This is a genomic window from Mesorhizobium sp. DCY119 (assembly GCF_003590645.1).
Lineage (GTDB): Bacteria > Pseudomonadota > Alphaproteobacteria > Rhizobiales > Rhizobiaceae > Mesorhizobium_M.
Map to the genome: position 1 here is coordinate 1417844 of NZ_CP031834.1, position 230686 is coordinate 1648529.

216 protein-coding genes and 2 tRNA genes (2 of these 218 cut by a window edge) are annotated in these 230686 nt (G+C 62.3%); 79 read left to right on the top strand and 139 right to left on the bottom strand.

All coding sequences use genetic code 11. The features are described 5' to 3' along the window. The 3 genes in view from DZG07_RS06855 to DZG07_RS06865 are tightly spaced (at most 60 nt apart) and all read left to right on the top strand, a layout consistent with a single transcriptional unit that may run on beyond the window. On the top strand, positions 1–527 hold the end of the coding sequence (locus DZG07_RS06855; RefSeq protein ID WP_119815414.1) for a sarcosine oxidase subunit alpha. It extends 2467 nt beyond the left edge of the window; the window shows 527 of its 2994 coding nt (coding positions 2468–2994); its start codon lies off the left edge, out of view; it ends in the stop codon at positions 525–527. After that, entirely contained in the window at positions 520–1086 is a 567-nt protein-coding gene (locus DZG07_RS06860) for a sarcosine oxidase subunit gamma (protein WP_119815417.1), read from the top strand. Before DZG07_RS06855 ends, DZG07_RS06860 begins: the two co-directional genes overlap by 8 nt. Before the next feature lie 60 nt (positions 1087–1146). Then, on the top strand, positions 1147–1347 hold the full coding sequence (locus tag DZG07_RS06865) for a hypothetical protein (protein WP_091915347.1): 201 nt from the start codon (positions 1147–1149) through the stop codon (positions 1345–1347). A 68-nt stretch (positions 1348–1415) separates the two neighbouring features. Here the strand turns inward: DZG07_RS06865 and DZG07_RS06870 are convergent, their stop codons facing one another. The 5 genes from DZG07_RS06870 to DZG07_RS06890 all read right to left on the bottom strand — a co-directional run bounded on the left by DZG07_RS06870 (position 1416) and on the right by DZG07_RS06890 (position 6629). Further along, positions 1416–3302, bottom strand: coding sequence for an MFS transporter (locus tag DZG07_RS06870; RefSeq protein WP_119815420.1), 1887 nt, complete (start codon positions 3300–3302; stop codon positions 1416–1418). Positions 3303–3491: 189 nt separating this feature from the next. Beyond that, complete coding sequence (locus DZG07_RS06875) at positions 3492–4268, bottom strand: SDR family oxidoreductase (protein ID WP_119815423.1); 777 nt, start codon at positions 4266–4268, stop codon at positions 3492–3494. Between the two features lie 3 nt (positions 4269–4271). Further along, positions 4272–5306, bottom strand: coding sequence for a phosphotransferase family protein (locus tag DZG07_RS06880; RefSeq protein WP_119815425.1), 1035 nt, complete (start codon positions 5304–5306; stop codon positions 4272–4274). Beyond that, complete coding sequence (locus DZG07_RS06885) at positions 5303–5782, bottom strand: MaoC family dehydratase (RefSeq protein ID WP_091915559.1); 480 nt, start codon at positions 5780–5782, stop codon at positions 5303–5305. The genes DZG07_RS06880 and DZG07_RS06885 overlap by 4 nt, the downstream gene beginning before the upstream one ends. A gap of 31 nt (positions 5783–5813) precedes the next feature. Further along, a complete protein-coding gene (locus tag DZG07_RS06890) occupies positions 5814–6629 on the bottom strand; it encodes an SDR family oxidoreductase (protein WP_119815428.1) in 816 nt (271 codons plus the stop codon). Between the two features lie 193 nt (positions 6630–6822). On the opposite strand from DZG07_RS06890, the gene DZG07_RS06895 reads away from it, so the two are divergent. From DZG07_RS06895 to DZG07_RS06910, 5 genes are all read left to right on the top strand, one after another. Beyond that, positions 6823–7452, top strand: coding sequence for a TetR/AcrR family transcriptional regulator (locus DZG07_RS06895; RefSeq protein WP_119815431.1), 630 nt, complete (start codon positions 6823–6825; stop codon positions 7450–7452). Positions 7453–7515: 63 nt separating this feature from the next. Then, on the top strand, positions 7516–8757 hold the full coding sequence (locus DZG07_RS06900) for an acyl-CoA dehydrogenase family protein (protein WP_119815434.1): 1242 nt from the start codon (positions 7516–7518) through the stop codon (positions 8755–8757). A gap of 226 nt (positions 8758–8983) precedes the next feature. Continuing rightward, positions 8984–9952, top strand: coding sequence for an NADPH:quinone oxidoreductase family protein (locus DZG07_RS06905; protein WP_119815437.1), 969 nt, complete (start codon positions 8984–8986; stop codon positions 9950–9952). A 12-nt stretch (positions 9953–9964) separates the two neighbouring features. Next, positions 9965–10303, top strand: a complete 339-nt coding sequence (locus DZG07_RS24180) for an alcohol dehydrogenase catalytic domain-containing protein (protein ID WP_245429597.1) — start codon at positions 9965–9967, stop codon at positions 10301–10303. Between the two features lie 21 nt (positions 10304–10324). After that, positions 10325–11005 (top strand): zinc-binding dehydrogenase, encoded by a 681-nt coding sequence (locus tag DZG07_RS06910; protein WP_245429598.1) that lies wholly within the window; start codon positions 10325–10327, stop codon positions 11003–11005. 163 nt (positions 11006–11168) lie between these two features. Here DZG07_RS06910 and DZG07_RS06915 read toward each other — a convergent pair whose 3' ends face one another. The 3 genes from DZG07_RS06915 to DZG07_RS06925 all read right to left on the bottom strand — a co-directional run bounded on the left by DZG07_RS06915 (position 11169) and on the right by DZG07_RS06925 (position 16529). Continuing rightward, entirely contained in the window at positions 11169–14270 is a 3102-nt protein-coding gene (locus DZG07_RS06915; RefSeq protein WP_119821472.1) for an efflux RND transporter permease subunit, read from the bottom strand. Positions 14271–14324: 54 nt separating this feature from the next. After that, a complete protein-coding gene (locus DZG07_RS06920; RefSeq protein WP_091915331.1) occupies positions 14325–15491 on the bottom strand; it encodes an efflux RND transporter periplasmic adaptor subunit in 1167 nt (388 codons plus the stop codon). Between the two features lie 210 nt (positions 15492–15701). Next, a complete protein-coding gene (locus tag DZG07_RS06925; protein WP_091915330.1) occupies positions 15702–16529 on the bottom strand; it encodes a MurR/RpiR family transcriptional regulator in 828 nt (275 codons plus the stop codon). A gap of 185 nt (positions 16530–16714) precedes the next feature. Here DZG07_RS06925 and DZG07_RS06930 point away from each other — a divergent pair, with 185 nt between their 5' ends. From DZG07_RS06930 to DZG07_RS06970, 9 genes are all read left to right on the top strand, one after another. Continuing rightward, complete coding sequence (locus tag DZG07_RS06930) at positions 16715–17548, top strand: N-formylglutamate amidohydrolase (protein ID WP_119815440.1); 834 nt, start codon at positions 16715–16717, stop codon at positions 17546–17548. A 37-nt stretch (positions 17549–17585) separates the two neighbouring features. Further along, positions 17586–19145, top strand: coding sequence for an amino acid permease (locus DZG07_RS06935; protein WP_091915328.1), 1560 nt, complete (start codon positions 17586–17588; stop codon positions 19143–19145). Positions 19146–19245: 100 nt separating this feature from the next. Further along, positions 19246–20616, top strand: coding sequence for a glutamine synthetase family protein (locus tag DZG07_RS06940; RefSeq protein WP_119815443.1), 1371 nt, complete (start codon positions 19246–19248; stop codon positions 20614–20616). Positions 20617–20867: 251 nt separating this feature from the next. Beyond that, complete coding sequence (locus DZG07_RS06945) at positions 20868–22256, top strand: aldehyde dehydrogenase family protein (protein ID WP_119815446.1); 1389 nt, start codon at positions 20868–20870, stop codon at positions 22254–22256. A gap of 173 nt (positions 22257–22429) precedes the next feature. Beyond that, entirely contained in the window at positions 22430–23602 is a 1173-nt protein-coding gene (locus DZG07_RS06950) for an iron-containing alcohol dehydrogenase (protein WP_119815449.1), read from the top strand. A gap of 275 nt (positions 23603–23877) precedes the next feature. Next, positions 23878–24984, top strand: coding sequence for an ABC transporter substrate-binding protein (locus DZG07_RS06955; RefSeq protein WP_091915324.1), 1107 nt, complete (start codon positions 23878–23880; stop codon positions 24982–24984). 133 nt (positions 24985–25117) lie between these two features. Next, positions 25118–25963: an ABC transporter permease subunit gene (locus DZG07_RS06960; RefSeq protein ID WP_175544354.1), complete on the top strand. Its 846-nt coding sequence runs from the start codon at positions 25118–25120 to the stop codon at positions 25961–25963. Further along, positions 25960–26751, top strand: coding sequence for an ABC transporter permease (locus DZG07_RS06965; protein ID WP_119815452.1), 792 nt, complete (start codon positions 25960–25962; stop codon positions 26749–26751). Before DZG07_RS06960 ends, DZG07_RS06965 begins: the two co-directional genes overlap by 4 nt. A 20-nt stretch (positions 26752–26771) precedes the next feature. Continuing rightward, complete coding sequence (locus DZG07_RS06970; protein WP_119815456.1) at positions 26772–27839, top strand: ABC transporter ATP-binding protein; 1068 nt, start codon at positions 26772–26774, stop codon at positions 27837–27839. 1351 nt (positions 27840–29190) lie between these two features. Here the strand turns inward: DZG07_RS06970 and DZG07_RS06975 are convergent. Beyond that, positions 29191–29265, bottom strand: a tRNA-Val gene (locus tag DZG07_RS06975). Between the two features lie 104 nt (positions 29266–29369). Continuing rightward, positions 29370–29732, bottom strand: a complete 363-nt coding sequence (locus DZG07_RS06980) for a response regulator (RefSeq protein ID WP_091915315.1) — start codon at positions 29730–29732, stop codon at positions 29370–29372. A gap of 212 nt (positions 29733–29944) precedes the next feature. On the opposite strand from DZG07_RS06980, the gene DZG07_RS06985 reads away from it, so the two are divergent. Both DZG07_RS06985 and hisN read left to right on the top strand, forming a co-directional pair. Beyond that, positions 29945–30835, top strand: coding sequence for an N-formylglutamate amidohydrolase (locus DZG07_RS06985; RefSeq protein WP_162931566.1), 891 nt, complete (start codon positions 29945–29947; stop codon positions 30833–30835). A gap of 232 nt (positions 30836–31067) precedes the next feature. Further along, positions 31068–31841 carry a histidinol-phosphatase gene (gene hisN, locus DZG07_RS06990; protein ID WP_119815459.1) on the top strand — a complete coding sequence of 258 codons (774 nt, stop codon included), beginning with the start codon at positions 31068–31070 and terminating at the stop codon, positions 31839–31841. Between the two features lie 6 nt (positions 31842–31847). On the opposite strand, the gene DZG07_RS06995 is transcribed toward hisN, so the two are convergent. Next, positions 31848–32804 carry an alpha/beta hydrolase gene (locus tag DZG07_RS06995; RefSeq protein WP_119821474.1) on the bottom strand — a complete coding sequence of 319 codons (957 nt, stop codon included), beginning with the start codon at positions 32802–32804 and terminating at the stop codon, positions 31848–31850. Between the two features lie 440 nt (positions 32805–33244). Here DZG07_RS06995 and DZG07_RS07000 point away from each other — a divergent pair, with 440 nt between their 5' ends. Continuing rightward, positions 33245–33712: an Hsp20 family protein gene (locus tag DZG07_RS07000; RefSeq protein WP_091915306.1), complete on the top strand. Its 468-nt coding sequence runs from the start codon at positions 33245–33247 to the stop codon at positions 33710–33712. A 63-nt stretch (positions 33713–33775) separates the two neighbouring features. Here the strand turns inward: DZG07_RS07000 and DZG07_RS07005 are convergent, their stop codons facing one another. Further along, on the bottom strand, positions 33776–34825 hold the full coding sequence (locus DZG07_RS07005; RefSeq protein WP_119821476.1) for a low specificity L-threonine aldolase: 1050 nt from the start codon (positions 34823–34825) through the stop codon (positions 33776–33778). Positions 34826–35322: 497 nt separating this feature from the next. Between DZG07_RS07005 and gltB the strand changes: the two genes are divergently transcribed. The 3 genes from gltB (at position 35323) to DZG07_RS07020 (ending at position 42234) form a co-directional block, all read left to right on the top strand. Continuing rightward, positions 35323–40053, top strand: a complete 4731-nt coding sequence (gltB, locus tag DZG07_RS07010; protein WP_091915302.1) for a glutamate synthase large subunit — start codon at positions 35323–35325, stop codon at positions 40051–40053. Positions 40054–40189: 136 nt separating this feature from the next. Continuing rightward, the gene (locus DZG07_RS07015; protein WP_091915300.1) at positions 40190–41644 is read left to right on the top strand and encodes a glutamate synthase subunit beta; all 1455 of its coding nucleotides are present in this window, start codon (positions 40190–40192) and stop codon (positions 41642–41644) included. A gap of 128 nt (positions 41645–41772) precedes the next feature. Beyond that, positions 41773–42234: a pyridoxamine 5'-phosphate oxidase family protein gene (locus tag DZG07_RS07020; protein ID WP_119815462.1), complete on the top strand. Its 462-nt coding sequence runs from the start codon at positions 41773–41775 to the stop codon at positions 42232–42234. A gap of 8 nt (positions 42235–42242) precedes the next feature. Here the strand turns inward: DZG07_RS07020 and DZG07_RS07025 are convergent, their stop codons facing one another. Beyond that, the gene (locus tag DZG07_RS07025; protein ID WP_119815466.1) at positions 42243–43445 is read right to left on the bottom strand and encodes a DUF459 domain-containing protein; all 1203 of its coding nucleotides are present in this window, start codon (positions 43443–43445) and stop codon (positions 42243–42245) included. Between the two features lie 50 nt (positions 43446–43495). Then, entirely contained in the window at positions 43496–44722 is a 1227-nt protein-coding gene (locus tag DZG07_RS07030) for a lytic murein transglycosylase (protein WP_119821478.1), read from the bottom strand. A 199-nt stretch (positions 44723–44921) separates the two neighbouring features. Between DZG07_RS07030 and galU the strand changes: the two genes are divergently transcribed. Next, positions 44922–45809, top strand: coding sequence for a UTP--glucose-1-phosphate uridylyltransferase GalU (gene galU, locus DZG07_RS07035; protein WP_091915553.1), 888 nt, complete (start codon positions 44922–44924; stop codon positions 45807–45809). 12 nt (positions 45810–45821) lie between these two features. Here the strand turns inward: galU and DZG07_RS07040 are convergent, their stop codons facing one another. After that, complete coding sequence (locus DZG07_RS07040; RefSeq protein WP_348626413.1) at positions 45822–47513, bottom strand: outer membrane beta-barrel protein; 1692 nt, start codon at positions 47511–47513, stop codon at positions 45822–45824. 220 nt (positions 47514–47733) lie between these two features. Between DZG07_RS07040 and DZG07_RS07045 the strand changes: the two genes are divergently transcribed. After that, the gene (locus tag DZG07_RS07045) at positions 47734–48735 is read left to right on the top strand and encodes a KpsF/GutQ family sugar-phosphate isomerase (protein ID WP_091915292.1); all 1002 of its coding nucleotides are present in this window, start codon (positions 47734–47736) and stop codon (positions 48733–48735) included. A gap of 10 nt (positions 48736–48745) precedes the next feature. Here the strand turns inward: DZG07_RS07045 and DZG07_RS07050 are convergent, their stop codons facing one another. The 14 genes from DZG07_RS07050 to DZG07_RS07115 form a co-directional block, all read right to left on the bottom strand. Continuing rightward, complete coding sequence (locus DZG07_RS07050) at positions 48746–50833, bottom strand: bifunctional diguanylate cyclase/phosphodiesterase (RefSeq protein WP_119815472.1); 2088 nt, start codon at positions 50831–50833, stop codon at positions 48746–48748. A 175-nt stretch (positions 50834–51008) separates the two neighbouring features. Next, positions 51009–51467, bottom strand: coding sequence for an NfeD family protein (locus DZG07_RS07055; RefSeq protein WP_091915288.1), 459 nt, complete (start codon positions 51465–51467; stop codon positions 51009–51011). Positions 51468–51488: 21 nt separating this feature from the next. Further along, on the bottom strand, positions 51489–52442 hold the full coding sequence (locus DZG07_RS07060; protein ID WP_091915286.1) for an SPFH domain-containing protein: 954 nt from the start codon (positions 52440–52442) through the stop codon (positions 51489–51491). A 128-nt stretch (positions 52443–52570) separates the two neighbouring features. Beyond that, positions 52571–53782 (bottom strand): FAD-binding oxidoreductase, encoded by a 1212-nt coding sequence (locus tag DZG07_RS07065; protein WP_119815475.1) that lies wholly within the window; start codon positions 53780–53782, stop codon positions 52571–52573. Between the two features lie 61 nt (positions 53783–53843). Then, positions 53844–54908 (bottom strand): ferrochelatase, encoded by a 1065-nt coding sequence (gene hemH / locus DZG07_RS07070; RefSeq protein ID WP_119815478.1) that lies wholly within the window; start codon positions 54906–54908, stop codon positions 53844–53846. Positions 54909–55055: 147 nt separating this feature from the next. Then, positions 55056–57083 carry a bifunctional metallophosphatase/5'-nucleotidase gene (locus DZG07_RS07075; RefSeq protein WP_119815481.1) on the bottom strand — a complete coding sequence of 676 codons (2028 nt, stop codon included), beginning with the start codon at positions 57081–57083 and terminating at the stop codon, positions 55056–55058. 137 nt (positions 57084–57220) lie between these two features. Further along, a complete protein-coding gene (locus DZG07_RS07080) occupies positions 57221–58474 on the bottom strand; it encodes an AMP-binding protein (RefSeq protein WP_119815484.1) in 1254 nt (417 codons plus the stop codon). A 28-nt stretch (positions 58475–58502) separates the two neighbouring features. Continuing rightward, positions 58503–59183: a zinc metallopeptidase gene (locus DZG07_RS07085; RefSeq protein WP_348272908.1), complete on the bottom strand. Its 681-nt coding sequence runs from the start codon at positions 59181–59183 to the stop codon at positions 58503–58505. 23 nt (positions 59184–59206) lie between these two features. Next, positions 59207–59593: a hypothetical protein gene (locus DZG07_RS07090; RefSeq protein WP_119815487.1), complete on the bottom strand. Its 387-nt coding sequence runs from the start codon at positions 59591–59593 to the stop codon at positions 59207–59209. A gap of 93 nt (positions 59594–59686) precedes the next feature. Then, entirely contained in the window at positions 59687–61132 is a 1446-nt protein-coding gene (locus tag DZG07_RS07095) for a homospermidine synthase (protein ID WP_119815490.1), read from the bottom strand. Between the two features lie 106 nt (positions 61133–61238). Beyond that, positions 61239–62165, bottom strand: a complete 927-nt coding sequence (locus tag DZG07_RS07100; protein ID WP_119821480.1) for a DUF3445 domain-containing protein — start codon at positions 62163–62165, stop codon at positions 61239–61241. Between the two features lie 66 nt (positions 62166–62231). Then, positions 62232–62885, bottom strand: a complete 654-nt coding sequence (locus DZG07_RS07105; protein ID WP_119815493.1) for an aminotransferase class IV family protein — start codon at positions 62883–62885, stop codon at positions 62232–62234. Then, entirely contained in the window at positions 62834–63982 is a 1149-nt protein-coding gene (locus DZG07_RS07110) for an aminodeoxychorismate synthase component I (RefSeq protein ID WP_119815496.1), read from the bottom strand. Before DZG07_RS07110 ends, DZG07_RS07105 begins: the two co-directional genes overlap by 52 nt. 34 nt (positions 63983–64016) lie before the next feature. Further along, positions 64017–65852 (bottom strand): M3 family oligoendopeptidase, encoded by a 1836-nt coding sequence (locus tag DZG07_RS07115; RefSeq protein ID WP_162931567.1) that lies wholly within the window; start codon positions 65850–65852, stop codon positions 64017–64019. A 146-nt stretch (positions 65853–65998) separates the two neighbouring features. Here DZG07_RS07115 and DZG07_RS07120 point away from each other — a divergent pair, with 146 nt between their 5' ends. After that, the gene (locus tag DZG07_RS07120) at positions 65999–67513 is read left to right on the top strand and encodes a sigma-54 dependent transcriptional regulator (RefSeq protein WP_119815499.1); all 1515 of its coding nucleotides are present in this window, start codon (positions 65999–66001) and stop codon (positions 67511–67513) included. 291 nt (positions 67514–67804) lie between these two features. Beyond that, positions 67805–69574 carry a DUF882 domain-containing protein gene (locus tag DZG07_RS07125; protein ID WP_119815501.1) on the top strand — a complete coding sequence of 590 codons (1770 nt, stop codon included), beginning with the start codon at positions 67805–67807 and terminating at the stop codon, positions 69572–69574. Positions 69575–69690: 116 nt separating this feature from the next. Here DZG07_RS07125 and DZG07_RS07130 read toward each other — a convergent pair whose 3' ends face one another. Together DZG07_RS07130 and DZG07_RS07135 are read right to left on the bottom strand one after the other, a co-directional pair. Continuing rightward, entirely contained in the window at positions 69691–70332 is a 642-nt protein-coding gene (locus DZG07_RS07130; RefSeq protein ID WP_119821484.1) for a 2-dehydro-3-deoxy-phosphogluconate aldolase, read from the bottom strand. Positions 70333–70516: 184 nt separating this feature from the next. Continuing rightward, entirely contained in the window at positions 70517–71266 is a 750-nt protein-coding gene (locus DZG07_RS07135; protein ID WP_119815504.1) for an N-acetylmuramidase family protein, read from the bottom strand. 175 nt (positions 71267–71441) lie between these two features. On the opposite strand from DZG07_RS07135, the gene DZG07_RS07140 reads away from it, so the two are divergent. Further along, positions 71442–72368: a rhodanese-related sulfurtransferase gene (locus tag DZG07_RS07140; protein WP_119815508.1), complete on the top strand. Its 927-nt coding sequence runs from the start codon at positions 71442–71444 to the stop codon at positions 72366–72368. A gap of 963 nt (positions 72369–73331) precedes the next feature. Here the strand turns inward: DZG07_RS07140 and DZG07_RS07150 are convergent. After that, positions 73332–73586, bottom strand: coding sequence for a hypothetical protein (locus DZG07_RS07150; protein WP_205826847.1), 255 nt, complete (start codon positions 73584–73586; stop codon positions 73332–73334). Positions 73587–73631: 45 nt separating this feature from the next. Further along, on the bottom strand, positions 73632–73901 hold the full coding sequence (locus DZG07_RS07155; protein ID WP_245429599.1) for a hypothetical protein: 270 nt from the start codon (positions 73899–73901) through the stop codon (positions 73632–73634). 240 nt (positions 73902–74141) lie between these two features. Between DZG07_RS07155 and DZG07_RS07160 the strand changes: the two genes are divergently transcribed. Then, positions 74142–74858 carry a response regulator transcription factor gene (locus DZG07_RS07160; protein WP_091915262.1) on the top strand — a complete coding sequence of 239 codons (717 nt, stop codon included), beginning with the start codon at positions 74142–74144 and terminating at the stop codon, positions 74856–74858. Then, positions 74855–76291, top strand: a complete 1437-nt coding sequence (locus tag DZG07_RS07165) for an ATP-binding protein (RefSeq protein ID WP_091915260.1) — start codon at positions 74855–74857, stop codon at positions 76289–76291. Before DZG07_RS07160 ends, DZG07_RS07165 begins: the two co-directional genes overlap by 4 nt. Positions 76292–76352: 61 nt before the next feature. Here DZG07_RS07165 and DZG07_RS07170 read toward each other — a convergent pair whose 3' ends face one another. Both DZG07_RS07170 and DZG07_RS07175 read right to left on the bottom strand, forming a co-directional pair. Next, positions 76353–76559: a hypothetical protein gene (locus DZG07_RS07170; protein WP_119821488.1), complete on the bottom strand. Its 207-nt coding sequence runs from the start codon at positions 76557–76559 to the stop codon at positions 76353–76355. A 35-nt stretch (positions 76560–76594) separates the two neighbouring features. After that, positions 76595–77278 carry a GNAT family protein gene (locus tag DZG07_RS07175; RefSeq protein WP_119815515.1) on the bottom strand — a complete coding sequence of 228 codons (684 nt, stop codon included), beginning with the start codon at positions 77276–77278 and terminating at the stop codon, positions 76595–76597. An 80-nt stretch (positions 77279–77358) separates the two neighbouring features. Here DZG07_RS07175 and DZG07_RS07180 point away from each other — a divergent pair, with 80 nt between their 5' ends. Continuing rightward, on the top strand, positions 77359–78555 hold the full coding sequence (locus DZG07_RS07180) for a pyridoxal phosphate-dependent aminotransferase (protein WP_119815518.1): 1197 nt from the start codon (positions 77359–77361) through the stop codon (positions 78553–78555). A gap of 247 nt (positions 78556–78802) precedes the next feature. Here the strand turns inward: DZG07_RS07180 and DZG07_RS07185 are convergent, their stop codons facing one another. The 13 genes from DZG07_RS07185 to DZG07_RS07245 form a co-directional block, all read right to left on the bottom strand. Then, complete coding sequence (locus DZG07_RS07185; RefSeq protein WP_119815521.1) at positions 78803–79213, bottom strand: RidA family protein; 411 nt, start codon at positions 79211–79213, stop codon at positions 78803–78805. A gap of 48 nt (positions 79214–79261) precedes the next feature. Further along, a complete protein-coding gene (locus tag DZG07_RS07190; RefSeq protein WP_119815524.1) occupies positions 79262–79948 on the bottom strand; it encodes an ABC transporter ATP-binding protein in 687 nt (228 codons plus the stop codon). Further along, a complete protein-coding gene (locus tag DZG07_RS07195) occupies positions 79945–80694 on the bottom strand; it encodes an ABC transporter ATP-binding protein (RefSeq protein WP_119815527.1) in 750 nt (249 codons plus the stop codon). The genes DZG07_RS07190 and DZG07_RS07195 overlap by 4 nt, the downstream gene beginning before the upstream one ends. Beyond that, complete coding sequence (locus DZG07_RS07200) at positions 80687–81667, bottom strand: branched-chain amino acid ABC transporter permease (RefSeq protein WP_119821490.1); 981 nt, start codon at positions 81665–81667, stop codon at positions 80687–80689. The genes DZG07_RS07195 and DZG07_RS07200 overlap by 8 nt, the downstream gene beginning before the upstream one ends. Positions 81668–81677: 10 nt before the next feature. Then, on the bottom strand, positions 81678–82598 hold the full coding sequence (locus DZG07_RS07205) for a branched-chain amino acid ABC transporter permease (RefSeq protein WP_119815530.1): 921 nt from the start codon (positions 82596–82598) through the stop codon (positions 81678–81680). 283 nt (positions 82599–82881) lie between these two features. Further along, the gene (locus DZG07_RS07210) at positions 82882–84021 is read right to left on the bottom strand and encodes an ABC transporter substrate-binding protein (RefSeq protein WP_119815533.1); all 1140 of its coding nucleotides are present in this window, start codon (positions 84019–84021) and stop codon (positions 82882–82884) included. 48 nt (positions 84022–84069) lie between these two features. Continuing rightward, positions 84070–84903, bottom strand: a complete 834-nt coding sequence (gene kynA, locus DZG07_RS07215) for a tryptophan 2,3-dioxygenase (RefSeq protein WP_119815536.1) — start codon at positions 84901–84903, stop codon at positions 84070–84072. A gap of 263 nt (positions 84904–85166) precedes the next feature. Further along, a complete protein-coding gene (locus DZG07_RS07220; RefSeq protein ID WP_091915239.1) occupies positions 85167–85499 on the bottom strand; it encodes an SMR family transporter in 333 nt (110 codons plus the stop codon). 356 nt (positions 85500–85855) lie between these two features. Further along, positions 85856–86572: a tellurite resistance TerB family protein gene (locus DZG07_RS07225; protein ID WP_091915237.1), complete on the bottom strand. Its 717-nt coding sequence runs from the start codon at positions 86570–86572 to the stop codon at positions 85856–85858. A 533-nt stretch (positions 86573–87105) separates the two neighbouring features. Continuing rightward, complete coding sequence (locus DZG07_RS07230) at positions 87106–88251, bottom strand: nickel/cobalt transporter (RefSeq protein WP_119815539.1); 1146 nt, start codon at positions 88249–88251, stop codon at positions 87106–87108. 4 nt (positions 88252–88255) lie between these two features. Then, the gene (locus DZG07_RS07235) at positions 88256–88921 is read right to left on the bottom strand and encodes a DUF1007 family protein (RefSeq protein ID WP_119815542.1); all 666 of its coding nucleotides are present in this window, start codon (positions 88919–88921) and stop codon (positions 88256–88258) included. A gap of 139 nt (positions 88922–89060) precedes the next feature. After that, on the bottom strand, positions 89061–89960 hold the full coding sequence (locus tag DZG07_RS07240; protein WP_091915231.1) for a LysR family transcriptional regulator: 900 nt from the start codon (positions 89958–89960) through the stop codon (positions 89061–89063). Between the two features lie 3 nt (positions 89961–89963). Next, the gene (locus DZG07_RS07245) at positions 89964–91223 is read right to left on the bottom strand and encodes an amidase family protein (RefSeq protein WP_119815545.1); all 1260 of its coding nucleotides are present in this window, start codon (positions 91221–91223) and stop codon (positions 89964–89966) included. A gap of 549 nt (positions 91224–91772) precedes the next feature. Here DZG07_RS07245 and odc2 point away from each other — a divergent pair. Both odc2 and DZG07_RS07255 read left to right on the top strand, forming a co-directional pair. Further along, a complete protein-coding gene (gene odc2 / locus DZG07_RS07250) occupies positions 91773–92906 on the top strand; it encodes an ornithine/lysine decarboxylase (protein WP_119815548.1) in 1134 nt (377 codons plus the stop codon). A 100-nt stretch (positions 92907–93006) separates the two neighbouring features. Continuing rightward, complete coding sequence (locus DZG07_RS07255; RefSeq protein WP_119815550.1) at positions 93007–93708, top strand: N-acetyltransferase; 702 nt, start codon at positions 93007–93009, stop codon at positions 93706–93708. A 123-nt stretch (positions 93709–93831) separates the two neighbouring features. Here DZG07_RS07255 and DZG07_RS07260 read toward each other — a convergent pair whose 3' ends face one another. The 36 genes from DZG07_RS07260 to DZG07_RS07435 form a co-directional block, all read right to left on the bottom strand. Beyond that, positions 93832–94113, bottom strand: a complete 282-nt coding sequence (locus DZG07_RS07260; protein WP_091915223.1) for an SCP2 sterol-binding domain-containing protein — start codon at positions 94111–94113, stop codon at positions 93832–93834. A 160-nt stretch (positions 94114–94273) separates the two neighbouring features. Next, positions 94274–94783: a hypothetical protein gene (locus DZG07_RS07265; RefSeq protein WP_162931568.1), complete on the bottom strand. Its 510-nt coding sequence runs from the start codon at positions 94781–94783 to the stop codon at positions 94274–94276. Next, on the bottom strand, positions 94780–95196 hold the full coding sequence (locus DZG07_RS07270) for a hypothetical protein (protein ID WP_091915219.1): 417 nt from the start codon (positions 95194–95196) through the stop codon (positions 94780–94782). The genes DZG07_RS07265 and DZG07_RS07270 overlap by 4 nt, the downstream gene beginning before the upstream one ends. A gap of 19 nt (positions 95197–95215) precedes the next feature. Then, positions 95216–95776 (bottom strand): rod-binding protein, encoded by a 561-nt coding sequence (locus tag DZG07_RS07275; RefSeq protein WP_091915217.1) that lies wholly within the window; start codon positions 95774–95776, stop codon positions 95216–95218. A 63-nt stretch (positions 95777–95839) separates the two neighbouring features. Continuing rightward, on the bottom strand, positions 95840–96229 hold the full coding sequence (locus DZG07_RS07280; RefSeq protein ID WP_091915215.1) for a hypothetical protein: 390 nt from the start codon (positions 96227–96229) through the stop codon (positions 95840–95842). Between the two features lie 4 nt (positions 96230–96233). Further along, positions 96234–96986 (bottom strand): flagellar biosynthetic protein FliR, encoded by a 753-nt coding sequence (fliR, locus tag DZG07_RS07285; RefSeq protein ID WP_091915213.1) that lies wholly within the window; start codon positions 96984–96986, stop codon positions 96234–96236. Continuing rightward, a complete protein-coding gene (gene flhA / locus DZG07_RS07290; protein WP_091915211.1) occupies positions 96983–99070 on the bottom strand; it encodes a flagellar biosynthesis protein FlhA in 2088 nt (695 codons plus the stop codon). The genes fliR and flhA overlap by 4 nt, the downstream gene beginning before the upstream one ends. Before the next feature lie 138 nt (positions 99071–99208). Continuing rightward, the gene (gene fliQ / locus DZG07_RS07295) at positions 99209–99475 is read right to left on the bottom strand and encodes a flagellar biosynthesis protein FliQ (protein WP_091915209.1); all 267 of its coding nucleotides are present in this window, start codon (positions 99473–99475) and stop codon (positions 99209–99211) included. Beyond that, positions 99472–99885 carry a flagellar hook assembly protein FlgD gene (flgD, locus tag DZG07_RS07300; protein WP_091915537.1) on the bottom strand — a complete coding sequence of 138 codons (414 nt, stop codon included), beginning with the start codon at positions 99883–99885 and terminating at the stop codon, positions 99472–99474. Before flgD ends, fliQ begins: the two co-directional genes overlap by 4 nt. A gap of 5 nt (positions 99886–99890) precedes the next feature. Then, positions 99891–100334, bottom strand: coding sequence for a flagellar biosynthesis repressor FlbT (gene flbT / locus DZG07_RS07305; protein ID WP_091915207.1), 444 nt, complete (start codon positions 100332–100334; stop codon positions 99891–99893). Next, positions 100331–100678: a flagellar biosynthesis regulator FlaF gene (gene flaF / locus DZG07_RS07310; RefSeq protein WP_091915205.1), complete on the bottom strand. Its 348-nt coding sequence runs from the start codon at positions 100676–100678 to the stop codon at positions 100331–100333. Before flaF ends, flbT begins: the two co-directional genes overlap by 4 nt. Positions 100679–100694: 16 nt before the next feature. Next, the gene (locus DZG07_RS07315; protein WP_119815553.1) at positions 100695–101741 is read right to left on the bottom strand and encodes a flagellar hook-associated family protein; all 1047 of its coding nucleotides are present in this window, start codon (positions 101739–101741) and stop codon (positions 100695–100697) included. A gap of 4 nt (positions 101742–101745) precedes the next feature. After that, positions 101746–103194 carry a flagellar hook-associated protein FlgK gene (gene flgK, locus DZG07_RS07320; RefSeq protein ID WP_091915201.1) on the bottom strand — a complete coding sequence of 483 codons (1449 nt, stop codon included), beginning with the start codon at positions 103192–103194 and terminating at the stop codon, positions 101746–101748. 31 nt (positions 103195–103225) lie between these two features. Then, positions 103226–104491, bottom strand: a complete 1266-nt coding sequence (locus DZG07_RS07325) for a flagellar hook protein FlgE (protein ID WP_091915199.1) — start codon at positions 104489–104491, stop codon at positions 103226–103228. Positions 104492–104672: 181 nt separating this feature from the next. Then, positions 104673–105344 carry a response regulator transcription factor gene (locus DZG07_RS07330; protein ID WP_091915198.1) on the bottom strand — a complete coding sequence of 224 codons (672 nt, stop codon included), beginning with the start codon at positions 105342–105344 and terminating at the stop codon, positions 104673–104675. 226 nt (positions 105345–105570) lie between these two features. After that, positions 105571–106137 (bottom strand): transglycosylase SLT domain-containing protein, encoded by a 567-nt coding sequence (locus tag DZG07_RS07335; protein ID WP_119821492.1) that lies wholly within the window; start codon positions 106135–106137, stop codon positions 105571–105573. Next, entirely contained in the window at positions 106088–107536 is a 1449-nt protein-coding gene (locus tag DZG07_RS07340) for a flagellar hook-length control protein FliK (protein WP_119815556.1), read from the bottom strand. The genes DZG07_RS07335 and DZG07_RS07340 overlap by 50 nt, the downstream gene beginning before the upstream one ends. Continuing rightward, the gene (locus DZG07_RS07345; RefSeq protein ID WP_119815559.1) at positions 107533–108861 is read right to left on the bottom strand and encodes a chemotaxis protein MotC; all 1329 of its coding nucleotides are present in this window, start codon (positions 108859–108861) and stop codon (positions 107533–107535) included. Before DZG07_RS07345 ends, DZG07_RS07340 begins: the two co-directional genes overlap by 4 nt. Next, on the bottom strand, positions 108858–110081 hold the full coding sequence (locus DZG07_RS07350) for a MotB family protein (protein WP_162931570.1): 1224 nt from the start codon (positions 110079–110081) through the stop codon (positions 108858–108860). The genes DZG07_RS07345 and DZG07_RS07350 overlap by 4 nt, the downstream gene beginning before the upstream one ends. Then, entirely contained in the window at positions 110078–110719 is a 642-nt protein-coding gene (locus tag DZG07_RS07355) for a hypothetical protein (protein WP_119815565.1), read from the bottom strand. Before DZG07_RS07355 ends, DZG07_RS07350 begins: the two co-directional genes overlap by 4 nt. Further along, positions 110719–112341: a flagellar basal-body MS-ring/collar protein FliF gene (gene fliF, locus DZG07_RS07360; RefSeq protein ID WP_091915187.1), complete on the bottom strand. Its 1623-nt coding sequence runs from the start codon at positions 112339–112341 to the stop codon at positions 110719–110721. Before fliF ends, DZG07_RS07355 begins: the two co-directional genes overlap by 1 nt. 148 nt (positions 112342–112489) lie before the next feature. Continuing rightward, positions 112490–113266: a flagellin gene (locus tag DZG07_RS07365; protein ID WP_119815568.1), complete on the bottom strand. Its 777-nt coding sequence runs from the start codon at positions 113264–113266 to the stop codon at positions 112490–112492. A gap of 269 nt (positions 113267–113535) precedes the next feature. Further along, entirely contained in the window at positions 113536–114267 is a 732-nt protein-coding gene (fliP, locus tag DZG07_RS07370) for a flagellar type III secretion system pore protein FliP (protein WP_091915182.1), read from the bottom strand. After that, complete coding sequence (locus tag DZG07_RS07375) at positions 114264–114719, bottom strand: flagellar basal body-associated FliL family protein (RefSeq protein ID WP_348626414.1); 456 nt, start codon at positions 114717–114719, stop codon at positions 114264–114266. Before DZG07_RS07375 ends, fliP begins: the two co-directional genes overlap by 4 nt. A 63-nt stretch (positions 114720–114782) precedes the next feature. Beyond that, complete coding sequence (flgH, locus tag DZG07_RS07380; RefSeq protein WP_091915178.1) at positions 114783–115481, bottom strand: flagellar basal body L-ring protein FlgH; 699 nt, start codon at positions 115479–115481, stop codon at positions 114783–114785. Next, positions 115478–116020 (bottom strand): MotE family protein, encoded by a 543-nt coding sequence (locus DZG07_RS07385; RefSeq protein WP_119815573.1) that lies wholly within the window; start codon positions 116018–116020, stop codon positions 115478–115480. Before DZG07_RS07385 ends, flgH begins: the two co-directional genes overlap by 4 nt. Positions 116021–116030: 10 nt before the next feature. Beyond that, positions 116031–117284: a flagellar basal body P-ring protein FlgI gene (locus DZG07_RS07390; RefSeq protein ID WP_119815576.1), complete on the bottom strand. Its 1254-nt coding sequence runs from the start codon at positions 117282–117284 to the stop codon at positions 116031–116033. Further along, positions 117281–117754 (bottom strand): flagellar basal body P-ring formation chaperone FlgA, encoded by a 474-nt coding sequence (gene flgA / locus DZG07_RS07395; protein ID WP_091915171.1) that lies wholly within the window; start codon positions 117752–117754, stop codon positions 117281–117283. The genes DZG07_RS07390 and flgA overlap by 4 nt, the downstream gene beginning before the upstream one ends. Before the next feature lie 5 nt (positions 117755–117759). Further along, entirely contained in the window at positions 117760–118548 is a 789-nt protein-coding gene (gene flgG, locus DZG07_RS07400) for a flagellar basal-body rod protein FlgG (protein WP_091915169.1), read from the bottom strand. 12 nt (positions 118549–118560) lie between these two features. Beyond that, positions 118561–118887, bottom strand: a complete 327-nt coding sequence (locus tag DZG07_RS07405; protein WP_091915167.1) for a flagellar hook-basal body complex protein FliE — start codon at positions 118885–118887, stop codon at positions 118561–118563. Further along, entirely contained in the window at positions 118887–119303 is a 417-nt protein-coding gene (flgC, locus tag DZG07_RS07410; protein WP_091915164.1) for a flagellar basal body rod protein FlgC, read from the bottom strand. Before flgC ends, DZG07_RS07405 begins: the two co-directional genes overlap by 1 nt. A 5-nt stretch (positions 119304–119308) precedes the next feature. Next, positions 119309–119689 carry a flagellar basal body rod protein FlgB gene (gene flgB, locus DZG07_RS07415; RefSeq protein ID WP_091915162.1) on the bottom strand — a complete coding sequence of 127 codons (381 nt, stop codon included), beginning with the start codon at positions 119687–119689 and terminating at the stop codon, positions 119309–119311. Between the two features lie 133 nt (positions 119690–119822). Then, positions 119823–120962 carry a hypothetical protein gene (locus tag DZG07_RS07420; RefSeq protein WP_119920254.1) on the bottom strand — a complete coding sequence of 380 codons (1140 nt, stop codon included), beginning with the start codon at positions 120960–120962 and terminating at the stop codon, positions 119823–119825. Continuing rightward, entirely contained in the window at positions 120943–122355 is a 1413-nt protein-coding gene (gene fliI / locus DZG07_RS07425) for a flagellar protein export ATPase FliI (protein WP_119815582.1), read from the bottom strand. Before fliI ends, DZG07_RS07420 begins: the two co-directional genes overlap by 20 nt. Before the next feature lie 5 nt (positions 122356–122360). Next, positions 122361–123083, bottom strand: a complete 723-nt coding sequence (flgF, locus tag DZG07_RS07430) for a flagellar basal-body rod protein FlgF (protein ID WP_091915159.1) — start codon at positions 123081–123083, stop codon at positions 122361–122363. Between the two features lie 12 nt (positions 123084–123095). Next, entirely contained in the window at positions 123096–124214 is a 1119-nt protein-coding gene (locus DZG07_RS07435; protein WP_091915158.1) for a DUF1217 domain-containing protein, read from the bottom strand. Positions 124215–124406: 192 nt separating this feature from the next. Here DZG07_RS07435 and motA point away from each other — a divergent pair, with 192 nt between their 5' ends. Genes motA through DZG07_RS07465 form a run of 6 tightly spaced genes read left to right on the top strand, consistent with a single transcriptional unit; the run spans position 124407 to position 129280 of the window. Next, positions 124407–125282 carry a flagellar motor stator protein MotA gene (gene motA, locus DZG07_RS07440; RefSeq protein ID WP_091915157.1) on the top strand — a complete coding sequence of 292 codons (876 nt, stop codon included), beginning with the start codon at positions 124407–124409 and terminating at the stop codon, positions 125280–125282. A gap of 35 nt (positions 125283–125317) precedes the next feature. Further along, positions 125318–126247, top strand: coding sequence for a FliM/FliN family flagellar motor switch protein (locus DZG07_RS07445; RefSeq protein WP_119821494.1), 930 nt, complete (start codon positions 125318–125320; stop codon positions 126245–126247). A gap of 42 nt (positions 126248–126289) precedes the next feature. Next, positions 126290–126679: a flagellar motor switch protein FliN gene (gene fliN / locus DZG07_RS07450; protein WP_091915156.1), complete on the top strand. Its 390-nt coding sequence runs from the start codon at positions 126290–126292 to the stop codon at positions 126677–126679. A gap of 40 nt (positions 126680–126719) precedes the next feature. Then, positions 126720–127733 (top strand): flagellar motor switch protein FliG, encoded by a 1014-nt coding sequence (locus DZG07_RS07455; protein WP_091915155.1) that lies wholly within the window; start codon positions 126720–126722, stop codon positions 127731–127733. Positions 127734–127754: 21 nt separating this feature from the next. Then, the gene (gene flhB, locus DZG07_RS07460) at positions 127755–128837 is read left to right on the top strand and encodes a flagellar biosynthesis protein FlhB (protein WP_091915154.1); all 1083 of its coding nucleotides are present in this window, start codon (positions 127755–127757) and stop codon (positions 128835–128837) included. Continuing rightward, complete coding sequence (locus tag DZG07_RS07465) at positions 128834–129280, top strand: hypothetical protein (protein WP_119815585.1); 447 nt, start codon at positions 128834–128836, stop codon at positions 129278–129280. The genes flhB and DZG07_RS07465 overlap by 4 nt, the downstream gene beginning before the upstream one ends. 56 nt (positions 129281–129336) lie before the next feature. On the opposite strand, the gene DZG07_RS07470 is transcribed toward DZG07_RS07465, so the two are convergent. Both DZG07_RS07470 and DZG07_RS07475 read right to left on the bottom strand, forming a co-directional pair. Beyond that, positions 129337–130107 carry a helix-turn-helix transcriptional regulator gene (locus DZG07_RS07470; RefSeq protein ID WP_119815588.1) on the bottom strand — a complete coding sequence of 257 codons (771 nt, stop codon included), beginning with the start codon at positions 130105–130107 and terminating at the stop codon, positions 129337–129339. After that, a complete protein-coding gene (locus tag DZG07_RS07475) occupies positions 130104–130817 on the bottom strand; it encodes a helix-turn-helix transcriptional regulator (RefSeq protein ID WP_091915531.1) in 714 nt (237 codons plus the stop codon). The genes DZG07_RS07470 and DZG07_RS07475 overlap by 4 nt, the downstream gene beginning before the upstream one ends. 445 nt (positions 130818–131262) lie before the next feature. Here DZG07_RS07475 and DZG07_RS07480 point away from each other — a divergent pair, with 445 nt between their 5' ends. Further along, positions 131263–131793: an SRPBCC family protein gene (locus tag DZG07_RS07480; protein ID WP_091915149.1), complete on the top strand. Its 531-nt coding sequence runs from the start codon at positions 131263–131265 to the stop codon at positions 131791–131793. 191 nt (positions 131794–131984) lie between these two features. Continuing rightward, on the top strand, positions 131985–132644 hold the full coding sequence (locus tag DZG07_RS07485; protein WP_244537910.1) for an XRE family transcriptional regulator: 660 nt from the start codon (positions 131985–131987) through the stop codon (positions 132642–132644). Here DZG07_RS07485 and DZG07_RS07490 read toward each other — a convergent pair whose 3' ends face one another. Genes DZG07_RS07490 through DZG07_RS07505 form a run of 4 tightly spaced genes read right to left on the bottom strand, consistent with a single transcriptional unit; the run spans position 132645 to position 136405 of the window. After that, a complete protein-coding gene (locus DZG07_RS07490; RefSeq protein WP_119815594.1) occupies positions 132645–133685 on the bottom strand; it encodes a DUF3445 domain-containing protein in 1041 nt (346 codons plus the stop codon). An 18-nt stretch (positions 133686–133703) separates the two neighbouring features. After that, positions 133704–134669, bottom strand: coding sequence for a PDR/VanB family oxidoreductase (locus DZG07_RS07495; RefSeq protein WP_119815597.1), 966 nt, complete (start codon positions 134667–134669; stop codon positions 133704–133706). Further along, positions 134666–135265 (bottom strand): dimethylamine monooxygenase subunit DmmA family protein, encoded by a 600-nt coding sequence (locus DZG07_RS07500; protein ID WP_119815599.1) that lies wholly within the window; start codon positions 135263–135265, stop codon positions 134666–134668. The genes DZG07_RS07495 and DZG07_RS07500 overlap by 4 nt, the downstream gene beginning before the upstream one ends. A 6-nt stretch (positions 135266–135271) precedes the next feature. Then, positions 135272–136405 carry an aminomethyltransferase family protein gene (locus DZG07_RS07505; RefSeq protein WP_091915529.1) on the bottom strand — a complete coding sequence of 378 codons (1134 nt, stop codon included), beginning with the start codon at positions 136403–136405 and terminating at the stop codon, positions 135272–135274. Between the two features lie 348 nt (positions 136406–136753). Between DZG07_RS07505 and DZG07_RS07510 the strand changes: the two genes are divergently transcribed. The 15 genes from DZG07_RS07510 (at position 136754) to DZG07_RS07575 (ending at position 150550) form a co-directional block, all read left to right on the top strand. Continuing rightward, the gene (locus tag DZG07_RS07510) at positions 136754–137071 is read left to right on the top strand and encodes a hypothetical protein (protein ID WP_197716839.1); all 318 of its coding nucleotides are present in this window, start codon (positions 136754–136756) and stop codon (positions 137069–137071) included. A gap of 28 nt (positions 137072–137099) precedes the next feature. Beyond that, the gene (locus tag DZG07_RS07515) at positions 137100–137480 is read left to right on the top strand and encodes a hypothetical protein (RefSeq protein ID WP_119815602.1); all 381 of its coding nucleotides are present in this window, start codon (positions 137100–137102) and stop codon (positions 137478–137480) included. Positions 137481–137490: 10 nt separating this feature from the next. After that, positions 137491–137652: a hypothetical protein gene (locus DZG07_RS23765; RefSeq protein ID WP_091915136.1), complete on the top strand. Its 162-nt coding sequence runs from the start codon at positions 137491–137493 to the stop codon at positions 137650–137652. Between the two features lie 9 nt (positions 137653–137661). Beyond that, positions 137662–139071, top strand: coding sequence for an amino acid permease (locus DZG07_RS07520; protein ID WP_119815605.1), 1410 nt, complete (start codon positions 137662–137664; stop codon positions 139069–139071). 69 nt (positions 139072–139140) lie between these two features. Beyond that, positions 139141–139821, top strand: coding sequence for a hypothetical protein (locus DZG07_RS07525; protein WP_119815607.1), 681 nt, complete (start codon positions 139141–139143; stop codon positions 139819–139821). Positions 139822–139823: 2 nt separating this feature from the next. Beyond that, positions 139824–140126: a hypothetical protein gene (locus tag DZG07_RS07530; protein ID WP_119815610.1), complete on the top strand. Its 303-nt coding sequence runs from the start codon at positions 139824–139826 to the stop codon at positions 140124–140126. Positions 140127–140283: 157 nt separating this feature from the next. Beyond that, on the top strand, positions 140284–141180 hold the full coding sequence (locus DZG07_RS07535; protein ID WP_119815613.1) for a glutamine amidotransferase family protein: 897 nt from the start codon (positions 140284–140286) through the stop codon (positions 141178–141180). Between the two features lie 46 nt (positions 141181–141226). After that, positions 141227–141913, top strand: a complete 687-nt coding sequence (locus tag DZG07_RS07540) for a GXGXG domain-containing protein (RefSeq protein ID WP_119815616.1) — start codon at positions 141227–141229, stop codon at positions 141911–141913. Between the two features lie 12 nt (positions 141914–141925). Then, on the top strand, positions 141926–143254 hold the full coding sequence (locus DZG07_RS07545; RefSeq protein WP_091915124.1) for an FMN-binding glutamate synthase family protein: 1329 nt from the start codon (positions 141926–141928) through the stop codon (positions 143252–143254). A gap of 67 nt (positions 143255–143321) precedes the next feature. Continuing rightward, complete coding sequence (glnT, locus tag DZG07_RS07550; protein WP_091915525.1) at positions 143322–144629, top strand: type III glutamate--ammonia ligase; 1308 nt, start codon at positions 143322–143324, stop codon at positions 144627–144629. A gap of 36 nt (positions 144630–144665) precedes the next feature. Next, a complete protein-coding gene (locus DZG07_RS07555) occupies positions 144666–145919 on the top strand; it encodes a sarcosine oxidase subunit beta family protein (RefSeq protein WP_119815619.1) in 1254 nt (417 codons plus the stop codon). A gap of 13 nt (positions 145920–145932) precedes the next feature. Next, complete coding sequence (locus DZG07_RS07560) at positions 145933–146238, top strand: sarcosine oxidase subunit delta (protein WP_119815622.1); 306 nt, start codon at positions 145933–145935, stop codon at positions 146236–146238. Next, positions 146238–149219: a sarcosine oxidase subunit alpha gene (locus DZG07_RS07565; protein ID WP_119815624.1), complete on the top strand. Its 2982-nt coding sequence runs from the start codon at positions 146238–146240 to the stop codon at positions 149217–149219. Before DZG07_RS07560 ends, DZG07_RS07565 begins: the two co-directional genes overlap by 1 nt. Next, positions 149212–149850, top strand: coding sequence for a sarcosine oxidase subunit gamma family protein (locus DZG07_RS07570; protein WP_119815627.1), 639 nt, complete (start codon positions 149212–149214; stop codon positions 149848–149850). The genes DZG07_RS07565 and DZG07_RS07570 overlap by 8 nt, the downstream gene beginning before the upstream one ends. Positions 149851–149974: 124 nt before the next feature. Continuing rightward, a complete protein-coding gene (locus DZG07_RS07575) occupies positions 149975–150550 on the top strand; it encodes a DUF2380 domain-containing protein (protein ID WP_119920255.1) in 576 nt (191 codons plus the stop codon). 240 nt (positions 150551–150790) lie between these two features. Here the strand turns inward: DZG07_RS07575 and DZG07_RS07580 are convergent, their stop codons facing one another. The 4 genes from DZG07_RS07580 to DZG07_RS07595 all read right to left on the bottom strand — a co-directional run bounded on the left by DZG07_RS07580 (position 150791) and on the right by DZG07_RS07595 (position 158471). Next, positions 150791–152470, bottom strand: a complete 1680-nt coding sequence (locus tag DZG07_RS07580; RefSeq protein WP_119815633.1) for a formate--tetrahydrofolate ligase — start codon at positions 152468–152470, stop codon at positions 150791–150793. A 305-nt stretch (positions 152471–152775) separates the two neighbouring features. Then, positions 152776–154482, bottom strand: a complete 1707-nt coding sequence (locus DZG07_RS07585) for an APC family permease (RefSeq protein ID WP_091918295.1) — start codon at positions 154480–154482, stop codon at positions 152776–152778. Between the two features lie 267 nt (positions 154483–154749). Next, positions 154750–155952 carry an HPP family protein gene (locus DZG07_RS07590; RefSeq protein WP_162931571.1) on the bottom strand — a complete coding sequence of 401 codons (1203 nt, stop codon included), beginning with the start codon at positions 155950–155952 and terminating at the stop codon, positions 154750–154752. Positions 155953–156101: 149 nt separating this feature from the next. Next, positions 156102–158471 (bottom strand): aminomethyltransferase family protein, encoded by a 2370-nt coding sequence (locus tag DZG07_RS07595; RefSeq protein WP_119821498.1) that lies wholly within the window; start codon positions 158469–158471, stop codon positions 156102–156104. Positions 158472–158743: 272 nt separating this feature from the next. Between DZG07_RS07595 and DZG07_RS07600 the strand changes: the two genes are divergently transcribed. Then, the gene (locus DZG07_RS07600) at positions 158744–160087 is read left to right on the top strand and encodes an NAD(P)/FAD-dependent oxidoreductase (protein WP_091918297.1); all 1344 of its coding nucleotides are present in this window, start codon (positions 158744–158746) and stop codon (positions 160085–160087) included. Positions 160088–160158: 71 nt separating this feature from the next. Here the strand turns inward: DZG07_RS07600 and DZG07_RS07605 are convergent, their stop codons facing one another. From DZG07_RS07605 to DZG07_RS07615, 3 genes are all read right to left on the bottom strand, one after another. Then, positions 160159–160533, bottom strand: coding sequence for a hypothetical protein (locus DZG07_RS07605; protein WP_119815636.1), 375 nt, complete (start codon positions 160531–160533; stop codon positions 160159–160161). A gap of 158 nt (positions 160534–160691) precedes the next feature. Then, on the bottom strand, positions 160692–161270 hold the full coding sequence (locus DZG07_RS07610) for a hypothetical protein (RefSeq protein ID WP_119815639.1): 579 nt from the start codon (positions 161268–161270) through the stop codon (positions 160692–160694). Between the two features lie 159 nt (positions 161271–161429). Continuing rightward, a tRNA-Met gene (locus DZG07_RS07615) sits at positions 161430–161506 on the bottom strand. Positions 161507–161743: 237 nt separating this feature from the next. On the opposite strand from DZG07_RS07615, the gene DZG07_RS07620 reads away from it, so the two are divergent. After that, positions 161744–162697: a Gfo/Idh/MocA family oxidoreductase gene (locus tag DZG07_RS07620; protein WP_091918300.1), complete on the top strand. Its 954-nt coding sequence runs from the start codon at positions 161744–161746 to the stop codon at positions 162695–162697. Positions 162698–162709: 12 nt separating this feature from the next. Here the strand turns inward: DZG07_RS07620 and DZG07_RS07625 are convergent, their stop codons facing one another. Further along, entirely contained in the window at positions 162710–163090 is a 381-nt protein-coding gene (locus DZG07_RS07625) for a YkvA family protein (RefSeq protein ID WP_119815642.1), read from the bottom strand. Between the two features lie 13 nt (positions 163091–163103). Continuing rightward, positions 163104–164294: a tRNA 2-thiouridine(34) synthase MnmA gene (gene mnmA / locus DZG07_RS07630; protein ID WP_119821500.1), complete on the bottom strand. Its 1191-nt coding sequence runs from the start codon at positions 164292–164294 to the stop codon at positions 163104–163106. Between the two features lie 275 nt (positions 164295–164569). On the opposite strand from mnmA, the gene DZG07_RS07635 reads away from it, so the two are divergent. Next, entirely contained in the window at positions 164570–164845 is a 276-nt protein-coding gene (locus tag DZG07_RS07635; protein ID WP_006203587.1) for a DUF1153 domain-containing protein, read from the top strand. A 67-nt stretch (positions 164846–164912) separates the two neighbouring features. Here the strand turns inward: DZG07_RS07635 and DZG07_RS07640 are convergent, their stop codons facing one another. Then, complete coding sequence (locus DZG07_RS07640) at positions 164913–165836, bottom strand: NADP-dependent oxidoreductase (RefSeq protein WP_119815645.1); 924 nt, start codon at positions 165834–165836, stop codon at positions 164913–164915. Between the two features lie 93 nt (positions 165837–165929). On the opposite strand from DZG07_RS07640, the gene DZG07_RS07645 reads away from it, so the two are divergent. Then, positions 165930–166334 (top strand): helix-turn-helix domain-containing protein, encoded by a 405-nt coding sequence (locus DZG07_RS07645; protein WP_162931572.1) that lies wholly within the window; start codon positions 165930–165932, stop codon positions 166332–166334. Positions 166335–166365: 31 nt separating this feature from the next. Here DZG07_RS07645 and bla read toward each other — a convergent pair whose 3' ends face one another. Beyond that, entirely contained in the window at positions 166366–167247 is an 882-nt protein-coding gene (bla, locus tag DZG07_RS07650; protein WP_119821502.1) for a class A beta-lactamase, read from the bottom strand. 178 nt (positions 167248–167425) lie between these two features. Next, positions 167426–167803, bottom strand: a complete 378-nt coding sequence (locus tag DZG07_RS07655; protein ID WP_091918304.1) for a flagellar export protein FliJ — start codon at positions 167801–167803, stop codon at positions 167426–167428. 452 nt (positions 167804–168255) lie between these two features. Here DZG07_RS07655 and ctrA point away from each other — a divergent pair, with 452 nt between their 5' ends. Next, positions 168256–168951 carry a cell cycle two-component system response regulator CtrA gene (gene ctrA, locus DZG07_RS07660; RefSeq protein ID WP_091918305.1) on the top strand — a complete coding sequence of 232 codons (696 nt, stop codon included), beginning with the start codon at positions 168256–168258 and terminating at the stop codon, positions 168949–168951. A 157-nt stretch (positions 168952–169108) separates the two neighbouring features. On the opposite strand, the gene DZG07_RS07665 is transcribed toward ctrA, so the two are convergent. After that, positions 169109–169474, bottom strand: a complete 366-nt coding sequence (locus tag DZG07_RS07665; protein ID WP_091918306.1) for a response regulator — start codon at positions 169472–169474, stop codon at positions 169109–169111. A 208-nt stretch (positions 169475–169682) separates the two neighbouring features. Further along, the gene (locus DZG07_RS07670; RefSeq protein WP_091918307.1) at positions 169683–170312 is read right to left on the bottom strand and encodes a histidine phosphotransferase family protein; all 630 of its coding nucleotides are present in this window, start codon (positions 170310–170312) and stop codon (positions 169683–169685) included. 372 nt (positions 170313–170684) lie between these two features. Here DZG07_RS07670 and DZG07_RS07675 point away from each other — a divergent pair, with 372 nt between their 5' ends. Both DZG07_RS07675 and DZG07_RS07680 read left to right on the top strand, forming a co-directional pair. Further along, positions 170685–171221, top strand: coding sequence for an EipA family protein (locus DZG07_RS07675; protein WP_244538086.1), 537 nt, complete (start codon positions 170685–170687; stop codon positions 171219–171221). A 92-nt stretch (positions 171222–171313) separates the two neighbouring features. Beyond that, entirely contained in the window at positions 171314–172468 is a 1155-nt protein-coding gene (locus DZG07_RS07680; protein ID WP_119815648.1) for a hypothetical protein, read from the top strand. A gap of 7 nt (positions 172469–172475) precedes the next feature. Here DZG07_RS07680 and DZG07_RS07685 read toward each other — a convergent pair whose 3' ends face one another. The 6 genes from DZG07_RS07685 to DZG07_RS07710 form a co-directional block, all read right to left on the bottom strand. Then, positions 172476–173279, bottom strand: a complete 804-nt coding sequence (locus tag DZG07_RS07685; protein WP_119815651.1) for an RNA methyltransferase — start codon at positions 173277–173279, stop codon at positions 172476–172478. A 151-nt stretch (positions 173280–173430) separates the two neighbouring features. Further along, on the bottom strand, positions 173431–173781 hold the full coding sequence (locus tag DZG07_RS07690; protein WP_091918311.1) for a metalloregulator ArsR/SmtB family transcription factor: 351 nt from the start codon (positions 173779–173781) through the stop codon (positions 173431–173433). Between the two features lie 155 nt (positions 173782–173936). Beyond that, the gene (locus DZG07_RS07695; protein ID WP_119815655.1) at positions 173937–174707 is read right to left on the bottom strand and encodes a HugZ family protein; all 771 of its coding nucleotides are present in this window, start codon (positions 174705–174707) and stop codon (positions 173937–173939) included. A 35-nt stretch (positions 174708–174742) separates the two neighbouring features. Beyond that, positions 174743–175891, bottom strand: a complete 1149-nt coding sequence (locus DZG07_RS07700) for a CaiB/BaiF CoA-transferase family protein (protein WP_119815657.1) — start codon at positions 175889–175891, stop codon at positions 174743–174745. Between the two features lie 12 nt (positions 175892–175903). Then, positions 175904–176665, bottom strand: coding sequence for a 3-hydroxyacyl-CoA dehydrogenase (locus tag DZG07_RS07705; RefSeq protein WP_119815660.1), 762 nt, complete (start codon positions 176663–176665; stop codon positions 175904–175906). A 126-nt stretch (positions 176666–176791) separates the two neighbouring features. Further along, positions 176792–177337: an N-acetyltransferase gene (locus tag DZG07_RS07710; RefSeq protein ID WP_119815663.1), complete on the bottom strand. Its 546-nt coding sequence runs from the start codon at positions 177335–177337 to the stop codon at positions 176792–176794. Positions 177338–177605: 268 nt separating this feature from the next. Here DZG07_RS07710 and DZG07_RS07715 point away from each other — a divergent pair, with 268 nt between their 5' ends. Further along, complete coding sequence (locus tag DZG07_RS07715; protein ID WP_119815666.1) at positions 177606–178595, top strand: glutathione S-transferase family protein; 990 nt, start codon at positions 177606–177608, stop codon at positions 178593–178595. Here DZG07_RS07715 and DZG07_RS07720 read toward each other — a convergent pair whose 3' ends face one another. Beyond that, positions 178596–179096, bottom strand: a complete 501-nt coding sequence (locus tag DZG07_RS07720) for an NUDIX domain-containing protein (RefSeq protein WP_091918317.1) — start codon at positions 179094–179096, stop codon at positions 178596–178598. It abuts the gene before it with no gap. Between the two features lie 53 nt (positions 179097–179149). On the opposite strand from DZG07_RS07720, the gene DZG07_RS07725 reads away from it, so the two are divergent. Then, on the top strand, positions 179150–180076 hold the full coding sequence (locus DZG07_RS07725) for a metallophosphoesterase (protein WP_091918318.1): 927 nt from the start codon (positions 179150–179152) through the stop codon (positions 180074–180076). Here DZG07_RS07725 and DZG07_RS07730 read toward each other — a convergent pair whose 3' ends face one another. The 5 genes from DZG07_RS07730 to DZG07_RS23770 all read right to left on the bottom strand — a co-directional run bounded on the left by DZG07_RS07730 (position 180077) and on the right by DZG07_RS23770 (position 186034). Then, entirely contained in the window at positions 180077–180685 is a 609-nt protein-coding gene (locus DZG07_RS07730) for a hypothetical protein (RefSeq protein WP_119815669.1), read from the bottom strand. A gap of 110 nt (positions 180686–180795) precedes the next feature. Further along, positions 180796–181554, bottom strand: a complete 759-nt coding sequence (locus DZG07_RS07735) for an alpha/beta fold hydrolase (protein ID WP_119815672.1) — start codon at positions 181552–181554, stop codon at positions 180796–180798. Between the two features lie 98 nt (positions 181555–181652). Beyond that, positions 181653–183437, bottom strand: a complete 1785-nt coding sequence (locus tag DZG07_RS07740) for a hypothetical protein (protein WP_162931573.1) — start codon at positions 183435–183437, stop codon at positions 181653–181655. Positions 183438–183585: 148 nt separating this feature from the next. Continuing rightward, positions 183586–185247, bottom strand: a complete 1662-nt coding sequence (gene leuA, locus DZG07_RS07745) for a 2-isopropylmalate synthase (RefSeq protein ID WP_162931728.1) — start codon at positions 185245–185247, stop codon at positions 183586–183588. Between the two features lie 526 nt (positions 185248–185773). After that, positions 185774–186034 (bottom strand): hypothetical protein, encoded by a 261-nt coding sequence (locus tag DZG07_RS23770; RefSeq protein WP_162931574.1) that lies wholly within the window; start codon positions 186032–186034, stop codon positions 185774–185776. 251 nt (positions 186035–186285) lie between these two features. On the opposite strand from DZG07_RS23770, the gene DZG07_RS07755 reads away from it, so the two are divergent. Next, a complete protein-coding gene (locus tag DZG07_RS07755; RefSeq protein ID WP_197716840.1) occupies positions 186286–186759 on the top strand; it encodes a VOC family protein in 474 nt (157 codons plus the stop codon). A gap of 650 nt (positions 186760–187409) precedes the next feature. Here DZG07_RS07755 and DZG07_RS07765 read toward each other — a convergent pair. Further along, positions 187410–187970, bottom strand: coding sequence for an XRE family transcriptional regulator (locus tag DZG07_RS07765; protein WP_197716841.1), 561 nt, complete (start codon positions 187968–187970; stop codon positions 187410–187412). A gap of 128 nt (positions 187971–188098) precedes the next feature. On the opposite strand from DZG07_RS07765, the gene DZG07_RS07770 reads away from it, so the two are divergent. Both DZG07_RS07770 and DZG07_RS07775 read left to right on the top strand, forming a co-directional pair. After that, positions 188099–188977, top strand: a complete 879-nt coding sequence (locus tag DZG07_RS07770) for a DMT family transporter (RefSeq protein WP_119815678.1) — start codon at positions 188099–188101, stop codon at positions 188975–188977. A 301-nt stretch (positions 188978–189278) separates the two neighbouring features. Further along, positions 189279–191183 (top strand): ABC transporter ATP-binding protein/permease, encoded by a 1905-nt coding sequence (locus DZG07_RS07775; protein ID WP_091918323.1) that lies wholly within the window; start codon positions 189279–189281, stop codon positions 191181–191183. 67 nt (positions 191184–191250) lie between these two features. Here DZG07_RS07775 and DZG07_RS07780 read toward each other — a convergent pair whose 3' ends face one another. From DZG07_RS07780 to DZG07_RS07800, 5 genes are all read right to left on the bottom strand, one after another. Then, a complete protein-coding gene (locus DZG07_RS07780; RefSeq protein WP_119815681.1) occupies positions 191251–192339 on the bottom strand; it encodes an AbrB family transcriptional regulator in 1089 nt (362 codons plus the stop codon). An 83-nt stretch (positions 192340–192422) separates the two neighbouring features. Next, positions 192423–193331, bottom strand: coding sequence for a cation diffusion facilitator family transporter (locus DZG07_RS07785; RefSeq protein ID WP_091918325.1), 909 nt, complete (start codon positions 193329–193331; stop codon positions 192423–192425). A 172-nt stretch (positions 193332–193503) separates the two neighbouring features. Beyond that, positions 193504–195693 carry an anthranilate synthase gene (locus tag DZG07_RS07790; protein ID WP_119815684.1) on the bottom strand — a complete coding sequence of 730 codons (2190 nt, stop codon included), beginning with the start codon at positions 195691–195693 and terminating at the stop codon, positions 193504–193506. A gap of 222 nt (positions 195694–195915) precedes the next feature. Beyond that, entirely contained in the window at positions 195916–197103 is a 1188-nt protein-coding gene (locus DZG07_RS07795; RefSeq protein WP_091918327.1) for an MFS transporter, read from the bottom strand. A 159-nt stretch (positions 197104–197262) separates the two neighbouring features. Continuing rightward, positions 197263–197955, bottom strand: a complete 693-nt coding sequence (locus DZG07_RS07800) for a helix-turn-helix domain-containing protein (protein ID WP_119815687.1) — start codon at positions 197953–197955, stop codon at positions 197263–197265. A gap of 201 nt (positions 197956–198156) precedes the next feature. Between DZG07_RS07800 and DZG07_RS07805 the strand changes: the two genes are divergently transcribed. Further along, positions 198157–199278 carry an acyl-CoA dehydrogenase family protein gene (locus tag DZG07_RS07805; protein ID WP_119815690.1) on the top strand — a complete coding sequence of 374 codons (1122 nt, stop codon included), beginning with the start codon at positions 198157–198159 and terminating at the stop codon, positions 199276–199278. 55 nt (positions 199279–199333) lie between these two features. On the opposite strand, the gene DZG07_RS07810 is transcribed toward DZG07_RS07805, so the two are convergent. Both DZG07_RS07810 and DZG07_RS07815 read right to left on the bottom strand, forming a co-directional pair. After that, on the bottom strand, positions 199334–200329 hold the full coding sequence (locus tag DZG07_RS07810; protein WP_162931575.1) for an SH3 domain-containing protein: 996 nt from the start codon (positions 200327–200329) through the stop codon (positions 199334–199336). A gap of 457 nt (positions 200330–200786) precedes the next feature. Beyond that, positions 200787–203198 carry a membrane-bound PQQ-dependent dehydrogenase, glucose/quinate/shikimate family gene (locus tag DZG07_RS07815; RefSeq protein WP_119815696.1) on the bottom strand — a complete coding sequence of 804 codons (2412 nt, stop codon included), beginning with the start codon at positions 203196–203198 and terminating at the stop codon, positions 200787–200789. A 216-nt stretch (positions 203199–203414) separates the two neighbouring features. Here DZG07_RS07815 and DZG07_RS07820 point away from each other — a divergent pair, with 216 nt between their 5' ends. Both DZG07_RS07820 and DZG07_RS07825 read left to right on the top strand, forming a co-directional pair. Next, on the top strand, positions 203415–203837 hold the full coding sequence (locus DZG07_RS07820) for a MarR family transcriptional regulator (RefSeq protein WP_244538085.1): 423 nt from the start codon (positions 203415–203417) through the stop codon (positions 203835–203837). Positions 203838–203871: 34 nt separating this feature from the next. Then, complete coding sequence (locus DZG07_RS07825) at positions 203872–204426, top strand: sugar O-acetyltransferase (RefSeq protein WP_119815699.1); 555 nt, start codon at positions 203872–203874, stop codon at positions 204424–204426. A 7-nt stretch (positions 204427–204433) separates the two neighbouring features. On the opposite strand, the gene DZG07_RS07830 is transcribed toward DZG07_RS07825, so the two are convergent. After that, positions 204434–205417, bottom strand: a complete 984-nt coding sequence (locus DZG07_RS07830; protein WP_162931576.1) for a helix-turn-helix domain-containing protein — start codon at positions 205415–205417, stop codon at positions 204434–204436. Positions 205418–205541: 124 nt separating this feature from the next. Here DZG07_RS07830 and DZG07_RS07835 point away from each other — a divergent pair, with 124 nt between their 5' ends. Continuing rightward, on the top strand, positions 205542–206183 hold the full coding sequence (locus DZG07_RS07835) for a cysteine hydrolase family protein (RefSeq protein ID WP_119815703.1): 642 nt from the start codon (positions 205542–205544) through the stop codon (positions 206181–206183). A gap of 232 nt (positions 206184–206415) precedes the next feature. Here DZG07_RS07835 and DZG07_RS07840 read toward each other — a convergent pair whose 3' ends face one another. From DZG07_RS07840 to DZG07_RS07870, 7 genes are all read right to left on the bottom strand, one after another. Continuing rightward, complete coding sequence (locus tag DZG07_RS07840; protein WP_119815706.1) at positions 206416–208095, bottom strand: formate--tetrahydrofolate ligase; 1680 nt, start codon at positions 208093–208095, stop codon at positions 206416–206418. A gap of 243 nt (positions 208096–208338) precedes the next feature. Continuing rightward, the gene (locus DZG07_RS07845) at positions 208339–209529 is read right to left on the bottom strand and encodes a DUF2333 family protein (protein WP_119815709.1); all 1191 of its coding nucleotides are present in this window, start codon (positions 209527–209529) and stop codon (positions 208339–208341) included. Positions 209530–209577: 48 nt separating this feature from the next. Continuing rightward, the gene (locus DZG07_RS07850; RefSeq protein WP_119815712.1) at positions 209578–210870 is read right to left on the bottom strand and encodes a DUF6638 family protein; all 1293 of its coding nucleotides are present in this window, start codon (positions 210868–210870) and stop codon (positions 209578–209580) included. Between the two features lie 70 nt (positions 210871–210940). Beyond that, positions 210941–211357, bottom strand: a complete 417-nt coding sequence (locus DZG07_RS07855; protein ID WP_119821510.1) for a DUF559 domain-containing protein — start codon at positions 211355–211357, stop codon at positions 210941–210943. A 63-nt stretch (positions 211358–211420) separates the two neighbouring features. Continuing rightward, a complete protein-coding gene (locus DZG07_RS07860) occupies positions 211421–213331 on the bottom strand; it encodes an AAA family ATPase (protein WP_119815715.1) in 1911 nt (636 codons plus the stop codon). 219 nt (positions 213332–213550) lie between these two features. Next, positions 213551–214696: a hypothetical protein gene (locus DZG07_RS07865; protein WP_091917707.1), complete on the bottom strand. Its 1146-nt coding sequence runs from the start codon at positions 214694–214696 to the stop codon at positions 213551–213553. A gap of 15 nt (positions 214697–214711) precedes the next feature. Continuing rightward, the gene (locus DZG07_RS07870) at positions 214712–215800 is read right to left on the bottom strand and encodes a hypothetical protein (protein WP_119815718.1); all 1089 of its coding nucleotides are present in this window, start codon (positions 215798–215800) and stop codon (positions 214712–214714) included. A gap of 271 nt (positions 215801–216071) precedes the next feature. Here DZG07_RS07870 and DZG07_RS07875 point away from each other — a divergent pair, with 271 nt between their 5' ends. The 4 genes from DZG07_RS07875 (at position 216072) to clpS (ending at position 219762) form a co-directional block, all read left to right on the top strand. Then, positions 216072–216998, top strand: coding sequence for a choline ABC transporter substrate-binding protein (locus DZG07_RS07875; RefSeq protein WP_175544440.1), 927 nt, complete (start codon positions 216072–216074; stop codon positions 216996–216998). 293 nt (positions 216999–217291) lie between these two features. Further along, positions 217292–218146, top strand: coding sequence for a choline ABC transporter permease subunit (gene choW / locus DZG07_RS07880; RefSeq protein WP_091917704.1), 855 nt, complete (start codon positions 217292–217294; stop codon positions 218144–218146). Then, positions 218143–219327 (top strand): choline ABC transporter ATP-binding protein, encoded by a 1185-nt coding sequence (gene choV, locus DZG07_RS07885; RefSeq protein WP_119815721.1) that lies wholly within the window; start codon positions 218143–218145, stop codon positions 219325–219327. The genes choW and choV overlap by 4 nt, the downstream gene beginning before the upstream one ends. Positions 219328–219456: 129 nt before the next feature. Next, positions 219457–219762 (top strand): ATP-dependent Clp protease adapter ClpS, encoded by a 306-nt coding sequence (clpS, locus tag DZG07_RS07890; RefSeq protein WP_119815724.1) that lies wholly within the window; start codon positions 219457–219459, stop codon positions 219760–219762. A 184-nt stretch (positions 219763–219946) separates the two neighbouring features. Here clpS and DZG07_RS07895 read toward each other — a convergent pair whose 3' ends face one another. The 5 genes from DZG07_RS07895 to DZG07_RS07915 all read right to left on the bottom strand — a co-directional run bounded on the left by DZG07_RS07895 (position 219947) and on the right by DZG07_RS07915 (position 227599). Beyond that, positions 219947–220606 carry a peroxiredoxin gene (locus DZG07_RS07895; RefSeq protein WP_119815727.1) on the bottom strand — a complete coding sequence of 220 codons (660 nt, stop codon included), beginning with the start codon at positions 220604–220606 and terminating at the stop codon, positions 219947–219949. A 187-nt stretch (positions 220607–220793) separates the two neighbouring features. Further along, complete coding sequence (locus DZG07_RS07900) at positions 220794–222860, bottom strand: hypothetical protein (RefSeq protein ID WP_119815730.1); 2067 nt, start codon at positions 222858–222860, stop codon at positions 220794–220796. A 1-nt stretch (position 222861) separates the two neighbouring features. Further along, positions 222862–225681, bottom strand: coding sequence for a DUF4159 domain-containing protein (locus DZG07_RS07905; protein WP_119815733.1), 2820 nt, complete (start codon positions 225679–225681; stop codon positions 222862–222864). Then, complete coding sequence (locus tag DZG07_RS07910; protein WP_119815736.1) at positions 225678–226595, bottom strand: DUF58 domain-containing protein; 918 nt, start codon at positions 226593–226595, stop codon at positions 225678–225680. The genes DZG07_RS07905 and DZG07_RS07910 overlap by 4 nt, the downstream gene beginning before the upstream one ends. Then, entirely contained in the window at positions 226595–227599 is a 1005-nt protein-coding gene (locus DZG07_RS07915; RefSeq protein ID WP_119815739.1) for a MoxR family ATPase, read from the bottom strand. Before DZG07_RS07915 ends, DZG07_RS07910 begins: the two co-directional genes overlap by 1 nt. Positions 227600–227737: 138 nt before the next feature. Between DZG07_RS07915 and DZG07_RS07920 the strand changes: the two genes are divergently transcribed. Genes DZG07_RS07920 through DZG07_RS07930 form a run of 3 tightly spaced genes read left to right on the top strand, consistent with a single transcriptional unit; the run spans position 227738 to position 230262 of the window. Next, a complete protein-coding gene (locus tag DZG07_RS07920; RefSeq protein ID WP_119815742.1) occupies positions 227738–228367 on the top strand; it encodes a DUF1285 domain-containing protein in 630 nt (209 codons plus the stop codon). A 3-nt stretch (positions 228368–228370) separates the two neighbouring features. Beyond that, positions 228371–229003, top strand: a complete 633-nt coding sequence (locus DZG07_RS07925; RefSeq protein WP_119815745.1) for a CoA pyrophosphatase — start codon at positions 228371–228373, stop codon at positions 229001–229003. Continuing rightward, complete coding sequence (locus tag DZG07_RS07930) at positions 229000–230262, top strand: CCA tRNA nucleotidyltransferase (RefSeq protein ID WP_119815748.1); 1263 nt, start codon at positions 229000–229002, stop codon at positions 230260–230262. Before DZG07_RS07925 ends, DZG07_RS07930 begins: the two co-directional genes overlap by 4 nt. A 23-nt stretch (positions 230263–230285) precedes the next feature. On the opposite strand, the gene DZG07_RS07935 is transcribed toward DZG07_RS07930, so the two are convergent. After that, positions 230286–230471: a DUF1059 domain-containing protein gene (locus tag DZG07_RS07935; protein WP_091917693.1), complete on the bottom strand. Its 186-nt coding sequence runs from the start codon at positions 230469–230471 to the stop codon at positions 230286–230288. A gap of 110 nt (positions 230472–230581) precedes the next feature. After that, positions 230582–230686: the final stretch of an alpha/beta hydrolase gene (locus tag DZG07_RS07940; RefSeq protein WP_119815751.1), read on the bottom strand. The gene runs 834 nt beyond the window's last position; 105 of the gene's 939 nt are visible here — the last part of the coding sequence; its start codon lies off the right edge, out of view — the gene reads right to left on this strand; its stop codon occupies positions 230582–230584.

A 230686-nucleotide genomic window follows, 5' to 3' on the forward strand; every position in this document is an offset into this window, starting at 1 on the left:
ACTACGGCCAGGCGGTGTGGGAAGCGCTGTGGGCCGAAGGCCAGAAGCACGGCGCCTGTGCTTATGGCACCGAGGCGATGCATGTGCTGCGCGCCGAAAAGGGCTACATCATCGTCGGTCAGGACACCGACGGCACGGTGACGCCGAACGATGCCGGCCTCGACTGGGCGATCGGCAAGAAGAAGACCGATTTCGTCGGCATTCGCGGCCTGACTCGTCCCGATCTGGTCGCAAAGGGCCGCAAGCAGCTTGTCGGCCTGAAGGCGAAGGACCCGAAAGTGGTGCTGGAGGAGGGCGCGCAGATCGTCGCCGATCCGAAGCAGCCGATCCCGATGAAGATGATCGGCCATGTCACGTCGAGTTACTGGTCGGAGAATTGCGGCCGGGGCATCGCACTGGCCGTGGTGATCGACGGGCGCGACCGTATGGGGCAGACGCTTCACGTGCCGATGCCGGATAGCGTGATCGAGGTCGAGGTCTGCTCGCCCGTATTCTTCGACGAGAAGGGAGAGCGCCTCAATGGCTAAAGCTGCTGTCAAAACTGCGACGGCCACGCGCGCACCAGCACTTGCCGGGCGTGATTTCTCCGCCACCGGCGTCAAGCTTGCCGTACTGGCGCCTGCCGAACGCATTTCGCTGCGTGCGCCTGATGCATCCGTCGCCGCCTTGTCAAAGGCGCTCGGTGTAGCCTTGCCCAAAGCCCCGAAAACGTCCGCTACGAAGGGTGGGCGCACTGCACTCTGGCTCGGGCCGGACGAGTGGCTGGTCATCGACGAGGCGGGCGGCGATCCGCTGGCCGATTGCGCCGGCGTCAAGGCGCTTCATTCCGCCGTCGGCGTCTCGCATCGCAATGTCGGTTTCTCGGTCACCGGGACGGCTGCGGCCGCCACGCTCAATGCCGGCTGTCCGCAGGATCTGTCGCTTGCGGCCTTCCCGGTGGGTGCCTGCTCGCGCACGGTTCTGGGCAAGATCGAAGTCGTGATCCTGCGCACGGGGGAAGACGCCTTCCGGGTGGAATGCTGGCGCTCCTTCTCCGACTATGCCTTTGCATTCCTGTCTCAGGCGGCTGTTGACGCTGCCGCCTGAAGGGTGGAACCTTCGATCGCACGCGGCGTTTTGCGTGCATACAGATTGAGGGAAGCCATCATGTCGAAAGCGACATCTAAACCGGCCGCCAAGAGATCGCCGGCCGTGCGCTCGCTCGAACGCGAGCAGCGCGACAAGGAAAACAAGACCAAGGAAGAAGAGCTCGAAGAGGGGCTGGAAGACACGTTTCCGGCCAGCGATCCGATTTCCGTCATATCGACGTCCATATCGGGCGGACCGAAGAAAAAGCCAAAAAAGTAAGAATTTGCAGATCGAAAAGAAACACCCGGCAGGCGGCCAGCCTGCCGGGTGTTTTGTTCTTCAACGCTTTATTTGATGGCGTCGAGGTTGGCGTCCTTGGTGTCCCTCACGAAGATCAGGCCGATGATCAGTGTCATCGCCGCGATCACGATCGGATACCAGAGGCCGTAGTAGATATCGCCCTTGGCCGCGCTCATGGCGAACACGACTGCCGGCAGCAGGCCGCCGAACCAGCCGTTGCCGATGTGGTAAGGCAGCGACATGCCGGTGTAGCGGATGCGGGTCGGGAACATCTCGACCAGGATCGCCGCGATCGGCCCGTAGACCATCGTCACATAGAGGACGAACACGAACAGGATGGCGATGACCTTTGGCCAGCTGACGGCTGCCGGATCGGCAATCATCTTGAAGGCGCCTGCGCCGGGAACGGTGTAGACCGGCACTTCGGTCGCACCTGCCGCTTCCTCAGCGGTTATCAGCTTGTCGGCGATGGCCTTGTCGACCGGAACCATGGCCTTTTCGCCGCCGCGGATAGCGGCTGCGTCAAGTGCCAGTTTCGGGTTGGCGGCGACCAATGCGTCGAGCTTCGAATCCGCGACCTTTGCAGGATCGCGAACCAGCGGATAGCCGCCGTCCTGAAGAGCGGTGTTGATGCCCTTCTTGAACGCGCCGTCCTTGGCTGCGGCATCGGCTCCGGCAGCGACCACGTCATAGGATTCGACGGTTTCCTCGCCGATCTTCACGCTCGCAGGCGTGCCGGCGGGAGCCGTCGCGACGATGTCGTATGGAACCGCGCTCTTTGCCAGGAAGTCCGTTGCGACGTCGCAGGAGGTCAGCGGCTTTCTGGTGCCGACCGGGTTGAACTGGAACTTGCAGTCTCCCGGAGCAGCCGTCACCGTCGCACGGACATTCTGCTGAGCGCTGGCGAGTGCCGGGTTTGCGGCCCAGGTCAGCGCCTTGAACAGCGGGAAGTAGGTGACGATGGCGAGCGCAAGGCCGGCCATGATGATCGGCTTGCGGCCGATCTTGTCCGACAGCCAGCCGAAGAAGACGAAGAAGCCGGTGCCGAGCGCCAGCGCGATGGCGATCATGATGTTGACCGAGACGCCATCGACCTTGAGCACGTTCTGCAGGAAGAACAGCGTGTAGAACTGGCCCGAATACCACACCACGGCCTGGCCGGCGGTGAGGCCGAACAGGGCCAGCAGCGCGATCCTGGCGTTCTTCCACTGTCCGAAGGCTTCCGACAGCGGCGCTTTCGAGCCCTTGCCTTCGTCCTTCATGCGCTGGAAAGCCGGCGACTCGTTCAGTGACAGTCGAATCCACACCGAAATGCCGAGCAGGACGACCGAGATCAGGAACGGAATGCGCCAGCCCCAGGCCTTGAAGTCGTCGGCGCTCATCGAGCCCTGAATGATCAGGATGATGACCAGCGACAGGAACAGGCCGAGCGTGGCCGTCGTCTGGATCCAGGAGGTGTAGAAGCCGCGACGGCCGTCGGGCGCGTGCTCGGCGACATAGGTCGCGGCACCGCCATATTCACCGCCGAGCGCCAGGCCCTGCAGCATGCGCAATATGATCAGGATGATCGGGGCGGCGATGCCGATGGTGGCCGAGCCGGGCAGGAGGCCGACGAGGAAAGTCGACGTGCCCATGATCAGGATGGTGACGAGGAAGGTGTATTTGCGGCCGACGAGATCGCCGATGCGGCCGAAGACGAGCGCGCCGAAGGGGCGCACGAGGAAGCCGGCGGCGAAGGCCAGCAGCGCGAAGATGTTGCGCGTGGCTTCAGGATATTCGCTGAAGAAGGCCGCGCCGATGAAGGCGGCAAGCGAACCGTAGAGATAGAAATCGTACCATTCGAAAACCGTGCCGAGCGAGGAAGCGAAGATGACCTTCTTTTCCTCACGGGTCATGACGCGCGTGGCTGAGCCCGCACTTGCTGCCATTGCCATTGATGTGTCCTCCCAAAGATCCCGCCGACACGGGCCGCCAAGCAACGAGCATAAGCTCGCCAACCCAATTCGGCTGGTGCGAAAGGTACCTCTCCGGCCGGATGAGGACCATCGAGCCTTTGGTTTTATGACTTTGGTCTAAGAAACTGCGTCAGATGTCCGCCGGAGCGAATTATCAAAGAGGTCTGTTCAGATGGCGGAAATGCCGCCGTCGACCGCCAGCGTGTGGCCGGTCATGAAGGAGTTCTTCGGGTCGGCGGCAAACATGATCACTTCGATGACCTCGTCCACTTCGGCGACGCGCTTCATCGGCACGCCGCGCGTCAGTTCGGTGATCGCTTCGGCCTCGGAGGCGCGCGTGATCTTGACGAAATCGTCGACCATCTTGGTGCGCGCATAGGCGGGGCAGACGGCGTTGACGCGAATGCCCTTGGAAGCGTATTCGGCCGCCGCCGAGCGCGTCAGGCCGACGACGCCATGCTTGGCCGCCGAATAGACCGAGAGTTTCGGCGCGCCTCCCAGACCGGCGACGGAAGCGATGTTGACGATGGCGCCGCCCTTGCCGGTCTTGCGGAACTGCCGCTCCATGACCGGGAGCTGCGCCTTCAGGGCGTAGAAGACGCCGAGCAGGTCGACCTCGATGATCCGCCGCGCCTCGTCGGAGGGAACCTGCGGCAGGCGCACGAAGCTCTGGGCGATGCCGGCATTGTTGACGGCGATGTCGAGACGCCCGAAGCGTTCGACGGCGAGTGCCGCCAGCTTTTCCGAAAGCTCCTCGTCGGCGATGTTTCCGGCCAGCGTGGCGGTTTCGGCATTCAATGTTTCGGCAAAGGCAGACAACCCATCGTCATCCATGTCCGAGAGGATGAGCCGTGCACCGTCGGCCGCAAAACGCTCGGCGGCACGGCGGCCGAAACCGCCCGTCGCACCGGTTATCAACACGGTCATCCCGTCAAAACGGCTCATGCTTTATTTGTCCTTGTCGATGAGTTCCGCCGCCAGATGCGACAGGAGTTTAACGGCCTCGCCATACATCCTGGCCTTTTCCGGGTTCGATGCATTGCCGTCCAGCGCGCGCTTGTAGACGCCCTGGCAGATCGCTGCGAGGCGGAAGAAGGAGAAGGCGAGGAAGAAGGTCCAGCGCGGAATCTCCCGCAGTCCGCGCCGCTCGCAATAGGCGGCGACATAGGCCTCCTCGGATGGCAGACCGAGCGCTGCGCGGTCGATGCCGCCGAGGCCGCGAAAGCCGGACTGGTGCGGCAGGCGCCATTGCATGCACTGATAGGCGATGTCAGCGAAGGGGTGGCCGAGCGTCGACAGTTCCCAGTCGAGCACGGCCAGCACCTGCGGCCTGTCCGGCGCGAAGATCATGTTGTCGAGCCGGTAGTCGCCATGAACCAGCGAGACGATGCCGTCGTCTGCCGGCATATGCGTTTCCAGCCAGGCGATCAGCCGGTCCATGTCGGCGATGCCGCCCGTTTCGGAGGCGCGATACTGGCTGGTCCAGCGCGCGAGCTGGCGCTCGAAATAATTGCCGGGGCGGCCATAGTCACCAAGGCCGGCAGCTTCCACGTCGACATCGTGCAGGGCTGCCAGCGTCGCGTTCATCGCATCATAGATCGCCGCGCGTTCGTCGTTCGAGGATGCTTCCGGCAACGCCGGGTCCCAGAAGATGCGGCCCTCCATGAACTCCATCAAATAGAACATGCGGCCGATGGGCGATTCTTCCGGCGCCAGATGCAGCATCCTCGGTACCGGAACGGCGGTGCCGGCGAGCGCCTTCATGACGCGGTACTCGCGGTCGACCTGATGCGCCGATTTCAATAGCTGGCCGGGCGGCTTGGCGCGCAGCACATAGCGACCGCTTTGGGCCGTCAGCAGATAGGTCGGGTTCGATTGTCCCGCCTTGAATTTCTCGATCGTCTCGAGGCCGGAAAACCCGGGAACCTCGGCCTCCAGATAGGGCGCGAGCACGTCGCGATCGAGAGTATTCGGATCGCTCATCCAGCTTCCTTTGCCGGCTCGACATAGGTCAGCGTCAGCCAGCGCGCGGTCAGCGCCGGCTTCTTCGAATCCTCGATCTCGATGGTGACGTCATGCGCCACCTGCACCCAGCCGGAGGGCCGCGCCTTGACGTCGGCGAGGACGAAACGGGTGCGGATGCGCGCGCCAGTCTTCACTGGGGCGACGAATTTCAGGTTTTCGAAACCCTGGTTGATGCCCATGTCGCCGCCTTCCAGCGGCGGGATGGTTTCGTAGGTCATGGCCGACAGTAGCGACAGCGTCAGGAAGCCATGGGCAATCGTGCCGCCGAAGGGCGTCTCGCGCACCGCGCGTTCCGGGTCGCAATGGATGAACTGGTGGTCGTCGGTGGCGTCGGCGAACTGGTCGATCATGGTCTGCGTGACCGTGCGCCAGGGCGAGACCCCGACCTCCTTGCCAACGCCGGACAGAAGCTGTTCGAGGCTCACGGGTTTCAGGCTGGAAGTTGTCAAGCGGTTCGCCTTTTCGTCATTCGGTAAAGGGCGGCAGACCGTGCTGGACCGACTGGCCGCCGTCGATGGGCATTATGGCGCCGGTGACATAGCGGCCGGCGCGGCTGCACAGATACAGCGTCGCGCCCGCAATGTCATCGGGCGCGCCGATCCGCCCAAGGGGAATGTTGGCGCCGAGCTTCTTTGCCTTCTCGTCGGTGCCGACGGCAAAGGCCATCATCTTGCTCTGGAAGGGGCCGGGCGCAAAGGCATTGACGGTGATGCGCCGCCCGGCGAATTCGATCGCCAGCGTGCGGGTCAGGTGATGAACCGCGGCCTTCGACGCCGTGTAGGAATAGGCGTTGTCGGCGAAGGGCTGCGTGCCCATGATCGAACCGAGATTGATGACGCGGGCCGGGTCCTCGTCGGTTGCCGCCGCATCGAGCAGCGGCAGCAGTTCGCGGGTCAGGTGGAAGATGGCGGTGACGTTGACATTCATCACCTTGGCCCAGGCGGCATAGGGGAAGGTCTCGAACGGCTCGCCCCAGGAAATGCCGGCATTGTTGATCAGGATGTTCAGCCGTTCGGTCCGCTCTTTCACCGCGCCGGCCAGCGCCAGTATGCCGGCCTCGGTGCTGACGTCCCCGGCAAAGCCCTCGGCCTTGCCCGGTCCGCCCAGCGCATTGATCTCAGCTGCGACGCGCGCGCATTCCTCGCCCTTGCGCGAGGCGATCAGCACATGCGCTCCGGCCTGTGCCAGTGCGGTGGCGGCCATGCGGCCGATGCCGGTCGCCGCACCTGTCACCAGCGCGGTCTTGCCGGTCACCGAAAACAGCTCCTCCAGATAGGACATCGCTCCTCCAAGCTGCGGCACTTTGAATGAGCATCGGAATATTCCGAAAACCGGTAATCACTTTTCGGTCCGATGCTCTGGCTTTGCCGCGTTGACAACATACCGAGTAGTATGTTCATATTTTCAGCGCTCGTAAAGACCGTGCCTTGCTGCGGGAGATAGACCGCCGCGATATCACCAGGATGACAAACGGATGTCAGAAAGCGCCGCAAGGACCATGCCGGACGATTCCCGCTTCGACATCCTGCGCGCAGCAGCACAGTGCTTCATGGAGCGCGGCTATCACGCGAGTTCGATCGACGATGTCGCGCGCAGCCTCGGCTCGACCAAGGGCCGCGTCTACCATCACTTTCCATCCAAGGCCGATCTGTTCGCAGAGGTGTTTCGCACAGGCATGGACATGAACTACGCGGCGATCGAACCCTATCGCGAGAAGGACATTCCGGCGGTCACGCGCTGGCATCATCTCGCCACCATCCACACCGGTCAGATGATCCGCACCAAGCCGTTCCAGCGCGTGGTGTGGGAGGGCGTGGAACTGCATCTGCGCGGCGCGACCACGCCGGAACAGCGCGAGGTCTTTGCCCGGCTTCTGCAATACCGCACCGAATACGGGCTGATCTTTCGCAAGACCCTCGAAGAGGCGCGCGATGCCGGCGCGATGGATTTCGAGAATCTCGGCATCGCCGCCGAGCTCATGTTCATGACACTCAACTCGCCTATCTTCTGGTATTCGCCGCGCCCCGACGAAACCGAGGGCGATATCGACCGTCTCGTGGGGCAGATCGTCACCTGCGCGGCCAGGGGGCTCGGCGTTTCCTGATCCCGGGCCGTTGCCGGCTTTGAAAATGATCGTGTTCAAGCAGAAGTTGGAGGAAGAAATTCAATGTCGGATATGGCCCTGGGCATGACGGAACGGCTGAAGCCGATCCATGAGCGCGTCGCCCGCATGGTGCGCGAGGAGATCGCGCCGCTCGACGCTGAATTCCTGGCCGAGATCGGCAAGGGCGGCGACCGCTGGGCCTACACGCCGCGCCAGACCGAAATTCTCGAAGGGTTGAAGGCCAAGGCGCGCGAGCGCGGCTTGTGGAATTTCTGGCTGACCAATTCCGACCGCGGCTACGGGCTTTCGACGGTCGAATATGCCTATCTCGCCGAGGAAATGGGCAAGGCGCATCTGGGCGCCGAAACCTTCAACTGCTCGGCGCCCGACACCGGCAATATGGAAGTGCTGGAGCGCTATGGCTCGGCCGAGCACAAGGAGCGCTGGCTGGGGCCGCTGCTGGAAGGAAAAATCCGCTCGGCCTATCTGATGACCGAGCCGGATGTCGCCTCGTCGGATGCCACCAATATCTCCCTGCGCTGCGAGCGCGACGGCGATGACTATGTTCTGAACGGCGAGAAATGGTGGGCTTCGGGCTCCGGCGATCCGCGCTGCAAGATCTACATCGTCATGGTCAAGACCGGCGGCGATGACGCGCCGAAGCACAAGCGGCATTCGATGATCTTGGTGCCGGCCGGCACCGAGGGCGTCGAGAAGCTGCGGGCGATGCAGGTGTATGGCGAGGACGACGCCCCGCACGGCCATTTCCACATCCGCTTCACCAATGTCCGTGTGCCGGCATCCAATCTCATCCTCGGCGAGGGCAGGGGTTTCGAGATCGCTCAAGGGCGGCTCGGCGGCGGGCGCATCCACCACTGCATGCGCGCCATCGGCCAGGCCGAGCGGGCGCTGGAACTGATGTGCACGCGCGCCTTGCGGCGCGAGGCCTTCGGCAAGAAGTTGGCCGAACTCGGCGCCAATTTCGACATCATCGCCGAAGCCCGCATGGAGATCGAGATGGCGCGGCTGCTCTGCCTCAAGGCTGCCTGGATGATCGACCAGGGTGATGCACGCGCGGCGGCTCCCTGGATCAGCCAGATCAAGGTCGCGGCACCGCGTATCGCGCTCAAGGTGGCAGACGAGGCAGTGCAGATGTTCGGTGCGAAGGGGATTAGCCAGGACACCGAACTGGCGCGCATCTGGACCCATCTCAGGACGTTGCGGCTCGTCGACGGGCCGGACGCCGTGCACCGCCGCCAGATCGCCCGCAACGAGCTTAGAAAATACACGCAGGAAAAGGTTTAGCGATCATGCCTTGGCTGCCGTCAGTACCCCCACCCCTAACCCCTCCCCACAAGGGGGAGGGGAATATTGTGCCGGCCTATCCAATTCCCTCCCCCTTGTGGGGAGGGGTTAGGGGTGGGGGTATCGAGCCGCCGCAACGTGCGTCGTCTTCATACGAAATAGTCCTGCCACAACGAGAAGAGGCTCGGGTCAGGGATTGCCTGTCCTTTGAACCGAGGTGCGTGGCATGAAGGCAATCGTCGTCAACAATTACGGCTCGATCGACCAGATCGTCTATGCGGACTGGCCGGAGCCGGAAGCCAAGGGCAATCAGGTCGTCATCGAGGCGGAGGCCATCGGCGTCAATTTTCCTGACGGTTTGCTGGTGCAGGGCCTCTACCAGATGAAGCCGGAGCTGCCCTTCGTGCCGGGCATGGAGGTGGCGGGCAAGGTTGTTGCCGTCGGGCCGGATGTGAAGTCGCTGAAGGTTGGTGACCGGGCTGCGGCACTTTCCACCCATGGCAGCTATGCCGAACGGGTCGCGGTGCCTGAGCCGGCAGCGATGAAGCTGCCGGACGGTATGGATGCCGGCCACGCCTGCGCGCTGATCTGCGGTTACGGCACTTCGCACTACGCCCTGAAGCAGCGCGCGCAGATAAAACCCGGCGAAACGCTCTGCGTGCTCGGCGCGTCGGGCCTGACCGGCATCGCGGCGATCCAGATCGGCAAGGCGATGGGCGCGACCGTCATCGGTGTGGCGTCGACCGAGGAGAAGCGCCAGATCGCGAAGCAGGCCGGCGCGGATATCGTGCTCGGCTATGAAGACCTCAAGGATCGCCTGAAGGAAGCGACCGGCGGCAAGGGCGTCGATGTCGCCTTCGACCCGGTCGGCGGTGAAGCCTTCGATGCGCTGTCGCGTTCGATGGGCTGGGGCGGGCGACTGCTGGTCATCGGCTTTGCCTCGGGCACGATCCCGAAATTCCCGGTCAATCTGGCGCTGGTCAAAGGGTTTTCGGTGGTCGGCGTGTTCTGGGGCGCTTTCACTGCCAAGGAACCGCAGGCCTATGCCGAGAACATGAGCGAGCTGCTCGGCTGGTATCGCGCCGGCAAGGTCAAGCCCGTCATCGAAGGCACCTATCCGCTTGCCGACGCGGCAAAGATACTGAAGCGCGTGATCGGGCGCGGCGCGTCCGGCAAGCTTATCCTCAAGCCGTGAACGGAGTTTTCCATGGCACTCCCATCCGAGATGAACGCACTGCTTCTGACCAATGACGGCTACACCAAGACGCCCTCGGGAAGCGTTCTGGAGGCGATGGAGCCTTATGTCGTGCCCGGCCGCATCGCCGTGCCTTCGCCGAAGCCGAAGCAGGTTCTGATCAAGGTCAGCCTCGCCTCGATCAACCCGTCCGACGTGATGTTCATCAAGGGTCAGTACGGCCAGCCGCGTTTCGTCGGCCAGCCTGCCGGTTTCGAGGGTGTCGGCATCGTCGCGGCTGCCGGCGACGATCCGGCCGCGCAGAATATGCTCGGAAAGCGCGTCGCCTTCGCCACCGGCTACACCAATTAGGGCGCCTGGGCCGAATATGCGATGGCCGAAGCCTCAGCCTGCATCCCGCTGATCGACAGCGTGCGCGACGAGGATGCCGCCGCCATGATCGTCAACCCGCTGACTGCTCTGGCCATGTTCGACATCATTCGGGAAGCGGGCGAGAAGGCTTTCGTGCTGACCGCCGGCGCCAGCCAGCTGTCAAAGCTGATCATGGGCGTAGCCCGGGACGAAGGCTATCGCCCCATCGCCATCGTCCGGCGCGACGACCAGATCCCGCTGCTGAAGGAGGCGGGAGCCGCGCATGTGCTCAATGCCGAAGCGCCGGATTTCGCCAGTGCCTTGAAAGAGGTGATGAAGACTGAGCAGCCGCGCATCTTCCTCGATGCCGTCACCGGCCCGCTTGCGGGGGCGATCTTCGATGCCATGCCCAAGGGCGCGCGCTGGATCGTCTATGGCAGGATGGACCTTTCCACCACGCCGATCGTCCAGCCCGGCCAGCTCATCTTCATGGACAAGAAGATCGAAGGCTTCTGGCTGGTCGAGTGGATGCGCGACACGCCCATCGAGCGCAAGGGCCGCGCGGTGATGGAAGCGCAGAAGCGCTTTTCGGACGGGCGCTGGGCGACCGACGTGACGGCGGTGGTGCCGCTCTCGGAAGCGATGGCGCGGGTACCGGCGGAACTCGCCAAGCCGAACGGGAAGGTTTTTATCAAGCCTTGAGGGGCTGCTATTCCTTCTCCCCGTTTACGGGGAGAAGGTGGCCCGAAGGGCCGGATGAGGGGCAGCTCTTACAGTGAAGGTGAGTTGCAATCGCGAGCCGTCGCACCGCCCCTCATCTGCCTGCCGGCATCTTCTCCCCGTGAACGGGGAGAAGAAAGCAGTCCTACTCCGCCGGCTCCACATTCGTGTAAGCCGCTTCTTCCAGCTCGCGCTTGAGCCGCGCTTCTTCCTCGACCTTGGGCGTGACCCAGCGGCCGAGCAGCAGATAGGCGACGGGTGTCAGGAACAGCGTCGAGGCCGTTGCCAGTCCCAGCCCGCCGACGATGACCCAGCCGAGCGCGATGCGCGCTTCGGCGCCGGCGCCTGAGGCCAGCACCAGCGGCAGGCCGCCAAGCACGGTACAGATCATGGTCATCATCACCGGGCGCAGGCGGATGTTGGAGGCCTCCTCGATCGCTTGGCGCACGCCCATGCCGCGGTCGCGCAGCTGGTTGGCGAACTCGACGATGAGGATGCCGTTCTTGGCCATGATGCCGACGAGCATCACCAGCCCGATCTGGCTGTAGGCGTTGAGGCTGGTGCCGGTCAAAAGCAGCGCGAACACCGCGCAGGCAAGCCCGAGCGGCACCGTCGCCATGATGATGACGGCGCTGACGAAGCTTTCGAACTGGGCCGCCAGAACCAGCAGGATGATGACCAGCGCGAAGCCGAAGATGGTCAGCATGCTGCCGCTGCTTTCGCCGAGCGTGGCAGCTTCGGCGAGCGGGATGATGCGCGCGCCTGGCGGCAGCAGCGGGCCGGCGATTTCCTGGGCGGCCTTCAGCGCATCGCCAAGTGCGAAGTCGCTGCGCAGGTTCGCGGTGACCGCGACCGAGCGCAATTGCTGCTCGCGCGTCAGCGACGGCGGCACGGCGCGTTCGGTCAGCGTGGCGATCGTCGCCATCGGCACGAAGCGGCCGTCCGTGGTCTTCATGAAGATGTTTTCGAGGTCGGTCGGGTCGTTGATCGGATTGGTCGTCGAAACGAGCTTCACCTTGTAGGCGCGGTCGTTGATGAAGACCTCGTCCACCTCACGCCCGTCCAGCATCGCCTGCACGGCGTTGGCCAGCCCGGTTATGTCGATGCCGAGGTCCGAGGCGCGTTCGCGGTCGATCTCGACGGCAAGCTGCGGCTGGGTCGCATCGTTGGACAGGCGCGGCTGCTGGAAGCGCGGGTCCTTCTCCATCTCGGTGACGACCTTGTTGGCCGCCACGCCGAGATCGGCATAGCTGTTGGAGCCGACGATGGCGAATTGCAGGCCGTTGCCGGCGCCGCGAATGCCGAGGCTGTTGGGCGAAACCGGGAAGGCACGTACGCCGGGAACATTGGCGACCGCCTTGCTGATGTCGGCCATGATCTCCTGCTGCGAGCGCGTGCGCTTGTCCCAGGGCGCAAGCGACATGACCATGAAGCCGCTGTTGACCGAGCCGCCCTGGCCGACATTGGCGAAGGTGTTCTCGATCTCGCCGGAATCGCGCAGCGGCTGGATCAGCTGCTCGATGCGGCGCATCTGCTGGGTGGTGTATTCCAGGCTCACGCCCTGCGGCGCGGTAACCCGCAGCAGCGCCAGCGAGCGGTCCTCGTTCGGCGTCAGTTCCTGGCGGATCAGGCCGAATGCGCCATAGGCGGCGGCGGCGAACAGGACCGAAACGATGATGACGATGGCCGGCGCGTCGAGGCAGGCATGCAGGCAGCGGCGGTAGAGGGCGGCGAGGAACGTGCCGATGCGTCCCATGATGCCGTGATGTGCGTGGTCCGCTTCCGAGCCGCCCGCCTTCAGCATGCGCGAGGCGAGCATCGGGCACAGCGACAGCGCGACGATGGACGACAGCAGCACCGCCATGGCCAGCACGAAGCCGAATTCGCGGAACAGGCCGCCGGTCTGGCCGGGCAGGAACGAGAGCGGGATGAACACTGCGGCGAGCGTAGCGGTCGTCGCGACGACGGCGAAGAACACTTCCTGCGTGCCGAGCACGGCTGCCGCGCGCGGGCCCATGCCCTCGTTGCGGCGGCGCACGATGTTTTCGAGCACGACGATGGCATCGTCGACGACAAGGCCGGTCGCCAGCACCAGCGCCAGCAGCGTCAGGATGTTGATGGAGAAGCCGGCGAGATAGATCGCCGCGATCGTGCCGATCAGCGCCACCGGCATGGCAAGGCCGGGGATGAGCGTGGCGCGCCAGTCGAGCAGGAACAGATAGATGATCAGGAGCACGATCGACACCGACAGCACCAGCGCGATCTCGACCTCGTGGACGGCGCCATTGACGAAGACGGCATCGTCGCTGGTCACGCGTATGTTCATGCCTTCGGGCAGCGTCGCCTGTATCTTGTCGACGGCGGCGTGCACGCCGGTGGAAATGTCCAGCGTGTTGGACTGCGCCTGCCGGATGATGCCGAGGCCGATGCCTGGCTGGCCGTTGGAGCGCAGCGACGACTGGCCGATGTCGGGTCCGATCGTCACGGTGGCGACATCGCCGATGCGGGTGCGGCCCTTTATGACGATGCTCTCAAAGGCTTCCGGGGTGGTCACCGAAGCGGTCGCGCGCACGATGATGTTCTGGTCTTTGCTGGTCAGCGCGCCGGCCGGCGTGTCGAGCGAAACGGTCGACAGGGCATTGCTGATGTCGGCGACGGTCATTCCAAGGCTGGAAAGCTTGGTCTGGTCGATATCGATGCGAAAGATCTTGTCGCGGTCGCCGAAAATCTGGACGTCGGCGACGCCCGGCACCGCCGACAGCGTGTCGATGATCTGGTCATCGATGAAGATGGTCATGTCCTCGACGGACATGCGGTCCGAGGTCACCGCCAGGCGCAGCACGGCGTCGGAATTGGCGTCCGCCTTGACGATGCGGGGCGGGTCGGCGTCATCGGGCAGCTGGTTGGTGACGCGGGCGACCGCGTCGCGCATGTCGGCTGCGGCCACATCGAGATTGACGCCGTCAGCGAATTCCACGGTGACACGGCTGCGTCCGTAGGACGAGCTCGACGAGATCGACTTGACGCCGGAAACGCGCGAGACCGCGCCCTCCAATATGGTCGTCAGCTCGCGGTCGATGGTTTCGGCGGCAGCGCCCGAATAGTCGGCGGTGATGGTAATGACGGGCCGGTCGACGTCGGGCAGCTCGCGCACTTCGACGCCGAAGAAGGCGGCAAGCCCCGCGACCACGATCAGCGTGTTGATGACGAAGGCCATGATCGGGCGGCGCACGAAAAGCGCCGTCATGCCCTTTTCGCTGCCGCCGTTATGCGTTTCCACTATGCCCGCCCCCCGCGCCGCTTATGAGCCGCTGCCGGCAGGGGCCGGTGTCGCGGTTCTCGGCTCTGCACCGGCAATCAGCACGTCGGCGCCTTCGCGCACGGCATGAACGCCCTCGGTGACGACGATATCGCCGGCCATGATCGGAGCGTCGATGAGGACGCTCTCGCTGTTGCGCTGGATGATGCGGACAGGGGTACGCTTGGCCTTGCCGCTCTGGATCGCCCAGACGAAGGCACCATCGGTGCCCCATTGGATCGCCAGCGGGTCGACGGAAGGATAGGTATCGCCGGGAAAGCCCATGGCGACCTGGAACGACATGCCGGCGCGCAGCTTGTCGCCGACATTCTCGATTTTCGCGCGCACCAGCAGCGTGCGGCTAGCCTCTTCCAGGCGGTTGTCCACCGCGCTGACCGTTCCCTTGAATGTCTGGCCCGGCATGGCGATGGGCGTTGCCGTCAGCGGCTGGCCCACTGCAACGGCGGTGGTGAAGCGTTCGGGCACCCAGAAGTCGATGATGATCGAAGAGCGGTCGTCGATCGTGGCGACGGTGGTCGTCGTCGTGACGTAGTTGCCGGCCTCGATCGGCAGGATGCCGACGAAGCCGGAAATCGGCGCGACGATGGCGCGGCGCTCAAGCGCCAGCTGGGCTTCCTGCAGCGCCAGCTGTGCGTTGTCGAGCGCAAGCTGTGCATCGGAGACCTGAACCGCGGTAACGGTATTGGTGCCGCGCAGCGTCTTGGCGCGGTCGGCCTTGGACTGTGCGTCGGCCACGGCAACCTTCGCGCGGTCGAGCGCGATCTTCTCGCCGTCCGAATCGAGCCGGGCGATCACGGCTCCGGCTTCGACCTTGCTTCCGGGCGTTACCGTCAGTTCGGTAAGGCGGCCGGAAGAATAGGGATTGATCGCAACAGATGCGTTGGCACGCCCGGTGCCGATTGCCTGGAGCCGGTCATTGATCGTTGCTGAGGTGACAGGCGCGGTGATGACCGCCGTCTGCTGGCCGCGCCCGCCCTGCCGATTGCCGCCGGCTGCGGCGGTGCCTTCGGTCTTGGCTGTCGCGCCATAGGCCCAGTCGATGCCCCAGCGCGCCAGAATCTCGGGTGCGCCGGGATAAAAACGAGCCCAAGCGGCAGCGGCCACCACAAGGATGACCAGGGTAAAAACGATCTGTTTCCAGGCGGCCATCGGCACTCCGGGCGTCGGGGCGGTGTATCGCCACTTGATTTCGTATCTGCCCGGCTCTCCACCGTCCCCGAGACAGCGAAATGGGCGCATATTCTAGGCGCAAAGCGCCGGAAAGTCAGTATCGCGCCTTTATGTCAATTCGCAGACGCCTTGGCACCTTAAATATCGGTAATCATTCGGATGCGCTGCACAATATTGCGGCAATGCCGGCTATCTCAGGTCTTCCATTTCACGGATGCGCCTTGCGCTCTCCTTTTCCATCGAGCGCGTGATCTCACCGATCAGCGTTTCGGCCACGACGAACAGGGCTGCCGACGAATCCCACGAAGAGGGCACCGAGGTGCGGCCTGCAATAACATGGCGGGCGACGCGGGCGATCGGCGACAGCCACTGGTCGGTGAAAAGCATGACATCGACGCCACGGCCATGCGCCTTTTCGGCAAAGCGGATCAGGCTTTCCTGATAGCGGCGAATGTCGAAGACCAGCAGCACGTCGCGCTTGCCCATGTCGATGAGCCGGTCTCGCCATGTGCTTTCCTGGCCGGTCAGGTGGAACACGTTCGGACGTACGATGGTGAGATGGGCCGCCATGTAGCGCGCGATGGGATCGGTGAAGCGCCCGCCGATGAGGAAGATCTTGGCGCGCGGGTTGGCGAGGCGGGCGACGATGTCGACTATCTGCTTGTCGGAGACATGCCGGAAGGTTTCGCGGATATTCTCCAGCGTGGCTTCCAGCACCGGCGAGGTCTTGCCGCTCTCGGGTGTCGGACGCGCCACGGTCCGGGTGAGTGGCGATTGAAGCTGGGCTGCGAGTTCGTCCTGAAGCGTGGCCTGGAACTCAGGATAATTCTGGAAGCCGAGGCGCGAGACGAAGCGCAGGATGGTTGGCGAACTGACACCCGCCTGCTGCGAAAAGTCGGCTACCGTCTTCAGTCCGATCAGCGGATAATTGGCGATCAGCGTCTGCGCCGCCCGTCGTTCGCCTGCCGGCATCGTGTCGATGCGATCCGAAATCAGTTCGGCTATGCTCAGCGCCATGTCACCTCCCGCGTCGTTCCCGCCAGATGGCGAGACGCTTGTCCCCAAAGCTTTTCGTCCTGCCGTCAAACGCTTGCACAAAGCCGTTTGACAAAGTCTCGTAATGCGTATGAAATCATTCATTGAGACGCAAAGAAACAAAATACGTAACATACGATACGGCGTTTTCAGGGGACTGCAAGAGAATGGAGACTGCGCGATCCGCAGCAGAGGAGGCGTATGAAGCCGTCCGGGTCAGCAACCGGAATGGCGCCAGCCCCTATCTGCTGGTCTGCGACCACGCATCGAATTTCATCCCCGCTTGTTTTGGCACGCTCGGCCTCGAAGATTCCGAGCTTTCGCGCCACATCGCCTGGGACCCCGGCGCGCTTCCAGTCATTCGCCGCATGGCCGAAGCGCTGGATGCCACGCTGATCGAATCCTGTGTTTCCCGGCTCGTCATCGACTGCAACCGGCCACTCGACGCGCCCGATCTTATCTCTGCGGTCAGCGAGACCACGGTGGTTCCAGGGAATGAGAACCTGACCGAGGCACAGCGGCAGGAGCGCATCGCGCTATCCTGGCAGCCTTTCCACGACACGATCGAGGAAGTTATTGCCGAGCGGCTGGTGAAGGGCATGGAGACGCGGCTCGTTTCCGTCCATTCCTTCACGCCGGTCTACAAGGGCGTTTCGCGGCCCTGGCATATCGGCATCATCCACGACGAGGACGACAGCCTCGCTGCGCCGATGATCGATGCGCTGAAGGCGGTCGACGGCATGACCGTCGGCGTCAACGAACCCTATTCGCCGGCCGACCGCGTCTATTTCACGCTGGAACGGCATGGCCGTGCGCGCGGGCTCGCCTGCGCGATGATCGAAATCCGCAACGATGAGATCCGGGATGAAACCGGGCAATGCAAGTGGGCGGATCTCCTGGCCGGCATTTTTGCCGGCTTGGAACCGGGGACGGGGACCAAGGCGTCCGCACGGCTGGGAAAAAGCCATGTGGCCGAGAAGGTAAATCAGAAAGTCGTCTAGCTAAGAAGTTGTCTAGCTGAAACAGGGGAACTTTCACATGACTGCGCCTGGTTACTCAGAAAATGACAAAAGCGAGGACATGAAGGTCCTCCACGGCATGGGCTACGCCCAGGAACTCGAACGGAGAATGAGCCAGTTCTCCAACTTCGCGGTTTCCTTCTCCATCATCTGCATCCTTTCCGGCGGCATCAACTCGCTGGCCCAGGCGACATCGGGAGCGGGCGGCGCCGCGATCGGCATCGGCTGGCCGCTCGGCTGCTTCGTCAGCCTGGTCTTTGCGGTGGCCATGGCGCAGATCAGCTCGGCCTATCCGACGGCCGGCGGCCTCTATCACTGGGGTTCGATCCTCGGCAACAAGTTCACCGGCTGGCTGACCGCCTGGTTCAACCTGCTCGGCCTTGTCACCGTTCTCGGCGCCATCAATGTTGGCACCTACTACTTCTTCATGGGCGCCTTCGGCACGACCTATCTCGGGCTCGAGGACACGACCACGACCCGGATCATCTTCCTCGCGATCATCACCGGGTTGCAGGCGCTGGTGAACCATATGGGCATCGGCCTCACCGCCAAGCTCACCGACTTCTCCGGCTATCTGATCTTCGCTACCGCGATCGTGCTGGCACTCGTCTGCCTGGCTGCGGCCGACAGCTACGAGATCGGCCGCCTCTTCACCTTCGCCAACTATTCGGGCGAGGCGGGCGGCAATGTCTGGCCGACGAATTCGTCGACCTGGGTGTTCCTGCTCGGCCTGCTGCTGCCGATCTACACGATCACCGGCTATGACGCTTCGGCCCACACTTCGGAAGAAACGCTGAAGGCGGCGCATTCGGTTCCACGGGCGATGATCGGCTCGGTGCTGTGGTCGGCGCTGTTCGGCTACATCATGCTGTGCGCCTTCGTGCTCATGCTGCCAAGCATGGACGAAGCGGCAAAGCAGGGCTGGAACGTCTTCTTCTGGGCCATGGACACGCAGGTCCATCCCGTCGTCAAGGACATCCTCTACTTCGCCATCTTCATCAGCCAGTGGCTGTGCGGCCTGGCGACGGTGACTTCGGTGTCGCGCATGATCTTCGCCTTCTCGCGTGACGGCGGCCTTCCCGGTTCGAAGGCGCTGGCCAAGGTCAGCCCGACCTATCGCACGCCGGTGGCGGCGATCTGGACGGGGTCGGTCCTTGCGGTGCTGTTCGTCTGGGGCTCGTCGCTGGTCTCGATCGGCGAGACGCCGGTCTACACCATCGTCGTTGCCTGCACGGTCATCTTCCTGTTCTTCTCCTTCGCCATTCCGATCACGCTCGGGCTGTTCGCATGGGGAACGCCGAAGTGGGACAAGATGGGTCCGTTCAATCTCGGCGAAGGCACTTTCAAGCTCTTCGCCGTGCTGTCGATCATCGCCATGATCCTGATCTTCATCCTCGGCATCCAGCCGCCGAACGATTGGGCGCTGTACATCACCGTCGGCTTCCTGATCGTCACCGGCATCGTCTGGTTCGGCTTCGAGCGTGGCCGGTTCCAGGGCCCGCCGATCGGCGATCAGGTGGCAAAGCGCGCCGCCGAGATCGCTGCCGCCGAGCGCGCGGTTGGCGAAACCGGACGCTGAGCCATTGTTCATCCTGCCGTGGCCGGCGTCACGCCGGCCACGGTTCGTCTATATCCCCAACCCTCATTGCTGAGAATTCACCACCCGGAGTAGGAAAAGAATGGCCGTAAGTTTCTCGTTCGATCAGTTGAAGAAAGCAGTCGCAAGCGACGAGATCGATACGGTTCTCGCATGTTCCGTCGACATGCAGGGCCGTCTCGTTGGCAAGCGGTTCCTGGCGAAGTACTTCGTCGAATCCGCCTATGACGAGACGCATGGCTGCAACTATCTGCTGGCGAACGACATCGATATGGAGCCGGTGCCGGGCTACAAGGCGGCCAGCTGGTCGAAGGGCTATGGCGACTTCGTCATGAAGCCGGACCTTTCGACATTGCGCCGTGTGCCGTGGCTGGAAAAGACAGCACTGGTGCTGTGCGACGTGCTCGACCATCACACCCATGGCGATCTTCCGCATTCGCCGCGCGCCATCCTGCGCAAGCAGGTCGCCCGGCTGAAGGAACGCGGCTATCTCGCCTATTTCGCCTCCGAACTCGAATTCTATCTCTTCAACGAGACCTACGATACTGCCCGCGCCAAGCACTGGCAGAATCTCGACACCGCCTCGCCCTATATCGGCGACTACCTGATCGGCATCACCACCAAGGAAGAGGGCGTGATGCGCCGGCTGCGCAACGAGATGGAAGCTGCCGGCATCCCGATCGAAAACTCCAAGGGCGAGTGGGGTCCGGGCCAGGAAGAGATCAACGTGCGCTATGCCGAAGTTCTCGAAATGGCCGACCGCCATGTCATCCTGAAGAACGGTGCCAAGGAAATCGCCGAGAGCATGGGCAAGTCCATCTCCTTCATGGCGAAGTACAATTACGGGCTTGCCGGCAATTCCAGCCACATCCACAATTCGCTGTGGAGCGAGGACGGCAAGACGCCGCTGTTCTACGATAAAAATGCCGACTGGACGCTTTCGAAGCTCGGCCAGCAATGGGCCGCCGGCCAGCTCAAATACGCCAAGGAGTTCACCTGGTTCCTGGCGCCCTACATCAATTCCTACAAGCGCTTCCAGGCCGGCACATTCGCGCCGACCAAGATCATGTGGAGCGAGGACAACCGCACCGCCGGCTTCCGTCTGTGCGGCGAGGGCACCAAGGGCATCCGCATGGAGTGCCGCATCGGCGGCGCCGACCTCAACCCCTATCTCGCCTTCGCCGCGCTGATTGCTGCGGGCCTTGCCGGCATCGACGAGAAGCTGGAGCTGCAGAAGCCGTTTGTCGGCGACGCCTATCAGGCCTCGCGCCTTCCCGAGATTCCGAAGACGCTGCGCGAAGCGACGGAGACGCTGGCGAAATCGAAGATGCTGAAGACGGCGCTGGGCGAAGAGGTGGTCGAGCACTACGTCCACACCGCCCGCTGGGAGCAGATGGAATATGACCGCCGCATAACCGACTGGGAACTGCACAGGGGGTTCGAGCGGTATTAGAATGTTTGGTGCGTCCTTCGAGGCTCCCCTTCGGCAAGCTCAGGGTCGCACCTCAGGATGAGGGAGGTGGTGTCCCGCTTCCCAATTCCTGGAACGCAGGCATGTTGGAATTTGATGGCGAGTTGCAGACCTCCCTCATCCTGAGGTGCGACCCTGAGCTTGCCGAAGGGGAGCCTCGAAGGACGCACTAGTCAACAGCAGCAAAACAAATCGCGGGCATAGCTCGCAAATGGAATTCATCGGAGTTACCCATCTTGGAAACCGTAAAACTCATTACCCCCATCGATGGCTCGATCTATGTCGAGCGGCCCATCGCGACCGATCAGGCTGTCAACGCTGCCGTTGAACGCGCGCGTGCTGCGCAGGTCGACTGGGCGCAGACCTCGATTGCCGAGCGCGGCAAATACATGCTGGCCATGCTTGAGGCGCTGGTCGCCATGAGCGACGAGATCGTGCCGGAGATCGCCTGGCAGATGGGCCGCCCCGTCCGCTATGGCGGCGAGTTCGGCGGCGTCAGGGAACGCACCAACTACATGGTCGAGATCGCCGAGCAGGCTTTGAAGCCGGTGATGGCCTCCAATCCGAAAGACGGTTTCCGCCGCTACGTGAAGAAGGAGCCGCTCGGCGTCGTCATGGTCGTTGCGCCGTGGAACTATCCCTATCTCACCGCCGTCAACACCATCGTTCCAGCGCTGATGGCGGGCTCCACCGTCATCCTCAAGCACGCTGCGCAAACGATCCTCGTCGGCGAGCGTTTTGCCCAGGCTTTCGAAAAGGCCGGCCTGCCCAAGGGCGTGTTCCAGAACATCGTGCTCAACCACGCCCAGACCGAAAAGCTTCTCGGCTCGGGCAAGATCGATCATGTCAATTTCACCGGTTCGGTTGCCGGCGGCAAGGCGATCGAGAAGGCGGCGGCCGGCACTTTCATGACGCTCGGCCTCGAACTCGGCGGCAAGGACCCGGCCTATGTCCTGCCCGATGCCAAGCTCGACCATGCCATCGCCAATCTGGTCGACGGCGCCTTCTACAATTCCGGCCAGTGCTGCTGCGGCATCGAGCGCGTCTATGTCCACGAAAAGGTCTATGACGATTTCGTCGAGGGCTTCATCGCCGAGACGAAGAACTATGTCGTCGGCAATCCGCTGGAACAGGCGACCACGATGGGGCCGATGGCGCAGGCACGCTTTGCCGACTTCATTCGCGAGCAGAAGGCGGAAGCCCTGCGCAAGGGCGCGACGGCACACATCAACATGAAGGTCGATCAGGACAAGGCCGGCTCGCCCTATCTGGCGCCGGAAGTGCTGACCAATGTCGACCACCAGATGAGCGTCATGCGCGAGGAAAGCTTTGGTCCCATCGTCGGCATCATGAAGGTGCGCGGCGACGAGGACGCCATCGCGCTGATGAACGACAGCCCCTACGGCCTCACCGCCTCGATCTGGACCGCCGACACCGACCGCGCCATCGCCATCGGCGACCGGGTCGAGACAGGCACCGTATTCATGAACCGCTGCGACTATCTCGACCCGGCGCTCGTCTGGACCGGCGTCAAGGACACCGGCAAGGGCGCCGGCCTGTCGCAGATCGGCTACGACAACCTGACGAGGCCGAAGAGCTATCATCTGCGCGAAGCTATTTAGGTGACGCGTTGTATTTCCATTGGCGTCATCCCGGCCGACCGAGCTTAGCGAAGGAGAGCCGGGACCCATTCCGGAACATAGTTGATGTCACGGAATGGGTCCCGGATAGCCGCTCTCCGCTTCGCTACGATCGACTTCCGGGATGACGCAGTTGCTCAGTGAAAGATACCCCAATGACCAAACTCATCTCCAAATGGAACTACCCCACTGTCGTCCGCTTCGGCGCGGGGCGCATCTCGGAACTGCCGGAGGTGTTGGCTGCGACCGGCATCAAGCGGCCGCTCTTCGTCACCGATCCGGGGCTGGCCAAGCTGCCGGTCGTGGCCAAGACGCTGAAGCTGCTCGACGATGCGAAAATCCCCTATGGCGTCTTTTCCGACGTCAAGCCGAACCCGGTGGAATCGAACCTCACCGCCGGCATCGCCGTGTTCAAGAAGGGCAAGCATGACGGCGTCATCGCCTTCGGCGGCGGTTCGGGCCTCGACCTCGGCAAGCTCATCGCCTTCCAGGCAGGCCAGACCCGCCCGGTCTGGGATTTCGAAGATGTCGGCGACTGGTGGACGCGGGCGAATTCCGACGTCATCGTACCGATCATCGCCGTTCCGACCACTGCCGGCACCGGTTCGGAAGTCGGCCGCGCCGCGGTGGTGACCAACGAGGAAACCCACACCAAGAAGGTCATCTTCCATCCGAAGATGCTGCCGGAAATCGTCATCGCCGATCCTGAACTGACGGTCGGCATGCCGGCTTTCATCACCGCCGGCACCGGCATGGACGCGCTTGCCCACTGCCTCGAAGCCTACTGCGCTCCGGGCTATCACCCCATGGCTGACGGCATTGCCGTCGAGGGCATCCGGCTGGTCTTTGAAAACCTGCCGAAAGCCTTTGCCAACGGCAAGGATCTCACCGCGCGCGCCCATATGATGAGTGCTGCCGCCATGGGCGCTGCCGCCTTCCAGAAGGGCCTCGGCGCGATCCATTCGCTGTCGCATCCAATCGGCGCACTCTACGACACCCATCACGGCATGACCAACGCCGTCTTCATGCCCTATGTGCTCGCCTTCAACCGCGACGCGGTCGAGGAGAAGATCGCCCGCCTTGCCGCCTATTGCGGCATCAAGGGCGGCTTCGACGGTTTTGCCAAGGCTGTCATCAAGTTGCGCAAGGAACTGAAGGTTCCGAACACGCTGCCGGGTCTCATCAAGGGCCTCGACATGGACAGGAAACGCAAGACCCTGATCGCCGACATGGCGATCGTCGATCCGACCGCCGGCGGCAACCCGGTCAAGCTGACGAAGAAGGCAGCACTGACACTGCTCGAAAGCGCTATCGAAGGCACGCTCTGAGAGACATTACCGGCCCCGCCCCGTCGTCTTGCGACATGACAGGGCGGGGCTGGAACAGCCTTCGTCGAATAAGGAAAGGAGAACGAAAGACGGGGAGACACCAATCGAAATCATTAGCCGGAAAACGAACGCCGGCGATTGCCAGCCCTTTGTAAAAGTAGTTAGATTTTTAGATCGCGGACGGGTCGGGAGGCATTACTTTTCACACGACTGTCATCGAGTATCGGTAACCGCATCACAGGCGCGCTTGGGCGTCAGTTCAACGGAGAGAACACATGTTCAGTTTCACGGGAAAAGTGCTTTCCCTTACCGCTGCGTCACTGATGGTGACGTCGGCGATCGCCTCGGCACAGTCGATGGACGAGCTGGTCGCCGCGGCCAAGAAGGAAGGCCAGCTTACCACGATCGCGCTGCCGCATGACTGGTGCGGCTATGGCGCCGTCATTGCCGGCTTCAAGGCGAAATATCCGGAAATCACCGTCAACGAACTCAACCCCGACGCCGGCTCCAGCGACGAGGTCGAGGCAATCAAGGCGAACAAGGACAACAAGGGCCCGCAGGCGCCTGACGTCATCGACGTCGGCCTCTCCTACGGCCCGCAGGCCAAGGCCGACGGCCTGATCCAGCCCTACAAGGTCTCGACCTGGGATTCGATCCCCGACAGCGCCAAGGATGCCGAAGGCTACTGGTACGGCGATTATTACGGCGTGCTCGCCTTCGAGGTGAACAAGGACCTCGTCAAGGAAGCCCCGGCCGACTGGGCCGATCTGCTGAAGCCGGAATTTGCCAACTCGGTTGCACTCGCGGGTGATCCGCGCGCCTCCAACCAGGCCATCCAGGGCGTCTACGCTGCCGGCCTGTCCAAGGGTGCGGAAGCCGGCGCCAAGGCAGGTGAAGCCGGCCTCGAGTTCTTCAAGGAACTCAACGCCAAGGGCAACTTCGTTCCGGTCATCGGCAAGTCGGCCACGCTCGCGCAGGGCCAGACCCCGATCCTCATCACCTGGGACTACAACGCCCTTGCGGGCCGCGACACGCTGAACGGCAACCCGCCGGTCGAAGTCATCGTGCCGAAGACCGGCGTCGTTGCCGGCGTCTATGTCCAGGCGATCAGCGCCTACGCGCCGCACCCGAACGCCGCCAAGCTGTGGATGGAATATCTCTACTCCGACGAAGGTCAGCTCGGCTGGCTGAAGGGCTATTGCCACCCGATCCGCTTCAACGATCTCGCCAAGAAGGGCGCGATCCCGAAGGATCTGCTCGACAAGCTGCCGCCGGCAGCCGCCTATGAAGCCGCCGTCTTCCCGACGCTGGACGAACAGGCTGCCTCCAAGGAAGCCATCACCAAGAGCTGGGATTCGGTCGTCGGCGCCAACGTCCAGTAAGCTTTGAAATGTACTGCCGGGTGGCCGCAATGGCCGCCCGGTTTCCCTTCCAGGGTTCCGCTGCATGACCGACGCCACCATTTCCGATCCCGCAGCAGCCCGGCAATCCGGGCCGCCCGCGCAGGCGCGCGGCATGCGGCTGCCGCTTCATTGGCTGGGCGTCGCGCCATTCTTCATCTTCGCGCTGATGTTCCTGATCCTGCCGACCTTCTATCTGGTCGTCGGGGCCTTCCAGAACGATCAGGGCCAGTTCACCTTCGAAAATATCGCTTCGCTGTTCCAGCCGTCGATCCTCGCCGCCTACTGGATTTCCATCAAGGTGAGCTTTGCTTCGGCCATCCTCGGCGCGCTGATCGGCATCGCCATTTCGATTGCCATCGTGCGCGGCGGTCTGCCGCGCTGGGTGCGCTCCGCCACCATGACGTTTTCGGGCGTCGCCTCGAACTTTGCCGGCGTACCTCTGGCCTTCGCCTTCCTTGCCACCCTCGGCCGGCTCGGCCTGGTCACGATCCTGCTGCGCGACGTGCTCGGCATCAACATCTACGCGCTCGGCTTCAACATCCTGTCCTTCTGGGGCCTGACGCTGACCTATCTGTTCTTCCAGATCCCGCTGATGGTGGTCATCATCACGCCGGCGATCGACGGCCTGAAAAAGGAATGGGGCGAGGCTGCCTCCACGCTTGGCGCCACCCAGTTCCAGTATTGGCGCATGGTCGCCATTCCGGTTTTGTGGCCGAGCTTCCTCGGCACTGTCATCCTGCTCTTCGCCAATGCGTTCGGCGCCATCGCCACCGCCTATGCGCTGACCGGCTCGTCGCTCAACATCGTGCCGATCCTGCTCTATGCGCAGATCCGCGGCGACGTGCTGCACAATCCGCATCTCGGCTATGCGCTGGCCTTCGGCATGATCTTCATCACCGGGCTCGCCAACATCTTCTACATCTGGTTCCGAACCCGCAGCGAGAGGTGGCTCAAATGAAGGTAAGCCGCTTCTGGGCGTGGGCGACCTTCATCGTCGGTGCCGCCTATTTCTTCATCCCGCTGATCGCGACGCTGGAATTCTCCCTGCGCATGCGGCGCGGCGAATATTCCTTCGACGCCTACAGGGTCGTTCTGGGCGATATCCGTTTCCAGGAAACCTTTGGCTATTCGGTCATCATCGCCTGCTTCACCATCATTCTCGGTGTGGTGCTGGTGGTGCCGACCGCCTACTGGATCAGGCTGCGCATGCCGCATCTTCGGCCGGTGGTCGAGTTCATCACGCTGCTGCCGCTGATCATCCCGGCCATCGTCATCGTCTTCGGCTATATCCGCATGTATGGCTCGAACTCGCCGATACCGTTCCTGGGTTCGACGCGCGGCACCGACCTCCTGCTCATCATCGGCTATGCCACGCTGGCGCTGCCCTACATGTACCGCGCGGTCGATACCGGCCTGCGAACCATCGACGTGCGCACGCTGACCGAGGCCGCGCAGGTTCACGGCGCCGGCTGGACGACGATCATCGCCCGCATCATCCTGCCCAATGTGCTGATCGCGGTGCTGTCGGGCGCGTTCCTCACCTTTGCAATCGTCATCGGCGAGTTTACCATGGCAAGCCTGCTCAACCGGCCTGCCTTCGGCCCGTATCTGCAGAACATTGGCGCGAACCGGGCCTATGAGCCGGCAGCACTCGCTGTCATCGCCTTCGCCATCACATGGGGCTGCATGTCGGTCATACAGGTCCTGTCCCGCTTCGCGCCGAAGTCGGCAAACAACCCGAATTGAGCTGAAAGAAAACGACGCACATGTCCGAAACATTTCTCAGCATCCAGGGTGTCCGCAAGGCTTTCGGCCAGACCACGGTGGTGACCGATTTCAACCTCGACGTGGATCGCGGCGAATTCATTTCCTTCCTCGGCCCCTCCGGCTGCGGCAAGACGACGATGCTGCGCATGGTGGCGGGCTTCGAGGAGCCGAGCGCCGGCCGCATCATGATCGGCGGCAAGGATGTCACCAACCTCAAGCCCAACCAGCGCAACATCGGCATGGTGTTCCAGGCCTATGCGCTGTTCCCCAACCTGACCGTGGCGCAGAATGTCGCCTTCGGGCTCAAGGTCGCCGGCATGCCCAAGGCCGAAGCCGACGCGCGCGTCGCCGAAATGCTTGCCATCATCAAGCTGCCGGATTTCGGCGAACGCTATCCCTACCAGCTCTCCGGCGGCCAGCAGCAGCGCGTCGCACTCGCCCGCGCACTGGCGCCCAAGCCCAAGCTCCTGCTGCTCGACGAGCCGCTGTCGGCGCTGGACGCCAAGGTGCGCGTGTCGCTGCGCGAGGAAATCCGTTCCATCCAGAAGAAGCTCGGCATCACCACCATCTTCGTCACGCACGACCAGGAAGAGGCGCTGTCGATGTCGGACCGCATCGTCGTCATGTATGACGGCCGCGCCGAACAGGTCGGCACGCCCTTCGAGATCTACAATCGCCCGTCGACGAAGTTCGTCGCCAATTTCGTCGGCACGCTGAACGTGCTGGACGGCGTCGTGTCCAATCCGGCGACGGCGACGGTGCGCGTCAACGATCGCGAAATCACGCTGAAGAAGGGCGCGCTGAACGGCGCCAAGGCCGGCGACACGCTGTCGCTCGCGCTGCGCCCCGAAGCCATCGTGCTGGGGAAACAGGCCGGCCGGGATTCCAGCCTCGGCGGCAAGATTTCCGATGTCAGCTTCTTGGGCTCGGTCATCCGCGTGCGGGTCGGCGTCGGCAAGAACGCCGTGTCGCTCGACACCTTCAACAGCCCGACGAGCCCGCCGCCAGTCGTCGGCGAAGAGACCGAAATCAGCTTCTCCGCCGGGGATGTTCTGGTGCTGCATTAGGGCAGGGCGCGGGTGGTGACGTGACTGCCATGTGCCGGTGCTGAAGGTCGGCGTAGGCAGAACATGCCGTTCGTCATCCCGGAAACCGCAGCGAAGCGGAGGTTATCCGGGACCCATTGGTCAGCGCATCGTCAGGCGCGGCCCCGTCCTGATATTGACGCGCATTCTGTACCGTCGAAACGCTTCTCCGTTCCGGCATGGATTCCCGACACTCTCCGCTCGTTCCTCGCTCACGAGGTCGAGAATGACGAGTGTGTTGTTTGCCCAGCGGCAAGCCGCTGACGTCGGAGATGCGCGGAGCTTGTTGGTTGCCTCGCCCGCAAATGGTCCGAGATCGGCAGCGATTCTTAGCTGCCGTGTTGGCAAATCACCAAGGGCGAAGATTAGCGACAAGCCCCAAATGCAATTCGTCATTCTCGACCTCGTGAGCGAGGAACGAGCGGAGAGTGTCGGGAATCCATGCCGGAACATCAATGAAGTTCACTGCGGTGCAGAACTGCCGTAGCTGAAACCAGCGGAAACTGTGGGGAAAGATTTTCACCCGATTTCCCGCCAACCCATTGTTTCCACTCACCCCACACATTTTTTCACCCCCAATCTTTCCCCACCCCAAAACATCTCCCGCATAATCCCCCCATCGCTCTTGCGGGACCGGGTTCTGGAACCGGGATCGGGGAGAGCGGCGGTGACCTCCCGCCCTGGTGTGGTAGCCAGGAACCCGAGGGCCCGACACAGGCCGGCGTCCTGCGGCCGCATGCCCTGGCTGGAAGCTGCAGGCGACAAGCTTGCGGCGGAAGGATCAAGGGTAGATCGCGCAGGATGCGGAGAACCCGCGGCGTCTTGTCCATGGAATGTACATGGAGCGGGCGTTGTGACCGGCCAACTTCGGGACAGACACCGAGCGGGGCGCGGAAGTCGCGCCACGTACTAAACATAGGAAGGCACGGCCAAGCGCCCCGCTTCCCGATCTTTGACAATGGCCAGACGGTGAAAACCGGGCGTGGCTATGATGAAAACGCGCCAGCGTTTTCTCCCCCCTCGAGGGGGAGATAGCGCGAAGCGCCAGAGGGGGTCGCTGCGGCAGCGCTCTACCGCAAAAAGAACGTCGAGCACTGCCGCAACGACCCCGCCCGGCCCTACGCTTACGCTTCGGGCGTTCGTCGCTTCAATCGACAAATCGTTGTCGATTGATCGCCTTCGGCGACCGCTTCTCACCCCCTCAAGGGGGAGAGGTGATCGCGACATGGCGCCAAAGCAACCAACATCAGATCGTCGAAGCCCGATCCTCCGACAATACCCATAGGGTATCCATACGGCGGCGAACGCTTAATCAGCCAAGTTTTTGAAAGGATGGTGGGCGTGACAGGGATTGAACCTGTGACCCCTGCAATGTCAATGCAGTGCTCTCCCGCTGAGCTACACGCCCATCCGACGCCGCGCATACACCACACAATTGACAGGCGCGTCAATAGTGGGAATTGGGAAAGATCAGCCTTTTACAGTTATCTTTCCCGGTGGCCAAAAAGCCGCTCAGGCGGCGTGCAGCATTTTCTCGACCTCGTTGACGAGATCGCGCAGATGGAACGGCTTGGAAAGCACCTTGGCGTCCTTGGGCGCCTTGGAATCGGGGTTCAGCGCAACGGCGGCAAAGCCGGTGATGAACATGACCTTCAGGTCCGGGTCGATCTCGGTGGCGCGGCGGGCGAGTTCGATGCCGTCCATTTCCGGCATGACGATGTCGGTCAGGAGGAGCGAAAAGGGCTCTTCGCGCAGCCGCTCATAGGCGCTGGCGCCATTGTCGAAATCGCTGACGTCATAACCGGCGCGCTCCAGCGCCTTAACCAGAAATCGACGCATATCGTCGTCGTCTTCCGCCAGAAGAATGCGTGCCATCGTGTCCCGTCCGAATCACTTCAGGAAACCGCAATAATGCGGCTCCGTTAACCATTCTGTATATGAAGCTTGGAGGGTAAACATCAAGTGAATGTCGATATCCATCGCCATATGCTGACATACCGTCAACCAGCGAGGCGCTGGACAGAATGCCTGGCAGATGGCACGTTCATGATCATGATGCAGTGGGTTTTGCGGGTTGGACAGAGTTCATGACAGCGGCCGATGATTTCTCGGTGGTCGCACCGTTCGAGGTTCGCACCAGCGCCGAGCAGCGGGTTCCGTTCGTCTTCAACTCTCCCCACAGCGGCCGTCACTATCCCGAGCGTTTCCTGGCCATGACGCGGCTCGACGGCAATGCCATCCGCCGCTCCGAAGATTGCTATGTCGACGAGTTGTTTGGCGGGGCGGTAGCTCTTGGCGCGCCGCTGCTGGCAGCCAATTTTCCGCGCGCCTATCTCGACGTGAACCGCGAGCCCTGGGAACTCGACCCGCGCATGTTCGTCGAGCCGGTGCCGTCGTTTGCCAACATTCGCTCGGCGCGTGTCGCCGGCGGTCTCGGCACCGTGCCGAAGCTGGTGGGCGAGGGGCTCGACATTTATCCCAGCCGCCTGCCGCTCGCCGAGGCGCTCGCGCGCATCGAGGCGGTGTACAAGCCTTATCACGCGATGCTGAAGCGGCTGGTGACCGGCACCCATGCGCGCTTCGGTTTTGGCGTTCTGATCGACTGCCATTCGATGCCGGCCAGCATCCGCATCGGTGAAAACGGCATGCGTCCGGATTTCATCATCGGCGACCGGTTCGGCGTCTCGGCTTCGCGTGCGCTGACTGAAAATGCCATCGGGCTGCTGATCGCCATGGGCTATACGGTCGCCCACAACAAGCCCTATGCCGGCGGCTTTATTACCGAACATTACGGTCGCCCGGCGCGCAATCTTCACGCCCTGCAGATCGAGATCAACCGCGGCCTCTATATGAATGAAAGGACGTTCCAGAAGTCTTCGGGCTTCGATGCGCTGGCCGACGACCTGACGCGGTTCTGCGCCGACCTGATGGCCATCCCGGACAGCGATATCGGCGATCTGCCGCTTGCCGCCGAATAATTTCGAACGCCTGCGGCGGCCTCTCAAAAAAAACCGCGCTGTTCGCACAACGCGGTCGAAGTCTAGGGAGGAAACGCCCAAGGAGGGCATAGACAGGCGAACCCGTCTGTGAACAAAGTTATTGTGCGCTGCACAAATGTCAAGCGACTTTATGCTTTTTTAATTCAGAGTGATGTGGCAATTCCCCGTTCGGAAACAGCTGTGCCATTCACGCAACATCGGAGAGATACGATTGCCCGTCACCGTTCAGTTCATGCGGCGTATCGCGGAAGCCGCAGCGGCCGAGACATTGCCGCGCTTCCGCCAGCAAGGTGCTGTTTCCAATAAGCTTTCCGGCGGGTTCGATCCGGTGACCGAGGCCGATCGCGAGGCCGAGCGCGCCATTCGCGCGCTGATCAACGCCGAATTTCCGGACCACGGCATTCTCGGCGAGGAACACGGCATCGAGAACGCTTCGAGCAGTCACGTCTGGGTGATTGATCCTATCGACGGCACACGGGCCTATATTTCCGGCCTTCCGGTGTGGGGGACTCTGGTCGGACTGACCGTCGACGGCGACTCGGTTGCCGGCTTGATGTCCCAGCCTTTCACCGGCGAATTGTACTACGCCAACGCGTCGGGCTCGCATTACGAAGGTCCGGGAGGTTCGCGAAAACTCTCGACCCGCAAGACGACGTCACTGGCCGACGCAACGCTGTTCACCACCACGCCGGCGCTGTTCAAGGGTGAAAAACGCAAGCTCTACGACCGGCTGGAAAGCCAGGTTCGGCTCGCCCGCTACGGCACCGACTGCTACGCCTTTGCCATGGTGGCCTCCGGCAATGCTGATATCGTCGCCGATCCCGGCCTGCAGCCTTATGACATCGTCGCGCTGATCCCGATCATCGAGAAGGCGGGCGGCGTGGTCACCACCTTCAGCGGGGGACCGGCGGAAAAGGGCGGCGACATACTGGCGTCGGCCACGCCGGAGCTTCATGCGGCGGCGATGGAAATTCTTAACGGCTGATCGGCGCTAAACCACCGGCGCGTCGCTGCCGGGAATGAAGGCGTCGAAGGCGGCGAGGAACTGTTCGCGGTAGATATCGGCTTCCTGAAGAATTTCGTGGCGGGCACCGTCGATGGTCAGCAGCGAGCCGACGCGCAGGCGTCTGGAATAGTCCTCGATCGCGCGGTTCGAGACGACTTCGTCAGCGCCGGCGACGATGAAGAGCGTCGGGATCTGGACCTTTGCCATGAATTCCGGGCTCTGCACGATCGCACTGGCTTTGGCCGCTGCGCGAATCCAGGCGACGGTGGGGCCGCCGAGGCCCAGATGTGGATAGGTCTCGTAGAGCAGGCAATTGCGCCGGTAGCGGGCAGGATCGGTCGTAAGCTTGTTTGTGGCGAAGGGCTCGACCTGGCCCTGACGTCCGCCCGAGACATACAATTTGCCGAGGCCGCTGTAATAAAGCGCGTTGCCCATGCGCCTGATCGCGGGCATCGACAGCGGTGACTTGTGCAAGGCGAAAAACGGAGCGATCAGCACCATTCGCCGGACGCGGTTGACCATCGCCGGCGTGCCCAGAAGCGCGATCAGCGCCCCCATCGAATGGGCAAGGATGTAGTAGGGGCCGCGGCAATCGGGCAGTACGATCTCGGCAAAGAACTGCTCGAGATCGCGGGTGTAGTCGAGGAAGCCGCGGACATGGCCGCGGCCTGCATCGCGAATCAGCCGATCGGAAGCACCCTGGCCGCGCCAGTCCAGGCTCGCCGACCCCAGGCCGCGTGCCGCAAGATCGCGGGCCGTTTCGAAGTATTTCTCGATGCACTCGTTGCGGCCGGGCAGGATTATGACCGTGCCCTTGAGCGGACGCGACGTTGCCGGGAAAAGCGCATAGCGCAGCTTTTTCTGGTCGAAGGCGGTGATGTAGCCGGAGGTCGCCCTTTCAGGCTTCGGGTTTCCGGGGATGTCGTAGAAATAGTCCGTCATCTTCGGCTTGTTCTCATTCGCGCCGAAGGCCGGCCCTGAACCTGATAAAAGCGTAGCGATGAAATGCAAACAAATTTAGACCGCAGGCGGTCGTAAAGAAGCAAGGCCGGAAGCAGCTTTCACTGACTTCCGGCCTTTGTCGATCCGAGTGGAAGGGACGTTACACCCGGCTCGGCCCCGTCGCGGCAGGATACGCACCGCTAACTTTCACATTGAGGCCAATCTAGCAGGGCGCTTCTGAACGCTAACCGAAGCACCGGTTCATCCTGCGTTCATCAACGCGGATTTTTCGCATTGGAAAAACCCTTGAAATGGCTGGAGGGGGCACCCAAATGACTTCTTGCGGTCGCCAATGAATGGGGCCGCTGATCACGCCGAAACGCCATCATGGGTAAGACAGGTCACACGCGAACAATGTTGCTCAACTGGAGAACAGAACCATGCGTCATGTTGATTTTTCCCCGCTCTATCGCTCTACCGTCGGCTTCGACCGACTTTTCACGATGCTCGATTCCCTTGCCCAGCCGGAAGGCGCGCAGACCTATCCGCCCTACAACATCGAACGGACCGGCGAGGATTCCTATCGCATCTCCATGGCGGTAGCGGGTTTTTCCGATAGCGATATCGCCATCGAAGCCCATCGCAACGTCTTGAGCATCAAGGGTGAGCGCAAGGACGAGGGCACTGGCGAAGGCTCCGAGCTGCTTTATCGCGGCATTGCCTCGCGCGCTTTCGAGCGCCGCTTCCAGCTTGCCGACCATGTCGATGTCACCGGCGCCAATCTGAAGAACGGCCTGCTGCACATCGATCTCAAGCGGACCATTCCCGAAGAGCTCAAGCCGCGCAAGATTGCGATTTCGGCTCCGTCGGACAAATCCGCCAAGCAGATCGAAGCCAAGACAAACTAATTCAGTACGCTCCTCCCGAGCGAAAAGCGGCGCCTTCGGGCGCCGCTTTTTTGTTCAGCTTAGCTATGCGATCAAATCGCCGAATCGATCGACATCGTCAGCCGTTGTCGCAAAGCTGGTGACGAAGCGGCATAGCGTTTCGTTTTCGTCGATTCGCTCGGCAAAGCCGTGCGGCGCGTTCCAGGGAAAAAAGACCGCGCCTGCGTCGGTCGCCGCTTTGATCGTGTCCTTGCTCATGATTGCGAAAACCTCGTTGGCCTGTGGCTGCCAGCCGAGACGGTCATTGCTTGATGCTTCGATGACCTTGCCCAGACGCGCGGCCATGGCGTTGGAGTGACGGGCCGTTTCGAGCCAGAGGTCGTCCGTGAAATAGGCGTCGAACTGGGCAGCGATGAAGCGCGACTTCGAAAAAAGCTGGGCGGCGCGCTTGCGCAGGAAGCCGAGTTCCCGGGCCATGCCGGTGTCGAACAGCACGACTGCTTCGGCGCACCAGCAGCCATTCTTGGTGCCGCCGAAGGAAACGATATCGACGCCACGCTTCCAGGTCATCTCGGCGGGCGTCGTCTCAAGCGATGCCAGCGCGTTGGCGAAGCGTGCGCCGTCCATGTGAAGCGGCAGGTTGCGCTTCTTGGCGACGGCCGAGATCGCGTCGATTTCGGCCAGGCTGTACACGGTGCCGACTTCGGTGGCTTGCGTGATCGACACGGCGATCGGCTGGCCGGCATGGACGAATTCCGGTTCGAAATGGGAAATCGCCTTTTCAAGATTGCCGGGGTTCATTCGTCCGAGCGGCCCATCGACGGCGCGCAGGCGGGCGCCGCCGGAAAAATACTCCGGCGCGCCGCATTCATCTTCCATTACATGCGCTTCGCGGTGGCAGAAGGAGACGCCGCCGGGGCGGTTGTAGGCCGCCAGTGACAGCGAATTCGCTGCCGTTCCGGTGGCGACGAAGAAGACAGCGGCTTCGCGCTCGAAAATTTCGCTGAATTTTTCGTAGACGGCGCGGTCGAGATCGCCATCACCATAGGCGGTGCTGAAACCGGACGCGTGCGTGGAAAGCGAGGCGGCGATCTTGGGATGGGCGCCGGCCCAATTGTCTGAGGCAAAAAACATGTTTCGGTTCCGCAGGATAGCATTGAAAGTGCGCGGACCTTGGCCGGTTTTGGTGCCTGGCATCAAGGGCCAGACCGGAAAAATCCGTTGCAGCCCAAAAATTGACCAGGAGAGCGAAACGGCTGAAAGTTTCGCAGGATTGCGGGCCGTTGAAAGATTCTTTCGCGGTTTGCGCCGTTTTTTTGTGAATCCGTCTTGTGCGGTTCGAAAAATTCTGCAATAAGAAAATTAGGACAGTAGTGCTGTCTTATTTTATCTGCGCAATGTGTGCCGGATTTGGCGTATGATCGACGCCTGTCCGGCTATCACTGCGACCGGTGCCGGGAATGCCGCGAAAGTGGCAGTGACTCGCGCACCCCAAGGACTGTATACCGCCCGGGCAGTATGCTTTTCCGCGGAAATTCGACAAGACGTGCAGGCGATTTGATGGATGTGCCGCTACGGCTGCCAGACAATGGAGAGACGCCCGAAAGGGCTGGAAACGGAAGGGAAGGACGATGACGGACATGACGACATCTGTGACGACGCAATTCCAGGCGCCCGCGCAGACGAAAGCCGTTGCCGTCAAACGCGCGCCCTTGCGAACTCCCAATGGCATGGCCGCGCAGGGACTCTACGATCCGCGCAACGAGCACGATGCCTGCGGCGTCGGCTTCATCGCCAACATGAAGGGCGTGAAGTCGCATCAGATCGTCAAGGACGGGCTGTTCATGCTCGAAAACCTGACGCATCGCGGTGCGGTGGGCGCAGACCCGCTGATGGGCGATGGCGCCGGCCTGCTGGTGCAGATTCCGGACCGTTTCTTCCGCGAAGAAATGGCCAAGCAGGACATCGAGCTGCCGGCACCGGGACAGTATGGCGTCGGCCACTGGTTCATGCCGCAGGACGCCGAGCTGCGCGCGCATATCTATGATGTCATCCGCGAGTCGGCGCAGTCCGAAGGTTTGCCGCTGATCGGTTTCCGCGACGTGCCGGTCGACAATTCCTCGCTTTCCAAGGCGCCGGATATTGCCGCGGCCGAACCGTATCACTGCCAGGTCTTCATCGGGCGCACGCCTGATATCGAAGACGACGAGGAGTATGAAGCGCGGCTCTATCTGCTGCGCAAGGTCATCTCTGGCCGCATCTATGCCGAGAACGATAACAAGGATATCGGCGCCTATTGCGTATCGCTGTCGGCGCGCACGATCGTCTACAAGGGCATGTTCCTCGCCTATCAGGTCGGTGCCTACTACAAGGACCTCGCCGATCCGCGTTTCGAGACGGCGCTGGTTCTTGTCCACCAGCGTTTCTCGACCAACACCTTCCCGTCGTGGAAGCTGGCGCATCCCTACCGCATGGTCGCGCACAATGGTGAGATCAATACGGTGCGCGGCAACAACAACTGGATGGCGGCGCGTCAGGCGTCGGTCGACAGCGAGCTGTTCGGCAACAATATCTCGAAGCTGTGGCCGATTTCCTATGAGGGCCAGTCGGATACCGCCTGCTTCGACAACGCGCTCGAGTTCCTGTTCCAGGGTGGCTACAAGCTGGCGCACGCGATGATGATGCTGATCCCGGAAGCCTGGGCCGGTAACAAGCTGATGGATGCCGACCGCAAGGCTTTCTACGAGTATCACGCTGCCCTGATGGAGCCGTGGGACGGCCCCGCTGCCGTTGCCTTCACCGATGGCCGCCAGATCGGCGCGACGCTGGACCGCAATGGCCTGCGTCCGGCACGCTATGTCGTGACCGACGATGACCGGGTCATCCTGGCGTCGGAAGCTGGTGCGTTCACCGTGCCGGAAGAGAAGATCGTCAAGAAGTGGCGCCTGCAGCCCGGCAAGATGCTGCTGATCGACCTTGAAAAGGGCCGGATCATCTCGGACGAGGAAATCAAGTCCGAGATCGCGACCAAGCATCCCTACAAGACCTGGTTGCACAACACCCAGCTTATCCTCGAAGAGCTGAAGCCGGTCGAGCCGCGCGCGCTGCGCAAGGATGTTTCGCTGCTCGATCGCCAGCAGTCCTTTGGCTATACGCAGGAAGACACCAAGCTGCTGATGTCGCCGATGGCGACGACGGGTCAGGAAGCCGTTGGTTCGATGGGCACCGACACGCCGATTTCGGCCATGTCGGACAAGTCGAAGCTGCTCTATACCTATTTCAAGCAGAACTTCGCCCAGGTCACCAATCCGCCGATCGACCCGATCCGCGAGGAGCTGGTGATGAGCCTGGTTTCCTTCATCGGGCCGCGGCCGAACATCTTCGATCTCGTCGGTTCGTCGCGCAAGAAGCGGCTGGAAGTGCGCCAGCCGATCCTGACCAATGGCGACCTGGAAAAGATCCGCTCCATCGGCCACACCGAGGATCGCTTCGACACCAAGACGATCGACATCACCTATGGCTCCGCCGAGGATGCCGCCGGCATGCAGGGCGCCATCGAGCGGCTGTGCGAGCGTGCCGAGGCGGCAGTCGCCGGCGGCTACAACATCATCATCCTGTCCGACCGTCAGGTCGGGCCGGACCGCATCGCCATACCGGCGCTGCTGGCGACGGCGGCCGTGCACCACCACCTTATCCGCAAGGGTCTGCGCACCTCTGTCGGCCTTGTCGTAGAATCGGGCGAGCCGCGCGAAGTGCATCACTTCTGCTGCCTGGCCGGTTACGGTGCCGAGGCGATCAACCCGTACCTTGCTTTCGATACGCTGCTCGACATGCACAAGCGTGGCGACATGCCGGCGGAAGTGGACGCTTCCGAGGTCGTGTCGCGCTATATCAAGTCGATCGGCAAGGGCATCCTCAAGGTCATGTCCAAGATGGGCATCTCGACCTATCAGTCCTATTGCGGCGCGCAGATTTTCGATGCCATCGGACTGAAGTCGGACTTCGTGGAACAGTATTTCACCGGCACCGCTACCCTCATCGAGGGCGTCGGGCTGGACGAAGTCGCGACCGAGACGGTCAGCCGCCACGCCGATGCCTTCGGCGACGACCCGGTGCTGCGCAATGCGCTCGAAGTGGGTGGCGAATATATGTACCGCATGCGCGGCGAAGCCCATATCTGGTCGCCGGATGCGGTGGCCAGCCTTCAGCACGCCGTGCGCAAGGGCTCGTGGGAAACCTTCAAGGAGTTCTCCGCGCAGATCGACAGCGAGACGGCACGCGCGCAGGGCATTCGCGGGCTGTTCAAGATCAGGCTGGCGGAAGACACTGGCCGCAAGCCGGTTTCGCTCGACGACGTGATGCCGGCGGCCGATATCGTCAAGCGCTTCTCGACCGGGGCGATGTCCTTCGGCTCGATCAGCCGCGAGGCGCATACGACGCTGGCCGTCGCCATGAACCGGATCGGCGGCAAGTCGAACACCGGCGAGGGCGGCGAAGAGCCGGACCGCTACCTGCCGCTGCCCGGCGGTGGCGCGAACCCCGAGCGTTCGGCGATCAAGCAGGTTGCTTCCGGCCGGTTCGGCGTCACCACCGAATACCTCGTCAACTCCGACATGATGCAGATCAAGGTCGCGCAGGGTGCAAAGCCCGGCGAGGGCGGCCAGCTTCCCGGCCACAAGGTCGACGCGACGATCGCCAAGACCCGTCACTCGACGCCGGGTGTCGGCCTGATTTCGCCGCCGCCGCATCATGATATCTATTCGATCGAGGATCTGGCACAGCTCATCTACGACCTGAAGAACGTCAATCCGGCGGCCGACGTGTCGGTCAAGCTCGTCTCGGAAGTCGGTGTCGGCACGGTTGCCGCCGGCGTTGCCAAGGCGCGCGCCGACCACATCACCATCTCCGGCTATGATGGCGGCACCGGCGCTTCGCCGCTGACCTCGCTGAAGCATGCAGGCAGCCCGTGGGAAATGGGCCTTGCCGAGACGCACCAGACGCTGGTGCTGAACGGGTTGCGCTCGCGCGTCGCCCTGCAGGTCGACGGTGGCTTGCGCACGGGCCGCGACGTCATCATCGGCGCATTGCTGGGGGCCGACGAGTTCGGCTTCTCGACCGCGCCGCTGATTGCCGCCGGCTGCATCATGATGCGCAAGTGCCATCTCAACACCTGCCCGGTCGGCGTCGCCACGCAGGACCCGGTTCTGCGCAAGCGCTTCAAGGGCACGCCCGAGCACATCATCAACTACTTCTTCTATGTCGCGGAAGAGGTGCGCGAGCTGCTCGCAGCCATGGGCTACACCCATATCGACCAGATCATCGGCGATACCGATCTTCTGGAAAAGCGGGCGATGATCGAACATTGGAAGGCGCGCGGGCTCGATTTCGCCCGCATGTTCCACAAGCCCGACGCTCCGGCCGAAGCCACGCACTGGACCGAGCGTCAGAAGCATCCGATCGATGACGTTCTCGACCGCAAGTTGATCGAGCAGGCCAAGCCGGCGCTCGAATCGCGTCAGGCCGTCACCATCGAGACCGAGATCCGCAACGTCGACCGTTCGGCCGGCGCCATGCTTTCGGGCGAAGTCGTCAAGCGGTTCAAGCACAAGGGCCTGCGCGACGACACGATCTCGGTGAAGCTCACCGGCACGGCAGGCCAGTCCTTCGGGGCGTTCCTGGCGCGTGGCATCTCGTTCGAGCTGATTGGCGACGGCAACGACTATGTCGGCAAGGGTCTCTCGGGCGGACGCATCGTCATCCGCCCGCCGGAGAATGCGAAGATCGTCGCCGAGGATTCGATCATCGTCGGCAACACCGTGCTTTACGGCGCGACCGAGGGCGAATGCTACTTCCGCGGCGTCGCCGGCGAGCGTTTCGCCGTGCGCAACTCGGGTGCCGTCACCGTTGTCGAAGGCGTTGGTGACCATGGCTGTGAATACATGACCGGTGGTGTCGTCGTCGTCATCGGCCAGACCGGGCGCAACTTCGCCGCCGGCATGTCGGGCGGTGTCGCCTATGTGCTCGACGAGGCCGGCGATTTCGCCGAGCGCTGCAACATGGCGATGGTCGAGCTGGAGCCGGTTCCGGAAGAGGACGACCTGATGGAGAAACTTCTTCACCATGGCGGCGACCTCGACCACAAGGGCCGCGTCGACGTATCCGGCGACATGACCAGCCATGACGAGGAGCGGCTCTATCAGCTCATCTCGAACCATGTGCATTTCACCGGTTCGACACGCGGCAAGGCTATTCTCGACGACTGGGCGAACTACCGGCCGAAATTCCGGAAAGTCATGCCGGTCGAGTACCGCCGCGCGCTGATCGAAATGGAGCGCATGAGGATGGGCGTCGCGGCCGAATAGGCCGCGTCAGCCGTCCGGACAGAAACGGGCCGACCGAAGGTCCGGGCTGGACGGCTGAGCCAACCTGCTTCAAGAGAAGAGCCAACAATTTTTGCCTGTGATTTTTCGCAGGGCCTGATCGACGAAAGTTTTTGCAATGGGCAAGGTAACAGGATTTCTTGAGATCGACCGGCAGGTGCACAAGTACCAGCCGGCCTCCGACCGCATCCGGCATTTCCGTGAGTTCACGCTGCCGATGTCGGACAAGGAAGTCGAAAAACAGGCCGCGCGCTGCATGGATTGCGGCGTGCCGTTCTGCCACGGTCCGACCGGCTGTCCGATCCACAACCAGATCCCGGACTGGAACGACCTCGTCTATAATGGCGATTGGGACAATGCGATCCGCAACCTGCATTCGACCAACAATTTCCCGGAATTCACCGGCCGCATCTGCCCCGCGCCTTGCGAGGAAGCCTGCACGCTAAATCTGGAAGACATTCCGGTCGCCATCAAGACGGTCGAGCAGGCGATCGCCGACAAGGCTTATGAGCTTGGCCACATTCGCCCCTATCCGGCGGAGAAGAAGAGCGGCAAAAGCGTCGCGATTATCGGCTCCGGTCCGGCCGGCATGGCCGCTGCCCAGCAGCTTGGCCGCGTCGGGCATGACGTTCATGTCTATGAGCGCGAGAGCAAGCCGGGCGGCCTGATGCGCTTCGGCATTCCCGACTTCAAGATGGAAAAGCACTATATCGACCGCCGCGTCGAGCAGATGCAGGGCGAGGGCGTGATCTTCCATTGCGGCGTCAATGTCGGTGTCGACAAGCCCGTTTCGGAACTGCTCGCCGAATACGACGCCGTGCTCTATTGCGGCGGCTCAGAGACGCCGCGCCCGGCCAACATTCCAGGCGACGATCTCGAAGGCGTGCATGATGCGATGCCTTACCTCGTCCAGCAGAACAAGCGGGTGGCGCGCGAAGACATTCAATCGGTCGCCTGGAAATCGGAGGCCATCGTTGCCGGTGGCCTGCACGTTGTCGTTGTTGGCGGCGGTGATACGGCGTCCGATTGCGTCGGCACTGCATTCCGGCAGGGCGCTGTGCGCGTGACCCAGCTCGACATCCGCCCGCAGCCGCCGGAGAAGGAAAACAAGCTTGCCGTCTGGCCTTATTGGGCAACCAAGATGCGTACCTCTTCTTCGCAGGCCGAGGGTGCCGAGCGCGAGTTCCAGGTGGCGACGCTCGAGTTCATCGGCGAGGACGGCCAGCTGACCGGCGTGAAGTGCTGCGAGGTCGATGAGAAGCGCAAGCCGATCGCCGGCACGGAGTTCGTGATCCGCGCCGATTTGGCCTTCATCGCCATCGGCTTTGCCGGTCCGATGGCTGGTGGCGTGGTCAAGGAGCTGGACGGACAGCTGAAGATTGGCGTCGATAGCCGCCGCTCGACCAATGTCGATGCCAATGACCGCGACTACCGGACGAGCGTCGACAAGCTCTACGCGGCCGGCGACATTCGCCGCGGCCAGTCGCTGGTGGTCTGGGCCATCCGCGAAGGCCGCCAGGCCGCCCGCGCCATCGACGAGGCGCTGATGGGTTCGAGTGTCTTGCCGCGGTAGGCAGCTTCGAGGAAATCTCGTGAAAAGGCGCCTGCGTGGCGCCTTTTCTTTTGCCTAAGCATGGCAGCTGCCGGCTTTGTCCAAGACTGCCACGTGAAAATTACTCAATCTGCTGATACAGTTTGAGGATGCAGGAGTTCGATCCAGAGGATGTTCTAAGTCGCCCGTTGATGGCGAATTTGGCGACCGTTACCGAGGACGGCGCACCGCGCAACGCGCCGGTATGGTTCGTCTGGGAGAACAGTGCGATCTGGCTTCTCGGGTCATCTGATGGAAGCGCGGTCAAGCATCTGGAAAGAGACCCTCGCTGCGCAGTGGAGATCGTTCACTTCGACAATGAGGCAGGCGTCCTGCTGCATCTTGGGCTGCGCGGTGTCGCCACCGTTGAGCCGATGTCGCCGGACCGCTTCAAGCGGCTGCTTCACAAATATCTCGGCCCCGAAGCAGGGTGGAATGAATGGTTCATCGACAACGTGGCCCAGATCGAGCATCCGGACGGGCGCATGATCAGGCTTGCCCCGACCAGCATTTTCACCAACAACGTGTCGTTCTTCAGGACGGGTCCTGACTTTGCGTGGCCTCCGGGGTAGGGGGCTGATCAGCGCCTGACGGTCGCTGTCGTGTCCGGTATTGCCGGTGCGGCTGCTGTTGCCGGTTCGGCAGGTCGGGGCGGCCAGGAAAAATCGTCGGCGCGGCCGGGTTTGGCTTCGGGCGCGATGCCGTCGATCGCCAGTTTTTCGCCGGGGGAGCGCGGCGATGCTTTCCCGACATTTGCGCCGAGCAGCTCGGTGCCGCCGTCCAGTTCGGGATCGTTGAGCGAGATCGGCACCGTGCGATCGACGGGTGCAGCCTTCTGGGCCTCCGGGGTCAAGGCCGGCAATGCCGGCACGCCGGCCGCCGCACCCGGTGCTGCGGTGAGACCGAGGATCTTGCTCAGAGGTTTTTCCGCATAGAAAGCGAGCTTGCGCTTTCCCGCCTGGGTGAGATTGATGCCGTCGTCGGAGCGCAACCGAACGGGCTGGCCGCTGACGTCGGGACCGGTCGTTATGAATGCGCCGTTCTCATCGACGAACCCGTCCCAGACATCGACGAACTCGGCCTTGGCCCCCTCGCTCGCCGCGCGGTAAATATCGTTGAAGGCCAGCATGTCGGAGGTCATCTTGGAAGACCTGAAAGCCGGCACGCCGACCCAGACGAACGGCACCTTGCCTAGTGTGATCGCCTTGGCCAAGGCTTCTGTGCGCTTGGCATATTCCTTGTTCCAGTTGTCCGTTCCCAGAGTTTCGCGCGTGTCGCCGACGCGCATCTGCTGACGGTCGTTGGAGCCCATCATGACGGCGATCGCGGCGGGCTTTTCGGTTTCGATCAGCGCGCCGATTTCCTTGGGCCAGTCGAAATAGTCCTGGCGCACAAAGCCGGACGAGCCTTTCGACCTGTCGACAATACGGACCTTGGGGTTGTCTGCGTATACGATACCAAGACCGTCGGCGAGGCCGCTGCCGAGAAAGTCACCGATGACGAGCACGACCTTTGCATCGGGCGCCTTGTCGACGACGGGAATTTCCGGCTCTGCCGGCTTGCGTGCGACGGCGCGCGCCTTTGGTGCCGTCTTGCGCACGCGCGCCTTGGGCCTGCCACCGGGTATGTCTTCCGGTGGTGCCAGGCGTGGCTCCCTGCGGGGGAAAAACAGGTCGCGCAACGACCATGGCCGGTAGACCGGTTCCTGCGCGAAGGCAGGCGAAGCCGGCAAGGCCAACCAAAGACCGGTCGTCAGGACAGCGAGCGCAACAAGGAACGCCATAATCCGGACCGGAAATGCGGTGCGCTCCTTGCCTGGCAAAGGCCTTGCTCCTAGCGTTTCCTCAATGTCTTGAGCACTTCCATGCTCGGATGGCCGTCCTGCGTCAAGCCGGCCTTGGCCTGGTATGCCTTGATGGCCGCACGCGATCCTTCACCGATCTTGCCGTCGAACTTGCCTTCGTAATAGCCATAGGCGGAAAGGCGTTGCTGAAGTTCCTGCTTCTCCTCGAAGCTGAGCTTCGTGAAGGGGCGGCTCCAATCCTGCACGAGGCCGCCATAGCCGGCGATCTCGTCGGCAAGCAGGCCTACGGCGAGCGCATATTTGTCGGCATTGTTGTAGCGCTTGATGACGAAGAAGTTCTTGGTCATCAGGAAAGCCGGTCCGCCGCGTCCGTCCGGCACTTTCAGCTCCGCCTTGTCGGAGCCGCTGCGGAACGGCTTGCCGCTTGCGCGAGTGACGCCGAGCGACTGCCATTGCGACAGCGACTTGGAGCCACCGGGGAACTTGCGGCCATCCGGCAGGCTGACCTCGTAGCCCCAGGTCTTGCCGCTCTGCCAGCCGTTCTTGCGCAGCAGGTTGGCGGCGGTCGCCAGTGCGTCAGGCACGGAATTCCAGATGTCGCGCTTGCCGTTGCCGTCCATGTCGACGGCATAGGCCTGATAGCTGGTCGGAATGAACTGGGTGTGACCCATGGCGCCGGCCCACGAACCGGTCAGATGGCTTTCGTCGATATCGCCGCTCTGCAGGATCTTCAGCGCAGCGATCAACTGCGTGCGCGCAAATTTTGCCCGGCGTTCGTCGGCATAGGCGAGTGTCGCCAGCGAACGTACGACATTGCGCATGACATCGTCGCGCTTGAGGATTTCGCCGTAGTTGGATTCCATCGACCAGATGGCGAGCAGTATGTGACGGTCGACGCCGTATTTCGCCTCGATGCGGTCGAGCCACGGCTTCCATTTGCGGGCCATTTCGCGCCCGACAGCCACCGATTGCTCATGCACCCGGTTGTCGAAGTAGTCCCATACCGGTGCGGTGAATTCGGGCTGGAAGCGCGCCTTCTGCAGCACTTCCGGATCGATGTCCTTCACATTGCGGAAGGCGCGATCGAAAGTCGTGCCGGAAATGCCGCTTTGCGCGGCGGTGTTGCGGAAGCTTGAAACCCAGCGCTGAAAGCCGGCGTCGGCCGAAGCCGGAGTCGCCGAAAACATAAGAGCGAGCGACAGACCGGCGGCTGCCGCGGCGCTTGCAAGGCGAATTGCGGTCTTGCGAACGAGCATATTTTCCTCCTTGTCCATCATCGGAAGACTCATTCATCGCCGAACGCGGTTATCAATCAGTTTACCATAGCGAAATTCGCACGCCAAAGAGCCCGCGAAAGCGCAAAAGCGGGCGGTCAATTCAATATTTTTCAATTTCGGCGTGAAAATGTCGCACTCCGTGATTGTCGACAGGCCGTTGGGGTGGATAAGTGTCAATATGAAACAGGTTCGCAAAGCAGTATTTCCGGTCGCCGGTCTCGGCACGCGCTTTCTTCCCGCAACAAAATCCATTCCCAAGGAAATGCTGACGGTCGTCGACAAGCCGGTCATCCAGTATGTGGTGGATGAGGCGCGCGAGGCCGGCATCGAACATTTCATCTTCGTGACCGGCCGCAACAAGGCTGTCATCGAAGATCATTTCGACGTCCAGTTCGAGCTGTATGACACGCTTGCCCAACGCGGCAAGGACGACCAGCTTGCGCGTCTCCAGCGCCTTCAGCCGGCGCCCGGGCAGACGAGCTTCACGCGCCAGCAGGTGCCGCTCGGCCTTGGCCATGCGGTATGGTGCGCGCGCGATCTCGTCGGCAATGAACCCTTCGCGGTGCTCCTGCCGGACATGATCATGCAAACGGACCAGAGCTGCCTCAAGCAGATGGTCGAACTCTACAACGAGACCGGCGGCAACATCGTCGCCGTGCAGGAATGCGACCCAGCCGAGGCGCATAAATATGGCATCGTCGGGCGCGGGAACGAGGTGCGTAACGGGTTCGAGATCACCGGCATGGTGGAAAAGCCGAAGGCCGGAACGGCGCCGTCCAATCTCTACATCAATGGCCGTTACATCCTGCAGCCTGAGATTTTCGGAATCCTGGAAGGACAGGAGCGAGGGGCAGGCAACGAAATCCAGCTTACCGATGCGATGCTGAAACTGGAAAAGCAGCAACCGTTCTACGGCTCGCACTATAAGGGCAGGACCTTCGACTGCGGTTCGCCCGAAGGCTTCATCGAGGCCAATGTGGCGTTTTCGCTGTGGCGGCCGGACATGCACAAAAATATCTCGGCGATGCTGGAAACCATGCTCAAGGAGCTGAAGCCCATCGAGTAGCGGTTGATTGGCCTATCTCTGGACTTTCAGGCCGACGAACACGCTGTTGGCCTGATAGTCGCGGCCTTCCAGATTGCTCTTCAACTGTTCATGGCGCAGCCGGCCGGTCAGGCCGGCATAGCGGTTCAGCCACCAGGTCGCGCCGGCTTCCGCATTGAATATGACGTCGTGCCCGTCCGATCCCGAATAGTCGCGGTATCCGGCGCCGACCGCAGCATTGGCCGTTAGATTGGCGCGGATTTCGCGCTCGACCGACAGCCGCGCGGAATGGAGTACCGAGCCGCTTTCGCCGGCCGTCGTCGATCCCTCCACCTCGGTCGAGGCGGCGAGGTTGACCATCGTGCCGCGCTCCGGCGACCAGGCAAGATTGGCGTTGACGGTCGGCCCGCCTATCGCATCCAGGCGATCGTCGTCGAAGCCTTCGCGAATCCAACCGGCGGAAAACTCGCCTGACAGCTTTTCGCCGAGATCGAGTTCAACGCCCGCGCGCGCGCCGAGCCGGTTGGATGAGCGCTCGTATCCGCTCGCATCGACCTTCTCGTCGTAGAAGCGACGGCCGACTTCCGCTTCCAGGAAGGGCGTCAGCGCTGGTGAGATTTCGTAGCCGCCGCGAAGCGTCAGCGTTGCCAGCGTCGAGTCGCGGTCCTTCTGAGAGATGGTGCCGCCGGTGGAGAGTTCCGCGTCGCCATACATATCGTGCTCGACCCGGCCGGTGATGCCGAAGCGGGCCTTGCCCACATCCTTTTCGAGGCCGAGGCTGCCGTTGAATGTCTGCCGGATCGGCTGGGATAGTGTGCCTTCGATCGCGACCGGGGAGGAGCCCGATTCCGGCCGGCGCAGATAGCCGGCCTCGACGCGCCCGCGAAGCTCGTTGCCGAGTTCGAGATCAAGCTTTGCGTCGATACCTGCTTGCGTCTCCTTGATCTCTTCGCCGGAGAGCGTCCGCCGCAGGATACCGTAAGCGTCGATCGTCGCCGAATGGCGGCTCCAGTCGGATACGGCGTTAAGGCGCAGCGTGGTTTCCGAAAGCACGCCGGACGAACCGCCGCTGCTCGCACTGGCGTTGGAGGTGGCGGTTATGCCCTGTTCAAGGGAAGGGCGAAGCACGAAGGAACCGGCGCGTATGCCGGTGGCGGCAAAAGGATTGTCCTCGCGGGGCCGCTTCAGGCCCTCGATCGCTTCGGCACGCTCGGCGCCTTCGTCGAGCTTGAGGACTTGTTCCGAATCGATGGTCGGCGTGCGCACAGTGCCGGTGGTCGTTTCATCATCGACGCCTTCGACCGGTTGCCCGCTGGCAGTTGTTTCGTCGTTCGGCTGCGTGGTGGTTGCACTGTTGCGGTTGCGCGCATCTTCGGTACGTTTTCGGGCCGCAAAGGTGGGACGCGTGCTTGCCGGCGGCGGATCGTCGGCAAAAGGGTCGTCGGCATTCGGCGGCAGAGCGAACAGGCTGGTATCGGGCGAAGCCGCGTTTTCGGGGGCATCCGGGACGGCGCCGGTGCTTTCAGGAACATATTGCGGCGGCGGGTTCTGGTCTGTGGGTGCCTGATTTGCGGCATTCTGTGCCTGAGCCTTGCCGGTCTGGCCTTTGCCCAGCAAGGAGCCGGTAACATCGGTCTCGGCAACCGCTCCGCGCAGTCCGCCGCTGTCCTGCGCATGAGCCTGGAACGCGCACAAAAGGGTGGCGGCACTTGCCGTAAGAAGCAAGGTCCGCAGCGCCCGCGCTTCCGGGCGTCCTCTATTTTCTGGGCGAACCCAAGACATAATCACCTGCTGTGAAGCCCCAAACCGCCATCGCACGCAGACATTAGCGTTACCGGACCGTAAATCGGGATGGTTAACGGAGGGTTGAGGAAGGCGCTGCCCGGAAGGGGCTGGAGTCGATAATATTGGACAGCGGCACGCCAAAGCGCTAATCGCATCAGCCATGCACGCAGGATCTCTCAAGAAGAAACAGCCGGACAGGCAGGCGTCGATCGCTTCGGCGATGCGGACGGTGAGCACCGAACGGGCAGGCGTTGAGGCGCTGACCGAGGCGCTGGAAAATGGCCTGGCGGAACCTTTCGCCGAAGCCGTCGAATTGCTGGCCGGCATCAGTGGCCGGGTTATCGTTACCGGCGTCGGCAAGAGCGGGCATATCGGCTCCAAGATCGCTGCCACATTGGCCTCGACCGGAACGCCGGCGTTCTTTGTCCATCCCTCCGAAGCCAATCACGGCGATCTCGGCATGATCGCCCGCGACGACGCCATACTTGCCATGTCCTGGTCGGGCGAGACCGCTGAGTTGAAGGGCATCGTCGCTTACGCCCGTCGCTTCAGCATTCCCTTGATCGCAGTGACTGCAGGCGAGAATTCGGCCCTTGCCCGCGAATCGACCGTTGTCCTGAACCTGCCGCGCGCGCCGGAAGCCTGCCCGCATGGGCTTGCACCGACGACGTCGACGCTGTTGCAACTGGTTATCGGCGATGCGCTTGCAGTGGCGCTTCTCGAGGCGAGAGGCTTCACGGCCGACCATTTCCGTACTTTTCATCCCGGCGGTCAGCTTGGTGCCAATCTGATGCATGTCGCCGAGATCATGCATTCAGGCGACGAGATACCTTCCGTGCCTACGGGCACAAGCATGTCCGAGGCGATTATCGAGCTGTCCAAGAAGCGGTTCGGCTGTGTCTGCGTCATCGACGGCGAGGGCAGACTTGCCGGCATCGTCACCGACGGCGACCTTGCCCGCAACCTTCACCGCAATCTTGGCCAGTTGGCTGTCGACGACATCATGAGCCGCAAGCCGAAAACGGTGAAGCCGCAGATGCTGGCAAGTGCGGCCATTGCCGTGCTGAACGACAACAACATCAGCGCGCTGGTGGTTGTCGAGGACGAGCGCCCGGTCGGCGTCGTCCATTTCCACGACCTTCTCAGGATCGGCGTCGTTTAAGAAAACGACGCTACGCGGTCAGCCGGCGCCCGATTCGCGCCGGTGGCAGGCGGCCCGAGGAGGGTTCCTCAGCATCGTTTGCACCTGCCGGACCATGCCGGAATATCTGGTTCAACGGCTTGGGGCGGCCGAGGAAAAAGCCCTGAGCCTCGTCGCATTGTTCGATCCGCAGGATGGAAAGCTGGTCATCGGTTTCCACGCCTTCGGCCAGCACCGGAATATCGAGGCTTTTGCCGAGCGTCAGCACCGCGCGCACGATGGCTTTCGCTTGAGGGCTTTGCTCCACTTCGCTCATGAAGGAGCGGTCCAGCTTGATCTTGTCGAACGGGAAGGAGCGCAAGGTATCGAGCGATGAATAGCCCGTTCCGAAATCGTCGAGCGCGATCGTCACGCCGAGCGCCCTGATCTGGCGCAAGATATGAAGCGTGCGGGTCTTGTCGGCGATAATGGTGGATTCCGTGATCTCGAGTTCCAGTCTGTTCGGCGAGAGGCCGGTTTCGATCAGGATCTCATGGACAAGCTTTGAGAGGTCGGCGTGGGCGAACTGTACCGGCGATAGATTTACCGCGATCTTGTAGGGCGTGTGCCATGAAACGGCTTGCCGGCATGCCGTGCGCAGCACCCATTCGCCGATCGCGAGAATAAGGCCGTTTTCCTCGGCGATCGGGATGAACTCCGATGGCGGGACCGAGCCAAGCTCGGGATGGTTCCAGCGCAGGAGCACCTCATAGCCGCGAACATCACCCGTCAGGACCGACGTCTGGACCTGATAGTAAGGTTCGAGTTGCTCGAGCTCGATGGCGCGGCGCAAATCCTGGGCCAGCGCCCGGCGTGCGCGCGAGGCTTCGTCCATCTTCGATTCGTAGAAGCATACCGCCCGCGTGACCTCGGCCTTCGCCCGGTACATTGCAAGATCGGCGTTGCTTATCAGTCGGCCCTGGTTGTCGCCGTCTTCAGGATAGATCGCGACCCCGATGCTGGCGCCGGTCGAGGTCTCGAAATCGTCGATGCGAATCGGCCGGAACAAGGTGGTTTCCAACCGCGATACGAAATCCAGAAGATCGTTCGGTTCGCTGAAGCGTTTAACCGCCGCGAACTCGTCCCCGCCGACGCGGGCTATGAATTCGCCGTCCTTCAAAAGCCGGGAAAGCCTGCGAGCGATGGTTTTCAATGCCTGGTCGCCCGCGCTGTGGCCGCGAAGATCGTTGATTTCCTTGAAGCGGTCGAGGTCGATCCCGAGAACGGCCACCTTGACGGAGTCTTCCTGGGCACGTTCCAGCTCGTTTTCGAGGTAGCTTCCGAAGCTTACGCGGTTCGGCAGGCCGGTTAGCGAATCGTTGTGCGCCAGATGCTGGAGCCGCTGGAACGTTTCCAAGCTGGAGCGCGCGTCGATCAGGTAGCTCGCGATGCCCGTGCCGGCGATGATGAAGCCAACGCCTGCGACTGCAATGGCCATCGCCTCAAGCACGTCAGGGTCGGTGCCGGTGGCTCCGGTCAGCATCGGTGTGACCGAGACAGCCGTCATTCCGGTGAAATGCAGGCCGACGACGGCGAGAACAAACAGGCCGAGGGAAAGATGGGCGGAAACCTGGAAAGACCGACGGACAGCCTGACCAATCGCCAGCGCTGAGAGGATCGCAGCGATAGCGATCGATGTCACGACGTAATCGGCGTTCCATTCGACGATGCCGTCGACACGATACGCCATCATGCCGGTGTAATGCATTGCTGAAACTGCAAGCCCGATGGCTGCGCCACCCAGTTCCGGCGCGAAGCGCTGCGCCCGAATGAGAGCGACCGTAAAGCCGTAGGCACAGCCGGCAATCGCAATGAGAAGCGAGGCCATCGTCAGCATCGGGTCGAAGGTGACCGGGGCTTGCGCCTGATAGGCGAGCATCGCAATGAAATGTGTGCACCAGACCGAAGAGCCGGCAGCCACGGCCGTGAGGAATATCCAGCCGCTCTTCTGCAGGCCCTGCCGTTCGCCCGCCCGTCGAAACAGTCCAAAGGTGACCCAGCTGCCGCTCACGCATATCAGTGCAGCCAGAATGACCAGCCACAGGTTATGCTCCGTGGCGATGCACGAAATGACGCTCATAGAGAGGGACCCCCGTCCGACAACTTTCGCGTGAAGTCGGACAACCTAAGGTCTTACTTCACCACCCGTAAAGTACGCAGAAGTTGATTACAAATGGTAAAAAAGACCGTGACGGTCATGATTTGCGTGATGACGCAGGGGAAACGGCTGGAACTCGAGGATGCCTCAGCCGATGTCAGGCGACTTCGACGACCAGCTCGGAGTCTTCCACGGCCGTAACCCGCACGCGCGCGCCGACAGGAAGGTCTGGCCCGGAAACACGCCACATCGTATCGCCAAGCTGGATGCGGCCACGGCCTTCGGTGATCGGTTCGGTGAGTGTCGCCGTGCGGCCTATCATCTGTTCGCTGCGCCGGTTTAACAATGGCTGGTCGCTCTGGCTGTTGCGGCCGGACATGATCCGATTGCCGAGATAGGCTGAAACCAGCGACAAAAGCAGAAAGACGATGACCTGGGCCTGCCAGACCCAGATGCCGGCATCCCAGATCAGCAGGGAGATCGCGCCGACGATCAATGCGGCGATGCCGATCCACAGCAGGAAGACGCCGGGAACGACGATCTCCAGCGCGAGCAGGGCAAAGCCCAGCACCATCCAGTTCCATGGGCCCAGTTCGGAGAAAATGCGTTCAAGCATGTTCGTTGCCCCGCGGCAGTATCAGTTCTTGTCCGGCGTGCGTGTGACCGGCGGCCGCGATGACTGGCGCTGGGCGCCAGCCGTGCCTTCCGGCCGGAATACTTCCTGGGCGATCGCGCCAATGCCGCCGAGCGAACCGATCAATGACGACGCCTCGAAGGGCATCAGCACGATCTTGTTGTTGCTGGAAGAACCGATCTTGGCCAGCGCTTCGGTGTATTTCTGCGCCACGAAATAGTTGATTGCCTGCACGTCGCCCTTGGCGATGGCTTCCGACACGACCTGTGTTGCACGCGCCTCGGCCTCGGCCGAACGTTCGCGCGCCTCTGCGTCGCGGAAGGCGGCTTCCCTGCGGCCTTCGGCTTCCAGGATCTGCGACTGCTTCAGGCCTTCGGCCGCGAGAATCTGCGCGCGCTTGTTGCGCTCGGCCATCATCTGGCGGCCCATCGATTCGACGAGATTGGCCGGCGGGTTGATGTCCTTGATTTCGACGCGGGTGAGCTTGATGCCCCATGGGTGGGCTGCCTCATCGACCACCCGCAGCAGGCGTTCGTTGATCGCGTCGCGGTTCGACAGGAGCTCGTCGAGGTCCATCGAGCCCATGACAGTACGGATATTCGTCATGGTCAGATTGAGGATGGCGTTCTGCAGGCCGGACACCTGATAGGCGGCCTGGGGTGCGTTCAGCACCTGATAGAAGGCGATGCCGTCCACGGCGACGATGGCGTTGTCGCGGGTGATGATCTCCTGCGTCGGCACATCCAGAACCTGCTCCATCATGTTCATCTTGGCGCCGATGCGATCGATGAAGGGGATGATGAGATTGAGGCCCGGCGAGAGCGTCTTGGTGTAACGGCCGAACCGCTCGACGGTGTAATTATATCCCTGCGGCACCGTCTTGATTCCCGTAAACAGGAAGAGAAGGACAAGGATAACCAGGATCGGGATCAGGACGTCGAGACCGGTGAACGGCATGCAGCTCTCCCTCAGATTCGGCATGCGGCATGACCGCGTGGATGCGGTCCTGCCTTCACGAAAACACTTAAGGGTGTTTCCTCACGGTTACAATCGCGTGATGGTTGATTGTTTCGGCAGGCGCCGCGTCAATGATCGAAAGCGAAAAGCGATGCGTCGGTATCGCTTGCGCCTTCGAGCGCCGAGACGATGATTTCGGAGGCTATCTGCGAGTAGGTTATGCCGTTGCCGCCATAGCCCATCACGGCAAATATCCGTGGGTGCTGCGGGATGGCTCCGATATAGGGAAGGCCGGTGCTCGTGGTGCCGAAAGAACCGGCCCAGGTGAAAGCCGGTTCTGTGTCCAGCTGCGGGAACAGGGCTTTCAATTTGGCTGCGATCCGTGCCGATTTGGCGCCGATCAACTGGTCTCGGCTATCCTCATCAGAAAACTCCTCGTCTTCGCCGCCGCAAATGACGCGGCCGTCAGATGTCGCGCGCATGTAAAGATAGGGGTCTGACGCTTCCCAGACGAAGGCCTGATCGCGCCAGAGCGAATTCTTCTGCGGTTTCGTAGCGATCGCCCAGGTGGAGATGATCTGGTGCCTGGCCGCCGGCACGATATCGGTCAGCTCATAGCCCGTTGCCAGAACGACATGTTTCGCCGTGATCGTCGGGCCATGTGTCGACGCCGCGACGACATTTTCGCGGGAGGTCTCCATGCCTGCTATTTCGACGGGCGCGTAGTATCGAGCCTTGGCCTCGAGCGCGCTGAGAAAAAGCCCGGCCGCAAGCTTTCTCGGATCGAGCGCGAGATTGTCACGGCTTAGAATGGCGCCGTCGCGGTCGATGCTGAACGCATTCTGAAGTGCGGCCTTGGTGAGATAGGTTGAGTGGATGCCGGCAGCGCGCCTGGCTTGAGCTTCCTCGCGAAGCGCTGTCGGGCCAAGCACATTGCCGGCGAGATAAAGCGAAGGCTTTGGCGAGGGGCTGCACTTTATGGCGAGCTCTTCGATGCGTGCGCCAAGGTTGGCCACAGCGAGTTTCGATCGCCGCCATGCCTGCTCGGCCTTTGCCTTGCCGATCTTGGAGACAAGCGTCGTAAGCGGCTGATCGACCTCGAATTGGACAAGCGCTGTCGTGGCCGATGTCGAACCTTCGAGCGGACCGCGTCGGTCAACGCAGACGACGGAACGTCCGCTTGCGGCAACGGCCTGCGCAATCATTGCCCCGCTGATGCCCATGCCGACGATCAGGACATCGGTTTTCACATCTCGGGTCAGCTTTTGCGTCGGAACCGGAGGCGCGCGGTAGGCGAACCAGACGGGGCGGCCGGTTCTCAAGTCAAGCTTGCGGTTCATGGAAGGGTTTTCTCCGGAAGGGGCGGTCGTCAACGCCGCTCCGACCGGGGAGTTCCCGTTGTCACACCCAGCCGGACAATTCGCGCCGCACCAGCGCTTCGATCACCGCCATCCCGTCCCGGCTGTCATTGAGGCAAGGGATATGCGCGAAATTCTTGCCGCCGGCATGGTGGAAGATTTCCGAAGCCTCGACCGCGATTTCCTCCAGCGTCTCGATGCAGTCGACGGAAAAACCGGGATTGACGACGGCGATCGATTTCACGCCTTCGCGCGCCAGTCTCTCGACGGTCTTGTCGGTGTAGGGCTGCAGCCATTCCTGCGCGCCGAAACGCGACTGAAAGGTGTTGATGAGCTTCTTCTCATCCCAGCCAAGACGCTCGCGCAGCAGCCGCGTCGTCTTCACGCAATGGCAGTGGTAGGGGTCGCCCTTCTCGAAGTAAGGCTTCGGGATGCCGTGATAGGAAGCGAGAATCACCTCCGGCTCGAAGTCCAGCGTCGCAAGATGGCGGGTGATCGAGTTCGCCAGCGCGTCGATATAGACCGGCTCGTCATAGTAAGCCGGAACGCTGCGGATCGCCGGCTGGTTGCGCATCTTCATCAGCGCGCGAAACAGCTTGTCGTTGGCGGTGGCGGTCGTGGTCGCCGAATATTGCGGATAGAGCGGGAAGGTCAGGATGCGGGTGCAGCCTTGCTCGACGAGGCGCTTGGCGACGCTTTCGGTAGAGGGATTGCCGTAGCGCATCGCCCAGTCGACGACCACGGTAGGCAGATCGGTGAGGGCCTCGGAGAGCCTTTCGCTTTGTGCGCGCGTATAGGTGCGCAGGGGCGATTCGTTGCGTTCGGTGTTCCATATCTTCTTGTAGTTCGCGCCTGATTTTTTCGGCCGCGTCGTCAGCACCAGCCCGTAGAGAATGGGATACCAGATAGGTTTCGGCAGTTCGATGACACGCGGGTCGGAGAGGAACTCGCGCAGATAGCGCCACATCGGCCCGAACTCGGTGCCGTCAGGCGTGCCGAGGTTGAGAAGGATGACGCCGATCTTCGGCGGCTTGATGGCGGGATGGCCTGCAGGGGCATGGCCCGTTGCGGTGTTCTCGGCTCGTGTAGTCGCGTTTTTCTGGTTCATTCGGCGTTTCTCCCGCGCAGGCCGGAAACTAGCGGCAGATGCCAGGAATTCAATGCAACGTCTGGCCGCAGGCAATTCGGGGCCGCTAATGCAAAAAAGGCCCGCCGGCGAACCGAGCGGGCCTTTCGTAAGACGTGTACCGCGAAATCAGTTCGCGGCGGGGATCGCCAGTGTCGCACCGACGGGCAGATGCTTTGGCGTGTATTTCGAGTTGGCCTCAGCGATGCGCTTCCACTTGAAGCCGTCGCCATAGACCTTCTGCGCAATGTCCCAATAGGTGTCGCCGGCGACGATGACGTGGCTGTCAGGTGATGCCGCCGTGGCAGTTCCGGCTGCGGGCGCAGTGGTTGTTGCAGGTGCGGCCGCGGTGCCTGCTGCCGGCGCCATCGTGCCGCCGTCGACCTTCGGTGCCTGATTGGCGATGTCGCCAGAGGCGGCCGGCATGTCGGGCAGCTTCACGTCGCCACTGGCGGCCGGTGCAGCGCCCGTTGCCGGGGCAGTGGTACCAGCGGCCGGTGCGGTCGTGCCTTCAGCCGGCTTGGTCGCATCGGCCGGTGCTGCAGCCTGTGCAATTTCGGTGATGCGGCCTTCAATCTTCGGCGTGTAGGGCTGATGGGCGCCGAGATAGTCCGCAACCACCTGTTCCAGTCCCGGACCGTAGTCATAGGCGTTCTTGGCCTTCTCGGCGAACACCTTGTAGCCGTCGCCGCCCTGGCGCACATAGTTGTTGGTGGCGACCGTGTACTCCTTGTCCGGGTTGATCGGCGCCCAGGCGCCGTTCTCCATGACCTCGACCGACTTGATGCGTCCCTCATTGGGGGCACCCGACCTGTCGAAGGAGTATTTCAGCCCTGCTACCTGCGCGAAGCGTCCGGCGCCGTCGTCGATCTGGCTGACGCCGTTCTCAAGCGCGGCTTTGAGATCCTTGCCGGCAATCTGGAAGGTTGCGATGGTGTTCTGGAACGGCAATACGTTGAGAACCTCGCCCATCGTGACCTTGCCGCCGTCGATCGAGGCACGCAGGCCGCCGCCATTGGTTATGACGATCTCGACGCCCTGGCCTTTGACCCTGTCCAGCACCGCATCCGAGACGAGATTGCCCATCGCGCATTCCTGGGCGCGGCAGGTTTCGCGGCTTCCGTCGATAGCAGCTGCCGTCTCGCCCACCTCCTTGGCTTTCAACTCCTCGATCGGAGCGCCGAGTTCCTTGATGCGGGCAAGCACTGCCGGGTCGGGCGTGATCGATTTGTCGAGGAAGATCGGGTCGCCATTGGCTTCCTTGATGTTGCCGTCGTCATCGAACACCACCTTGAACTCGCCAAGATATTTCGAATAGGAAGCCGCCTGCACCACCGCAACCTTGTGGCCATCTGGATTGTCGACCATCGTCGGATAAGGGCCTTCAGCCTTGGGGTCGGTATTGGACAGCAGCGAGTGGCTGTGGCCGCCGACAACGACGTCGATGCCCGGAATCTTGGCGATGACATCGCGCTCGCGCTTGTAGCCGATATGGGTGATGGCGATGATCTTGTTGACGCCCTCAGCCTTCAGTTTCTCGACCTCGGCAGTGATCGCCTTGACGTCGTCCTCGATGGCAATGTTCGGGCCGGGCGAAGCCAGATCCGGCGTATCGTTGGTGATGCCGCCGATGAGGCCGATCTTCTGGCCGCCGACTTCGACGACCATCGACGGCTTAAACTTGCCGGCAGCGCCGGATTTGTCGTTCGGCACGACATTGGCGCTGATTACCGGAAACTGAGCCTTGTCGAGAAAAGGTACAAGCGCGCTCTCGCCGTCGTCGAATTCATGGTTGCCGAGGGTAACGGCGTCCAGCTTCATCTGGTTGAGGAATTCTTCTTCCGCCGCACCCTTGTAGGTGATGTAGAACAGTGAGCCCTGGAAGCTGTCGCCGGCATTGAGCAGCAGGACGTTCTGGCCGTCCAGCTTCTTGCGCTCCTGGGCGATGGCCGTGATCAGCCGCCCCGCGCCGCCTATGCATTCGCCCTTGGTCTCTTCCTCTGCCGAGCAGGTCGACTCGTATTTGTTGTTGCCTTCGATACGGCTGTGCCAATCGTTGAAATGCAGGATATTCAGTGTGTAGTCGGCAAAGGATGCCCCGGTCGAGAGGGCGAATGCCGATGCGGAGAGCGCTGCGGCAGCGACGAGCTTCTTCATTTGGTGTCTCCCGAGTGATCCTGTCCGGAGGCGTTTAACGCCAGTCCTTGACCGTTTTTTTACACGGCTCGCGGGCATGTTCACATTGCGGTTTGGCGGATGCAAGAGGAATCCAGCCCTAGTCGACGGTCTGCCGATTATTTCGCGTAGTCGCGTTCGTCAGCAATTATCTTGCCGTCGTTCGGCAGGGAGCCCGGCATGGCGATCTGCACGTCGCCGCCAAGCTTGGTCACGTCGCGAAGCGAGGCTTCGAGCGCTTTCTTCTCCGCTGTCCGGCCATTTGCCGGCTCGACATGCAGCACCATCGTGTCGCGCTCGCCGTCACGCCCGACGACCAGACGCGCTTTGGCAATCTCGGGATGACGCCTGACGATGTCTGCGACCTGCTTGGGGTCGACGAACATGCCCTTGATCTTGGTGCGCTGGTCGGCGCGGCCCATCCACCCCTTGATCCGGGCATTGGTTCGGCCACATGGCGAAGCGCCCGGCAGGATCGCGGAGAGATCGCCAGTGCCAAGACGAACCAGCGGGTAGGCGGGATTGAAGCCGGTCACCACGACCTCACCGACCTCACCGTCGGGAACAGGGTCGCCGGTGCCAGGGCGCACGATCTCGATGATGACATGCTCGTTGACGATCATGCCGGGGAGAGGCGTTCCATCTTCCGCAGCACTTTCATAGGCGATGACGCCGAATTCGGCTGTGGCGTAGCATTGCAGAACGTCTATCCCGCGCTCGCGATATTCCGCTCGCAGCGAGGGGAATAGCGCTCCGCCCGACACCAGTCCACGCCGGAAGGACGAAAGGTCCTTGCCGGCCTCGGCTGCCCTATCGAGCATGACCTTCAGGAAATCCGGGGTGCCGCAATAGACGCCAGGCTTCAGGCCGGCGGCTGCCTCCACCTGCATGTCAGTGTTGCCGGTTCCTGCTGGAAAAACCGTGCAGCCGAGCGCGCGGGCGCCCTCGTCGAGGATGAAGCCGCCGGGCGTCATGTGATAGGCGAAGGCATTGTGGACGATATCGCCGGGGCGGATGCCGGCGGCGAAGAAAGCGCGCGCCGCAGCGCCTTGATCGACCTTCAGGCCCTGCGGCTCCCATAGTGGACCCGGTGACAGGAAAACGCGGCTGCCGGCGAATGCGGCGGGATCGGCAAAGCCCCCGAAAGGTGGCTCGGCCATTTGAAATTCCATCAGCTCGGCTTTTCTCAGAACCGGCAAGGCAGTCATCGCCTGCCTGCTGGTGATGGCCGAAAGGTCGACCCCGTCCAACCATCGGGCAAGGCCGGGTGCGGCTTTCACGGCAGTCTTGAGAAAGCGGGGCAGCGCCTCGAACAATGCCTTTTCGCGATGGGCCGGGGCCTGGGTTTCGGCCGTATCGAAAAAAGCAGTCATCGCGTTCTCCCTCCGCGTTGCGGCGGGACTATCGCAAGACTCTGATCCAACGCGCAAGGTTGAACAGCGATATCAGCGCACCGGCAAGATAGGTGAAGGCTGCGGCGCGCAGGACGTGGCGCGCTGCGGGCATATCTTTATCGCTGAGATAGCGTCCGCGCTGCAGAATGGGCAGAGCCTTTCCGAAGCTCGCATCGAATTCGACCGGCAGCGTGACAAGATGCACGACAGCGCGGATCGCCAGCATGCCGACGCCAAGCCCGAGACAGGCCAGGAAAGCCGCCGGGGTGCGGAACACTGCTGCAAGAATGGGCGCGCCGATCAGGATGACCGAAGCAATCTTGTCGGTGGTTATCGCCAGAACGGCCAGCCTGTGGCGCAGCGCCAGCATCTTCTCGCCGCGACCGTCCTGCAAGGCGTGAGAAACTTCGTGTGCTGCGATTGCGACCGCGGAAACAGACCGTCCGTCGTGGTGCGCAGGCAGCAGCCTGACGGCCTTCGCCTCGGAATCATAATGATCGCCGAGTTCGGTCGTCTCCACCTTGACGTGACCGAGGTCGAACTCATCGAGCAGGTGACGGGCAAGCTCACCGCCTGTGCCGGGAAAATCGGGCCGGTCCTTGCCGTGATGGGCGATGATCGACCGCACCCAGAACTGCGGCACGAAAACAATCGCGGCCAGCAGCACTATGCCGATGACCGCGATCAAAACCCGTCCTCAGAAACGCTGGTTCAGCCGACCGCCGGCCGCCGTGTCAGCACGAACTGCTGGCCGCCGGAGCTGGTGCAATTGAGCTGGTTTGCAGCGACCATCGAGCAATTGACGTTGCTGGTGGTCTGGCGGATCAGCGAGCGCATGGTGATTTCCACATTGCGGTTATCAGCCATGCGATAGCTGCCTTCAGCCAGCTTGTTGCCCGTATCGAGCGCATTGGTCTGGAATACGCCACCGGCAAAGCGCGAAACGGCAACGCCATCCGTGCTCATCCATTCGCCTTCGACGCCCTGGGGAGCCGCTGCGAGAGGCCCGCCACCCGGCCCGGAGCTGACGCAGCCGGCCAGAATGGCGGCAGTTGCGGCAATGGCTGCCGCCGAAAACAGTTTGCGCGCAATCGTCATGATAAAATTCCTTCCTCGGTCCGCAATCAAGCAATCACCCGATTTCCGGGCGATTGCAAGGGCTTGAGGGTACCAGAGACTTATGAATGAGAGTTAACGTACCAGTATGTTACGGAACTGCCACGGGTCTTTGGTGTCTATGTCTTCCGCAAACAGGCCTGGACGGCCCTCTAGAGGCGTCCAATCGGTGTAGTAACCCTTCACCGGGCCCAGATAGGGCGACTGCACTTCAAGGCAACGTGCGAAGTCCATCTCGTCGGCTTCGACGATGCCGGCTTCGGGGTTTTCGAGCGCCCAGACCATGCCGGCCAGTACGGAAGAGCTCACTTGCAGGCCGGTCGCGTTCTGGTAGGGCGCGAGCTTGCGTGCCTGCTCCAGAGTCAGCTGCGAGCCGAACCAGTAGGCGTTCTTGTCGTGACCGTAGAGCAGCACGCCGAGCTCGTCCGAGCCGTCGACCAGCTCGTTCTCGTCCAGAACATGCTGCACCGGCTGCGCCTTGCCGGCGGCGCCGAACATCTCGTCCAGCGAAAGCAGGGCGTCGTTGCAGGGATGATAGGCGTAGTGGCAGGTCGGGCGATAGGAGACCTTACCCTTCTTGTCGTGCACGGTGAAGAAGTCGCTGATCGAGATCGCTTCGTTGTGCGTCACCAGCAGGCCATATTGGGGGCCCGGGGTCGGGCACCAGGTGCGCACGCGGGTGTTGGCGCCGGGCTGCTCCAGGAAGATCCCCGCCTTTGAGCCCTTCTTATGCTTCCTGGCATTTTTAGGCGTCCATTTTTCGTGGGTGCCCCAGCCGAGTTCTGCCGGCTGGAGACCTTCGGAAATGAAACCTTCCACGGACCATGTATTCCAGAAAGTATTGAACGGCTTGGGAGTCTTTGCCCGCTGGGTATCGCGCTCGGCGATGTGAACGCCCTTGACGCCGGTCTTCTTCATCAGCTTCGCCCAACCGTCGCGGTCGTCCTGCGCCGGCGTAGCGAATTCGAGGCCAAGATCGGTGGCGAGGTTGACCAGCGCCTGTTTGACGAACCACGAGACCATGCCCGGATTGGCGCCACAGGTGGAAACGGCGGTCGGGCCGCCGGGATGCTTGCGCTTTTCGGCCAGCAGCGATTCACGCAGGGCGTAGTTGGTGCGCGAGGCGTTGTCGGCCTTGTCGTCGAAATAGAAGCCGAGCCACGGCTCGATGACCGTGTCGATGTAGAGAACGCCGAGCTTGCGGCAGAGACGCATGAGCTCGACCGACGAGGTGTCGACGGAGAGATTGATGCAGAAGCCGCGGCCTTCGCCCTCGGTCAGCAGCGGGGTCAGGAGGTCCTTGTAGTTCTCCTTGGTCACAGCTTCGTGCAGGAAGGTGATGCCGCGCTCATCGAGCAGCTTGCGGTCGGTGTCGCGCGGGTCGATGACCGTCATGCGCGACTTGTCGAATTTGAAATGGCGCTCGATGAGAGGGAGCGTTCCGCGGCCGATCGAGCCAAATCCGATCATCACCACCGGGCCTGTGATCTCACCGTAAACGGGCCATTTTTCTTTCGCCATTCTTCAAAACGCTCCTTGTTGCGCGCCTCCGGAAGGTATTTCGGACGGTCGCCAGAGTGCCAGATCACAGATCGGCGTCACAATAAAGAAGATTCCGCCAACAGGGTTAGGAGGCGCCGGCCATCTGGCTCAACACCGCGACCAGCCGATCGCGGTCGGCGCTCAGCCCCTTGTAGTCGAGCTGGGCTTGTTCGAGACCGGCCAACTGGCCGGCGAAGGATGCGGCAAGCGTTGCTCTCTCAGGATGTTTGCCCAGCATCGAAAGCGGGTTCAGGTAGATGCGGATGGTGAAGAGAATGTCCTGCGATTTCGGCAGTTTGCGCAACGTCTGGCGTTCGACGCGGATGAAAGCCTGCGCGGCGATCTCGTCCTCGGAAAACTTCGAAGGCTGCATGGTGGCGCGGTCGATGCGCTGCCGTTGCGAGATGGGATGATAGAGCGCGTCGCCGGCCTGCAGCGACCAGTTGAAGCGCTCGACGGCCTGCCCCTGCAGCCTGTCGAACATACGTTCGATCAGTTCGGCCGGACGCGTGCCCGGTCCGAAGCCGGGCACCGGCTCGTGGATCTCATGCAGCGGCTTGCCGAATTTTTCCGTCAGCGACCATGACGACGGGAAGCACAGCGACCCGGCGGCGAGCCGCCAGCCGTTGTCGCCCTTGCGCATCAGGATGAGGTCTTCGGGAACGAGCAGTGACGCGGTGCGCAGCGGAGGTGTTTCCGCCGCGTTCAACACGATGCGTCGTCCAAGCGCGGGTATCTCGATGGCGTCGCCGATACGCCGATAGGTCTCTGGAAAACGCTCCGGCAAATATGCCACGAGAGCATCGAGGATTTCGCGCTGTGCTTCGCCGGTATCGGCTTCCGCGACGAAGACTTTTTCCGGCAGTGTCCCGTAAAGCCGATCCTTCTCGGCCAGATAGTTTTCGAGGTCGCCATCGATCTCGATCCATTCGTGCGGGTCGAGCGGCTTCAGGCCGATCGTGAAGGGCTGCGAGGAGCCGTCATAGGGCGTGTGGGTGAGCGTTTCGTTCAAGGCATGGTCCGGATGGTCGTTCAGCGGCACTATGCCGTTCCTGAAGCTGGGCACAAGAAAGCTCTGCTAGGCCAGCCGTGCCCGGATGAGGCCCCGCAGCGAATTGCCGACGAAGAGGGTTTTTGCCTTGTATAGATCGTCAGTTGTGAGAACGGCTTCGATGGCCTTTCCAGTTTCCAGCAATTCGGCGCGCAGAACACCGGCCAGCAAGCCGCAACGGAGCGCCGGCGTCCGCAGCACACCGTCGCCGGTATCGATGAACAGCGTGGTGATGGTTCCCTCGCAGGCCTCGTCCCGCTCGTTCAGCAGGATGACTTCGTTGGCCGCATCTGCCGGAAATTCCGCCCGTGCTGCCTCATAGGCCGCGCGTTTCGTCGTCTTGTGGCGCAACAGCTGATCGTTTGAAGCCAGCCGTGTCTTGGCGATGGCAAGCTTCCAGATGGTGTCGGCCGGGAGCGGCGCGAAAGGCTGTGTGGTGACCTTCGCATTGCCCGCCCCGTCGAGCGTCAGGCGAATGCGGAGCGGTGCGCTTCCGCTGTTCGAGAGTTCGTGCTCCACCACAGCCTGTTCAAACTTGAAACCGAGATCACGCGCCGACGCTTCAAGCCGCGCCATATGCCGCTCAAGCCGGACGAAACCTTGCGCCGGCTCCCAGCGCAGTGTCTCGATCAGTTCGAAGTCGGGCGGGTTCCCGTCGCGAAGCGGGCCTTCAGAAGACATTCCTCATATTCCTCTTCAGCCGTCGAATCGAAGACGATACCGCCGCCGACATTGTAGACGGCCTCGCCCTCGGGATAGAGCGAGATGGTGCGGATGGCGACGGAAAAGCGCATCGTGCCGCCGGGCGCGATCCAGCCAATCGCGCCGCAATAGGCGTCGCGGGCCGTGCCTTCCAGATCGTGCAGGATTTCCATCGCCCTGATTTTGGGCGCGCCGGTGATCGAGCCGCATGGGAAGAGGGCGGCAAATATCCGCGCGATCGACAGGTCGGGCAGGAGCTTTGCCCGCACCCGGCTGACCATGGTGTGTAGCGTCGGGTAGGTCTCGATCTTGAAAAGCTCCGGCACGTCGAGCGTGCCGACTTCGCTGATCAGCGAGATGTCGTTGCGCAACAGATCGACGATCATGCGGTTTTCCGCCTGGTTCTTCGGGTCGTTGCGCAGGAAGTGGCGCTGCGCCTCGTCCTCTTCCGGGGTCGTACCGCGCGGCGCCGTGCCCTTCATCGGGTGCGTCTCGATCCAGCCTTCGCCATCGATCTGAAAGAAAAGCTCCGGCGAGCGCGACAGGATGATCGGATCGCCAAGCGAAACCAGCGCGCCATATTTCACCGGCTGGCGTTCGGTCAGTGCATTGAAGGCGGCAAGCGGGTCGCCCGACCATGAGGCGTGGATCGGGAAAGTCAGGTTGCCCTGGTAGCAGTCGCCCTGCCGAAGATGCTGGTGCAGGCGTGAAAAACGCTTCTCGTAGTCCTCGAACGACCATGTCGCGCGGGCATCGAAGATTGGGCCGTTGGTGACCGGCTGACGAAAGCCGGGCAGATCGTTTTCCGATGGACCGTCGAAGACGCCAAGGCAGACCAGCGGCGCGCGGCGTCCTTCCGGCAGGATCGGCCGCAGCTTGGGCTCCAGAAGATAGCCGGCCTCGTAGGAAAAATAGCCGGCAAGCCATTTGCCGGCATCATGGGCTGCCTGTGCTGCCTCAAGTGCCGGGAAGAAGCTCTCCGGCGTGTCGGCGACAATAATCTTGTGCGGCCGGTCGAACAGGAGTTCGTGGCCGGCTGGATCGTCGCGGAACAGGACGAACGGGGATGCTGGCATCGCGCTTAACCGGTGAATTCCAAATCTGCCCGGCTCAATCGAGCGTTTCCAGCTCGTCGATCAGGTCGCCGATGACGGCAAGGCCGATCTGCCAGAAGGCCGGGTCGGAGGCGTCGAGGCCGAACGGTCTCAGCAGCTCGGAGTGGTGCTTGGTGCCGCCGGCGCGCAGCATGTCGAAATACTTCTCCTGAAATCCCCGTTCGGCGTTCTGGTAGACGGCGTAGAGCGAATTCACCAGGCAGTCGCCGAAGGCATAGGCATAGACGTAGAAGGGCGAATGGATGAAGTGCGGGATATAGGTCCAGAAGGTCTCGTAGCCTTCGCGCAGCCTGATCGCCGGCCCCAGGCTTTCGGCCTGCACTTCCAGCCAGAACTGGCCGAGCTTGTCGGACGTCAGTTCGCCGTTGCGGCGTTCGGTGTGCACCTTGCGCTCGAACTCGTAGAAGGCGATCTGGCGCACGACCGTGTTGATCATGTCCTCGACCTTCTGGGCGAGCATCGCCTTGCGCTCGCGCCGCTCGGTGGTCTTGTCGAGCAGTGAGCGGAAGGTCAGCATTTCGCCGAAAACCGAGGCAGTCTCGGCAAGCGTTAGCGGCGTTGAGGCCATCAGCGCGCCCTGCGCGCCGGCAAGCACCTGATGCACGCCGTGGCCGAGCTCGTGGGCCAGCGTCATCACGTCGCGCGGCTTGCCCATATAGTTGAGCAGCACATAGGGGTGAGCCGACGGCACTGTCGGGTGCGCGAAGGCGCCGGGCGCTTTGCCAGGCCGCACCGGCGCGTCGATCCAGCGGCGGTCGAAGAAGGTGCGCGCGATCTGCGCCATATCCGGCGAGAATCGCTGGTAGGCCGACAATACCGTGTCTCTCGCTTCGTCCCATCCGATCGTCGCCTGCGGTGTTTCGGGCAGCGGCGCGTTGCGGTCCCAGTGGTTCATCACGTCCATGCCGAGCCAGCGCGCCTTCATCGCATAATAGCGGTGCGACAGGCGCGGATAGGCGTCGCGAACGGCGGAAGCCAGCGCATCCACGACGCTGCGCTCGACGCGGTTGGCGAGGTGGCGCGAGTCGGCGATATCCTCGAAGCCGCGCCAGCGGTCGGAGATTTCCTTGTCCTTGGCGAGCGTGTTGGTGATCAGCGTGAAGGTGCGCAGGTTTTCCTTGAAGGTGGCGGCCAAGGCTTCCGACGCCTTGCGCCGCACCTCGCCATCGACATCCTGAAGTCGGTTCAGGGTTGGCTCCAGCGTCAGCTCTTCGCCATCGATGTCGAAGCGCAGATCGGTCATCGTCTCATCGAACAGACGGTTCCAGGCACCGCGCCCCGTGATCGACTTTTCGTGGAAAAGCTGTTCGATGCGGTCTTCCAGCTGGAAGGGCTTGTCCTTTCTCAGGTCGAGCACCCAGGGGCGGTAATGGCCGAAAGCCGGGTCGGCATCGAGTGCGGCAAGAACATGCTCGTCCTCGACGAGGTTGAGCTCCAGCGCGAAAAACAGCAGATGCGCGCTGGCGTCGGTCATCTTCTCCTGGATGTCGCCATAGAGCTTGGCGCGCTGCGGGTCGGCAGTGTTTCCGGCATAGATCAGCCCTGCGTAGGAGGCGATGCGGCCGATCAGTTCCTCGATGGCCTCGTAGGTGCGGAGCGCTTCGCCGAGCCGGCCGCTGGCACCCTTCTGGGCTTCAATCGCCAGCGTTCCCTTCCAACGGGTCTCGAAGGCGATTGCGTCTTTCGCCGCCTTTTCGAGGTCGCGTTTCAGTTCCGGCGCATCCATGGCCGCATAGAGGTCGGTCAGATCCCATTCGGGAAGATCGCCAAGATCACCGGCTGCGTGGCCGGAGGTCAGTGGAGCGGCGTTCCGCCCCGAAACCATGCGCATAGAATTACCTTCCGATTTCAGACGAGGAGAAGGCCGGACTTTTCTTAAAGCTTTCGTTCACCGGCTTTTTTGAAACCTTATTTAGAACCCTGTGCCAGTCTGATCCAGACAGCAATCAATCTCTAGTGCGATTCTCCGAATTATTCATGGCAGCTTGCGTTCTCATAGTCGACGACGATCCCGTGCAGCGGCGCCTTCTGGAAGCCGCAGTCACGAAGTTCGGCTATGAATCCGTGCTGGCAGATGGTGGCGAAGCGGCGCTCAGGCTGCTTGAAGGCGGTGACGTCTCGGTCGTCATCCTCGATCTGGCGATGCCCGGCATCGACGGCATCGGCGTGCTCACGGCCATGCGCGAGCGCGGCATCACGCTCCCCGTCATCGTCCAGACCGCCCAAGGCGGCATCGAGACCGTTGTCTCGGCAATGCGTCACGGCGCGTTCGATTTCGTGGTCAAGCCGGCCTCTCCGGAGCGGTTGAAGACGGCGATCACCAATGCCTTGAAGATCGAGACGCTGAGCAGCGAGGCGAAGCGTTCGATCCGCGGTGGCGGCACGCTGACCTTCAAGGACATGATCACCAGAAGCCAGGCGATGGAGCGGGTGATCCGGCTCGGCCAGAAGGCTGCCGCTTCCAGCATTCCCATCCTGATCGAGGGCGAATCGGGCGTCGGCAAGGAACTCGTCGCCCGCGCCATCCAAGGTTCGAGCGCGCGCCGGTCGAAGCCGTTTGTCACCGTCAATTGCGGCGCGATCCCCGACAATCTGGTCGAGAGCATTCTGTTTGGCCATGAGAAGGGCTCCTTCACCGGCGCGACCGAGAAGCATACGGGCAAGTTTGTAGAAGCTCATACGGGCACGCTGTTTCTCGACGAGATCGGTGACCTGCCGCTCGACGTGCAGGTCAAGCTGCTGCGCGCAGTGCAGGATGGTGAAGTCGATCCGGTCGGCGGGCGGGCGACCGTCAAGGTCGATATCCGACTGATTTCGGCCACGCACCGCAATCTTCTGCAGCAGGTCAAGGACGGAAAGTTCCGCGAAGACCTTTTCTACCGGCTGAATGTCTATCCCATCTACGTGCCGCCGCTGCGCGAGCGCCGCGACGATATTCCGCATCTCGTTCGGCATTTCATGGCGAAAGTGCCGCCGTCGGATGGGCGCGGCCGTGTCGTGGATATCTCGTCGCGGGCCTTGTCGATGCTTCAGGCCTATGACTGGCCCGGCAACATCCGCCAATTGGAAAATGCGGTATTTCGGGCGTCCGTGCTGTGCGAAGGTGACGTGCTGACCGAGGAAGAATTTCCGCAGATCAGGGCGCAGGTCGAAGGGGTCATCAGGCTTGAGGATGTAGCCTCCGACGAGGCGCTCAGCGATGATGCTGAACCTGCGCTCGGGCGATCCGACGTCGAGCGCATGCACATCGCCCCGCCGGCAATCGCGCCTGAGACGCATTTCGGCATCCTGAAAGCTCTCGACGATCGAGGCAATGTCCGGTCGCTTGCGGAGGTCGAACTGGAGATGATCAAGCTGGCCATCGATCACTACAACGGCCAGATGAGCGAGGTTGCCCGCCGGCTTGGCATCGGACGCTCGACCTTGTACAGGAAGCTCAAAGAATATGGTATCGACCCGGAAACTGGTCGGGCCGAGCGCCTGGTATCCTGACCCAATTCTTAACCAGCGCCACGCAAGGCCCAGACGATAAACCCCCGGTTTACCAAGAACTCCCGCGCTTAATTTTTGCCGGGATAATGCCACGGTGTCACCGCATTTCGACTTCAATAAGCAGTGATTAACCATTAGGATCGATATTCGGACGTAACTTTCCACGTCCGGAAATTCAAATCCGGGGACAAACGGCAGTCTGTAAGGCCTTTTGATTTGATTAGCATCGAGCGATTCACAACCCGGCGATTCTTCAAAACGACCGGCTGGCAAGGTTTGCTGGCGGTATTGATGGTCGCCTTCGGTTTCCTCACTCTGGCAGCATCCGCGGCAAGCGCCGAGACACGGACGTTGAAGCTCTACTTCATCCATACCAAGGAGAAGGCAGAGATCACGTTCAAGCGGAATGGCCGCTACGATCAGTCCGGCCTGCAGCAGATCAACCGCTTCCTGCGCGACTGGCGCCGCAACGAACCGACCAAGATGGACCCGCGGCTTCTCGACCTGGTCTGGGAGGCTTACAAGGCCTCCGGATCGCGCGACTACATCCACGTCGTTTCGGCCTATCGTTCGCCGGCCACCAATTCCATGCTGCGCGGCCGCAGCAAGGGTGTCGCCAACAAGAGCCAGCACATGCTCGGCAAGGCGATGGATTTTTATCTCCCCGACGTGCGGCTCAAGACGCTGCGCGAGATCGGCCTGAAGATGCAGGCTGGCGGTGTCGGCTACTATCCGACGTCCGGCTCGCCCTTCGTTCACTTTGACGTCGGCAATGTGCGCCATTGGCCGCGCATGAGCCGCAAGGAACTGGTCGCAGTCTTCCCGAACGGCAAGACACTGCATGTGCCGAGCGACGGCAAACCGTTGCCGGGCTTCGAGCAGGCGGTCGCTGCCTATGAGGCCCGCAAGGGCAGGGGCGATCTGGCTATCGCGCTGGCCAGCAACAACAGCGGCAGCAAACGCTCCGGCGGGCTTCTTGCAGCCTTCTTCGGCGGCGGCGGTGGAGCCGACGACGACGAAGACAGCAGCCCGGTCGTAGCTTCTGCCGCACCGGCTCCGAAGGCCGCCGTCAGGCAGGCTCCGGCAGCACAGGCCCCAGCGGCTAAGGCAGCACCTTTGCCCGGCATCCAGATATTGTCTCCGGACGAGGCTCAGCGCGCCGATATTCCGGTGGCGGATACGCCGAAGCCGGTGGAACAGACGCCTGAGACCATCATAGCTGCCCTGCCGGCGCGCAACGTGCCGCTGCCGGCATTGGCGCCGCGCCCGCAAGCCGAGGTTGCTCCGGCAGTTGCCGCTGCTCAGGCACCGGAACAGGTTCCGTTCGGCATGGCGAGTGCGCCATTGCCTGAGACGCCGGCTGCTCCGGAGCAGGAGGTCGCGCTCAACATTCCGTTGCCGACGCGCCGTCCCGACTACACGCCGCCGTCCGAACTCGCGACGCCTGCCCAGCAGCAAGCGATCCTGCTGGCACTGGCCGAGCCCGAGGGCAAGAACCGGACGATGGCCGACGCTTCGCCCGTACCGCTGCCGGGAAATCGCCCGGAAACGGCCGATCGCGACATGATCGTGGCAGCGCTGCCCGAAGCGCGGCCGACACTGCCTGAGCCTGCCAATGCCGATGCAGCCGCCAACGCCGCTGCCGTCGATGCGGAGCTCAAGGCAAGCCATGCGCGCGTCGCAGCACTCAACAATGCCGCGGCCTTGCGCGAAACGGTCACCGAACGCCCCACGTCCGCCTCGGCAGCCGCAGCGGTCGATACCGGTGCCAAGACGACACGCAAGGCGGCACGCGCCAGCGCCCAGGATTCGAAGCCTGATCGCAAGCCGGTCGTGGTCGCGGCCCAGCCGCAGGCCGCACGCTGGGTGCTGCACAACGACTATGTGACCAAGGCTTCGGCCGGAACGCGCGCACCTTCCTTCGCCTACAACATCGTGCGGACCGCGCCGCGTGAAGTCTACACCGCCGGTTTCCAGGCCGAGAACCAGCTGGCCGATGCCAACCGCTTCTCCGGCAAGGCGGTCAAGTTCCTGACGGTGGCGCGCTTCCAGACCCACTGACGGCAACGCCGAACTCGAAAAACAAAGCGCCGGGTTTTGCCCGGCGCTTTTTGTTTGTGGGTTCGGTATCGGCAGCGTCATCTGTGTTGCGACGGAGGAGCGCCTGTGGCTTGTGCTCAGCCCTTGCGCAGGCCGGAAGCTTCACGGGCTAGAGCCTCGATGGCAGCCCAATCGCCGGCCTTGACGAGGTCGTCGGGCGCGACCCAGGAGCCGCCGACGCAGTTCACATTGGGCAGGGACAGGTAGTCGCGTGCGTTCTTGGCGGAGACGCCGCCGGTCGGGCAGAATTTGATGCCGGCGAAGGGCGAGGCGAGCGCCTTGAGGAAGGATGCGCCGCCCGCCTGTTCGGCCGGGAAGAACTTTAGAAAATCCAGCCCGGCCTCGCGCGCGGCCATGATCTCGCCCGGTGTGATCGCACCCGGCAGCAGCGGAACTTCGCTGTTGCCCGCGGCTGCAAGAAGTTCGCGCGTCACGCCCGGGCTGACGATGAATTTCGAGCCCGCTTTCTCGGCCTGCTCGAACTGCCTGGCGTCGAGAATGGTGCCGGAGCCGACGATCGCTTCCTCGACCTCCCCTGCTGCCCGGCGGATCGCCTCCAGCGCATCGGGCGTCCTCAGCGTGATCTCTATGGCGCGCAAGCCGCCGCGCGCCAGAGCGCGCGCCAGCGGCACGGCATCTGCCACATTGTCGATCTTCAAAACAGGGATGACCGGCTGGCCGTCGAGGAGGGAAAGGAGCTTTTCGGTCTTGCTGGACATCATGCTTTCTCTTGGCAGGCTAGATCGCCGGGCGTCCATTCGGACGCGCAAAGGACGATCTAGTAGTTTGAATGAGCATCGGAATATTCCGAAAACCGGCACTCACTTTTCGGTCCGATGCTCCATGAATTTCAATCGATTTAGCAGACGCCGACCGGCAAGTCCACGTGAGCATGGATTGTTGTTACCCCCTCCAGAGCAAGTTCGCCAGTTTCCTCAGCATTGCGCGCCAGCCGCCAGCCTGTGCCGTTTTGGCAGGCGCCGCACCGGGAAGCGCGACCGTTGGCGAGATTTCGCTGCGGGCAGGTGCACCGCCAGATGGCGAAGCTGCTGTGGCGTTGGCCGTCTCGCTCGCCCTGTAGCGCTTGTAGGCAGCTGCGATCTTCGTGTGGTAGGCGTGGCGCTTGTAATCCGGCCCGTTGTAGCCGCGCGCGAAAGCATCCCAGTCGTGCCGGCGGATAGCCGGAACGAGACCGCTCTTTTCGATATAGCGCTCCATCAGTCTCGTCTGGCCGGCAACGCCGGAGCGCGCCTGCCTCACCAGTGCCTCGACATTGGCAAAGCCCAACCATGCCCAATGGGTGCCCATGACCTGGCCGAGGCCCCAGGATACGGACTCATATGCCGCCTTGCGGTCAATGGCTGCTGCGCGTTCCAGCATGCGCCAGCGGGCCTCCTGCGTCTTCGGGTTCGGAACGCCGCCTGCGGCTGGCGACGAAAGCTTTTGCGCGCGTGCTTTCGCGCGATTGTCAGGCGACAGGCGTCGGTCGAAATAGTGGCCCTCGAAACGGATCATCGGCTCCTTGCGCCCTTTCACCAGAGCGTAGGCCTTGCCGGCGCTTTCCACCTCGGCAATGGCCAGCAATGCGGCGGGTTCGATGTCGAGGGTCTTTGCGACGGCGGAAATTTCGCGGATGGTTTCCTTGCTGAACATTTGCGGCGGCACTCCTTGTTTTGCCCGCCAATTCTCGCCGCGTTTTCGCAGGCGGGGATAAACTTGCGCGTTTTACGATATGCCCGCCGGTGCGCCGCTGGTGCAAGATTATGAAAACATGGGTATTTTTCACCGGGCTTGAAACAAAAACGCTCAAAAGCTACTGGCGGTGACCATGAATTCATCCACATCCCGCCAAGCCTTCCGCGTTGCCGCGCTCTACCGGTTCTGCCGGTTCGAAGCGTTTGCCGAGCTGCAAGCGCCGTTGGCCGCCTTCTGCTGCGCTCGTGGCATCAAGGGTACGCTGCTGCTTGCGCGCGAAGGCATTAACGGCACGGTGGCCGGAACCGAGGCGGCGATCGGCGAACTCGTCGCCTGGCTCGAAGCCATTCCCGAGCTTGCCGGGCTTGAGCTCAAATACAGCCACGCCGCCGAAATGCCGTTCCACCGCATGAAAGTGCGCCTGAAGCGCGAGATCGTGACGATGGGCGTGGAGGGCATCGACCCGCTGGAAGGGGCCGGGGCCTATGTCGCGCCGCAGGACTGGAACGCGCTGATTTCCGACCCCGGCACCTTGGTCATCGATACGCGCAACGACTATGAGGTCTCGATCGGCACGTTCCAGGGCGCAGTCGACCCGAAGACCAAGAGCTTTCGCGAGTTTCCCGACTGGGTAGCGGCACATCGCGACGAGCTTGAGGGCCGCAAGGTGGCGATGTTCTGCACCGGCGGCATTCGCTGCGAGAAGGCGACCGCCTATGTGAAATCGCTCGGCATCGAGGACGTCTTTCATCTCAAGGGCGGCATCCTGAAATATCTCGAGGATGTGCCGGCCGAAGAAAGCCTCTGGCAGGGCGAGTGCTTCGTCTTCGACGAGCGCGTTTCCGTTTCGCATGGTCTCGAGCCGGGCGATATCGGCCTCTGCCGCGCCTGCCGCCACCCGATCACGCCGGAAGAGAAGCTTTCGCCGCAGTTCAGCGATGGCGTGTCCTGCCCGCATTGCTATGAGGCCCGCACCGACGAGGACCGCGCCCGCTACGCCGAGCGCCAGCGTCAGGTGGCTCTGGCGGAGAAGCGTGGCGAGAAGCATATCGGGAGCTAGGCGGGCCACTCCTTCTCCCCTTGAGGGAGAAGGTGGATTGGCGCACAGCGCCAAGACGGATGAGGGGTGTTGGACGGAGTGGCGTCTGTTCCGAACAGCCGTAGCAGGCATAGCTACCCCGTCCCCTCGTCGCATTTCTTCCAACACCCCTCATCCGACCTCCCTTCGGGTTGGCCTCCTTCTCCCACAACGGGAGAAGGAGGCGCGCTTCATCGCCACCCTCCCTCATCCTGAGGTGCGAGCGTAGCGAGCCTCGAAGGACGCACCTATTCATCGCCACGCCTGCTTTTGCATCTGGCCATTGTCAAAGAACCGGGAATGCGGGGCGCAAAAGCCTTGCCTTCCTAAGTGTAAATTCGTGGCGCAGCCATTGCGCCCCGCCAGCGCTCTTGTCCCGCTCAGTCGCCTCCACATTCGCGTGGCCAGCCGCCGCCAAGGACCCGGGCTTAGGGGTTCATCACCCAGCAGTGCTACCGCAGCACCACCAGCCCGGACGCCGACGCTTCCCCCTGACACCCGGTGCGCACCAGGGATCCCGTTTGGAAGCGGATTTGCGAGGGCAAGTATGCGGCAGGCTGGAAAGAGGGGGATAGATTGGGCGTGAAAAAGTGTTCGGTGTGAATGGAAACAACGGGTTGAGGGGAAATTATGTGGAAATCTTTCCACACCTTCGCAAGCTTCAGTTTCGGCAGCTCTGCACCGCGACAGCCGTCATAGGTGTTCCGGCATGGATCCCCGGGTTCTTCGCATTCGCTCCGCTCATGCTGCGACCCGAGGATGACCAAGGGAGGGAGGCTCCGGCTGATCATCACCGTTGCAAATGAAACGAGACGGAGTGTCGGGTCGCGGAGAACATATCTGGACCGCATCTCCACCCACCTCAAACACAAAAAATTCCGCCCTGGACGCAATACACGCCAGGGCGGAATTGTTCGGATCTTGGGGGGAAAGATCCGACAGGGATTACTGGACGGCGGGGGTTTCCGTCTTCGGAGCTGCCTTCTTGGCGTGCTTCTTATGCTTCTTGTGCGAAACCTTCTTGTGATGAACCGGCTTCTTCAGCGTGGCTTTCTTCACCAGCGGCGTGGTTGCCGTGGTCGAAGGCTGGGCCATCGTGGCGCCGGCAGCGTTGGCGGTCGAAGCGGTCAGAACCGGAGCCGAGAAGGTGAGAGCAACGGCCATGCCGACGGCGGAAAGGAGGGTCTTGTTGATGGTCATGATACGTTTCCTTTTTTCACAAGGGCCTGGGTGGAGTTTCGCCGGTCAGGGATCGACCGGTTGCACCCCGAGCATCTTCAGTGCAGTGGCGTAGGCACGAATGCCCTGAGCCTGCTCTTTGCCGGCACAGAACTTCGTCGCTTTTTTCTGAAGAGCTTTCGCTTCGGTGGCCCGTTTTGCCTCAGCGTGGTTGGTTATTGCGTTAGCGAACTGCTGCTGCAGGCTGTTGCAGCGATCGGTCCGGGTTACCGGGCTTTTCGCCATTGGTTGTTCGGTGGCAGCGCCAAGCGAGAACACGCTGAGCAGAACGATCATCGAACTGGTCACGAGCTTTCGCATTTTGATCCCTAACCGACACCTCAGACGCCCTGAGCAGCACGGTTGTTATGACGGACCGTTTTTGCGGGTATTTTTCCCGATTGCAGAGTTTTGTTTCTGGATTGTAACAGCCGAATTCCGCACGGTTTTTTGCCTGCCGACCGCTCCCAAACCCGTCCTTATTCTGCCATGGTCGGGGCAGATGCATTCTCGCTTGAGCCTGGGAAAACAACGCCTTTGAAAACCGACGCCCATATCCTCATCGTCGACGACGACAAGGAAATCCGCGACCTGCTTCAGGAATTCTTCCAGAAGCATGGCATGCGCGTGTCGGCTGCCCGCGATGATGACGAGATGCAGGCCGAACTGCGCCGCGCACCGGTCGACCTGATTATCCTCGACGTCATGCTGCCGGGAAAGAGCGGCCTAGACATCTGCCGCGACCTGCGCACGCATTCGAAAATCCCGATCATCATGCTGACCGCCGTCACAGAAACGATCGATCGCGTCGTCGGGCTGGAGATGGGCGCCGACGACTATGTGCCGAAGCCATTCGACCCAAGGGAACTGCTCGCCCGCACGCGTGCCGTGCTGCGCCGTCCCAGTGCGGCGGGGGCCAATCATCGTCCGGTGCCGCAGATCTACAAATTCGCAGGCTGGACGCTCGATTCCGCGCGCCGCCGGCTGTTGCGGCCCGACGAAGTCCGCGTCGAGCTCACCACCGCGGAGTTCAACCTGCTGCAGACGCTGGTGCGCAGCGGCCAGCGCGTGCTGAGCCGCGACCAGCTTGTCGAACTGTCGAACCAGAACGGCGACTACAGCTACGACCGCAGCGTCGACATTCTGGTCAGCCGCCTGCGCCGCAAGATGGAGGACGATCCGCGCTCGCCCAAGCTGATCCTCACCGTGCGCGGCGGCGGCTACCAGTTCGTGCCCGAGGTCGCGGCCGAATGAAGTGGCTCCTGCCCCGATCCCTGCCTGCCTGGGTCCTGCTGATCGTTATCGCCGGCCTGCTGGCCATCCAGGTTTCGACGCTGTCCATCGTTTCGCGCGAGCGCGTCGCCTCCAACACCATCCTCGACCTGTTCCGGCTCAACGACCGCGCACTGTCGCTGGTCAAGCTGATGTATGCAGCCTCGCCGGAGGAACGAAAACACGTAGCCGCCGGGCTTTCGGTGGCGCCTTATGTGCTCTCCATTTCCGACACGCCGGCGATCACCTCCTCGATACCGGCCGACGACGAGATGGCCGAGCTGGAGGACGTCATTGTCGGCCGGCTGACCAAATTCGGCGTCGAGGAAGCGCGCGTGCGCCGCGAAAGCGCCCAGGCGCAGGAACATCCCAAGCACAAGGTCACGGAACCCGACGACAATCTCGGTGGCATAGAGCGGGAACTGCTCGATCTTTCCGCCGATTTCAACAAGACTGACACGCTGGTCGCCTCGATCGAGTTCAAGGACGGCCAATGGCTTAATTTCGTCATGCCGTCGACGCCGCTCAGCCCGATCCTGACGACGGATAGCCTGCCGCTTTACGGCTCCGTCGCCGCACTTGTGGTGCTGCTTTCGATATGGTCGCTGCGTCGCCTCACCGCGCCCTACCGCGCGCTCGAAAGTGCGGTCCGGCGCATCGGCGACGATCTGAAAAGCCCGCCGCTAGCCGAGCGCGGGAGCAGCGAATACAAATCCGCCGCCCGCGCGGTCAACACCATGCAGGCAAGGCTGCGCGAATATGTCGAGGACCGCGAACTGCTGGCAGCCGCACTTGCCCACGACCTGCGCACGCCGCTGACCCGCATTCGCCTGCGCCTAGAACTCCTGCGCAATTCGCCGCTGCGCACCGCGCTGATGCAGAACCTCGCCGATATCGAAGCGATCTCGTCGTCGGTGCTGGATTTCGCGACCTATGAAGCCAAGGGCGAGGAACCGGAGCGCATCGACTTCTGGTCGCTGGTTGATTCGGTTGCCGACGGAAACCCGCAGGTCGTCTTCGATGGATCGCGCAAGCATGCGCGTGGCCTGGTCTGCTACGGCAGAACCGTTGCCCTGCGCCGTTGCGTGACGAACCTCGTCGACAACGCCGTCAAATATGGCGGCAAGGCCCGTCTCGTCCTTTCGCAAAACGAGACGGAAATTCTCCTCACCATCGATGATGACGGGCCCGGCATTCCGGAAGGCCAGATGGAGAAGATTTTCCGGCCCTTCGCCCGCGTCGAGGCCTCACGCAACCGCCAGACCGGCGGCTTCGGCCTTGGCCTGACGATAGCCCGCAACATCGCGCGGCGCTTCGGCGGCGACGTCCGGCTGCACAACAGGACTGGCGGCGGCCTGCGCGCCGAATTGACGATACCGCTGGCAAAGGGCGCGCAACTGCACGCCGCGCAGTGATACCTGAATTCATTTTGAGTGTTAGATCGTCCTTTGTGCGTCAGGACGGACGCGCGGCGATCTAATCCCGCTTCCTGGCCTGGCTGCGGCCCCGAAGCCAGAAGACCAGGAAGAAAGCGGCAACGAACAGCACGGCAACCACGCCCGCTGCCGCCGGCGACTTGTTGCCCACCGCCAGCATGATCGTGGGCAGGAAATAGCCGACGATGCCGAAGCCCAGCAGGATCACGGCTGCCGCGATCGCCGCATTACGGTTCTTCCCGTCCATCATCACCATTCCAGTTCGCTCTCAGCTCCGGTTGGCTACGCAGCCTCGGCGCGGAAATCTTCCAGTCGCCGCTTCTGCTTGCCCTCGGCGTCGTAATTAGCCGGATCGAGCCACGCCTCATAGGCGCGTTTCAGCGCAGGCCATTCCGTGTCGATAATCGAATACCACGCCGTGTCGCGGTTTTCGCCCTTTACCACCAGATGCTGGCGGAAAATCCCCTCGAACTGGAAGCCGAAGCGCTCGGCCGCGCGCTTCGACGGCAGGTTGGCATTGTTGCATTTCCATTCGTAGCGCCGGTAGCCAAGCGTATCGAAGGCGTATTTCATGAACAGATACTGCGCCTCGGTCGCCGCCGGCTTGCGCGAGATGATCGGCCCCCAATAGATGTTGCCGATCTCGATGACGCCATTGGCGGCGTCGATCCGCATCAGGGTTTGGCGCCCGGCGATCTTGCCGCTGGCCTTGTCGATGACAGTGAAGAAAAGCGGGTCTTCGCTGGCCTGCACCCTGTCCAGCCAGGGCTTGAAGTCGGCGCGGGTTTGCGGCGGAAACTCCGGCAGCCAGCGGAAGCGCTCGCCGGCATCGGCGACCGACGATGCCTCGAACAGCCCGTCGCCGTGCTTTGCCGCGTCCAGAGGTTCCAGCCGCACATAGCGCCCCTCGATAACCTCGCGCTGCGGCCGCGGCCTCGGCTGCCAGTTCTTCAGATCGACGGACATATTGGCTCCTGCGATTGACTTTTTCGTCCCGACACTCACAAAAACGCTTGCCCAGTGACAGAACCACACGGACAGGAAAAATGCTCCAAACGATTGCGGCCTTCGATCGCCTCGGCGAAGAAAATGCCTTCGCGGTTCTGGCCCGCGCCACCGCCCTTGCCCATGAGGGGCGCGACATCATCAATCTCGGCATCGGCCAGCCCGATTTCAGCACGCCGCAGCACATCGTCGAAGCCGCCATCAAGGCGCTACGCGACGGCCACCATGGCTACACGCCGGCAAACGGCCTGCTCGCCACCCGCGAAGCGGTCGCCCGGCGCACGCTGGCGCTCACCGGCGTGGAGGTCTCGCCGGAAAACATCATGATCATGCCCGGCGGCAAGCCGACCATGTTCGCCGCGATCCTGATGTTCGGCGAGCCGGGCGCCGAAATCCTATATCCCGATCCCGGCTTCCCGATCTACCGCTCGATGATCGAATTCACCGGCGCAAAGCCCGTTCCCGTGCCGATGCGCGAAGCCAATGGCTTTGCCTTTTCGGCCGAGGAAACGCTGTCGCTGATCACACCGAAGACGCGGCTGCTGATCCTCAACTCGCCGGCAAACCCCACCGGCGGCGTCACCCCGCGCGCCGAGATCGAAAAGCTGGTCAAAGGGCTGGAGGCACATCCGCACGTCGCCATCATGTCCGACGAAATCTACGACGTCATGACCTATGACGGCGAGGCGCATTGTTCGCTGCTGCAATTCCCCGAAATCCGCGAACGGCTCATCATCCTCAATGGCTGGTCCAAGACCTGGGCGATGACCGGCTGGCGCATGGGCTCGTCGATCTGGCCGAACTCGCCGGCAAGCAACCGCCTCTACGATAAGGTGCGCAAGCTCGCGGTCAATTGCTGGTCCTGCGTCAACGCGCCGAGCCAGTATGCCGGCATCGCGGCCATCGACGGCCCGCAGGACGAGGTGGAAAAGATGATGCGCGCCTTCGACCGCCGTCGCAAAACCGTGGTCGAGGGGCTGAACGGCCTGCCGAATATCTCCTGCATCACCCCCAAGGGCGCTTTCTATGCCTTCCCCAACATCGAAAAGACCGGCTGGAAGGCCAAGAAGCTGGCTTCGGCGCTGCTTGAGGAAGCCGGCGTCGCGCTCATCGGCGGGCCGGATTTCGGCATTCTCGGCGAAGGCTACATCCGCCTTTCCTACGCCAATTCCGAGGAAAACATCCTGCGCGCGCTGGAGCGGATCGGGGATTTTCTGGAAAGGGCGAAGGCGGGCTGACGGGTTTCTGTTCACCCGTCTACGAGAGGGCTGTCGCATACGGACGCTCTGATGGACCTGAGCGACGTCATACCCCCACCCCTAACCCCTCCCCACAAGGGGGAGGGAGACGATCTCGTCGCCTTAGCCACCAAGAACGTTGAGGAATGGGGTTGAACTACCGTCCAACAAAGTCCCCCTCCCCCTTGTGGGGAGGGGTTAGGGGTGGGGGTATCTTTAAAACGCAATAGACCCCCATCACACCTGCCTAAGCCGACAACACCGCCGTCGCCTCGATCTCCACCCTTGCCTCATCCTCCATCAGCGCCACCACCTGCACCATGGCCATGGCCGGATAGTGCTTGCCCATGACGTCGCGATAGGCGACGCCGATCTCGCGCAGATTGGCGAGATATTCGGCCTTGTCGGTGATGTACCACGTCATCTTGACGATGTGCTCGGGCCGGCCGCCGCCCTCTTTCAGAATGTCGACGATGTTGCGCAGGGTCTGCCGCGTCTGGCCGGCAAGGTCCTTGGCTTCAAACACCTGATCGCCGGTCCAGCCGATCTGCCCGCCGAGATAGACCACGCGCCCTTCCGCAGCCACGCCGTTGGCATAGCCCTTGGCGGCCTTCCAGTTGGCCGGGTGAAGCACCTCATGAATGGTTGGTGCGGTCATGGTCGTCTCCAGTCCTGTTCTTGCTATCGGCTTCTTCTTGTCGGCGTCTCAAACACCGAGATAACGGTCCTGCAAATCTGCGGTCAGTTCGTTCGGGTGTCCGGAAAACACCGTGCGGCCCTTTTCCAGCACGAAGCAGCGGTCGGCCACCGGCAGAAGTTCGGACAGCGTCTTGTCGACCACGAGGATCGACTGGCCCTCCGCCTTCAGCCGCCGGATCGCTGCCCAGATGTCCTGCCGGATCACCGGCGCCAGCCCTTCGGTTGCTTCATCGAGGATCAGCAGCTTCGGATTGGTCATCAGCGCGCGGCTCACCGCCAGCATCTGCTGCTCGCCGCCCGAAAGCGTGTTGGCATACTGGTCACGCCGCTCTTCCAGGCGCGGGAAAAGCTCGTTGATGCGGGCAAGCGTCCAGACGCCGGGCCGCGCGGCGGCAACGAGGTTCTCGTAGACGGTGAGGTTCGGGAAACAGCGCCGCCCTTCCGGCACCAGCCCGATGCCGAAGCGGGCAATGCGATGCGGACGCATTCCGGCGACATCTTTCCCCGACAGCCGGATCGCCCCATTGCGCGGCCGCACGAGCCCGAGCACGGAGCCGATCGTCGTCGTCTTGCCCATGCCGTTGCGGCCCATAAGCGCCACGACCTCGCCTTCGGCAACCGCAAGATTGACCCCGAACAGCGCCTGCGAAGCGCCATAAAAGCTTTCCAGCCCGGATATTTCGAGAAGGCTCATGAGGCTTCCCCGAGATAGGCGCGGCGCACTTCCGGGTCGTTGCGGATTTCGTCCACCGTGCCGCTGGCGATGATGCGGCCATAGACGAGCACCGAAATGCGGTCTGCCAGCGCAAACACCGCATCCATATCGTGCTCGACCAGCAATATCGGCGCTTCCTGGCGCAGCTTGTCGAGGAACGCAGTCAGCGCTTTCGAGCCTTCCGGCCCCATGCCCGCCATCGGCTCGTCGAACAGGAACGCCTTTGAGCCAAGCGCCAGCGCAATGGCGATCTCCAACTGCCGCCGCTCGCCATGCGACAAGGCGGCCGCCGGCACCTGCGCGCGGGCGGCAAGGCCGGTGCGCTCCAGCATTGCCATCGCCGGTTCGGTCAGCGATTTGTCGGCCATCACCGGGCGCAGGAAGCGGAAGCTCGACCCTTGCCGCGACTGCACCGCCAGCATGACATTGCGCAGCGCCGAAAACTCCGGCGCCAGCGACGAAATCTGGAAGCTGCGGCCAAGCCCGCGCCGGGCGCGCGCCGCCACGCCAAGCCGGCTGACATCTTCGCCAAGGAAATGCACCGAGCCGCTGTCCGGCTTGATGGAGCCGGAAATCTGATGGATCAGCGTCGTCTTGCCGGCGCCATTGGGTCCGATCAGCGCGTGGATTTCGCCGGGGCGCAGGTCGATGCTTACGCCGTCGGTCGCCTTCAGCGCGCCAAAAGTCTTTTTCAGGTCGCGAATGGAAAGGACGGTGTCAGCCATGACGCGCCTTTCCGGCAACGAGGCCGATCAGCCCGCCGCGGGCAAACAACACGACGCCAAGCAGGATCAGGCCGAGGAAGAACTGCCAGCGCTCGGTGACGCCGCCAAGCGCGAATTCGAACAGCACGAACAGCATCGCACCGGCAACCGGCCCGAACAGCCGCGCCGTGCCGCCAAGGATGATCAGCACGATCAACTCACCCGACATCTGCCACGACAGCATGGACGGGCTGACGAAACGGTTGAGATCGGCAAACAGCGCGCCGGCAAGGCCGGTGATCGCCGCCGAGATCGCAAACGCCACCAGCCGCACCCGGAACGGCACGATGCCGACGGCGGCAAGGCGCTGCTCGTTCTGCCGCCCGGCCTGAAGGGCCGCACCGAAGCGCGAATTCTGGATCAGCCAGAACATGAGCAGGGCGACGGCCAGAACGCCGTAGCAGATCAGGAAGAAGCTCAGCGGGTTGGCGGTGTTCACGCCCGGAAAACCGTTGCGCGTGATGATGGAAAGCCCGTCCTCGCCGCCATAGGCCGGCCAGGAGATGGCGAAATAGTAGATCATCTGCGCGAAGGCCAGCGTGATCATGATGAAATAGACGCCGGACGTTCTCAGGCTGATGGCGCCGATCGGGCTGGCCACCAGAACGCTGACCAGCATCGCCGCCAGCCAGATTACCGGCATCTGGTCGCTGCCGGAAAATTCGAAGGGCGAGGAAAACATCGGCTCCATGTTGAAGGCATGGCTGGCAAAAATGCCGGCGACATAGCCGCCGATGCCGAAGAAGGCAGCGTGGCCGAACGAGATCAGTCCACCCAGCCCGAGCGCGATGTTGAGGCCCACTGCCGCCAGGGCCAGGATCGCCATGCGGGTGGCGAGCGTGATGTAGAACGGCTCCTCCATCGCGGTCGCGATGAAGGGCAGCGCCAGAAGGACGGCTGCAAGAAGGATGTTGATGAGGGTTTCGCGGCTCATGGCTTGCCCGTCACGCATTGGCCGCGAACAGGCCCTTGGGCCGGAACGCCAGAATGAGCGCCATGACGATATAGATCAGCATCGAGGCGATCGCCGCACCCGCCGTCGCGCCCTGCGCCGGCCCCATGAAAGCCGCGAACAGTTTCGGCAGCAGGAAGCGCCCGAGCGTGTCAACCAGCCCGACGAGGATCGCGCCCACGAGAGCGCCTTTGATCGAGCCTATGCCGCCAATGACGATGACGACGAAGGCCAGGATCAGCACCGGTTCGCCCATGCCGACCTGCACTGATTGCAACGCGCCGACCAGCGCGCCGGCAAGGCCTGCAAGGGCAGCTCCCAGCGCGAAGACGACGGTGTAGAGTGTGCGGATATCGACGCCGAGTGCTGCAATCATCTCACGGTCGGATTCGCCGGCGCGGATACGCATGCCGAGCCGCGTCTTGGAGATCAGCAGGTAAAGCCCGACCGCAACCGCAATGCCGACGCCGATGATGGCCAGCCGGTAGAGCGGATAACGCCCGCCGCCCGGCAATTGCACCGCGCCCGAAAGAGCGGATGGAATGTCGAGATAAAGCGGGAACGAGCCGAAAAGCCAGCGCGTGCCTTCCGAAAAGATCAGGATCAGCGCGAAGGTGGCAAGCACCTGATCGAGATGGTCGCGGTCGTAAAGCCGCCGGATGACGACGAGCTCGACCAGCGCACCGGCGGCCGCCGCCGCAGCTAGGCTGGCAACCAGTCCGAGCCAGAACGACCCGGTCGCAGCCGCCACTGCCGCACAGGCGAATGCACCGATCATGTAGAGCGAGCCATGGGCAAGATTGATCAGGCCCATCACGCCAAAGATCAGCGTCAGCCCCGCCGCCATCAGGAAAAGCATGACGCCGAACTGCAGCCCGTTCAGTATTTGCTCGATCAGGAGCGCAGTGGACAAGGATCAGGTTCCATCAGTTTGGGTGTTGGATTGGAGGCGCAACCTTGCGCCCCTCTCCTCGTAAGCGGCAGGCACATGAAGCACCCCCACCCCTAACCCCTCCCCACAAGGGGGAGGGGAACTTTGCTGCAAGGTCGCTCAGCGCCGTCAACGTTGCTGGCCAAGGCGATGAAATCGTCCCCATCCCCCTTGTGGGGAGGGGTTAGGGGTGGGGGTACACCCCCGCTCTAGCCCCATCAGCACACGTCCACTCCCGTAAACGGGGAGAAGGAAGCTCTAATCCTCACATCTTGCAGTCTTTGGCGTAGGCGTCCTCATGGTCGGTGAAGCTGGTGGCGACGATCTTGTTGGTCAGCACGTCGCCTTCCTTCACCACTTCGCGGACATAGATGTCCTGGATGGGATGGTTGTTGCTGTTGAACTTGAACTTGCCGCGCACGGAATCGAACTTCGCTTCCTTCAGCGCCGCGCGGAAGGCGTCCGCATCCTTCACACTTGCCTTGCCGGCCGCCGAGATGATCAGGTTCGCCGTGTCATAAGCCTGCGCCGCATAGATCGAAGGCAGCCGCTTGTATTCGGCCTCAAAACCTTCGACGAACTTCTTGTTGGCGGCGTTGTCGAGGTCCTTCGACCACGAGGCCGAGTTCTTCACGCCGATGGCCGCATCGCCGATCGCGCCGAGCACGTCCTGGTCGAAGGAGAAGCCCGGGCCCATCACCGGCGTTTCCACGCCCGACTGCGCATATTGCTTCATGAAGGCGATGCCCATGCCGCCCGGCAGGAAGAAGAACACCGAGTCGGCACCGGAATCGCGGATCTGGGCGATCTCGGCGGCGTAGTCGGTCTGACCGAGCTTGGTGTAGACCTCACCGGCCAGTTCGCCCTTGTAGAACCGCTTGAAGCCGTTCAGCGAGTCGGTGCCAGCGGGGTAGTTCGGCGCCAGGATGAACACTTTCTTGTAGCCGGCGGTGTTGGCATAGTTGCCCATCGCCTCATGGAAATTATCGTTCTGGTAGGCGACGTTGAAATAATTCTTGTCGCACTTGGCGCCCGCCAGCGCCGAAGGGCCGGCATTGACCGAAAGGTAGAACTTGCCCTGCGCCACTGCGTTCGGCACCACCGCCATGGCAAGGTTCGACCAGATGATGCCGGTCAGCAGATCGACCTTGTCGCTCTGGATCATCTTGTCGGCGATCTGCACGGCCAGTTCCGGCTTCTGGGCGTCATCCTCGGTGACGACCTCGATGTCCTTCACGCCCGACTGCTTGAGCGCCAGCATGAAGCCGTCGCGCGCATCGACGCCCAGCCCCGCACCGCCGCCGGAAAGCGTGGTGATCATGCCGATCTTGAGCGGGTCGGCATAGGCCATGCCCGACGTCGCCATCGACAGCGCCAGAATGCTTGCGGCAAGTATCTTCTTCATTCCCAATCTCCCATTGTTTTTGGTCGTAAGTGGTTCTTATCGTTGTAGTCAGAGTTCGGTGCGAACTTTCCAGAGTTCCGGAAACAGTTCAACCTCCAGCATCTTGCGCAGGTAGGATACACCCGAGGTTCCCCCGGTCCCGCGCTTCAACCCGATGATGCGCTCGACGGTGGTGACGTGGTTGAAGCGCCAGCGGCGGAAATAGTCCTCGAAATCGACCAGCTTTTCCGCCAGTTCGTAGAGCATCCAGTGCTCTTCCGGCGCGCGGTAGATGTCGCGCCAGACGTTCAGCACGGCAGCGCTTTCCTGCCGGGTTTCCCGCCAGTCGGTGCGCGTTGCATCTGCGCCGACATCAAAACCCTGCCGGGCGAGCAGCAGCAGCGCCTCGTCGTAGAGGCTGGGCGCGGCAAGAATATCCTCGAGCTTCTCCAGGACTTCCGGCCGGTGCGCATGAGGCTTCAGCAGCGCGTTGTTGCGGTTGCCGGCCAGAAATTCGATCGCCCGATACTGGTAGGATTGAAAACCCGAGGACTGGCCGAGCGAATCGCGGAACTGCGTGTATTCGCTGGGCGTCATCGTGCGCAGCACGTCCCAGGCGCTGTTCAGCTGCTCGAAGATGCGCGCCACCCGCGTCAGCATCTTGAAGGCCGGCTGCAAGCGATCCTCGCGGATCGCCACGATCGCCGAGCGTATCTCATGGATGGCAAGCTTCATCCACAGTTCGGATGTCTGGTGCTGGATGATGAACAGAAGCTCATCATGCGCAGTGGACAGCGGCTCCTGCGCGTCGAGCACTTTTTCCAGATGGAGATAGTCGCCATAGGACATGCGCCCGCGAAATTCCATCTGGGCGCCTTGGGCGGGATTGTCAGCCTGCGTCATGTGACCTGCCCTAATCTGGCGCGATGCATCCACATCGCCTCCTGCTGGTCACTCAGGATTGCATTCCGCAAACTACATTTCAAGCATGAAATTTTATGATTAAAATATCTCGTGGCCGCTTGGGTATGTTGAGATTCAGGTCAGGAAGAGTCGAAAATGGCGGTTTTCAAGAACCGAAGCGGAGTGGACTTTTGGGTCCATGAGCATCGGAAGCGCAGAAAGGTGCCATTTGCAGACCGTCATGACGTGAATATCAACATACCCTAATGAGCGCTGGTTTTGGAGAACAGGTTCAGGACCAGAACACCGGCAACGATCAGGCCCATTCCCGCAAAGCCGGCAAGGTCGGGCCGCTGCCCGTAGACGACCCATGCGACCAACCCGACCAGCGCGATCCCGCCACCGGCCCAGATCGCGTAAGCGATGCCGAGAGGTATCCGGTCAAGGACTTGGGACAGGAAGAAGAATGCCGCGGCATAACCGAGGATCACCAGCACGGAGGGGCCAGGTCTGGTAAATCCTTCTGCGGCTTTCATCGCACTCGTGGCGACGACCTCGCAGATGATCGCAAGGGCGAGGATAGCGTAAGCGGGCATGGGAGCCTCCGTTGAAGGAGGCTTCTAATGATCAGAACTTCCAGACCTCGTCACGTTCACTTTCCTGTGACTGGACTGCCCGCCAACGGGCCTGTCGGAGATACGATCGCCCAACAAAAAGGGCGGTCATTGGCGACCGCCCTCAGATGTGAATCGCGCTTGGGAGGAGGAAAAGCCGATCCGACTGTCAAAATGATGCGCCCGAACGGTTAACGAAACCTTAACGCACAATCTACAGTTGTTTATAGCAATTTCGGGAAGAAATCGCAATAGATTTCCGCCCAGAGTAGCGCTAAAACAACCAGTTAGATCAGATCGACGATTCTACCATAAATTGTATTGCTGTGCTTGGGCAGCTACGCTCCGACGGTCGCTTCCGTCTTGGCCGCCGAAACCGTCGCCCCGATATGGTCGACCAGCGCGTCCGGCAGTTTCAGCCGGCCGGCGAGCATGTCGAGGAAGCCACGCTCGGCGCGGGTGTCCGGGTCGATGGCGAGGCGCGCGGCAGTGTAAAGCTCGATCTTCTGCGCATCCGTATGGGCAGAAGCTGCAAGCTGGTCGAGGTCCAGCGGCTTGTCGATTTCGGCAAGGAGAAAACTTTCGGCCTCGCTGCCGACGCCCGAAAGCGCCAGCCTGTCGGCGATCTTCTTGCGCTCTTCGTCATCGACATGGCCATCGGCCTTGGCGGCGGCGATCATCACGCGCACCAGCGTCAGCGCGAATTCCGCCTCGCCCTGCGGCGCCTGCGACGGGTGAAAACTGGTATCGGCGGGCGGCGGCAGCAGCTCTTGCTGGGCAGTGCCCGCCTGTTCCGGCTGCTTGCCGTTCTGGTAGTTCTGGTAGGCCTTGTAGGCGAGCCCCGCGACGGCGGCGAGCCCGCCGAGCTTCAGCGCCGAACCGGTAACCGCACGGCCTGTGCCGGTGCCGAGCAGCACCGCTGCCAGCGCACCCGCTGCCAGCGGGTTGTCCTTGGCAAGCTGTGTCGCCTGAGCGGCCTTGTCCCTGACGGTCGAACCCGTGCCGGGAACTTTCGAACCGAGCAGGTCATCGAGCAGTTTCTTGGGATCGAACATCAGTTCCTCCGAAATTTGCGCCCGTCTCTTCGGGCGGGTTTCAAGTGTCGGTGAGGTAGGCAGTCGAAGGCGACATTACAATGACGCGCGGTGTTTTTGGTAGGGTTTGTGCTCGGCGGAACATTTGCGATTAACGGTGACAACCGTGAAGTTCGTCATCCCGGAAACCAACGCGAAGCGCAGGTTATCCGGGATCTATTGGCCGAAACATCGCTGGGCGCGGATATTGGCGCGCGTTCAGTACCGTTGAAACGCTTCTCGGTTCAGGCATGGATCCCCGGGTCTCCGCCCTTCGCTTCGCTCGTGCTCCGCCCGAGAATGACGAATTGCATGTTCGGTCTTCGCTGACCGTCAGCGTTGTCGATCCACCACTGCGACTGTGCGTTCACTTTCCTGCAAGCGGTCAAGCAGTGCAGTGGAGAGCCCAACCCCTAGGGGCGGGGCTATAGAAGCCGCTCGGGCGCTTCGAAAAGCATAGCGTTCGCTCTGCGGTAAGCAGGCGAGATCAAGGCGAGCCGAAACGTAGAAAGCGGCTACACCGTCAGGCTTGCGGTCAACAAGAGCAGGCCGAGGACGAACACCAGTCCGGCGCCGCCGATCTCGATGGTGGTGTGGATGCGGTTGCCGAGGCGGCCGTCGCCTGCTGCTGCTACGGCCCAGTTCTTGGCGGTGACTGCCAGGGTTGCCAGCGCCGAAACGGTGATTGCCGTGCCGAGGGCCATGGCGAAGACCGACAGGATACCGCCGGCCCAGATGCCGTTGAGGAAGGCGAAGGTCAGGACGATCAGCGCGCCCGAGCAGGGACGCAGGCCAACCGCTGTAACCGCCGACCATGCCGTCTTCCAGTCGAAATGATCGCCCGAGATCATCGCCGGGTCCGGGGCATGGGAATGACCGCAGCTCTCGCAAACCTGACCGGCTGCATGACTGTGGGCATGGGAGTGACCGCGCAACGTGGCGTGGCTGTGGCTATGAGCATGCGCGTGACCGTGCGCATGATCGTGGTGCTCATGCATATGTGAGGGGTGGTCGCAGGCGTGGTCATGATGATCGTGGCTGGCGTGGGAATGAGCGTGCGCGTGGGCATGTGCCGCCGACAGGCTGTAGGCCGGGTTGGCGCCGAACCAGCCGCGCACCAGTGGGCCGGCCTTGCGCCAGAGCAGCCATGCGCCGAACAGCGTGATGAGCACATAGCTCGAGACTTCGAGGAACCAGGTCGCCTTGGTCATCGAGATCGAGGTGCCGCGCAGCACGAGGAACAGCAGCGCCATCATGACGATCGCGGTGAGCGCCTGCAGGAAGGCGGAGATGAAGGACAGCATGATGCCGCGCCGCAAGGCCACTTCGTTGGCGAGCATATAGGAGGAAATGACCGCCTTGCCGTGGCCGGGACCGGCGGCGTGGAAAATGCCGTATGCGAAAGACAGCCCGACCAGAACCCACATCTGGCCGCCATTGTCGCGCATCGCCTTCATCGCGCCGGTCAGCGAGCGGTAGAAGGCCTGCTGCTGAGCGTTGACCCAATTCATCAAGCCGGCGAACAGCCCGGTCGAGGGCACCATGGCTTCGTTGGTGCCGATGCCGAGCGAGCTTTGCGCGTGGGCGAGGCCGGCGAAATGCGTGAGCACATAGGCTATCGCCAAGGTAGCAAACACCAAGCGGATGGTCGTCTTCTTCACGGGTCTATCCTTTGGCTGTGCAGTTCAGTTCAAGGCGGGTCGCGAAAATCTTGCTCATGTCTGTGCCGGTCGGGTCGTTGAAGAAGGCGTCGGTGAGCGTCGACTGGTTCTGGGCGATGGCCGTATCGGGATCGGGGCGGATGACCTGCTTCGTGCACATGGGCGGGAGGTCCGCAACCGACATGTTGGCGTCCTCGGTGAAGTCGATCGCGGTGTAGAAGGTCGGGTCATAGACGCCGAAATCGATCTTGCCCGACAGCTTCAGCGGTTGCTCCGGTTCGGACTCGAACAGCACGATAAGCTGGTCGTTCTCGTAGTTGGCCATGAGATGGGCCGGCGGCTTCATCTTCACGTCCTTGCCGTTGGAGGTGACGATCTGGAAGTAGCCATACTCGGCAAGCGAAGTGTAGATGGTGTTGGCGACTTCCTTAAGCTCGGTATCGTCTAGCTTCAAATCGGAGTTCTTGTCGAACTCCATCAGCACGGTGGATGAGAACAGGTCGTCAAAGCGCCACAGATGCCGCAGCGACTTTACCGTGTGGTCGGGGTTGAGCACGACATCGAGCCGTGCTTCGGCAAAGACATGGGGATGGACGCTGGCCGGGACGGTCGAGACCAGGAGGGCTGCGGCAGCCGAAGCCAGCATCGCCGTTCGCATTTTCAGCTTCATTGCAGTCGCATTCCAGTCTGGGAGTAGATTCTTTTTTTGACCATGATCTTTGCCCGAAAACCGGCTTCCACTTTTCGGGATCATGGTTTCGAGAGTTACCAGAAACCCGGCGAAATTGGGACCGTTTTGCGACAGGCAATCAAGCGTGATCGCGCGGCTTGAACCACTGTACGAGGAAATCCACGAAGACGCGCACCTTCGCCGGCAGGTAGCGGCGATGCGGGTAGACCGCGAAAATGCCGCCGCCGGTGAGGATGCGATCGTCGAGGATCGGCACCAGCCTGCCGGCCTCGATATCAGGCGCGGCGATGAAATCGGGCAGGATCGAAAAGCCGAGACCGGACAGGGCGGCGGCGCGGGCGGCAAGCGGGCTGTTGACCTCCATCGGGCCGGTCACCGACACGGTGACGGTCTCGCCATTGTCACCGAGGAACGGCCAGTTCGACAGCCAGCGGCCATTGGTGTCGATGATGCAGGGCAGGCGGGCGAGGTCTTGCGGGCGGGTCGGCTTGCCGTGCTTCTCGATGAGTTCGGGCGAGCCGCAAAGCCGCACCGAAAATGGCGACAGACGCCGCGCGATGAGCGACGAATTTTCCAGCCGCGAGATGCGAATGGCGAGGTCGAAGCCTTCCTCGACCAGATCGACGAAGCGGTCGTCGAGATGGATTTCCAGCACGATTTCAGGGTGCGCCTTGGCGAAGTCGATGAGCGACTGGCCGATCGGCGCATCGGCGAAGGTGCGCGGCGCGGAAAGCTTTATACGCCCACGCACGTCGCCGGAGGATTCGCGCACGGCGTCGGCCAGGCTGTCGACCTCGCGGACGATTTCGGAGGCGCGGCGATAATAGGTGTGGCCGGCCTCGGTCAGCGAGAACTGCCGCGTCGTGCGGTTGAGCAGCAGCGCGCCGAGCTCGTCTTCCAGCTCGCGGACATATTTGGAGAGCAACGCCTTGGAGCGGCCGATCTTGCGGGCGGCGGCCGAAAAGCCTTCGGCCTCGACCACGTCGATGAAGGCGCGCATGCGTGTCAGCGTGTCCATGGCTCAGCCTTTGTTTTTCGATTGGAGTATTCGCTTGCCCAGCGAAATCAATTGCAGGTCGCTGTTGGACGGTCCGAGAAGCGACAGTCCGAAGGGCGCCCCATTTACGGTGCCGAGCGGCAGGGTGATCTGCGGGAAACCGGACAGGCCGGAGAGGCACAGCAGCCGCAAGGCGCGCTCGCGATAGGCGAGGAGGTTTTCCGGCGTATCGGCCTTCAGTGGGGCAGCGCCCGGAACGGTCGGCAGGACGAGTATGCCGGTGTCGCCGAGCAGGTCGCGCAGTTCGTCGCTAAAGGCGGCGCGCGTGGCGGTTGCTTCCGCCAGTGCCTGATCGTCAATCGTCGTGGCGAAGCGGAAGCGGTCTTCTACGCCTTTGCCGAGACTGCCGGGATGGGCCGAAATCCAGTCGCCGTGATTGGCCCATGCCGCGCGCGCCTGGATTTTGCGGAAGGACCAGTAGAGGTCGTCCGGGGTTTGGGTGAGGGGCTTGGCCGCTTTAGCTTCGCTGAGGACGGCGGTGACGATGGAGAGCATTCGACGGTATTCGTCTGCTTCGGTGTTGCCGAGGACGAGGTCGTCGAGGGCGGTCAAGCGCAGGAGTTTGCCCTCTTCCATCGGGGTAGCGGCGGTTTCGCCACCCCCACCCCGTCCGGCTTCGCCGTCCGACCCTCCCCGCAAGGGGGAGGGTGGCGCGTGCAGCACCACCTCCGCCACCTTTTGATACGTCTCGATATCCCTGGCGAACCAGCCGAAGGTGTCGAGCGAAGGCGCCAGCGGCATGGTGCCTTCAAGTGAGATGCGGCCATGCGTGGTGCGCAGGCCGACCAACCCGCAGAAGCTCGCCGGTGCGCGGATCGAGCCGCCGGTGTCCGAGCCGGTGGCGATGTCGGCGAGCCTGCCGGCGACGGCCGCGACCGAACCGGAAGACGAGCCGCCGGTGACACGGTCGGGCGCTGCGGCGTTTACCGGTTCGGGGAAATGCGAATTCTGGCCCATCAGTGAAAAGGCGAATTCGTCGGTCTGCGTCTTGCCGAGAAAATGCGCGCCGGCATCTAGAATCAATTGCACCGTCGGTGCCGTTTTCGTGGCCGGTGCGGTCTCGGCGAATTTCTGCGGGTTGCCGCAGCCGGTGCGATAGCCCGCAACGTCGAAGATATCCTTCACGGCAAGGCCGAGGCCAGCCAAAGGCCCGGTTTCCCTATTGGAAACAGGCACTTGTGGGGCGTCTAGGAAGGCGTTGAGAGGATCGCGCATGGCCTGCATTGTTCAATGATTCACAACGATTTGGCCAGCTTTGTTCGACATCTGAAAATTTACAAGCTGCGATACGATTTTTGTTGATTGTGACAGACGCGACTCCTATATCGCGCTTGCCCAAAGTCGCACGTGCCTGTGGGTGTCCGCCGATCCTCGAATGGTGAGGGAAATCGGTAAGGTAACTGGAGCTAACCCCTCCAGTCGGTTTAGCGGCCAACCGCCAAATCGAGGACACCTTGAAGCAACGACGGTGCGGGCCTTTCTGGTGTTCTGCCGGTTGTCCAAAAACCGGGGTTACTGAAGAGGCACACCCTCATTGCCGGCAGTGCGGAACGGGTCTCCCAATCCAAGCCAAGGCAGACAAAGCGAACCGAAGCCGGGCAAGGCTAGGTTCACCGCCGCGTGACGCACGCTCATGGTTCCGGGGTCTCCACCGGCTGGTTCCATGAAAATGTGATCGCGCCTTTGTCCACCGCGGATTCCGCGGCCGATGTCGGCCGCGCCGCAGCTTGATTTCGCGCGCCTGAAAGCCGCGCATTCGCATTGGAGAGACCCATGGCCACGCAGCGCATCCTCGACTTCCTCGCCACCCGACGTCCCGAAGGCCCTTGCCTCGTGCTGGACCTCGACGTCGTGCGCGAAAATTTCCATGCCTTCGAAAAGGCGCTGCCGGATTCCAAGATCTACTATGCGGTGAAGGCAAACCCCGCGCCTGAAATCCTGCGCATGCTTGCCTCGCTGGGCTCGTCCTTCGACACCGCTTCGGTCGCCGAGATCGAAATGGCGATGGATGCCGGCGCACCGGCCGAGCGCATTTCCTTCGGCAACACCATCAAGAAGGAGCGCGACGTTGCGCGCGCCTATCAGCTCGGCATTCGCCTGTTCGCCGTCGATTGCGTCGAAGAGGTCGAGAAGATCGCCCGCGTCGCTCCCGGCGCCCGCGTGTTCTGCCGCGTGCTGACCGATGGCGAAGGTGCCGAGTGGCCGTTGTCGCGCAAGTTCGGCTGCGTGCCGGCGATGGCCGTCGACGTGCTGCGCCATGCCAAGGCGCTCGGCCTCGACGCCTATGGCGTGTCGTTCCATGTCGGCTCGCAGCAGACCGACCTTGCCGCCTGGGACCGCGCGCTTGGCGACGCCAAGGCCGTGTTCGAGACGCTGGCTCAGGAAGGCATCACGCTGAAGATGGTCAATATGGGCGGCGGTTTCCCGACCCGCTACCTCAAGGACGTGCCGACCGCGCGTGCCTATGGCGAGGCGATCTTCTCGGCCCTGCGCAAGCATTTCGGCAACCGCATTCCGGAGACGATCATCGAGCCGGGCCGCGGCATGGTGGGCAATGCCGGCGTCATCAAGTCGGAAGTCGTGCTGATCTCGAAGAAGGCCGACAACGACAATGTGCGCTGGGTGTTCCTCGACATCGGTAAGTTCGGCGGTCTCGCCGAGACGATGGACGAGGCGATCCGCTACCCGATCGTCACGCCGCGCGATGGCGATGCTGTTGCACCTTGCGTGCTCGCCGGCCCGACCTGCGATTCGGCCGATGTGATGTACGAGAAGGCGCCGTATCCGCTGCCGCTGTCGCTGACCATCGGCGACGAAGTGCTGATCGAAGGTACCGGTGCCTATACGACGACCTACTCGGCGGTCGCCTTCAACGGCTTCGAGCCTCTCCGATCCTACGTGATCTGACGGGCTTAACAGCCCCTCAGGTCACCCCGTTCGCCGGCGGATTTTTAGCCGGCGACGGGTTTGCTCGTGGAACAATCTCCGCTTGTGAAGGATTGCGGATATGGAAGTCTCTGAAATCACCGGCAAAGCGCCGGCATTTGTAATCATCGCTGAAACCGCAGCCGACGTGGCGGCGCGCGAAGCGCTGCTCGACCGCGCCATGGGCGTGAGGCGCAAGAAGAAGTCGTCGGAGAAGCTGCGGCGCGGTCGTCGCCCGTCCGAAGGGCTGGCTTTCGTCGCGCGTGACGCCGAGGGCATGGTCATCGGGACGGTGCGGCTGTGGGACGTGGCGTTCGCACAGGATGTCTCCCCCCTTGAGGGGGAGATGGCTGCGAAGCAGCCAGAGGGGGTAACCTCAGAAGGCACCGCAAGAGCGTCGAGCACTGCCGCGACAACCCCCTCCGCCGCCTTCGGCGGCACCTCCCCCTCAAGGGGGGAGGGTACGGCATTGCTTTTGGGCCCGCTGGCCGTTGACCCGTCGATCAAGAATGGAGGTGTCGGCTCGGCGCTGATGCGGCAGGCAATCGGGGAAGCACGGCGGCTTGGCCATCGCGCGATCCTGCTGGTCGGCGATGCGCCTTATTATGCGCGGTTCGGCTTTTCGGCCGAGAAGACCGGTTCGCTTGCGATGCCCGGCCCCTATGAGCAGCATCGCTTCCTGGCGCTAGAGCTTGTCGAGGGCGCGCTCAACGACGCTTCCGGTGTGCTGAAGGCTGCCGGTCGCAAGCAGAAGAAGACCGAGCGGTTGCAACTCGCAGCCTAGGGTATGTTGATATTCACGCCATGACGGCCTGCAACCTGGATCTCGACACATCCTGAAACGGCCATAAACGAAAAAGCCCGGCAGCTTTGCAGCGCCGGGCTTTTTGTTTGTTTGGTCGTTCGGTCAGATGACCTGGCTGAGCGCCATGGCAACGGTCATGTCGCCCTCGACCTTGATCTTGCCGCTCATGAACGCCATCGTCGGGTTCAATTCGCCGGCAACCAGCGACTCCAGGTCGTCGAGGCTGAGCTTGATGGTGCAGTCGGCAGGCGCGTCGGTGGTCGAGATGCTGGCACCGTCGATGACGATCACGCCGTCGCCGCCGGTATCGAACTTGACCGAGCGGTCGAAGCCGGAGCTTTCCACCTTGGACCGGATTTTTTCAACAACAGCTTCTACGCTCATGGCAATGCTCCCTTGTCTCGTATCGCGCGCAGGCGCGCCGTTTTCAGATGTGCCTCGGCATTTGCCGCAGCACCGTAAAGTGTCGGAAACCGTATAGCGTCTCGTTGACGTAAACGTCAATGGAGTGAATTGGTTGCCGCTCGCTAAATAGCGCTTGGTCTTAATGCGCGGCTGCCGGCGTGGCCTCGGGCCGGGTGACCTCGCGGCGGCGCAGCGACTTGTCGCGCGTTTCTTCCCGGGACAGGAAGTCGATCTGTTCGACGATGACTTCGCTGATGAGCTTTTCGCCGACGCGCTTGTTGACGCTGTCGCGTACGCCTGTCCGGAATGTGTCGAGATTGAAGTTCTCGCGCTTGGAGAAATCGATCTGCGGATTGGCGTAGAGGTAGGTGTAGACCTCGTCGACGATCAGCGATTGCGCCGGCACCGACAGCTTTTTCATCTGTGCCGGGTCAACGGTGTAGACGAGGCGGGTCAGGAAATAGCCGTCGATCGTGGCCTTGCTGAACACCGGGACCGAGATGACTTCCGTCCTGATATAGTCCAGGCCGCCGAGAAGGGCGGGCGTGGCGGCCGCATCGGACTTGGCGCTCGACGTCTGGAACGAATAGAAAACCGCGCCGAGCGTGGCGAGGCAGATCCAGACGGCGGCGACAATGAATTTGATCAACGGGCGGCCCACCCGAATTCGCCTTCGGAATAGGTACCGTCGGCATCGGCGCGCTGGATCACGTTCTGCATGAGCGTTGCGATCTCGCTCACTGCGCCCATATGCGCCTGGATCACGGCGGCGTTCGTCGCCAGCTTGTCACGCAGCATCTTGATGCCGTCGCGATGCTCGGCGAGAAGTTCGGGTTCGCCGACGCCCCGGGTGGCGCGGGTGAGTTCGTAGAGGTAGCGGCTCTTGCGGACATTGGAGGACTTGATGTCGAAGCTGCCGCCGGCACGGATAGCGGCGGTTTCCTCCTCGACGGCTTCCACGATGCGCCCGATGATCGCCGACAGATTGCCCATACGCGCGGCCGGTTCGGCCCGCGTGCTGCGGGCCGGCAGATTCTGGACGGTCGGCTTCTGTTCAGTCATGTTCGAATATCCCTAGAAATTAGATTTTTGTCTTTGCCGAAATGGCTGCCTGATCTTCCGAAAGGCTTTTTGCCATTTTGCGCTGAAGTTCCTGGACGAGGGCGGTGGAAAGCATCGTCTGCTTGTCGGTCTCGGCCTTTTCAGGCCCGCCTGAGACTGGTCCGACGGCGACCTTGTTCTTGCCGTCGACATAGTGGTCGCCGAGCACGCGGTCGGCGATGCCGATGCCGCCGCGTTCGGCCATGACGTCGGCGATCTTGCCGGCCATCATCGACTTCCACATGTCGCCGGCCATGCCCTTGCCGTAGACGTTTTCGGCGTCCTTCGGCAGCATGTTCTGGATGAAGGTCTGCAGCACCATCGCCTCAAAACGCTTGAAGGAATCGGGCGTCTTGGCCTGTTCTGTGCCGGTCTTGAAGCTGCCGGAAATGCCGGTCTCGCCGAGCGAGAACGACGCGACGGCACTGCCACCCACAGCACTTCCACGCTTGGCCAGTTCGGCGCGAGCCGTTTCCAGATTGGAAGGCTCGACCGCGCGGGCAACGTCCAGAACGATGTCGCTGGGTGGGGAAATCGCCAAGAAAAACTGTCCCTTATCCGACTTTTGAGATGCCGATCATGGACGAGCAAGCTTGTGGCAACCTTACTTGTCGTCGGAGGTGGCGTTGCGCTCGATGATGTCCAGCCGCTCGCGGTCGGCGGTGTCGCGGTCGACCTGGCGCCGCACGTCGCGGTAGGCGCGCTCGACCATATTGGTGCGGGCCGTGGCGGTCGCGACCTTGTCGGCTTCGCTCCTGGCCAGCTGTACGTTCTCTTCCTGGCGGGCCAGCGCCTTGCCGATGCGCTGATGGTAGATTTCGGGGAACATCGACGACATCGAGCCTTCGGAATCGAAGCGCTCGACCAGTTCCGCGGCCTCGTTCTGTGCGGCCACTGCTTCCGACACAAAGCCGGCGTGACGGGTTTCATGCAGCGCCTTCAGCTGCTCCTGCACCTTCACCAGCTTCCGCAGCCGTTCCTTGCGCGCGCTCAATGCCTCATCTCCCGATGGTGGTGGTGAGGAAGCCGTCGGCGAACAGGCTGAGCAGCGTGCCGATGGAGAAATAGAAGATGACGAGCCCACCGGCGATGACGAAGGGCAGCGAGATGAAATAGACCGGAATCTGCGGCGTCAGCTTGTTGACGAAGCCGATGGTGAGGTTGACCAGGATAGCATAGGCGATGAACGGGCTGCCCAGCCTCAGCACCAGCAGAAAGCTTTCCGACAGCGTGTCGGTGACGTCGACCAGGGCTGCCTGCGGGTTGAAGAAGACGTCGAGCGGGGCGACGCGGTAGGAGGTGACCAGCGCCTTGATGATCTCGTGATGGAAATCGAAGACGAACAGCAGCAGCAGCGCCGAAAAGGTGATGATCGAAGCCAGTGCGGGCTGGGCTTCGTTCTCTTCGATGGCCATGCCGGACATGCCGCCATAGCCGATCAGCATGGCGACGGCCGTGCCGATGAAACTCAGTGCCATCATGTAGAGCCGGGCCATGATGCCGATCAGCGCGCCGATAAGCAGCTCCGACGCGATCATCGGCACCAGAAATTGCGGGCGGCGGTCCATGAAGGGGACGATCTGGTCCCAGAGATTGACAAGAATAGCGCCGGTGGCCGCGACCGCCACGAACAGCCGGATCTGCAGCGGCACGCGCGCGCTGGACAGGCCGGGCATGATCATGAAGCAGCCGCCGACGCGGCAGAACGCGATGAATGCCGCAAGCACCACGCTTTCGGCAGTGATCGTCACGATATGGTTCCGAGCACCCGGATTTCGACGCCCTTGGCGATCTCGACATGGGAAAGAACGGGCAAGGTGGTGAACAGCCGTTCGATGATCATGCGGACATAGGGGCGGGCATCGGGCGAGGTGACGAGGACGAAGCGTTCGCCGGCCTCGAGATAGCCGCGTATGGCCTTCGATGCGTCCTGGCCGAATTCCTCGAGCTGGCGCGGGTCGATGTCGAACTCGCGAACCTCGCCCTTGGCGTCGCGCTTGAGGCTCTGGTGGAAGGCAAGATCCCAGCGGTTGCCGAGACGCAGAACCTTGAGCACGCCACCCTCGGACAAGTCGCCGCAAATCTGCTGCGCCATGCGGATGCGGACATGCTCGACGATCTGCTCGGTGCGGCGCACATGCGGTGCGATTTCGGCAATTGCTTCGATGATGAGATGCAGGTTGCGGATCGACACGCGCTCGGCAAGCAGCAGCTTCAGCACCGCCTGCAGGCCCGGATAGGAGATGTGCGAGGTGCAGATCTCGTCGGCGAGCTTGCGGTATTCCTGATCCTGCCGTTCGAGCAGCGCCTTCATGTCCTTGTAGGAAAGAAGCTGCGGCAGGTTGTTGCGGATGACTTCGCTGAGATGGGTCAGCAGCACCGACATGTTGTCGGCGGAGGTGAACTGCTCGCGCTTGAGATCCTCGGCGAACATTTCCGGCACGGAATAGGCGCGCATGCCGAAAGCCGGCTCGCGCACTTCCTCGCCCGGAATGTCGGGGAGTTCGCGGTTGCCGAGAAGCACCATGATTTCGCCGACGCGCATCTGATATTCGGCGACCACCGTGCCATGAACCTTGATCTGATAGCTCTTGCTCGGGATGGAGAGGTCGTCGGTGAGGCGCACTTCGGGAACAACGAAGCCATATTGCTGGGCGAACTTCTTGCGCATCTTGCCCATGCGGAAGGCCAGTTCCTGGTGCGAGATCAGCAGTTTCGTCGAAAGCTGCTTGCCGATGAGGAGCTCGATTTCGGCGGTCTTGAGCGATGCCTTGATCGAGTTCTTTTCCTCTTCGTCCTTGGTCACCTGCGCCTGCTTCTGGACGGCATGGGCTTCGTCGACGCGTTGCTGCTCGCGCTTGGGAATGATGTAGCCGATCGCGCCCATGGCGGCGGCGAGCACGAAGAATGGGAACATCGGAAGGCCGGGCATGAGGCCGAGCACGATGAGCAGGACGGCAGCGACAAACAGCGCGCGCGGGTGGGCGCCGAGCTGGCCGAAGATTGCCTGGTTGGCGGAGCCGCGCGTGCCGCCCTTGGAGACGAGAAGGCCGGCGGCCAGCGAAACGATCAGCGCCGGGATCTGGGTGACGAGACCGTCGCCGACCGAGAGCTTGATGAAGACGTCGGAGGCTTCGGCCATGCCCATGTCATGACGGAAATAGCCGATGGCGATGCCGCCGACGATGTTGATGGCGGTGATGATGAGGCCGGCGATGGCGTCGCCACGAACGAATTTCGAGGCACCGTCCATGGAGCCGAAGAAGGAGCTTTCCTCTTCCAGCTCGCGGCGGCGAAGCTGCGCCGTCTTGTCGTCGATGACACCGGCAGAGAGGTCGGCGTCGATCGACATCTGCTTGCCGGGAATGGCGTCGAGGGTAAAGCGGGCGCCGACTTCGGCGATACGGGTCGCACCCTTGGTGATGACGATGAAATTGACGATGACCAGGATCAGGAAGACGATAAGTCCGATGACGAAATCGCCACTCATGACGAGTTGCGAAAAGCCGCTGATGACATAGCCGGCGGCATGGGTGCCGATGTTGCCTTCCGACAGGATCATGCGCGTGGTGGCGATGTTGAGCGACAGGCGTAGCATCGTCGCGATCAGAAGAATGGTCGGGAAGGACGAGAAGTCGAGCGGCCGCTGAATCCACAGCGCCACCATCAGGATCAGCACCGAAAGGGCAATGGAGAAGGCCAGGCCTATATCGATGAGGAAGGCCGGGATGGGCAGGAAAAGTACGGCCAGAATGACGACGATGCCGAGCGCGAAAAAGATGTCGCGTGCACTTTTCGCGGGGCTGCCCGACGGCATTGTTTCTGCGATGGCCATCTTATCTCCATGCTGCTCCCGACCCGTGCCGAAGTTGGCAATGGCCGATTACAGCATGACCCTAAACGGCCAAGCTTGCGCGAACATGGGAGGAGAAGGTCATTCCTCTTCCCGTCTACGGGGAGAGGGTCTCAGGTTCTAGAACCCGTTTTCGATGCGTTCGAAGATGACGTTGGTGAAGGACGAAATCTGCGCGCCCATGAACGGGCCGGTGAAGGCGACGACGAGCATGATGGCGATGATCTTGGGAACGAAGGTGAGCGTGATTTCCTGGATCTGCGTCAGCGCCTGAACCAGCGCGATGGCGACGCCGACGATCATTGCCGCCGCGACCGCCGGACCTGCGGCGGTCAGGACCGTCCAGATGGCGAACTGGACGATGTCGAGGGCGTCGGCTTCGTTCACGCTTCGCTCTGTTCGCTCGGCTTGATGACGACGCCGGGGCCAACGACGATCTCTTTGCCGCTTTCCAGCACCGCTACGATGCCGTCCGAATAGAGCTTCACCGAAGCGACCTTGCCGGAGAGCGTGCCGTCTGCCGAGGTGATGTTGCGCCCAATCAGAGCGTCGGCCTGAGACAGCGTCGAGGACGACAGCAGTGCATCGAGCTTGCTGTTGATCTGGACCGACTGCTCGACCTGCGAGAACTGCGCGAGCTGGGCGACGTATTGCGTCGAATCCATCGGATTGGTCGGGTCCTGGTTCTTCATCTGGGCAACCAGCAGGCGCAGGAAGGACTGGTAGTCGACTGCCGTCTTCGACGTCTGGTCGGTCGAGGATGTGTTGGTCGTCGACGTGGTTGGTGCGATTACCATGCTCATCAGTATCGTTCTCCTACGGCGATGGGGCGAGGCGCGGATGCTGCCGGAGCTTCCAGGGCAAGGGCTCGCTCTTCGAGACGGTATAGCCCGCGGAGCGCCTTGAGCGCCTCGTAGACGCGGTCTTCACTGACCATGCGATCCACTTCCTTGAGTGTGGAGCGTATTTCCTTGTCCTCGAAGCTTACCAGAAGCAGCGGCAGGGACTGGCGGAACATTTCGCGTGCCTGCACGGCGCCGGAAGGGTCCATCAGCATGACCTGGATCATGAAGTAAAGCTGGCGAAGCGGCGTGGAGGCATCCTCAGGCTGGAGGACGTGACTCTCAAGCAGGAACTGAACGTCGTTGAGGAGTTCCAGCGAAACCTTGCGGTCGACCTTGATGACGGCACCGTTGATGTAGATCTTCTCGTTCGGCTTCAGCGATATCTTCAACGTGCTTTTCATTGAATGCCGTCGCGGATTATCTGCGACACCTCGATCAGGCCTTCGAAATTGCTGGAGCGGCCCTGGCGCACCTCTTCGGTCTCGCGCAGCAGCCACAGCCCGATCGAGATCAGATTGGCGCGAAGTTCCTTGGGCAAGGCGTTGTCGGCGCTGCCGAGGTCCTCGATGAAAGTCGTCCAGAGCCGATTGGTGAAATGCAGCGCCTGTATCGCCTCCAGTGAGCCGACGCCGACGGTGCTTGCGGTGGCAAGCAGATCGATCGAGCGGTTCAGGAGCTGCTTTTCGCGATCCTTGGCGTCTGCGACTGAGTCGGTTTGAACGTCGGCGTATGAAAATTGATACATTTGAGGGGTCCGCCGGTTAGCTCAGGAATTTCAGAAGGCTGAGTTGCTGAATGCGTGCCGTGATGGCGTAGGACGTTTCGATGTGCGACAGGAGATCGGCGACCCGCGTGTTCGCCTCGAGAGGGTCGACGCCTTCGGTTGCCAGGATATGCTTTTCGATCAGTCCGGTCTGCGTGTTCAGGCGCTCGCTGGCGTCGGCGACCCGCTTCTCGGCGATACCGGTCTTCGACTGCAGATTAACAATATCGCTGATGCTGTCGGACACCAAGGCCCAGGCTCGGTCGACCAGTGCCTTGCGGGCATCAGACGGGAGATCGCCCGACATAAGTTCGCTGATCATCGTCGTGGCCATGGCCAGCTTGCGAAAGCCATCATTGTTGGCGCTCGCCGACGTCTCGGTCGTCTCGTTCAGCGAAATGCGGCTGCTGATGCTCTGGTCAGAGGCGTTCGACCAATTGTCCCAGCCTGCGCCCGTGAACTGCGGCTCGACATAAGTGTCCAGGAAAGCGTTCATGTCGGCAGCGGTCGGAAACGGGTCGGCAGGATCCGCCCCGGTATCTGCCAGATATTGTGCGTAGGCGGCGTCATAGGCGGCCTTGGCCGGTGACCCGGGTGCGGAATAGTCGTTGATCGGCTTGGCATCGGTATTAACGCCGGCAAATATGAATTCGCCGTTCACGCCGGTATTCAGCACCGAGGTCATCGTTTTCAACGCGTCGGTGGCCATATCCTTGGTGACGCTCGCAGTGGAATCGCCCGTCATCGCGGTGTGCAGGATCGACAGGAAGGACTGTGCCGCCGTCGAGACCTGGCCGAGGGCATTCTGAGTGGCAGTCAGGCGCGTGGTGGCCAATGCGTTGGAAGCAACGATGCCTTTCATGCGCTCGACTTCCCGGTTGAAGGTAACCGATTGCGACGTGCTCGCGCCGAGCGCCAACCCCTTGTCGGCGAAGAAACCGGTTGCCTGCTCCTTCTGCGCGTTTACGAGCGCGGCCTGCGTTTTCATCAAGGAATAGCGCATGGCCTGGTTGATGGCTGACGAGGAAACAAAACTGGCTTTCATCGTATTACCTCACTGCCGCCAGCAGGGATGCCAGCATTTCGTCGACGGCCTTGATCAGGCGGGCCGACGCCGAATAGGAATTCTCAAGTTCAAGCAACAATGACATTTCCATGTCGACATTGACGCCGGTGTCGTTGGATAGCGCCTCTGCCGTGCGGACGGCCAGCGCCTCCTTGGACTCGGCTGCCGTCGAGGCATCCTTGCGCACTCCCTGGAACCAGCCGATCGAATTTGCCGAGTAGGTTGCAAGGCTTACCGAGCCGCCGATGCCTGTGGCGGCATCGAAGGCCATCGGCTCGTCCATGCGGTCGCCATATTTGATGAGAAGGTCGGTATAGGATGTGCCGCCTTCAGTGTTGTGGACGTAGCCGGCACCGTTGGCGCCGCCGTCACGCAGATATTCGGGATTGCTGACGAAGGCCGCATTGAGCGAAATCTGCCCTGCGAGCCCGTTGACCAGCGTGCCGTCCGCCGGCATGGCGGGCGCGCCGGGCCATGTGAACAGGCCAGGTGCGTCGGCAAGAACCCCGTTCGGATCGGTCTCGGCGAAAGCGCTGATGAGGCCGCGCGCGATTTCGTCCATCTGGCTCTGCATCGTGGTGGCGACGCTGTCGCGCAATTGCAGAAGCCCGGCGATCTTGCCGCCGGATGTCGTGTTGCCGCCCGATCCCATGGTGACGGGCACGCCGTCGATATAGACCTTGTTGCCGGGAGTGCCCGACGCATAGGCGGCCGAAGGCTCGAAGCTGATGCTGCGCGGCACGGTCTCGAACAGCGTCGTGCCATCCGAGGTCATGACGACCATATCGTTGTTGCCACGCGTGAAGGTGGAGACGGGAACGTATTCCGAAATCTGCTTCAGAAGCGCATCGCGCTTGTCGAGCGCATCGTTGACGTCGCGGCCGGACGCGGTTCCCGAGACGATTTCCTTGTTGGCGGCCTGGAACTGGGACAACAGGCTGTTCAGTTCGTTGACCGCTGTGGAGATCTGCTGGTCGGTCTCGACACGAAAGGTCTGGATCGCCGCCGCGCCGTCATTGAGGCTGCGCACCACATTGCGCGCGGCGTTAATGGCGTTGTCGGCGAGCGTACGGTTGGTTGGAGTAGCGGAGTAGGTCTGCAGCGCCTTCTGTAACTCGGTGATGGAGGTTGCAGGCGAAAGCGCATTGTCGACGCCATCGACTGCGAGGCTGAGCCGGTCCATGCCGGTATAGACGGTTGTCTGGCCGCTCCAGGAGGAGACGGCCGACAGGTTCTGGCGGAAAAGCTGCTCGTTGGTGGCGCGCTGGATGACGACGACGCGCGCCCCGGGAGCGGTGCTGGAAAGCACGGCGGTCCGGCGCGCATAGTCCGCGTTCTTCTCTTCGGAAACGTTTCGCGAGACCACGCTGGTCTGGCGGCTCGTATTGAGAAGGGAATTCTGGGCGATGCTGAGTGCGCTGGATAACGACATGCTTTATTCCTGTTCGGCTCGTCTGGCCGGACTACCTCTTGAGGTTGACGAGGATGTCCATGAGATCGGCGCCAGTCTGAAACACTTTCGAATTGGCGGTGTAGCTGCGCTGGGACTCGATCATGTCGGTCAGCTCCTGGGCGATGTCGACATTCGACCCTTCCAGAGCACCGGACACGACCTTGCCCCTGCCGCTCTCGTTGGCGAAGCCCATCTGGACGACGCCTGAATCGGCGGTTGGCGAAAACACGTTGCCAGGCAGTACCTGCATCATGTCGGGGCTCTGCACGGTGGCGATCGGAATGCGGAAGATCGGCTTTAGCGCGCCGTTTTCGTATTTGGCATAGACGGTGCCGTCGTCGGAAATCTGCACGCCTTCGATGCTGGCAGGTGGGGCGCCGTCGGCTTCAGCCGAGACGACGGTGTAGCTCTTGTCGAGCTGCGTCATCTTGGACAGGTCGATCTTGATATCCTGTGTCGGCGGGCCGGGGATCGTCACGGTCACGTCGAGCGGCGTGGTGGTCAGCTTGCCGTTCGCAGGGTCGAACTCGAGGGTCTGGGTGCCGACCAGTTCGTCGCCGGTATAGGGGAATGAGGTGTCAGCTGCCGCGTCGGACTGCTTGTAGATCGCGACTTCCCAGGTGTTGTCGGCGGTCTTGGTGTAATAGACGTCGAGGAGAACCTCGCTGCCGAGACTGTTGTAGGTGACCAGCGACGACTTGGCCGAATATTTCGCCGTGGCGGCATTCGCCGATGGCAGGTCGGCCGGGTCGACGATCTCGGCATCCAACGGCAGATTGGCGGTGAAAATGCCGGTGGTCGATGGGATTGCGACTAGATCCGTCTGATTGATGGTCACGGGAACCAGTCCGCCGAGGCCGTTGGCGACAGCGCTGGGGATGCCGTTTTCGTAGCTGTAGCCCATGAGCTGGAAGCCGGCGGCGTTAACAAGCTGTCCTTGTGCGTTGGGCACGAACGAGCCGGCGCGGGTCAGCACCGGCGATCCGCCTGCGCCCTGCACGACGAAGAAACCGTTGCCGTTGATGGCAAGATCGCTGCCGGAGGTGGTGTACTTCATGTCACCTTGCTGGCTGATCGAATTGCGAACCGTCGTGGTGACGCCGCCCGACGTATAGTTGCCAGTGGTGGAAGGGATGATCAGCGAGGAAAATTCCGTGCTCGCGCGCTTGTAGCCGGTGGTGCTGGAATTGGCGATGTTGTCTGCGACGGTGGAAAGGCGGTTTGCCTGGGCGTTCATGCCCGACACGCCCGTGCGCATCATTCCATACAAGCTCATCGAAAAGTCTCCTGATTATCCGGACCCTGGGTCAGGAGAAGGCTATATGGTTTGACTTGCGCGAGGCTGGCGCGGTGCAGCCGCGAGGAGAATTCGAGCACAGGGCAGGGCGCACGCGCGGCATCCGCGTTGAGCTGAGAGCCGGCACCGAAGGGCGCGGCTATCCTGTGCGGAAGACCTCTCATCCGACGATCAGCCGGTAGCCGAGGAAGCGCTTGGAATCGACCGGGTCGAAGCCGAGCTTCTCGCGCAGCTTCTTGCGCAGCTTGCTGATGTGGCTCTCGACGACGTTCTCTTCGACCTCTTCGTCGAAGATGCCGTAGATGGCGTTGAAGACCTGGGTCTTGGTAACGCGGCGGCCGCTATTGCTCGCCAGATATTCGAGGATGCGGCGTTCGCGCCGGGGCAGCGGCAGCGGTTCGCCGGCGATCTCAGGGTCGCGGCCATCGGTGAAGATGCGCATCGGGCCGACCTGGGTGAAGCTTGCTTCTTCCTGGGCCCGGCGCCGGATGGCGGTGATGCGGGCGAGGATTTCGCGGATGTGGACCGGCTTGCGGATGACGTCGTCGACGCCGGACTCGAAAAGCTTGAGCGTGTTTTCCAGGGAATGCTGCTCGCTGAGCGCAATCACCGGAGCGCCGGAGCGGTCGCGTATCTTTCGCGGCAGCACCACATCGCCGCCACAATCGCCGATCAGGAAAGCGCGGACTGATTTGAGATCGGCTTCAGCGACGCTTTCGACCCACTCGCCGAATTCGCTCGACCGGAAGCCGGCGCTTGCGACGCCTTCCCTGTCGAAAAGTGAATGATATCCCTCTGTAACGAGCTGTCGCTCGTCTACGATTACAATCATCGACCCGCCCCCGAATCAGCAAGAATGCCCTGACGGGGAAGTGGTACGCGTTGCCGCGAATCATGAAAAACCGTTAAATCTTGTAGCTAGTTTCTTGGGAGTCGGGAATCGGAATGGTTGCATCCCCCGGTGGTGCTCGCGGCGTTTGATTGTGGCGCGGGAAATGCACGCGCTTGGCGCCCAACAGGTATGGCCACCATCAAATTCTGTTCGAACAGCGGTACAACTATGGGGCGCAGAAAGATCGCGCGTTGCCGGTCCATTTGCCAAAGCCGGTGGCGACCATGTTGGCGATGACGCGGCAGACATAACGCTTCTGCGCCGGGTCGTTGTTGGGGCCGGCATGATAGCGCGCAACCGCCATCGACCAGGTCATGTGCCGGGCATGAAGCTGCGCCAAAAAGCGTGCCGCATAGTCCACGTTCCGGCCGGGGTCGAGCATTTCAGCGACGCTGCGGAAATGCTCGCCGTGATAGTGGTGGTTGATCTGCATGCATCCCAGATCGATCAGCTTCGCCCCGCCGCGCCTTGCTGCATCGAAGGCCGCGAGTGCTTGTGCCGACGATGATGGGAAGACGGCTTTTCCTTCTATATTCAACGCGTTGGGCTGAAGGCTGCCTTTCCTGCCAGTCTCCGTCAGGCCAACCGCGTAGAGGATTCCAACCGGTACGCCATAGCGGTCGGCAGCGCGCAGGATTTCAGGCTCGCACGGATTTCCGGCTGCCAAAGCTGCTGATACGGCGCTAGATATAAAGATCGCTGCCAGTGCGGTTCGAAGAAGTCGATGCGCCATCACCAGTGCCATATGCGCCATCGTTGCCGTCCCTTGCCGATCGCTGTCCGCCGGATGTCTCGCCGTTGCCGCCGGACCCGGCAGAGCCGAACGACTGCTGGTCACGCGGCGCAAAGCCCGAGGCCATTGCGCTGCTGTCGGTTCGCGTCACCGTTTGCGATGCGACCTGTGGTTGCTGGACTGTCACGCGATCGATGTCGAGACCCATCGCGCGGAGCGATTTCACGATGGTCTCGCTGTCCGCGCTAAGGCGGCGGTAGGCATCACCGTTTTCAACCTGAATCTCAACCGTCAGTTGCTCTCCGGAGAAACGCATACTGGCCGTGACGACACCCAGTTCTGCGGGGTGCAGCTGAATTTTCAGGGTGTGCGCCGAAGACAAATTGGGTTGTGAGGCAAGAGGCCGGAAGGATGGGGCCGCCGCTTCGCGCCAACCGGTGTCGGAAGCAAGCTGATTGGCAAGTGCGGAAGCGGTCGAAACGGGTGATTGGGCGACCGGCGCGGGTATGTTCTGCTGGTTCACCACCGTCACGCGCTCGGCTTTGCCGTCCGACCGCCTGCCCGACGTATCCGCCTGCTGGCGGCCACGGCCGCCGGCCTCAAGGCTTTGACGGAGATCGTCGCCGACAGACGGGATTGCGGCGTCGGCGCCCTCTGCTGCTTCGCCGAGGGTCGTCGCTTGAGACAGCGAGACGGTGAGGGAGGCTGCCGTCGACTTGGCAGCGTTTTTCAGATCGGCGCGCGTAATGGAAAGGGTGGCCATCTCGCCGGAAACCTGTCCAGGCAACCGGAAATTGGCCGATGGTTCCTTGCCCTCGGCGCTGCGTGCCGCACGCGCGGCTTCGGCAAGCGATGCCGCATCGCCTTCGAGCGGGATTTTCGTGGCCGCCGAGGTCCCAGTGGCACCTGATTTTTCAGAACCGCTCTTTGCATTGCCGGACTGCTCGCCACGCGCTTCCAGCCTGCTTGCGACCATGAGCGCCGACAACGGATCGCCGACGGCTTTTGCCGAGCGAGTATCCGTGGCGCTATCAGCGTCGGTTCCGGCGGCGTCGTCTTCCGGCAGGGTTTCGCTCGAGGCATCGGTCTCTTCGGTGGTGCCCTTCAGGGCAACGTCGATGACTTTTTCGAATTGAGCGCCCGGGCGAAGCCAGCGTGCCTGTCCCTGTTCGGATGAAGCCGCCGGCGTTTTTTGCCGCGCAGCATTCTCCGGCTTGTGTAAGCCGATAGCGGAGCTGGAGGCCATTTCGCCGTCCTTTCCTTTCGTATCCGAAAATCCGACCACGCTGCCGAATGTGCTGCCGCTGTCCTGTCCCTTGGCGCCCGGCTTGCCCGATTTGCCTGACACCACCGGAACCGAGCCGGCTGACGCAGGAGCCTGATTGATGCCGATCGTCATTGCGCGTCTCCCAGCATCTTGTCGATTTCTTCCAGTTTCTTGCGGTTTGCGACCAGCTTTTCATCGGCGGGATCAGGCGGCGTTTGCGGGGCAGCCTGGGCTGGCGTGCTGTCGGCTAGGGCTACCGGTGGTGCCGAAGCTTCCACAATGTCCTGGGGCTGCTGTTCTTCGACCGCATCCAGCGGCAGCGGGTCGGCTTCGATCACCAGAGGGTCGCTGTCGTCGGCGGCAGCAGTGATGGGAATAGCCTGGCGCACCTCCTGCCGTGAAGGCGTGGGCAGCGTGCCGGTCATCTTGGAAGCAACGGCGGCAACCGCATCGAACAGCTTGCGGTCGCCTGCCGAAAGTTTGGCGCGGTCGATTTTTGCAAGCATGGCCCTGATTTCCGCATCGGTGCCGGAGGTCACCGAGGCAAGGCTGGCATAGAGCAGCGCACGCGGGTCTTCGCCGCCGGCAACTGCATCGCCGCCTGTGCCCTTCTCGGCTTTTGCCGAGGCAAAAGCGGACAGTTCCTTGTAACCGTCGATGCCGGCGACGCGGGCGATGCGCAGATAGATCACCCGCTCCTGTTCGGCGTCCATCATCGCGGTGATTTCGCTGACCTTGGCGAGGTCGATCGAATCGTGAAGGGCCATGACGCCTGCCACGAAGGAGTCGGCGAACTGGCTGGCATAGGGCGAGCGCAGATAACGCTCGACATATTGCGTGGAGGCGAGCGTGAAGCGCCCGGCATCGCCATGTGCGGTGGCGAGGCCGATGGAGCGGCGAAGCGCTGCTTCCTCGACCAATGTGCCGGGGCCGAGCAGGCGTGCCTGATCGAACAGTTTCAGTGCACCTTGCGGGTTGTCGTTGGCGGCGAGCGAGCCCTTGACCAGGGCCAGAAATGCGCCGAGTTCGGGCGGCTGCTTCATCGGATCGACGGGCCCGAGCGTGGTTCGCGCGCTGACCGCCTGACCGTTGAGATAGTCGAGCAAGCCCTTGCCGATGCCGAGGTTTTCTTCATCGAGCACGAGGCGCGAAAGCACCGTGTCGATCGTCGCCGGGTTGCCGCCGCTCATGGCATAGACCAGCATGGCGCGGTAGTTGCGTGGATCGTCGAAGCCGTCCTGCCCGGTCTTGCGCAGGCGCTCGTCTATCATTTCGAGCAGCTTGCGCTGCATCGGCAGCGCGGCATGGTCGCCCGATGCGATGCGGTCCTGCACCAGCTGCAGCGAACGCACCATCTGGAAGGGCTGGAGCTGGGTTTCGGCGCGCGCCAATGCGGGCAGGCTTGCTGCAAGCAGCGCCATACCGATCAGACCATGCAGCGGACGCGGGAGCCTCATCCGCCGTTCTCCAGCACGATCTCGATGCGGCGATTGGTGGCGGCCAGGGGGTCGGCAGCGTTTTTCGGCTTGCGGTCGGCGAAGCCGCCGACTTCGGTGACGCGGCGCTCGTCGAGGCCGCCGCGCACCAGCATGTAATAGGCCGAATGGGCGCGCGCGGACGAAAGCCGCCAGTTGTCGTAAGTTGCGTTCTTGAACGGGCGCGCATCGGTATGGCCGCTGATGGTGATCACGCCCTTCTGTTCGTTCAACGCCTTGCTGATCTTTTCCATCGCCAGGATGAGCTCGCGGCGGGGCACGGCAGAGCCGATCTCGAACATGCCGAAATCGAGCTGGTCGGTAACGGAGATGATCACGCCCTTGGCCGTTGCCTCGACCGAGATGCCGTCATGCAGCCTGTCACCGGCAGGGAAGGCGGCGGCAAGTTCCTTGCGCAGCTGTTCCGCCTTCTTGACGTCGGCAGCGCTCGGCTTGTCCTGCTTGGGTGCTGTCTCGGCAGGCTTCTCAGCGACGGGCTTTTCAGGCTTGGCTTCCGCCTTTGTCTCGGCCAGCTCTTGCAGCGGGGCGACATCCTTGGGAGCGGTGATATCTGCCTTGGCGGCTTCCGTCTCGGGCTTGGAACGTTCGGCGCTTGCCTCGGCCAGCGGCGTTACCACCTGCTGCGACCAGAAGTCCGGCGCGAACGGATCGCGGTAGGACTCGCCGCCCTCAGCACCAGTTGCCGGGCCGGCTTCCTGCACGCCGCCGTCGCCCTTGTCGCTGACATTCTGGCGCACGCCGGAATTGGCGGCGATCTCGGCCAGTACCGCATAGGGATCGGCAAAAAGGTTCTCGTCCGAGCGCTGGTCGGCGACGGCTGCATCGGCGGAATTCTGCTCCTTCGCCGGGCCGGAATTGGCGCGTCCGACGCTTTCGCCGGCGCTGGTCGAATCTTCCGGCTTTTCGGCGGGCAGGCCTTCGCTCTCGCTTTCAAGGCCGCGGCTACTGGTGGTGTTGTCCATCAGCTGCACGGGGTTGAAGTAGTTCGCGACGGATTTCTTCGTCTTCTCGTCGGCGGCGCTGATGAGCCACATGACGAGGAAGAAGCACATCATCGCGGTCATGAAGTCGGCGAAGGCAATCTTCCAGACGCCGCCGTGATGGGCGTCGTCCTCACCGCTGTGACCACGCCTGACAATGACGATCTCGTGCTTGACGTTGTCGATGTCCACGCTGCTCACGCCAGGATCTCCGAGATTGCCGTGGACCATTCGGCGATCCGCGTTTCGAATATATCGCCGTCAATCGTCACCGTCAGGTCGAAGCCGGGGGCCTCGACATAGTCGAAATTGTGCTCCCGCTCCGGCATGGCGGCCCTTAGGGCCTCGAACAAGGACTGTGGGCCGGAAACGCGGATGCGCACCGCTTCGGGATCGGCGGTGGCGGTCTTGATCGACAGGGCGAGCGCTTCGAGCGAACGCTTCTGGATATCCTCGCTCAGAATGCCGCCGACGATGCGCGCCGTCGCCGTGGTGGTGAGTTCGGTGACACGCGCTTCCATCTCAGCGATGCCGGCAGCCATGGTCGCGCCGGCTTCCTGCCCGAAGCGATGAAGAACCTCTTCCATCTCGGTGGCGTGACGCAGGCGTTCGGCTTCCATTTCGATAGCGTGTTCGGCAGCAAGACGCTCGGTCAGCGCGGCCTCAGCGCGCGCAACTTCCGCGCTGATCATGTCGGAGTAATCGGGGGCTGCATTCGACGGAGAAAAAACCGGGGAAGCCGCCTTGCGTGGCGGCTCTGGCGTGCGTCCGGGTTCGGCCGCGCGAACGGGGCTTTTGCCGAAATCCTGAAGAAGCTCGAAAAGGGCAAGCGCGCTCATCAGGCGGCTTCCTGATGAGCCCATTTGCGCAGGATGTGCGCGGTGCGTTCCTCATTGAGGTCGACCATGCGCGCAAGGCGCTCCTGCGGGGCGGGCCGAAGCTTGCGGCGCAGGTCGTCGAGCGGATTGGTGCGCGGCGGCTGCGGCAGGGCCTCTGCCTCGGCGTTGGCCGAGTCCGGTGTCGGCAGCGAACGCTGCACGTCGTCGAAGCTCGGGCCGGCGATCTCGGCAGGCTTGGTCAGGGAGGCCACCATCGGGCGCAGCCCGAAGAAGGCGACGAGGAAGACGACGATGACGAAGGCGGCCGCGTTGATGAGCGTGCCCGTTTGCTGGCCGAGCTTGTCCATGAAGCCGGGCGCTGCGATCTCGACGCCGTCGAGCCCATCGATGAACTCGACCGCCGAGACGTTGACCACGTCGCCGCGCGCCGTATCGAGGCCGGCTGCGGTGGAAACGACCTTCTGGATTTCGGCGATGCGGCCGTTGATCTGCTCTGCCGTCGCGCCTTCGCCGAGGATGGCTGCGAGACGCTGCTGGTTGACGACGACTGCCACAGACATCTTGGTCACCGTATAGCCGTTGCTGACGGTGGCGATGCGCTTGGAGTTCATCTCGTAGTTGGTGGTTTCCTCCTTGCGATCGCTGTTTTCGGAGGATTGCGGACCGTCGACGGCTGCGAGGTTTGCTTCCGGCAGGTTCTGCTCGACCGTGGCGGGTGCTGCGGCGCTGCGGCGGTTTGCGCTCTCATTGGCGCGCACGACCTGGACCGAGCGCTCGACGCGGGATTCCGGATCGAAGATGGTTTCCTCGGTCTGCCGTGTGTCGGTGTTGACGTCGGCCTTGACGCTGGCGCGGAAATTGTCCGGGCCGAGATAGGGCGTCAGGGCGCGTCGGATATTGGCTTCGATCTGCGATTCCACCGTCTGCTCGACGCCGAGCGAGCGGCTGGCGCTGGAATTGATCGGATCGTCGCCGGCAGCAAGCAGCGTGCCGGCGGAATCGAGCACGGTCACCTTCTCTGCATTCAGGCCGGGGACGGCGGCGGCGACAAGATGGCGGATGGACATCGCGCTCTTGACTTCATCGATGCCGGAGGCGCGGATGACGACGGAAGCCGACGGCTCCTGCTCGTCGCGGCGGAAATTGGCGCGCTCGGACAGAACGATGTGGACGCGGGCGGCGCGGATGCCATTGATGGACTGGATGGTGCGGGCAATCTCGCCTTCGAGTGCGCGCACGCGGGTGATCTGCTGCATGAAGGAGGTCAGCCCGAGCGAGCCGACATTGTCGAACAGTTCGTAGCCGGCATTGGCGCTGGTCGGCAGGCCTTTTTCGGCGAGCAGCATGCGGGCGGTAGCGGTCTTGCCGGTGGGAACGAGAACGCTGGTGCCATCGGAGCCGACATCGAAGCCGATGCCTGCTTCATTGAGCGCAAGACCGATCTGGTTCACGTCGGAACGTTCGAGCCCGACATAGAGCGTCTCGTAGGCCGGGCGGTTGAGATAGAAGGCACCGAGGCCGATGATGGCCATCACCAATGCGGCGACACCGCCCATTATTGCCAGCCGGCGCGGGCCGAAACCCTGCAGGTTCGAAAGAATGGTCTGAATTTGCTGCGGCACGGCTCAAAGGCTCCTGCATGTCTGTCCGCAGAAACACTAGAGGTCGAAGCTTGTGCGAAAATGAAATCGGGCCGCGCCCCCGAAAGAACGCGACCCGGTTAATACCCCCGTCCCATGAGCATCGGAACGAGCCGATGCCGATCCGCTATTAGCGGAAGAGCGACAGGATCGACTGCGAGCTCGAGTTGGCGATCGACAGCGCCTGGATGCCGAGCTGCTGCTGAACCTGCAGAGCCGAAAGGCGAGCCGATTCGGCGTTCATGTCGGCGTCGACCAGAGCGCCAACGCCACGATCGACAGCGTCCATCAGCTTCGACGTGAAATCGAGCTGCGAGTCGATGCGGATCTTGGCGGCGCCGAAATCAGCTGCGGCCTCGCGCATGGTCTTCAGCGTCGCCTCGGCGGTCGAGAGGTCAGAGAAGTCAGCAGCTTCGAGGTCGAAAGCGGTCACGGTGATCAGGTCGGGCGTGCCCGAATCCTTGACGTATCCCGCGAGCACAGTCAGGTCGGCACCGCTGGTTGCCAGCAGGTTCTGACCTTCGAAGTCGGCCGACTTGGCGATCTGCGCGATCTGGTCGGTGAGTGCGGTGATTTCCTTGTTGGTTGCATCCGTGTCGATGCCGCCCTGTTCGTTGGAGGCGAGCTTGGCAACGATGCTCTCGCCGAGCTTGATGGCGGCTTCGAGACCGGTGTAGGCCACATCGACGACGGCGGAGCCGAAACCGAGCGAATCCTTGACGGCCTGGTTGACGCCGTTCTGAGCGCGCATGCCGGTGGCGATCGACCAGTAAGCAGCGTTGTCCGAAGCAGTCGAAACCTTCTGGCCGGTGGCGATGCGGTTCTGGGTGGTCGCCAGGTTCTTGTTGGTCAGCGACAGCGTCTGCAGAGCGGTCATTGCGGACGAATTGGTGAGAAGACTGGACATGGGTCCTGTTCCTTTAAGGTCTGATTTTTTTATGAGGAACATGCCGGAAGCTACCGGCGAGAGCGGAGCGGCATCATGCCTATGGCTCTGTTTGAACCAATCCGTCCTGTATGAATGCCTTTATGGCGGGCAATTCCTACCAAAAGGATAATTCAGTTTTGTGACTCTAGGGGCCGCTTCACCTCACCGCAACCCACGAAATCTTTCATCTCATTGTTCGGATGAGTCTTTTTGTCGCGGCGAAAATTCTTAACCATTTTGCGGAATGTTCAGTTGAACGATCTCACGAGGCTGCCGACGAGCAGGTTCCAGCCGTCGATAAGCACGAAGAACAGGATCTTGAAAGGCAGCGACACCACCGTCGGCGGCAGCATCATCATGCCCATGGCCATGGTGATGGTGGCGACGATCAGGTCGATGACGAGAAATGGCAGGACGATGAGGAAGCCTATCTCGAAACCGCGCCGGATTTCCGAAATCATGAAGGCCGGAACGAGCACGCGCAGATCGACATTTTCGCGCGAAACCGTCTGGCCGCGTTCGCGGGCGAGGTCGGCGAAGAGGTCGAAATCCTTGTCGCGGACATGTTTGACCATGAACTGACGGAAGGGATCGGAAATCCGCTCCAGCGCCTGGTCCTGGTTTATCTCGTTGTTCATCAGGGGACGCACGCCGTTGGCCCAGGCCTGATCAAAGGTCGGGGCCATGACGTAGAAGGTCATGAACAGCGACAGGCTGATGATGATCATGTTGGCAGGCGTCGTCTGCAGGCCCATGCCGACGCGCAGGATCGAGAAGGCGATGACGAAGCGGGTGAAGCTCGTCACCATGATGAGCAGGCCCGGCGCAATCGACAAAACCGTCAGCAGGCCGAACATCTGGATGATGTAGCCGACGGTCGTGCCGTCCGCCTGGCCGATGCCGCCGAGATCGATCTGCTGGGCCTGCGCCACCGTTGCGGTGGCGATCAGCGCGAAGGCCGTGAGGAGGAGTTTTCTCATTCGAAAAGCAGTGTCCGGATGAGCACCTGCTTGACGTGGCCTTCGCTGCGGATTTTTGCCCGCTCCTCGAGATCGGCTTTCAGATGCTGGAACCCGCTGGCGCCTTCGATCTGATGAACCTTGACGGTGCGAAGGAAGGCGAGGAGGTCCTGATGGATATCGTCGACAAGCGATTGCGGCTGGGCGGCGTCGAACACGACGGAGGCCTCCATGCGAACCCACATGTCGCTCGGCGCGGCAAGATTGGTGGTGATCGGCGGCAAAGGAACCTCGAGGCCGGCTGAAGCCTTGCCGTGGTCGCCCTCGGCCTTTGCCGGTGCTTCATGACCTTCGCCTGCTGCAACCTCAACCTTTGCCGCACTCTCACGACCATAGAGGTACTGGCCCGAAACCCAGCCGAGACCGATCGCGGCGGCCGTCATGCCCAGAAGGACCGCGGCCTGAATGACCAACGACGGACCTTTAGGCTGGGGAGGGGCTTGTTCGGTTACGGACATGGCGTCGGCGTTTCTTTCCTAGAAGGGAAGCACGTTGTCGAGGATCTGCTGGCCGTAGGGCGGCTGCTGGACCTCGGTCAGGCGTCCGCGCCCGCCATAGGAGATGCGGGCCTCGGCGATGCGCTCGTAGGAAATCGTGTTGTAGGGGCCGATGTCGGTCGGGCGAACGATGCCGGCGATGGTGAGGATGCGCAGTTCGGCGTTCACCCGCACTTCCTGCGAACCGTTGATGACGAGGTTGCCGTTGGGCAGCACGTCGCTGACGACGGCGGCGACCGAAAGCTCGATGCTTTCGGAGCGCTCGGTCTTGCCGGAGCCCTTGGTGGAGGTGTTGGAGCCGACATCGGCGTCGAAGGAGCCGCCCTGCTTGTTGCCGTTCCAGCCGAAATCCATGCCCGCGCCGAGGGTGCGGTTGACCTTGCGGTCTCGGTCGGACTCGTTCTTGAAGCGGGCGCGGTCGTTGATCTCGATCTTGACGGTGAGAATATCGCCCGGCGCCAGCGCGCGCGGATCGGTGAACAGCCGCTTCTGGCGATCGTCCCACAGCGAGAAGCGCTTTACCGGCTGGGCCGGCGGCTGGGGATATTGATAGACCGATTGCGCAGCGATGCCGGACCCGACCGGGGACATCACCGGCTCCTTGCCGACTTCTTCAACTCTGGTGGCGCAGCCGGAAACTGTTGCAGCGGCCAGTGCTACGAGGGCAAATCGGATCATGAGGGGTCTTCCTTGCGGGCGGCACTTGCCATGATGCCGGTAAGTGCTGCGGCCGCCTTGCGGTCCATTTCGTTGAGGATGACGCCGGCCTTGCGCGAATCGAGCTTCATCATGATGCCGGCGGCGACATTGATGTTGACCTCGGCCAACCGCTCGGCGGCGGCATCTGGCTTCATCGCGGCATAGATCTTGACGACGTTGTCTTCCGCCTTGGACAGGAAGTCGTCGCGGCGCTTCAGCCACTCCTCGTACTCGGCGCGCTTTTCCTCGAGCAGCTTCATGCGCTGGTCGATATCCTTCTGCAGCGTCTCGAGTTCCTGCGCCTGCAGCGCGTAGCGGCGGTCGCGGGCGGCGTCGGTGATGTTGGAGCAGAAGCGCTCGACTTCAGTTTCGGAGCCGTCGCTGGGAGCTGCGGCAGCGACAATCGACTGCGTTGCAGCCGGACCGCTGGCGCTCAGCATTGCCATCAACGCTGCGGCAGCAAGGATGCGGCCGGCGTTTCGCCGGAGCCATGTGAGGAAGTGGGGATCAGCGCTCATTGGCCTTCACCTATTGCAGCACGAGATCGGCCTGCAGGGCGCCGGCGGATTTGATGCCCTGAAGGATCGCGATGATGCCCGCCGGCTTGACGCCGAGCCGGTTCAAGCCGGAAACCAGCGTTTCGAGATCGGGCCCGTCAAGGAGCGCAACCTTCGCGTCGGGCTGGGCGATGTCGATGGCGGTGTTCGGCTCGACCGCGGTGACGCCGCGCGAGAACGGCTCCGGCTGGACGATCGTCGGGGTTTCGGTGATGCGCACGGTCAGCGTGCCGTGACTGATGGCAACGCGCGAGATGCGCACATCCTGGCCGATCACGATCGTGCCGGTGCGCTCATCGACGACGACGCGGGCGGGTACGTCGGATTCCACGACCAGATTTTCAAGCTCGGCATAGAAGCGCGCCGGCGAAATGCCCTCCGGCTTGCGGATCATGACGGTGCGCGAATCCTGCTCGCTGGCAACGCGCTTGCCGAAGCGGGCGCGGGAATAATCGTTGATGACGTCGGTGACGCGCACGGCGGTGGAGAAGTCTGCGTTGAGAAGCTGAAGGGTGAGCAGCGACTGGTCGCCCATTGCCGCCTGCACCTGACGCTCGACGATGGCGCCGTTGGGCACGCGACCGGCCGTCGGTACGCCTTGTGTCACGCGCTCGGCCTGGCCTTGGGCCTCGAAGCCGGCAATGAAGACGGGGCCTTGCGCCACAGCGTAGATTTCGCCGTCGGCTGCCTTCAGCGGCGTCATGATCAGTGTGCCGCCGGCCAGCGAAATTGCATCGCCCATGGAAGAGACGCTGACATCGATGCGCGCGCCGGACTGGACGAAGGGCGGTAGGTTGGCGGTGACGATGACGGCGGCGACATTCTTGGCGCGGGCACGGCCGCCTTCGGACGCGATGCCGAGATTTTCGAGCATGGCGCGGATCGACTGCTCGGTGAAGGGCGAGTTGCGGAGACTATCGCCCGAACCCTGCAAGCCGATGACCAGGCCATAGCCGACGAGCTGGTTGTCACGCGCGCTCTGCAGCCGGGCAATGTCCTTGATGCGCGAGATCGGGCCGTTGCCGCCGGGCAGGCGCCGGCCGCGATTGTCATAGCCTTCGTCGCCATAGGCACCGCCCGCGCCGCCGGTGGCGGCAAGCACGCGCGCATTCGTGTCGATGGCCGCGCCGTTGACGCGACCGGGGATCTTGCCCTCGGGGCCGTCGGCCAGGGCCGGCTGAAGCCCGATCAGGAAAGCCAGAACCAGTGAAATTATGCGCATCATAGGCCGCTGACCCGTACGGAGCCATCGGCCATGATGGTGCCCGATAGTACCTTGCCGCTGTCGAGATTGCGGACCTTGATCATGTCGCCGGCCGAACCTGGCTGAAGCGTCACGGCAGCCGCCGAGATGGTGAGTACGCCCGAGACGAACAGTGCCTGGACCGCAGCACCCTGTTCGACGAGAAAGGCGTCGCGCACCGCCGCGAGCGGGATGTAACGGCCCGGCAGCAGCGTGCGGCGTGCGATCTTGCCTTCGATGTCGGTCCTTGCCATGGCAACGGCAGCCGGCGGCTGCTTGCCCTGGCTCAAGGTGACTTCCTTGAGTGCCTCTGCAGGAATGGTCTCGCCGGGATAGATGACGCGATTGGGGATGGTCACCGTCTCGCCGGCAAAGGAAACAGCCGCGCCCGTCAGCAGCGCCAGTCCGGCGGCGGCCGCAACAATCAGGCTGTGAAATGCGCGCGGCATCATTCTCGTCACCTTATGTTCTTGGAGACCACGGCAGCCATTTCGTCGGCGGCCTGAATGACCTTGGAGTTCATCTCGTAGGCGCGCTGGGCAGAGATCAGCTCGGTGATTTCCTTGACCGGATCGACGTTGGAGTTCTCGAGGTAACCCTGCTCGACCGTGGCATAGCCGGGATCGCCCGGCACGCCGACATTGGCGACGCCGGAGGCAGGGGTTTCCTGGAAGAGATTGTCTCCGAGCGGCGCAAGGCCGGCCTCGTTGGCGAAGGTCGCCAGCGTCAGCTGGCCGAGGTCCTGAAGGTCGGCTTGGCCGTCGATGCGGGCAAACACCTGGCCGGTCTTGTTGACGACGACCTCGACGGCATCGGCCGGAACGGTGATCGCCGGCTGGACGTTGAAGCCGTCGACGGTGACGAGCTGGCCGGTGGCGTTGGTGTTGAAGGAGCCGGCGCGGGTGTAGAGGGTCTGGCCGTCGGCGCCCTCGATCTGGAACCAGCCGGTGCCGGTCAGCGCGAGATCGAGCTTGTTGCCGGTGCTGGTGAGCCCGCCCTGAACGTGGACGTTGCGCACTGCGGAGGTCTTGACGCCGAGGCCGATCGTGACGCCTTCCGGCACGACATTGGCATTGGCCCGGTTGGGCACGCCCTGCATGCGGTCAACCTGGTAGAGCAGGTCGGAGAATTCGGCACGCGCCCGCTTGAAGCCGGTGGTGTTGATGTTGGCGATGTTGTTGGCGATGACTTCCAGATTGGTCTGCTGGGCGTTCATGCCGGTGGCGGCGATGGCGAGTGCTTTCATGATCTATTGTCCTCAGATCGCCATGCGGCTGACTTCGAGATAAGCGGTGACGATCTTGTCGCGGATGGCGACCGCCGCCTGGAGAGACTGCTCGGCGGTCATCACCGCATCGGCAACCTTGCGCATGTCGGCGTCGCCCTGAAGCGCCTGGACCGATACGTTCTCGGCACCCTTGAGCGTGTCGATGGTGCGGTTGGCGGCTTCCGAAACCATTGTCGCGAAGGACTGGCCGATGTCGGTTCCGGCCGTCTGTCCGAGACTGCCGGGGGAGAGGCCGATGGTGTTCTCGACACCGCTCGGCTGGAGTTTCGTGCCTATTGCGCCGATGCCGGTGATCATCAGTTGCCTCTCATCAGGTCGATGGTCATGGAAATGAGGTCGCGCGCCTGTTTGACGACCTGGAGATTTGCTTCGTAGGAGCGGTTTGCCTCAGTCATGTCGGCCATTTCGACCAACACATTGACGTTGGGCATCTTGACGTAGCCGTTCTCGTCGGCTGCCTCGTGGCCGGGCAGGAACTCGACCGGATAAGCCGTCTGGTCGCGATTGATCGCGGCGATATCCACCGTCGATGCGCCGACGGCGCGATCGACCTCGGCGGAGAAGATGATGGTCTTGCGCTGATAGGGGTCGGCGCCGGGCGTGCTGCCGGTCGACTGCGCGTTGGCAAGGTTTTCCGAGACGATGCGCAGTCTTTCCGACTGGGCGGTGAGGCCGGAGGCTGCGACCTTGAGCGTGGCGGTGAGTGCGTCCATCCGGGTCAGCCCTTCACGGTCAGCATCATCATGCGGTGGAACGCCTTGACGATTGCGGTATTCAACTCGAAGGTGCGGCGCACTTCGCCGGCCTTCATCAGCTCGTTTTCGAGCACGACGGTGTTTTCCGAGGGCAGCACCGAGTTCTTGCCGTCCTCGTTGCGGACGGCATAGGCGGCCTTGGAGATGCCGCCGGCGAAATGGCCTTCCTGCGTGGCGCTCATGGCGACGCGGCGCTTGTCGAGCACCTTCTCGAAAGGCTCGATTTCGGCAGTGCCGTAGCCGGGCGTATTCACATTGGCGATGTTGCCGGCGATCGCCGACTGGCGAACAGCCAGCCAGTCGGATTGCTGGGAAGCGAGATTGAACAAATTGACAGGCTGCATAGAAATCTCCGGGCAGATTTCCACACTGTAGGCAGCCAGTCTTGCGCGGGCCTTGCGGCTGGCTTGCAGTTATTGGCTGACCATGACCTTTTCCAAAAACCGGCGTCCGCTTTTTGGGGTCACGGTCTGATCGCTACTGCGAAAGCTCGACGATCTTGTCTGCGCTGGTGACGAGCACCCATTTCTTGCCACGCAGCTCGATACTGGCGACGCGGCTGTTGTCGGGCAGGAGCGAGCCGCGCTGAACGACCCACAGGCCGGTTTCGTCTTCGATCATGGCGCGGCCGTTGACGACATGGACCAGGCTGAACGTCGCCTCTTCACCGGGAAACGGCTGATCGGCGAGTGCAGACGCTACCCTCGGCACATCGTCGCTCGGCAAGGAGGCCGTGACGAAGGGATCGAGTTTTCCGAATGGAAGATCCTCGTCGGCGAAGGGTGCCTCGACAGTCTCATAGCGCGAAGAAAAAGCTATCCGGGCCGGGCGGGTGCCCTGGCCACTGCCACTGAACTGCAGGGCCTGCACGCCGAACTTCTCCTGATTGAGAAAGACGTACCAGGGAAAAAGCGCACAGAAGAGGCCGAGCCCGACACCAAGGCCGGCAATGACCAGATCGCTGCGACGATCCGGGTTGCGGAGAGCTTTGACCGGCACTGTCGGGCGCATGGGCGCCCGGGCAGGTGCGGGTCTGGCTTTAGCCGTGGCGACGGCAGCCGGCTTGGCACGCTGGAACGGACGCCAGCCGGCCTTTTCCTTCTCGGCCTTGCGTATTTCGTTGCGCGCCGGTTCGGTTCTTGTCGATTGCGTCGATGGTCTCGCCTTGAGCGTTACCCGCTCCGGCGTGCTTTCCTCGATTATGTCCAGCAGTTCGCGTTCGACGCTTCTGGGTTGCGGGTCGGGATGGAGTTGCTGCAGCACCTCCTTTTCCCTTTCCGCCCTGCTTGCGTTGGCCAATTCCTGGCGGCGCTGTTCGAAATATCCGGGCTTGGCGCTACGCCGAAAAAGCCGCCAGCCGGAGCGCTCGACCTCGGCCTCATTCTGTTCGGGGATATCTTCGAGGGTCTCTTCGACCTGCGCCGGTTTCAGGCGCCGCCGCCAGGACCAGCGCCGTGTCTCCTCGTCCCATCTTCTGCTCCTGCTGAAGATGCGGCTGGTGCTCTGCTTGAGCTCGCGCAGACGCCGCCGGACTGCCCGCCATCCGGTTTGTTCCTCCCTGGCCCTGCTCTCGTCGAGCATGGCGCGGAGGGCGTGTTCAATTTCCCGGAGCTGCATCGGGCTTTTCCTTGGCTCTGAGATGACGGGCGAGATCGGCGAGCGGATCGGGCGAGGGCGGGTCGGCCGGCGACTGGGTCAGAACTTCGTAGACCACGGGCACCTGACGCACCGCCAGGTCGAGCTCGGCGTCGGCGCCCGCCTGATAGGCACCGAGCAGGCGGATGTCGCGCGTATCTTCGAAGCGTGAAATCATAGATTTCAGCCGGGTTACCAGCGCGCGTTCGTCATTGCTCCAGGCCTTGCCGGCCAGACGCGAAATGGATGACAGCGGATTGACCGCCGGGTAGCGGCCCTGTTCGGCAATTGCGCGGTCGAGCACGATGTGGCCGTCGAGAATGCCGCGCACGGAATCGGCGACGGGATCGTTGTGGTCGTCGCCGTCGACGAGAACCGAAATGATCGCCGTAATGGAGCCTGTCGTTCCCTCGACGCCGGGGCCGGCGCGTTCGAGCAGCTTGGGCAGGTCGGTGAAGACGGACGCGGGATAACCGCGCGCGATCGGCGGCTCGCCGGTGCCTATGGCGACTTCGCGCAACGCATGGGCAAAGCGCGTGATCGAATCGAGGACCAGAAGCACGCGGTCGCCGCGCTCGCGGAAATGCTCTGCGACGCGCATGGCGGTGTCGGGCGCGCGGCGGCGCATCATGGCGCTTTCGTCGCTGGTGGCGACGACGGCGACCGTCTTGGCCATGCTGGCCTGACCGATCGTGTCTTCGAGGAATTCGCGCACCTCGCGGCCGCGTTCGCCTACGAGCGCAACGACGACAGTGTCGAAGGCTTCCGCACCCGCAAGCATGGCGAGCAGTGTCGACTTGCCGACGCCGGAACCGGCGAAGATGCCGAGGCGCTGGCCGAAGCAGATCGGCGTGAAGATATCGATGACGCGGACGCCGGTGAGAAACGAGGTTTCGACGCGCTGGCGTGACAATGCGGCCGGCGGCACGGAATCGGCTGCGTCCTGGATATCTCCTTCAACCAGAGCCGGGCCGCCGTCTATTGGCCGGCCGAGCGAGTCGATGGCGCGTCCGCGCCAGGTGACATGCGGTGCAACGGCGAAGGGTCCGCGGTTGAAGACAAGGTCGTTGACGCCGGCATCGGCGGTGCGTTCGAAGGGTGCGACCAGTACGTCCTGCGAGCCGATCTGGATGATCTCGCCCCGCCGCGTTCCGTTCTGGCCGCGATGCTCGACGATGTCGCCGAGCCTTGCCGTGCCGGAAAGGCCGCGGACATGGTAGTGCGTCGGCGATACTTCGGTGATCCGCCCACCGCGTTTGACGATGGTGCGCGCGTCGGCGAAGCGATGATAGCTCCGCTCCAGGATGGTCAACCTGTTCTCATGATGCGCAGGCTGAAGGTCCGGGTTGGCTGCGACCGGCTGGGCGTTGGTCATTTACACTACTTCGAGCCGAGCGTCCGGACGGCTTCGCCGAAGGTCTCCTCGGAGCTGCGCATCAGGGCGGCTGTCTGTTCGAAGGCACGCTGGACGCCGATCAGCCGCGTCATTTCCAGGATCGGGTTGACGTTGGAATCTTCGACGAAGCCCTGTGCGACGCCGACATCGATGCGGTCCACCACAGGATCGGGCTGGCCGTTGGGGATGATGCCGGAATTGCCGTAGCGCTGGAAGTTGGTGCCGGGGTTGAATTCGTAGAGGCCGATTGCCGCGACGAGCTGGCCGTCCTGGCGAAGCACGCCGTCGGCACCTGCCTGAGGTGCGCCGTTGCGCGGGTCGAGCTGGATCGGCGCGCCGCCGGCGTCGAGCACGGGATAGCCTTCGATGGAAACGAGCTGGCCGGTCTCCAGCATGGTGAAGCGGCCGTCACGGGTCATGATGGTGCCGGCCGGCGTCTCGATGCCGAACCAGGCATCGCCGCGAATGGCAAAGTCGAACGGATTGCCGGTTTCGCGGAACGATCCCGACTGCGTCGACAGATAGGTGTCGCCGGTCGAGGCGAAGGACACGGATTTTTCGCCGACGCCCGAGACGACGTCTTCGAACTTCACGCCGGTGGCGCGAAAGCCGACCGTCGAGGCATTCGCGACGTTGTCGGCGATCGTGTTGAGCCGGCGCTCCAGCGCGATCTGGGACGAGAGGGCGACGTAGAGACCATCCTGCACTTTATATGTTCCTCAGCGTTTCATTGACTGGATGGAGAGCAGCAGATTCGTCGACACGCCATATTCGGCCGGCTGGCTGAACAGCACCGTCAGCGAAGTAGCGGCCGACGTCGAGGGATTTTCGATTTCCCAGAGCGCGGTGAAGCGCTGGATGAACTTGCCGAGCTTGTCGGGATCGGAAAGGTCTTCGATCTTCAGCCGCGACTCGAAATATTTGACCTGCTTGTCGATGTCGGCCTGCGCGAATGCGTCGGGCAGGCCGAGCGCGGTGCGGACGACCTGCGCAAGCGCCTTGTCGCCGAGGACTTCGTAGAAATTGGTGATGTTTGGGGCATTGCGCTGGAAATAGAGCGCGAGCCGCACGCCTTCATTCTGCGCACCAGCGTCCTGTTCCAGCGACTGGCGGAGATATTTGTCGGTGACGGGCTGCTGGGACAAGACGTAGGTCGTTGCCTTCTCACCATAGGCCTCGAAGTTGAAGGCTGTCGCGAAGGCAGCGTAGCGCGGCTCCTCCTGCTTGTTTGCGAGGCTGTTCTCATCGCGGACACCGCCCTCGAGAATCTTGCGCAGAAAATCGTTCGTGTCGATTTCCGGGTCCATCGCGTAGGCGGTCTTGATATAGCTGACCAGCCGATCATTCTTCATCAGCTCGTCGATCGACTTCACTTTGACGATATTGGCCAGGTAGTAGGTCGTCTCGGCCTTCACTGCATCGGAGTCGGGATTGCCGCCGTTGATCTTGATCTGGGTGGCGTAGTTCTCAGCGGTGAACTGCTGCGCCATGTTGTAAGTGGTCGTCTCTTCGCCGCGGGCGGCGAAGTTGAAGCTGCGGACGAATTCGGCGTAACGCTTGTCGCTGAGCTTGTTGGCGAAGCTGTTCGGATCCGAAATGCCTTCCTTCAGCGCCTTCTCCATGAACGCCTTGGCATAGGCCATGTCTTCCAGCCCATGGGCCTTCATCGCGTAGTTGAACAGCCGGGTGTTCGAGACGAACTCGTCGATCGTCTTCACCTTGGAGATGTTTTCGAGATAATATTTGGTCTCGCGATCCACCACGGGCTGCTTGCTGACGCGGTCGAGCGACCTTGTCAGGTTGCTCGCAATGAGCTGGTAGCTGGTATAGGTCGTCATCGCGTGGCAAGCCTCCGCCCAAAGTATCCGGAGAAGCTAAACCAACTTCCTTGCGCGAAGCTGAATCGCAGACGCATGCAGAAACAGCTTGTGATTTTTTGCGGTTGCGAAAAAAATACGAACCCGATTCAAGCCTCACACAAGGCACAGCCGCTATTGCATTAGGCTGTAGGACTTGCGGAAGGACGGGCAGTGGGCATTCTGATCGGTTTTGCGGTGACTCTGGGCTGTGTGCTCGGCGGCTTCATGGCCATGGGCGGGCACATCGACGTGCTTATGCAGCCATGGGAGTTCGTCATCATCGGTGGCGCGGCACTCGGGTGCTTCCTGGTCGCCAATCCGATGAAGACGGTGAAGGATACCGGCAAGGCCTGTGTCGAGGCTTTCAAGCAGGCGGTGCCGAAGGAGCGCGACTATCTCGAGACGCTCGGCGTGCTGCACAGCCTGATGCGCGAACTGCGCACCAAATCGCGCAGCGAGGTCGAGGCTCATATCGACAATCCGGAAGAATCGGTGATCTTCCAGGCCTTCCCAACCGTCCTGAAGAAACATGACCTGACGCATTTCATCTGCGACTACTGCCGCCTCATCATCATCGGCAATGCGCGTTCGCACGAGATCGAAGCGCTGATGGACGAGGAGATCCAGACGATCCGTTCCGACAGCCTCAAGCCCTATCACGCGATGACGGCGATGGCCGACGGCCTGCCGGCGCTCGGCATCGTGGCTGCGGTGCTCGGCGTGGTGAAGGCGATGGGCGCGCTCGACCAGTCTCCTGAAATCCTCGGCGCGCTGATCGGCGCGGCACTTGTCGGCACCTTCCTCGGCATTTTCCTGTCCTATGCAGTGGTCGGGCCTGTCGCCACCAAGATCAAGATCGTGCGCGAGAAGAACAACCGCCTCTACATCATCGTGAAGCAGACGCTGCTCGCCTACATGAACGGCTCGCTGCCTCAGGTGGCTATCGAATTCGGCCGCAAGACGATTTCGTCCTACGACCGGCCGTCGATCGATGCGGTCGAACAAAGCACCATGAACACTGCCGCCGACGCCAAGAAGGCTGCCTGATAGATGGTCGCGTCTGAACGGGAATCATGCCGGCCATGAGCAGCGTAGCCAGTCCAGCGGAGACGCGAGCGTTCATCGTCGAACGCCTTGTCGGCGATACGGGTGAGCCCGACCGCATCCTCGATGCGGCGCGCTCGCTTTCGGAGCGCGCGCTTCCGGCGATCATCCAGGGTCTTGGCGAAAATCTTTCGGTGCCGGTCGGTTTCGACATCGTCTCGGTCGATCTGGCCCGGCTCGCGCAGGCGCGGCCGACGAGCGGCCATCATGCGATGACGGTTGCTTCATCAACCTCGTCACCCGATGCGCTGATCCTGTCGATGGATGCGGCAGCCGTTGCTATCATCGTCAGCGCGCTTTTCGGCGGCGATCCCGAACTGCCGGTTTCGCCGATCAACCGCGAATTGTCGCCGACGGAGACGGAAGTGGCGACGATGGTGTTCCAGCAGATCGCCGAGGCGGTCAACGGTTCCGGCCCGCGCGCCTTCGAGTTCAGATTGCCTCTGCCTGCCGCGATCACCGGCCTGGAACTGAAGAAGCACATTGTCCGCGACGGGCCCGCCGTGCGTGTCGTCTTTTCGGTTTCGATGGGCGCCACGGTCGGCAAGGTGTCGCTGACCATGCCGCAGCGCGTGCTTCTCAAGCATCGCGGCGACGCGGGCGTGAAGCAGAGTGCGGAACCGGAGACGGAATGGCGCACCCGTTTCAGCGAGGAAGTCATGCGCTCGGAGGTCAATCTGGAGGCGACGATGCCGCTCGCCAAGATGACACTCGGCGAGATTGCCATGCTGCAAGCGGGACAGATCATCGAGCTCGGAGAGACGGCGCAGTCGGAGGCAAGGCTTTCGGCGCGCAACAAGACACTGTTTGTGTGTGAATTCGGCAAATTGGGGCAGAATTACACTGTGCGAATCAGGCATCCTTTCGATGCCGGCCAGGACTTCATCGATACGCTGCTGCCGGGATGACGCGCGGCGCCGTTTCGAGAAGAACCTGAATTGGAGAAGGCTATGAACCAGACCAACCCGGCGCCGGATGTCGATATTCCGGAAGAACAGCTCAACCGGGCGATCGAGGAATTGCGCGGTGCTCTCCAGGAAGAGGAAAAGCGCTCGCCGGACAAGGCCAAGGCTGAACAGCAGGCGTCGAATGCCGGCGTGATCATGAACATTCCCGTCGACGTTCAGATCGTGCTTGGCAGCACCGAAATGCCTGTCTCCGATCTGATGGCCTTGCAGAAGGGTTCGACCGTCGCTCTCAATCGTCGTATCGGCGAGCCCGTCGACGTTGTCGTCAATGGCCGCAAGATCGCGCGGGGCGAAATCACCGTGCTGGAGAGCGATCCGTCGCGCTTCGGCATCAAGCTCACCGAAATCATAACTGCGGCGAAGCCCGCGTGATGGATTTCCGCGCTCCCGCCAATTGCAGGAGGCTCGGCGCATGACGACGGCGCTTGTGAACCTGACGCGCGCGCAGAAAGCCGCAGCCATTCTGGTCGCGATGGGCAAGCCGTCGGCGAGCCGGCTCTTGAAATTCTTCAAGCAGGAAGAACTGAAGGCGCTGATCGAGGCCGCGCGGCTTTTGCGCACCATCCCGCAAGGCGACCTGGAGCGCATCGTCGCGGAGTTCGAGGCGGAATTCACCGAGGGTGCTGGCCTGCTCGATTCCGGCGACCAGATGGACACGATCATGAACGAGTCCCTCTCGGCCGAGGAGATGGATGCGATCATGGGCAACGGCAAGAAGGTGGCCGGTCCGCAAGGCCCGCCGCCGGTCTGGCCGGACCTGGAAAAGGTCGAACCGGAGCGGCTCGGGAAATTCCTCGCCAGCGAACACCCGCAGACTTCGGCGGTCATCCTGTCCAAGCTGGCGCCTTCGGTCGCGGCCAATGTGCTGCTTGCGCTGGAGAAGCCGCAGCGTGGCGACATCATCCGGCGGATGATGTCGATGACGACCGTGCCCGAGGCCGCGACCCGCATCGTCGAGAACCAGTTGCGCACCCGCGTGCTCTCGGAAGGGGCGAAAAAGGACATATCGGTCGGTCAGACCCGCGTCGCCAGCCTGCTTAACGAGATGGACAAGTCGCAGCTCGACGAAGTCATGCAGGGTCTGGAAGAGACCGGCGTGAGCGATCTCGACGGCATCCGCGCGCGGCTGTTCTCCTTCGACGATATCCCGCTTCTGGCGCAGAAGTCGCGCGTGGTGCTGTTCGACGGCCTGTCCACGGAACTGGTGACGCTGTGCCTGCGCGGCGCATCGCCCGAGATCACGGAAGCGGTGCTGTCCTCGATCGGCGCGCGCGCGCGCCGCATGATCGAGGCCGAGCTTGGCCAGGAAGTCGACGGCATTTCGGCAGCCGAAGTGACGAAGGCACGCCGCAGCGTCGCGTCCACCGCCATCCGCATGTCGCTCGAGGGCGCCTTCGAGCTTCCGTCGACGCAGCACGCTGCCTGAACCCGGCACTGAGAGGACACCTTGTCCGAGGGCGCCGACAAAGAAAGCAAAACAGAAGAAGCCACAGAGAAGAAGATCCGTGACACCGTCGAAAAGGGCAAGCTGCCCGTTTCGAAGGAAACCGGACTTCTGGCCTCGTTCGTCGCCATACTGATCTTTGCCGTGTTCTTCGCGCAGGACAGCATCAGCCAACTCGGCATGTTCCTGTCGATCTTCCTGGAGAAACCGGAAGCCTGGCCGCTTTCGACGGCGCCGGATGTGATCGAGCTTTATCAGGTGGTGTTCATCGAGATTGCCAAGATTCTCGGCATCCTGATGGTGCTTCTGGTGGTTGCCGGCGTCGGTGCTTCGGTGTTGCAGAACATGCCGCAATTCGTGGGCGAGCGCATACGCCCGCAAGCCGAGCGCATATCGCTGAGCAAGGGTTGGACCCGCCTGTTCGGCATACAGGGCTTCGTCGAGTTCCTGAAATCGCTCGGCAAGCTGGGTTTCGTGACGCTGGTGCTGGTCTTTACGCTCAGCGGCGATATTCGCCTGCTGCTTTCCGGCATGATCACCCAGCCCGCCGCGTATGCCCTGACCATGCGTTCCATCGGCATCGACATCATCGTCTCGATCGTCTTCGTCATGGGGCTGATCGCGGCGGTCGACCTTGTGTGGTCGCGCTTCCACTGGCGCCAGGACCTGCGCATGACCAGGCAGGAGGTCAAGGACGAGATGAAGCAGTCGGAAGGCGATCCGATCGTCAAGTCGCGCCTGCGCTCGCTCGGCCGCGACCGGGCACGGCGGCGCATGATGGACGCGGTGCCGCGTGCCACGCTGATCATCGCCAACCCGACCCATTATTCGATCGCGCTGAGATATGTCCGCGACGAGGACGCGGCCCCGATGGTTCTTGCCAAGGGGCAGGATCTGGTGGCGCTGAAAATCCGCGAGATCGCCGAGGAACACGGCATTCCGATCTTCGAGGACGTGGCTCTGGCCCGCTCCATGTACAAGCAAGTTTCGGTGGATAGTGTGATACCGGCTAAATTCTACCAAGCCGTCGCCGAACTGGTTCGCATCGTTTACGGCAACAAGGTGCCGCGCAAAGGGATCTCATGATCAAGCAGCCGCATGCATCGACGCGTGAGATCATCGTCGCCAACTCCATTCAGGAGGTGGTGAGCGAATTGCGCCTTGTCGATGTGGCGGATTACATCGCCTTCATAAGGCTGGAACAGTTCGGCTGCATTTCAGACATCGTCGATTCAGCCGCCGAGCTTTTCTTCATGCCGGGTACGCTTCGTCTCGGCCATGGCGGCGAAGCGCATGTCGGCTGGTCGGAAAATCCGCGCATCGTGCTCGACCTCGAATTGCGCCCGGCCGGCGCCACCGTCTATTTCGCCCTGACACTGACGGCGCTTCACGCGTCGGTGGAAGTCAATTACGTCGCCTTCGATATGGCGGACGAAGACCCGGACAAGAACACGGCTTTTCTGGAGGCGTCGCTCGAACAGTCGCGGATTCGCAAGACGGTGACGCGGCTTGTCGCCGAGGAAAGCTAAGGCGGCTTTTACGCAATTCCGGACGGAAAACCGCTACACACTTTTCCTGGACTTGCTCATTCGATCAATCCCATCCGCAGCGCCTTTGCCACCGCGTGCATGCGGTTGACGGCGTTCAGCTTCTGCGTGGTGTTGGTGAGATACTGGTTGGCGGTGTGCACCGACAATTTCAGCAGCTTGGCGATGTCTTCGCTGGTGAAGCCGTTGGCTGTCAGCTTGAGGCATTCCAGTTCGCGTTTCGAGATCGACGGCACCTTGCCGCTGTCGCCGGGCCGCATCACCGCGACGGCACTGAAGAGCGCAAAGCAGCGGGCATGGATTTCGTGAAGCTGCTCCGGCGGCAGGCTGATATCGGCGCCGTAGAAGATCACCAGCCCGCATTGGCCGCGCTCGGCATAAACGGGGAAGGCTATGCCGGAACTGTCCGGCACCAGAGGTGAAATTTTCCCGGCCCAGTCGAGCGCGGCCAGAGTGCTTGCCGATGCCGAGCGCGCGTCGCTGCTCCACCAGCATGGCAGGCTGGAGACGCGGGTGTGCTGCACCAGATCCTCGCCATTGCTGCCGGAGACGAATTTCGTGTGCAGCGATACGCGCGGATAGTCGGAATCGAAGCATGGAACCAGGCGCGCCCGCTCCATGGACGGGCTGACGAGAAACAGCCCAAAGCCGGTGGCGTTGATATCGACGGCGATCCAGCGGCAACGCCGCACGGCGTCGGGAATGGTGACGGCTGGATGCGTCTCCGAGCCCGGTACGTTGGCGCCAAAAGGGTTTCTTCTGATGCCGAGCAACACGTCCGCTGCCTTTGCCGCCGCTGCCTGTGTCAAATGATGCCGCTCCTGATTGCGGTTGCCACCGCCATGGCGCGGTTGCTGGCCGAGAACTTCCGGATCGCATGGGTGATGTAGCTGTTGACCGTGTTGGACGAGACGCCGAGGATCACCGCCACCTCGTCCGTGGTCTTGCCTTCCGATACCCAGAACAGGCATTCGCGCTCGCGGTCCGAAAGAGGATCCTGCATGGAGGCTGCCGCGACCAGCGCCGGCGCCTGCGAGAGCGCATAGCAGCACTCGACCTGCGCCCTCATCAGCGCGCCGATGTCGATCTGGCCAGGAACGGCCGCGGAAAAGAGGATGAACAGGCGCTGGCGGCCGACATTGAGTTTCAGCGCATAGATTTCGCAGTGGCCGAGCACGTGAAGGAGCTTGGCGTCCTCGCCGCTCAGCATGCCGTCGAGTGCAGGGGCGTGCGCGCTGACGATGCCGCGCGGCCTGATGCCGGGAGCAACCGCAAGCGCGCTCGTTGCGAGATTTGCGATCAGCTGATGCCCGGCGAGTTCGATCGCGTCGTAGATCCAGTTGGAGGCGAGTATGCGCGCATCGCTCTTGTCCTGGTCGTGCAGGATGGCGACCAGCATGTAGCTGTCGGCGCCGATGGTGGCCGTGAGCTGCATGAGAAAACCGGTCAGGTCACCGCGCGATGTCAATTTGACGGCGGCTACCCCGGTATCCTGATGCTGCTCGGCTAGACTTGTCATGTGTCCAAAATGGCCGGAATCCATATAAATGCCCGGACCCCTGGCGACGCCAGCGGCTGAGCCTGAAAACGCTTTCACCTGTTACGAAAACTCGCACCTGGCACGGTGTGGTGCCATCGGCCGAATCCTTGCGGGACCACGCGAAACCTGCCGCGTCTTGTGCCGGAAAACACTCCGGAACTCTGACTTTGAGTGGTTCGCCAGGCCCCCGCGGGCCGGCTGATTCGGGTCTAATCTAACCCAGCGGAATCCGTCAGCAAACCCAAAAATTAACAAATGTTAAAGCGTGTGATCCGAGTGTCATTTGGATTACAGCCCTATGCGCGTTGGCAAAGGCACTGCCGGTTATATTAAACCGAATGGTTGACAATGCGTTTGCGACTGCCATATTGAACTGTATGGTTTAATGCGATCCGTTCAGATTACCGGAGCGAGGAGAAGGTCAATGCGTGAATTCGGTGTTGTCACAGCACCCAATACGGTTCGGCTGGAGCGCGTGTTTCCCGGGCCGATCGACCGGCTATGGGCCTATCTGACCGAGCCGGAAAAGCGCCGCGTCTGGCTGGCGGCGGGGCCGATGGCGGATCATGTCGGCGGGGTGGTCGAACTTCGCTTCAGGCATTCCGAGCTTTCGCATGAGGCGACACCGGAGCGTTTCGGGGAAAACGGCAAGGAATTCAGGAATGTCGGCGAGGTGACGGCATGCGACCCGCCGCATTTGCTGAGTTTCACCTGGCCGAGCAGCGGCGGGGACAAGTCGGAAGTGACTTTCGAATTGTCGCCGCAGGGAGACGACGTTCTTATGGTGTTGACCCATCGCAGGCTTGCCGATCGCCCGGAAATGACCAGCGTCGCCAGCGGCTGGCACACCCATCTCGGTATCCTCGAGGATCAGCTGGCAGGGCGAAAGCCGCGTGGTTTCTGGTCGACCTACATGGAGCTTGAAAAGGAGTATGAGAAGCTTTTGCCTATGTAATGCCACCAGCGCTTCCGGTTGGCTGTTGACGCCCTGAAGCAGCTTGCATCCCTTGCCACAAACGCGTACTGAGAATAAAAATATTCACTGCGAGTGAAATCTCAGCGCAAGGAGAGGCGGGCTTGGCAAAGAAGGCTTCACAGGCAACCACGCAGTCCGGGAAACCAGCTGCGGGCGTTTCGGTACGGCCATTGAAGGTGGTCGAAGGCGACCTTCACAACACAGCATTGAAGCAGAACCCGCATGCGGTGCGCGATACGCGCGAAAACGTGCTGGAAGTGGCGATCGGCCGCGAGGTTCGCGCCTTCCGCAAGAAGCTCGGCATCACGGTTGCCGACCTTGCGGCGGCGACCAATATCTCGCTCGGTATGCTCTCCAAGATCGAGAACGGCAACACCTCGCCATCGCTGACGACGCTGCAATCCCTGTCGCGGGCGCTCGGCGTGCCGGTGACGGCGTTCCTGCGCCGCTTCGAGGAAGAGCGCAATGCGGTCTTCGTCAAGGCCGGCGAGGGCGTCGATGTCGAACGCCGCGGTACGCGCGCCGGGCATCAGTATACGCTGCTCGGCCATGTCGGCTCGAACACCAGCGGTGTCGTGGTCGAGCCCTATCTCATCACGCTCAGCGAGGATTCGGACGTGTTTCCGACCTTCCAGCATGACGGCATGGAGTTCCTCTACATGCTGGAGGGTGAGGTGGTGTACCGCCACGGCGACAACCTCTACCGGATGATGCCGGGCGACAGCCTGTTCTTCGACGCCGATGCGCCGCATGGGCCCGAAGAACTGACCAAGCTGCCGATGCGCTATCTCTCGATCATCTCCTATCCGCAGGGCAGCGGCGGGGACTGATCAATCCGGCCCAAAGCCCGGCGAGGTCGGTGCGCCGTCGTCATATTTCGACAGCCATTCGATGACCGTCGGACGGTAGCGCGACAGGCCCTTGTAGTCGGCAAGTTCGGTCGGCAGGTCGCGCAGGACGCGGTGGAAGCGGCGCGCCCATTTCGGCGAGGTCACCAGCTCGTCCATCTTGATCAGGTAGCAGCGGATCGGGAAGACCAGCGCATTGGAGCGCGGCAGGCGCCAGAAGCTTTGCAGCTCGACGCGCAGATGGACCTTCTGGCCGACATTCTCCGGCGTCACCGTCGCCCGGTCGGTGCCCCATTTGTGATAATTCTCAGGGCTTGTGTCGAGGCGCGGATTGATGGTCATCGTCCAGTTCAGGCGACGCGCCGGCGCGCCCTGCTGGATGTTTGCGAGGAACTTCAGAGCGCGGGTGAAGATGCCCTTTTCATGGGCCAGCGGCACCGGGGCGTGCCATTCGAAGAAGTTCATGCCGATGTCGAAATCGAGCGACCAGTCGGCCTGGGTGGTGACGATGCCGGCATCCATCCAGAGATTGCTGTCGCGCTGGTCGAGGATGCAGAAATCGCCCTGGCTCTGACGGGTGATGTATTCCATCGGTCCATAGGGCAGGGTCGAGACGTCGCCGAAGGTGAAATGGTCGTCGATGCCGAGCGGCCGGTTGATCCAGTGCCATTTGTCGCCGTCGCGGGTCAGCGTGAAATGCTCGGGATAGCTCTCGGCCTTTGAAGTCATCAAGAGTTCGAGCAGGTCCCAGCCGGCGAGTGTCATATGCGGCAGCGACTGGCAGCGCAGCGGGTCTTCCGCCAACACCAGCGCCCGGTCGTGCATCTCCGAGACATAGTGCTCGTCGACGTCGATGCCGTGCTCCAGCACGCTGCCTTTCGGCCCTGGCACATGCGGCTCGATGTTGACCGCATACATGTAGGCGTCTTCATGGAAGGGGAACGGAAACCGCCTGATATGCTCGGGACTGTTCCTGAAGGTGAAATCGTCGCGAAACGTTTCCTTCCTGAAATTGATTCCCATTTTTCTTTCCCCTTTGAGCTAGCGTTCAAGAACGAGGGATTTTCCTTCGAACCGCGAAACGCATGGCATGATCTTGCAGCCGGAGCGGTGTTCTTCTTCCGACAGCCAGTGGTCGTTGTGCAGGAACTTGCCGTCATAGGAGACGACATTGGTTTCGCACTGGCCGCAGACGCCGCCGCGGCAGAGATAGGGCGGATCGACGCCTGCCGCTTCGATGGCTTCGAGCAGGCTTTGCTGCTCGCCGACGCGGATCTGCTTGCCGCTGACGGCCAGCTTCACATCGAATGGCTTGCCCGGTTGGGGTGCTGCGAAATGCTCGTAGTGCACCGTCTCGCTCGGCCAGCCGGCCTCAGCTGCTGTCCGGCGCACCCAGTCGATCATGCCGGCGGGGCCGCAGATATAGAGATGCGTGCCGAGGGGCTGCGACGACAGGAGTTTTTCCAACGGCAGCTTCTCGTTGCGGTCGTCATGATAGAGATGGATGCGCCTGCCGTAGCGTGCCTGCAGCACGTCGGCATAGGTGCCAAGCGCTTGCGTGCGGCAGGTGTAGTGCAGCTCGAAGTTGCCGCCTTCGCCGGCAAGCTGCGAGGTCTGCGCCATGAAGGGCGTGATGCCGATGCCGCCGGCGATCATCAGGTGCTTCTTGGCCCTTAGGTCGAGCGAGAACAGGTTGACCGGGTTGCTGATGACCATGCGCTGGCCGGGTTTTACCCGGTTGTGCATGAACAGCGAGCCGCCGCGCCCAACATCGTCGCGCCGCACGCTGATCGTGTAGTCGGTCGTGTCGAGCGGCGAACTCATCAGCGAATAGGGGTTGAGGCGGGTGCGGTCGTCGTCGCGCATTTCCACCACCACATGCGCGCCGCCCGAAAAGGTCGGCAGGATGGCGCCGTCGGTGCGCCGGAAATGGAAGCGCTTGACCAAGTCGTTGACGGGGATGACATCGGTGACGGTGACGTCGATCTTGCTTGTTCCGGCGCTCAACGGAAAATCTCCTCTTTTGGAGGGTTCTCGGTCGGGTCCTCCGCATTGATGCACACGCCCTGGAAGGCGGCGATGCGGCGCGAGTAATGATCGCGTACCAGAAGAAGCAGGCCACAATGCGAACAGGTCGCCGGCTGGGTCGTCACGTTCTCGGTGATGCCCTTGCAGTGGACGCATTGCACCCGCCGCGCCAGCGAGCCGCGCTGCTCGGTCTGGATCGACGTGTGGTCGATGCCGGCTTCAAGGGCAACCTGCATGGCCTGGCCGATCAGCCCTTCGGTGCCGGAGAGATAGACGCGCAGGCCCATATGTGCGGTTGCCAGCGTCTGGCGCAGGCGCGGCAGGGCGCTGGCGATCGAGGGGCCTTCATAGAATTGCGCCGGCTGGAGCTGCTTCAACGGCTCGACATATTTCGCGCCGGTGTTGCCGGGAACGAACATGATATGCGCGTTGGTGAAGAAGCCGGCGGGCGCGGTCTTCGTCATGTCGAGGATCGCCGCCGCGCCCTCGGCGTCGGCGATGAAGAGATGATGCTTTCCCTGTTGCGGCGAGAGCGTGCCGTAGACGGGTCGGCTCAATATGGTCTTTGCCGTCATGCCGGCTCAACCCTTTGCGGTGCGCTTCAGCTTCTTGGGATCGTCGAAGGGCAGCGGTTGTGCTGTCGCCTTGATCTTGCCGCTGGCGTTGTGGATTTCAAGCGGCGTGCCGGCCACGGCGCAGTCGACCGGCATGCGGGCGATGCCCATCGATTTCTTGACCAGCGGCGAATACATGGCGCAGGTGACGACGCCGACCTGCTTGCCGTCCTTGAAGATCGGCGCGCCTTCGTCGGCCGGCTCCTTGCCTTCCAGCAGCACGCCGTAAATCTTGAAGCGCTCCTTGCCCTTCAGGCGGTAATGCTCTTCCGCACCGCGAAATCCGGTCTTGCCGGGGCTGACGGTGAAGTCGAGGCCGAGTTCCCATAGCGTGTCGCCGGGGCCTTCGTTTTCGAACGGGTATTTTTGGGAATTGTCGTAGGGATAGAACAGCAGGTAGCTCTCGACGCGCAGCATGTCGAGCGTGGTGAAGCGGCAGGGGATGATGCCCATGTCCTTGCCTTCGGCGAGGATCGTGTCCCAGATCGTGCCGGCATCCTGGCCGCGGCAGAAGATTTCATAGCCGCGCTCGCCGGTGTAGCCGGTGCGCGAGATCATTACCGGGAAGCCGAACAGGCGCGTCTGCATGTGATGGAAGTAGTTCAGGTCGCGAATGCCCGGCACGTGCTTGGCGAGAAAGTCGACGGCGAGCGGACCCTGCAGCGACAGATCGTGCAGATTGTCGTCGAAGCGCAGCGACACGTCGCGCCCCATGGCGGCGCGCTGCAATTCCTCATGGCCGGTGCCCGAACCGTGCACGACCATCCATGAGTTCGGACCCATGCGGTAGAGGATGCAGTCGTCGGTGAATTTTCCGGCCTCGTTGAGCATGCAGGCGTAGACTGACTTGCCGGGATAGACCTTCTCGACATCGCGCGTGGTGGCAAGATCGAGCAGGTGGGAGGCGTGGGGGCCGTTGACGTGGACCTTCTTCAGGCCCGAGACATCCATTAGCCCGGCCTTGGTGCGGATCGCGACATATTCCTCGTCGGCGTCCTTGTCATAGGTCCAGGCGGTGCCCATGCCGCTCCAGTCTTCGAGCTTGGAACCGAGGGCGCGATGGCGATCCGCAAGTGTCGAGAATCTCCACGAAGCAGTCATCTGATACATCTCCCATTTGCACTTTGCTTGATTTCGCCCCCGCGCGAAATGCTGCAACTTTGATTGCCGGCCATAGTGCCTCAAAATTCCAGACACGCAACACTGTAGTGCAAAAAATTTCATTATCAGGCAAAATCAGGGATTGCCGCCGCCAAGCCCTCGATCGTGGGCTTTTGGCAGAAAACGGAGCTGAATTCGCGCCGCGCCGCCTGGCGACATTCCGGTGCGTTACGGTTTACGCCGCGTAAATACGCCTTGACATCGAGTTTCTGCGGGTATTTTCTTCGCAAACAAAAATGTTGCCTGGCAGTATAATTCCTACGGGGAAAGCGGCGCTTAGCCAGGCCAATGAAAGCGCTGCCGAAAGGGAGAGAAATGTCGGACCTCAATCAGCGGATTGAGGCCATGTACCGCTCTGACGTGCGCGGTGCGTGGCTTCTCGTAGTACTTCTCTGGATAACCCTGCTCTTCGTCCTGTTCATGACCTGGCCCTACATTCCCAATAGCGGGATCAGGGTGGCGGTGGTCGTCGCGGCTGCCGCGGTGCTGATTTTCAACACCGCCGCGATCCGGGCGATGGTCAAGCACTACGCCGAAGACAAGCACTTCATCTACGGGCTGGATATCCAGCATCTGGACGCGGCGAAGCGGGAGAAGAATCTCTGACGCACCGGCAGGTTTTGGGAGGACAATAATGCCGAAATACATACCACCGGAACAACCCAAGGCGATGCAGGTTTTCGACATCGTCTTCATCGTCGTCGCCATTTTCGTGGCGCTGTGGCTGCCGTTGAAGCTTGGCCTTGCTGGCGTCTCCAAGGCCATCGACAAGATCGATAACCCGACCTGGGAAAGCCTCGGCCAGAACCCGACGATGGTCGGCTTCTGGGAGAAGCTCGGCTACAACCCGGCGACCGCTCACGACATCATCCAGAACAAGTTCCACTACACCTGGGACATCACCACGCTGCTCGTCATGGTCGTCGTGGTCGTCGGCTATTTCATCTTTCTCTTCCGCGCCTCCGACAAGGAATACCGCGAAGTGATCGACGAAAAGTTCGGCGACAAGAAATAGGAGCGAAACGATGTGGTTCACACTTTCCTATGTCGCCTGGGCGCTTTCGGCGGTTCTCGCCGCCTGGATGCTCTTCGACTGGTTCAAGACCGACACGACCTATTCGGAAGACGTGCTGACCTCCTCGCGTGAAGGCGAGATCGAGGCAGCCACCGAAAAACACAAGCTCTGAGGGCGTTCGATGACTGACGCTGCAATTACAACTTCACCGTCGACGGTGGTGCCCGGCCAGCGGGTTTCGCTGCTGCGCGTGCTCGGCCCGGCCCATGTCTGGGCACTTGGCGTCGGCATCGTGCTGGTCGGCGAATATACCGGCTGGAACTTTGCCGTCGACAAGGGCGGCTCGCTTGCCGCGCTGATCGTCTGCTGGTTCATTGGGCTGCTCTACACCTCGGTCGCCATGATCGATTCCGAAGTGACGTCCACGGTCGCCGCCGCCGGCGGCCAATATGCGCAGGCCAAGCACATTGTCGGCCCGCTCATGGCCTTCAACGTCGCTCTCTATCTCGTCTTTGCCTACACGATGCTGGAAGTGTCCGATTCCATTCTGGTCGGCGACCTGATCGTCACCGTGGCAGGAACGGAAGGGCTGGAACGGCACGCCTTCGTCGTTCTCACAATCGTCCTGCTTGCCTGGCTCAACTATCGCGGCGTGTTGATGACGCTCAACGTCAACTTCGTCATCACCGCGATCGCTTACGTTGCCATTATCGTCCTGTTCTTCTCGGTCCAGCCGTGGAGCCAGGGCACGGTGCTGAAGCTCGGCGAACTCATCACGCCGGAAAACGCGCTGCCCTATGGCTGGATCGGCGTGCTCGCGGCATTCCATTTCGGCATCTGGTTCTATCTCGGCATCGAGGGCACGACGCAGGCCGCCGAAGAAGTGCGCTCGCCGGCGCGGTCGCTCCCTTATGGCACGATGGCCGGCATGATCACGCTGCTGATCGGCGCGGCGATGACATGGTATGTCTGCGCTTCGCTGCTGCCGTGGGAGTATCTCGGCTTCACCTTCTTCCCGCTGTTCGACGCGGCAAGGGCAACGGGTTCGGGCTTCCTCGAGACGCTGCTGTTCTGGGGTACGGTGCTGGCGGCGGTGGCTTCCGCGAATGGCTGCATCAACGATGCGGCGCGCGCCTGGTTCTCGCTCGGACGTGATCGGTATCTGCCGACATGGTTCTCTGCGGTGCATCCGAAATATCGCACGCCCTACCGGTCGATCTTGTTCCTGCTGCCGATCGCACTGGCCTTCGCCTTCATCGCCGACTTGAACCAGGCGATCACCTTCTCGATCCTGTCGGGCCTGCTCGGCTACACCTTCATGTCGATCAACATCATGATGTTCCGCAGGAAGTGGCCGCTGGGCTCGATCCGCAGAGGCTATACGCATCCGTTCCACCCGATGCCGGCGATCGCGCTTCTGTCGATCTGCGTCATCACCTATTTCGCGGTGTTCCTCGGCTACGGTTCGCAGCTCATCGCCATGACGCTGTTCTACATCGTCGTGTCGGTCTGGTTCCACTTCTACCGCTACAAATATGTCCGGCGCGGCGACCAGTTCACCATGCCGTGGCCGAAGCCCGTCGGCTACTGACGACCTGAAACCGGCGGCCCGCGCGACAGGTGCGGACCGCCGAAACATCTTAAGGCAAGCGGAGCGATCATGGTGAAAACCGCACTCGGCATCCTGCTGTTCGCTCTGGTGGCGTGGCATCTCATCCGCATGTTCCAGCGCAGCCGCGAGACGACCGCTGAGCGGCAAGGGCTCCTGTTCAGTACGGTGAAAGAGCTGCTTGAAAACCCGGTCGTGCGTGAACTTCAGGCACCAGACCATCCCGTTTTGGAAGGGCAGTTTCGCGGCCTGCCGGTGCAGCTTCGCCCGGTGGTGGACACGCTCGCTGTGCGCAAGCTGCCGAGCCTGTGGCTTCAGGTGACGATACCGATCGCAACGAGCGTTGGCGGCACATTCGATTTCATGATGCGGCCTGCCGGGCCGACGAGCTTTTCGAACTTCGACCACCTGCCGCATATCGTGACATCACCAGTTGGATGGCCGGACGATGGCCTTCTGCGCAGCGACGATCCTCATAATATGCCGACGCCGAGCGCGGTCGCGCCGGCTTTGCCGCTGTTTGCCAATCCGCGCATGAAGGAATTCCTGGTCTCGCCCAAGGGCGTGCGCATGGTGATCCAGATCGCGGAAGCGAACCGCGCGCAATATGGCGTGTTCCGGCAGGCGGACTTCGGCGACATAGTCATCAATCCTGACCTTATCGAAGCGGTGCTTACCCGGATGGTGGCGGTGGTCTACAATCTGCGCCAACCGATGGAGGTGGCAGCGTGACGATGGTTGCCGACGCGAAAGAGCCGTTCAAGCCGCTGGCGATCCTCGTGGCGGCAATCCTGCTGCCGGGTTCCGGGCATCTTCTGCTCGGCTATGCACAACGCGCGCTGATGTTCCTGTTCTTCATGGCGGTATTCGGCTGGGTTGGTATCAGGCTGCTACCAGATGCCTCGTTTTTCGCGCGCCATTCCGGAGCCATTCTGATCTATGGTTTCTGCGTGCTCGATGCCTATAAGATCGCGCGGATCCAGCACGAGAAATGGCGCTTTGCGCGAAGGCAGGAAAACACGCCGCCAGCGGCGTGATGCCACGACATACAGAGGGCACGCCGGGGACGGCGCCGGGCTGTTTCAAGTTGCGCCCTTTCTTTTCTCACATGAAAAAAACATTCATATGGGTTGAACTCAATTTTCAAAACTGCTAGCCATTGAAGTCAGAAAACTCGCAAGGAGGTTCAGGCCGATGTGTGGCATTGTTGGACTGTTTCTTAAGGATAAATCGCTGGAGCCTCAGTTGGGCGCCATGCTGTCGGAAATGCTGGTTCTGTTGACCGACCGCGGACCCGACAGTGCCGGCATCGCAATCTACGGAGCGTCGCAAAAAGATCACGGCAAGCTGACGATCCAGTCGCAGCAGCCAGCGCGCGATTTCGCCGGGCTGGAAGCCGATCTCGGCAAGAAGATCGGCGCTTCGGTGACGATGCTGGTGAAATCCACCCACGCCGTTCTCGACGTGCCGCGCGACAAGCTCGAAGCTGCGCGTGATGCCATTGCCGAACTGCGCCCGGATGCGCGCGTGATGGGCATGGGCGACACGATCGAAATCTACAAGGAAGTCGGCCTGCCCGACAAGGTCGCCGAGCGCTTCGAAGTCTCGAAGATGAGCGGCACGCATGGCATCGGCCACACCCGCATGGCGACCGAATCCGCCGTCACCACCATGGGTGCGCATCCGTTCTCGACCGGGCCGGACCAGTGCCTCGTGCACAACGGTTCGCTTTCCAACCACAACAATGTGCGGCGCGAACTGAAGCGCGAGGGCATGACGTTCGAGACCGAAAACGACACCGAAGTCGCAGCCGCCTACCTGTCGCACAAGATTTCCAACGGGCAGGATCTGGGCCAGGCGCTGGAATCCAGCCTGAGCGATCTCGACGGTTTCTTCACCTTCGTCGTCGGCACCAAGAACGGCTTCGGCGTGGTGCGCGATCCGATCGCCTGCAAGCCGGCTGTTCTGGCCGAGACCGACCAGTATGTCGCCTTCGGTTCCGAATATCGCGCACTGGCCAAGCTGCCCGGCATCGACGGCGCCAAGGTCTGGGAGCCGGAACCCTCCACCGTTTATTTCTGGGAGCACTGAAACCGTGAAACACGATGTCGTCAATGTAGCGGAAAGGAGCTCCGGCATGCAGGTCTTCGACCTTGCAAAGTCAACGCTGCGTGAACTCAACCAGGCGCTTCACAACGTCCAGAACGGCTCCAACGAGACCGCCTGGGAAGTGCTGAACCCGAAGGGCAGCCACGCGGTCGCGGCGGGCGTCGACGCGCCGATCAACGTCGATGTGCGCGGCAGCGTCGGCTACTATTGCGGCGGCATGAACAGCGAAGCCACCATCACGGTGCATGGCTCGGCCGGCCCCGGCGTCGGTGAAAACATGATGTCGGGCTCGATCATCGTGAAGGGCGACGCCAGCCAGTATGCCGGTGCTACCGGCAAAGGCGGCCTGCTGGTGATCGAGGGCAATGCCTCGTCGCGCTGCGGCATCTCGATGAAGGGAATCGACATCGTCGTCCACGGCAATATCGGCCACATGTCCGCCTTCATGGCGCAGTCTGGCCATCTCGTAGTGCTGGGCGATGCAGGCGATGCGCTGGGCGACTCCATCTACGAGGCAAAGCTTTTCGTGCGCGGCAACGTCAAGAGCCTGGGTGCTGACTGCATCAAGAAGGAGATGCGGCCGGAGCATATCGCCAAGCTCAGGGATCTGCTCGAGCGCGCGGGCGTCAAGGACGTCAAGCCGGAAGAGTTCACGCGCTACGGCTCGGCCCGCACGCTCTACAATTTCAACATCGACAATGCCGACGCGTATTGAGGCAAGATCAGAATGACCTATCAGAACCCGCCGACGAAGCCCCGATACTCCGCGACATTCGACGAATATACGCTGTCGGAAATCCGCCGCGCTGCCGCCACCGGCATCTATGACATTCGCGGCGCCGGCGCGAAGCGCAAGCTTCCGCATTTCGACGATCTGCTGTTCCTCGGCGCGTCGATCTCCCGCTATCCACTCGAAGGCTACCGCGAAAAGTGCGACACCAGCGTCGTGCTGGGCGCGCGCCATGCCAAGAAGCCGATCGAGCTGAAAATCCCGATCACCATCGCCGGCATGAGCTTCGGTTCGCTGTCGGGTCCGGCCAAGGAAGCGCTTGGCCGCGGCGCCTCGCTCTCCGGCACCTCGACCACGACCGGCGATGGCGGCATGACCGAGGAAGAGCGCGGCCATTCGCAGACGCTGGTCTATCAGTATCTGCCGTCGCGCTACGGCATGAACCCGCGTGACCTGCGCCGTGCTGACGCGATCGAGATCGTGGTCGGGCAGGGCGCAAAGCCCGGCGGCGGCGGCATGCTGCTCGGCCAGAAGATTTCCGACCGCGTCGCCGAAATGCGCACGCTGCCCAAGGGCATCGACCAGCGCTCGGCCTGCCGTCACCCCGATTGGACCGGCCCGGACGATCTCGAGATCAAGATCCTCGAAATCCGCGAGATCACCGACTGGGAAAAGCCGATCTATGTGAAGGTCGGTGGCGCGCGTCCCTACTACGATACGGCCCTTGCCGTGAAATCGGGTGCGGACGTCGTGGTACTCGACGGCATGCAGGGCGGCACCGCCGCCACGCAGGAAGTGTTCATCGAGAATGTCGGCCAGCCGACGCTTGCCTGCATCCGGCCCGCCGTCCAGGCGCTGCAGGATCTCGGCATGCACCGCAAGGTTCAGCTCATCGTTTCGGGTGGCATTCGCAACGGCGCTGACGTCGCCAAGGCGCTGGCTCTGGGCGCTGACGCGGTGTCGATCGGTACCGCGGCCCTTGTCGCGCTCGGCGACAACGATCCGCGCTGGGAGGCCGAATACCAGAAGCTCGGCACCACGGCGGGTGCGTATGACGACTGGCACGAAGGAAAAGATCCGGCAGGCATTACCACGCAGGACCCGGAGCTGATGAAACGTGTCGATCCTGTCGCCGCGGGAAGGCGATTGGCGAATTATCTGAAAGTGATGACGCTTGAGGCACAGACCATCGCGCGTGCCTGCGGCAAGAATCATCTCCACAATCTCGAGCCGGAGGACCTCTGCGCACTGACTATCGAAGCCGCCGCCATGGCCCAGGTGCCGCTGGCGGGAACCAATTGGATACCGGGAAAGAACGGTTTCTGATCAAAAAAATAAGAAGAGAGAGGAACATGCCATGGGAACGGCATTCGAAAGCAAACGGGGAACTGCTGTGGCAAACGATCTCGCAGAATTCGCAAAGGCGAATAACGTCAAATATTTCATGATCTCCTATACGGACCTGTTTGGCGGCCAACGCGCCAAGCTGGTTCCGGCACAGGCGATCTCGGACATGCAGAAGGAAGGTGCAGGCTTTGCCGGCTTCGCGACCTGGCTCGACCTTACGCCGGCGCATCCCGACATGCTGGCGGTGCCGGACCCGTCTTCGGTCATCCAGCTGCCGTGGAAACGGGACGTGGCGTGGCTCGCCTCCGACTGCGTCATGGAAGGCAAGAGCGTTGCCCAGGCGCCGCGCAACACGCTGAAGCGTCTGGTTGCGGAAGCCGCCGAAGAGGGCATGCGCGTCAAGACCGGCGTGGAACCCGAATTCTTCCTGACGACGCCGGGTGGCGAGAAGATTTCCGACGAATACGATACGGCGACGAAATCCTGCTACGACCAGCAGGCGGTGATGCGGCGCTACGACGTCATTGCCGAGATCTGCGATGCCATGCTGGAACTCGGCTGGCAGCCCTACCAGAACGACCATGAGGATGCGAACGGCCAGTTCGAGATGAACTGGGCCTTCGACGATGTGCTCAACACCGCCGACAAGCATTCCTTCTTCAAGTTCATGACCAAGTCGATCGCCGAGAAGCACGGCCTGCGCGCGACCTTCATGCCCAAGCCGTTCCAGGGCCTGACCGGCAATGGCTGCCATGCCCATATCTCGGTGTGGGACCTTGACGGCAAGAGCAATGCCTTTGCCGACAAGAATGCCGAACTGGGTCTGTCGGCCAAGGGTAGGCACTTCCTCGGCGGCATCATGAAGCATGCCTCGGCCTTGGCCGCGATCACCAATCCGACGGTCAATTCCTACAAGCGCATCAATGCGCCGCGCACCGTTTCGGGTGCCACCTGGGCGCCCAACACGGTGACCTGGACCGGCAACAACCGCACCCACATGGTGCGCGTGCCGGGGCCTGGACGTTTTGAGCTTCGCCTTCCCGACGGTGCCGCCAATCCGTATCTGATGCAGGCTGTCATCATCGCCGCCGGTCTCGACGGCATCCGCACCAAGGCCGATCCGGGCGAGCGCAGCGACATCGACATGTACAAGGACGGCCACACCGTCACCAACGGTCCGAAGCTGCCGCTGAACCTGCTCGATGCCCTGCGCGAATATGACAAGGACAGCGGGCTGAAGTCGGCGATGGGCGAGGAATTCTCCAGTGCATTCCTGAAGCTCAAGCATCAGGAATGGAATGCCTACGCTTCCCACTTCACCCAGTGGGAACGCGAAAACACTCTCGACGTGTAATACGGAAATAGCAGGCCTGCGCGGCGGAAACCCTTGATGAAATATTCGATCTTCTCTCTCGCGCGGGCAGCCCTTTCAGGACACAAGAACTGGCCCCGCACCTGGCGCGATGCCCAGCCGAAAAGCCACTATGACGTGGTCATCATCGGCGGTGGCGGGCATGGTTTGGCGACCGCTTATTTCCTCGCCCACAAATACGGCATCCGCAATGTCGCGGTGCTTGAAAAGGGCTGGATCGGCTCCGGCAATGCCGGCCGCAACACCACCATCGTGCGCTCCAACTACATGCTGCCCGGCAATACCGGCTTCTACGAGCTTTCGATGAAGCTGTGGGAGCGGATGGAGCAGGACCTCAACTACAACACGATGATGAGCCAGCGCGGCATCGTCAATCTCTACCACTCCGACGCGCAGCGCGACGCCTATGCGCGGCGCGGCAATGTCATGCGCATCAACGGCATCGATGCGGAACTGCTCGATCAGGCGCAGGTCCGCAAGATGATGCCGTTCCTGAATTTCGACAATGCGCGTTTCCCCATCCAGGGCGGACTGCTGCAGCGCCGCGCCGGCACGGCGCGCCATGACGCCGTGGTGTGGGGCTATGCCCATGCCGGCGACCGGCTCGGCGTTGACATCATCCAGAACTGCGAAGTGACAGGCTTTACCCGCGACCAGAACGGCAAGGTCACCGGCGTCGAAACCTCGCGCGGCGCGATCGGCGCCGGCAAGGTTGGCATGGCGGTGGCTGGCAATTCATCGCGCGTTGCGGCAATGGCCGGCATGCGCCTGCCGATCGAAAGCCATGTGCTGCAGGCCTTCGTCTCGGAAGCGATCAAGCCGCTCATTCCCGGCGTCCTCACCTTCGGCGCCGGCCACTTCTATGTCAGCCAGTCCGACAAGGGTGGGCTGGTCTTCGGCGGCGACATCGACGGCTACAATTCCTATGCCCAGCGCGGCAACATGCCGGTGATGGAAGACGTCTGCGAAGGCGGCATGGCGCTGATGCCGATGATCGGCCGCGTGCGCCTGCTGCGTCAGTGGGGCGGCATCATGGACATGTCGATGGACGGCACGCCGATCATCGACAAGACGCCCATCGACGGCCTCTATCTCAATGCCGGATGGTGCTATGGCGGCTTCAAGGCGACGCCGGGCTCGGGCCTCGTCTTCGCGCATCTGATCGCCACCGACACGCCGCATGAGGAGGCAAAGCGCTTCCGGCTCGACCGCTTCCAGCGCGGCGCGATGATCGACGAAAAGGGCGTTGGCGCCCAACCGAATTTGCACTGAAGGCGGATCAGGAATGCGCATTGCATGCCCATTTTGCGGCGAACGCGAGAACGGCGAGTTCACCTATCTCGGCGATGCCAAGCCGAAGCGCCCGACTATCACCGCCATCGACGGCGGCGCGGGTGCGGCCGGCGAGGCGGAGGCCTTCTACGACTATGTCTATCTGCGCGACAACGTTGCCGGCGAGATGAGCGAATACTGGTATCACGGCGGCGGCTGCCGCTCCTGGCTGGTCATCGAGCGCAACACGCTGACCCACGAGATCAAGTCGGTGCGCGCCGCACCCGGCGCGGGTGCGGCCAAGGCGGGGGCGAAGTAATGGCTTCCGCGCAAACCAAACGCCTCGCCAAGGGCGGGCTGATCGACCGCACCGCGCCGCTTTCCTTCACCTTCGACGGCAAGGCGATGACCGGCTATGCCGGCGACACGTTGGCCTCGGCACTGGTCGCCAATGGCGTCACCCTGGTTGGCCGCTCGTTCAAATATCACCGCCCGCGCGGTATCCTGACCGCTGGGCCGGAAGAGCCGAATGCACTGGTGGAGCTGCGCAGCGGCGCGCGGTGCGAAGCCAACACCAAGGCGACCACCGCCGAGCTTTATGACGGGCTCGACGCGCTGAGCCAGAATCGCTGGCCTTCGCTCGGCTTCGACGTGATGGCGGTTAATTCGCTGCTGTCGCCGATCTTCGTCGCCGGCTTCTACTACAAGACCTTCATGTGGCCGGCGAAGTTCTGGGAAAAGCTCTACGAGCCGGCCATCCGCCGCGCCGCCGGCCTCGGACGGCCGAGCGGGATTGCTGACCCGGACCACTATGAGAAGGCCTGGGCGCATTGCGATGTGCTGGTCGTCGGCTCCGGCCCCGCCGGATTGGCTGCCGCCCTTGCGGCCGGCCGCACCGGCGCGCGCGTGATCCTCGCCGAGGAAGACCGCCTGGCCGGGGGGCGGCTGAACAGCGACGGCGGCGAGATCGATGGCATGCCGGCGGGCGAGTGGCTTGCCGGTGCGCTGGCTGAACTGGAAGCCTTGCCCAACGTCCGCATCATGACGCGGACCGCAGTGTTTGGCGTCTACGACGGCGGCACCTATGGCGCGCTGGAGCGGGTCAACGACCATCTGCCGGTTCCCCCAGTTCACCAGCCGCGCCAGCGTCTCTGGCGCATCGTCGCCAAGCGCTGCGTGGTGGCTGCGGGCGCGATCGAGCGGCCGATCGTCTTTTCCGGCAACGACCGCCCCGGCGTGATGATGGCTTCGGCGGTGCGCACCTATATCGAGCGCTTTGCTGCCGCACCTGGCAAGCGGCTGGCGCTGTTCACGAACAATGACGATGGCTGGAAGACTGTCGAGACCGCGCATCGAGCCGGCATCGAAATCGCCGCCGTCATCGATTCCCGCAAGGATGTGCCGCAGCATCATCGCGCGCTGGCGCAAAGCGGCGGCTTTGCCGTGCACAACGGCGTCGTCGTCGATGTTAAGGGTGGCAAGACGGGCATCAGCGGCGTCGGGGTCGCGCTGGCCAATGGCGGTCACGCGCAGATCGCCGCCGACGTGCTTGCTATGTCGGGTGGCTGGAACCCGTCCGTCGGCCTGTCGTCGCATCATCGCGGCCGGCCGAAATGGCGTGAGGACATTGCGGCCTTCGTGCCGGAAGGCGCGCCGGCGGGGATGCTTTCGGCAGGTGCCGCCAATGGCGAGTTTTCGCTGAGCGCCTGCCTGCGCACCGGTCATGAAGCGGGGCTGTCGGCTGCATCCGATTGCGGCTTTAGCGGCAAGAGCGGCAGCGCGCCGACTGCTGCCGACGAAGCCACTTCCATCTCGCCGCTCTGGCATGTCGAGGGGAAGCACAAGGGCTTTGTCGACTTCCAGCATGACGTGACCGCATCCGACATCGCGCTGGCGCAGCGCGAGGGCTTCGAATCCGTCGAGCACCTGAAGCGCTATACGACACTCGGCATGGCGACCGACCAGGGCAAGAACTCGAACGTCACCGGCCTCGCGATCATGTCGGAATTGACGCGGCGCTCGATCCCGCAGACCGGCACGACCATCTATCGCCCGCCGCATGTGCCGGTGGCGATCGGTGCCTTTGCCGGCCATCACCGCGACGAGAATTTCCATTCGGTCAGGCTGACGCCGTCGCATCACTGGGCGGCCGAGCGCGGTGCGGTGTTCGTCGACACCGGCCTGTGGAAGCGCGCGCAGTGGTATCCGATTGCCGGCGAGAACGACTGGCTGACTTCGGTCAACCGCGAAGTGCTGGCGGTGCGCAACGGCGTCGGTTTTTGCGATGTCTCCACGCTCGGCAAGATCGACGTGATGGGCAAGGACGCCGGCGCTTTCTTGGACCGCGTCTACATCAACGCCTTCGCCTCTCTGGCCGTCGGCAAGGCGCGCTACGGGCTGATGCTGCGCGAGGATGGCATCGTCATGGACGACGGCACGACCTCGCGGCTGGCCGAAGACCATTATTTCCTCACCACCACCACGGCCAAGGCCGGGCCGGTGATGCAGTATCTCGAATTCTGCCGGCAGGTTTTGTGGCCCGAACTCGACGTGCAGCTAACCTCCTGCACGGACCAGTGGGCGCAGTTCTCCATTGCCGGGCCGAAGACACGCGACCTGCTGCGCGAGATCGTCGATCCGGCGGAAGATTTGTCCAACGAAGGTTTTCCCTTCATGGGCGTGCGCGAGGTGCGGCTGCGCGGCGGCATGTTCGCGCGGCTGTTCCGCATTTCCTTCTCGGGCGAAATGGCCTTCGAAATCTCGGTGCCGGCCCGCTATGGCGATGCCATGGCGCGTAACCTGATGAAGGCCGGCGAGCCCTTCGGCGTCGTGCCCTACGGCACCGAGGCCCTTGGCGTGATGCGCATTGAAAAGGGCCATATCGCAGGCGCCGAACTCAATGGCACCACGACGGCTGACGATCTCGGCCTTGGCAAGATGATGTCGAAGAAGAAGGACTTTATCGGCCGCGTCATGGCCGGGCGCGAGGCGCTGACGGCGCCCGACCGCCAGGTCGTTGTCGGCCTGAAGCCGGTCGACAAGGCAAGGCGGCTGCGCTCCGGCGCGCATATCATTCCGAAGGGCGCGGCGGTCGGCCCCGATGCCGACCAGGGCTACGTCACCTCGGTCTGCCACTCGCCGATGCTCGGCCAGTGGATCGGGCTCGGCCTGGTCGAGCGCGGACGCGAGCGCTTAGGCGAGATCGTGCGCGCGCATGATCCGCTGCGCGGCGAAGACTATGACGTCGAAATCTGCAATCCGGTCTTCTACGATCCCGAGGGAGGGCGTCAGCGTGGCTGATTTCACCTGGACCACCCGCTCGCCGCTGCAGCAGGCCGTTATTGCCGGCAAGCATGGTGCGGCGATTACCAAGGCAGGCATCCGCCTGTCGGAAATACGCGATTTCGATCTGGTGCAGGTCTTTGCGCGGCGCGGGCAATGGGCCGCGACGGCCAAGGCAGCCAAAGCCTATTTCGGCGTTGTCGCACCGACCGGACCGAAGGCGGTGACGGGCAAGAAGGGCGTGCTGGTGTGGTCCGGTGCCGACCAGTTCATGGCGCTGTCGCCGCGTCTCGGCACGATCCAGCCTATCGATAGCTTGCGCGTCGCTTTCGATGGTTTTGCCTCGTTGTCCGACCAGTCCGACGGGCGCTGCCTGATCCGTCTATCGGGTCCGCGCGTGCGCGATATGCTGGCGAAGGTAAATTCGCTCGACCTTCATGATGGTGTGTTTGCTGTCGGAACGGCGGCGGCGACTTCCATCGATCACACGGCGGTCAATCTGTGGCGAGAGGCGGATGCCGCGGACGGCTCGCCGGTGTTCAGCGTGCTGGTGTTTGCGAGCTTCGCCGACAGCCTGTGGCATACGCTGGTCGACTCGGCGGCCGAATATGGTATCGAGGTCGAAAGCCTATCGATCGCCGCGGGCTGATCGCAAAGTCTCCTTCTAATTGACAAGACTGTGCCGGTTGAGTTGGCCGGCGGCTGCCCCTAAGCTTTGCCGATCATGATGATTGGTCGCGCGGGCGGATCGCCCGGCGGACCGGGAGGTCGGCATGAACAGTCAGATCAAAGCGAATGCGCGATGCGAAGCGTCGATGGACGGACGAAGGCTGGTTGTCTTCGCTCTGGCCGCGAGTGTACCGCTGCTTTGCGCGCTCGTTCTTTTCTTCGCAATTGTTTCGAATGCTCATGCCAGCGAAGAACGCCTTTCGATGGCGCTTGGCGATTTCTATCTCGTCGATTCCTCTGGCGAGGTCCGCAATCAGGACGCAGAACACGACGCGCGGCTGAGGCGGTTCGATGAGATCATGCACGACGAATTGTCGAAGAGCGGAAAGTTCTCGCTGGCTCAGATGCAGTGCCCGGAAGCGGGTTGCACCAGCAAGGAGTTGCAGCTCGACGACATGCTGGACCGCGCAAAGGGAGCCGGCGCACGTTTCGTCACTGTCGGCGCGGTCGAGAAGATGAGCACGCTGGTGCTGTGGACGCGCTTCGAGGTCTATGACGTGCCGAGCCGCCAGATCGTGTTCAACCGCCTGCTGACCTTTCGCGGCGACAATGACGAGGCCTGGCAGCGTGCCGCGCGTTATGCGGCAAGGGAATTGATCAAGAACGCTCCGGTGAAGTGAGGGCGGCAGGCGCTGTTTGCCTTGCCGTAAACGGCAAGGCGTGTGCGTCTGAAGCACCCCCACCCCTAACCCCTCCCCACAAGGGGGAGGGGGATCGGTGGCGTCTGTGCGAGGATCGTCGATTAACGATTTTGTGCGGCATAGCGGCCGCGAAATTCCCCTCCCCCTTGTGGGGAGGGGTTAGGGGTGGGGGTTCCTCCAATCCGCTTTGCGGATTGGAGGAGAGTGCCGGCGTCTAGTCTAGAACAACCCCTCGATCTGTCCCTTGTCGTTGAGGAAGATCCTCTCAGACGACGGGGTCTTGGGCAGGCCGGGCATGGTCATCACCTCGCCGCAGATGGCGACGACGAAGCCGGCGCCGGCGGAGAGGCGCACCTCGCGCACCGGTACGGTGTGGCCGGTTGGCGCGCCGCGCAGGTTGGGGTCGGTCGAGAAGGAATATTGCGTCTTGGCCATGCACACCGGCAGCTTGCCGTAGCCGGCCTGCTCCCAGGCATGAAGCTGGTCGCGCACGGACTTGTCGGCGATCGCTTCCGAGCCGCGATAGATGCGCTGGACGATGGTGTTGATCTTGTCGAACAGGCCCATCTCTTCCGGGTAAAGCGGGGCGAACTGCGAGACACCGCTTTCGGCAAGCTGAACCACCTTGTTGGCAAGCTCTTCGATGCCGGCCGAGCCATGCGCCCAGTGCTTGCACAGGATCGCCTCCTCGCCCATGCCAGCGACATAGTCCTTCAGTGCCTGGATCTCGGCGTCGGTGTCGGAATAGAAGTGGTTGATGGCAACAACCGCCGGCACGCCGAACTGTTTGACGTTCTCGATGTGGCGGCCAAGGTTGGCGCAGCCCTTCTTCACCGCCTCGATGTTTTCGGTGCCGAGGTCTTCCTTCTTGACCCCGCCATTCATCTTCATGGCGCGCACCGTGGCGACGATGACGGCGGCTGCCGGCTTCAAGCCCGCCTTACGGCACTTGATGTCGAAGAACTTTTCCGCACCGAGATCAGCACCAAAGCCTGCTTCCGTCACGACATAGTCGGCAAGTTTCAGCGCCGTCGTTGTGGCGACGACCGAGTTGCAGCCATGGGCGATGTTGGCAAAGGGGCCGCCATGGACGAAGGCCGGGTTGTTCTCCAGCGTCTGCACCAGGTTGGGCTGCATGGCGTCCTTGAGCAGAACCGTCATGGCGCCGTCGGCCTTGATGTCACGGGCATAGACCGGGGTCTTGTCACGGCGATAGGCGATGATGATGTCGCCGAGGCGTTTTTCCAGATCCTTCAGGTCCTTCGCCAGGCACAGGATCGCCATGACTTCTGAAGCCACCGTGATGTCGAAGCCGGCCTCGCGCGGATAGCCGTTGGCGACGCCGCCGAGCGAGCAGATGATTTCGCGCAAGGCCCGGTCGTTCATGTCCATGACCCGGCGCCAGGCGACGCGGCGGGTGTCGATGGCCTGTTCGTTGCCCCAGTAGATGTGGTTGTCGATGAGCGCCGAGAGCAGGTTATGCGCGGTGGTGATGGCGTGAAAGTCGCCGGTGAAGTGGAGGTTCATATCCTCCATCGGCACGACCTGGGCATAGCCGCCGCCGGCAGCACCGCCCTTGACGCCGAAGTTGGGCCCGAGCGAGGCCTCGCGAATGCAGATGATCGCCTTCTTGCCAATCCTGTTCAAGCCATCGCCAAGGCCGACCGTCGTCGTCGTCTTGCCTTCGCCGGCCGGCGTCGGGTTGATGGCAGTGACGAGGATGAGCTTGCCATCCTTGTTGCCCTGCACCGACTGGATGAACTCGGCCGAGACCTTGGCCTTGTCATGGCCGTAAGGCAGAAGATGCTCCGTCGGAATGCCGATCTTGCCGCCGATCTCCTGGATAACCTTCTTCTGCGCACCACGCGCTATCTCGATGTCGCTCTTTACGTCGGCCATGAAATCGTGTCCTCCATACTGAATTCTTGTGGTCGCAGTGGGCTGAACGAGGTGGGGAATATGCGGGAAAATCCATCTCCGGCCGGGCGCAGGCGACCGGCACGAAAACAGCGCTTCAAGGTTCGAAAATCCTGATTTCCACCTTTTCTTTCAGGATTGACAATAAGCCATTTCGAGCGCGTCTCGTCAACCTGCATGAAAGAAAATTTCACAGTAAGAATTATTTTTGACGGCGAAAATTCAGTATCCCGTGACGAAAAAAGCCGGCCCTTGGGCCGGCTTTCGATGGCCGAGACTTTCGATCTTCAGATCACGAAGTACCAGTTCGCAATCAGCACGACGGCCAGGCCTGCCACCAGCGTCAGATAGGGCAGGATGCCGGCCTTCCTCGTCTTCAGGTCGCTTTGCTTCATGCCGAGATCGTCGAGCATGTGGTCCGGGAACTTACCGCCGTCCTGGATGTAGTGGCGGAAGCAGAAGACCGGGATGATGAGTGCTGCGGTGAACAGACCGGCCCACAGCGCTGACGGGTTCCACACTTTCGCGCCCGCGCCCATGAAGATCGCGTTCACATAGGCGAAGACGCCGCCGACCACGATCAGCCAGGTAGGTGCTCGCCATGGCCGGGCGATATGCCCGTTGTCCATGCGGTGTATCCAGCCGGCGTTGAGGTTGAGGAAGTTGAAGATGATGTAGCCACAATTCGACACGGCGAGGATGAAAAAGAAGCTCGTCGCATCGGTGGAGGCGATGGCCAGCACGATAAGGTTGACGACGAGGTCGGTCCACATCGCCCGTGTCGGCGCGCCATGCGTGTTGACGTGGCTGAGGTATTTCGGCAGCCAGCCGTCCACCGAACCCTGGTAAAGGGTGCGTGACGAGCCTGCCATCGCAGTCATGATCGACAGCAGCAGGGCCAGGATCATCAGCATGATGAGCAGGCTTTTCACCAGCCCGCCGCCGCCGACCATCCCTGCCAAGGCGTCGGCAACGCCGGAGCCGTCGACGATCGGGGTCGCCAGCATGCCATTCAGGCCGAGCACGCCCTGGAAGGTGAAGGGCACGATCATGAAGAGCAGCATGCAGAGCAGGCCGGAATAGAAGATGGCCTTGAAGGTGTCGGTTGCCGGGTTCTTGAATTCGCGCGTGTAGCAGACGGCAGTCTCGAAGCCATAGGTCGACCATGCGGCGATGAACATGCCGCCGAGGATCAGCGTCCAGCCGGGGATGTTCCAGGCTCCCGGTTCCGGTGCGTAGGCAGCAGCGAGCGGGACGATTGGCGAATAGTTGTCCCAGTTGATCTGGCCGGTGAGGATCGGGACGATGCCGACGATCAGCAGCGGCACGATGACGAGCAGGCCGACGACGCGCTGCACATTGGCGGTGCCGAGGATGCCGCGATGCTGGATCGCGAAGGTGATGAGCATCAGCACCGCGCCGATCCAGAAGGTGGCGTTGAGCGAGAAGCCGACCGGGCCGAGCGAATGGCTGTAGAGCGTCCAGGTGCGGATGCCAGGCGTTGCCGCGGTCGTCACGGCAGCAATGGCATCAGCCGCAGAAGTGCCGGCATTGGCTGCGATATACGACAGCACCTCCGGTGAGGTTTCGGTGAAACCGGGGATCGGCGCCAGAGCGTTGAGCATGTAGGCGGCGGCAATCGAGCAGCCGAGCGACAGGACCGGCGACCAGGCAAACCAGTTGCACCAGACCGAAAGCGGCGCGACGAATTTGGAATAACGCAGCCAGGCGGTCGCGCCATAGACCGAAGCGCCGCCCGACTTGTTGGGAAAGAGACCGGCGATTTCGGCGTAGGTGAAAGACTGGAGAAACCCCATCAGCATGGAGAAAATCCAGATCAGAAAGGCTACATTTCCGGCTGTGCCGGCGATGCCGCCGATCGAGAAGAGAACAAGTGGCGGGACGCCGCTGGCCACCCAGAACGCGCCGCGCCAGTCGATCGTCCTGTGCAATTCGCCATCGCTCGCAGGCGCATAGCTAACCGTCGAACTCATTGTCGAAGTTCCCCATTGTTGATGATGTGTTCCCGGAAGGATTTCTTTTTGGGCTGATCGGCGTGCGCCTCCACGGGCCTGACCAGCTTTTCCGCTTAGTTTTCTTTTTTTCCTAACAGTGAAGATTGACACAGCCGCTGGTGGCGTCAAGCATTTTGTTTGACCACGCCGATCACATTCGCAGACGCGCGGAATTCAGCCGCGATCTCGGTTTCGAGGCGAGGCGGGCTATGCCCGGGGAGAGTTGTGGCGGATGACGAGCGCCGGCTATTGCGCGGCGACGAGGGCCGGTTCCACGGCGTCGGGGCGATCCGAGAGCGCGCCGTGATAAAGCGCTGCGATCAGGTCCGACTGCGTGATGATGCCGACGAGCTTCCCGTCGGCATTGACGACTGGAAGATGGTGCAGCCCGGCATCGGCCATGACCGGCACAAGCTCGGCGATCGGCGTCTCGGGCGCTGCGAAACGCACCGGCGCGCTCATGATGTCGCTGACGGTCTTGTTGAAACTGCGCCTGGGCTTTACGGCCTGGCGCAGGCGCTTGCCGAGGCCGAGATGCAGTTCTCCACGCGGACCCCAATCTGCACTTTGCATGAAGTCGGTCTGGGTCACGATGCCGACGACATTGCGGGCATCGTCGATCACCGGCAGGGCCTTGATGCGGTGGTCGCAAAGCTCTTTCCAGCTGTCGCGAAGCGAGGTCTGTGGCGAGACCGTCGCCACGTCGCGGGACATGATGTCGGCGCAGCGGATGACGCCGAAGCGGCGGTGATAGGCCTGCATCTCGGTCTCGTGCAGCAGCGCGTCGAGGTCGTCGGTGCTGACATTGACGACCTCGTCATAGCGCTTCAAGGCTGCTTCGAGATCGGCGGACGTGAAGCCGACGCGCGCCGTCGGGACGGGATCAGCCGTCTTGTGCGGGTTGACCGCCGGCGCGGGCGTGAGGTGCGGATAGCGGCGGCCGGTCAGGTTGTTGAAGGCAAGTGCGGCGGCAAGCAGCAGCAATGTATTCACGCCGACGGGCCATAGCGCGAAGCCGTAGCCTGCGGCATGCACGGCCGGGCCGCCGAGCACGGCGGTTAGTGCGACCGCGCCGCTTGGCGGATGCAGGCAGCGCAGCAACAACATGGCGCCGATCGAGGCGGTGATCGCGATCGTTGACGCAATGAGCGGATCGTCGAGCCACCGCGCACAGGTGATGCCGATGAGGGCGGCAACCAGATTGCCGCCGATGATCGACCAGGGCTGTGCCAGCGGGCTGGACGGCGTGGCAAAGAGCAGGACGGCAGAGGCGCCCATCGGGGCGATCAGCAGCGGCGATGCACCTGACGAGCTGAAGGCGATCTTGGTGGCGAGCCCGGTGAAGAAAATGCCGATCAGCGCACCCGCGCAGATGCGCATCCGCTCCGCATTGCTGACGGGCGGCAGGGCTGGAAGCAACCGCTTCAGGACTGACAGGAACTCGGGCATTTGGGCGATATGGCTCTCAAGGCAGCGGCACTTACGCCGTGAAACGCCCTGCGCGCAAGGAATGGATTTGCGCGGATGGTCGCGTTTCGGGAATGAATGGTTTGGTGGTGCATGGCGGGCTCATTAGAGCCCGCCTGAACTGCGGTTTTCTACGACCTCGGCTTCGTCTTTTGCGGATCGTAGTGAGCGAAGGGCACCACGCGGGCCGGCAGGCGCTTCTGATGGCCGTCGAGCTTGCCGATCTCGACTTCCGTGCCGATCTCGGCGTGGGCGACATCGAGGCGGGCGAGTGCGATGGTCTTGCCGAGGATGGGCGAGCGCATGCTGGACGTGACCTCGCCGATCTGGGCGCGGCCGATGTGGACGCAGTCGCCATGGCCGACAGGCACATTGGCGTCGATGTCGAGGCCAACAAGCTTTCGCGCCGGATGCTCCTTGCGCCGGATCAGCGCGTCGCGGCCGATGAAATCATCGGTCTTGCTCTTCAGCGGCACGGTGAAGCCGATGCCGGCTTCGAACGGGTCGGTCTGGTCGGAGAAGTCATAGCCGGCGAAGATCAGCCCGGCCTCGATACGCACCATGTCGAGCGCCAGAAGTCCCATCGGCTTCAGGCCATGGGGCTGGCCGGCTTCCCAGACAGCGTCGAACACCTGTTCGGCATCGCGCGGATGGCACCAGATCTCGTAGCCGAGTTCGCCGGTATAGCCGGTGCGCGAGACGACGATCGGCACGCCCTGGGCGTCGCCGATGCGGGCGACAGCGAAGCGGAACCATTCGAGCTCAGTGATCGACGGCTGCACGGGCGAAGTCCAGATGATCTCCTTGAGGATGTCACGGCTGTTCGGGCCCTGCAGGGCGATATTGTGCATCTGGTCGGTGGAGGAGCGGACAAGCACTTTCAGGCCGAGCTTTTGCGCCGTCTCTCGCAGCCACGTGCCGCTGTAGTCATCGCCGCCGATCCAGCGGAAATTGTCCTTGCCTAACCGCAGCAAAGTGCCATCATCGATCATGCCGCCATGCTCGTAGCACATGGCGGTGTAGACGACCTGGCCGACGGCGAGCTTCTTGATGTCGCGCGTCAGCGTGTATTGCAGCAGCGCTTCGGAATCCGGGCCGGTGACCTCGAACTTGCGCAGCGGCGACAGGTCCATGACCACGGCCTTCTCGCGGCAGGCCCAGTATTCCTCCAGCGGCCCTTCCTTGGCGAAGGAATTGGCGAGCCAGTAGCCGCGATATTCGACGAAGTCGCGGGTGTGCTTGGCAAAGCTCGAATGAAAGGCGGTTTCACGGGTCATTTTTGGCTCGGCATCCGGGGTCGGTCGTGTGGCGATGGCGCGTGAGAATTTCTGCGCGCCCGAATAGGTCCGCACATGAATGTCGGTGAGGTTCCAGCCGTTGGAGGGCGTCGTGTCGTCGGGGCAGGCCGACGAGACGCAGACGATGTCGGTCAGGGCCCGCAGCAGCACATAGTCGCCGGGCCGCGACCATGGCTCGTCGGAATAGATCACGCCATGAGCGTCGATGCCGGTGTTGAAGAAGAAGTTGATCGCCATCCAGCCGCCGCGGGGCGAAACACCCTTGTCGGCAAGCGCGCCGTTGAAATTCTCGGTGCAGTTGAGGTGACCGGGATAGCCGATGTCGTCGTAATATTTGGCATAGCAGGCGAGCGCGAAGGCATCGTGGCGGCCGCAGGTGTCCTGCACCACCTCGACCAGCGGCTCCATGTCCTGGTCGTAGTATTTGGAATGCAGGCCGGGCATCGGATAGCTGGTGCCCATCAGCGAGCGGGTGACGGTCACGTCGAGCGGGTGGTCCTTGCCCTTGTCGAGCTTGCGCGCCGAGAAGCACTGGAAGTCGGTGCATTGGCGCCCGTCGACATCGATGATCTGGATGAAGTCGCCGGCCTTGACGAAATAGCTCTGCGCCGTCTTCGATTTGACGCGCAGGTCGAGAACCGGGTCCGCCAGCGGCTCGGGCAGGTCGGACTTTCCCGCAGGCTGAATGCGGGCGCGCTGGACAACGACCAGCAGCGGGGTTGCCGTATCGTGGCCATCGACCGGCATCGGCCCGCCGGGTGCTGCGATGATCAGGCTACCGTCGCGGGCGACGGTAAAGCTCTCTTCGGAGCCGGGAAGACTGGTGCTGCCGAACAGGCGCACCGCCTGCGGCTCGGCCAGATCGATCGCACGGCGCGCGAGGCTGTGACAGAATGTGCGCAGGCTCTCATTGTCGTCCAACAGCAGCGCCTTCAGCCCCGCCGCATTGCTGTTGGCCCTGGTGCCCAGGATGCCGGCATCGGTCTTGCCGGAGCCATCGGCAGCCACCAGTTCGCAGGCCTGTCCACCCTCGACATCGCGGATCGTAACCGTATCGCCGGCCTCGACGCTGATGAACACAGCACCTGTACCCGCCACCTGATAGCGCTCCATGCCCGCAGGCAGCGCAAGCAGGCCCGGCGTCAGGATCGCGCTCGGACGCGGAGGGCCAGAGACCACGCTGGGATAGATTGCTTGCGACACTGCGACCTCCCCGATCGTATTTTCCTGAGTGTGAAATTTTTTCAATTAAAAGAATACGCAGCCTGCAAGATGAAGGCAAGACCTGTTTACATCAGGCTAGCATATGGCTCATCGTACCGAAACGTCGGGCTGCCTCGGGAAGAAGTGCTGGAGCAGCCAATTTTTCGGAATCTGGTTTTGCGGCAGAACTTGTTGACAGCATCACAGAACGAATTATTGTCCTGTCAGTGAAATTTCTTTCGCTTAAGAAAAAGAGTCCTGGAGGGGATTGTATGAGCAAGAGGGTAGCAGTTATTGGCGCCGGACCTTCGGGCCTCGCACAGCTTCGGGCGTTCCAGTCAGCGGCGGCAAAGGGTGCCGAAATCCCCGAAGTCGTCTGTTTCGAAAAGCAATCCGACTGGGGCGGCTTGTGGAATTACACATGGCGCACCGGCGTGGACGAGCATGGCGACCCGGTTCACGGCAGCATGTACCGCTACCTCTGGTCGAACGGACCGAAGGAATGCCTGGAATTTGCTGACTACAGCTTCGAAGAGCATTTCGGCCGGCCGATCGCCTCCTATCCGCCGCGCGCCGTGCTCTGGGATTACATCAAGGGCCGCGTCGAGAAGGCCGATGTGCGCAAATGGGTGCGCTTCAACAGCCCGGTTCGCATGGTGACCTATTCGGACGCCAGCGAGAAATTCACCGTCACCGTCCATGACCGCACCAACGACGTCGTCTATTCGGAAGAATTCGATTTCGTGGTCGTCGCGTCCGGCCATTTCTCGTCGCCGAACGTTCCCTATTTCGATGGCATTGCCAAGTTTGCCGGTCGCGTCATGCATTCGCACGACTTCCGCGACGCGCTCGAATTCAAGGACAAGGACATCCTCATCATCGGCCGCAGCTACTCGGCCGAGGACATCGGCTCGCAGTGCTACAAATACGGCGCGAAGTCGATCACGACCAGCTACCGCTCCAAGCCGATGGGCTTCAACTGGCCGGATAACTGGAAGGAAGTGCCGCTGCTAATGCGGGTCGAGGGCAAGACCTGCTACTTTAAGGACGGCACGTCACGCGACGTCGACGCCATCATCATGTGTACCGGCTATCTCCATCATTTCCCGTTCCTGACCGACGATCTGCGCCTGAAGACCGCGAACCGGCTGTGGCCGCTCGATCTCTACAAGGGCGTGGTCTGGGAGCACAATCCGAAGCTGTTCTACATCGGCATGCAGGACCAGTTCTACACCTTCAACATGTTCGACGCGCAGGCCTGGTATGCCCGCGACGTCATCCTCGGACGCATCAAGCTGCCATCGAAGGAAGCAATGGCCGCCGACAGCCAGAAATGGCGCGAGCGCGAGGAAACGCTGGAAGATGCCGAGCAGATGATCTGGTTCCAGGGCGACTACACCAAGGAATTGATCGATGCGACCGACTATCCCGACTTCGACATCGAGGCTGTCAACAAGACCTTCATGGAGTGGGAACACCACAAGATGGAAGACATCATGGGCTTCCGCAACCACGGCTACAAGTCGCTGATGACCGGCACAATGGCGCCCAAGCATCACACGCCGTGGCTGGACGCGCTGGATGACTCGCTCGAAGCCTATCTCCACAACAAGTGAATTCTCTGCCGGCGACGCAGGTCGCCGGCAAGATTTTCACGCGGGGCAAAGCCCTTGTCGAAAGTCCGGCGTCAGTCTGCCTTGACGAGATGCCAGGCGCCGCCCATGCCGTCGCCCTTCATGTCGCCGGCAGCCTTGTCCTGGGCGAAATAATAGAGCGGTTTGCCGTCATAGGCCCACATCTTCGAACCGTCCTCGCGCTCGACGACTGACCATTCGCCTTCCGCCTTTGCATCGGCTTCGGCCTTGAAGGGTGGCCATTTCATTGCGCATTCGGCGTTGCAGTTCGATTTGCCGGCGGCATCCTTGTCGAATGTGTAGAGCGTCATGCCCTTCATGTCGGTGTAGACCTTTGCGCCGCCATGGTCGGTGGTCATTGCCGGTTCGGCAGCCATTGCCGACGCAGTGCCGATGAACAGCACGGCTAGTCCGATGATCGTTTTCATGTTTCTCTCCCTGAATGGCGTGGTCGAAAGCCAAACTGGCTTCCTGTCTCGCTAACGCCTTTCGCGTCCGGTTTCGTCCCGGACAGGAGGAGAGATAGGGGAGGGGTTGCGGCCAGGAAGACGCGGCGCGACCTCATCCGGGCTCGTACACGTGAAATTTACTCGGCGGGCGCCACGTCGTCGGTGGGAAAGCCGCACCATTCGCCCAACTGGCGATAGACGTCGTCGAAGCCGCCGACGGGCAGGGAAGCGACCGGCGAGTCCTGCAGTTCAAAGGTAACTGCATCGGCATCGTTCATCGCCGCAAATAAGGCCTGGCTGGTGTCGGTGTCGTTTTCCATGACCCATTGATGACCGGTGTCGGTGACTTCGCCGAGAACGGTCACCTCCACTTTGGTGCCATCGACATCGAACACGGCCGGAATGCCTTCGCCTTCAGGAAAATCGCCTTTCTCGGCGCTCACCGTGACGGCGGGATAGGCTTCCGGTGGCAGCACGTCACCATCCGAGATGCTGACCTTGAGCGTCCAGGCGGTGTCGTCGGGATCCTTGGCCGATGCGGTTGCCGTGCAGGTCTTGCGCTGGTCCTGGCCGGTGTTGACGTCCTCGACGCTGGCTGTCCAGTCGCCGACGACCTCGCTTATCGTATCGGCCCGTGCCGAATGAGCAGCCAGCATCGCCGCGCCCACAATCGCCCACGCAAGAACGCGTCTTCCAGCGCTGTTGTTCGTCGTCATGCCAATCCAAGTCCCCAGAGTTGCCCACGATCCATCAGGACCAGGCCTTTTATGCCGGACAAGTTCGACGCTGCAAAGGGAGTTTAGGCTGATTGGGCAACCAGAAATCCTTGCGCGCTTGCGCCGCAAGGCTGCTGATCAATGCCTGTCTGGAAGATTTGGTAGCGGGAAGTGGACTCGAACCACCGACCCCAGGATTATGATTCCCGTGCTCTAACCAACTGAGCTATCCCGCCACGGAGCAAAAGTCCGAAAATTTGCCGCAATTGCGCGGGCATTTCGAAGCCTTCGCCGAAGGTCGGGCGGATATAAGGTCGCGATGGTAGGGCTGTCAAGCGCCGAGAGCCGGTGCGACTTCAAGAATTGATGCAAAGAAATCCTTTCTGGCATTCCATTTGATTCAGCGGGCGGGGTTGAGTTCGAAACGGCGCGCCGTTATGTCTCCGCCACCTATTTATTGAGTTCATAATTTGATGAAACCGCGAATTGCAGTTCTGGGATGCGGATATTGGGGTGCGAACCATATCCGCACTCTAAAGGGCCTTGGTGTCCTCCACGCGGTTTCGGACGCCAACAAGGCGCGCGCCGAAGGCTTTGCCTCGGAGCAGGATTGCCTTGCGATCGAGCCCGACGCCCTGTTCACCCGCAAGGATATCGACGCGATCGTCATGGCGCTGCCGCCACAGTTTCATGCCGAGGCGGCGATCAAGGCTGTGGAAAACGGCAAGGACGTGCTGGTCGAAAAGCCGATCGCGCTGACGGTTCCCGATGCCGAGCGTGCGGTCGCGGCGGCAAAGGCCAACAAGCGCATCTTCATGACCGGTCATGTGCTGCGCTTCCATCCCGCCTTCGAGAAGCTCAAGGAGCTGATCGACAATGGTGAGCTGGGCGAGGTGAAATACATCCACTCGCACCGCCTCGGGCTTGGAAAGTTCCACACCGAAAACGACGCGCTGTGGGATTTGGCGCCGCATGACCTGTCGATGATCCTTGCGATCACCGGTTCGGCGCCGACGGAAATACGTGGCGAGGGTGCAGCCCTTCTGGATCACCAGAGCGATTTTGCCCATCTGCACATGCGCTTCCCCAACGGGCTGCGCAGCCATCTCTTCACTTCGCGGCTCAATCCTTATCGCGAGCGCCGGCTGACGGTGGTCGGCACGCGGGCAATGGCGGTGTTCGACGATGTCGAGCCGTGGGAGCGCAAGCTTGCCGTCTATCGCCATGCCGTCTGGCAGGACAGCGGCCAATGGGCCTTCACGGCCAACGAGCCGACCTACATTCCGGTGGAAGGCGGCATGCCCCTGACGCGCGAGCTGGAGCACTTCCTGTCGTGCATCCAGACGCGGGCAGAGCCGCGCACCAGCGGTGAGGAAGCAATCACCGTGCTTCGCATCCTGACTGCCGGGACCGTCACGCACGGTTGACGGACCGGTGGCTCAGGCCGCTCGTACAGGCCACAGCCACCATAAGACAAGTGCGCCGGCGGCAAGCCAGATCGCTGCAACGAACAGTGCTCCCGCGCGGCTTTTCGGTCGAACATCCATTTGCGCGGCTTTCGCACGCAATTCGCTCATCAAATCGGCAGGTGTCAAACGCACGACGAGCCAGATGCCGATTGGCACGATGATAAGGTCGTCGAGATAGCCGAGAACCGGGATGAAATCCGGAATGAGGTCTATGGGGCTGAGGGCGTAGGCTGCAACGCAGGCGGCGGCAATCTTAACATACCAAGGTGTGCGCGGGTCGCGCGCCACCAGATACAAAGCGATTATGTCTCGCCTGATGCGCCTCGCCCAGTCTTTGAGCGTGGCAAACATCGAGGCCTCGCGTCTATTCCGCAGCGATCGTGTTCGAGCGCGCAGCGAGCTTCGTCAGCATGGCTTCGGCCTCGGCACCCCGCTCGGAGCGTTCGATGAAGCCGCCGCCGAGCACGCGGGCGTCGTTGCCGTCGTCGACATAGAGCACGCAGGCCTGGCCCGGTGCGATACCCGATTCGCCGTCGCCGAGTTCGACGAAGATCGCGCCGTCGCGGTTGTGAAGCACGGCCGGACGCGGCGGACGGGTAGAGCGCACCTTCGCGAAAAGCTCGATGCCTTCCGGCCCGATCTCGCCCAGCGGCGTATCGCCCAGCCAGTTCATGTTGCGCAGGTAGATCTTGTGCGTCTCCAGCGCCTCGCGCGGGCCGACGATGACGCGAGCACGCTCGGCGTCGAGATGGACGACGTAAAGCGGTTCGCCCGAAGCGATGCCGATGCCGCGGCGCTGACCGATGGTGTAGCGCAGGATGCCGTCATGCCGGCCGAGCACGCGCCCGTCGATATGGACGATGTCGCCGGGATTGGCGGCGGTCGGCTTCAGCTTGGCGATGATGTCGGAATACTTGCCCTGCGGCACGAAGCAGATGTCCTGGCTGTCCTGCTTGGTGGCAACCGATAGCCCGAGATCCTCGGCGATGGCGCGCACTTCGGGCTTCGACAGGCCGCCGAGCGGAAAGCGCAGATAGTCGATCTGTTCCTGCGTGGTGGCAAAGAGGAAATAGCTCTGGTCGCGGTCGGCATCGACCGGGCGGTAGAGCGCGCGGTGTGCGCCATTGGCGCGTGAGCGGATGTAATGACCCGTCGCCAGTGCGTCGGCGCCGAGTTCGCGCGCGGTCTCGAGAAGGTCGGCGAACTTGACCGTCTGGTTGCACGACACGCAGGGGATCGGCGTTTCGCCGGAGACATAGCTCTCGGCGAAGGGATCGATGACCGCCTTGCGGAAGCGCTCTTCGTAATTCAGCACATAGTGCGGGATGCCGAGCGTCTCGGAGACGCGGCGGGCATCGTCGATATCCTGTCCGGCGCAGCATGAGCCGGCGCGGTGGGTGGCTGCGCCATGATCGTAAAGTTGGAGCGTCACGCCGACGACGTCGTAGCCTTCGCGTTTCAGGATGCCGGCCACGACAGACGAATCGACGCCACCCGACATCGCAACCACGACGCGTGTATCTTCAGGACGTCCGGGAAGGTCCAGGCTGTTCATAAAAGGATGGTCCATTTCAGCTGTTCGGGCGCTTCATGCCAACGACGGGAATATAGGTCAAGCCGCCGCAAAGCGCCACAGTTGGCGTTTGTGTCACGTGAGATGAGGTTTTTAACACTTTCATTGGCACCATACAGCAACACCAGTGGGCCGCTTCATGGTTAACAAAAGGTTCACGAACATTACTCAAGGCTTACCATCGGTTTAGGCAATTTTTAAAGCTGTGGCGGTAATGTGGTTGTGATTGGGTCTTTAAGTTTTGTGTAGAGAGTACTATGACCGATCTGGTTAGACCGCGTGTCAAATATGTTATTGGGCCTGACGGCAGCCCGCTTACCATTGCCGATCTTCCTCCGACGAATACCCGTCGCTGGGTCATTCGCCGCAAGGCCGAAGTTGTTGCGGCCGTTCGCGGGGGGCTTTTGAGCCTCGAGGAAGCATGTCAGCGCTATAAACTGACAACCGAGGAATTTCTGTCCTGGCAGGCATCAATCGATGAATATGGCCTGGCCGGACTGCGGACCACCCGCATCCAGCAATATCGACACTGATTTTCTAGAGCACCAGTGAAACGGCCGAACCGCAAGGTCCGGCCGTTTTCTTTGTCGAGCGTATCGATCAGGCCGTCAGAACCACCTTGCCCTTTGGCCGGGTGCCGAGGAATTCATGCGCCTTGCCTGCCTGTTCGAGCGGGAAGGTCTTTTCGACGTGGACGGTGAGTTTGCCCGCTTCGACGAGACGGACGAGTTCATTGAGTCCATCGCGGTCAGGGCGAACCGAGATGCGTTCTACGCGCACGCCTAGCGCAGGCGCCTCGGCGCGCGTCTTCTCGCCGGGATCGAGCAGGGACACGAGCACGCCGCCCTTCCGCAGCGACTTGAGCGACTGCGCGGCATGGTCTCCGCCGATGGTCTCGAACACGATATCGACGTCACGCGCTTCCTTCGTGAAATCGGAAGCCTTGTAGTCGATCACCTCGTCGGCGCCGAGCGACCGGACAAAATCGATCTTTCCGGCGCTGGCGGTCGCCAGGACATAGGCGCCGCGCGCCTTGGCGATCTGCACCGCGAGGTGGCCGACGCCGCCGGCGCCTGAATGGATCAGCACGCGCTGCCCTTCCTTCAGGTCGCCGGCGCCCACCAGCCCTTGCCATGCCGTCAGGCCGGCAAGAGGCAGGGCTGCTGCATGAATGTGGTCGAGCGTCTTTGGCTTGCGGACGAACTCGTCTTCCAAAATCGCGGCTTCCTCGGCATAGGCGGCTGCCTGCCCGGGAAAGCGCGAGAGGCCGAATACTTCATCGCCGACCTTGAAACGGCCACCTTCGGACGCTTTTTCGACAATGCCGGAAACATCCCAGCCGATGGTGAAGGGCGGTTCGCCAAGCAGCGGGTAGAAGCCGCCGCGCACCGCGATATCGACAGGATTGATGCCGGCCGCCTTGACCTTGACGACTGCCTCGCCATGGCTGGGGTCGGGTGAGGGGCGGTCTTCGATTTCAAGGACTTCCGGTCCGCCGGCAGTCTTCTGGGTGATAGCGCGCATGATGCAATCTCCTGTTTGCAAAACCTTACCACTATCATTTGGATAGTAATTATCCGTTGTCTAGTATGCACAATTTGGATATATAGGTACCCTATGTATAGCAATGATCCGGACAAGCCCTTCGGCTACGACGCATTCCGCCGCGAATGCATGTCGCATACGGTTCTCGAAATGCTGTCGAGCAAATGGGTTTATCTCGTTGTCGGTGCGCTGAGCTTCGGCCGCCGCCGTCATGGCGAGTTGGCTCGCAAGGTCGAGGGCATAACGCCGAAGATGCTGACGCAGACGCTTCGCGTGCTGGAGCGCGATGGTCTGGTGCAGCGTGAGGTTTTTCCGGTAATCCCGCCACGAGTGGAATATGAACTGACTGAGCTTGGCCGCAATCTGGCAGGCCTGCTCAACGAGATCAGAGCCTGGTCGGAACGTCACGTTCCCGAGATCGTCGAAGCGCGCAAGCAGGCGTCGTCTGATTCGGAGAGTGTTTCGGCAGCCTTGTAGCCTTACCCGCAAGGCTGCCGAGCGATGCCTGTCAGACGAGGGTGGCTGCGATGCGGCCAACCTCGGCGTGAACGATGTTCTTCTCGTCCGTCGATGCTGACGATTCGGTGAAGTAGGACGAAACGATGATCGGACCGTGCTTGGGCGGCCACAGGATGCCGACGTCGTTGGCCGAGCCATTGTCGCCGGTTCCGGTCTTGTCGCCGACTTTCCAATCCTTGGGCAAATAAGCGCGCAGGCGCTTGTCACCGGTCTTGTTGGCCAGAAGCCATGTCTTGAGCTGGTCTCGCGAAGCCGGCGACAGCCCATCGCCAAGCACCAGTTTCTGCAGGTCTGCCAGCATTGCTGCCGGGGTTGTCGTGTCGCGCGGGTCGCCGGTCTTTGCTTCGTTGAGCGCGGTCTCGATGCGATCGAGGCGGGTCACTTCGTCGCCAAGCGTGCGTGCATAGGCGGTCAACCCGGCCGGCCCGCCGAAACTGGCAAGCAGAAGATTTCCGGCGGTGTTGTCGCTGAGGGTGATTGCCGCTTCGCAAAGCTCGGCGAGCGCCATGCCTTTCTTGCCGACATGTTTTTCGGTCACCGGCGAATAGGTGACGAGATCCTTCTTCTCATACGTGATGCGGCGGTCGAGCTTTTCCTCGCCCTTGTCGACGCGGGCGAGAACAGCTGCCGATGCCAGGACCTTGAAGGTGCTGCACAGGGCAAAACGCTCGTCGGCGCGGTGCTCGATCCTGGTTCCACTTGCCGTGTCGAGGATGGCGACGCCAAGCCGGCCGCCATATTTCTTCTCAAGGGCACGCAGTTGCGCTGCGGCGTCTTTTACATCGGCCAATGCCGTCCGCGCCACCATCAGGGCAGGGGCAGCAAGAAGCGAGCCGGCCAGTATCGAGCGCCGTGTCAGCGAAATTGTCATGAAGTCGTCTCCCGATTCGAAAAGCCGCCCGTCCGGGCAGCAATCCGCCATCGAATGCGGGCGCTTTGTTGCCGCTCTGGCAGCGATATTGTGACGGAAAACGTATTTCTTTTGCCGGCCCGGACGCTGTTCGCGTCCAGGGCGTGCCGGCGGCCGGCCGTGATTAGGATCGGCTGTCTCAGCCGATCATGGCGCTGCGGTTGTCGCTTTCGATCTCGCGGCTCTTGCTGTCGCGTGATTCGAGCATTTCGGCCTTGGAAAGCTCCGCTTCAGCTTCGCCGAGTAATGATTCGGCTGCGGCTCGCTGCTGAAGCAGGTCGGATTGCGAATTTTTGAGGTTGTCGCGGCGCAGGCGGGCAGCCTTGGCGAAAGTCGGGTAGGCAAAATGATTGATATCGGTAATGCCGGCCTTCTTTTCCTCGGCGTTGATCTGGAACTCCAGTTCTCCGGCCATGCGATCGAATTCGGCAATCATCATGTCGAGCTGCAGCAGCTGGCGGCGTTTCTCATTCACCTGAAACTGCTTCAGCCGAACCAGGTTTTCACGTGATTTCATGATTCGATACTCCAATTCACGCACACTCTCCCATCAAACCGCCCCCTTGCAGCCCGAAAAGGCCCGACAAACACACGCATCCCCGGCTTCCCGGCAAAAAGGGAAACAAATCCCTAAAATTTTCGCCGCTGGTAACCATTCGTTTACGGGCATTGTTAATCATAAGGGTCAGGACTTAAGGGGCGGTAAAAATTTGGCTGCGAAGCCTAACGACCACAACAAGAGTCGAAAGAATCACTTAGGGCCGGTTGTTAATGCGGCCTGTTAAGAAATGGATCTGGGATTCATCATTAGATTCAAGAGGGTGTATCCAAGGGTTAAAAAAACTGGTACTGCTTGCCAAGCGGAATTAGGATTTGTTAACCATTCGATGGCAGCCTGCGACCTAGGCAATCACTGCTCCGGTACCGGATGGCTCTCGATGCGGTCCGGCGGCAGAAAAGGGGAATGAAATGCGCGTTCTGCTGATTGAAGACGATAGTGCGACAGCACAAAGCATCGAACTGATGCTGAAATCGGAGAGTTTCAACGTCTATACGACGGATCTCGGTGAAGAGGGCGTCGATCTCGGCAAGCTCTACGACTACGATATCATTCTCCTCGACCTCAACCTGCCGGACATGTCCGGCTATGAAGTTCTGAGGACGCTGCGGCTTTCCAAGGTGAAGACGCCGATCCTCATTCTCTCCGGCATGGCCGGCATTGAGGACAAGGTCCGCGGCCTCGGCTTCGGCGCCGACGACTATATGACCAAGCCGTTCCACAAGGACGAGCTCGTCGCCCGTATCCACGCCATCGTGCGCCGTTCGAAGGGCCACGCCCAGTCGGTCATCCTCACCGGCGACCTGGTGGTCAATCTCGACGCCAAGACCGTCGAAGTCGGCGGCCAGCGCGTGCATCTGACCGGCAAGGAATACCAGATGCTAGAGCTGCTTTCGCTGCGCAAGGGCACCACGCTGACCAAGGAAATGTTCCTCAACCACCTCTATGGCGGCATGGACGAGCCTGAGCTGAAGATCATCGACGTCTTCATCTGCAAGCTGCGCAAGAAGCTCGACACCGCATCCGGTGGCCAGAACTTCATCGAAACGGTCTGGGGCCGCGGCTATGTGCTGCGCGAGCCCGAGGAAATCCGCGAAAGCGCCTGAGTTTTCTGCAAGCGATTGAAAAGGCCCGGCTTTTGCCGGGTTTTTTCGTTTTGGCTTAGAGCGGTTCAGTTTTTGATAGAAACGTTGAACCGCTCTAACGGTTTGTTTTTACACAATTCCGGACGGAAAACCGCTGCACACTTTTCCTGGAATTGTTCTAGGCTGCCCGCAGATCGCGGAAGCGCGACAGCAGTTGCGACCGGTTGAAGGGTTTCAAGAGATAATCCTGTGCCCCGGCGCGCTTGGCGCGCATGATCGCGCCTATGTCGAATTCGACCAGACATATCGCGATCCTCGGCTTGACCGGGCTGTCTATGGCGCGAATTTGGCGGATCACGTCGGCGCTCGCCATATCGGGAAGCGCTCCGTCGACAACGATGATGTCGGGCATGTCGGCGGCGCACATCTCGATGGCTTGAGAACCGGTGGCGGCCTCGATCACAAGCATGTCGTGGCCGCTCAGGATGCGCTTTGCGACCTTCCTGATGACGCTCGAGTCGTCGATGAACATGCAGCGTTTCATGAGACCGTCTCTCTTTGCTTCCCCCGCGCGAGCCAGAGGACCGGATCGTGCGGATGCAAGTTAGCCCGGCGATGTAAAAAAGCTGAAAATCCGTTGGGTAAAGTTTTCGTAAAAATAGTGGCTTGGCCCCCACGGCCAAGCGTTTCGGGGATACGCGTTCAGCGCACGATCCCCGAAATGGAGCAGTGCGAAGCCTGCTTTGCCGGAACTATGCGGCGGTGAAGACGATCTCGTCCGAAGTAGCATGGATGGAGATCGTCATGCCTGCCTCGCGCGCCAGCAGCAGCGTGTAATAAGGCTGGACAGCATGCGCGTCGATTGCCTCTTCCGGCTGGTGGCCGGAATGAAGCTCGAGGAACTTCGGCGGCACGCGCAGCATCGGCCCGCTCGCAGAGAGCGTGAATTTCGGCTCGGTTTCGACATCGTCGAGCGTCACGGCGATCTTGCCGCCGCGCGGGATTGCGGCGTTGGCCACCAGAACCAGGTTGAGCAGCAGCTTGACCTTGTTCTTCGGCAGAAGCGCGCGTCGTCCGGTCCAGGTCAGTTCCGGCTTTTCGTTCTTCAGGAAGGCGGTCGCCACGGCTTCCGCGTCGCCGGTGTCGATCAGCATTCCGGCCGAGCCTGCCGCGCCAAATGCAATGCGGGCGAATTGCAGGCGCGCCGAGGCGTTGCGGGCGCTGGCGCGAATGAGGTTCATGGCGTCTTCGTCGGCGCCGCCTTCATCAAGCAGTTCCAGCCCGTTGTTGATGGCTCCGACGGGAGAAATGATGTCGTGGCACACGCGGCTGCACAGAAGGGCAGCGAGATCTGGTGCGGACAGCGCGAAGAGATCGGACATTGAACGGTATCCCTAACATCAATTAACGAATCAGTGCGAAGCAGTTCTACCGCGCCAGCCCGAACGAATCACGCCTGGCTCTCAGGCCGCGATCATACAGGCATCGTGCGGCCAGCGAAAAGTTCCAGCATTTTCGTCTTTAAAATCAGCGTTTGCACGGCCACAAGGCTGTCGCCAGCCTTCGAACCGCCATCTTCATGTGAAAGCTTAATGGTTGAAAAAGGATTACGGCATAATTTGCGGGTGAGTGACCCTGAAAGCGGCCAGCAAAGAGCCGCGACAGGCAGTAGGCGTCGGCGAGTGTGCTCCCGGACGGAGATTGGAAGCATGTTTTCCCGACTATACAACCGGAATTTGTTCCGGCTGATCGCAATGATGTTCGCCGTTTCGAGCATCGTGGCTTTTTCTTCATCGGCCTTGCGGGCTCAGGAATATTCCGCTCAGGAAATCGTGGATTCCGGCCACCGCTTCTTCGGCGCCACATCCGGTGGGCTGGCGACCGTGATCGAGAAGATATTCTCGTCCTATGGCCTGCCGAACGGTTATATCCTCGGCGAGGAAGGCTCTGGTGCGCTGATCGGCGGTCTCACCTATGGCGAGGGCTCGCTCTACACGAAGAATGCCGGCGACCATAAAGTGTTCTGGCAGGGTCCGTCGCTAGGCTGGGATTTCGGCGGCGAAGGTTCGCGCACCATGATGCTGGTGTACAATCTCGACGACGTTTCGAACCTTTACAACCGCTTCGGCGGTGTTGCGGGCTCTGCCTATGTGGTTGCAGGCGTCGGCTTCAACGTCATGAAGAACGGCAATATGCTGCTGGTGCCGGTGCGAACCGGTGTCGGTGCCCGGCTTGGCATCAATATGGGATATCTGAAGCTGACCCAGCGGGCGACGTGGAACCCGTTTTAAGCATACGGACCACCATTGCGTTGCCCCCAACACCTGCCTGTGGCAGATAGGCCAAGGGCGGGCGGAGCCCACCCGGCAACGGATAGTGTAACGTGATCCAGTCCATCCTGTTCTTTGTGCTTGGCTTCCTGTGTGCCGGCTTCATTGCCGTGTTGATCACACCGGTTGCCTGGCGGCGGGCTGTGAACCTGACGCGCAAGCGCATCGAAGGCTCGATGCCGCTGACGCCAAGCGAAATCCAGGCTGAGAAGGATCGCATCCGCGCCGAAGCGGCGATGTCGATTCGCCGGCTGGAAATGAAGGCCGAAAGCCTTCAGGCTAAGAATGCTTCGCAGCTCGTCGATGTCGGCCGCGCTCAGGAACAGGTCAAAAAGCTTGCCGCCGAGCGTGACGCGAAGCTCAAGGCGCATGATGCGCTGGCGGTGAGGGTGGGTGCCTTGACTGCCGATCTCACCAAGCGCGACGAGGAATTGAAGCGCCTCGGCGAAAGGCTTGCCGAGATTGAAGGCTCCAGCACGATGAGTGCCGAGGAACTGGAAAAGCTCGGCCGCATGTATGACGAGGCGAGTTTTTCTTCCAGCAGCCGTCAGATCGAACTGGTGGCGCGGGAAAGCGAGCTTGAAAGGCTCACCAGCGAGCTGTCGAAGCTCAAGGCCCAGCGCAAGGAAGCCGACCTTCAGGGCAAGGCCATGGCTCTTGAGACCAGAACAGCGCGTGAAGCACTGACGGCAGAAAAGAAGCGGGCGAGCGACCTTGCCAGGAAGGTTGAGACGCTGACCGCCACGCTTGCCGACCGCGACGACAGGCTGGAGCGACGTGAGCGGGAACTGGCGCGGCTCCGGGATGCGTCGAAGGGCAATGTTTCCGTAGGTGCGTCCTCGCAAGCATCGGCCTTGGCCTCTGTGGAAGCGGATGCCGATATCGATAGACGACTGGCAAAATTGTCTGCCGACCGCGAGCGGCTGGAAGAACGGCTGACCACGCTGGCGCGCGAGAACAAACGGCTGAAGACGGAAAATTCCGTTCCCGCTTTGCCGAATGGTCCCGGCGAAGTTGACGAAAACGCCAGGCTGCGGGAGCAGATGAACGAACTGGCGGCCCACGTCGTCAATCTGGCGGCGAAGCTGGACGGTCCCGATTCGCCGATTGCCAAGGCGCTGGCCGCCGAGACAGGTGAGGGTGCAGGCCGAAAGATCAGCCTAGCCGATCGCGTGCGGGCCCTGCAGACGGCGACGTCCGCAGACTGAATAATCCCTAAACTCGATGGTCGGTGAAGTGATGCAAGGTGATTGCAGAAGCCGCCGCCACGTTCAGGCTGTCGAAGCCGCCGGCCATGGCGATCTTCACCGTTTTCAGTCGCCGCATCAGTGCTTCCGGCAGGCCTTCGCCTTCGGTGCCGAACCACAAAGCGAGCCGTTGCGGCCGTTCCATGTCACGGCAGTCGACCGTGCCCTGAGGCGATAGGGCGATCTGCTCGAAGCCGTGTTTTCCAAGGGTGTCGACAAGACTACTGGTTTCGCTTGCGACGGCGAAGGGCACTTTGAGCGCTGCACCGACGGAAACCCTTATCGCCTTGCGGTAGAGCGGGTCGCAGCAGGTTTCATCGAGCAGGATGGCGTCCGCGCCGAAGGCTGCGGCGTTGCGGAAGATCGCGCCGATGTTGTCGTGATTGGCGATGCCGACCAGGACCACCACCAATGCGCGTTCCGGCAAGGCTTCCAGAAGCGTCTCGATCGTTTCGGGCGGCCGCTTGCGGCCTATCGCCAGTACGCCGCGATGCATGTGAAAGCCGGCGATGCCGTCCAGAACGTCGCCGGAGGCGACGTAGACCGGCACCTCGGCCGGAGCGGATTTCAGCGTCTCAGTCATGCCGGCGAGCCGGTTTTCAAGCAGCAGAACTGATTCTGCCTCGAACCGCCGCGCTGAAAACAGGACGTTGAGCACGACCTTGCCCTCGGCGACAAAACGACCCTGGCGGCCGGCCAGATCGCGTTCGCGAATGTCCATGTAAGGCGCGACGCGAGGGTCGGCGGGGTCGTCGATGCGTATCGGGTCCATCGGGCTCGGTCGGTCTGCATCGGACCAAAGCGGAATCCAGCTTTCGAAATATTCCGACGCTCATTCAAGGTGTTGGATCGTCGCTTGCGGGTCCGCAGGGACGCGCTACGATCCAGTGATGGGCTTCTTAAAGAGCGCCAACAGCTCCCGGTCAAGACTTCTGAGCGAGGGCCGGGCTCTGAGCGTAGGATTTCTCGTAGACCTCATCTGCGCCGTTGAAGATTCCATCGAGTGTGCCGATCAATTGCCGCACCGCGGCGGAATTGCACGAATAGTAGATCATCTGCCGGTCGCGTCGCGTCTCGACGATGTCGATGCTGCGCAATTTGGCCAGATGCTGAGAAAGCGCAGACTGGCTGAGCGAAACCTTCTCGGCGATCGCGCCGACAGACATTTCGCCTTCAAGAAGATGGCTGATGATGACGAGGCGCTTCTCATTACCCAAGAGGCTGAGCAGCGTGGCTGCAGCTCCTGCATTATCGATAAGCGGACTGGCGGTCATACTTCCCCCACTGAAAACTTTTCCCTCGACGTTATGGGGGCAATAACGTCGAGAAACGCGCGTCGGTTTCACCTGAGACCGACAATTTCTAAAAAAGCAAAGCCTAAAAGCAATTTTGCTAATTCGAGGCCCTGCTGTTCATTTAAAGACCCGAGCTAGCGCCGTATGTGATCTGCTTCACGTCCGCTCTTGGCCATTTCGACAAGCATCTTTCTCAATTCGCCGGCTTCCGTCAACTTACGCGGGAAGAAAATGCGTCGAATTTGGTCGCCTGTGGCAATATCCATACCATCGGCGTCAAAGCCGGTGACGATCCAGCCGTCGCCATCCGCCTTTGCGTAGTGGCGGGCATAGACCGCGATCGCGTCGAGATGGTCGGAATTCATGTGGTCGAGCGCCGACTGCTCGCTTTCGGAAAGCGCTTCAAGCGCAGGGCTTTCAGTCAGCAGATCAGCCGATGTCAGATTGTAAGCCTTGCCGAAGCCTCCGTTGAGGCTGGCGCCGTCGATCTCGAGCCGGAAAAACGAGAAATCACCCAACCCGACGTAGAGTTCTGCCTTGGGATTGCGGTTCAGATAGCGGCGTCGCGCCCGCGCATAGTCGGGTGTGTCCCGCTCCAGTTTCCTTGCCCGGCAGTAAAGCGAAATTCGCGGGTGGGCGAGCGGGTCTCCCTTGCCAGCCTGGCCGAGCAGCAGCGAGCAGCGCGGATCGGCGAGAAGCGCACGGGTGTGGGCGGCAAGCAGCGAAACGAGGATCAGCGGTGTTCCATCGGCGTCGGTTGCGGTGCCGACCCGGCTTGCGAGCGGCGCACCGGTTTCGGGGTCGAGGGTGGCGATGGCGCCATGTCGCGCTGTGCGGATCAGCGTCTTGGCGAGAAGGATCGCCTCGGCATCGGTCTCGCGAATGACATCTTTTTTCGTCTCCACCCCATCCTCACAAAATCATGACTAACAATATCCACTTATTTGCCGACAATGCCCTCCTTGGCAAGCGTTTCGATCTCGGTCCCGGAAATACCGAACCGGGAGAGGATCGTCGCGGACGTGCTGTCGATGGGCATCGCGGCCTGCGTGCCGCTGCGCGAAAAACGCGGTGCCGGGGATGACCGCAGCAATGCGCCAGCCTCGACATACGCTTGACGCGCGCGGTTGTGCGGATGGTTCGGCGCTTCCTTGAGCGACAGGACAGGCGCCACGCAAGCATCCGTGTCTTCGAACAAGGCGCTCCATTCATCGCGGCTTTTCATCCGCACGCGATCTGCGATCGCTTCACGCATCTCATCCCAAAGCGACTTGTCATATTGCGCTTCAGCGAAACGCTGGTTGAGCGGCAGGAGCCTGCAGAACTCGGCGAAGAACTGCGGCTCGAGACAGGCCACGGCGATGTGCTTCCCGTCGGCGGTTTCGTAGGTGTCGTAGAAGGGCGCGCCCGAGTCGAGCAGATTCTCGCCACGGCGATCCTGCCACAGCCCGGCGGCCATGAAGCCGAAGAAGGGCGTCGCCAGCATGGATGCGCCATCGATCATGGCAGCGTCTATCACTTGACCCTTGCCGGACTTGAAGCGTTCGAACAGCGCCGCCAGCATGCCCGTGATCAAGAGCATCGTCCCGCCGCCATAGTCGGCGACGAGATTGAGCGGCGGCACCGGCCTGCCGCCCTTCTGTCCGATGGCATGGAGTATGCCGGTATAAGCGAGATAGGTGAGGTCGTGGCCTGCGCGCTGGGCCATGGGTCCCGTCTGGCCGAAGCCGGTCATGCGGCCATAGATCAGACCGGGATTGCGGGCACAGGCGATCTCGGGGCCTAGACCCAGCTTTTCCATGACGCCGGGGCGGAAACCCTCGATCAGCGCGTCGGCCTTTTCGACCAAGCGCAGCACCAGTTCGACGCCTTGCGCCTGCTTGAGATCGACGCGCAGGATTTCGCGGCCATGCCGGTCGAGATCATATTTGGGCGGCAGCGACAGGAATGCCCGGTCCGTCCGCACGCGCTCGATGCGGATGACGTCCGCTCCCATCTCCGACAGAATTAGGCCGGCCAGCGGTACCGGGCCAAGCCCGGCCATCTCGACGACGGTCAGGCCTGAAAGCGGTCCCGGCTTCGCGGTCATGGATTGTCGGCTCTATTTCGGCGCCATGCGGATCGCGCCGTCGAGGCGGATCGTTTCGCCGTTGAGCATCTGGTTTTCGACAATGTGAAGCGCAAGGGCGGCATATTCCGATGGCTCGCCAAGGCGCGAGGGGAATGGCACGGCAGCACCCAGAGAATCCTGTACCTCCTGCGGCATGCCGGCCATCATCGGCGTCTTGAAGATGCCGGGCGCGATCGTCATCACGCGGATGCCGGAGCGGGCGAGGTCGCGCGCCACCGGCAGGGTCATGCCGACAATGCCGCTCTTGGACGAGGAATATGCGGCCTGTCCCATCTGCCCGTCATAGGCGGCGACGGAAGCGGTGCTGATGATGACGCCGCGCTCGCCGCCTTCCAGTGCATCGAGCCTGGCCGCGCGGTCGGCGAACAGGCGGATCATGTTGAAGGTGCCGATCAGATTGACCTCGATCACCTTGCGGTAGAGGTCGAGCGGGTGAGGGCCGTCCTTGCCGACCGTCTTCATGCCGATGGCGATGCCGGCGCAGTTCACCAGAATGCGTGGTTCGCCCAGTTTCGCGGCGATCTCGGCAATGGCGGCCTCGGCGCTTTCGGCGCTGCTGACATCGCATTCGGCCGCGTATCCGCCGATGTCGCCCGCAACCCTTTGCGCACGCTCGACGCTGATATCCAGAACCCCGACCTTTGCGCCGCGCGCTGCAAGCGCGCGCGCCGTGGCTTCGCCCAGACCGGAACTGCCGCCTGTGACAAGTGCTATCTGGCCGTTGGGGTTCATGGGCGAATTTCCTCCTGGGTTCAAAGCAAATAAATTTCAGCCCGAAGCGGGTATGCTTCGGGCCGTTTGTGTCAACGACAAACCGTTCCGGAGGATTTCAACCCCTCCGGAATCGGGATGTGAGCGTCATGCTACGGAGGCTTGCTCGGCCACGCAATCGATTTGGAGCCCGGCCAGGTCGGCGTGGCAAACCTCGCCCGTCAGCGTCGCGACAGCGCCGGGCTGGATTTCGACTGCGAGAATCCGGTCGAGGTCGACGGGGCGCGGCATCGATATCTGCCCGCGCGGGATGCGCTTGAAGCCAAGCGGGCCGTAATAAGGCTCGTCGCCGACCAGAACGACGGAGGGCGCACCGGCTTTCTTCGCCGCGTCCACCGCCATCGCCACGAGCTTGCGGCCGATGCCCATGTTCTTGAAGGCGGGGCGCACAGCAAGCGGTCCGAGCAGCAAGGCGCGGCCTTCGCCGGCGGCAATCCAGGTCATCCGTACCGAGGCGATCACCGCGCCGTCATAGGTCGCGACGAAGGACATTTTGCGTTCGTGGGGGCCACCTTCGCGGATCTTGTAGGCGGCGCGCGCAAAGCGGCCCGGGCCAAACGCCTCTTCATTGATCGCGTCGATTTCGGAATCATGTGCCGGCAGTTCCGGCAGGTAGGTCACGGCAAGAGTCATGGTCTTTGCATCCGGTCGAGGAGACTATCCGCAGCGCATGGCAGCGGTCGGGAAACAGCGCTTGTTTAAGCGCGGGCGCCCATTCGTCGTCGGTCGAACCGAATATGTGCAAAGTGTGTTGCCATTGAGGTGACCCGCTACCATCAAATTTCGACCTCGTCCACCGGAATTCTTCAATGAAACGATCGCGTTGACGAACTGTTCAGGCAACAAGGGTTTCTGCCTGCCGCCAGGGTCCCTACATTGTGGCCAACAAAGGAGCATTGCCATGGGACTGCTGGTCGATGGAAAATGGGTGGATCGCTGGTACGATACCAAGGATTCCGGCGGACGCTTCGTGCGCCAGCAATCGGGGTGGCGCGACTGGATCACGGTCGACGGCAAGCCTGCGCCGGGCCGGACACGCGGCTTCAAGGCCGAGCCTGGTCGCTATCATCTCTACGTCTCGCTCGCCTGCCCTTGGGCCCATCGCACGCTGATATTCCGGGCGCTGAAGAAGCTCGACAACATCATCTCCGTCTCGGTCGTCCACCATTTCATGGGTGAAAACGGCTGGACGTTCCTGACTGATGATGGTGCCACCGGCGACACGCTCTATGGCCTCGACTTCCTGCATCAGATCTACACCAAGGCCGACCCCGCCTATTCGGGGCGCGTTACCGTGCCGGTTCTCTGGGACAAAAAGGAGCAGACGATCGTCTCGAACGAGTCTTCCGAAATCATCCGCATGCTGAACTCGGCCTTCGACGAATGGGGTGACGCCTCGGTCGACCTCTACCCGCAGGCGCTGCGCGGTAAGATCGATACCATCAACGATCTCGTCTATCCGGCGATCAACAATGGCGTCTACCGGGCCGGCTTCGCGACGACGCAGGAGGCCTATGAAGAGGCATTCAAGGAGCTTTTCGGTGCGCTCGACACGCTGGAGGACCGCTTGTCACGCCAGCGCTATCTGGTCGGCGAGCGGCTGACCGAGGCCGACTGGCGGCTGTTCACGACGCTGGTGCGCTTCGATGCGGTCTATGTCGGACACTTCAAATGCAATCTGAGGCGGATTGCCGACTATCCGAACCTGTCGAACTACCTGCGCGACCTCTTTCAGGTGCCGGGCGTGGCGCAAACCGTCAACATGCGGCACATCAAGGCGCACTACTACGGCAGCCATGCCACGATCAATCCGACGGGCATAATCCCCCTCGGGCCGGAGATCGATCATTTCGCGGCGCATGACCGCGACCGGTTCAAGAAGGCTGCCTGATCACCAGTAGGGCGACACTTCCGCTCCATCCAGAACCTCGGCAATGCGGCGCAGCGTTGCCGGGGTCGTCTCCGGGGGCAGGGCGTCGCGTTTGAAGAAGCCGGCCTCGGCAATCTCGTGATCGCGCCGCTTCGGCGCTGTCTGCCGATAACTTTCGATCAGATACAGGGCAACATGGTCGCGCCGGCTGGCCTGGCGGTTGAAGTGCAGGGATTTCAGCACGGCAGGCGCTGTGATTTCGATGTTGCCTTCCTCGACCAGTTCGCGCGCCAGGGCATCGGCCATGATCTCGCTTGTTTCGACGCCACCGCCCGGTAACTGCCAGCCCGGAACATAGGTGTGGCGAATCAGAAAGACGGCATTTTCCTCGCGGTCGTAGACCAGTCCGCGCACGCCCAGCGTCATCGGGCGGCGCAGCAGAAAATAGAAATGAAAGATGTTGGAGCGCAGCCGCGCCCATAGGCTCTTGCCCTGTTGGGCTTCGCGCTCGCTGATTGTCATCCTGCGGCAACCGGCTGCTGGAAAGCTGCAAGCTCGTATCCTAAAAGGGGTTCATGTTCAGGCTTGCACATATTTCCGATATCCATCTGGGACCTCTACCCGCTGTAACCTATCGCGAACTCGCCTCCAAGCGGGCGGTCGGTTATGTCAATTGGCAACGGAACCGCCGCCGCTACCTGCATGACGGCGTGATCGATGCGATCGTGTCCGACCTGAAGGCCAAGAACCCGGACCATCTGGCGGTGACGGGCGACCTCGTCAATCTGGCGCTGGACGGCGAGATCGAACTGGCGAAGCTCTGGCTTGAGATGGTCGGCAAGCCGGAGGATGTTTCGGTGGTGCCGGGAAACCACGACGCCTATGTGCCCGGCGCCTTCGACAAGATCTGCCGCGCCTGGGGGCCCTGGATGGCTGGCGACGGGCAGAACGCGCCGGTCGACCGTCATGGTTTCCCCTATTTGCGCGTGCGTGGTCAGGTCGCCCTGATCGGCGTTTCGTCGGCGCGGGCCACTGCGCCCTTCATGGCCAATGGTTTTTTCCGCGAGGAACAGGCTCACAGGCTTGGCAGCATGCTTGACGATGCCGGCAAGCGCGGGCTGTGCCGCGTCGTAATGATCCATCATCCGCCCGTGCGAAGCGCTGTTGCCCAGCACAAGCGTCTGTTCGGCATAAGACGCTTCCAGAAGATCGTCGCCCGCCATGGCGCGGAACTGGTGCTGCACGGACATTCGCATGAACCGTCGCTCTACTGGATCGGCAAGCGCGGATCGGCACGGGTGCCGGTAGTGGGCGTTGCCGCGGCCGGCCAGGCACCGGGCGGCCACAAGCCCGCCGCCCAGTACAATCTCATCGATATTTCCGGCGAGGCGGGGGCGTGGGACATTCGCCTCAGCCGCCATGGCTTGACCGGAACGGCGATGCCTCCGTCCGAAATCATGGCGCTGGACCTGACCAGTGCGCATGAAACGGTTGGGCGCTGATCAGAACGAAATCTTGATCGCGGAGAGGCGTTCCCAGAACAGGATGGCGGCAACCGCAACGCCGACCAGCGCACCGGCGGTGATGATGCCAAGCCCTGAAAAGAATGTCTTCCAGCCGTCGGAGCCTGAGGTGCGAAGGGCGGGAGCCGCTTCGGCAACCTCCGCGCTTCGGGCGAAACTCTGCGCTGGGCCGGCATCCATCAGGCGCTGGCGCTCGACGATGCGTTCGGCGATGTAGCGTGTCACCTGATCGGCGACCGGCTTGATGCTGGTGGATTCGGCAAGCACGACGCGGCCGATGCGCGTGTCATGCAGGAAACGATAGGTGCGGCGGTCGCGTCCGAGCCCGACATGGCTGACGGCGTCGATCCACAGCCGGGGCTGCAGGCCGGAGGAGACGGCGAAGTCGAACAGGTCGATATCGGCAGGCACATCGGCAAAGACGGGAGCCAGCTCCTGCGCCAGCAGATCGAGCCGCATACGGCTTGCCTCGCGCAGTTCCACCACCACGTCTTCGCGGTCGGCGGCGGCATTCTTGACGTCGCGAATGACGTCGGCGAGCCGGTGCGTCTGGTCGATCGGCGTGACGTTTTCCCCTGCATCGCTCATGGGCAGTGGCTCCAAACCCGCGGCTACGTTAACGAACTCTTAACATAGCGAATGTGGCATTGCATCTGTTCCAACGCCAAATTCGGCAGGTTCGACCGTCCGCGACCGGCTCAGCCCATGGTGCGGCGGATGATGTCCAGCACCGTTTCGGATGCTTCCTCAGGCAGCATGTGGCCGACACCTTGCAGGGGATAAAGCCTGAAGGCCGATGGCAAACCTTCGGTCTGCGAGAAGGGCAAGACCGAATCCTCGGTTCCCCAGACGACGGCGACCGGCATGGTCAGCTTCGCCAGCATTTCGCGTGGGATGACGCCCTGCCGGTCATTCTCGGTAATGGCGGCGGCGATTTCGATCAGTTTTTCACGCTGGCCGTCGATGCTGCGCACCGTCTCCAGCGCCTCGACGGAATCGTCTGCGGGGTGAAATTTCGGTCCCGACATCGCATCGAGGCAGTCTCGAATCTCGGCCTGCGATCTTGCCGCCGCAAAGCGGCGCAGCAAGGGTCCGGCGATTTCTTCTCCGAAGCCGCCCGGTGCGAGCAAGGTCAGCGATGCAACGCGGGCAGGGTCGGAAAGGGCTACCAGTGCCGCAATGGCGCCGCCCATCGAATGGCCGACGAGATGAGCTTTTTCGACGCCACGCGCGGCGAGATCAGCAAGGATTGCGCGTACGGCGATCTTTGCCGGGCCTGCGTCGGGCCAGCCAAGTGAGCTACCATGGCCGGGCAGGTCATAGGCTATGACGCGATTTTCCGAAGCAAGTTCGATGGCAACCCGGTCCCAAATGCCATGAAAGCCGCCGAAGCCATGGATAAGCACGACAACGCGAGAGCCTGTGCCAGTCTCGGCGGCAAAAAGCGGTTGGGTCATCTGAAGTGATTTCTCCGGCAGGACTGTCTTTTGGCAGCACTTGCTGCCGGGAAAAATAACCGTGGACGACCCGGATGCGGCTTCACTGTGAGAACCGGTCAGCTTGACCCGCCGAGCCCCGCTGCGCGCAACGCATTCACCAGCTTTTCCGTCAGGTCGGCGGGATAGTTGGCCTTCTCGAACGTTGGGCGTGGATCGGCCGCGAACTTCGGGAAGTCGTTGACGAGCTCGGTTGCTATAGCCTTGGCCTGATCGGTTTTGCCTGAGACATTGAAGGCAATCAGCCGAGCAGCCAGGTAATGCGATTTCTTCGTTGCCGCCAAAGATTCGGTGGCGCGTGCCGCCCGTTCCATATCGCCGGTCATGAGCTTGGCCAGGAAGAGCCCATAATCCCACCACATCGGATGGGCGCTCGAAGCTTCGACGGCGTGCTCCATGATGGGCGCGCCGTCGGTGTAGTTGCCCGAGAAGATCAGCGCATAGCCATAGGCGGCCGCCATCGAGAGATCATAGGTGTTGAGCTCATAGGCCTTGCGCATGAAGCGGATGGCTTCGGTCGGATCGCCGACGCGCGAGTTCAGGAAGCCGTAGGAGCGATGCGTATAGGGGCTGGTCGGGCCGGTCAGCACGCCACGATGCGCCAGCGCCAGCGCCTGCTCGGCAGTTGCACCGGGCGGGTAGGGGTGGTGGTCGGTGACTGCTTCCAGATGAAGTGAGGCCAGTTCACTGTATATCAACGGCGATTTGGCATTTTCTGCCAGCAGTTGCTCGAAACAGCGATAGGCTTCCTCGTGTTTCTGTGGGGTCTGGTCGAGATAGTAATTGTCGTTGAGTAGCAGGCAGCGCGTGAGCCCGGTATCGGTATCGTTCTGGTCGATGAAGCCGTAGATCGCCCCGGAGACAGGTATGGTCGCGCTCAAAATGTCGGCGATGCGGTCATCAAGCACCTTCGGATCGAGGTCGGCTGGCGAAAGCGTGCGGCTGACGAGAATTTTTCCGCTGCCGCTGTGCTGCAGCTCGACCGCCACTGTTCCAGCCGATGTGCCCGGCGATACGTTGAAGACGAACTGGTTGGGATTGACGGGACTTGCGCCGGCCGGAACATCCTTGGCGATGAAGTCGACGGTGTCGAAGCCGGAAAGGCCGGCCCGCAGGACTGTCGCGACCCGCGTCGCGTCGGCATCTTCCGACGCGTTGGTGATGTAGACGGGCGGCAGTGCCTCGATTGTGGACGATTTTGTGATGCTGCCGGTTTCGGTGAAAGAGGTGCCCGCCAGCGTCGCAACGTCGTCCAGCGTTGCCGGCTCCGTTATGCGAAACACAAGGAAACCGAGCATGGCGATGATGACGGCCATGGCTCCCCAAAAGAACCAGAGGTGCCGCATGACCTGGGACGCTGGAGGCAAAGGCTGGGCAGCAGCGATGAAAGCCGGCGGCTGGCCGGCATCTGCCGGTGGTGTATCGGCCTGGATTTGCGGTTGCGCAAGGACGATCGGTTCGTCGAGGGTTGGGATTTTCGGAGCAGGCTTTACGGTCGCGTCAAACGCGATTTCGTAGGCGGGAACGTAGCTGCCGCGCGGAATGGTGATGCGGATGAGGTCGGACGCGCCTTCGGTGGCGAAATACTGTCCCAGAAGTTCTCTCAGGCGCCCGGCCTGCACCCGGACTACGGCGTCAGCCGATGAATCGAAGCCGGCATCCCTGCCGAAGACGTCGACCGCAATGGCGAAACCCTTGAGCCGGTCAGCACGACCGGCTTGCTCCTGTTCGACCAGGTAACGCAGCAGTTTGCGGGCACGCTCCGAACGTCCGAAGGTTTCGCTGGCGAGCAGCTTTTCCAGCGTTTCGAGCACTGCGGGGGCAGCAGGCTTATTCTGTGGCAAGCGTCGGACCTTTTTCGAGAGCGGCGCCGTTATGGAACTCAATCATAGCGTGCTTGCGCCAACTCACAAGTACGCAGAATTTGTCTGGCGCGCACCTTGCCCGATATATCCCCGGGCAAGGCGCGACATGGTTAACCTCGATCGAGGATCACACCACGCGGTTGGCTGCCGACACCACGGCTTCGAGCGAGGCGGCGACGATGTTGGTGTTGATGCCGACGCCGAAAATCCGCCCGCCGGGGTGTTCCATCTCCATGTAGCAAATGGCCGAGGCGTTGGAGCCGCGCTGGATCGAGTGCTCGGAATAGTCGAGCACCGACATGGATACGCCGATATGGCGCGAAAGCGCATCGACGAAACCATCGACCGGGCCGTTGCCGGTGCCGGAAATCGTCACTTCCTTGCCCTGGTCGACGATCGTCGCCTCGACGATGCGCCGGCCCTTCACCTCGGTATCCGGGAAGGTCTGGTGGTCGACGAATTTCAGCCGCGCGCCGGGCTGGTCGACATAGCGCTCGAGAAAACGCTCATGGATGCGGTTAGACGACACTTCCTTGCCCTCCGCGTCCGTGATTGCCTGGATGTCCTGGCTGAACTCGACCTGGAGCGGGCGCGGCAGATGCAGGCCGTAGTCGGCCTGGAGCACATAGGCGATGCCGCCCTTGCCCGACTGCGAGTTGATGCGGATGATCGCCTCGTAGCTGCGGCCGACATCCTGCGGGTCGATCGGCAGATAGGGCACTTCCCACAACGGCTTGTTGGCGGTCTTGATCGCCTTCATGCCCTTGTTGATCGCGTCCTGATGCGAGCCGGAAAATGCCGTGTAGACCAGTTCGCCGACATAGGGGTGGCGCTCCGGGATCTTCAACTGGTTGGAATATTCGTAGACGTCCTTCATGCGGTTGATGTCGGAGCAGTCCAGTTCCGGATCGACGCCCTGCGTGAACATGTTGAGCGCCAGCGTGACAATGTCGACATTGCCGGTGCGCTCGCCATTGCCGAAGAGCGTGCCTTCGACGCGGTCGGCACCGGCCAGCAGGCCGAGCTCGGTGGTGGCGATGCCGGTGCCGCGGTCGTTATGCGGGTGCAGCGAGATGATCAGGTTCTCGCGATTGTCGAGATGACGGATCATCCACTCGATGCGGTCGGCATAGATGTTGGGCGTCGACATCTCGACGGTCGAGGGCAGGTTGATGATCAGCTTGTTCTCGGGCGTCGGCTTCACGATCTCGGTGACCGCGTTGCAGATTTCCAGCGCCACTTCCAGTTCGGTGCCGGTGAAGCTTTCGGGCGAATACTGGAAGCGGAAGCCGCCGCCGGCCTTGGCGGCCATGTCGGTGATCATCTTGGCGGCGTCGGTAGCGATCTGCTTGATGCCGGCGACATCCTTGGCGAAGACGACGCGGCGCTGCAACTCGCTGGTGGAATTGTAGAAATGCACGATCGGCGAGCGTGCGCCCTGGAGTGCCTCGAAAGTGCGGGTGATCAGTTCGGGCCGGCACTGCACCAGCACCTGCAGGTCGACCTCATCCGGCACGCCGCCTTCCTCGATGCACCAGCGGGCAAAGTCGAAATCGGTCTGCGAGGCCGACGGAAAGCCGATCTCGATTTCCTTGAAGCCCATATCGATGAGCAGCTTGAACATGCGCACCTTGCGGTCATGACCCATCGGGTCGATGAGCGCCTGGTTGCCGTCGCGCAGATCGACCGAGCACCAGATCGGCGCCTTGTCGATGGATTTGGAGGGCCAGGTGCGGTCGGGCAGGTCGACCTTCTGGTAGGCTTCGTATTTGGCGGAAGCGATGGGCATGCCGGCCGTTCGCTCGGCAGCGGATACGGGGGTGATCTTGGTCATTTTCGGTCTCGTTCTCTTGCCGCCATGCGCGACGCTGCGCGCAACATCCAAGCGGTCTTAAATCAGAATTTCGGTTCTGTTGTGAAGAGCAAAAGGAGCTATGCCTCGGCGGCAATTCGACCGCCGGACGCTCCCTTAACGAGCCCGGCGATCGCCGATAAGGCCGAGAAGAAGCAGCGTTGCCGAAAGCGCGCGAACGGTCTCGCCCGCGAAAGCGGACGGACGGGGTGCGGAATGGTTCGGACGCGAAGTCATGCGCGGGTTCATATAGCAGGGGCGGGTTTGGTGCAAGGGGGCGGCGTTGCAGCTTCATGTTCGCCGCACCGGCTTTTTCATCGGGTCAACGTCAAAGAGCCGGGAAGCGGATGCGAACGGAACCAAATTCACCCGTTTGAGTTGCGCATTCGGCATCGCCGTAATCTAATGTTCGGGTTGACGTTGCCTGTGGTCGCAAGATCGGGAGGTTTTTATGGATCGACGACTATTTCTGACCGGAATGCTTGGCCTCGTGGGAGGCGCTGCCCTGGTAAGTGTTGCCAGGCCAGCCAGTGCGCTTGCCGGGATTCCGGATGGCAGTGGAATTCTCGATGAACTCAACCAGCCGGAGACTGCCGTCTTCGACGGTCAGGATGATCAAGCCGAAGTGGAGCTTGTCGATCACCGCCGCTCGCACCGCAGGCACGATCGCAGACACAACCGCCGGCACCGGCGGCGTGTGTGGAGACGGGTGTGCCGCAGACACTGGCGCCATGGCCGGCGGATTACGCGCTGCTATCGCGAGCGTGTCTGGATCTGGGTTCGGTTTTAACGCGTAGCATCGAGAGAACCCCGGCACAGCCGGGGTTTTCCCTGTTTGGAACCTGAACTGCTGTCTGTCGGGCAGGCGCTTTTGGCGCGTCCGCATGATTTTTTTTGCGGTCTCCTGTCGGGAAGGTCCTTCCAGCTTCGTCCTTTGATCACAGCCCTGCGGGGTAGATCACGAAGGAGGAACACATGATGAAGGTCACCCAGCATCTCTGGTTCGAAAAGGACATGCAGGCCGCGGTCAACTTCTACACGTCGCTGATCCCCGGCTCGTCGGTCGAGTGGGTGTCGGCCATTCCGGCCGACAATCCCAGCGGGCCGGCCGGCAGCGTGCAGCTTGCCGGCTTCACCCTCGGCGACCAGCGCTACATGGCCATCGAAGCGGGGCCGCTCGACCCGTTCAACCATGCCTTCTCGATCATCGTCGAATGCGAGACCCAGGCCGAGATCGACCGGCTGTGGGACGCGCTGAAGGAGGGCGGCTCGATCGAACATTGCGGCTGGCTGCGCGACCGCTGGGGCCTCTCCTGGCAGATCACGCCGAAGCGTCTCGGCGAACTGATGAACGATCCCGACCCCGCCAAGGCCAAGCGCGTGACCGAAGCCATGCTCAAGATGATAAAATTCGATATTGCGGGACTGGAAGCGGCGGCGAAGGGCTGAGCGCGGCGTTTCCCTCCCCCTTGAGAGGAGGGTGGCGGCGAAGCCGTCGGGTGGGGTCGCTGCGGCAGTGCTCGACGTTCCTTTGCGCCGAGCGCTGCCTTGACCGACCCCACCCGCTTCCTTCGCTTCGCTCAGTGCGCGACCTCCCCTCAAGGGGGAGGTAAGCGCCGGCGCACTTCATCATCGCCACGCCTGCTTTCGCATCTGGCCATTGTCAAAGAACCGGGAAGCGGGGCGCATGGCCGTGCCTTCCTAGTGTAAGTAAGTGGCGCGACTTCTGCGCCCCGCCGGCGATTTATGTTCCCGTCCGTTCCGCTGCTCCCTGCCTTCATTCATTTGCGAATGAAGGGCAGGGCCTATGTGCTCGTCCAGCACGCGCGGGCCGTAATACCCGCAGGGGAACCCTTGGACGGAACCTCCCCGGGCCCGCCGCTACGTTTGCGACGAACCGGAAGCGCCGGTTCCTCCCCACAGATCACCGTCGCGACCGGCATTCCCGCGGGAGGAACTGAGGACAAGGGTAAGGGAGGTGGAAAGGAGGGGGATAAAAAAGAGAAGTGCGGAGAGTTAAGAGATTGTTTTTACGATATTTTATTTTTGAGAAATTCGAAATTTATCCACTAAACGGGAGCTTTCTGAGGCGTCTGATATTAACGGGCGCTCTCCAAGGCGAGCAAGATGACGGCATTTTCGGATAGGGCTTCATAGGAATGTGGCCCATCGCCCGGGTAGCGATAATAGTCACCGGGGCCAATGTCGGCAGTAGCCCCCGCCGGTCCCAGACGAACCGATCCGCTGATGGTAATTATGTGCTCGATGGTCCCTCTGGGATGCGGTTCGGCGTTGCGTACCGATCCGCGCCGAAGGGTAAGGCGATAGAGATCGCGCCGGCAGGCCGGAGGGCATTTACTTAAAAGCACGGTCGAAAAATCCGAACTGTCGGAATTGAGTTTCACTCCCTCGTCTGCCCGGATCAATTGGCTGTGCGAAGATGCGCCTTCGAACAGAAAGCTGAACGGAATTTCGAGTGCAGACGCAATCGCCCACAAGGTTTCAATGCTCGGATTTCCCTTACCTGCCTCAAGCTGGGACAAGGTTGATTTCGCCAGATTGGCCTTGGCCGCGAGAGCGGAAAGGCTGATGCCCGACTGTTCTCTCTCGCGGCGGATGGCGCTTGCTATGAGGTCTGTCGGGTTCATGATGCCGTTCATTATAATGGTATATCGTTCGACTTGACGAACGATTGCAGAGCGTTCATTATATCGAACGGTCAGCAATCAAATGCAATAGCGTCAGTGGTGCGGAAAAAGCGTCGATCATGGCAACACCCTCACGGTCGATGTCGGCAAGCGATTGGGGCCAGCTCCTACTCCTCGGCCTTCTTTGGGGAGGCTCCTTCTTCTTCGCCCGCATTGCCGTAGCGGATATTCCGCCGTTAGCCCTCGTCCTGTATCGCGTGTCGATTGCCGCGATAGTCCTGCATCTCTGGTTGAGGCTGCGCGGCATTTCCTTCGCACCTGTCGTCGCTAAGCCCGGCTCTTTCTTGTGTCTGGCGCTGCTCAACAACGTCATTCCCTTTTCCCTGATTTTCACCGGACAAACAGAGATCGGCGCTGGCCTTGCGTCGGTTTTCTACGCGACAACACCCCTCTGGACGATCCTCGTTGCAAATCTGCTGACGGCCGACGAAAAGCTTTCGGTCGCCAAGCTTGCCGGCGTGGGGCTCGGAATCGCCGGGGCTGCCGTCATGATCGGCCCGGGCCTCCTGTCCAATCTCGGCGGGCCTACATGGGCAAAATTCGCCGTCATCGGGGCGGCTGTTTCCTATGCTTTTGCCGTTGTATACGCGAAGCGCTTCAAGGACATGAAGCCGACGCTCGTAGCAACTGGACAGCTTACCGCCGCAACGGTCCTCATGGCGCCGATCGTCTTTCTTTTCTACAGTCCTGCGGAAATCGTCACGTCGGGCGTTTCGATATGGATGGCAGTACTTGCGCTCGCTGTCCTCACCACGGCCTTCGCTTTCATACTGTATTTCAATCTCATCGCCTCGGCGGGAGCAACGAACGCATCCCTGGTAACGCTGGTAGTGCCGGTCAGCGCGATCATGCTCGGTGCGGTTTTCCTGGGAGAACGGTTGGAACCGTTTGAGTTCGCCGGAATGGGCCTGATTTTGGCCAGCCTTATCATCATCGATGGCAGGCTTTTTCGCCGGTGAAATATCTCGATAGCTAGACCAGCCTCCCCACCCAAATCGCAACGGAAACTTCACCATCCGGCGCGATCATCGCACTTATGGATGTGACGGCAAAAGCACAGTGCCGCATGGATGATCCTCCGCCCCTCGAAGGTGTGATCGACAAAAGCGTTTGCAAACGATCAAGTCGTGTTACCCTGTGTAACAAAAATAATAACCGGGGTTGGAGCAAGTGATTCGGGTACACTGGCCACGACTGATATTGACCGACAGATGGCGCCGCCGTCCTGCAAGGCCGCCGCCGCTCACCCCTGTCTCCTCGATGCGCGGCTTCTGGGGCCTCATGAAGGCCTATTGGTTCTCGGATCGCTGGATGGAAGCCTGGGGGCTGACGCTGGCGATCACTCTTCTCACGGCCGTTTCCAGCAAGACAAGCGTCTGGATGGCCGAAGCTTCGGGCGAGCTCGTCAATTCGATCGCCTATTTCCACGCCACCGACAATGAGACGCCGCTCGCCACGCTGTTTACCAGCGCCGGCATCCTGCTTGCTCTCGTTCTGGTCAAGGATGCGGGCTTCACCGGCATCAGGCACCTGTTTTCCACGACGTTGCATCGCAAGTGGCGCGGCTGGCTCGACGGCCGGTTCAACGAAGCCCTGCTCGACGGCAACCACACGCATTTCCATCTGCAGCATGGCGCAGGCAAGCAGGCCGCTCACGCGCCGGTCGCGCCCGACAATATCGACCAGCGCGTCCAGGAATCGATCAAGGGCATGACCGGCGGCGCCATCGGGCTCGCCATGGGCGTCATGGGCGTGGTCATGTCGCTGTTCTTCGTCGGCCAGAAGCTGCTCGAAACCTCGACGCAGGTGAAGGGGCTGGAGTTCCTTGGCGACTATGGCAGCGCCGTGCTCGCCTTCGTCGCGGTCGTCACCTATGTGCCGCTCAACACCTATATCGCCGTCAAGCTCGGCCGCATGCTGGAGCGCCTCACCGTCAGGATACAGCAGGCCGAAGGCAGCTATCGCGGCGAATTGACGACCTTCCTGCGCCGCAGCTTCCATGTCGCCGCTTCCGGCAGCGAGCGCGTACAGAAGCAGGTCAACAACCGGCTCTACAAGGATATCGACTGGACCTGGGGCCGGCTGAACAGGATCAACGCGGCCTATATGTCGTTCGAGCTGGTGTATAATTTCATCGCCGCGCGCTTCGTCGCCTACGGCCCGGGTCTCATCCCCTATATCAACAGCAACATCAGCCTGAAGGGCTATGTCACCGGCGCGGAGCTGGTCAATTCGCTGATCCAGCAGTGTTCGTGGTTCATTCATGTCATGCCTGACATCGCCTCGCTCAAGGCCAATGCGCGGCGCGTGACCGATCTGGCGGTGGCGATCGAGAATGTGCAGAAGCCGAGCGAATTCTACGCGCTCACCGGCCAGTCCGACTTCCAGTATGGCAGCCAGCACTCGGTGTTCGGCCTGACCGTGCAGAACCTGGCGCTGATGCACCAGGGCGACGATGCGCTGCCCTTCCTGACGGCACCGAACCTGCGCTTCCGCCGCGGCGAGTGGACCTATATGCGCGGCGCTTCCGGCAGCGGCAAGACCTGCCTGATGAAGGCGATCAACGGGCTGTGGCCCTATGGCCGCGGCGATGTCGTGTTCCCCGAGGGGGTGAAGAGCTTCTATGCCGCGCAGGAAGTGAAGCTGCCGCAGGTCTCGCTCAAGCAGTTGGTGTGCCTGCCCGGCAGCCCCGACGAGCATTCCGATGCGCGCGTGGCTTCCGCACTGCACAAGGCAGGGCTTGGCGAATTCATCGAATATCTTGGCGAGGAAACCCGCGAGGGCAAGCTGTGGGACCAGGTGCTTTCGGGCGGGCAGAAGCAGAAGCTGGTGCTTTCGCGCATCCTTCTGCAGCAGCCCGGCCTGCTGTTCCTCGACGAGGCGACGGGTGCGCTCGACCCTGCCGCCAAGATCGCCTTCCACCAGGCCATCGAGGACAACTGCCCCGGCGTGACCGTCATCAGCGTCATGCATGAAGTGACGCCGCCGAAATCGGCGAGCGGGGCCGAGTTCTACGACAGCGTGCTGACGCTTTCCGACGGCGTGGCCTCGAAGAAGGCACTGACCAGCCTGCCGCTGGAGATCACGACGATCCTCGCCAAGGCCGAGCAGCCGGTCGAAGAGGCACGGCCTGTGTTCCCGCGCATCCGGCTGCGGACGAAGTAAGCGCATGACCCCGAAAAGTTGCAGACTTTTCGGACAGGATCATGCGCCAGAATAAAACGGCACGGCGCTATGCCTTCACCAGTCGCGCCACCGTCCTTGCGATGGCCGGGCCGAACAGCAGCACGAACATGAAGCGTGCCGTCTGCAGCGCCATGACGAAGGAAATGTCCACATTGTTGGAGGCAGCGGCGATGATCGCCACCGAATCCATGCCGCCGGGGCTGGTCGCCAGATAGGCGGTCAGCGGGTCGATGCCGAGATAGTGGCTGAGCATCCAGGCCAGCGCGCCGCAGAACGCCATCAGCGCCAGCACGGAGAATATGATCTGCGGCAGCGCCCGGGCGGCGTGGCGCAGGATGGTTCGGTTGAAGTTGAGGCCGATGGTCCAGCCGACCACCGCATAGCTGATCGCGAGCAGCCATTCCGGCAGCTGGAAGCTGACGTAGCCGGTGAGGTGCAGGGCAACGCCCAGAAACATCGAGCCGAGAAAATAGGGCGAGGGCAGCCGCAGCAGGCGCCCGACCAGCCCGCCGACGACGGCGATGCCGAGCGTCGACAGGAAGGACTGCCAGTCGATCGCCGGGAACCAGTCGACCTCCGGCAAGACCACGCCTGACGTATCGACCCACAGCCGCGCGATGACGGCGGCGGCGACCGAAACGAAGATGACGCGCAGATATTGCATGAAGGCGACGAGGCGCGCATCGGCCCCGAAGGCGCCGGCCATCAGCACCATGGCGGTGGAGGCGCCGGGTGCCGTGCCCCAGACGGCGGTGGTGCCCGGCAGCACCTTCCAGCGGCTGATCAGCCAGCCGAGAAAGCTCGAAGCCACCAGCGTCGCGATGACGGTGCCCATGAACAGCGGCCAATCCCTGAGGAAGAAGGTGAGGATCTCGAGCTCGACCGATGCCGCGATGAGGCAGCCAATGATGGCCTGCGCGGCAAAGAACAGCGGTTGCGGCAGCCGCACGGTCGCGCCGTTGGTGCCGGCGAGAATGCCCGCGAACATCGGGCCGAGCAGGAGTGCCGCGGGCAGGCCGGCGAACTCCAGCAGGGCGGCGAAGATCAAGGAAACGAGGAGGATGAGGCCCCATTGCATGCCCGGCGCCATGCGAGCCAGCGGCTCGGGTTTTGGCGGTCGGACTGGCGCTTCCATAGGCTCTCTTTCAACGAGGCCGCGAGAGCCTCTTTCTGACGCCCATCCTGAACAGGCCGGGCCTTATTACGCGATTCCTTCGCTCACGCGAATGGCACCGCGGCGGTGCCGAGCGGCAGCTTGGCTTCGTCGTCCGGCTCGACATGGATGGTGATGCGGACCGACGGGATCTGGGCCTTCAGCGCTTCCTCGATGCGGTCGCAGATGACATGGCTTTCGCCGACGCTCATTTCCTTGTCGACGACGAGGTGGAATTCGATGAAGACGGCGCGGCCGGCGATGCGGGTCTTCAGGTCGTGGACTTCGAGCGCACCTTTCGAGTTTGCGGAGATGATATCGCGGATATGCATATGCTCTTCGGTGTCGACGGCCCGGTCCATCAGGCCATTGAGCGACGAGCCGATGACATGCCAGCCCTGCCACAGGATGTTGAGCGCGACGATGACGGCGAGCGCGGGATCGAGGATGGTCCAGCCGGTGAGGACAGCACCGACCAGGCCGGCAATGACGCCGACCGAGGTGACGACGTCGGTCATGATGTGCTGGCCATCGGCAAGCAGTGCGGGCGATTTCTCGCGTCGTCCGGTGCGGATCAGCAGAAACGCCCAGCCGGCATTGATGGCTGCGGCGAGCCCGTTGACGGCAAGACCCTCCCATGGCTGCTCCATGGGGGCGGGCACCTGCCAAGCGGACCAGACCTCGCGCAGGATGAGTAGCGCCGCAAGCACGATGAGCACGCCCTCGAGAACGGCGGAGAAATACTCGGCCTTGTGATGCCCGAACGGGTGGTCCTGGTCGGCGGGTTTGTGGCTGACGCGAATGGCCCAGAGGGCGGCGGCCGCGGCAATGACATTGACCACGGATTCCAGCGCGTCGGAGTACAGCGCCACCGAACCCGTCATGCGATAGGCCAGGTATTTCAGCCCCATCACGCCGAGCGCGATGATGATCGACCAGAAGGCGAGACGTTCGATCTTTTGCTTGGAGGTCATGCTGTATCCACGGCGCACTCTCCCCCCTTGAGGGGGAGATGGCGCGAAGCGCCAGAGGGGGTCGTTGCGGCAGCGCTCGGCGCAAAGGAACGTCGAGCACTGCGGCAGCGACCCCACCCGGCCCTGCGGGCCACCCTCCCCTCAAGGGGGAGGGGAGCGCCGAGCCTCAATCTCACGCTGCCTTTTCCTTCGCCTTGCGCGGCAGATGGGCAACCACGTTCTCGATCATGCGCATGCCGGCGTTCTGGCCGAGCGTCATGATCGACTCGGGATGGAACTGCACGGCAGCGACCGGCTCGCGCTTGTGCTCGAAGGCCATGATGACGCCATCCTCGGTCTCGGCGGTGACGATGAAATCGTCCGGCAGGCGCACCGGATCGGCAAAGATCGAGTGGTAGCGGCCGACGGTGACTTCCTTGGGCAGGCCGGAGAAGATGACGCCGGGCTTCGACACGCGGATGCGCGACGGCTTGCCGTGCATCGGGATATGAAGCTGGCGAAGCTCGCCGCCATAGGCCTCGGCCAGCGCCTGCAAGCCCAGACACACGCCGAAGATCGGCAGGTCGCGGGCACGCGCCTTCTTGATGGTCGCGGCGCAGTCGAAATCCTTCGGCGTGCCGGGGCCGGGCGAAAGCACGACGAGATCGGGCTTCAGCTCGTCGAACAGCTCTTCCGGCACCGGCGAGCGCACGGTGGAGACATCGGCGCCGGTCTGGCGGAAATAGTTGGCCAGCGTGTGGACGAAGGAGTCTTCATGATCGACGAGCAGGATCTTCACGCCGTCGCCGACGCGGGCGGACTGGTGTTCGGTGGCGGCTGCATTGCCGGCCTTGGCGTCGCGAATGGCGGATAGCATGGCGGATGCTTTCAGTTCGGTTTCGGCTTCTTCATCTTCCGGAACGGAATCGAACAGCAGTGTAGCACCGGCGCGAACCTCCGCGATCCCGTCCTTTATGCGAATGGTGCGCAAGGTCAGGCCGGTGTTGAGATCGCCATTGAAGTGGACCATGCCGATCGCCCCGCCATACCAGGCGCGCGGGCTCTTTTCGTGCTTCTCGATGAAGCGCATCGCCCACAGCTTCGGCGCGCCGGTGACGGTGACGGCCCACGCGTGGGACAGAAAGGCGTCGAAGGCGTCCATGCCTTCGCGCAGGCGGCCCTCGATGTGGTCGACGGTGTGGATCAGGCGCGAATACATCTCGATCTGGCGACGGCCGATGACGCGCACCGAGCCGGGCTCGCAGACGCGGCTCTTGTCGTTGCGGTCGACATCCGAGCACATGGTGAGCTCGGATTCGTCCTTCTTGGAATTGAGCAGCTTCAGGATCTGCTCAGAGTCGGAAATGGCGTCGTCGCCGCGCTTGATGGTGCCGGAAATCGGGCAGGTCTCGACGCGGCGGCCGTTCACCCGCACGAACATCTCGGGCGAAGCGCCGATGAGATATTCGCCTTCGCCCAGATTGATGAAGAAGGAATAGGGCGACGGGTTGATCTTCTTCAGCCGACGCGAAATCTCCGAAGGCGCGGTTTCGCAGCGCTCGTAGAACATCTGGCCGGGCACGACCTCGAACAGGTCGCCGCGCTGGAAGCTTTCCTTGGCCTTGTCGACGATTTTTGCATATTCGCCCGGCTCGTGATCGCCCCGCGGCGGTATGCGGTCGGACGGTTTGAAGGCCAGCGCCTCGTTATCGCGGGGCAGGCCTTCAGTGGAAAAACCGTCGCCGGAATAGTCGTAGCGGTCGTGCCAGGCCAATGCCTGATGATGGTCGACGACGAGGATTTCGTCCGGCAGGTACAGCACCAGGTCGCGCTGGCTTTCGGCGCGCTGCAGCGTGTGCTCGACCGGATCGAACTGGAAGGCGAGATCGTAGCCGAAGGCGCCGTAGAGGCCGAGATTGGAATCCTGGTCGGTCTTGAAAAGGGCGGTGATGGCGCGCAGCACGGTGAAGACGGATGGCACGCGGCTGCGCTCTTCCTCGGTGAAGACACGGCCGGGTTCGGCAATGGTCAGGGCCAGCCGCTGCTTGGTGGTCTGGGTGAGGCTGACGTCCTTTTCGGCCAGCAAAGCGTGCGCGATGATGGGAAGCAGGACCTCGCCGCGCGCATTCAGCGCTTCGATGCGCATGGCGCGGTTGCGGGCGCTGATCACCACGGGCGGGTCGATGATGGCGGTGTCCCAGCGGGTGTAGCGGCCGGGATATTCGTAGTTGGACGAAAAGACCGCGCCGCGCCGCGAATTCAGCCCGTCGATATAGGTCTCGATGGCGCCGGCATAGGCCGTGTCGTGGCGGCTTCGCGTGATGGTTACGCCGCCGCCGGTCACAAAGCGCTCGGCACCGTCCTCAAGAGTTTCGATCGTCATTTCCCGTCTCCATTTTCGCCGCCAGGCAGACCCGGAAAAACCCTTGAAAAAACAAATGGCCGCCCGGACTTCCCGTTGCGGCCACCAGATTTCACGCGCACGCGCTTACGAGGCCGCTGTCAGCAGGCCCACCACCAAGACGTCGTGTTCGAAAACGTGTTCATGATTTTTCCTTAGCGGCGAATGAGAAATCGCGCAACTGGATTCGCGGGGATGTTTCGATCAGCTCGTGCTGCCGACCGGCTCGACGTAGTCGAGTTCGGCCGGACGGCGGTCGATCCAGAAGGAGAAGAGCGCAACCGCGAGCGCAAGCAATGTCGTTGCCGCTCCGACGAAGGGCAGGTGCTGATAGGCGATGCCCAGCGAGATCGCCACGCCGCCGATCCAGGCGCCGGCGGCATTGCCGATGTTAAAGGCGCCCTGGTTGAGGGTAGCGGCGAGGTTCGGCGCTTCGGATGCTTTTTCCACGACGCGCATCTGCATCGGCGGCACGATGACGAAGGTGAGCACGCCCCAGATGAAGACGGTGGCGATGGTGAGCATGGGCAGGCTGCTGATTTCGGCCAGGAAGAGGAAGAGTGCGACAAGCAGCACCAGCGTGCCAAGCACGGTCGGCATCAGCTTCCAGTCGGCAAGCTTGCCGCCGATGATGTTGCCGACAGTCATGCCCGCGCCGAACAGCAGCAGCACCCAGGTGACGGCGCCGACGGAAATGCCGGAGACGTCGGTGAGGATCGGCTTGATGTAGGTGAACACGGAAAACAGGCTGGCCGAGGCGAGCGCGGAGATGATCATGGCCAGCCACACCTGCAGCTTGCCGAGAACCTTGACCTCGCTGGCAAGCCCACCCGAGCTGGGCGGCGCAACGCCGGCCGGCACCAGCCAGCCGATAGCCGCGACCGAAATGATGCCGATCGCCACCACGGCGTAGAAGGTCGAGCGCCAGCCGAAGGCCTCGCCGAGTGCGGTGCCGGCAGGTACGCCGAGGATGTTGGCGAGCGTCAGGCCGGCGAACATCAGCGCGATGGCGCTGGCGCGTTGCTTTTTCGGCACCAGGCTTGCGGCAACGACCGAGCCGATGCCGAAGAAGGCACCATGGCCGAAGGCGGTGACGACGCGCGCAACCATAAGCGTCCAGTAGTTCGGGGCGAGCGCACAGAACAGATTGCCGACGACGAAGAGCGAGGCAAGCCCGACCAATACGGCCTTGCGCGGCAGGCGCGCCGTGCCGATGGCGATGATCGGCGCGCCGAAGACGACGCCGAGCGCATAGCCGGTGACCAGCAGGCCGGCAGCGGGGATCGACACGCCGAGATCGGCGGCGACTTCCGGCAGCAGGCCCATGATGACGAATTCGGTGGTGCCGATGCAGAAGGATGCAATGGCGAGGGCAAGGATGGGCAATGGCATGGCAAGCTCGGAACATAAAACGATTGAAACGTGATGTTGTCCGATTGGGGCCGGCGAACAAGTGCTTATGCTGCAACGCAGCAATGCATTTTCAGGTAGGGATGAATTCGGTTCTAGCCGATTGTCTCGCAATGGGAGTGGGACAGGTCAGGTGGGGCTCTAAGCCACGGCGCGGGAACCGCTGGCGAAGGGGCTCAGGCCAAGCCATTGCTGCATCGCTTTCGCGACCGCGGGATCCCCGTCGAGGCTCATGCGGCCTTCATCGATTTCCCGGCGCACGCGCGACAGGCCCATCCAGATTGAGGTCATGCTGCGGAGAGAACTCGTCACCAGGAGGTCGATTTCGAAGCCGGGATCGAATCCGCACAGGTCCACGACGTTGCTTTCGACGACCAGCCACCAGTTCTGTTTGGTTTGGGTAAGCTCCGGGTACAGAAACTGAATCGTGCAGCGCTTTTTCGGCAAGGGCTCGGGGTTGAGGTGGCGCCGCATGTCCCACATCAGCAGCGACGGATCGAGATTTCTCAGCGACAGCTGCGATTCCACCCAGCGCTGGCCCCAGAAGCCGATGCCGAAGACGATCGGCTCGAGATCGCGGCCGGCCTGCGAAAGATGATATTCGACCGCGCCGCCTGCGCCGCGAACCGTCTCGATGATATGGGCGCGCTCCAGTTCCTTGAGGCGCTTGGACAAAAGTGCGGGCGACATGCGCGGCACGCCGCGGCGAAGGTCGTTGAAACGGGTGGTGCCGGCCAGAAGCTCGCGGATCACCAGCACGGTCCAGCGCGAGCACAAAATTTCCGCCGCCATCGATACCGGGCAGAACTGGCCGTATCCTCCGTGAGGGTCCATGTGAAAACCGGTGTTTGAGATTATTCTTATATAATAGCGCAGAAATACCGCTGAAAACAGATAACAGAAATGGGTAGTACAGTTCGTGAACTGGATCACAGAGCCAAACGGAGCGATCCTCCATGCGTGTTGAAGTTGGAGGATGTAAACGTGAGTACTTATTCTAATCTTGCACTGGCAGAAAACGACAAGAAACCCGCTATGGTTGAGGACATTGTCGATATCGTGCGGCGCCTGTCTCCCAAATTTGCTGCAAGCGCGGCCGGTGCTGACGAGCAGGACCGTTTCGTCGCCGAAAACTACCGCCTGCTGAAGGAAGCCGGGCTCGTCGAAGCAGCCGTCCCGGCCGAGCTTGGCGGGCGCGGCGCTGAAATCGCAGCACTTTGCGACATGATCCGCGAGATCGCGCATTCCTGCGGCTCGACGGCACTGGCCTTTTCGATGCACACGCATCAGGTGGCAATCCCGGCATGGCGCTGGCGGCACCAGAAGGTGGCGGTGGTCGAAGGCCTGCTCAAGCGCGTTGCGACCGAGCGGCTGATCCTGCTTTCGAGCGGCGGGTCGGACTGGCTCGCCGGCTCCGGCAAGGCGGTCAAGGTCGACGGCGGCTACAGGATATCGGCGCGCAAGGTGTTCACCTCGGGTGCAGCGGCCGGCGATATCCTGATGACCGGTGCGATCCTGGAGGGCGAAGACGGCTCGAAGTCGGTGCTTCATTTTGGCGTGCCGATGAAGGCGCCGGAGGTGAAGGTGGTGGAGACCTGGCGGGCGATGGGCATGCGCGGAACCGGCTCGAACGATGTCGTGATAGACGATTTGTTCGTTGCCGATGCAGGCGTTTCCTTCTCGCGCAAGGCGGCGGAATGGCACCCGGTGTTCCAGATCATCGCCACGATCGCGATGCCGCTGATCTACTCGGCCTATCTGGGCGTGGCGGAGAGTGCGCGCGAGATCGCGATCAATCTGGCCAAGAAAAAGGAACCAAACGCCTATGCGACGGACCTTGCCGGCAAGATGGACACGGCCTTGCGTTCAGCGCAGCTTGCCCATCGCTGGATGGTGAACATCGTGGAACGCAACGCTCCGTCGGCTGAAAGCGTCAACGAGGTGATGATCGGGCGTTCGCTGGTCGCCGAGAATGCGATCAAGACCGTCGAACTGGCGCTCGAACTGGCTGGCGGTGCCGGCTTCTATCGGGTGAACGGGCTGGAGCAGCGGTTCCGCGATATCCAGGGCGCGCGCTTCCATCCGCTTCAGCGCGGGCCGCAGGCGCAGTATGCCGGAGCCATGGCGCTGGGACTGCCGGTCGCGACCGTGTTCTGATCGTTTGTGAAGAAGGCGCCGGAATCCGGCGCCTTCAATTCATCTCATCGCAAGATTAGCTGCGGTTGAGAAACTTCTTGTAGATCCAGCCTTGCTGGCCTTCGTAGGCGATCTTGCACCAGCCCTTGCAGGTGATGATGTCGACGGTGGCCATGGCCGGTATCGTCCGCAGGACCTTGGATTCGTCGGCGGGACCAGCGCGCAGATTGACGGCGGTGGTGATGCGGCCCTTGCCGATCGAGGCGGCCGGTTGAGGCTTGGCAGTGGCGGCAGGCGGGGTCTCGGTGGCGGCTGCGGCTTGCACGGCCGCAGGCTTGTCCGCCGGGATTGCCGCGGTCTTTTCCTCGTCGGCGAAGGCGGTGGCCTCGGGTTGCGAGGGCCCGGCATCCTTAGCCGCAGTCGCCGGCTGGTTCTGGTCCGCTGAAGGGCTTGCCTGTTCGGCGTCCGTGCGCGCCCAACGCTCGCTGTCGGTCTCCAGCGCGTTTACCGTGGCCTGCGGCTGCGGCACGGCTGCTGCCGGCGCCGGAGGTGTTGCCATGGCGGCCTGCTGCGCGGTTCCATTTTGCGGCACGACTGCCGGGGGAGCGGGCTGGGCTGGAGCTTCGGCGGCGACGGTGGTCTCTGCCGCTGCCGGCTCTGCGGTAGGATGCGAAAGCGGGTCGTAAAGCAAGGTCATGCCGGCGATCAGGCCGCCGACCACAACCACGCCGGCTGCGGGTAGCGCCAATGCGCGCGGCGAGACGCTGCCTAGCCAGCCAAGGCGGGCCGCCAGAGCCTGATAGACGCGGTCCAGCTTCTCAAATCTGCTCGGTGTGTCGTCGACGGGATCGTCCGCGATCTTGCAATCCCAGTCGTAGTGCCGGTGCGACGCATCCTCGACGGGATCATATGCCGGCATCTCTGCCGCAGGCTCGGTCGAGGTGTAGTGGGAAGTGCTGCGGGCAGCGCTGTCCTGATTGGCCGGTTCCGGTTGGGCAGGTGGATTGCGCTGCGCTTCGGGGGAGGGCCGTGTGCGATCATTGGCGGGGGCCGGGAACGGGCGCTGCCACAAGGGCGATGACGATCCGGTCTCCTGTCTGCCAGCGGGGGCAGGGGATGAAGCCGGCAGGCTCCGCCAAAGTTCGTCTTCAAGGGTGCCCGCATCCTGCGGGCCATGGATCTCTGCGAGTCGAGAGGCTTTCAAGGGGCTACTCCACGCATTACAAACGCGAAAAACCGGACGGCCAAACGCTTCGCTTGCTCGTCATGCGATATGATTTCTGCCTGGCGAGCCAAATCGCGCATCGGATAGTCCGGTAAGCCCCCGCGGCCACGCGGTCAGCACAATCACCTCTGATTGTGGCGCTGCTGTGCCTAGATTAGGATTTTTGAGCGAAAAATCTACAGCCGGCGCATCTTTTTTGCCGGAAAATAGCTCGTTTGGGCGAGTTGCAGGCCGCTCAAACGCAAAACACCGCACGGTTGCCCGTGCGGTGTTTTCATTTTCAACCGGGTTTTGACCCGTCGTCTCAGTTCTTTTTCGGCAGGGCGTAGGCGACGATGTAGTCGCCATGATCCGGCGACTGGCGTGCGCCGCCGGCCGAGATGATGACGAACTGACGCCCGGTCTCGGGCGAGGTGTAGGTCATCGGCGTGGCCTGCGCACCGACCGGCAGGCGGCCTTTCCACAGTTCCTCGCCGGTCGTCACGTCGATGGCGCGCAGATAATAATCCTGCGTGCCGGCGTAGAAGACGAGGCCGCCTGAAGTCGTCATCGGGCCACCCAGCGAAGGCATGCCGATGGGGATCTGCAGGCCGGTCTTCATGCCGAGCGGGCCGGTGTCCTGCAGCGTGCCGGCCGGAACCTGCCAGACGAGCTGGCGCGACTTCAGGTCGATGGCGCTGATGGTGCCGTAGGGCGGCTGGTGGCAAGGCACACCGAGCGGCGACATGAAGCCGTTCTTCAATGCGCCGTAGGGCGTTCCGAGCTGCGTCCCGAGGCCGTCATGGGCTGCCGACGGGCCGTAATTATCGGCCTGTTCGCGCGGCAGAAGCGTGATGAACTGCGGCATGCGGATGTCGTTGACGATCAGCAGGCCGTTGGCTTCGTCGACCGAGGCGCTGCCCCAGTTCATGCCGCCGTAATAGCCCGGATAGATCAGGCTGTAGTCGGTCCTCGGCGGCGTAAACTCGCCGTCGTAGCGCATCTTCTTGAAGGCGATGCGGCAGTAGAGCTGGTCGAAGGGCGTGGCGCCCCACATGCGTGCTTCCGTGAACGGCTCGGTGCCGATCGAAGGCATGCCGGTGGAATAAGGCTGGGTGGCCGACGTCCAGTCGCCTTCAGCAGCACCCTGCGGGACGGGCTTTTCCTCGACCTCGGCGATCGGCTTGCCGTCGCGGCGGTCGAGCATGAAAATCTGCCCGCGCTTGGTGACCTGGATCAGCGCAGGCGCGGTGCCGCCCTTGCCGTCCGGCACGTCGTAGAGGGCGGGCTGCGAAGGCACGTCATAGTCCCAGATGTCGTGATGGACGGTCTGGAATTTCCAGCGTTCGCGGCCGGTGGCGATGTCGAGGGCAACGACGGAGGAGGAATATTCCTCCGCTTCCTTCGAACGGTGGCCGCCCCAGAAGTCGGGCGTGGCGTTGCCGGTCGGCAGGTAGACGAGGCCAAGAGCGTCGTCATAGGCCGGCGTCGACCAGACGTTGGGCGTGCCGCGGGTGTAGCTCTCGCCTTCCGGCGGCAGCTTGGTGATGGCGGGGTTGCCGAGATCCCAGGCCCAGACCAGTTCGCCGGTCTTGGCGCTGAAGGCGCGGACGGCGCCGGAAGGCTCGCCGGTTTCGACATTGTCCCATACCCACCCGCCGATGAGGATCAGGTCGCGCATGACGGTGGGGGCAGAGGTCTGGAAGTAGAAGCCAGGCTTGATCTCGCCCATGCCCTGCTTGAGGTCGACCGTGCCGCCGGTGCCGAAATCGGCGCAAGGCTCGCCGGTCTTGGCGTCGAGCTCGATCAGGCGCGCATCGATGGTGGTCATGACGATGCGGGCGGTGCATGCAGCCGTTGCGGGAGCCGCCGGAGCCGTGGGCTGTGCAGCAGCGCCATCCGCCGGGGCGGGTGCGGCCTCTGCCGGGGTAGCAACCGGCTCGTAGTAGCTGACGCCACGGCAGCGCTGCCACAGCGGAGCCTTGGCCTGCGGGTCGAACTTCCACTTCACTTCGCCCGTATCAGGGTTCAGCGCGTTGACGATGTTGTTGGGCGAGCAGGTGTAGAGCGTGTCGCCGACGAAGAGCGGCGTGTTCTGGTCCTGTGCCGAGCCCGCCGGCGTGTCGCCGGAACGGAACGTCCAGGCGACTTCGAGGCCGCTGACATTGTCCGTGTTGATCTGGTCGAGGGGCGCGTAGCGCGTGCCGGCCGGGGTGCGGCCGTAATAGCGCCAGTCGCCGGCGCTCGCTGCGGCTGCGGGAACCAGAGGCTTCTCAACCTTGGCGAAGGCGTTGCGCGTCACTTCATGCGGCTGGAAGGCGTAGATGCCGGTGGCGATCAGCGCCAGAACGAGCAGGCCGGCGACCGCGAAGGGACCGCGCTTTCCGGTCGAGTAGGGAAACACCGGCAGAAGCAGCAGCGCCAGGATCGCCAGCACGGTCGGTGCGACGAGGCGCGGGACGAGCGGCCAGAAGGCAAGGCCCGTCTCCCAAAGCGCCCAGACGATGGTGGCGAGGAAGATCAAGGCATAGAGCCAGAAGCCGGTCTTGTGGCGCAGCGCATAGAGAACGCCGGAAAGGATGATGCCGAGGCCGGCAAGCGCGTAATACCACGAGCCGCCAAGGAAGATGAGCTGTGCGCCGCCATAAACCAGCGGCAGGCCTATGATCACCAGGATCACGCCGAATAGCACCAGCAGCCAGGAGCCGCCGGGTCTGGATGAAGTTTGTTCTGCCATGTTGCCTTACTCGCAAAGTTGAACCGGATGCGGGACCGTGCGGTTGATTTGGGATCGGCCCGGACCATCGTATCGACGGTTCGAAACCGGCCTCGCCAACCTTCCGGGTAGGCAACGGAGCGTCGCCTGCGAGGGAGAATCTGATCGCATCCTAATAGATAGTATGTTATCTTTTACGGGATGTCCAAGCAAGGTTCGAACCGAGCCAAATTCGGAATGCATATACTGGCCGTGGCCAGGCTGTGGCGGCGCGCGGCCGATCAGGCGCTGGACGATTGCGGACTTTCTCACGCTACCGCCATGCCTTTGCTGACGCTGTCGCGGCTCGGCGATAATCTCCGCCAGGGGGTCATTGCCGACCAGCTCGGGCTGGAGGGACCGTCGCTGGTGCGCGTGGTCGACCTGCTGTTGGCCGAGGGGCTGGTGACGCGGGCCGAAGACCGCGCCGACCGCCGCGCGAAGATACTGACGCTGACGGAGACGGGCAGGGCGCGCGTAGACAGGATCGAGAAAATCCTTGCGCGGCTGCGTGCCGAGCTTCTGGCCGATGTCGGCGATGACGAGCTCGACGCGGTGGTCGGCGTTCTCACGCGTCTGGAAGAAAAACTGCTCGCACGCGAAGCCGAATCCGACGCATGATCCCCGGCCGGAAACGGTCTTGATGAGGAATGCGATGGGTGCCAGCGAACGCGAGAAGATGGCGGCGGGCGAGTGGTATGTGTGCATCGATGCCGAACTCGATGCGCTGAGAACTGCAGCGCAGGAGGCGGTGTTCGAGCACAATTCGCTGCCGCCGAGGCAGCGCGGCAATATCGGCCCCGCGCTGCGGCAGCTGTTTGCGGCGGTGGGCGAAAACGCCCGCGTCGAAGCGCCGTTCTATTGCCCTTATGGCTTCAACATCTCGCTCGGCGATGGCGCGTTCATCAATGCCGGCTCGGTCATTCTCGATACCGCGCCGGTGCGCATCGGCGCCGGCACGCTGCTAGGCCCGGCGGTGCAGATCTATTGCCCGGAACATCACAAGGATGCCGGGAAACGGCGGGCCGGGCTTGAGATCGCTCGGCCGGTGACGATCGGCGAGGGCGTGTGGATCGGCGGCGGGGCGATCATCCTTGGCGGCGTGACGATCGGCGATGAAGCCATTGTCGGCGCAGGCGCGGTGGTGACGAAGGATGTGCCGGCGGGTGTTACGGTGGTGGGTAATCCGGCACGGGTGGTGCGCGGCTGAGGCCGCGTCATGCCACTGCTTCGAAGCGCTTCGAGAATTCCCGGCGATATTGGGCCGGCGAGGTTTTCAGCCTTGCGGCGAAATGCTGGCGCAGGGATGTGGCGCTGCCGAAACCCGCCTCAAAAGCGATTGCGTCGATGGATTTCTCCGTCGATTCCAGAAGACGCTGCGCCAGCGTCACGCGCTGGTCGGTCAGCCAGTCGCCGAAGCTCGTGCCGACCGTTTTCTGGAACCTGCGGGTGAAAGTCCGGCGGGTGAGGCCGGCGTCGTCGGCAACGCGGTCCAGGCTGTGGGCTCGGTCGAGGCTCGCGCGAACGTCGTCCAGTGCCTGCATGAAGCGATCGGTGGCCGGTGCCTTGGCCACGGGCTTTTCGATGAATTGCGCCTGGCCGCCCTGGCGGTGCGGCGAAAGCACGATGCGCCGGGCGAGCCGCAGGGTCGCTTCAGCGCCGTAGCGGGCGCGCATGATGTGCAGGCAGCAATCCAGTCCGGCAGCCACGCCTGCCGAGGTGACGACATCGCCATTGTCGACATAGAGCACTTCCGGATCGACAACGACATCCGGGTAGAGCGCGGCAAGCTGTTCGGCATAGGCCCAATGCGTCGTTGCGCGCTTGCCCGACAAAAGCCCTGCCGCCGCCACCGCGAAAGTGCCGAGGCAGAGCCCGACGATGAGCGCGCCGCGCGCATGGGCAGCGCGCAGGGCGTCGATGAACGGCTGGGGCACCGGGGCGTTCAGATCCTTCCAGCTCGGCACGATGACGATATCGGCTCTGTCGAGCCCTTCCAGCCCATGCGGGGTGACAAGCGTCATGCCTGCGCCGGTGTGTAGTGGACCGGGCTCGATGGCGCAGACGCGGAAATCGAAGCGGGGCAGGCCGAGAGCGGTCTGGTCCTCGCCGAAGACCAGACAGGGCACCGAGAGATGGAACGGGCTGATGTCGTGAAAGGCGATAGCGGCGACGACGGGCGGTTTGATGGAGGCTGTCATGCTTGTCTGACCGTGAAAGCATGGATTGTCCCAATTCTTTCGAATATTGTCAATCGGGCCAATTTTGGCCTGCGGCATCCGTGGTAATGTCGATCATCCCTTACGCAACCGAAAGGAAGAGGCCATGTCCACAACCACCGCACCGCGCCGCGCACTGATCGTCGTCGACGTGCAGAACGAGTATGACCGCGGCGGCAATCTCGCCATCCAGTATCCGCCGTTCCAGGAAACGGTGCTCAATGTTGCGAAAGCCATCGACGCGGCCACTGAGGCCGGCGTCAAGATCGTTGTCGTCAAGCAGATGGCGCCGGAAACCTCACCGGTCTTTGCCGCGGGAAGCCATGGCGGCGAACTGCATCCCGAAGTCGCGAAACGGCCGCGCGATCATTATGTGGAGAAGAAGCTGCCCAGCGCCTTCACCGACAGCGACCTCGAGGAATGGCTGCGCGCCAATGCCATCGATACGATCACGGTGATCGGCTACATGACGCATAATTGCGACCTGTCGACCATTATCCATGCCCTGCATATGGGCTTTGCGGTCGAGTTCCTGAGCGATGCAAGCGGGTCGCTGGCGTATGCCAACAGCGCCGGCTATGCCTCGGCGGAGGAAATCCACCGCGTCATGACGGTCGTCCTGCAGTCGCGTTTCGCCGCCGTGCTGAAAACCGACGAATGGGTAGGTCATCTCAAGGCTGGCACATTGCCGGAGCGGGATAATATTCCGGCGTCGTATCAGCGGGCGCTGTCGAAGCAGGCGGCGTAGGGGTTCTTTGCCTTGATGTGAACGGCAAGGCGTGTGCGTCTGAAGCACCCCCACCCCTAACCCCTCCCCACAAGGGGGAGGGGGATCGGATGCGTCTTTGCAAGGCGTTGTCGATTAACGATTTTGCGCGGCATAGCGGCCGCGAAATTCCCCTCCCCCTTGTGGGGAGGGGTTAGGGGTGGGGGTTGCTCCAATCCGCTTTGCGGATTGGAGGAGAGTGCCGGCGTCTAGTCTAGAACAACCCCTCGATCTGTCCCTTGTCGTTGAGGAAGATCCTCTCCGACGACGGGGTCTTGGGCAGGCCGGGCATGGTCATCACCTCGCCGCAGATGGCGACGACGAAGCCGGCGCCGGCTGACAGGCGCACCTCGCGCACCGGTACGGTGTGGCCGGTCGGCGCGCCGCGCAGGTTCGGGTCGGTCGAGAAGGAATATTGCGTCTTGGCCATGCATACCGGCAGCTTGCCGTAGCCGGCCTGCTCCCAGGCATGAAGCTGGTCGCGCACGGACTTGTCGGCGATCGCTTCCGAGCCGCGATAGATGCGCTGGACGATGGTGTTGATCTTGTCGAACAGGCCCATCTCTTCCGGGTAAAGCGGGGCGAACTGCGAGACACCGCTTTCGGCAAGCTGAACCACCTTGTTGGCAAGCTCTTCGATGCCGGCCGAGCCATGCGCCCAGTGCTTGCACAGGATCGCCTCCTCGCCCATGCCAGCGACATAGTCCTTCAGTGCCTGGATCTCGGCGTCGGTGTCGGAATAGAAGTGGTTGATGGCAACAACCGCCGGCACGCCGAACTGCTTGACGTTCTCGATGTGGCGGCCAAGGTTGGCGCAGCCCTTCTTCACCGCCTCGATGTTTTCGGTGCCGAGGTCTTCCTTCTTGACCCCGCCATTCATCTTCATGGCGCGCACCGTGGCGACGATGACGGCGGCTGCCGGCTTCAAGCCCGCCTTACGGCACTTGATGTCGAAGAACTTTTCCGCACCGAGATCAGCACCGAAGCCTGCTTCCGTCACGACATAGTCGGCAAGTTTCAGCGCCGTCGTTGTGGCGACGACCGAGTTGCAGCCATGGGCGATGTTGGCAAAGGGGCCGCCATGGACGAAGGCCGGGTTGTTCTCCAGCGTCTGCACCAGATTGGGCTGCATGGCGTCCTTGAGCAGAACCGTCATGGCGCCGTCGGCCTTGATGTCGCGGGCATAGACCGGGGTCTTGTCACGGCGATAGGCGATGATGATGTCGCCGAGGCGTTTTTCCAGATCCTTCAGGTCCTTCGCCAGGCACAGGATCGCCATGACTTCTGAAGCCACCGTGATGTCGAAGCCGGCCTCGCGCGGATAGCCGTTGGCGACGCCGCCGAGCGAGCAGATGATTTCGCGCAAGGCGCGGTCGTTCATGTCCATGACCCGGCGCCAGGCGACGCGGCGGGTGTCGATGGCCTGCTCGTTGCCCCAGTAGATGTGGTTGTCGATGAGCGCCGAGAGCAGGTTATGCGCGGTGGTGATGGCGTGAAAGTCGCCGGTGAAGTGGAGGTTCATATCCTCCATCGGCACGACCTGGGCATAGCCGCCGCCGGCAGCACCGCCCTTGACGCCGAAGTTGGGCCCGAGCGAGGCCTCGCGAATGCAGATGATCGCCTTCTTGCCAATCCTGTTCAAGCCATCGCCAAGGCCGACCGTCGTCGTCGTCTTGCCTTCGCCGGCCGGCGTCGGGTTGATGGCGGTGACCAGGATGAGCTTGCCATCCTTGTTGCCCTGCACCGACTGAATGAACTCGGCCGAGACCTTGGCCTTGTCATGGCCGTAAGGCAGAAGATGCTCCGTCGGGATCCCGATCTTGCCGCCGATCTCCTGGATAACCTTCTTCTTCGCACCGCGCGCTATCTCGATGTCGCTCTTTACGTCGGCCATGGACTGTTCCCTCGGGTTCGATCTGATTTGCCGGAGCTTGGTCGCCCGGCGCTTTGTCGCGTGCATAGAAGCCCGAGAGGGAAGGGGTGCGCCGTCTCAAAACAGCCGCGCAATACACGGATTGCGACAGGGCGGAGCGGTCATCGGCGAATGGTGAAATCGCGACGGTTTCAGGCCGTCGCGATGCTCATTCCAACTGTGTCTCGGGCTATCAGCCGCTGATGTTTCACCGCTCGACCGCTATTACCGGTCGAGCACCTGGCGAATCTCGACGATCTGGGAGCGGGCGCGCAGCAGATTGAAGCCCATCGTCGCCAGATGCGACGGGAAGATGAAGCTGGACTCGTTGCCGTTGGAGATTATCCAGGGCTGCATGTTGAGCGCGTCGCGCATCTGGGTCTGCATCGTATCCCACAGCGTGGTGATGTTGCGCTCGCGGATGACCGCCGAAAAGTCCGTGCGGGTGGCGTGCAGCATCCCGTAATAGGCGTAGAGCTGGCCGTAGGCGAACCAGAAGCGGTCATCGGCGCGCGGATCGAACCAGCCGGCGTCGGAGGCCTCGAGCTGGCCGCGCAGAATGTCGGAGGTGGAGCCGATGTCGCCGGAAATGCGGTCGAGGAACTGGAGCAGGTTGTCGGCGCGCGCGTCGAAGGTCGCCTCGCATTTCTCCAGGCTGGTATTGAAGGTGCGAAGCTTGGTGATCGCCTCGCGATAGACGCTGGGCGTCGGCCGGGTCGGGCCGCGCAGGCCGACATACCAGGCGTCCTCGTCCCAGGCGAGCGCGGTGCGTGCGTCCTGCAGGTTCTGGTCGATGCGCGAGGTGCCGCGTGCACGGCCAAGGGCGTCCACCAGCTCCGTCGTGGTGCGGCGCAGGACCTGATTGATGCCGAGCTGGAAGGCGGCCTTGTTGTCGAAGAAGGGCGTGTTGCGCCACGGCACGCCGAAGAAGCCCAGCTTCGAGGCAAGCATGGAGGAAATCCATGCGTTCCTGTTGACGTTGAAGTCGATGAGATCGGCCGAAACGGCGGCAATCTCGGAACGCTTGCAGGTTTGAGGCTGGGTCTGCGCGGTCGTCGTGCCGCTCGCGCCGCCTGTCGCGGGTTGTCCACTCTGGCCGGTGCCGGAGCTGTCCCCTGAAATCGGATCGCCGGCAACGACGTTCGTCGCCTTCGCGGTGGTGGAGGTGGCGGCTATCCGGGTCGGGTAGTCGGGATCGAAACCGTTCCACACCTGTGTGACGTAGAAGAAATAGCCGTAGAGGAAGACGATGCCGACCAGGATAAGCCCGAGCACGGCCCGCAGGATCAGCCCGCGATTGCCATACCAGCGGCCGGCCCACATGAAGGGCCACAACAGGATGCCGATGAGAAGGCCGATGCCGCGGCCGATCCATTGGAAGACCCAGGTGAAGAAGTTCACGATCGGATCAAGCATCTGGTCCCCCTCGTAGCTGCAAAGCACTGGTGCCGGACGGGCGCCACATCACGCCTTGTCCGACAGGCCGTAAAGTCGCGCGCGAAACGCATCCTTGTCTTTCAGATATGTGGTTTTCAAGAGGTCCACAACATGGGATCGCCATGGCGCGGTGAAGCTCTCGTAATCCTTGTAGAAGCCCTGCTTGTTGAAAACATAGCGCGAGATGAAATCGGCCGGCACGAAATCCGAGATCAGGCGGTTGGTCAGCCAGGCGTCGGGATGGTCCGGCTTGGCGCGCACCACCAGAAAGCGGTGCAGCGGATCGACGTCATCGAGCTTGAGCTGGCCGAACTGCGCGATCTGGCGCTTGGCGGCATTGAGAAACGGGAAAGTGCCGTCGCGGTTGATCAGGTCGGCATGGCCGTGAATCCAGGTCTGGAGCCAGACCTTGTCGGCATTGGCGAGACTGCGCTCGGGCTCTGACTGGCGGATAAGCGCCAGGATCGCCATTTCGGCGCGGTGTTCGAGATAGTTCGACGCCTCGATCCACGAGGCGCGGGGCAGTTCGAGACGGCCCGTTGAGGCAAGGAAACGGAAGACGCGGTCGGCGTCGTTGATCGAGAGATAGCTGACCTGCCATGGCCGCGAGCGGCGGAAGCCGGGGGCTGACGGATCGCTGATAACGGTTGTCATGTCGGGATCGACAAAGACATAGAGACCGCCGAAATGGCTGGTCCAGTAGGCATTGTGGCGGAAAATCACCTGATCCGGCACCAGTGCGTTTTCGCGGATATCGCCGGTGACTTTTGCCAGCTCCACCATGCGCTCCAGCATGGCGGTATCGCGCCAGGCGTCCGGCTCCTGCTTCAGCCGGTCGACCAGCTTGCCGAGTTCGGTCGCCTTGCCGAGCACGTCCTCGGCCGACAGGACGCGGAACTCGACCTGGTTGATGGACAGCAGGTCCTCGATGTCCTCGACCTTGGAGACCGAATCCTCGATCTCGCCGTAGATGACGTCCTTGATAGTCAGCGCGTCGATGGCGCGGGAGTTCTTGGTGAAGAACTCGTAGAGCAGCTGCGAGGTGTTGGAAAAGGCGGTGTGGACGACCGGCAGGTCGGCCTGCGCCGGGGTGAGGATGATGAAGCGGCGGTTGACCTCGTTGGGGTCGAGATAGAGCCGGTCGTCCAGTTCCTCGGCGATCTGCGGGGAAAACCCGGAGCGGTCGATCTCGAAGGATTTCAGCTTCGTCGGCTTCAGCCCGAACGCCTTCAGCGCCTTGTTGTAGCGCTCGATGAGATGCGGCTCCTCAACCGGCAGCAGGCGACCGTAGATGAGATCGTTGTCGCGGAGGAGGTCCATGGCGGTTATTCCTTCTCCCCGTTCACGGGGAGAAGGTGCCCGAAGGGCGGATGAGGGGCGGCACAAGCATTCACGATATTTGCACTCCGGAGACGCTGGCCGGCACAAACCGCAAATCGGTAGCAACCATCTTTCTATTCAACCGGCCATCGAGTGCGGCAACAATCGTTTCAACGACCTGGCCGCGATGTTTCAATACATCGACATGCCAAAACCGCAGAATTGACCACCCATTATTTGACATGGTTTCGTCTCTGATCCGATCTTTTAGTCTGCCCACATGTTGGCTGCCGTCCACTTCGATCACCAGATTTGCCTCTCGGCATGCAAAATCAGCAAAATATGGTCCGATCGGTAGCTGCCTTACGAATTTGTGACCGTTTAAGCGTCTGGCGCGGAGTTCGTGCCATAGTTTTTCTTCTGCTTCGTTTTCGACGCCACGAAGTTCCCTGGCTCTGGCTGTCTTTCCGGCATTACCGCCACGCATCGCGCTGCCCCTCATCCGCCCTTCGGGCACCTTCTCCCCGTGAACGGGGAGAAGGAAGATTCCTCACGCATTCCAAGCCCCCTTGGCCTTCAATCCCTCGATCTCGCGGATCGCCCGTTCGCGCAGTCTGGTGTCGCGGATCATCTTTTCGACGGCGGCGTCGTCGGAGCGGTCGGAGTAGCGGAATTCGGAATCGGCGTAGCGGTTGATCTCCTGCATGACCATGTCCATCGAAAACGGCCCGCGCAGTTCCTCGATCATGGCTTTCTTGTCATCGTAGCCCTTGTGCATGAAGGCTTCGGGCTTCTCGAACCACTCGTCGGGAAGCTCTATGTCCATGGCGCGCATCTTGATGGCGTCGGTGACGTTCTTGATGGCGCGGCCGGTGAAGCGTGGCTCGGCTTCCTTGATCTGGTGCAGATAGGTGCCGACATCGGCCATGGTCTTTGGCTCGCCATTCTCCTTCATGAAGCGGTCGTAGACTTTTATCAGCCCGTCCTCATGCGGCTTGGAATAGCCTTCATAGGCGTTCTCGACGGCGCGCTGGATTTCCTGCGCGGCGTAGAGATCATGTTCACCGAGAGGGATCTTGTGGTTCTTGCCGGCGAGAAGGACGAAGATGTCGATATAGTCGTCGCGGCTCTGCGGGCCGTCGACCAGCCAGCGGGCGCCGGCGCGCTGTCGCAGCGCGTCGTCGACATTTTCGGGATAGTTGGAAAACATGCCGAAGGAGCAATTGCCGCGAATGACGGTGGAGGCGCCGGAAAAGGCTTCCATCAGCACGCCGGTGATTTCCTGCTGGCCCGCCGAGGCGCGGTCGTCGGAGCGTTTGGCGGCGACCTGGTCGATGTCGTCGACCGTGCCGAAGCCGATGGCGCGCGGGTTCAAGACATTGGTGATGAACTGCTTGCAGTTCTGGCCGGACTTGCCCTGATAAGACGAGATCTGGTCGACGCCGAAATTCTCGTAGACGAACTGGTAGCCGGCGGTCTGGCAGTAGCCGTGAAGAAGGCCGGCGATCATCTGGATCAGCGTCGTCTTGCCGGTGCCGGGCGAGCCGTCGCCGATGAAGGTGAAGAGGAAGCCGCCGAGCTCGACGAAGGGGTTGAGCTCGCGGTCGAAATCATAGGCCATCAGCATCTTGGCGAGCTTGACCGACTGGTATTTGGCGATGTGATTGCCGACAACCTCGTCCGGCTTCTTGAAGGTCATCACCAGAGGCTTCGACTTCTTGCCCGGGGCAACATCAAAGCCGTCGATGGTGAAATCGTCGGCGTCGATGCGGATATGCGCGTTCTCGAAGGTGCCGAGACCGTCGAAGCGGCCCTTTCGCGTCAGCAGGCCATCGATGGCGGTGCGGGCGAAGGCGCGGGCGCGCGTCATCAGGTCGGCGTCGTCCTTGGCGCCGGAAATAGCCCGGTCGAGACCGGCGATCAGCGCCTTCAGCGCGTCCTGCGCCGTGTCGAACAGGAAATCCGGCTCGGCGATGTCATTGGGGGCCTCGCCATCGGCGTCGATGGTCTGGAGCAAATAGGAGGCAAGCGTGAAGGCCGAGACATAGGCCGAGGCTGTCAGCAGCTTCTTGAAATGCGTGGCTTCGTCGCCTTCCAGCGGCGCGCGAGCGTTCTTCGCCTGCAGGCTTTCGAGGTCGCCGCCGCGCGCGAAGACGTCTGCGACGGCCAGCGCGATGGCGAGGCCGCGGCGGGCGCGATAGAGCAGCGTGTGCTGCGAGATGCTCATCAGCCGGTCGTCGGGGCGGATCGCGCCGACGGTCTTCGCCAGCTCGATCTCGCGGGTCTTGCGCACCGAGCCGGTGGAGACAGTGGAGACGAAGCGGCGGTTGGTGCCGGCAAGTGCGGTGCCCGACTGGCCGGACGAATCCTCCAGCACGACGATGCGCGTGATGAAGCTCTGCGCGGTGGCGCGATGCTTTTCGATATCGGCTTCGGGAATGGTGGTCAGGCCGGTGTCCATCAATTTCCTCCCGGAAGCGCAGTGCTTTGAATGATCGAGATTCCCCCACTCCGGTTTGCTTCGCAAACCACCTCTCCCCCCTCCGGAGGGAGAGGAACCCAAGTTCTGTGAGGTCGCGATCTTGGCGATTGGCGTTTCCTCTCCCCCGGGCAGGGGGAGAGGTGGCGCGCGCAGCGCGACGGAGTGGGGGTGATTTCCTCGGCCGGAAGCAGATTTTCGCTAAACATCTGAAATCACCTGTCCGTTCGACAGGATATGCACCTTGTAGCCGCCAAAGATCTTTTCCGTTTCGCCGGCGGCGTAGAGCGCCTGATAGGCTTCGTGCGGGATCAAAGCGTGTTTCTCGTAGTCGCTGACGCCCTGGCGGGCGGCTTCGAGATCGTCGGTATTGATGAAGAATTCCTGCGTTGCCTTCTCGCTCGACCAGAGGCCGCGGCGGCCGGGCTTTTCGCCCTTGGAATAAATCTCCTGGATGGTCCAGGTCAGCAGCCAGGCGTTTTCGGGCTTGCGCACCTTGGAAAGCACTTCGGCGACGGAAGAATTGTGCTCGGTGATGCCTGCCGAATAGAAGGGCCCGAGCACGACGCGCCGCAGCTGCTTGGGGTGCAGCGTCTCGAAATCCTTGTCGAGATTGTTGGCGATGGTGGCCGGCGACAGCGTGTAGGCGGAGTTCTTTTCGGTGAAATCGTCGAAGCGATGGGCAAGCTCTGGGTTGAGCAGTCCGTCGACGGGAAGCGGGATCTTCACCTTTTCGTTGAGCTTGCCGTCACTGGTGACAAGCTGCCTGACCATGCCGTCGGAAGAATCCTCCACCGTCGCCATGTAGATCAGCGGCAGGTTGGCGCTGCCGTCGAAGCTTGCCCAATGGACGAGATAGTAGGGCCGCATGGTCTTCGGGTTGACTGAAACCTTGGCGGTCTGGGCCAGGAGAAACGGTCCAAAGACGGCGCCGTCTTCGACATCTTCCAGATAGAGCCGCTCGGCCATGGAGCGCTGGAGGGCCTGCGGAAACGCCTTGTGGCGCAGGATGAAATCCGCCATCTCGCCGCGCAGTTCCTTGGGCGAGGGGATTGCGGCGAGGCGCTCGGTGGCCGTGCGGCGGTCGTTTTCCAGTTCGAGAACGTTCTGGAAGATCGGAAAGCCGCTTTCGGCGCGCGAAATCTTGAAGGTCTCCATGAAGCCGAGGCGATTGCGCCAGCAGGAGAACGACTTCTCCAGCCGCGCTATATATTCGGCGACGACCTTGGCGACGATGCCATGCCGGTAGAGCGGCGAGCGATCGTCGCGCATGAAGATTTCGAGACCGCTGAGGGCGGCGCGAATGGCATCGAAATAGCGCGTGGCAGCGTCGGTCTCGGCGCTCATGCGGGTATGCCGGGCCTAGGTCCGCACATAATCCGAGGCGTTGTGCTTCTTCAGCACTTCCTCGAAGCGGCGGGCGAAGGCATCGTCGGCAAGCTTCTTGCGGCGCTGGATGTCGGCGGTCGCCACCATGTTCTTCTCGTGCATTTCGAGAAGGTCACCGATGTGCTTCTGCGCAGCGGCACCGATGCCGGCCATGGTTTCCTCGGCGGTGTTGTCGACCTGGCTGCCCAGCGTGTTGATCTTGTGGGCGACATCCTGCTGGGCGGCGGTCTTCAATGAGTCCTCAAGCGCCTTGTAGAGGACGATGCGTTGTTCGGTGTCGATGGTCAGCTTGTTGATCAGCGTGTTCTGCGCTGCGATCTGGTTGTTGAGCGAATCGACGAAGGTCTGGAACATCGAGGTGTAGCGTTCCAGCGTCTGGCTCTCGGCCAGTAGCTCCTGCTCCTTGGCCTGCTTCTCATTGTATTCGGTCGCCAGCTTCGAGCGGTCGCCCTCAAGCTGGGTGCGCTCCTTCTGGCTGGTGGAGGCGGCGATCTTGTTCTCGATGTCGAGCAGCAGCGGGTTCAGCTCCTCGATGCGCTTCTGCGTGGTCTCGAGATTGGTCATCGTGACCTTGCGGCGCTCGATCACCTGGGCGAGGCTGGCCTCGGAGGTCTTGTAGCGGGCGTCGAGAACCTGTTTCTGCGCCTTCAGGATGCCGACGATGGTGTCGGACTTCGCCAGCAGCTCCTGAAGATTGCCGGCAAGCGACATGTTGCGGACGCGGTCGGTGCGCATGCGCTGCTTCTTCTGGGCCGAAAAGATGCCGACGAAGCTTTCCCAGCCGGTAAAATTCTTCATGCTCTCGAACTCGGTGCCGAAGACGTTGGTGGCGTCCTCCAGTCCGATGATCAGGTCGGCAATGTTGCCCTCCATCACCTTCTGCTGCTTCAGCACATCCTCGATGCGGGCGTTCTCAATATCGAAATCGGCGGAACCGATCTTCTGGTCGGAGGTGGCGAGCTTTTCCAGCACGGTGCTGGACTGGTCGATCTTGGTGCGCATGTCCTCGACGACCTGTTTGGTCTTCGCAATCTCGGCGTCGAAATTCTGCAAGGTCGCCATATTGTCCCTCCGGGTGGCCTGCTCAGGTCGGGCCAATATAGGGTTGGGCCGTATCGATTGAAAGACGGCAGGCGCGCGTTTTGGGAGCAGTTGCAGCAATCTACACCGGATGGTTGATGCTGCCCGTGTCGCGCACAGATAAGTGAGCGGCGCGGCTCGCTCCGCCTTACCGCTTGAAACCACACCAAAATGGTGTTTGGCTTAAGGATACGAACGGCAAGAAATCGTAGCTACTGCCGCACAAGAATCACAATGGGAGAATTCCATGAATATGAAAGCACTCGCCGCCGGCGTTGGCCTGGTGGCATTTCTGTCGGCTGGTGTCGCGTCTGCTGCCGATCCTGAAAGCTGCAAGACCGTTCGGCTCTCCGATGTCGGCTGGACCGATATCCAGGCGACCACGGGCGTCGCCTCGGTGCTGCTGACCGCGCTCGGCTATGAGCCGCAGGTCATCCAGCTGTCGGTGCCGGTGACCTATGCATCGCTGAAGAACAAGGATCTCGACGTCTTCCTCGGCAACTGGATGCCGTCGATGACCAGCGACATCAAGGAATATGCCGCCGACGGCTCGGTCGAGACCGTCAGCGAGAACTTGACCGGCGCCGGCTACGGCATCGTCGTGCCGACCTACGTCGCGGAAGCCGGCGTCAAGACGCTGACCGATCTTGGCAAGTTCAAGGACAAGTTCGACGGCAAGATCTACGGCATCGAGGCCGGCAATGACGGCAACCGAATCATCCTCGACATGATCAAGAACCCGGCCGACAACCTCGAAGGCTTCGAGCTGGTCGAATCGTCTGAAGCCGGCATGCTCACCCAGGCCGAGCAGTCAATGAAGAACAATGAATGGATCGCCTTCCTCGGTTGGACGCCGCATCCGGTTATGGGTGCGATGAAGATCACCTATCTCGACGGCATGGGCGATTCCGGCTTCGGTGCCGCCACCGTCAGCACCAATGTGCGCAAGGGCTATCTGACCGAGTGCCCGAATGCCGGCAAGTTCATCGCTAACCTCAAGTTCAATCTGGACATGGAAGGCGAGATGATGGACGCGATCCTCAAGGGCAGCGACGCCAACACGGTCGCGACCGACTGGCTGAAGAAGAATCCGGACGCCGTGACGCCCTGGATTGCCGGCGTAACCACCTTCGATGGCGGCGATGCCGCCGCTGCGGTGAAGACCGCGCTTGGCAGCTGAGCTGGTTACTTTCCCTTTGAGGGCAGGGCTGTCGGGGTGTTCTGATGGGCCTTAACGGCATAGACCCCCACCCCTAACCCCTCCCCACAAGGGGGAGGGGGACGGTTTCGTGGCCTTGGCCACCTAGAGCGTTGAAGATTGAGGCTGACGGCTATGGAGCACGTTTTCCCTCCCCCTTGTGGGGAGGGGTAGGGGTGGGGGTAATCGCTTAAACGGGGCGCTGCACCTCCAAGCGATGCGTGCCGCGCCACCTCTCCCGCACGTGGGAGGGTAAAGAGAATCGAGGGGACGCAATGGATCCGGTTTCGCAATTCCTGGCCAGCTACAAGATTCCGATCGGTGCCTGGGGCAAGGCGTTCTTCACCTTCCTGACCGACAATTTCGACGCGATCTTCCGCGGCTTCTCGAACGGCCTCAACTTCCTTCTCAACGGACTGGTCGATGGCTTGCTGATGGTGCCGCCGGTGCTGCTGGTGCTGATCATCGCGGGCATTGCCTATTTCCTGCAGCGCTCGCGGCCGCTGGCAATCGGCGTCGCGCTCGGCCTGCTGTTCATCATCAACCAGGGCCTGTGGAAGCAGACAGTGCAGACGCTGGTGCTGGTGGTGGCTGCTGCCGCAGCCTCCATGGCCATCGGCGTACCGCTCGGCATCTGGGCCGCGCACAAGCCGAAGGTCTATCGCATCATGCTGCCGGTGCTCGACCTGATGCAGACGCTGCCGACCTTCGTCTACCTGATCCCGGTGCTGACCCTGTTCGGCCTCGGCAATGCGCCGGGCCTCATCGTCACCATCATCTTCGTGATCCCGACCGCCGTGCGGCTCACCCATCTCGGCGTCGTCTCGGTGCCGACTTCGATCGTCGAGGCGGGCGAGGCATTCGGCGCGACCAAGCGGCAATTGCTGTGGAAGGTCGAACTGCCGGCGGCCTTGCCGACCATCATGGCAGGGCTGACCCAGTGCATCATGCTGTCGCTGTCGATGGTGGTGTTCGCAGCCCTTATCGGCGCCGGTGGACTCGGCACGGAAATCAACCGCGCGCTCGGCTCGCGCAGGATCGACCTCGGGCTTGAGGCGGGCCTGGCAATCGTCGTGCTCGCCATCGTGCTCGATCGCATGACGCGCATCGGCGTCGGAGGTAAGAAATGAACGTCGCCGTAGACTTCAGGGATGTCGACATCATCTTCGGCCCGGATACGGCCGATGCGCTGGCTATGGTCGATGCCGGTGCGAGCCGCTCGGAAATCCTGGAAAAGACCGGCAATGTGCTGGGCTGCGCCGGGGCGAACCTCACCGTGCACGAGGGCGAGATTTCGGTGCTGATGGGCCTGTCGGGTTCGGGCAAGTCGACGCTGTTGCGCGCCGTCAACCGGCTCAACATCGTTTCGCGCGGGCAGGTTCTGGTCAAGGATGGCGACAAGACCGTCGATGTCGTGACCTGCGACGAGCCGACCTTGCGCCGCCTGCGCCAGAAGCAGGTGGCCATGGTGTTCCAGCAGTTCGGCCTCCTGCCGTGGCGCACCGTGGAGGAAAATGTCGGCCTCGGGCTGGAGCTCGCCGGCATGCCGGAGGCGGAACGCAAGCAGAAAGTCGGCAAGCAGCTCGAACTCGTCAATCTGACGCCGTGGGCCAAGAAATACGCCCATGAGCTTTCGGGCGGCATGCAGCAGCGCGTGGGGCTTGCCCGCGCCTTCGCCACGGAAGCGCCGATCCTGCTCATGGACGAGCCGTTTTCCGCACTCGACCCGCTGATCCGCACCAAGCTGCAGGACGAGCTTCTGCAGCTCCAGGAGAAGCTGAAGAAGACGATCATCTTCGTCAGCCACGATCTCGAAGAAGCGCTGAAGATCGGCAGCCACATCACCATCATGGAGGGCGGGCGCATCGTCCAGACCGGCGCGCCGGAAGACATCGTGCTGCGCCCGGCCAACGACTATGTCCGTGAGTTCATTTCGAATGTGAACCCGCTGTCGGTGCTGACGGCATGGAACGTCATGCGCGACCGGCGCGATCTGGAATCGGCCGGCCGGGGCGGCTGGCTCTGGCTCGACCGGCGCCAGACGACGCGCTTCAAGATCGACAAGGACGGCATGGTGGCGGCCGCCGAACGCAACGGCCAGCCGGCGGTGTGGGTGTCGTGCGACGACATCGAAAACCTGCCTGATGACGCCCCGCAGGTGTTCTGGGCAAAGCCCGGCACCTCGCTGAAGACTGTCATGCTCGCCATGCACCGCAGCCAGACCTCGCCGGTGGCGCTGTTCGACGAACAGTCGCGGTTTGTCGGCGCGATCGGGATCAGGGACGTGTTGTCAGCGGTGTTGAGGCGGTAGACTCCTCGCGAAGCGGGTGATCCTAAGGCCTTTCACCGCGATGTGACTGGCTCTGGGTGCAATCGCATGGACCATCGACGGCGTCTGTGCGAAACTCTGTCATCGTCGCATCCATCATCCGCGCGTCCGATGCCAGAAACAATCACCATTCCCCGCACAAGAACCAAGCCGAAGATCGAGCGGCCGAAGCTGCACAAAGTCATCCTGATCAATGATGATTTCACGCCGCGAGAATTCGTCGTGCGGGTGCTCAAGGCCGAGTTTCGGATGAGCGAGGATCAGGCGCATCGCGTCATGATTACCGCGCATCAGCGCGGCGTCTGCGTGGTCGCGGTGTTTACGAAGGATGTCGCCGAGACGAAGGCGACGCGGGCGACGGACGCCGGCAAGGCGGCGGGCTATCCGCTGATGTTCACGACCGAGCCGGAGGAGTGAAGTGCGCCGGCGCTCACCTCCCCCTTGAGGGGAGGTCGCGTACCGAGCAAAGCGAGGGAAGCGGGTGGGGTCGTTGCGGCAGTGCTCGACGTTCCTTTGCGCCGAGCGCTGCCTTGACCGCCCCCCTCTGGCGCTGCGCGCCATCTCCCCCTCAAGGGGGGAGAAGACGCCGAGCCGCTCGATCTCACCCAGCCGGCTGCTTGGTCTTGCGCAGATAGGGCAGGATCGTATCGAAGGCGCCGAAGCGCTTGATGGCGTCTTCGTTGGAGACGGCGGCGGTGATGATGACGTCTTCGCCCTGCTGCCAGTTGGCGGGCGTCGCGACCTGGTGCTTGGCGGTGAGCTGGATCGAATCGATGGCGCGCAGGATCTCGTTGAAGTTGCGGCCAGTGGTCATCGGGTAGGTGAGGATCAGTTTTATCTTCTTGTCCGGGCCGATGACGTAGACCGAGCGCACAGTGGCGTTGTCGGCTGGCGTGCGGCCTTCGGAGCTGTCGCCGGCGCCCTCCGGCAGCATGTCGTAGAGCTTGGCGATCTTCAGGTCCTTGTCGCCGATCAGCGGGTAGTCGACGCTGAACCCGGTCGCGGTCTTGATGTCGTCCTTCCACTTGGCGTGGCTTTCGACCGGATCGACCGAGATGCCGATGATCTTGACGCCGCGCTTGCGGAATTCGCCTTCAAGGCCGGCCATGGTGCCGAGTTCGGTGGTGCAGACGGGCGTGAAATTCTTCGGGTGCGAGAACAGTACGGCCCAGCCGTCGCCGATCCATTCATGGAACTTGACCATGCCTTGGGTGGTCTCGGCGGTAAAATCGGGGGCGGTTTCGTTGATGCGCAGGCCCATGGCTCGCTCCTCTCGGTTCTTAACTATTGATTGGCCGCCCAAGATAGCGCAATCCGCGCGATTTTGGAGGCCGAAACGGGCTCTATCAGGTCTTCGGGAGAACGACCAAGGCGGATTTTCCACCTTTGGAGGAAAAACATACTCCTATTGGGGGAGGGGTTACGCCTTGGCCCTCAAAGGGGAAGCGTTAGCGCCCCTCGCGGTACCACATGGAGCCGAGCGCCAGGAGGAGCAGGCCGAGGCCGAAGAAGCCGCCGAACATCGGCACGCGGCTGACCGATTTCAGCACGCTGTCATTGGTGGTGCGCAGGCCGATCCAGTCGCGGCCGGAGGCTTCCGCCGTGCCGCGCACCGGAACCACGCTCGGCACGCTGATGCCAGTGAGGCCGGCGAGCCGGCGCACGCTGCCGCCGCTCGCCTCGACTGCCGGCCGTACGATGTTCTCCGTCGAGATGACGTCGGCGAATTCCGGCGCGTTGATCGGGCCGATATGGGCGAGCGCGGTGAGATCGCCGTTGGCGACCTGATAGAGGCCGATCTCGTTGGTTTCGACGCTGCCGGCGAAGATACCGGGCTCGGATTGTGAAAGCGGCACGGTCATCGCCTTGCCCGAAGGGGTGATGACCTGGGCGGCGCCGGGATCGTCGCTCATGGTCTGGCGGCGCACGTCCAGCGTCATGCCCCGGCCGTTGGCGGTGAGGCGTTCTTCCTCGAGTTCAGGTTCCTTCATCAGCCAGTGGGCGATGCGGCGATAGAGCGAGACATGCGGGCCGCCGCCCTCGAAGCCGCGCGCCCACAGCCAGCCCTGATCGGACAGGAACATGCCGACACGGCCTTCGCCCTTGCGGTCGAGCAGCAGCAGCGGACGGTCGTCAGGCCCCTTCATCACCACTTCGCCCTCGGGCCGGTCGATGCCGATGAGGCGGAACCAGCGGCTCCATTTGGGCGGTTCGGTGCCGGAGCCTTCGAGGCCGCGCGTGACGGGATGGCGTTTGCCGACGTCCGTCAGGCGCGGATAGAAGGCCTGATCGACGACCTCGCCGCTGGGCATCGCCGGCAGGGCCGACATCAGCGGCGTGCGCGCGATCGACTGGTCGCCGGCATATTCGGGGCCGGCGGCGATCAGGAGCGCGCCGCCCTTTTCGACATATTCGGCGATGTAGTCGTAATAGAGGATCGGCAGCACATCGCGGTGCTGGTAGCGATCGAAGATGATGAGGTCGAAATCGTTGATCTTGTCAACGAAGAGTTCGCGCGTCGGGAAGGCGATGAGCGACAATTCGTTGATCGGCGTGCCGTCCTGCTTTTCCGGCGGGCGCAGGATGGTGAAGTGGACGAGATCGACCGAGGCGTCGGACTTGAGCAGGTTGCGCCAGGTGCGCTCGCCGGCATGCGGCTCGCCCGAGACCAGCAGCACGCGCAGGTTTTCGCGAATGCCGTCGACCAGCGCGATGGCGCGGTTGTTGGTGTCGGTGAGTTCGCCGTCGACACGTTCGATCTGAAGCTCGACGATGTTGCGGCCGGCAGTCGGGATGGTGATGTCGACCGGCATTTCCTGGCCGATCGTCGCGCGCTCGACAGACACCTGCTGGCCGTTGACGGAGACGCGGACGTCGACTTCGCCGGTCGCGCCGCCGGTATCGAGCACGCGATAGGTCATGGCCAGCGGCTTGCCGACGATGCCGAATCGCGGGGCTTTTTCGAAGCGGATGCGGCGGTCGCGCTCGTTTTCCTCGCCGGTAATCAGGGCATGCAGCGGAGCGTGGAAATTGGGTGCGGCGGGCACATCGTGCACCTGCCCATCGGTGACCATGATGGCGCCGCCGATGCGCGAGGGCGGAACGTCGCGGAAGGCGCCGTCGAGGGCGGAGAACAGCCGCGTCTGCGTGCGCTCGTCGGCGGCATCGGCCTTGCCGGCCTCGACCACGCGCACCTCGAACTGCTTGAAGCGGGCAAGCCGTTCCTGCAGCGTGGTGACGGCCTGGTCGGTTTCGGCGGTGCGGTTGCCGATGTCCTGGCTCTGGCTGCGGTCGACGATCAGCGCGACGACGCTTTGCAGGGGCTCGCGGTCTTCATCGAGCAAAACGGGGTTGATGAGGGCTGCCGCCAATGCGGCCAGTGCTGCAAGGCGCAGCCATCCGCCGCGCTGGCGGAACCACAGGCCGAGGAGGGCCAAAAGCGCCAACGGCACGATGATGGCGGCGACAAGCGGCCAGCCGAGCAGGGGTTCGAAGGAAAGGGACCAGTTGTTCACGCTACTGCCCCAGCCTTTCGAGCAGCACCGGCACGTGGACCTGATCGGATTTGTAGTTGCCGGTCAGCATGTACATGACGATGTTGACGCCGGCGCGGTAGGCATAGATGCGCTGCATCGGGTCGGCCGGCACGGTCGGCAGCATCGGCTCGCCATTGGCGTCGATGGCCCATGCGCCGGCGAAATCATTGGCGGTGATCATGATCGGGGTGACGCCGTCGCCGGTGCGCACGGGGCGATGCTCGGGATTGGTCGCCTCGGCCGAGGCTTCCACCCAAAGTGGGCTACCGTTGAAGCGCCCGGGGAAATCCGGAAGGATGAAGAAGGATTTGGTCAGGACGTGGTCGGCCGGCACCGGCTCCAGCGGCGGCACGTTGAGATTGCCGAGGATGTCGCGCAGCCGCTCGGTCGCGGGGCTGGCGGAGCCGGCGTCGATGCCGGTCGAATACTGGTCGCGCGTGTCGAACAGCACCGTGCCGCCCTGCTGCATATAGGCGTCGATGCGAGCGATCGCCTGCTCGGTCGGCATGGCCGCGTTCGGGTCGATCGGCCAATAGATGATCGGGTAGAAGGAAAGCTCGTCCTTCGCGATGTCGACGCCGGCCGGCTTGCCCGGCTCGAGTGCCGTCTTGTCGATGAGGAAGCGCGACAGGCCGTCGAGGCCGGCGCGGCTGATGGCGTCGATGGAGGCGTCGCCGGTCAGCACATAGGCGAGGCGGGTGGTCGAGACCGCGTCGATGGCCTCGGCGTCGCCCGGCTTGGCATCCTGCGCCATGGCATGCGAGGAGAGCGCGAACATGGCGCCGGCGGCAAGCAGGATGACGGCGGCTGAGCCTGCCGCTCTTGCTGCCTTGCGGCGACGGTTGAACATGCCGCCCATCCAGAAGACGGCGAGGGTGTCGAGAAGCATCAGCAACAGGGCAGCAGCCACGAGCGGACCTTTCAGATCCCGGGATTCGTCGAAAGCATAGCGCATTTCGGTGACCGGCGCTGCGACCTGCGGACGGACGAGCGGGGTGAAGGCGGCATCGGCGCCAAGCAGGTTGTGGGCAACGACGCCTTCCTCGCTGCCATAGAGGCCGGGCGGGTTTTCGATGGTGACGGGTGCGGGGCCTTGTCCGACGGTCAGCGGCCGGGCATCGGGCGTCGGCGGCACGAGCGCGCCATTGGCGGCGATCATGCGGTAAGGGGCCAGCGAGGCAATCTGGCCCTCGGCATTCGCGGCAGCGGAACCCTGATTGCGTGAAAGCTGGACGAGACGGCGCAGCATCTCGACGAAGCTGCCTGAGATCGGCAGGTTGGACCACGTCGCTTCCGGCGTGATGTGGAAGAGGACGACGGTGCCTTTTTCGCGCTTCGCCCCGGTGACCAGCGGCGTGCCGTCGGCAAGGCTTGCCCAGGTGCGCTCGACGATATCCGCGGTCGGCTCGGCCAGCACCTGACGGCTGACGGTGACCTCGGAGGGTGGGGTCAGGTCGGCAAACGGGCCGGCTGGGAACTCGGCCACGGCCTGCGGCTCGGTCCAGGACAGCGCGCCGCCGAGCGAGCGTTCGCCGAGGCGCAAGCGCACAGGCAGAAGCTCTTCGTCATTGCCGGCTGCAGCGAGGCGCGAGCCGGCGAAGCGGACCAGCGTGCCGCCATTGTCGACCCATTCGATGAGTTTCTGGCGTGCAGCGTCTGGGATGGTGCCGACGTCGGCCATGACGATCATCGCCGGCTTCTGGTCAAGAAGCTGCGGGATGGCGTCGGCAAGGTCGGGGCTACGGGGCTCGACCAGATCGGCGAAAGGCTCGAGTGCGCGGCGGATGTAATAGAGCGGCGACAGCAGCGGCTGGGCCTGATCGGCCTCGGACTGGGAGAGCAGGCCGACGCGGCGGCGCTTGGAGCTTTCATCCAGCACGCGCACGGCTCCGGCCTGGTTTTCGCCGTCGATGGCGATCGCTGCGAAATCGTTGCGCAGTTCGAACGGCACCTGCATCTGGCCTGTCGCCGTCGTTTCGCCGGCGCCGAAGGTGAGTGCGGCATCGGCGATGCGGCGGCCCTTGTCGTCGAAGGCTCCGGCGGTGACCTGACGCGGGCCGGCATCGCCGGGCGGGCGAATGGCGGTTAGCGCAAAACCTTCGAGCTGGTTTTCGGCGGCCTTCAGCCCGACCGTGTTGAGCCGGTCGGGAACGACCCAGACGACGTCGGCGGGGTTCTTGCCGAGCAGGGTGTTGAAGGCGGCTTCGTCGCCCTGGGCCGCTAGGCCGTCGGCAAGGATGGCGACGCTGGCGCCGGGCAGCGCTTCAAGCGCTGCGGCGACCCGCGCATAGACGGCCGGGCGATCGGTCGGAACCGGGCGCGGCTTGGTGGCGCGCAGCTTGTCGCGGGCGGCTTCGGCGTCAAAGGGACCGATCTCGGCATTCGGCTTTTCGGCAGTGAAGGCGAGCAGAACCGGCACGCCGGTAGAGTTGGCATCGCCGATCAGGCGCTCTGCGGTGGCGACGCGGCGGTCCCAGTCGGGCGCGCTCGCCCAGTCATTGTCGATGACCAGCGCCAGCGCGCTGCCATTCGTGGGCAGCTTTTCGCGCGGGTTGAACACCGGCTCGGCCAGCGCCATGACGACGAGTGCCGCCATCAGAAGGCGCAGCAGCGTCAGCCACCACGGGCTCTGATGCGGCGTTTCCTCGCGCTTCAGGACGCGGGCGAGAATCTTCAGCGGCGGAAACACTTCCGTCTGCGGTTTCGGCGGCGTCAGGCGCAGCAGCCACCAGATGACCGGCAGCGCGAGCAGGCCCCAGAGGATGGCCGGAAAGCCGAAGGAAAGCGGGAGCCAGCTCATGCGCGGACCCCGGAAGCGTAGCCGCCATCGGCGGTCAGCGCCATGTGAATGCGCACAAGCGCATCGGAAGCGAGGCGGTCGGTGTGGTTGACGGTGTAGCTCCAGCCGAGACGCTTGCACCAGGCGGCCAGCTCATGGCGGCGGGCGGCATAGAGTCGCTGATACTCCTCGCTCAGCATTTCGGCACGGCCGGCGGTCAGCTTGTCGCCGGTCTCGGGATCGGTGAACTCGGTGCGGCCGGCATAGGGAAAGCTCTCTTCGGCCGGATCGGCGATCTCGATCAGATGCGCGCGCACGCCGTGACGGGCGAGCACGTCGAGCCATTCCTGGGTTTCCTCGACGGGATCGAGGAAGTCGCTGGCGATAACGATGTCGGAAAAGCGGCGGATGGCGGTGAGGTCAGGCCGTGCCGGCAGGCTGGAGGCGTGGGACAGGTGTCCGGCAAGCCGCTCGGCACCGTTGCGGGCGGTGAAAGGGTCGGTGAGGCCGGGCCAGGCGATGCGCTCGCCGCTGCGCGACAGAAGCTCGGCCAGCGCCAGCGTGATCACCAATGCGCGCGATTCCTTGGAAACGCTGGCCGTGGTCGATTTGTAGAGCATGGAAGCTGAAGGATCGGCCCAGAGCCAGACGGTATGGGCTGCCTCCCATTCGCGGTCGCGGACATAGGTGTGGTCATCGCGGGCCGAGCGGCGCCAGTCGATGCGCGACATCGCTTCGCCCTCGACATAGGGCCGGAACTGCCAGAAATTCTCGCCGATGCCGCGCTTGCGGCGGCCGTGCCAGCCGCCGATGACGGTGTTGACGACGCGGCGGGCCTCGATCAGCAGGTCGGGAACAAGCGAAGCACGCAGCCTTGCGCGGGCAAGGGCGTCTCGCGTGCCGACCGGGGAGGAGGCCTCGCCGATGCGTGCCATCAGACCCCTTTCACCAGCCGGGCGACGACATCGCGCACGCTCATGCCTTCGGCGCGGGCGGCGAATGTCAGCGCCATGCGGTGCTGCAACACGGGTTCAGCCAATGCCTTGACGTCGTCGATGGAGGGGGCAAGACGCCCTTCATAGAGCGCGCGGGCACGGGCGCAGAGCGTCAGCGCCTGGCTGGCGCGCGGGCCAGGGCCCCAGGCGACATGCTTGTCGGTCTCGGCATTGCCCTGACCTGGACGGGCGGAGCGGACGAGATCGAGGATCGCCTCGACCACGCTTTCGGGCACCGGCATGCGGCGGATAAGCTGCTGGATTTCCTGGAGCCGCGAAGGCGTCAGCACATTCGCGGCCTTGGCGTCTTCGACGCCGGTGGTTTCGAGCAGGATGCGGCGCTCGGCCTCGATGTCCGGGTAGAGAATATCGATCTGCATCAGGAAGCGGTCGAGCTGAGCTTCGGGTAGGGGATAGGTGCCTTCCTGCTCCAGCGGGTTCTGGGTGGCCAGAACGTGGAAGGGGGCGGGCAGATCGTGGCGCGCGCCGGCTATGGTGACGTGGTATTCCTGCATCGACTGCAGCAGCGCCGACTGGGTGCGCGGCGAGGCGCGGTTGATTTCGTCGGCCATCAGCAATTGCGCGAAGATCGGGCCGGGAATGAAGCGGAAGGAGCGCTTGCCGGCCTCGTCCTGCTCCATCACTTCGGAACCGAGAATATCGGACGGCATCAAATCGGGCGTGAACTGGACGCGGCGGGCATCCATGCCGAGAACGATGCCCAAAGTCTCGACCAGCTTGGTCTTGGCAAGGCCGGGAACGCCGACCAGAAGCGCGTGGCCGCCAGCCAGCAGGGCGACGAGCGTGCGCTCGACCACGCTTTCCTGGCCGAAAATGACCTTGCCGACGCCGTCGCGGACCTTGGAGATGTCAGCCAGTGCCGTTTCGGCCTGCGCCACCATTTCCTTTTCGCCGATCGATGGGTCCTTGACGATTATGCTCATGCCGCTTCGATCCTCGTTTGTCTGGAACGTCGGCCGGCAACGTCCAGTGCCGCGATTCGCACGCCTATGGTGCCATTGAATGAACTTAAATCACTCATCTAGGCTGACAAGCGCAACAACAGTGACTATTTCGTGACCATGACCAAAGTCGAAGATCATCGTGAACAGACCCTGACCAGCGTTGCCGACACCGCCGGGCTGTCGGCGCTGATCTCACGCGCGGCCCGCGCAGGCAAGGGTCTGCCGCCGGTCGAGCGCTGGAATCCCGACTTCTGCGGTGATCTCGACATGGAGATCCGGCCGGACGGGACCTGGTTCTATCTCGGCACGCCGATCGGGCGCATGCCGCTGGTGCAACTGTTCTCGACGGTGCTGCGCAAGGACGCCGACGGCAAGACCTATCTCGTCACGCCGGTGGAAAAGGTCGGCATCAGGGTGGTCGATGCGCCGTTCGTTGCGGTCGAGATGAACGTCTCGGGTAAAGGCAACGGGCAGGTCATCACCTTCCGCACCAATGTCGGCGATGTCGTTGAAGCGGGGCCGGAACATCCGCTGCGTTTCGTTGACGAGGACGACACCGGCGGTCTGAAGCCCTATGTGCTGGTGCGCGGAAGGCTGGAAGCGCTGGTAGCGCGGCCGGTGATGTATGAACTGGTCGAACATGGCGAGGAAATCGAGATCGATGGCGAGTTGATGTTTGCGGTGCGGGCAGGGGGCGAGGTCTATCCGATCATGCCGGCCGAGAAACTCCGGCGGTTGAGCGCCTGAGCCATGGACAACGCAGTCGCAACGCATTTTTCGGCTCTCGATTTCCGCAGGCGTGTGGAGCGGGAGCGCGAGCCGGAACCGGACCCGGACTATGGCGACCATCGCTTCAATCCGGGTTTTGGCCATCTGATCCGCCGCGATAATCTGCGTGACGCTGCCGTGTTGATCCCCGTAGTAGATCATGGCGACGAGGCCAGCGTGATCCTGACCAAGCGCACGGAAAAACTGCGCAATCATTCGGGGCAGGTGGCGTTTCCGGGTGGTCGCATCGACCCGACCGACCCGACGCCGGAGTTTGCCGCACTGCGCGAGACGGTTGAGGAAATCGGGCTGGGCGAGGATCATGTCGAGGTCGTCGGGCGCATGCCCGATTATGTTGCCGGCAGTGGTTACCGCATCGCGCCGGTGCTTGGCATCGTGCGGCCGGGGTTTCATCTAACGATCAATCCGCATGAAGTGGATACGGCCTTCGAAGTGCCGCTGCGTTTCCTCATGGACCCCGCCAACCACCACCAGAGCAGCCGGATGTGGAACGACAAGGAATGGGTCTATTACGATATGCCCTATGGCGGCCAGCGCATCTGGGGCGTCACCGCCGGCATCATCCGCACGCTTTATGAAAGGCTCTATGCATGAGCGATAGGGCGTCGATCGCCGGCCGGGCCAAATGGCTCGGCGACAAGGATATTCAGCGCCTTCTGGCGGCGCTCTCGGCTGATGGCGAGGAAGCACGCATCGCCGGCGGCGCGGTGCGCAATGCGCTGCTGGGCGAGACGGTTTCCGACATCGACATCGCCACGACCAATCGCCCGGAGGAGACGACGCGCCGCGCCGAGGCTGCCGGCTTCAAGGCCGTTCCGACCGGGGCCGAGCACGGTACGATCACCGTCATTGCCGGCGGCAAGCCGTTCGAGGTGACGACGCTGCGCGCCGATGTCGAGACCGACGGGCGGCGCGCCAAGGTGCGCTTCGGCCGTGACTGGAAGAGCGACGCCGAGCGGCGCGACTTCACCATCAATGCGCTCTACGCCGAAGCCGACGGCACGGTTATCGATCTCGTCGGCGGGCTTGCCGATCTCGAAAGCCGCACCTTGCGTTTCATCGGCGATGCGGAAGCGCGCATTCGCGAAGACTATCTGCGCATCCTGCGGTTTTACCGGTTCTTCGCCTGGTACGGCTCGGGCCGGCCGGACGCCGAGGGCGTGAAGGCCAGCGCGCGGCTGAAAGACGGGCTCGACCAGCTTTCGGCGGAGCGCGTCTGGGCCGAGCTGAAAAAGCTGCTTTCTGCGCCTGACCCCTCGCGTACGCTTTTGTGGATGCGACAGGCCGGCGTTTTGACGCGTATCCTGCCCGAGAGCGAGAAATGGGGCATCGATGCCATTCACGGGCTGGTGAAGACCGAACGTGATCTGGGCTGGAAGCCCGATCCGTTGCTGCGGCTCGCGGCGATCGTGCCGCCGGATGCCGCGCGCATGGCCGGGCTGGCCGAGCGGTTGAAGTTTTCGAAGGTCGAGAGCGAACGCCTGCTGCAGTGGGCGGGCGCGCCGGCGCCGGTATCGACATGGGCTGAAGGCGCTTTTGCAAAGATGCTCTATCGTGGCGAGCCGAAAGGTTTTGCCGATCGCCTGCGTCTGGCGCTGGCTTCGGCGCGTGCCCGTGCGGTCGAGGACGACAAGGCGCTGATGGAAGCCGGCGGGTTCTCGCGATTGCTGGCTTTCGCGGAAAAGTGGGAAAGGCCGGATTTCCCGGTCAAGGGCGCGGATTTGACCGCGCTGGGTGTCACGCAAGGGCCGAAAATAGGCGATACGCTACGCGCGCTGGAAACCGCATGGGTCGATTCCGGCTTTGCGCTCGATCGCGACGCGCTGCTTAAGCGCGCCGCCGGCAGTTTTTAAAACAACAAGTTAGCGGATTTCGATCAGGCCGCGTCGCGGACTTTTTCGATCCGTGAGCGGATCGCTTCGATCATGGTTTCGCGAATGATCGTTTCGCCATGGGTTTCGCGCATATGCTCGACTGCGCGGCGCATCACTTCGGCTTCTTCCTCATGCTTCGTATGCCAGTCGCAGCCGGGAACAAGCGATCCGCATTGAAATTCCTTCATTGGTTTTCCTCCTAATCCTCGCTCTTGGTGGCGGACAGGATGATAACACGGAATGGGGCAATAAGTTGCGTCTGCCGGCCTGGATCAACTCATTCTGATCAAGGCTTGTTTCAGTTCAACGAAACGGCATTCGAACGGGCCAGCCAATCGCTGACGAGCTTGGCGTCTTCGTCGCCGAGACCATGGTCGGCCTTGATCATATGTGCGTCGATGCG

Bases quoted from the DNA above. Each gene is read 5' to 3' on its own strand.
- DZG07_RS06860 (WP_119815417.1), top strand. From the start codon at position 520: ATGGCTAAAGCTGCTGTCAAAACTGCGACGGCCACGCGCGCACCAGCA.
- DZG07_RS06865 (WP_091915347.1), top strand. From the start codon at position 1,147: ATGTCGAAAGCGACATCTAAACCGGCCGCCAAGAGATCGCCGGCCGTG.
- DZG07_RS06870 (WP_119815420.1), bottom strand. From the start codon at position 3,302: ATGGCAATGGCAGCAAGTGCGGGCTCAGCCACGCGCGTCATGACCCGT.
- DZG07_RS06875 (WP_119815423.1), bottom strand. From the start codon at position 4,268: ATGAGCCGTTTTGACGGGATGACCGTGTTGATAACCGGTGCGACGGGC.
- DZG07_RS06880 (WP_119815425.1), bottom strand. From the start codon at position 5,306: ATGAGCGATCCGAATACTCTCGATCGCGACGTGCTCGCGCCCTATCTG.
- DZG07_RS06890 (WP_119815428.1), bottom strand. From the start codon at position 6,629: ATGTCCTATCTGGAGGAGCTGTTTTCGGTGACCGGCAAGACCGCGCTG.
- DZG07_RS06895 (WP_119815431.1), top strand. From the start codon at position 6,823: ATGTCAGAAAGCGCCGCAAGGACCATGCCGGACGATTCCCGCTTCGAC.
- DZG07_RS06900 (WP_119815434.1), top strand. From the start codon at position 7,516: ATGTCGGATATGGCCCTGGGCATGACGGAACGGCTGAAGCCGATCCAT.
- DZG07_RS06905 (WP_119815437.1), top strand. From the start codon at position 8,984: ATGAAGGCAATCGTCGTCAACAATTACGGCTCGATCGACCAGATCGTC.
- DZG07_RS24180 (WP_245429597.1), top strand. From the start codon at position 9,965: ATGGCACTCCCATCCGAGATGAACGCACTGCTTCTGACCAATGACGGC.
- DZG07_RS06910 (WP_245429598.1), top strand. From the start codon at position 10,325: ATGGCCGAAGCCTCAGCCTGCATCCCGCTGATCGACAGCGTGCGCGAC.
- DZG07_RS06915 (WP_119821472.1), bottom strand. From the start codon at position 14,270: ATGACGGCGCTTTTCGTGCGCCGCCCGATCATGGCCTTCGTCATCAAC.
- DZG07_RS06920 (WP_091915331.1), bottom strand. From the start codon at position 15,491: ATGGCCGCCTGGAAACAGATCGTTTTTACCCTGGTCATCCTTGTGGTG.
- DZG07_RS06925 (WP_091915330.1), bottom strand. From the start codon at position 16,529: ATGGCGCTGAGCATAGCCGAACTGATTTCGGATCGCATCGACACGATG.
- DZG07_RS06930 (WP_119815440.1), top strand. From the start codon at position 16,715: ATGGAGACTGCGCGATCCGCAGCAGAGGAGGCGTATGAAGCCGTCCGG.
- DZG07_RS06935 (WP_091915328.1), top strand. From the start codon at position 17,586: ATGACTGCGCCTGGTTACTCAGAAAATGACAAAAGCGAGGACATGAAG.
- DZG07_RS06940 (WP_119815443.1), top strand. From the start codon at position 19,246: ATGGCCGTAAGTTTCTCGTTCGATCAGTTGAAGAAAGCAGTCGCAAGC.
- DZG07_RS06950 (WP_119815449.1), top strand. From the start codon at position 22,430: ATGACCAAACTCATCTCCAAATGGAACTACCCCACTGTCGTCCGCTTC.
- DZG07_RS06955 (WP_091915324.1), top strand. From the start codon at position 23,878: ATGTTCAGTTTCACGGGAAAAGTGCTTTCCCTTACCGCTGCGTCACTG.
- DZG07_RS06960 (WP_175544354.1), top strand. From the start codon at position 25,118: ATGCGGCTGCCGCTTCATTGGCTGGGCGTCGCGCCATTCTTCATCTTC.
- DZG07_RS06965 (WP_119815452.1), top strand. From the start codon at position 25,960: ATGAAGGTAAGCCGCTTCTGGGCGTGGGCGACCTTCATCGTCGGTGCC.
- DZG07_RS06970 (WP_119815456.1), top strand. From the start codon at position 26,772: ATGTCCGAAACATTTCTCAGCATCCAGGGTGTCCGCAAGGCTTTCGGC.
- DZG07_RS06980 (WP_091915315.1), bottom strand. From the start codon at position 29,732: ATGGCACGCATTCTTCTGGCGGAAGACGACGACGATATGCGTCGATTT.
- DZG07_RS06985 (WP_162931566.1), top strand. From the start codon at position 29,945: ATGACAGCGGCCGATGATTTCTCGGTGGTCGCACCGTTCGAGGTTCGC.
- DZG07_RS06995 (WP_119821474.1), bottom strand. From the start codon at position 32,804: ATGACGGACTATTTCTACGACATCCCCGGAAACCCGAAGCCTGAAAGG.
- DZG07_RS07000 (WP_091915306.1), top strand. From the start codon at position 33,245: ATGCGTCATGTTGATTTTTCCCCGCTCTATCGCTCTACCGTCGGCTTC.
- DZG07_RS07005 (WP_119821476.1), bottom strand. From the start codon at position 34,825: ATGTTTTTTGCCTCAGACAATTGGGCCGGCGCCCATCCCAAGATCGCC.
- gltB (WP_091915302.1), top strand. From the start codon at position 35,323: ATGACGGACATGACGACATCTGTGACGACGCAATTCCAGGCGCCCGCG.
- DZG07_RS07015 (WP_091915300.1), top strand. From the start codon at position 40,190: ATGGGCAAGGTAACAGGATTTCTTGAGATCGACCGGCAGGTGCACAAG.
- DZG07_RS07020 (WP_119815462.1), top strand. From the start codon at position 41,773: ATGCAGGAGTTCGATCCAGAGGATGTTCTAAGTCGCCCGTTGATGGCG.
- DZG07_RS07025 (WP_119815466.1), bottom strand. From the start codon at position 43,445: ATGGCGTTCCTTGTTGCGCTCGCTGTCCTGACGACCGGTCTTTGGTTG.
- DZG07_RS07030 (WP_119821478.1), bottom strand. From the start codon at position 44,722: ATGCTCGTTCGCAAGACCGCAATTCGCCTTGCAAGCGCCGCGGCAGCC.
- galU (WP_091915553.1), top strand. From the start codon at position 44,922: ATGAAACAGGTTCGCAAAGCAGTATTTCCGGTCGCCGGTCTCGGCACG.
- DZG07_RS07045 (WP_091915292.1), top strand. From the start codon at position 47,734: ATGCACGCAGGATCTCTCAAGAAGAAACAGCCGGACAGGCAGGCGTCG.
- DZG07_RS07050 (WP_119815472.1), bottom strand. From the start codon at position 50,833: ATGAGCGTCATTTCGTGCATCGCCACGGAGCATAACCTGTGGCTGGTC.
- DZG07_RS07055 (WP_091915288.1), bottom strand. From the start codon at position 51,467: ATGCTTGAACGCATTTTCTCCGAACTGGGCCCATGGAACTGGATGGTG.
- DZG07_RS07060 (WP_091915286.1), bottom strand. From the start codon at position 52,442: ATGCCGTTCACCGGTCTCGACGTCCTGATCCCGATCCTGGTTATCCTT.
- DZG07_RS07065 (WP_119815475.1), bottom strand. From the start codon at position 53,782: ATGAACCGCAAGCTTGACTTGAGAACCGGCCGCCCCGTCTGGTTCGCC.
- hemH (WP_119815478.1), bottom strand. From the start codon at position 54,908: ATGAACCAGAAAAACGCGACTACACGAGCCGAGAACACCGCAACGGGC.
- DZG07_RS07075 (WP_119815481.1), bottom strand. From the start codon at position 57,083: ATGAAGAAGCTCGTCGCTGCCGCAGCGCTCTCCGCATCGGCATTCGCC.
- DZG07_RS07080 (WP_119815484.1), bottom strand. From the start codon at position 58,474: ATGACTGCTTTTTTCGATACGGCCGAAACCCAGGCCCCGGCCCATCGC.
- DZG07_RS07090 (WP_119815487.1), bottom strand. From the start codon at position 59,593: ATGACGATTGCGCGCAAACTGTTTTCGGCGGCAGCCATTGCCGCAACT.
- DZG07_RS07095 (WP_119815490.1), bottom strand. From the start codon at position 61,132: ATGGCGAAAGAAAAATGGCCCGTTTACGGTGAGATCACAGGCCCGGTG.
- DZG07_RS07105 (WP_119815493.1), bottom strand. From the start codon at position 62,885: ATGTCTTCTGAAGGCCCGCTTCGCGACGGGAACCCGCCCGACTTCGAA.
- DZG07_RS07110 (WP_119815496.1), bottom strand. From the start codon at position 63,982: ATGCCAGCATCCCCGTTCGTCCTGTTCCGCGACGATCCAGCCGGCCAC.
- DZG07_RS07115 (WP_162931567.1), bottom strand. From the start codon at position 65,852: ATGCGCATGGTTTCGGGGCGGAACGCCGCTCCACTGACCTCCGGCCAC.
- DZG07_RS07120 (WP_119815499.1), top strand. From the start codon at position 65,999: ATGGCAGCTTGCGTTCTCATAGTCGACGACGATCCCGTGCAGCGGCGC.
- DZG07_RS07125 (WP_119815501.1), top strand. From the start codon at position 67,805: ATGGTCGCCTTCGGTTTCCTCACTCTGGCAGCATCCGCGGCAAGCGCC.
- DZG07_RS07130 (WP_119821484.1), bottom strand. From the start codon at position 70,332: ATGTCCAGCAAGACCGAAAAGCTCCTTTCCCTCCTCGACGGCCAGCCG.
- DZG07_RS07135 (WP_119815504.1), bottom strand. From the start codon at position 71,266: ATGTTCAGCAAGGAAACCATCCGCGAAATTTCCGCCGTCGCAAAGACC.
- DZG07_RS07140 (WP_119815508.1), top strand. From the start codon at position 71,442: ATGAATTCATCCACATCCCGCCAAGCCTTCCGCGTTGCCGCGCTCTAC.
- DZG07_RS07150 (WP_205826847.1), bottom strand. From the start codon at position 73,586: ATGACCATCAACAAGACCCTCCTTTCCGCCGTCGGCATGGCCGTTGCT.
- DZG07_RS07155 (WP_245429599.1), bottom strand. From the start codon at position 73,901: ATGATCGTTCTGCTCAGCGTGTTCTCGCTTGGCGCTGCCACCGAACAA.
- DZG07_RS07165 (WP_091915260.1), top strand. From the start codon at position 74,855: ATGAAGTGGCTCCTGCCCCGATCCCTGCCTGCCTGGGTCCTGCTGATC.
- DZG07_RS07170 (WP_119821488.1), bottom strand. From the start codon at position 76,559: ATGGACGGGAAGAACCGTAATGCGGCGATCGCGGCAGCCGTGATCCTG.
- DZG07_RS07175 (WP_119815515.1), bottom strand. From the start codon at position 77,278: ATGTCCGTCGATCTGAAGAACTGGCAGCCGAGGCCGCGGCCGCAGCGC.
- DZG07_RS07180 (WP_119815518.1), top strand. From the start codon at position 77,359: ATGCTCCAAACGATTGCGGCCTTCGATCGCCTCGGCGAAGAAAATGCC.
- DZG07_RS07185 (WP_119815521.1), bottom strand. From the start codon at position 79,213: ATGACCGCACCAACCATTCATGAGGTGCTTCACCCGGCCAACTGGAAG.
- DZG07_RS07190 (WP_119815524.1), bottom strand. From the start codon at position 79,948: ATGAGCCTTCTCGAAATATCCGGGCTGGAAAGCTTTTATGGCGCTTCG.
- DZG07_RS07195 (WP_119815527.1), bottom strand. From the start codon at position 80,694: ATGGCTGACACCGTCCTTTCCATTCGCGACCTGAAAAAGACTTTTGGC.
- DZG07_RS07200 (WP_119821490.1), bottom strand. From the start codon at position 81,667: ATGAGCCGCGAAACCCTCATCAACATCCTTCTTGCAGCCGTCCTTCTG.
- DZG07_RS07210 (WP_119815533.1), bottom strand. From the start codon at position 84,021: ATGAAGAAGATACTTGCCGCAAGCATTCTGGCGCTGTCGATGGCGACG.
- kynA (WP_119815536.1), bottom strand. From the start codon at position 84,903: ATGACGCAGGCTGACAATCCCGCCCAAGGCGCCCAGATGGAATTTCGC.
- DZG07_RS07220 (WP_091915239.1), bottom strand. From the start codon at position 85,499: ATGCCCGCTTACGCTATCCTCGCCCTTGCGATCATCTGCGAGGTCGTC.
- DZG07_RS07225 (WP_091915237.1), bottom strand. From the start codon at position 86,572: ATGTTCGATCCCAAGAAACTGCTCGATGACCTGCTCGGTTCGAAAGTT.
- DZG07_RS07235 (WP_119815542.1), bottom strand. From the start codon at position 88,921: ATGAAGCTGAAAATGCGAACGGCGATGCTGGCTTCGGCTGCCGCAGCC.
- DZG07_RS07240 (WP_091915231.1), bottom strand. From the start codon at position 89,960: ATGGACACGCTGACACGCATGCGCGCCTTCATCGACGTGGTCGAGGCC.
- DZG07_RS07245 (WP_119815545.1), bottom strand. From the start codon at position 91,223: ATGCAGGCCATGCGCGATCCTCTCAACGCCTTCCTAGACGCCCCACAA.
- odc2 (WP_119815548.1), top strand. From the start codon at position 91,773: ATGGCCACGCAGCGCATCCTCGACTTCCTCGCCACCCGACGTCCCGAA.
- DZG07_RS07255 (WP_119815550.1), top strand. From the start codon at position 93,007: ATGGAAGTCTCTGAAATCACCGGCAAAGCGCCGGCATTTGTAATCATC.
- DZG07_RS07260 (WP_091915223.1), bottom strand. From the start codon at position 94,113: ATGAGCGTAGAAGCTGTTGTTGAAAAAATCCGGTCCAAGGTGGAAAGC.
- DZG07_RS07270 (WP_091915219.1), bottom strand. From the start codon at position 95,196: ATGACTGAACAGAAGCCGACCGTCCAGAATCTGCCGGCCCGCAGCACG.
- flhA (WP_091915211.1), bottom strand. From the start codon at position 99,070: ATGGCCATCGCAGAAACAATGCCGTCGGGCAGCCCCGCGAAAAGTGCA.
- flgD (WP_091915537.1), bottom strand. From the start codon at position 99,885: ATGGTAATCGCACCAACCACGTCGACGACCAACACATCCTCGACCGAC.
- flbT (WP_091915207.1), bottom strand. From the start codon at position 100,334: ATGAAAAGCACGTTGAAGATATCGCTGAAGCCGAACGAGAAGATCTAC.
- flaF (WP_091915205.1), bottom strand. From the start codon at position 100,678: ATGTATCAATTTTCATACGCCGACGTTCAAACCGACTCAGTCGCAGAC.
- DZG07_RS07315 (WP_119815553.1), bottom strand. From the start codon at position 101,741: ATGAAAGCCAGTTTTGTTTCCTCGTCAGCCATCAACCAGGCCATGCGC.
- flgK (WP_091915201.1), bottom strand. From the start codon at position 103,194: ATGTCGTTATCCAGCGCACTCAGCATCGCCCAGAATTCCCTTCTCAAT.
- DZG07_RS07325 (WP_091915199.1), bottom strand. From the start codon at position 104,491: ATGAGCTTGTATGGAATGATGCGCACGGGCGTGTCGGGCATGAACGCC.
- DZG07_RS07330 (WP_091915198.1), bottom strand. From the start codon at position 105,344: ATGATTGTAATCGTAGACGAGCGACAGCTCGTTACAGAGGGATATCAT.
- DZG07_RS07335 (WP_119821492.1), bottom strand. From the start codon at position 106,137: ATGGCGCATCGACTTCTTCGAACCGCACTGGCAGCGATCTTTATATCT.
- DZG07_RS07340 (WP_119815556.1), bottom strand. From the start codon at position 107,536: ATGACGATCGGCATCAATCAGGCTCCTGCGTCAGCCGGCTCGGTTCCG.
- DZG07_RS07345 (WP_119815559.1), bottom strand. From the start codon at position 108,861: ATGAGGCTCCCGCGTCCGCTGCATGGTCTGATCGGTATGGCGCTGCTT.
- DZG07_RS07355 (WP_119815565.1), bottom strand. From the start codon at position 110,719: ATGAGCGCGCTTGCCCTTTTCGAGCTTCTTCAGGATTTCGGCAAAAGC.
- DZG07_RS07365 (WP_119815568.1), bottom strand. From the start codon at position 113,266: ATGTCCAGTCTTCTCACCAATTCGTCCGCAATGACCGCTCTGCAGACG.
- fliP (WP_091915182.1), bottom strand. From the start codon at position 114,267: ATGAGAAAACTCCTCCTCACGGCCTTCGCGCTGATCGCCACCGCAACG.
- flgH (WP_091915178.1), bottom strand. From the start codon at position 115,481: ATGATCCGATTTGCCCTCGTAGCACTGGCCGCTGCAACAGTTTCCGGC.
- DZG07_RS07385 (WP_119815573.1), bottom strand. From the start codon at position 116,020: ATGAGCGCTGATCCCCACTTCCTCACATGGCTCCGGCGAAACGCCGGC.
- DZG07_RS07390 (WP_119815576.1), bottom strand. From the start codon at position 117,284: ATGATGCGCATAATTTCACTGGTTCTGGCTTTCCTGATCGGGCTTCAG.
- flgA (WP_091915171.1), bottom strand. From the start codon at position 117,754: ATGATGCCGCGCGCATTTCACAGCCTGATTGTTGCGGCCGCCGCCGGA.
- flgG (WP_091915169.1), bottom strand. From the start codon at position 118,548: ATGAAAGCACTCGCCATCGCCGCCACCGGCATGAACGCCCAGCAGACC.
- DZG07_RS07405 (WP_091915167.1), bottom strand. From the start codon at position 118,887: ATGATCACCGGCATCGGCGCAATAGGCACGAAACTCCAGCCGAGCGGT.
- flgC (WP_091915164.1), bottom strand. From the start codon at position 119,303: ATGGACGCACTCACCGCCACGCTCAAGGTCGCAGCCTCCGGCCTCACC.
- flgB (WP_091915162.1), bottom strand. From the start codon at position 119,689: ATGCAGCCTGTCAATTTGTTCAATCTCGCTTCCCAGCAATCCGACTGG.
- DZG07_RS07420 (WP_119920254.1), bottom strand. From the start codon at position 120,962: ATGCAGCTCCGGGAAATTGAACACGCCCTCCGCGCCATGCTCGACGAG.
- fliI (WP_119815582.1), bottom strand. From the start codon at position 122,355: ATGACCAACGCCCAGCCGGTCGCAGCCAACCCGGACCTTCAGCCTGCG.
- DZG07_RS07435 (WP_091915158.1), bottom strand. From the start codon at position 124,214: ATGACGACCTATACCAGCTACCAGCTCATTGCGAGCAACCTGACAAGG.
- DZG07_RS07445 (WP_119821494.1), top strand. From the start codon at position 125,318: ATGAGCAGCGTAGCCAGTCCAGCGGAGACGCGAGCGTTCATCGTCGAA.
- fliN (WP_091915156.1), top strand. From the start codon at position 126,290: ATGAACCAGACCAACCCGGCGCCGGATGTCGATATTCCGGAAGAACAG.
- DZG07_RS07455 (WP_091915155.1), top strand. From the start codon at position 126,720: ATGACGACGGCGCTTGTGAACCTGACGCGCGCGCAGAAAGCCGCAGCC.
- DZG07_RS07465 (WP_119815585.1), top strand. From the start codon at position 128,834: ATGATCAAGCAGCCGCATGCATCGACGCGTGAGATCATCGTCGCCAAC.
- DZG07_RS07475 (WP_091915531.1), bottom strand. From the start codon at position 130,817: ATGACAAGTCTAGCCGAGCAGCATCAGGATACCGGGGTAGCCGCCGTC.
- DZG07_RS07480 (WP_091915149.1), top strand. From the start codon at position 131,263: ATGCGTGAATTCGGTGTTGTCACAGCACCCAATACGGTTCGGCTGGAG.
- DZG07_RS07490 (WP_119815594.1), bottom strand. From the start codon at position 133,685: ATGGGAATCAATTTCAGGAAGGAAACGTTTCGCGACGATTTCACCTTC.
- DZG07_RS07500 (WP_119815599.1), bottom strand. From the start codon at position 135,265: ATGACGGCAAAGACCATATTGAGCCGACCCGTCTACGGCACGCTCTCG.
- DZG07_RS07505 (WP_091915529.1), bottom strand. From the start codon at position 136,405: ATGACTGCTTCGTGGAGATTCTCGACACTTGCGGATCGCCATCGCGCC.
- DZG07_RS07510 (WP_197716839.1), top strand. From the start codon at position 136,754: ATGAAAGCGCTGCCGAAAGGGAGAGAAATGTCGGACCTCAATCAGCGG.
- DZG07_RS07515 (WP_119815602.1), top strand. From the start codon at position 137,100: ATGCCGAAATACATACCACCGGAACAACCCAAGGCGATGCAGGTTTTC.
- DZG07_RS23765 (WP_091915136.1), top strand. From the start codon at position 137,491: ATGTGGTTCACACTTTCCTATGTCGCCTGGGCGCTTTCGGCGGTTCTC.
- DZG07_RS07520 (WP_119815605.1), top strand. From the start codon at position 137,662: ATGACTGACGCTGCAATTACAACTTCACCGTCGACGGTGGTGCCCGGC.
- DZG07_RS07525 (WP_119815607.1), top strand. From the start codon at position 139,141: ATGGTGAAAACCGCACTCGGCATCCTGCTGTTCGCTCTGGTGGCGTGG.
- DZG07_RS07530 (WP_119815610.1), top strand. From the start codon at position 139,824: ATGGTTGCCGACGCGAAAGAGCCGTTCAAGCCGCTGGCGATCCTCGTG.
- DZG07_RS07535 (WP_119815613.1), top strand. From the start codon at position 140,284: ATGTGTGGCATTGTTGGACTGTTTCTTAAGGATAAATCGCTGGAGCCT.
- DZG07_RS07540 (WP_119815616.1), top strand. From the start codon at position 141,227: ATGCAGGTCTTCGACCTTGCAAAGTCAACGCTGCGTGAACTCAACCAG.
- DZG07_RS07545 (WP_091915124.1), top strand. From the start codon at position 141,926: ATGACCTATCAGAACCCGCCGACGAAGCCCCGATACTCCGCGACATTC.
- DZG07_RS07555 (WP_119815619.1), top strand. From the start codon at position 144,666: ATGAAATATTCGATCTTCTCTCTCGCGCGGGCAGCCCTTTCAGGACAC.
- DZG07_RS07560 (WP_119815622.1), top strand. From the start codon at position 145,933: ATGCGCATTGCATGCCCATTTTGCGGCGAACGCGAGAACGGCGAGTTC.
- DZG07_RS07565 (WP_119815624.1), top strand. From the start codon at position 146,238: ATGGCTTCCGCGCAAACCAAACGCCTCGCCAAGGGCGGGCTGATCGAC.
- DZG07_RS07575 (WP_119920255.1), top strand. From the start codon at position 149,975: ATGAACAGTCAGATCAAAGCGAATGCGCGATGCGAAGCGTCGATGGAC.
- DZG07_RS07580 (WP_119815633.1), bottom strand. From the start codon at position 152,470: ATGGCCGACGTAAAGAGCGACATCGAGATAGCGCGTGGTGCGCAGAAG.
- DZG07_RS07585 (WP_091918295.1), bottom strand. From the start codon at position 154,482: ATGAGTTCGACGGTTAGCTATGCGCCTGCGAGCGATGGCGAATTGCAC.
- DZG07_RS07590 (WP_162931571.1), bottom strand. From the start codon at position 155,952: ATGCCCGAGTTCCTGTCAGTCCTGAAGCGGTTGCTTCCAGCCCTGCCG.
- DZG07_RS07600 (WP_091918297.1), top strand. From the start codon at position 158,744: ATGAGCAAGAGGGTAGCAGTTATTGGCGCCGGACCTTCGGGCCTCGCA.
- DZG07_RS07605 (WP_119815636.1), bottom strand. From the start codon at position 160,533: ATGAAAACGATCATCGGACTAGCCGTGCTGTTCATCGGCACTGCGTCG.
- DZG07_RS07610 (WP_119815639.1), bottom strand. From the start codon at position 161,270: ATGACGACGAACAACAGCGCTGGAAGACGCGTTCTTGCGTGGGCGATT.
- DZG07_RS07620 (WP_091918300.1), top strand. From the start codon at position 161,744: ATGAAACCGCGAATTGCAGTTCTGGGATGCGGATATTGGGGTGCGAAC.
- DZG07_RS07625 (WP_119815642.1), bottom strand. From the start codon at position 163,090: ATGTTTGCCACGCTCAAAGACTGGGCGAGGCGCATCAGGCGAGACATA.
- mnmA (WP_119821500.1), bottom strand. From the start codon at position 164,294: ATGAACAGCCTGGACCTTCCCGGACGTCCTGAAGATACACGCGTCGTG.
- DZG07_RS07635 (WP_006203587.1), top strand. From the start codon at position 164,570: ATGACCGATCTGGTTAGACCGCGTGTCAAATATGTTATTGGGCCTGAC.
- DZG07_RS07640 (WP_119815645.1), bottom strand. From the start codon at position 165,836: ATGCGCGCTATCACCCAGAAGACTGCCGGCGGACCGGAAGTCCTTGAA.
- DZG07_RS07645 (WP_162931572.1), top strand. From the start codon at position 165,930: ATGTATAGCAATGATCCGGACAAGCCCTTCGGCTACGACGCATTCCGC.
- bla (WP_119821502.1), bottom strand. From the start codon at position 167,247: ATGACAATTTCGCTGACACGGCGCTCGATACTGGCCGGCTCGCTTCTT.
- DZG07_RS07655 (WP_091918304.1), bottom strand. From the start codon at position 167,803: ATGAAATCACGTGAAAACCTGGTTCGGCTGAAGCAGTTTCAGGTGAAT.
- ctrA (WP_091918305.1), top strand. From the start codon at position 168,256: ATGCGCGTTCTGCTGATTGAAGACGATAGTGCGACAGCACAAAGCATC.
- DZG07_RS07665 (WP_091918306.1), bottom strand. From the start codon at position 169,474: ATGAAACGCTGCATGTTCATCGACGACTCGAGCGTCATCAGGAAGGTC.
- DZG07_RS07670 (WP_091918307.1), bottom strand. From the start codon at position 170,312: ATGTCCGATCTCTTCGCGCTGTCCGCACCAGATCTCGCTGCCCTTCTG.
- DZG07_RS07675 (WP_244538086.1), top strand. From the start codon at position 170,685: ATGATGTTCGCCGTTTCGAGCATCGTGGCTTTTTCTTCATCGGCCTTG.
- DZG07_RS07685 (WP_119815651.1), bottom strand. From the start codon at position 173,279: ATGGACCCGATACGCATCGACGACCCCGCCGACCCTCGCGTCGCGCCT.
- DZG07_RS07690 (WP_091918311.1), bottom strand. From the start codon at position 173,781: ATGACCGCCAGTCCGCTTATCGATAATGCAGGAGCTGCAGCCACGCTG.
- DZG07_RS07700 (WP_119815657.1), bottom strand. From the start codon at position 175,891: ATGACCGCGAAGCCGGGACCGCTTTCAGGCCTGACCGTCGTCGAGATG.
- DZG07_RS07705 (WP_119815660.1), bottom strand. From the start codon at position 176,665: ATGAACCCCAACGGCCAGATAGCACTTGTCACAGGCGGCAGTTCCGGT.
- DZG07_RS07710 (WP_119815663.1), bottom strand. From the start codon at position 177,337: ATGACTCTTGCCGTGACCTACCTGCCGGAACTGCCGGCACATGATTCC.
- DZG07_RS07715 (WP_119815666.1), top strand. From the start codon at position 177,606: ATGGGACTGCTGGTCGATGGAAAATGGGTGGATCGCTGGTACGATACC.
- DZG07_RS07720 (WP_091918317.1), bottom strand. From the start codon at position 179,096: ATGACAATCAGCGAGCGCGAAGCCCAACAGGGCAAGAGCCTATGGGCG.
- DZG07_RS07725 (WP_091918318.1), top strand. From the start codon at position 179,150: ATGTTCAGGCTTGCACATATTTCCGATATCCATCTGGGACCTCTACCC.
- DZG07_RS07730 (WP_119815669.1), bottom strand. From the start codon at position 180,685: ATGAGCGATGCAGGGGAAAACGTCACGCCGATCGACCAGACGCACCGG.
- DZG07_RS07735 (WP_119815672.1), bottom strand. From the start codon at position 181,554: ATGACCCAACCGCTTTTTGCCGCCGAGACTGGCACAGGCTCTCGCGTT.
- leuA (WP_162931728.1), bottom strand. From the start codon at position 185,247: ATGCCCATCGCTTCCGCCAAATACGAAGCCTACCAGAAGGTCGACCTG.
- DZG07_RS07755 (WP_197716840.1), top strand. From the start codon at position 186,286: ATGATGAAGGTCACCCAGCATCTCTGGTTCGAAAAGGACATGCAGGCC.
- DZG07_RS07765 (WP_197716841.1), bottom strand. From the start codon at position 187,970: ATGAACGGCATCATGAACCCGACAGACCTCATAGCAAGCGCCATCCGC.
- DZG07_RS07770 (WP_119815678.1), top strand. From the start codon at position 188,099: ATGTCGGCAAGCGATTGGGGCCAGCTCCTACTCCTCGGCCTTCTTTGG.
- DZG07_RS07775 (WP_091918323.1), top strand. From the start codon at position 189,279: ATGCGCGGCTTCTGGGGCCTCATGAAGGCCTATTGGTTCTCGGATCGC.
- DZG07_RS07780 (WP_119815681.1), bottom strand. From the start codon at position 192,339: ATGGAAGCGCCAGTCCGACCGCCAAAACCCGAGCCGCTGGCTCGCATG.
- DZG07_RS07785 (WP_091918325.1), bottom strand. From the start codon at position 193,331: ATGACCTCCAAGCAAAAGATCGAACGTCTCGCCTTCTGGTCGATCATC.
- DZG07_RS07790 (WP_119815684.1), bottom strand. From the start codon at position 195,693: ATGACGATCGAAACTCTTGAGGACGGTGCCGAGCGCTTTGTGACCGGC.
- DZG07_RS07795 (WP_091918327.1), bottom strand. From the start codon at position 197,103: ATGCCATTGCCCATCCTTGCCCTCGCCATTGCATCCTTCTGCATCGGC.
- DZG07_RS07800 (WP_119815687.1), bottom strand. From the start codon at position 197,955: ATGGACCCTCACGGAGGATACGGCCAGTTCTGCCCGGTATCGATGGCG.
- DZG07_RS07805 (WP_119815690.1), top strand. From the start codon at position 198,157: ATGGTTGAGGACATTGTCGATATCGTGCGGCGCCTGTCTCCCAAATTT.
- DZG07_RS07815 (WP_119815696.1), bottom strand. From the start codon at position 203,198: ATGGCAGAACAAACTTCATCCAGACCCGGCGGCTCCTGGCTGCTGGTG.
- DZG07_RS07820 (WP_244538085.1), top strand. From the start codon at position 203,415: ATGCATATACTGGCCGTGGCCAGGCTGTGGCGGCGCGCGGCCGATCAG.
- DZG07_RS07825 (WP_119815699.1), top strand. From the start codon at position 203,872: ATGGGTGCCAGCGAACGCGAGAAGATGGCGGCGGGCGAGTGGTATGTG.
- DZG07_RS07830 (WP_162931576.1), bottom strand. From the start codon at position 205,417: ATGACAGCCTCCATCAAACCGCCCGTCGTCGCCGCTATCGCCTTTCAC.
- DZG07_RS07835 (WP_119815703.1), top strand. From the start codon at position 205,542: ATGTCCACAACCACCGCACCGCGCCGCGCACTGATCGTCGTCGACGTG.
- DZG07_RS07840 (WP_119815706.1), bottom strand. From the start codon at position 208,095: ATGGCCGACGTAAAGAGCGACATCGAGATAGCGCGCGGTGCGAAGAAG.
- DZG07_RS07845 (WP_119815709.1), bottom strand. From the start codon at position 209,529: ATGCTTGATCCGATCGTGAACTTCTTCACCTGGGTCTTCCAATGGATC.
- DZG07_RS07850 (WP_119815712.1), bottom strand. From the start codon at position 210,870: ATGGACCTCCTCCGCGACAACGATCTCATCTACGGTCGCCTGCTGCCG.
- DZG07_RS07855 (WP_119821510.1), bottom strand. From the start codon at position 211,357: ATGCGTGGCGGTAATGCCGGAAAGACAGCCAGAGCCAGGGAACTTCGT.
- DZG07_RS07860 (WP_119815715.1), bottom strand. From the start codon at position 213,331: ATGGACACCGGCCTGACCACCATTCCCGAAGCCGATATCGAAAAGCAT.
- DZG07_RS07865 (WP_091917707.1), bottom strand. From the start codon at position 214,696: ATGAGCGCCGAGACCGACGCTGCCACGCGCTATTTCGATGCCATTCGC.
- DZG07_RS07870 (WP_119815718.1), bottom strand. From the start codon at position 215,800: ATGGCGACCTTGCAGAATTTCGACGCCGAGATTGCGAAGACCAAACAG.
- DZG07_RS07875 (WP_175544440.1), top strand. From the start codon at position 216,072: ATGAAAGCACTCGCCGCCGGCGTTGGCCTGGTGGCATTTCTGTCGGCT.
- choW (WP_091917704.1), top strand. From the start codon at position 217,292: ATGGATCCGGTTTCGCAATTCCTGGCCAGCTACAAGATTCCGATCGGT.
- choV (WP_119815721.1), top strand. From the start codon at position 218,143: ATGAACGTCGCCGTAGACTTCAGGGATGTCGACATCATCTTCGGCCCG.
- clpS (WP_119815724.1), top strand. From the start codon at position 219,457: ATGCCAGAAACAATCACCATTCCCCGCACAAGAACCAAGCCGAAGATC.
- DZG07_RS07895 (WP_119815727.1), bottom strand. From the start codon at position 220,606: ATGGGCCTGCGCATCAACGAAACCGCCCCCGATTTTACCGCCGAGACC.
- DZG07_RS07905 (WP_119815733.1), bottom strand. From the start codon at position 225,681: ATGAGCTGGCTCCCGCTTTCCTTCGGCTTTCCGGCCATCCTCTGGGGC.
- DZG07_RS07910 (WP_119815736.1), bottom strand. From the start codon at position 226,595: ATGGCACGCATCGGCGAGGCCTCCTCCCCGGTCGGCACGCGAGACGCC.
- DZG07_RS07915 (WP_119815739.1), bottom strand. From the start codon at position 227,599: ATGAGCATAATCGTCAAGGACCCATCGATCGGCGAAAAGGAAATGGTG.
- DZG07_RS07920 (WP_119815742.1), top strand. From the start codon at position 227,738: ATGACCAAAGTCGAAGATCATCGTGAACAGACCCTGACCAGCGTTGCC.
- DZG07_RS07925 (WP_119815745.1), top strand. From the start codon at position 228,371: ATGGACAACGCAGTCGCAACGCATTTTTCGGCTCTCGATTTCCGCAGG.
- DZG07_RS07930 (WP_119815748.1), top strand. From the start codon at position 229,000: ATGAGCGATAGGGCGTCGATCGCCGGCCGGGCCAAATGGCTCGGCGAC.
- DZG07_RS07935 (WP_091917693.1), bottom strand. From the start codon at position 230,471: ATGAAGGAATTTCAATGCGGATCGCTTGTTCCCGGCTGCGACTGGCAT.